The 226,401-nt window shown below is 63.5% G+C and carries 210 protein-coding genes, 2 pseudogenes and 3 riboswitches (2 of these 215 cut by a window edge); of the genes and pseudogenes, 104 read left to right on the top strand and 108 right to left on the bottom strand.

What is annotated here, in order from left to right; translation table 11 throughout:
• The 3 genes from AHA_RS03230 to AHA_RS03220 all read right to left on the bottom strand — a co-directional run.
• Positions 1 to 731: the 5' portion of a glycerate kinase gene (locus AHA_RS03230; protein WP_011704608.1), read on the bottom strand. It extends 403 nt beyond the left edge of the window; the window shows 731 of its 1,134 coding nt (coding positions 1-731); the start codon lies at positions 729 to 731; its stop codon lies off the left edge, out of view.
• Between the two features lie 9 nt (positions 732 to 740).
• Entirely contained in the window at positions 741 to 2,003 is a 1,263-nt protein-coding gene (locus tag AHA_RS03225; protein ID WP_011704607.1) for a GntP family permease, read from the bottom strand.
• 119 nt (positions 2,004 to 2,122) lie between these two features.
• On the bottom strand, positions 2,123 to 3,238 hold the full coding sequence (locus AHA_RS03220) for a sugar diacid recognition domain-containing protein (RefSeq protein WP_011704606.1): 1,116 nt from the start codon (positions 3,236 to 3,238) through the stop codon (positions 2,123 to 2,125).
• 321 nt (positions 3,239 to 3,559) lie between these two features.
• On the opposite strand from AHA_RS03220, the gene AHA_RS03215 reads away from it, so the two are divergent.
• The 6 genes from AHA_RS03215 to AHA_RS03190 all read left to right on the top strand — a co-directional run bounded on the left by AHA_RS03215 (position 3,560) and on the right by AHA_RS03190 (position 9,393).
• Positions 3,560 to 3,934: a YacL family protein gene (locus AHA_RS03215; RefSeq protein ID WP_011704605.1), complete on the top strand. Its 375-nt coding sequence runs from the start codon at positions 3,560 to 3,562 to the stop codon at positions 3,932 to 3,934.
• A gap of 63 nt (positions 3,935 to 3,997) precedes the next feature.
• Positions 3,998 to 4,288 (top strand): hypothetical protein, encoded by a 291-nt coding sequence (locus tag AHA_RS03210; RefSeq protein WP_011704604.1) that lies wholly within the window; start codon positions 3,998 to 4,000, stop codon positions 4,286 to 4,288.
• A gap of 163 nt (positions 4,289 to 4,451) precedes the next feature.
• Entirely contained in the window at positions 4,452 to 5,282 is an 831-nt protein-coding gene (locus AHA_RS03205; protein WP_011704603.1) for a CPBP family intramembrane glutamic endopeptidase, read from the top strand.
• Between the two features lie 241 nt (positions 5,283 to 5,523).
• Positions 5,524 to 7,083 carry a methyl-accepting chemotaxis protein gene (locus AHA_RS03200; protein WP_011704602.1) on the top strand — a complete coding sequence of 520 codons (1,560 nt, stop codon included), beginning with the start codon at positions 5,524 to 5,526 and terminating at the stop codon, positions 7,081 to 7,083.
• A gap of 208 nt (positions 7,084 to 7,291) precedes the next feature.
• Positions 7,292 to 8,608, top strand: a complete 1,317-nt coding sequence (locus AHA_RS03195) for a sphingomyelin phosphodiesterase (protein ID WP_115586402.1) — start codon at positions 7,292 to 7,294, stop codon at positions 8,606 to 8,608.
• Positions 8,605 to 9,393 carry a hypothetical protein gene (locus AHA_RS03190; protein WP_011704600.1) on the top strand — a complete coding sequence of 263 codons (789 nt, stop codon included), beginning with the start codon at positions 8,605 to 8,607 and terminating at the stop codon, positions 9,391 to 9,393. Before AHA_RS03195 ends, AHA_RS03190 begins: the two co-directional genes overlap by 4 nt.
• A 73-nt stretch (positions 9,394 to 9,466) precedes the next feature.
• On the opposite strand, the gene AHA_RS03185 is transcribed toward AHA_RS03190, so the two are convergent.
• Together AHA_RS03185 and AHA_RS03180 are read right to left on the bottom strand one after the other, a co-directional pair.
• Positions 9,467 to 10,960 carry an alkaline phosphatase D family protein gene (locus tag AHA_RS03185; RefSeq protein ID WP_011704599.1) on the bottom strand — a complete coding sequence of 498 codons (1,494 nt, stop codon included), beginning with the start codon at positions 10,958 to 10,960 and terminating at the stop codon, positions 9,467 to 9,469.
• A 95-nt stretch (positions 10,961 to 11,055) separates the two neighbouring features.
• Complete coding sequence (locus AHA_RS03180) at positions 11,056 to 12,276, bottom strand: DEAD/DEAH box helicase (RefSeq protein WP_011704598.1); 1,221 nt, start codon at positions 12,274 to 12,276, stop codon at positions 11,056 to 11,058.
• Between the two features lie 168 nt (positions 12,277 to 12,444).
• On the opposite strand from AHA_RS03180, the gene AHA_RS03175 reads away from it, so the two are divergent.
• On the top strand, positions 12,445 to 13,263 hold the full coding sequence (locus tag AHA_RS03175) for a type 2 periplasmic-binding domain-containing protein (protein WP_011704597.1): 819 nt from the start codon (positions 12,445 to 12,447) through the stop codon (positions 13,261 to 13,263).
• 62 nt (positions 13,264 to 13,325) lie between these two features.
• Here AHA_RS03175 and tpx read toward each other — a convergent pair whose 3' ends face one another.
• The gene (tpx, locus tag AHA_RS03170; RefSeq protein WP_011704596.1) at positions 13,326 to 13,826 is read right to left on the bottom strand and encodes a thiol peroxidase; all 501 of its coding nucleotides are present in this window, start codon (positions 13,824 to 13,826) and stop codon (positions 13,326 to 13,328) included.
• Positions 13,827 to 14,043: 217 nt separating this feature from the next.
• Here tpx and AHA_RS03165 point away from each other — a divergent pair, with 217 nt between their 5' ends.
• The gene (locus AHA_RS03165; RefSeq protein ID WP_164927540.1) at positions 14,044 to 16,461 is read left to right on the top strand and encodes a zinc/cadmium/mercury/lead-transporting ATPase; all 2,418 of its coding nucleotides are present in this window, start codon (positions 14,044 to 14,046) and stop codon (positions 16,459 to 16,461) included.
• 192 nt (positions 16,462 to 16,653) lie between these two features.
• On the opposite strand, the gene pulA is transcribed toward AHA_RS03165, so the two are convergent.
• The gene (pulA, locus tag AHA_RS03160; protein ID WP_115586401.1) at positions 16,654 to 20,691 is read right to left on the bottom strand and encodes a pullulanase-type alpha-1,6-glucosidase; all 4,038 of its coding nucleotides are present in this window, start codon (positions 20,689 to 20,691) and stop codon (positions 16,654 to 16,656) included.
• 281 nt (positions 20,692 to 20,972) lie between these two features.
• Here pulA and AHA_RS03155 point away from each other — a divergent pair, with 281 nt between their 5' ends.
• Positions 20,973 to 21,383, top strand: a complete 411-nt coding sequence (locus AHA_RS03155) for a hypothetical protein (protein WP_011704593.1) — start codon at positions 20,973 to 20,975, stop codon at positions 21,381 to 21,383.
• 63 nt (positions 21,384 to 21,446) lie between these two features.
• Here AHA_RS03155 and dmeF read toward each other — a convergent pair whose 3' ends face one another.
• Complete coding sequence (dmeF, locus tag AHA_RS03150; protein WP_011704592.1) at positions 21,447 to 22,406, bottom strand: CDF family Co(II)/Ni(II) efflux transporter DmeF; 960 nt, start codon at positions 22,404 to 22,406, stop codon at positions 21,447 to 21,449.
• A gap of 71 nt (positions 22,407 to 22,477) precedes the next feature.
• On the opposite strand from dmeF, the gene AHA_RS03145 reads away from it, so the two are divergent.
• From AHA_RS03145 to AHA_RS03135, 3 genes are all read left to right on the top strand, one after another.
• A complete protein-coding gene (locus AHA_RS03145; RefSeq protein ID WP_005308614.1) occupies positions 22,478 to 22,753 on the top strand; it encodes a metal/formaldehyde-sensitive transcriptional repressor in 276 nt (91 codons plus the stop codon).
• A gap of 169 nt (positions 22,754 to 22,922) precedes the next feature.
• Complete coding sequence (locus AHA_RS03140) at positions 22,923 to 24,119, top strand: amino acid aminotransferase (protein ID WP_011704591.1); 1,197 nt, start codon at positions 22,923 to 22,925, stop codon at positions 24,117 to 24,119.
• A 60-nt stretch (positions 24,120 to 24,179) separates the two neighbouring features.
• Positions 24,180 to 25,103, top strand: coding sequence for a LysR family transcriptional regulator (locus AHA_RS03135; RefSeq protein WP_011704590.1), 924 nt, complete (start codon positions 24,180 to 24,182; stop codon positions 25,101 to 25,103).
• Between the two features lie 42 nt (positions 25,104 to 25,145).
• Here the strand turns inward: AHA_RS03135 and AHA_RS03130 are convergent, their stop codons facing one another.
• The 6 genes from AHA_RS03130 to AHA_RS03105 form a co-directional block, all read right to left on the bottom strand.
• A complete protein-coding gene (locus tag AHA_RS03130) occupies positions 25,146 to 25,469 on the bottom strand; it encodes a DUF1820 family protein (RefSeq protein WP_011704589.1) in 324 nt (107 codons plus the stop codon).
• Between the two features lie 192 nt (positions 25,470 to 25,661).
• Positions 25,662 to 26,513: a YjjW family glycine radical enzyme activase gene (locus AHA_RS03125; protein ID WP_011704588.1), complete on the bottom strand. Its 852-nt coding sequence runs from the start codon at positions 26,511 to 26,513 to the stop codon at positions 25,662 to 25,664.
• Positions 26,514 to 26,550: 37 nt separating this feature from the next.
• A complete protein-coding gene (locus tag AHA_RS03120; protein ID WP_011704587.1) occupies positions 26,551 to 28,077 on the bottom strand; it encodes a YjjI family glycine radical enzyme in 1,527 nt (508 codons plus the stop codon).
• 116 nt (positions 28,078 to 28,193) lie between these two features.
• A complete protein-coding gene (locus tag AHA_RS03115) occupies positions 28,194 to 28,535 on the bottom strand; it encodes an AzlD domain-containing protein (protein ID WP_024944606.1) in 342 nt (113 codons plus the stop codon).
• Between the two features lie 2 nt (positions 28,536 to 28,537).
• A complete protein-coding gene (locus AHA_RS03110; RefSeq protein WP_011704586.1) occupies positions 28,538 to 29,257 on the bottom strand; it encodes an AzlC family ABC transporter permease in 720 nt (239 codons plus the stop codon).
• A 148-nt stretch (positions 29,258 to 29,405) separates the two neighbouring features.
• Positions 29,406 to 29,882 carry a L,D-transpeptidase family protein gene (locus AHA_RS03105; RefSeq protein ID WP_024944607.1) on the bottom strand — a complete coding sequence of 159 codons (477 nt, stop codon included), beginning with the start codon at positions 29,880 to 29,882 and terminating at the stop codon, positions 29,406 to 29,408.
• Between the two features lie 259 nt (positions 29,883 to 30,141).
• On the opposite strand from AHA_RS03105, the gene AHA_RS03100 reads away from it, so the two are divergent.
• Positions 30,142 to 33,303: a S41 family peptidase gene (locus AHA_RS03100; protein WP_011704584.1), complete on the top strand. Its 3,162-nt coding sequence runs from the start codon at positions 30,142 to 30,144 to the stop codon at positions 33,301 to 33,303.
• A gap of 106 nt (positions 33,304 to 33,409) precedes the next feature.
• Here the strand turns inward: AHA_RS03100 and AHA_RS03095 are convergent, their stop codons facing one another.
• Positions 33,410 to 34,753, bottom strand: a complete 1,344-nt coding sequence (locus AHA_RS03095; protein WP_011704583.1) for a zinc-dependent metalloprotease — start codon at positions 34,751 to 34,753, stop codon at positions 33,410 to 33,412.
• 20 nt (positions 34,754 to 34,773) lie between these two features.
• Entirely contained in the window at positions 34,774 to 35,433 is a 660-nt protein-coding gene (locus tag AHA_RS03090) for a hypothetical protein (RefSeq protein ID WP_164927539.1), read from the bottom strand.
• Between the two features lie 332 nt (positions 35,434 to 35,765).
• Between AHA_RS03090 and AHA_RS03085 the strand changes: the two genes are divergently transcribed.
• On the top strand, positions 35,766 to 37,961 hold the full coding sequence (locus AHA_RS03085; protein ID WP_011704581.1) for a glycoside hydrolase: 2,196 nt from the start codon (positions 35,766 to 35,768) through the stop codon (positions 37,959 to 37,961).
• Positions 37,962 to 37,974: 13 nt separating this feature from the next.
• On the opposite strand, the gene AHA_RS03080 is transcribed toward AHA_RS03085, so the two are convergent.
• A complete protein-coding gene (locus tag AHA_RS03080; protein ID WP_011704580.1) occupies positions 37,975 to 38,766 on the bottom strand; it encodes a substrate-binding periplasmic protein in 792 nt (263 codons plus the stop codon).
• Between the two features lie 76 nt (positions 38,767 to 38,842).
• The gene (locus tag AHA_RS03075; protein ID WP_011704579.1) at positions 38,843 to 40,690 is read right to left on the bottom strand and encodes a M3 family metallopeptidase; all 1,848 of its coding nucleotides are present in this window, start codon (positions 40,688 to 40,690) and stop codon (positions 38,843 to 38,845) included.
• Between the two features lie 295 nt (positions 40,691 to 40,985).
• Here AHA_RS03075 and AHA_RS03070 point away from each other — a divergent pair, with 295 nt between their 5' ends.
• Complete coding sequence (locus AHA_RS03070; RefSeq protein WP_011704578.1) at positions 40,986 to 42,683, top strand: methyl-accepting chemotaxis protein; 1,698 nt, start codon at positions 40,986 to 40,988, stop codon at positions 42,681 to 42,683.
• A 265-nt stretch (positions 42,684 to 42,948) separates the two neighbouring features.
• Positions 42,949 to 43,034: riboswitch (cyclic di-GMP riboswitch) on the top strand.
• 62 nt (positions 43,035 to 43,096) lie between these two features.
• The gene (gbpA, locus tag AHA_RS03065) at positions 43,097 to 44,521 is read left to right on the top strand and encodes an N-acetylglucosamine-binding protein GbpA (RefSeq protein WP_164927538.1); all 1,425 of its coding nucleotides are present in this window, start codon (positions 43,097 to 43,099) and stop codon (positions 44,519 to 44,521) included.
• Between the two features lie 72 nt (positions 44,522 to 44,593).
• Here the strand turns inward: gbpA and cbl are convergent, their stop codons facing one another.
• From cbl to AHA_RS03035, 6 genes are all read right to left on the bottom strand, one after another.
• Positions 44,594 to 45,541, bottom strand: a complete 948-nt coding sequence (gene cbl, locus AHA_RS03060) for an HTH-type transcriptional regulator Cbl (protein WP_011704576.1) — start codon at positions 45,539 to 45,541, stop codon at positions 44,594 to 44,596.
• Between the two features lie 176 nt (positions 45,542 to 45,717).
• Complete coding sequence (locus AHA_RS03055; protein ID WP_011704575.1) at positions 45,718 to 46,785, bottom strand: sulfate/molybdate ABC transporter ATP-binding protein; 1,068 nt, start codon at positions 46,783 to 46,785, stop codon at positions 45,718 to 45,720.
• 22 nt (positions 46,786 to 46,807) lie between these two features.
• Positions 46,808 to 47,704 carry a sulfate ABC transporter permease subunit CysW gene (gene cysW, locus AHA_RS03050; RefSeq protein ID WP_011704574.1) on the bottom strand — a complete coding sequence of 299 codons (897 nt, stop codon included), beginning with the start codon at positions 47,702 to 47,704 and terminating at the stop codon, positions 46,808 to 46,810.
• The gene (gene cysT / locus AHA_RS03045) at positions 47,701 to 48,540 is read right to left on the bottom strand and encodes a sulfate ABC transporter permease subunit CysT (protein WP_005308571.1); all 840 of its coding nucleotides are present in this window, start codon (positions 48,538 to 48,540) and stop codon (positions 47,701 to 47,703) included. The genes cysW and cysT overlap by 4 nt, the downstream gene beginning before the upstream one ends.
• 279 nt (positions 48,541 to 48,819) lie before the next feature.
• Complete coding sequence (locus AHA_RS03040) at positions 48,820 to 49,395, bottom strand: RBBP9/YdeN family alpha/beta hydrolase (RefSeq protein WP_011704572.1); 576 nt, start codon at positions 49,393 to 49,395, stop codon at positions 48,820 to 48,822.
• Positions 49,396 to 49,451: 56 nt separating this feature from the next.
• On the bottom strand, positions 49,452 to 50,453 hold the full coding sequence (locus AHA_RS03035; RefSeq protein ID WP_011704571.1) for a sulfate ABC transporter substrate-binding protein: 1,002 nt from the start codon (positions 50,451 to 50,453) through the stop codon (positions 49,452 to 49,454).
• Positions 50,454 to 50,662: 209 nt separating this feature from the next.
• On the opposite strand from AHA_RS03035, the gene AHA_RS03030 reads away from it, so the two are divergent.
• From AHA_RS03030 to AHA_RS03000, 7 genes are all read left to right on the top strand, one after another.
• Positions 50,663 to 51,925: an MgtC/SapB family protein gene (locus tag AHA_RS03030; protein ID WP_011704570.1), complete on the top strand. Its 1,263-nt coding sequence runs from the start codon at positions 50,663 to 50,665 to the stop codon at positions 51,923 to 51,925.
• Between the two features lie 80 nt (positions 51,926 to 52,005).
• On the top strand, positions 52,006 to 52,596 hold the full coding sequence (locus AHA_RS03025; protein WP_011704569.1) for a sugar O-acetyltransferase: 591 nt from the start codon (positions 52,006 to 52,008) through the stop codon (positions 52,594 to 52,596).
• Positions 52,593 to 52,934, top strand: a complete 342-nt coding sequence (locus AHA_RS03020; RefSeq protein WP_011704568.1) for a DUF1294 domain-containing protein — start codon at positions 52,593 to 52,595, stop codon at positions 52,932 to 52,934. Before AHA_RS03025 ends, AHA_RS03020 begins: the two co-directional genes overlap by 4 nt.
• A 108-nt stretch (positions 52,935 to 53,042) precedes the next feature.
• The gene (locus AHA_RS03015) at positions 53,043 to 53,255 is read left to right on the top strand and encodes a hypothetical protein (protein WP_016349365.1); all 213 of its coding nucleotides are present in this window, start codon (positions 53,043 to 53,045) and stop codon (positions 53,253 to 53,255) included.
• Between the two features lie 200 nt (positions 53,256 to 53,455).
• Positions 53,456 to 53,917, top strand: a complete 462-nt coding sequence (locus AHA_RS03010; RefSeq protein ID WP_011704566.1) for a hypothetical protein — start codon at positions 53,456 to 53,458, stop codon at positions 53,915 to 53,917.
• Between the two features lie 127 nt (positions 53,918 to 54,044).
• Positions 54,045 to 54,740 (top strand): hypothetical protein, encoded by a 696-nt coding sequence (locus tag AHA_RS03005; protein WP_139348843.1) that lies wholly within the window; start codon positions 54,045 to 54,047, stop codon positions 54,738 to 54,740.
• Entirely contained in the window at positions 54,737 to 55,372 is a 636-nt protein-coding gene (locus AHA_RS03000; RefSeq protein WP_164927537.1) for an ImmA/IrrE family metallo-endopeptidase, read from the top strand. Before AHA_RS03005 ends, AHA_RS03000 begins: the two co-directional genes overlap by 4 nt.
• A gap of 120 nt (positions 55,373 to 55,492) precedes the next feature.
• Here AHA_RS03000 and argH read toward each other — a convergent pair whose 3' ends face one another.
• The 5 genes from argH to argC all read right to left on the bottom strand — a co-directional run bounded on the left by argH (position 55,493) and on the right by argC (position 61,125).
• A complete protein-coding gene (gene argH / locus AHA_RS02995; RefSeq protein ID WP_011704564.1) occupies positions 55,493 to 56,878 on the bottom strand; it encodes an argininosuccinate lyase in 1,386 nt (461 codons plus the stop codon).
• Positions 56,879 to 57,087: 209 nt separating this feature from the next.
• Positions 57,088 to 58,323, bottom strand: a complete 1,236-nt coding sequence (locus AHA_RS02990; protein ID WP_011704563.1) for an argininosuccinate synthase — start codon at positions 58,321 to 58,323, stop codon at positions 57,088 to 57,090.
• Between the two features lie 54 nt (positions 58,324 to 58,377).
• On the bottom strand, positions 58,378 to 59,289 hold the full coding sequence (locus AHA_RS02985) for an ornithine carbamoyltransferase (protein ID WP_164927536.1): 912 nt from the start codon (positions 59,287 to 59,289) through the stop codon (positions 58,378 to 58,380).
• A gap of 25 nt (positions 59,290 to 59,314) precedes the next feature.
• A complete protein-coding gene (gene argB / locus AHA_RS02980; RefSeq protein ID WP_011704561.1) occupies positions 59,315 to 60,094 on the bottom strand; it encodes an acetylglutamate kinase in 780 nt (259 codons plus the stop codon).
• A gap of 23 nt (positions 60,095 to 60,117) precedes the next feature.
• A complete protein-coding gene (argC, locus tag AHA_RS02975) occupies positions 60,118 to 61,125 on the bottom strand; it encodes an N-acetyl-gamma-glutamyl-phosphate reductase (protein WP_011704560.1) in 1,008 nt (335 codons plus the stop codon).
• A 268-nt stretch (positions 61,126 to 61,393) separates the two neighbouring features.
• On the opposite strand from argC, the gene argE reads away from it, so the two are divergent.
• Both argE and ppc read left to right on the top strand, forming a co-directional pair.
• A complete protein-coding gene (argE, locus tag AHA_RS02970) occupies positions 61,394 to 62,539 on the top strand; it encodes an acetylornithine deacetylase (RefSeq protein ID WP_011704559.1) in 1,146 nt (381 codons plus the stop codon).
• Positions 62,540 to 62,754: 215 nt separating this feature from the next.
• Entirely contained in the window at positions 62,755 to 65,388 is a 2,634-nt protein-coding gene (gene ppc, locus AHA_RS02965; protein ID WP_005308531.1) for a phosphoenolpyruvate carboxylase, read from the top strand.
• Between the two features lie 652 nt (positions 65,389 to 66,040).
• Here ppc and AHA_RS02960 read toward each other — a convergent pair.
• Together AHA_RS02960 and metB are read right to left on the bottom strand one after the other, a co-directional pair.
• Entirely contained in the window at positions 66,041 to 68,509 is a 2,469-nt protein-coding gene (locus tag AHA_RS02960) for a bifunctional aspartate kinase/homoserine dehydrogenase II (protein WP_011704558.1), read from the bottom strand.
• Positions 68,509 to 69,672, bottom strand: coding sequence for a cystathionine gamma-synthase (gene metB / locus AHA_RS02955; protein WP_011704557.1), 1,164 nt, complete (start codon positions 69,670 to 69,672; stop codon positions 68,509 to 68,511). Before metB ends, AHA_RS02960 begins: the two co-directional genes overlap by 1 nt.
• Positions 69,673 to 69,880: 208 nt before the next feature.
• Between metB and metJ the strand changes: the two genes are divergently transcribed.
• The 3 genes from metJ to AHA_RS02940 all read left to right on the top strand — a co-directional run bounded on the left by metJ (position 69,881) and on the right by AHA_RS02940 (position 71,415).
• Positions 69,881 to 70,204: a met regulon transcriptional regulator MetJ gene (metJ, locus tag AHA_RS02950; protein WP_005308521.1), complete on the top strand. Its 324-nt coding sequence runs from the start codon at positions 69,881 to 69,883 to the stop codon at positions 70,202 to 70,204.
• Between the two features lie 35 nt (positions 70,205 to 70,239).
• Positions 70,240 to 70,992, top strand: coding sequence for an AraC family transcriptional regulator (locus AHA_RS02945; protein WP_011704556.1), 753 nt, complete (start codon positions 70,240 to 70,242; stop codon positions 70,990 to 70,992).
• Between the two features lie 84 nt (positions 70,993 to 71,076).
• Entirely contained in the window at positions 71,077 to 71,415 is a 339-nt protein-coding gene (locus AHA_RS02940; protein ID WP_010635217.1) for a tRNA-binding protein, read from the top strand.
• 73 nt (positions 71,416 to 71,488) lie between these two features.
• On the opposite strand, the gene AHA_RS02935 is transcribed toward AHA_RS02940, so the two are convergent.
• From AHA_RS02935 to nudE, 4 genes are all read right to left on the bottom strand, one after another.
• Positions 71,489 to 72,760, bottom strand: coding sequence for a serine transporter (locus AHA_RS02935; protein ID WP_011704555.1), 1,272 nt, complete (start codon positions 72,758 to 72,760; stop codon positions 71,489 to 71,491).
• 202 nt (positions 72,761 to 72,962) lie between these two features.
• On the bottom strand, positions 72,963 to 73,091 hold the full coding sequence (locus tag AHA_RS21930; protein WP_256681938.1) for a hypothetical protein: 129 nt from the start codon (positions 73,089 to 73,091) through the stop codon (positions 72,963 to 72,965).
• Between the two features lie 80 nt (positions 73,092 to 73,171).
• On the bottom strand, positions 73,172 to 73,984 hold the full coding sequence (cysQ, locus tag AHA_RS02930) for a 3'(2'),5'-bisphosphate nucleotidase CysQ (protein ID WP_011704554.1): 813 nt from the start codon (positions 73,982 to 73,984) through the stop codon (positions 73,172 to 73,174).
• Positions 73,985 to 74,021: 37 nt separating this feature from the next.
• Positions 74,022 to 74,630: an ADP compounds hydrolase NudE gene (gene nudE, locus AHA_RS02925; RefSeq protein ID WP_164927535.1), complete on the bottom strand. Its 609-nt coding sequence runs from the start codon at positions 74,628 to 74,630 to the stop codon at positions 74,022 to 74,024.
• Between the two features lie 138 nt (positions 74,631 to 74,768).
• Between nudE and yrfG the strand changes: the two genes are divergently transcribed.
• Positions 74,769 to 75,437 (top strand): GMP/IMP nucleotidase, encoded by a 669-nt coding sequence (gene yrfG / locus AHA_RS02920; protein WP_011704552.1) that lies wholly within the window; start codon positions 74,769 to 74,771, stop codon positions 75,435 to 75,437.
• Between the two features lie 93 nt (positions 75,438 to 75,530).
• Here the strand turns inward: yrfG and tyrS are convergent, their stop codons facing one another.
• Complete coding sequence (gene tyrS / locus AHA_RS02915) at positions 75,531 to 76,799, bottom strand: tyrosine--tRNA ligase (protein WP_011704551.1); 1,269 nt, start codon at positions 76,797 to 76,799, stop codon at positions 75,531 to 75,533.
• Positions 76,800 to 76,954: 155 nt separating this feature from the next.
• Between tyrS and AHA_RS02910 the strand changes: the two genes are divergently transcribed.
• Positions 76,955 to 77,770, top strand: coding sequence for a helix-turn-helix transcriptional regulator (locus AHA_RS02910; protein WP_164927534.1), 816 nt, complete (start codon positions 76,955 to 76,957; stop codon positions 77,768 to 77,770).
• Positions 77,771 to 77,830: 60 nt separating this feature from the next.
• Here AHA_RS02910 and exeN read toward each other — a convergent pair whose 3' ends face one another.
• The 13 genes from exeN to exeC all read right to left on the bottom strand — a co-directional run bounded on the left by exeN (position 77,831) and on the right by exeC (position 89,501).
• The gene (gene exeN, locus AHA_RS02905) at positions 77,831 to 78,586 is read right to left on the bottom strand and encodes a GspN family type II secretion system protein ExeN (protein ID WP_011704549.1); all 756 of its coding nucleotides are present in this window, start codon (positions 78,584 to 78,586) and stop codon (positions 77,831 to 77,833) included.
• A gap of 61 nt (positions 78,587 to 78,647) precedes the next feature.
• Positions 78,648 to 79,139, bottom strand: coding sequence for a GspM family type II secretion system protein ExeM (gene exeM, locus AHA_RS02900; RefSeq protein WP_011704548.1), 492 nt, complete (start codon positions 79,137 to 79,139; stop codon positions 78,648 to 78,650).
• Positions 79,136 to 80,320, bottom strand: coding sequence for a GspL family type II secretion system protein ExeL (exeL, locus tag AHA_RS02895; RefSeq protein WP_011704547.1), 1,185 nt, complete (start codon positions 80,318 to 80,320; stop codon positions 79,136 to 79,138). The genes exeM and exeL overlap by 4 nt, the downstream gene beginning before the upstream one ends.
• A 119-nt stretch (positions 80,321 to 80,439) precedes the next feature.
• Positions 80,440 to 81,465, bottom strand: coding sequence for a GspK family T2SS minor pseudopilin variant ExeK (exeK, locus tag AHA_RS02890; RefSeq protein ID WP_011704546.1), 1,026 nt, complete (start codon positions 81,463 to 81,465; stop codon positions 80,440 to 80,442).
• An 89-nt stretch (positions 81,466 to 81,554) separates the two neighbouring features.
• On the bottom strand, positions 81,555 to 82,184 hold the full coding sequence (gene exeJ, locus AHA_RS02885; RefSeq protein WP_011704545.1) for a GspJ family T2SS minor pseudopilin variant ExeJ: 630 nt from the start codon (positions 82,182 to 82,184) through the stop codon (positions 81,555 to 81,557).
• A 68-nt stretch (positions 82,185 to 82,252) separates the two neighbouring features.
• Entirely contained in the window at positions 82,253 to 82,612 is a 360-nt protein-coding gene (gene exeI, locus AHA_RS02880; protein WP_011704544.1) for a GspI family T2SS minor pseudopilin variant ExeI, read from the bottom strand.
• Complete coding sequence (gene exeH, locus AHA_RS02875) at positions 82,609 to 83,160, bottom strand: GspH family T2SS minor pseudopilin variant ExeH (RefSeq protein ID WP_011704543.1); 552 nt, start codon at positions 83,158 to 83,160, stop codon at positions 82,609 to 82,611. Before exeH ends, exeI begins: the two co-directional genes overlap by 4 nt.
• Positions 83,157 to 83,276 carry a type II secretion system protein gene (locus tag AHA_RS02870; protein WP_077392281.1) on the bottom strand — a complete coding sequence of 40 codons (120 nt, stop codon included), beginning with the start codon at positions 83,274 to 83,276 and terminating at the stop codon, positions 83,157 to 83,159. The genes exeH and AHA_RS02870 overlap by 4 nt, the downstream gene beginning before the upstream one ends.
• 47 nt (positions 83,277 to 83,323) lie before the next feature.
• Entirely contained in the window at positions 83,324 to 83,755 is a 432-nt protein-coding gene (gene exeG / locus AHA_RS02865; RefSeq protein WP_005308483.1) for a GspG family T2SS major pseudopilin variant ExeG, read from the bottom strand.
• Between the two features lie 115 nt (positions 83,756 to 83,870).
• Positions 83,871 to 85,091: a GspF family T2SS innner membrane protein variant ExeF gene (gene exeF, locus AHA_RS02860; protein ID WP_011704542.1), complete on the bottom strand. Its 1,221-nt coding sequence runs from the start codon at positions 85,089 to 85,091 to the stop codon at positions 83,871 to 83,873.
• A gap of 1 nt (position 85,092) precedes the next feature.
• Complete coding sequence (gene exeE / locus AHA_RS02855; protein ID WP_011704541.1) at positions 85,093 to 86,598, bottom strand: GspE family T2SS ATPase variant ExeE; 1,506 nt, start codon at positions 86,596 to 86,598, stop codon at positions 85,093 to 85,095.
• Complete coding sequence (gene exeD, locus AHA_RS02850) at positions 86,598 to 88,631, bottom strand: GspD family T2SS secretin variant ExeD (RefSeq protein WP_011704540.1); 2,034 nt, start codon at positions 88,629 to 88,631, stop codon at positions 86,598 to 86,600. The genes exeE and exeD overlap by 1 nt, the downstream gene beginning before the upstream one ends.
• Before the next feature lie 21 nt (positions 88,632 to 88,652).
• Complete coding sequence (gene exeC, locus AHA_RS02845; protein WP_272481873.1) at positions 88,653 to 89,501, bottom strand: GspC family type II secretion system variant ExeC; 849 nt, start codon at positions 89,499 to 89,501, stop codon at positions 88,653 to 88,655.
• Between the two features lie 214 nt (positions 89,502 to 89,715).
• Here exeC and hslR point away from each other — a divergent pair, with 214 nt between their 5' ends.
• The 8 genes from hslR to AHA_RS02805 all read left to right on the top strand — a co-directional run bounded on the left by hslR (position 89,716) and on the right by AHA_RS02805 (position 97,254).
• A complete protein-coding gene (hslR, locus tag AHA_RS02840; RefSeq protein WP_041216200.1) occupies positions 89,716 to 90,114 on the top strand; it encodes a ribosome-associated heat shock protein Hsp15 in 399 nt (132 codons plus the stop codon).
• 108 nt (positions 90,115 to 90,222) lie between these two features.
• Positions 90,223 to 91,107 carry an Hsp33 family molecular chaperone HslO gene (hslO, locus tag AHA_RS02835; protein ID WP_024943636.1) on the top strand — a complete coding sequence of 295 codons (885 nt, stop codon included), beginning with the start codon at positions 90,223 to 90,225 and terminating at the stop codon, positions 91,105 to 91,107.
• A gap of 149 nt (positions 91,108 to 91,256) precedes the next feature.
• Positions 91,257 to 92,882 (top strand): phosphoenolpyruvate carboxykinase (ATP), encoded by a 1,626-nt coding sequence (pckA, locus tag AHA_RS02830; RefSeq protein WP_011704536.1) that lies wholly within the window; start codon positions 91,257 to 91,259, stop codon positions 92,880 to 92,882.
• Positions 92,883 to 93,057: 175 nt separating this feature from the next.
• Positions 93,058 to 93,723, top strand: a complete 666-nt coding sequence (locus AHA_RS02825; RefSeq protein ID WP_011704535.1) for a GntR family transcriptional regulator — start codon at positions 93,058 to 93,060, stop codon at positions 93,721 to 93,723.
• 33 nt (positions 93,724 to 93,756) lie between these two features.
• A complete protein-coding gene (locus AHA_RS02820; protein WP_011704534.1) occupies positions 93,757 to 95,559 on the top strand; it encodes an aminopeptidase P family protein in 1,803 nt (600 codons plus the stop codon).
• Positions 95,560 to 95,671: 112 nt separating this feature from the next.
• A complete protein-coding gene (locus AHA_RS02815) occupies positions 95,672 to 96,067 on the top strand; it encodes a nitrous oxide-stimulated promoter family protein (protein WP_045791081.1) in 396 nt (131 codons plus the stop codon).
• A gap of 120 nt (positions 96,068 to 96,187) precedes the next feature.
• A complete protein-coding gene (locus AHA_RS02810; RefSeq protein WP_011704532.1) occupies positions 96,188 to 96,640 on the top strand; it encodes a GNAT family N-acetyltransferase in 453 nt (150 codons plus the stop codon).
• A gap of 137 nt (positions 96,641 to 96,777) precedes the next feature.
• Positions 96,778 to 97,254, top strand: a complete 477-nt coding sequence (locus AHA_RS02805; RefSeq protein ID WP_005308463.1) for an outer membrane lipoprotein — start codon at positions 96,778 to 96,780, stop codon at positions 97,252 to 97,254.
• Between the two features lie 65 nt (positions 97,255 to 97,319).
• Here the strand turns inward: AHA_RS02805 and AHA_RS02800 are convergent, their stop codons facing one another.
• The 3 genes from AHA_RS02800 to AHA_RS02790 form a co-directional block, all read right to left on the bottom strand.
• On the bottom strand, positions 97,320 to 99,299 hold the full coding sequence (locus tag AHA_RS02800; protein ID WP_164927533.1) for a bifunctional 2',3'-cyclic-nucleotide 2'-phosphodiesterase/3'-nucleotidase: 1,980 nt from the start codon (positions 99,297 to 99,299) through the stop codon (positions 97,320 to 97,322).
• Positions 99,300 to 99,425: 126 nt separating this feature from the next.
• Positions 99,426 to 100,046 carry an L-lysine exporter gene (lysE, locus tag AHA_RS02795; RefSeq protein WP_011704530.1) on the bottom strand — a complete coding sequence of 207 codons (621 nt, stop codon included), beginning with the start codon at positions 100,044 to 100,046 and terminating at the stop codon, positions 99,426 to 99,428.
• Between the two features lie 212 nt (positions 100,047 to 100,258).
• Positions 100,259 to 101,044: a LuxR family transcriptional regulator gene (locus AHA_RS02790; RefSeq protein ID WP_011704529.1), complete on the bottom strand. Its 786-nt coding sequence runs from the start codon at positions 101,042 to 101,044 to the stop codon at positions 100,259 to 100,261.
• 62 nt (positions 101,045 to 101,106) lie between these two features.
• Here AHA_RS02790 and AHA_RS02785 point away from each other — a divergent pair, with 62 nt between their 5' ends.
• From AHA_RS02785 to AHA_RS02735, 11 genes are all read left to right on the top strand, one after another.
• Entirely contained in the window at positions 101,107 to 101,730 is a 624-nt protein-coding gene (locus AHA_RS02785; RefSeq protein ID WP_011704528.1) for an acyl-homoserine-lactone synthase, read from the top strand.
• Between the two features lie 267 nt (positions 101,731 to 101,997).
• The gene (locus AHA_RS02780; protein WP_011704527.1) at positions 101,998 to 102,897 is read left to right on the top strand and encodes a LysR family transcriptional regulator ArgP; all 900 of its coding nucleotides are present in this window, start codon (positions 101,998 to 102,000) and stop codon (positions 102,895 to 102,897) included.
• Between the two features lie 100 nt (positions 102,898 to 102,997).
• A complete protein-coding gene (locus AHA_RS02775) occupies positions 102,998 to 105,019 on the top strand; it encodes an exoribonuclease II (protein WP_011704526.1) in 2,022 nt (673 codons plus the stop codon).
• 188 nt (positions 105,020 to 105,207) lie between these two features.
• Positions 105,208 to 105,801, top strand: coding sequence for a TetR/AcrR family transcriptional regulator (locus AHA_RS02770; RefSeq protein ID WP_164927532.1), 594 nt, complete (start codon positions 105,208 to 105,210; stop codon positions 105,799 to 105,801).
• 21 nt (positions 105,802 to 105,822) lie between these two features.
• Positions 105,823 to 106,869: a DUF418 domain-containing protein gene (locus AHA_RS02765; RefSeq protein ID WP_011704524.1), complete on the top strand. Its 1,047-nt coding sequence runs from the start codon at positions 105,823 to 105,825 to the stop codon at positions 106,867 to 106,869.
• Between the two features lie 454 nt (positions 106,870 to 107,323).
• Positions 107,324 to 109,246, top strand: coding sequence for a PTS mannitol transporter subunit IICBA (locus AHA_RS02760; protein WP_011704523.1), 1,923 nt, complete (start codon positions 107,324 to 107,326; stop codon positions 109,244 to 109,246).
• A gap of 37 nt (positions 109,247 to 109,283) precedes the next feature.
• Positions 109,284 to 110,429 (top strand): mannitol-1-phosphate 5-dehydrogenase, encoded by a 1,146-nt coding sequence (locus tag AHA_RS02755; protein WP_016349320.1) that lies wholly within the window; start codon positions 109,284 to 109,286, stop codon positions 110,427 to 110,429.
• Positions 110,430 to 110,537: 108 nt separating this feature from the next.
• Entirely contained in the window at positions 110,538 to 111,059 is a 522-nt protein-coding gene (locus tag AHA_RS02750) for an MltR family transcriptional regulator (RefSeq protein ID WP_005308438.1), read from the top strand.
• A gap of 176 nt (positions 111,060 to 111,235) precedes the next feature.
• A complete protein-coding gene (locus AHA_RS02745) occupies positions 111,236 to 113,023 on the top strand; it encodes a cation:proton antiporter (RefSeq protein ID WP_164927531.1) in 1,788 nt (595 codons plus the stop codon).
• On the top strand, positions 113,020 to 113,595 hold the full coding sequence (locus AHA_RS02740) for a DNA-J related domain-containing protein (protein WP_011704520.1): 576 nt from the start codon (positions 113,020 to 113,022) through the stop codon (positions 113,593 to 113,595). Before AHA_RS02745 ends, AHA_RS02740 begins: the two co-directional genes overlap by 4 nt.
• Before the next feature lie 63 nt (positions 113,596 to 113,658).
• Positions 113,659 to 113,907 carry a hypothetical protein gene (locus AHA_RS02735; RefSeq protein WP_011704519.1) on the top strand — a complete coding sequence of 83 codons (249 nt, stop codon included), beginning with the start codon at positions 113,659 to 113,661 and terminating at the stop codon, positions 113,905 to 113,907.
• Between the two features lie 42 nt (positions 113,908 to 113,949).
• Here the strand turns inward: AHA_RS02735 and AHA_RS02730 are convergent, their stop codons facing one another.
• Together AHA_RS02730 and zntB are read right to left on the bottom strand one after the other, a co-directional pair.
• Positions 113,950 to 114,468 (bottom strand): mechanosensitive ion channel domain-containing protein, encoded by a 519-nt coding sequence (locus tag AHA_RS02730; protein WP_011704518.1) that lies wholly within the window; start codon positions 114,466 to 114,468, stop codon positions 113,950 to 113,952.
• Positions 114,469 to 114,477: 9 nt separating this feature from the next.
• Complete coding sequence (gene zntB, locus AHA_RS02725; RefSeq protein WP_024943648.1) at positions 114,478 to 115,470, bottom strand: zinc transporter ZntB; 993 nt, start codon at positions 115,468 to 115,470, stop codon at positions 114,478 to 114,480.
• A 105-nt stretch (positions 115,471 to 115,575) separates the two neighbouring features.
• On the opposite strand from zntB, the gene AHA_RS02720 reads away from it, so the two are divergent.
• From AHA_RS02720 to AHA_RS02705, 4 genes are all read left to right on the top strand, one after another.
• On the top strand, positions 115,576 to 116,028 hold the full coding sequence (locus AHA_RS02720; RefSeq protein WP_011704516.1) for a YaiI/YqxD family protein: 453 nt from the start codon (positions 115,576 to 115,578) through the stop codon (positions 116,026 to 116,028).
• A gap of 121 nt (positions 116,029 to 116,149) precedes the next feature.
• Positions 116,150 to 116,419 (top strand): PepSY domain-containing protein, encoded by a 270-nt coding sequence (locus tag AHA_RS02715; RefSeq protein ID WP_011704515.1) that lies wholly within the window; start codon positions 116,150 to 116,152, stop codon positions 116,417 to 116,419.
• A 48-nt stretch (positions 116,420 to 116,467) separates the two neighbouring features.
• Positions 116,468 to 117,022 carry a cytochrome b/b6 domain-containing protein gene (locus AHA_RS02710; RefSeq protein WP_011704514.1) on the top strand — a complete coding sequence of 185 codons (555 nt, stop codon included), beginning with the start codon at positions 116,468 to 116,470 and terminating at the stop codon, positions 117,020 to 117,022.
• Positions 117,023 to 117,114: 92 nt separating this feature from the next.
• Positions 117,115 to 117,615: a metal-dependent hydrolase gene (locus AHA_RS02705; RefSeq protein WP_011704513.1), complete on the top strand. Its 501-nt coding sequence runs from the start codon at positions 117,115 to 117,117 to the stop codon at positions 117,613 to 117,615.
• 92 nt (positions 117,616 to 117,707) lie between these two features.
• Here the strand turns inward: AHA_RS02705 and AHA_RS02700 are convergent, their stop codons facing one another.
• Complete coding sequence (locus tag AHA_RS02700) at positions 117,708 to 118,913, bottom strand: NupC/NupG family nucleoside CNT transporter (RefSeq protein ID WP_016349310.1); 1,206 nt, start codon at positions 118,911 to 118,913, stop codon at positions 117,708 to 117,710.
• A gap of 168 nt (positions 118,914 to 119,081) precedes the next feature.
• Here AHA_RS02700 and AHA_RS02695 point away from each other — a divergent pair, with 168 nt between their 5' ends.
• The 3 genes from AHA_RS02695 to AHA_RS02685 all read left to right on the top strand — a co-directional run bounded on the left by AHA_RS02695 (position 119,082) and on the right by AHA_RS02685 (position 121,217).
• Entirely contained in the window at positions 119,082 to 119,420 is a 339-nt protein-coding gene (locus AHA_RS02695) for a hypothetical protein (RefSeq protein WP_139348842.1), read from the top strand.
• 57 nt (positions 119,421 to 119,477) lie between these two features.
• Positions 119,478 to 120,854: an ATP-dependent RNA helicase DbpA gene (gene dbpA / locus AHA_RS02690; RefSeq protein WP_011704511.1), complete on the top strand. Its 1,377-nt coding sequence runs from the start codon at positions 119,478 to 119,480 to the stop codon at positions 120,852 to 120,854.
• Positions 120,855 to 120,926: 72 nt separating this feature from the next.
• Positions 120,927 to 121,217, top strand: coding sequence for a YkgJ family cysteine cluster protein (locus AHA_RS02685; RefSeq protein WP_011704510.1), 291 nt, complete (start codon positions 120,927 to 120,929; stop codon positions 121,215 to 121,217).
• A 183-nt stretch (positions 121,218 to 121,400) separates the two neighbouring features.
• On the opposite strand, the gene AHA_RS02680 is transcribed toward AHA_RS02685, so the two are convergent.
• Positions 121,401 to 121,796: a hypothetical protein gene (locus tag AHA_RS02680; RefSeq protein WP_011704509.1), complete on the bottom strand. Its 396-nt coding sequence runs from the start codon at positions 121,794 to 121,796 to the stop codon at positions 121,401 to 121,403.
• Positions 121,797 to 122,068: 272 nt separating this feature from the next.
• On the opposite strand from AHA_RS02680, the gene AHA_RS02675 reads away from it, so the two are divergent.
• Complete coding sequence (locus tag AHA_RS02675) at positions 122,069 to 123,466, top strand: PepSY-associated TM helix domain-containing protein (RefSeq protein ID WP_011704508.1); 1,398 nt, start codon at positions 122,069 to 122,071, stop codon at positions 123,464 to 123,466.
• Positions 123,467 to 123,545: 79 nt separating this feature from the next.
• Here AHA_RS02675 and AHA_RS02670 read toward each other — a convergent pair whose 3' ends face one another.
• Both AHA_RS02670 and AHA_RS02665 read right to left on the bottom strand, forming a co-directional pair.
• Positions 123,546 to 123,761 carry a DUF6500 family protein gene (locus AHA_RS02670; RefSeq protein ID WP_164927530.1) on the bottom strand — a complete coding sequence of 72 codons (216 nt, stop codon included), beginning with the start codon at positions 123,759 to 123,761 and terminating at the stop codon, positions 123,546 to 123,548.
• A gap of 106 nt (positions 123,762 to 123,867) precedes the next feature.
• Positions 123,868 to 124,773, bottom strand: coding sequence for a 1,4-dihydroxy-2-naphthoate polyprenyltransferase (locus tag AHA_RS02665; RefSeq protein WP_026080210.1), 906 nt, complete (start codon positions 124,771 to 124,773; stop codon positions 123,868 to 123,870).
• 207 nt (positions 124,774 to 124,980) lie between these two features.
• On the opposite strand from AHA_RS02665, the gene AHA_RS02660 reads away from it, so the two are divergent.
• The 7 genes and pseudogenes from AHA_RS02660 (at position 124,981) to AHA_RS21990 (ending at position 133,593) form a co-directional block, all read left to right on the top strand.
• On the top strand, positions 124,981 to 126,327 hold the full coding sequence (locus AHA_RS02660) for an isochorismate synthase (RefSeq protein ID WP_011704505.1): 1,347 nt from the start codon (positions 124,981 to 124,983) through the stop codon (positions 126,325 to 126,327).
• A gap of 34 nt (positions 126,328 to 126,361) precedes the next feature.
• Positions 126,362 to 128,092, top strand: a complete 1,731-nt coding sequence (menD, locus tag AHA_RS02655; RefSeq protein ID WP_011704504.1) for a 2-succinyl-5-enolpyruvyl-6-hydroxy-3-cyclohexene-1-carboxylic-acid synthase — start codon at positions 126,362 to 126,364, stop codon at positions 128,090 to 128,092.
• Complete coding sequence (gene menH / locus AHA_RS02650; RefSeq protein ID WP_011704503.1) at positions 128,082 to 128,852, top strand: 2-succinyl-6-hydroxy-2,4-cyclohexadiene-1-carboxylate synthase; 771 nt, start codon at positions 128,082 to 128,084, stop codon at positions 128,850 to 128,852. The genes menD and menH overlap by 11 nt, the downstream gene beginning before the upstream one ends.
• Positions 128,845 to 129,705: a 1,4-dihydroxy-2-naphthoyl-CoA synthase gene (menB, locus tag AHA_RS02645; protein WP_011704502.1), complete on the top strand. Its 861-nt coding sequence runs from the start codon at positions 128,845 to 128,847 to the stop codon at positions 129,703 to 129,705. The genes menH and menB overlap by 8 nt, the downstream gene beginning before the upstream one ends.
• The gene (gene menC / locus AHA_RS02640) at positions 129,705 to 130,634 is read left to right on the top strand and encodes an o-succinylbenzoate synthase (protein ID WP_011704501.1); all 930 of its coding nucleotides are present in this window, start codon (positions 129,705 to 129,707) and stop codon (positions 130,632 to 130,634) included. The genes menB and menC overlap by 1 nt, the downstream gene beginning before the upstream one ends.
• A 10-nt stretch (positions 130,635 to 130,644) precedes the next feature.
• Positions 130,645 to 132,051 carry a 2-succinylbenzoate--CoA ligase gene (locus AHA_RS02635; RefSeq protein WP_011704500.1) on the top strand — a complete coding sequence of 469 codons (1,407 nt, stop codon included), beginning with the start codon at positions 130,645 to 130,647 and terminating at the stop codon, positions 132,049 to 132,051.
• 301 nt (positions 132,052 to 132,352) lie between these two features.
• Positions 132,353 to 133,593 (top strand): annotated as a pseudogene (locus AHA_RS21990) (winged helix-turn-helix domain-containing protein).
• Between the two features lie 2 nt (positions 133,594 to 133,595).
• Here the strand turns inward: AHA_RS21990 and AHA_RS02625 are convergent.
• From AHA_RS02625 to AHA_RS02600, 6 genes are all read right to left on the bottom strand, one after another.
• Positions 133,596 to 134,147 (bottom strand): fimbrial protein, encoded by a 552-nt coding sequence (locus tag AHA_RS02625; RefSeq protein WP_011704497.1) that lies wholly within the window; start codon positions 134,145 to 134,147, stop codon positions 133,596 to 133,598.
• An 11-nt stretch (positions 134,148 to 134,158) separates the two neighbouring features.
• Positions 134,159 to 135,193 (bottom strand): fimbrial protein, encoded by a 1,035-nt coding sequence (locus tag AHA_RS02620; protein WP_011704496.1) that lies wholly within the window; start codon positions 135,191 to 135,193, stop codon positions 134,159 to 134,161.
• 4 nt (positions 135,194 to 135,197) lie between these two features.
• On the bottom strand, positions 135,198 to 135,929 hold the full coding sequence (locus AHA_RS02615) for a fimbrial biogenesis chaperone (protein WP_011704495.1): 732 nt from the start codon (positions 135,927 to 135,929) through the stop codon (positions 135,198 to 135,200).
• 10 nt (positions 135,930 to 135,939) lie between these two features.
• A complete protein-coding gene (locus tag AHA_RS02610) occupies positions 135,940 to 138,474 on the bottom strand; it encodes a fimbria/pilus outer membrane usher protein (protein ID WP_011704494.1) in 2,535 nt (844 codons plus the stop codon).
• Between the two features lie 67 nt (positions 138,475 to 138,541).
• Positions 138,542 to 138,931, bottom strand: a complete 390-nt coding sequence (locus AHA_RS02605; RefSeq protein WP_029304496.1) for a hypothetical protein — start codon at positions 138,929 to 138,931, stop codon at positions 138,542 to 138,544.
• A gap of 99 nt (positions 138,932 to 139,030) precedes the next feature.
• On the bottom strand, positions 139,031 to 139,573 hold the full coding sequence (locus tag AHA_RS02600; RefSeq protein WP_011704492.1) for a fimbrial protein: 543 nt from the start codon (positions 139,571 to 139,573) through the stop codon (positions 139,031 to 139,033).
• Between the two features lie 1,107 nt (positions 139,574 to 140,680).
• Positions 140,681 to 140,766: riboswitch (cyclic di-GMP riboswitch) on the top strand.
• Between the two features lie 93 nt (positions 140,767 to 140,859).
• Between AHA_RS02600 and AHA_RS02595 the strand changes: the two genes are divergently transcribed.
• From AHA_RS02595 to AHA_RS02585, 3 genes are all read left to right on the top strand, one after another.
• A complete protein-coding gene (locus AHA_RS02595) occupies positions 140,860 to 141,183 on the top strand; it encodes a fimbrial protein (RefSeq protein ID WP_065479870.1) in 324 nt (107 codons plus the stop codon).
• Positions 141,184 to 141,686: 503 nt separating this feature from the next.
• A complete protein-coding gene (locus AHA_RS02590) occupies positions 141,687 to 144,434 on the top strand; it encodes a collagenase (RefSeq protein WP_011704490.1) in 2,748 nt (915 codons plus the stop codon).
• 166 nt (positions 144,435 to 144,600) lie between these two features.
• Entirely contained in the window at positions 144,601 to 145,626 is a 1,026-nt protein-coding gene (locus tag AHA_RS02585) for a SanA/YdcF family protein (protein ID WP_011704489.1), read from the top strand.
• Between the two features lie 53 nt (positions 145,627 to 145,679).
• On the opposite strand, the gene AHA_RS02580 is transcribed toward AHA_RS02585, so the two are convergent.
• Positions 145,680 to 146,294: a superoxide dismutase gene (locus tag AHA_RS02580; protein WP_011704488.1), complete on the bottom strand. Its 615-nt coding sequence runs from the start codon at positions 146,292 to 146,294 to the stop codon at positions 145,680 to 145,682.
• 21 nt (positions 146,295 to 146,315) lie between these two features.
• Positions 146,316 to 146,741 carry a hypothetical protein gene (locus tag AHA_RS02575; RefSeq protein WP_011704487.1) on the bottom strand — a complete coding sequence of 142 codons (426 nt, stop codon included), beginning with the start codon at positions 146,739 to 146,741 and terminating at the stop codon, positions 146,316 to 146,318.
• 290 nt (positions 146,742 to 147,031) lie between these two features.
• On the opposite strand from AHA_RS02575, the gene AHA_RS02570 reads away from it, so the two are divergent.
• Together AHA_RS02570 and AHA_RS02565 are read left to right on the top strand one after the other, a co-directional pair.
• Positions 147,032 to 147,943, top strand: a complete 912-nt coding sequence (locus tag AHA_RS02570; RefSeq protein ID WP_164927529.1) for a lipase family alpha/beta hydrolase — start codon at positions 147,032 to 147,034, stop codon at positions 147,941 to 147,943.
• On the top strand, positions 147,940 to 148,683 hold the full coding sequence (locus AHA_RS02565; RefSeq protein WP_011704484.1) for a lipase secretion chaperone: 744 nt from the start codon (positions 147,940 to 147,942) through the stop codon (positions 148,681 to 148,683). Before AHA_RS02570 ends, AHA_RS02565 begins: the two co-directional genes overlap by 4 nt.
• 64 nt (positions 148,684 to 148,747) lie before the next feature.
• Here the strand turns inward: AHA_RS02565 and AHA_RS02560 are convergent, their stop codons facing one another.
• The 3 genes from AHA_RS02560 to sgrR are packed head-to-tail and all read right to left on the bottom strand — an operon-like array spanning position 148,748 to position 151,657.
• The gene (locus AHA_RS02560; protein WP_011704483.1) at positions 148,748 to 149,461 is read right to left on the bottom strand and encodes a hypothetical protein; all 714 of its coding nucleotides are present in this window, start codon (positions 149,459 to 149,461) and stop codon (positions 148,748 to 148,750) included.
• Positions 149,462 to 149,492: 31 nt separating this feature from the next.
• Positions 149,493 to 149,888 (bottom strand): acyl-CoA thioesterase, encoded by a 396-nt coding sequence (locus AHA_RS02555; protein ID WP_011704482.1) that lies wholly within the window; start codon positions 149,886 to 149,888, stop codon positions 149,493 to 149,495.
• 35 nt (positions 149,889 to 149,923) lie between these two features.
• Entirely contained in the window at positions 149,924 to 151,657 is a 1,734-nt protein-coding gene (gene sgrR, locus AHA_RS02550; RefSeq protein WP_164927528.1) for an HTH-type transcriptional regulator SgrR, read from the bottom strand.
• Between the two features lie 100 nt (positions 151,658 to 151,757).
• On the opposite strand from sgrR, the gene AHA_RS21675 reads away from it, so the two are divergent.
• The 3 genes from AHA_RS21675 (at position 151,758) to AHA_RS02540 (ending at position 154,097) form a co-directional block, all read left to right on the top strand.
• Positions 151,758 to 151,934, top strand: coding sequence for a hypothetical protein (locus AHA_RS21675; RefSeq protein WP_011704480.1), 177 nt, complete (start codon positions 151,758 to 151,760; stop codon positions 151,932 to 151,934).
• 156 nt (positions 151,935 to 152,090) lie between these two features.
• Positions 152,091 to 153,359, top strand: coding sequence for an O-acetylhomoserine aminocarboxypropyltransferase/cysteine synthase family protein (locus AHA_RS02545; RefSeq protein WP_011704479.1), 1,269 nt, complete (start codon positions 152,091 to 152,093; stop codon positions 153,357 to 153,359).
• 108 nt (positions 153,360 to 153,467) lie between these two features.
• The gene (locus AHA_RS02540) at positions 153,468 to 154,097 is read left to right on the top strand and encodes a glutathione S-transferase family protein (RefSeq protein ID WP_162516645.1); all 630 of its coding nucleotides are present in this window, start codon (positions 153,468 to 153,470) and stop codon (positions 154,095 to 154,097) included.
• Between the two features lie 204 nt (positions 154,098 to 154,301).
• Here the strand turns inward: AHA_RS02540 and AHA_RS02535 are convergent, their stop codons facing one another.
• Positions 154,302 to 155,477: an iron-containing alcohol dehydrogenase gene (locus AHA_RS02535; RefSeq protein WP_011704477.1), complete on the bottom strand. Its 1,176-nt coding sequence runs from the start codon at positions 155,475 to 155,477 to the stop codon at positions 154,302 to 154,304.
• A gap of 211 nt (positions 155,478 to 155,688) precedes the next feature.
• Between AHA_RS02535 and AHA_RS02530 the strand changes: the two genes are divergently transcribed.
• Positions 155,689 to 156,270 carry a hypothetical protein gene (locus AHA_RS02530; protein WP_011704476.1) on the top strand — a complete coding sequence of 194 codons (582 nt, stop codon included), beginning with the start codon at positions 155,689 to 155,691 and terminating at the stop codon, positions 156,268 to 156,270.
• Positions 156,271 to 156,468: 198 nt separating this feature from the next.
• On the opposite strand, the gene AHA_RS02525 is transcribed toward AHA_RS02530, so the two are convergent.
• Positions 156,469 to 156,921: a hypothetical protein gene (locus tag AHA_RS02525; RefSeq protein ID WP_011704475.1), complete on the bottom strand. Its 453-nt coding sequence runs from the start codon at positions 156,919 to 156,921 to the stop codon at positions 156,469 to 156,471.
• A 465-nt stretch (positions 156,922 to 157,386) separates the two neighbouring features.
• On the opposite strand from AHA_RS02525, the gene AHA_RS02520 reads away from it, so the two are divergent.
• Positions 157,387 to 158,859, top strand: coding sequence for a C69 family dipeptidase (locus tag AHA_RS02520; protein ID WP_139348841.1), 1,473 nt, complete (start codon positions 157,387 to 157,389; stop codon positions 158,857 to 158,859).
• Between the two features lie 61 nt (positions 158,860 to 158,920).
• Here the strand turns inward: AHA_RS02520 and AHA_RS02515 are convergent, their stop codons facing one another.
• The 3 genes from AHA_RS02515 to AHA_RS02505 are packed head-to-tail and all read right to left on the bottom strand — an operon-like array spanning position 158,921 to position 160,442.
• Positions 158,921 to 159,667, bottom strand: coding sequence for an SDR family oxidoreductase (locus tag AHA_RS02515; protein ID WP_011704473.1), 747 nt, complete (start codon positions 159,665 to 159,667; stop codon positions 158,921 to 158,923).
• A gap of 56 nt (positions 159,668 to 159,723) precedes the next feature.
• Positions 159,724 to 159,969 carry a DUF3624 domain-containing protein gene (locus AHA_RS02510; RefSeq protein WP_011704472.1) on the bottom strand — a complete coding sequence of 82 codons (246 nt, stop codon included), beginning with the start codon at positions 159,967 to 159,969 and terminating at the stop codon, positions 159,724 to 159,726.
• Between the two features lie 14 nt (positions 159,970 to 159,983).
• Entirely contained in the window at positions 159,984 to 160,442 is a 459-nt protein-coding gene (locus AHA_RS02505) for a GNAT family N-acetyltransferase (protein WP_011704471.1), read from the bottom strand.
• Between the two features lie 186 nt (positions 160,443 to 160,628).
• Here AHA_RS02505 and AHA_RS02500 point away from each other — a divergent pair, with 186 nt between their 5' ends.
• Entirely contained in the window at positions 160,629 to 162,071 is a 1,443-nt protein-coding gene (locus AHA_RS02500; RefSeq protein WP_011704470.1) for a RimK family alpha-L-glutamate ligase, read from the top strand.
• 24 nt (positions 162,072 to 162,095) lie between these two features.
• On the top strand, positions 162,096 to 162,629 hold the full coding sequence (locus AHA_RS02495) for an MgtC/SapB family protein (protein WP_162516945.1): 534 nt from the start codon (positions 162,096 to 162,098) through the stop codon (positions 162,627 to 162,629).
• 54 nt (positions 162,630 to 162,683) lie between these two features.
• On the opposite strand, the gene AHA_RS02490 is transcribed toward AHA_RS02495, so the two are convergent.
• The 3 genes from AHA_RS02490 to AHA_RS02480 all read right to left on the bottom strand — a co-directional run bounded on the left by AHA_RS02490 (position 162,684) and on the right by AHA_RS02480 (position 166,897).
• Complete coding sequence (locus AHA_RS02490) at positions 162,684 to 164,303, bottom strand: alpha-amylase family protein (RefSeq protein ID WP_162517796.1); 1,620 nt, start codon at positions 164,301 to 164,303, stop codon at positions 162,684 to 162,686.
• A gap of 123 nt (positions 164,304 to 164,426) precedes the next feature.
• Positions 164,427 to 166,394 (bottom strand): TonB-dependent copper receptor, encoded by a 1,968-nt coding sequence (locus AHA_RS02485; RefSeq protein ID WP_011704467.1) that lies wholly within the window; start codon positions 166,392 to 166,394, stop codon positions 164,427 to 164,429.
• A gap of 245 nt (positions 166,395 to 166,639) precedes the next feature.
• Entirely contained in the window at positions 166,640 to 166,897 is a 258-nt protein-coding gene (locus AHA_RS02480; RefSeq protein ID WP_011704466.1) for a DUF2442 domain-containing protein, read from the bottom strand.
• Positions 166,898 to 167,156: 259 nt separating this feature from the next.
• Here AHA_RS02480 and AHA_RS02475 point away from each other — a divergent pair, with 259 nt between their 5' ends.
• On the top strand, positions 167,157 to 169,121 hold the full coding sequence (locus AHA_RS02475; RefSeq protein WP_011704465.1) for an LTA synthase family protein: 1,965 nt from the start codon (positions 167,157 to 167,159) through the stop codon (positions 169,119 to 169,121).
• Between the two features lie 57 nt (positions 169,122 to 169,178).
• Here the strand turns inward: AHA_RS02475 and AHA_RS02470 are convergent, their stop codons facing one another.
• Positions 169,179 to 169,649 (bottom strand): Lrp/AsnC family transcriptional regulator, encoded by a 471-nt coding sequence (locus AHA_RS02470; protein ID WP_011704464.1) that lies wholly within the window; start codon positions 169,647 to 169,649, stop codon positions 169,179 to 169,181.
• A 159-nt stretch (positions 169,650 to 169,808) separates the two neighbouring features.
• Here AHA_RS02470 and AHA_RS02465 point away from each other — a divergent pair, with 159 nt between their 5' ends.
• Complete coding sequence (locus AHA_RS02465; protein ID WP_164927527.1) at positions 169,809 to 170,315, top strand: cyclin-dependent kinase inhibitor 3 family protein; 507 nt, start codon at positions 169,809 to 169,811, stop codon at positions 170,313 to 170,315.
• Between the two features lie 8 nt (positions 170,316 to 170,323).
• Here the strand turns inward: AHA_RS02465 and metA are convergent, their stop codons facing one another.
• On the bottom strand, positions 170,324 to 171,277 hold the full coding sequence (gene metA / locus AHA_RS02460; protein ID WP_011704462.1) for a homoserine O-acetyltransferase MetA: 954 nt from the start codon (positions 171,275 to 171,277) through the stop codon (positions 170,324 to 170,326).
• Between the two features lie 144 nt (positions 171,278 to 171,421).
• Between metA and AHA_RS02455 the strand changes: the two genes are divergently transcribed.
• A complete protein-coding gene (locus AHA_RS02455; RefSeq protein WP_016349264.1) occupies positions 171,422 to 172,660 on the top strand; it encodes an HD-GYP domain-containing protein in 1,239 nt (412 codons plus the stop codon).
• A 60-nt stretch (positions 172,661 to 172,720) separates the two neighbouring features.
• Positions 172,721 to 173,878: a competence/damage-inducible protein A gene (locus AHA_RS02450; RefSeq protein ID WP_011704460.1), complete on the top strand. Its 1,158-nt coding sequence runs from the start codon at positions 172,721 to 172,723 to the stop codon at positions 173,876 to 173,878.
• A gap of 77 nt (positions 173,879 to 173,955) precedes the next feature.
• On the opposite strand, the gene AHA_RS02445 is transcribed toward AHA_RS02450, so the two are convergent.
• The 3 genes from AHA_RS02445 to AHA_RS02435 form a co-directional block, all read right to left on the bottom strand.
• Entirely contained in the window at positions 173,956 to 175,050 is a 1,095-nt protein-coding gene (locus AHA_RS02445) for an ABC transporter permease (RefSeq protein WP_011704459.1), read from the bottom strand.
• Between the two features lie 106 nt (positions 175,051 to 175,156).
• On the bottom strand, positions 175,157 to 176,086 hold the full coding sequence (locus AHA_RS02440; protein ID WP_011704458.1) for an ABC transporter ATP-binding protein: 930 nt from the start codon (positions 176,084 to 176,086) through the stop codon (positions 175,157 to 175,159).
• Positions 176,079 to 177,053, bottom strand: coding sequence for an HlyD family secretion protein (locus tag AHA_RS02435; RefSeq protein ID WP_011704457.1), 975 nt, complete (start codon positions 177,051 to 177,053; stop codon positions 176,079 to 176,081). The genes AHA_RS02440 and AHA_RS02435 overlap by 8 nt, the downstream gene beginning before the upstream one ends.
• A 285-nt stretch (positions 177,054 to 177,338) precedes the next feature.
• On the opposite strand from AHA_RS02435, the gene AHA_RS02430 reads away from it, so the two are divergent.
• The 3 genes from AHA_RS02430 (at position 177,339) to AHA_RS02420 (ending at position 181,055) form a co-directional block, all read left to right on the top strand.
• The gene (locus AHA_RS02430; protein WP_024946066.1) at positions 177,339 to 179,009 is read left to right on the top strand and encodes a DUF342 domain-containing protein; all 1,671 of its coding nucleotides are present in this window, start codon (positions 177,339 to 177,341) and stop codon (positions 179,007 to 179,009) included.
• Positions 179,010 to 179,113: 104 nt separating this feature from the next.
• Complete coding sequence (gene yidA, locus AHA_RS02425) at positions 179,114 to 179,923, top strand: sugar-phosphatase (protein ID WP_011704455.1); 810 nt, start codon at positions 179,114 to 179,116, stop codon at positions 179,921 to 179,923.
• Positions 179,924 to 180,284: 361 nt separating this feature from the next.
• Positions 180,285 to 181,055, top strand: coding sequence for a gamma-glutamyl-gamma-aminobutyrate hydrolase family protein (locus tag AHA_RS02420; RefSeq protein WP_011704454.1), 771 nt, complete (start codon positions 180,285 to 180,287; stop codon positions 181,053 to 181,055).
• Between the two features lie 9 nt (positions 181,056 to 181,064).
• Here the strand turns inward: AHA_RS02420 and AHA_RS02415 are convergent, their stop codons facing one another.
• Positions 181,065 to 181,460, bottom strand: a complete 396-nt coding sequence (locus tag AHA_RS02415; RefSeq protein ID WP_161772480.1) for a hypothetical protein — start codon at positions 181,458 to 181,460, stop codon at positions 181,065 to 181,067.
• A gap of 133 nt (positions 181,461 to 181,593) precedes the next feature.
• Between AHA_RS02415 and AHA_RS02410 the strand changes: the two genes are divergently transcribed.
• A complete protein-coding gene (locus tag AHA_RS02410; protein WP_011704452.1) occupies positions 181,594 to 183,120 on the top strand; it encodes a mechanosensitive ion channel family protein in 1,527 nt (508 codons plus the stop codon).
• Positions 183,121 to 183,161: 41 nt separating this feature from the next.
• Positions 183,162 to 183,563, top strand: coding sequence for an STY0301 family protein (locus AHA_RS02405; protein ID WP_164927525.1), 402 nt, complete (start codon positions 183,162 to 183,164; stop codon positions 183,561 to 183,563).
• A gap of 98 nt (positions 183,564 to 183,661) precedes the next feature.
• On the opposite strand, the gene AHA_RS02400 is transcribed toward AHA_RS02405, so the two are convergent.
• The 6 genes from AHA_RS02400 to lptM all read right to left on the bottom strand — a co-directional run bounded on the left by AHA_RS02400 (position 183,662) and on the right by lptM (position 188,487).
• On the bottom strand, positions 183,662 to 184,372 hold the full coding sequence (locus AHA_RS02400) for an HAD-IA family hydrolase (protein WP_011704450.1): 711 nt from the start codon (positions 184,370 to 184,372) through the stop codon (positions 183,662 to 183,664).
• A 40-nt stretch (positions 184,373 to 184,412) separates the two neighbouring features.
• Complete coding sequence (gene xerC, locus AHA_RS02395) at positions 184,413 to 185,390, bottom strand: tyrosine recombinase XerC (protein WP_011704449.1); 978 nt, start codon at positions 185,388 to 185,390, stop codon at positions 184,413 to 184,415.
• Positions 185,383 to 186,063, bottom strand: a complete 681-nt coding sequence (locus AHA_RS02390; RefSeq protein WP_016349251.1) for a DUF484 family protein — start codon at positions 186,061 to 186,063, stop codon at positions 185,383 to 185,385. Before AHA_RS02390 ends, xerC begins: the two co-directional genes overlap by 8 nt.
• 80 nt (positions 186,064 to 186,143) lie before the next feature.
• Complete coding sequence (gene dapF, locus AHA_RS02385; RefSeq protein WP_011704447.1) at positions 186,144 to 186,974, bottom strand: diaminopimelate epimerase; 831 nt, start codon at positions 186,972 to 186,974, stop codon at positions 186,144 to 186,146.
• Between the two features lie 65 nt (positions 186,975 to 187,039).
• Positions 187,040 to 188,290 (bottom strand): diaminopimelate decarboxylase, encoded by a 1,251-nt coding sequence (lysA, locus tag AHA_RS02380; protein WP_011704446.1) that lies wholly within the window; start codon positions 188,288 to 188,290, stop codon positions 187,040 to 187,042.
• Between the two features lie 20 nt (positions 188,291 to 188,310).
• On the bottom strand, positions 188,311 to 188,487 hold the full coding sequence (gene lptM, locus AHA_RS02375) for an LPS translocon maturation chaperone LptM (protein WP_115586400.1): 177 nt from the start codon (positions 188,485 to 188,487) through the stop codon (positions 188,311 to 188,313).
• Positions 188,488 to 188,560: 73 nt separating this feature from the next.
• Here lptM and cyaY point away from each other — a divergent pair, with 73 nt between their 5' ends.
• Both cyaY and AHA_RS02365 read left to right on the top strand, forming a co-directional pair.
• Positions 188,561 to 188,875: an iron donor protein CyaY gene (gene cyaY / locus AHA_RS02370; protein ID WP_011704445.1), complete on the top strand. Its 315-nt coding sequence runs from the start codon at positions 188,561 to 188,563 to the stop codon at positions 188,873 to 188,875.
• Positions 188,876 to 188,889: 14 nt separating this feature from the next.
• A complete protein-coding gene (locus tag AHA_RS02365; protein WP_164927783.1) occupies positions 188,890 to 189,543 on the top strand; it encodes an alpha/beta hydrolase in 654 nt (217 codons plus the stop codon).
• 123 nt (positions 189,544 to 189,666) lie between these two features.
• On the opposite strand, the gene AHA_RS02360 is transcribed toward AHA_RS02365, so the two are convergent.
• Complete coding sequence (locus AHA_RS02360; RefSeq protein ID WP_011704443.1) at positions 189,667 to 192,201, bottom strand: class I adenylate cyclase; 2,535 nt, start codon at positions 192,199 to 192,201, stop codon at positions 189,667 to 189,669.
• Positions 192,202 to 192,524: 323 nt separating this feature from the next.
• Here AHA_RS02360 and hemC point away from each other — a divergent pair, with 323 nt between their 5' ends.
• From hemC to AHA_RS02340, 4 genes are read left to right on the top strand one after another with little or no spacing between them, the layout of a single operon-like run.
• A complete protein-coding gene (hemC, locus tag AHA_RS02355) occupies positions 192,525 to 193,454 on the top strand; it encodes a hydroxymethylbilane synthase (RefSeq protein WP_016349245.1) in 930 nt (309 codons plus the stop codon).
• Positions 193,451 to 194,185, top strand: a complete 735-nt coding sequence (locus AHA_RS02350; protein ID WP_011704441.1) for a uroporphyrinogen-III synthase — start codon at positions 193,451 to 193,453, stop codon at positions 194,183 to 194,185. The genes hemC and AHA_RS02350 overlap by 4 nt, the downstream gene beginning before the upstream one ends.
• Entirely contained in the window at positions 194,182 to 195,258 is a 1,077-nt protein-coding gene (locus tag AHA_RS02345) for a uroporphyrinogen-III C-methyltransferase (RefSeq protein ID WP_011704440.1), read from the top strand. Before AHA_RS02350 ends, AHA_RS02345 begins: the two co-directional genes overlap by 4 nt.
• A 10-nt stretch (positions 195,259 to 195,268) precedes the next feature.
• A complete protein-coding gene (locus AHA_RS02340; RefSeq protein ID WP_011704439.1) occupies positions 195,269 to 196,432 on the top strand; it encodes a heme biosynthesis HemY N-terminal domain-containing protein in 1,164 nt (387 codons plus the stop codon).
• 156 nt (positions 196,433 to 196,588) lie between these two features.
• Here AHA_RS02340 and AHA_RS02335 read toward each other — a convergent pair whose 3' ends face one another.
• Both AHA_RS02335 and glpX read right to left on the bottom strand, forming a co-directional pair.
• Positions 196,589 to 196,840: a YkgJ family cysteine cluster protein gene (locus AHA_RS02335; protein ID WP_011704438.1), complete on the bottom strand. Its 252-nt coding sequence runs from the start codon at positions 196,838 to 196,840 to the stop codon at positions 196,589 to 196,591.
• A 157-nt stretch (positions 196,841 to 196,997) separates the two neighbouring features.
• On the bottom strand, positions 196,998 to 198,008 hold the full coding sequence (gene glpX, locus AHA_RS02330) for a class II fructose-bisphosphatase (RefSeq protein WP_011704437.1): 1,011 nt from the start codon (positions 198,006 to 198,008) through the stop codon (positions 196,998 to 197,000).
• Between the two features lie 220 nt (positions 198,009 to 198,228).
• Between glpX and AHA_RS02325 the strand changes: the two genes are divergently transcribed.
• The 7 genes from AHA_RS02325 (at position 198,229) to AHA_RS02295 (ending at position 205,753) form a co-directional block, all read left to right on the top strand.
• The gene (locus AHA_RS02325) at positions 198,229 to 199,293 is read left to right on the top strand and encodes a porin (protein WP_016349239.1); all 1,065 of its coding nucleotides are present in this window, start codon (positions 198,229 to 198,231) and stop codon (positions 199,291 to 199,293) included.
• A gap of 117 nt (positions 199,294 to 199,410) precedes the next feature.
• Complete coding sequence (locus tag AHA_RS02320) at positions 199,411 to 200,322, top strand: ABC transporter substrate-binding protein (protein WP_011704435.1); 912 nt, start codon at positions 199,411 to 199,413, stop codon at positions 200,320 to 200,322.
• Between the two features lie 226 nt (positions 200,323 to 200,548).
• Complete coding sequence (locus AHA_RS02315; protein WP_011704434.1) at positions 200,549 to 202,591, top strand: TonB-dependent receptor; 2,043 nt, start codon at positions 200,549 to 200,551, stop codon at positions 202,589 to 202,591.
• Positions 202,592 to 202,656: 65 nt separating this feature from the next.
• Entirely contained in the window at positions 202,657 to 203,277 is a 621-nt protein-coding gene (locus tag AHA_RS02310; protein ID WP_164927524.1) for a PepSY-associated TM helix domain-containing protein, read from the top strand.
• Positions 203,278 to 203,453: 176 nt separating this feature from the next.
• On the top strand, positions 203,454 to 204,491 hold the full coding sequence (locus AHA_RS02305; protein WP_011704432.1) for an acyltransferase: 1,038 nt from the start codon (positions 203,454 to 203,456) through the stop codon (positions 204,489 to 204,491).
• Between the two features lie 129 nt (positions 204,492 to 204,620).
• Positions 204,621 to 205,193 carry a hypothetical protein gene (locus AHA_RS02300; protein ID WP_164927523.1) on the top strand — a complete coding sequence of 191 codons (573 nt, stop codon included), beginning with the start codon at positions 204,621 to 204,623 and terminating at the stop codon, positions 205,191 to 205,193.
• Between the two features lie 125 nt (positions 205,194 to 205,318).
• Positions 205,319 to 205,753 carry an N-acetyltransferase gene (locus AHA_RS02295; protein ID WP_011704430.1) on the top strand — a complete coding sequence of 145 codons (435 nt, stop codon included), beginning with the start codon at positions 205,319 to 205,321 and terminating at the stop codon, positions 205,751 to 205,753.
• Here the strand turns inward: AHA_RS02295 and AHA_RS02290 are convergent.
• On the bottom strand, positions 205,750 to 206,115 hold the full coding sequence (locus AHA_RS02290) for a winged helix-turn-helix transcriptional regulator (RefSeq protein WP_011704429.1): 366 nt from the start codon (positions 206,113 to 206,115) through the stop codon (positions 205,750 to 205,752). The genes AHA_RS02295 and AHA_RS02290 overlap by 4 nt on opposite strands.
• A gap of 121 nt (positions 206,116 to 206,236) precedes the next feature.
• Between AHA_RS02290 and AHA_RS02285 the strand changes: the two genes are divergently transcribed.
• Positions 206,237 to 206,542: a monooxygenase gene (locus AHA_RS02285; protein WP_011704428.1), complete on the top strand. Its 306-nt coding sequence runs from the start codon at positions 206,237 to 206,239 to the stop codon at positions 206,540 to 206,542.
• Here the strand turns inward: AHA_RS02285 and AHA_RS02280 are convergent.
• A complete protein-coding gene (locus AHA_RS02280) occupies positions 206,523 to 207,065 on the bottom strand; it encodes a GNAT family N-acetyltransferase (RefSeq protein WP_164927782.1) in 543 nt (180 codons plus the stop codon). The two genes, AHA_RS02285 and AHA_RS02280, sit on opposite strands and share 20 nt — an antisense overlap.
• A 5-nt stretch (positions 207,066 to 207,070) precedes the next feature.
• On the bottom strand, positions 207,071 to 207,691 hold the full coding sequence (locus AHA_RS02275) for an outer membrane beta-barrel protein (RefSeq protein ID WP_011704426.1): 621 nt from the start codon (positions 207,689 to 207,691) through the stop codon (positions 207,071 to 207,073).
• A gap of 250 nt (positions 207,692 to 207,941) precedes the next feature.
• On the opposite strand from AHA_RS02275, the gene AHA_RS02270 reads away from it, so the two are divergent.
• On the top strand, positions 207,942 to 208,580 hold the full coding sequence (locus AHA_RS02270) for an exopolysaccharide biosynthesis protein (RefSeq protein WP_164927522.1): 639 nt from the start codon (positions 207,942 to 207,944) through the stop codon (positions 208,578 to 208,580).
• A 63-nt stretch (positions 208,581 to 208,643) separates the two neighbouring features.
• Here AHA_RS02270 and AHA_RS02265 read toward each other — a convergent pair whose 3' ends face one another.
• Positions 208,644 to 209,918, bottom strand: coding sequence for an amino acid permease (locus AHA_RS02265; RefSeq protein WP_011704424.1), 1,275 nt, complete (start codon positions 209,916 to 209,918; stop codon positions 208,644 to 208,646).
• A 458-nt stretch (positions 209,919 to 210,376) separates the two neighbouring features.
• Positions 210,377 to 211,282: a GGDEF domain-containing protein gene (locus AHA_RS02260; RefSeq protein WP_011704423.1), complete on the bottom strand. Its 906-nt coding sequence runs from the start codon at positions 211,280 to 211,282 to the stop codon at positions 210,377 to 210,379.
• A gap of 334 nt (positions 211,283 to 211,616) precedes the next feature.
• Between AHA_RS02260 and AHA_RS02255 the strand changes: the two genes are divergently transcribed.
• Positions 211,617 to 211,934: a DUF6968 family protein gene (locus AHA_RS02255; RefSeq protein ID WP_011704422.1), complete on the top strand. Its 318-nt coding sequence runs from the start codon at positions 211,617 to 211,619 to the stop codon at positions 211,932 to 211,934.
• A 112-nt stretch (positions 211,935 to 212,046) separates the two neighbouring features.
• Positions 212,047 to 212,463: a GNAT family N-acetyltransferase gene (locus tag AHA_RS02250; protein WP_011704421.1), complete on the top strand. Its 417-nt coding sequence runs from the start codon at positions 212,047 to 212,049 to the stop codon at positions 212,461 to 212,463.
• Positions 212,464 to 212,541: 78 nt separating this feature from the next.
• Here AHA_RS02250 and AHA_RS02245 read toward each other — a convergent pair whose 3' ends face one another.
• Positions 212,542 to 213,123 carry a hypothetical protein gene (locus tag AHA_RS02245; protein WP_010635332.1) on the bottom strand — a complete coding sequence of 194 codons (582 nt, stop codon included), beginning with the start codon at positions 213,121 to 213,123 and terminating at the stop codon, positions 212,542 to 212,544.
• A gap of 337 nt (positions 213,124 to 213,460) precedes the next feature.
• Between AHA_RS02245 and AHA_RS02240 the strand changes: the two genes are divergently transcribed.
• Positions 213,461 to 214,003, top strand: a complete 543-nt coding sequence (locus AHA_RS02240; protein WP_164927521.1) for a GNAT family N-acetyltransferase — start codon at positions 213,461 to 213,463, stop codon at positions 214,001 to 214,003.
• A gap of 151 nt (positions 214,004 to 214,154) precedes the next feature.
• Here the strand turns inward: AHA_RS02240 and AHA_RS02235 are convergent, their stop codons facing one another.
• Together AHA_RS02235 and thiH (AHA_RS02230) are read right to left on the bottom strand one after the other, a co-directional pair.
• Complete coding sequence (locus AHA_RS02235; protein ID WP_164927520.1) at positions 214,155 to 216,041, bottom strand: ATP-dependent nuclease; 1,887 nt, start codon at positions 216,039 to 216,041, stop codon at positions 214,155 to 214,157.
• 337 nt (positions 216,042 to 216,378) lie between these two features.
• A pseudogene (gene thiH / locus AHA_RS02230) lies at positions 216,379 to 216,582 on the bottom strand (2-iminoacetate synthase ThiH); the annotation flags it as partial.
• Positions 216,583 to 216,689: 107 nt separating this feature from the next.
• On the opposite strand from thiH (AHA_RS02230), the gene AHA_RS02225 reads away from it, so the two are divergent.
• A complete protein-coding gene (locus AHA_RS02225; RefSeq protein WP_026457977.1) occupies positions 216,690 to 216,989 on the top strand; it encodes a hypothetical protein in 300 nt (99 codons plus the stop codon).
• 174 nt (positions 216,990 to 217,163) lie between these two features.
• Here the strand turns inward: AHA_RS02225 and thiH (AHA_RS02220) are convergent, their stop codons facing one another.
• The 8 genes from thiH (AHA_RS02220) to AHA_RS02185 all read right to left on the bottom strand — a co-directional run.
• On the bottom strand, positions 217,164 to 218,435 hold the full coding sequence (gene thiH / locus AHA_RS02220; protein ID WP_011704418.1) for a 2-iminoacetate synthase ThiH: 1,272 nt from the start codon (positions 218,433 to 218,435) through the stop codon (positions 217,164 to 217,166).
• Between the two features lie 35 nt (positions 218,436 to 218,470).
• Complete coding sequence (locus AHA_RS02215) at positions 218,471 to 219,238, bottom strand: thiazole synthase (protein ID WP_011704417.1); 768 nt, start codon at positions 219,236 to 219,238, stop codon at positions 218,471 to 218,473.
• Between the two features lies 1 nt (position 219,239).
• Entirely contained in the window at positions 219,240 to 219,446 is a 207-nt protein-coding gene (gene thiS, locus AHA_RS02210) for a sulfur carrier protein ThiS (RefSeq protein WP_164927519.1), read from the bottom strand.
• The gene (locus AHA_RS02205; RefSeq protein ID WP_011704415.1) at positions 219,443 to 220,201 is read right to left on the bottom strand and encodes a HesA/MoeB/ThiF family protein; all 759 of its coding nucleotides are present in this window, start codon (positions 220,199 to 220,201) and stop codon (positions 219,443 to 219,445) included. Before AHA_RS02205 ends, thiS begins: the two co-directional genes overlap by 4 nt.
• A 62-nt stretch (positions 220,202 to 220,263) precedes the next feature.
• Positions 220,264 to 221,880, bottom strand: coding sequence for a thiamine phosphate synthase (thiE, locus tag AHA_RS02200; protein ID WP_011704414.1), 1,617 nt, complete (start codon positions 221,878 to 221,880; stop codon positions 220,264 to 220,266).
• Positions 221,877 to 223,868, bottom strand: coding sequence for a phosphomethylpyrimidine synthase ThiC (thiC, locus tag AHA_RS02195; RefSeq protein WP_011704413.1), 1,992 nt, complete (start codon positions 223,866 to 223,868; stop codon positions 221,877 to 221,879). Before thiC ends, thiE begins: the two co-directional genes overlap by 4 nt.
• Before the next feature lie 283 nt (positions 223,869 to 224,151).
• A riboswitch (TPP riboswitch) is annotated at positions 224,152 to 224,265 on the bottom strand.
• Positions 224,266 to 224,370: 105 nt separating this feature from the next.
• Positions 224,371 to 225,852 (bottom strand): beta-barrel pore-forming toxin aerolysin, encoded by a 1,482-nt coding sequence (gene aerA / locus AHA_RS02190; RefSeq protein WP_011704412.1) that lies wholly within the window; start codon positions 225,850 to 225,852, stop codon positions 224,371 to 224,373.
• A 294-nt stretch (positions 225,853 to 226,146) separates the two neighbouring features.
• Positions 226,147 to 226,401: the 3' portion of a hypothetical protein gene (locus AHA_RS02185; RefSeq protein WP_011704411.1), read on the bottom strand. It continues 225 nt past the right edge of the window; only the last 255 of its 480 coding nucleotides appear in the window; its start codon lies beyond the right edge, outside the window; the stop codon is at positions 226,147 to 226,149.

Genomic DNA, 226,401 nt, shown 5'->3' with positions numbered 1-226,401 from the left:
ATCTCCTTCACCTGCTTGCCAAGCGCCTGCTCGATGCAGTCAGCGTAGTGAGCCAGGTTGGCATCCAGCTGCGCCACCATCTCGGGGGTCGCCCCCTTCTGCGGACCGAACACGGCGGAGGCCCCTTTCGGTCCGCACAGCGGGTTGTCCACGTCGCAGGCCACTTCGATGGTGATCTTGGCGAGGCGTGAATCGAGCCCGCTCAGATCGATGCTGGCCAGCTCGGCCAGACCGGCGCCGCCCGGCGCGATGGGAGTGCCGTCGCGCTTGAGCAGCTTGCCGCCAAGCGCCTGGATCATGCCGGCACCGCCATCATTGGTGGCGCTGCCGCCGATGCCGAGGATCAAGTGCTTCACCCCCATGTCGAGGGCCGCCAGGATCAGCTCGCCGGTGCCGCTGCTCGAGGTGTGCAGCGGATTGCGCAGCTCAGGCGCCACCAGATGCAGGCCGGAGGCCGCCGCCATCTCGATGACGGCGCGCTCGCCATCCCCCAGCAGACCGACGAAGCCCTGTACCTTGTTGCCAAGGGGAGCGGTCACGTAGAAGGGCAGAATGCGGCCACCGGTGGCGTCCACCAGGGACTGCACCGTCCCTTCGCCGCCATCGGCCATCGGCAATTTGACGTAGGTGGCATCCGGCAACACCTGCTTGAATCCGGCCTCGATGGCATCGGCCACCGCCATGGCGCTGAGGCTCTCCTTGAATGAATCGGGGGCGATAACAATTTTCATATCAATTCCTTAGGCGAGGCCAAACACGCCGAACATCAGGGTGGAGACGGCAGCAATGGTCAGACCGACCGCGGTTTCGTAGGGGATGAGCTTGAGCCGCTCACCCACGCCCATGTGGACGCTGCCGCCGGTGGCATGGAAGAAGGAGCCGTGGGGCATGTGGTCGAACACGGTGGCACCGGCGTGGATCATGGCGGCCCCCGCCAGGCTGCTGATGCCAAGCTCTATCAGAGTGGAGCTGAACACGTTGGAGGCCACCACGGTACCGGCGGTGGTCGAGGCGGTCGCCAGCGACATCAGGGCACCCGAGATGGGGGCCAGCAGGTAGGAAGGCAGGCCGGAGGCGGTCAGGCCGCTGATCAGCACATCCTTGAGACCGGAGTTGGCGATGATGCCCGCCAGGGTACCGGTACCCAGCAGCATGATGGCCACCGGCGCCATGCGGGCAAGACCCGAGACCGCAAACTGGTTCACCTTGCTGAACTTGCCCATCATCAGGGCGCCGACCAGGCCGCCGAGGGGCAGTGCAATGAGCGGGTCCACCACGATGCCGGCGATGGGGCGCAGGGCCAGCAGCAGGATGGCCACCAGCGGCGCACTGATGGCGGCAGCAAAGCCCGGCAGCTTGCTGCCATTGAAGCTCACCACCTCGTCGGCGGCGACCTTGCTGCCCTTGTTGTTGAGGCGCTTGGCCAGCCAGTAGGCCATCACCAGCCCGAACAGGCCCGGGATGATGCCGGCCGCCATCACCGAGGTGAGCGGCAGGTGGAAGGCATCCGCTGCGGCGATGGCGTTGGGGTTGGGAGACATGACGTTGCCCGCCTTGCCGCCTCCGATCATCGCCAGCAGGATGGCCGCCTTGGAAAGGTCGGCACGGCGGGCGATGGCCAGCGCAATGGGGGCGACCGTGATGACGGCCACGTCCACGAACACACCGACCGCGGTCAGGATCAGGGTGGCTAGCGCCAATGCCAGCAGGGCCCGGGTTTCACCCAGCTTCTTGACGATGGTCTCGGCGATGGTGGTGGCGGCGCCCGATTCGATCAGCACGCCGGCCAGCACGCCCGCCGCCAGGATCCGCATCACCGCCGTGGTGATCCCCTGGGCACCGCCGATCATCAGGGCGACGGTCTGGGTCAGATCGGCGCCGCCGATCAGGCCGCCGGCCAGGGCGCCGACGATCATGCCGTAAGCGGGCGGCACCTTCTTCAGGATCAGGAAGATGGCGATGGAGAGCGCAGCGAGAGCGCCGAGCGCGGATACAGGGATCATGACGGGCACCTTTCAAATGAGTGAGTGGTGGCCATTATGGTGATCCGGGATCGGAATGCTTTGGTCAAAAAACCAAATATCAGCTTTGTAAAACACAACTTTCTGTATAAATGAACAAATTAGCTATCGAGGTTGAGCCCGAGATAGAGCAGGAACTTGTCATCTAACTTGTTGAAATTCAACCCGGTTATCTGCTCAATCCGGGTCAACCGGTAGCGCAGGGTATTGGGGTGGATGAACAGGGCTTCGGCGCAGGGATGCAGATCACAATCCTGCAAGAAATATTGGCGCAGCGTCTTCTGCAGCGTTCCCTTTGTGTCCTCCTGCGCCAGCTTGTGCAGCGGGGCCCGCAGCTGATCCGCCTGCCAGGAGTCCGCCAGACTGCCGAGCAGCACCGGCAGCCGGTAATCCTCGAAGAAATAGACCTGCTTGCGCGGCGCCTGCCGCATGCCACGGCGCAAGGTGTCCCGCGCCGTCTGGTAGGAACGCGCCAGCCCGCCGGTGCCGGCGAAGTAATCACCCACCCCGATGCGCACCCGAAAGTGGGGAATGCGGGCCAGCAGTTGCTTGATGCGGCTGCGCTCCTGCGCCGACTGCCAGATGCCGTCGCTGAGCTGGGCCGGCTTGAGCACCACTATCTCGTCCAGGCCGTTGATGGCCACCAGGTTGTCCCGCTCCGGGTTTTCCAGCAGGTGCACCAGCTCCCGCAGCCGGGCCGGGTCGGCCTCCTCCAGCGCCAGCACCGCCACCACCCGCGGCTGGGCCAGATCCAGCCCGAGGAAACGGGCCGCCTGCTGCAGCTGATCGTCCCGCCCTTCACCACGGATGAGCTGCAGTACCAGCTCCTCCTTGTGGCGCTTGTCCCACTGCAGCTGCTCGGTGAGCGCCGCCTGCTCCAGAATGAGCTCGGCGGTCATCCGCACCAGTTCGGCGTAAGCACGAACTTCGTCCGGATCCCCCGAAATGCCGATGACCCCCAGCAGCTCCCCTTGATAGGCGATGGGCAGGTTGATGCCGGGACGCACTCCCTTGAGCTCGCGGGCGGTGGCGTCGCTGATCTCCACCACCCGGTTCTCGGTCAGCGCCAGCACCGCCCCCTCATGACGCTGATGGAGCCGCTCCGGGTTGCCGGACGCGATGATCAGGCCGTGCTCGTCCATCACGTTGACCGAGAACGACAGGATCTTCATCGCCCGGCTGACAATCTGCCGTGCAAGCGTGTCATTGAGCTGCATAGGTACTCCGCTGAACGAAACGGGAATAGCCTGAGGCGATGATGAGCCGCTGTGGTTCGTCCATCACGTTGGCCGAAAAAGAGAGGATCTTCATCGCCCAACTGACTATCTGGCGTGCGAGGGTATCGTTTAGCTGCATCACATCTCCAAAGCGGGGGCCGGACCGGCCACAAAGCGCCGGTAGCGGGGCAAAGATGCCACATCTTCAAGACAAGCGAGGGGGGGCTCGCTAGAATAGGCCACTTTACGCTATATGCGCCCCGCCATGGAGCAGGATTTGCCCTGCCCATGACGACTCACCCTTCCGCTATGGACTGAACTATGGATTATGAATTTCGCCGCGATCCGTTCGGCGGTTATCGCGCCCGGTTCTCCATGGGCCATGAGGCCATCGGCCAGTGGCTGATCGACGAAGTGGGCAAGGACGAAGAGAAACTCGACGAGCTGTTCGCCATCATCGATCAGCTCTCCAGCCGCACTCGCGTCGAATACCGGCTGCTGGGCGGCGACTACTCCCTGCTGCTGACCCACGAGGAAGCCGAGGTGAAAGCCAACGTCCTCAATATCGAGCAGGATGAGGATCTCGACGATCTCGCCTACTACGATGATGAACAGCTGGCCATGTGCGGGCTGGAAGATTTTGCCCAGGTGCTCGGCTCCTGGCGCGCCTTTATCCGCAACGAGGATATGGGCTGATCGACCCCTCTGAAAAACGACATCGGGCAACCATGCCCCATTGCCTAACCAACAGGATTGACTATGTCTATTTACGATTTTGATGACGAGCTGCCGGAAGACGAGCAGGAACAACCGAAAAAAGCCGCCCCTGCCAAGAAGAAAGGCAAGCAGGTGCTGAACACCCAGGTCAACCTGAGCCCGCGCGATGCCAGCCGTCTGAACGGTATGCACGTCGAAGCCATCGCCACCCTGGACGACGTCAGCCTGCCGAAGAACGTGATCTTCAAGGCTGGCCTCATCGCCCTGGGCGAGCTGGAAGCCAGCAAGCGTGCCGACATCATCGCCCGGGTGATCGCCGAATCCGGCCGCTGAGACGCCTTGTCACCCTTGCCAAAACCGGAGTCCAGCTCCGGTTTTTTTATGGCCGCGCGCCCTGGCAGCCAGCCGAACACGGGATCTGACCAGCTTATTAAGCCTTGTCTCATGGGATGTCCCATTGTTAAGGTGCGGGACTTTCATCGGCCTTGGAGACTCAATGTTACCTCTACCTGATTCACTCATCTGGGGAGCACTGGCGCTGGCCGTCTTGCTCTGTCTGGCCCGGCAACGGCTGCCCGGCTTCATCATGCTGGCCGTCGCCCTGCTGGCGGCTTTCGGCCTCGGCCACCTGAGCCCCATCGCCCTGCTGGCCAGCGCGGCGGGCCTGCTGCTGGCCTGGCGTACCCCCTCCCTGCCCCAGCCCTGGCGCGCCGTCGCCCTGGGCGCCGTGCTGCTGTGGGCGGTGGCGCTGATGCTGCACCTCATCCCCGGTTTCACCAACCTGAAGGTACTGGATCAGGTGCAGGCCGGCCCCGCCAGCGTGCCGTTCAACATGTACCTCAACCTGGACAAGCCGCTGGTCTTCTTCGGCCTGCTGCTCGCCTGGCCCGCCTTGCTGGGCCCGGGCGGCACCGTTCAGTGGCGCAGATTGGCATTGCTGCTGGTGCCGCTGGCGGCCCTGCTGATCGCCGCCTGGCAGCTGGGGGCCCTCAAGCCCGAGGCGGGCCTGCCCGGCTGGTGGTGGCTGTTTGCCATCAACAACCTGCTGTTCACCTGCGTGGCAGAAGAGGCGCTGTTTCGCGGCTTCCTGCAGCAGGGGATCGCCGCACACAGCCGGCGCTGGCTTGGGGTGCTGGTAGCCAGCCTGCTGTTCGGCGCCGCCCACCTGGCCGGTGGCCCGCTGCTGGTGCTGTTCGCCGCGCTGGCTGGCGTCTGCTATGGCCTGGCCTTCCTGCTGAGCGGGCGCCTCAACGTTGCCATCGCGATCCACTTCCTGTTCAACTTCGCCCACCTGGCCCTCTTTACCTACCCGCTGGCCAGCCGCTGATCCTGGGCGCCCCCTGCGGGGCGCCTGCAACCTCAGCTCCCCCCCTTGGTGCACACCGCCCCTCCCTTTGCCATCCGCCTGCGCAGATGCACCTTTCATTTGCACTATTTAGCTAAGCGAGAGTGGCGATTAATTGACCCAAGCCAAGATAGCGCGCTTGCTGCCCCCTAGAATGGGCCGGTAACAATCACAAAAAATAAAAACAAATCTATCAGTTACTTGGCTCAATCAGGATGCACTCATGACCACAACCCAACGGGAGGGGGAGATACGTTTCCCCGACCACCTGTCACTGATCTCGACGACCGACCCCGCCAGCCACATCACCTACGCCAACCAGCACTTCTGTGATGTGGCCGGTTATCACCCCGCCGAAATGGAGGGGGTGCCCCACAATCTGGTACGCCACCCCGACATGCCCAAGGCCGCCTTTGCCGACATGTGGCAGCGACTGCGTCAGGGCAAAAGCTGGATGGGGCTGGTGAAAAACCGCGCCAAGAGCGGCAAGTTCTACTGGGTCAACGCCTATGTCACCCCCATCCTCAACGAACAGCGACAGATCATCGAGTACCAGTCGGTGCGCACCCGCCCGAGCGAGCACGACATCGCCTGGGCGGAGCAGCTCTACGCCCGCATCCGGGCCGGCAAGGCGCTGCCCTGGCTGAGCCGGCTCGCCCTCGAACCCGGTCTGCTCACCCTGCTGCTGTCGGGCGGTGCCCTGCTCACCCTGCTGATGGCCATCATCAGCGGCAATCCACTGTGGGGGGCGCCAGGCGCACTGGCCCTGCTGGCCCAGATGCTGCACGGCTGGCGCCTGCAGCAGCGGCTCAACCGGCTGGCCCGCACTGCCGGCGAAGAGATGGGCACCCCGCTTTGCCAGGTGCTCTACACCAGGCGGCGGGACACCCTGGCGGCCCTGGAGCTGGCGCTGCGCATGAAGCGGGCCGAGCTCAAGGCGGTGGTGGGGCGCAGCGCCGACACCAACCAGCAGATCCTGCAGGCCGCCGAGGATGACAGAGGCAATATCCAGACCATCGACATCCACCTGCAGCAGCAGCGGGCCCAGAGCGAGCAGCTGGCCGCCGCCATCACCGAGCTCAGCCACTCCATTCGCGATGTGGCGAGCAACGCCCATCAGGCCAGCGAACTGGTGGGCGAGGTGCAGCAGGTCTCCGCCGAGGGGCTGCGGGCGCTGGCCACCACCCAGTCCTCGGTCGATCAGCTCCATCACGAGCTCGATGCCAACCACGCCGTGCTGGCCCGGCTGACCGGCGACAGCCAGAAGATCAGCGGGATCCTGGAGGTGATCAGCCAGATCGCCGATCAGACCAACCTGCTCTCCCTCAACGCGGCCATCGAGGCGGCGCGGGCCGGCGAGCAGGGACGCGGTTTTGCGGTGGTGGCCGACGAGATCCGGGCGCTGGCCCAGAAAACCCGCAGCTCCACCGGCGAGATCAACGAGATGATCCAGGCGCTGCAGCAGACGACCCGTCAGCTGGCCGACGGCATGAGCCAGGGCGCCCAGACTTCGGACCGCTGCCAGCAGCACGTGGGGACCACCGCCGAGGTGCTCAACCAGATCAACCGCATGCTGGCCCGGGTCACCCATACCAGCGACGAGATTGCCCAGGCCGTCAGCCAGCAGGCGGATGTCACCAGCACCCTGGACAAGGGCATCCACCAGATCCATCAACTGGCCAGCCACACCGCCGACAACAGCCGCCAGGCCCTCGATGGCATCACCCTGCTGGTGGAGCGGCTGCATGCCCTCTCCCGCCTGATCAACCAGTTCCAGCACTGACCGCCTTACAAGGGCGTGCCGCCCGGCACGCCCGCTTCACCCAGTTTGTCCTGACCTCCCCCGTCCCTTTGGCTGTTGCCAACTCCATGGGTTAACACCTCCCCATATGGGGCCTTTCATTTATTTGTAACAAAAATGTAAATGAAATGACCTCTGTGCCCGCCATAACAGTCACTTTCCAGCGTGCCTCCACCAAAAGGACTTCATGATGCACAAACCCCTCAGTTATGCCGCCCTGCTGCTGGCCAGCCAGTTTCCGCTGCAGGCGCTGGCCGACACCGATGTCTATCTCACCAACAACAGCCCGGATCCAGTCCAGCTGGAGATCCGCCAGAGCGGCTCCGGCCAGCTGCAGGCCGGCAGCCAGTGGCTTCAGCACAGAACCGAGCTGGGCCCCTGGGAGAGCGCCATGGTGCTCAGCTTCAATCGCTACGAGGGGGTGAAGGCGGGCAAGAGCTATCTGTTCGAAACCCGGGTCACCACTCCCGGCGGTGACACCTATCGCCTCAACCAGAAGATGGAGGGCACCTGGTGGAACAGCACTCTGCAACACGGCGGCGAGACGCCGGCAGACAACTCCGGCTGGCAGAGCGATCGCGCCATCCATCGCCTGAGCGGGCCGCAGGAGCTGGCCTTTGCCGCCAAGTTCACCGGCCGCTACGACGATCTGCACTACATGCTGACTCCGCCCAGGCAGGTGGAGCAGCCCGAAGCTGACGAAGCTAGGTTGAAAGTCGCCAGCTACAACGTCTGGGCGCTGCCGGTGATCGCCGCCAGCATCGGCGAGCGGCTGGCGCTGCTGCCCGAGTACCTCAAGGGCTATGACGCCCTGCTGTTGCAGGAGGTGTTCGATGGCCGGCGCGAGGGCTTCCTGCAGGCACTGGCCAAGGAGTACCCGTACCAGACCAGGGTGCTCGACAAGCCGGGGGTCAACATCCACGACGGCGGCGTGGTGATCGTCAGCCGCTACCCAATCGTGCGGGAGGCCCAGCTGGTCTATCCCCAGTGCACCGGCACCGACTGCTTCGCCGACAAGGGGGTGATGTATGCGGAGGTGATCAAGGGGGGCAAGGCCTGGCACCTGTTCGCCACCCACACCGCCAGCTTCGACACCGACGAGGCGCGCCGGCTGCGCCAGATCCAGTTCGGCCAGATCCGCACCCTGGCCGCCAGCCTGAAGATCCCCGCCAGCGACACCGTCATCTACGGCGGCGACTTCAACGTCAACAAGCGCAAGTTTGCCGACGACTACGCCGGCATGCTGGCCAACCTCAACGCCGACGAGCCGGGTTATGGCGGCTACACCGAGGCCACCTTCGATCCCAGGATCAACCCCTATGCCGGTGGCCCGCTCTCCGGTGGCGCCAACGTGGAGTACCTGGACTATCTGGTGGCGAGCCGGGAATACGGCGCCGTGTGCCACAACCTCAACAGCGTCTGGATCCCGCGCAGCAGCGATGGCAGCCTCTGGCCCGCCAGCAACCTCTCCGATCACTTCCCGGTCAAGGGAGAGATCAGCCGATGAAGCGCCGCTACGGCTTGCTGGCACTGGCGGTGCTGGCCTTGTTGCTGCTCAACCTGAGCTGGCAGGAGGCGCCAACGCCGCCGGCACACACCGGCCAGCTCGCTCAGCCAGCCACCGCAGAGGCGCCACAGACACAGCCACCACTGGCCCCCGCTAGCGGCCCGGTTGCCGCCACCGCCGTGCCAGCCGGCCCAGCACCTGCGCCTGCCAGCTGGCGCGAGCTGCCGGACGAGATGAACCGGCAGCTCGCCAGCGAGGTGAGCGACAGCGAGCAGCCGCTGGCCGAGCGGCTCGCCAATCTGGAGGCGATAGAGGCCCAATGGCTGAGCGAGGGGGAGAGCCTGTTTCGGCTACAGGGGCGCTACGCCCTGGCACTCGAGCAGTTGGCGCAGGAGCACGAGCAACTGCCGCTGGCCGAGCGACTGGCCGCCCTCACCCGCTTGCAGGATGAGTGGGCAGCGGATCATCCGGATCTGGCGGCTGAGCTGTTCAACCCGGCTGCCCGCTTGCAGCAGGCGCGCCAGCTGTGGGGGGACGAGGAGCTGGCGACCCTGGCCCGCCATTTCCTGCCGGCCGCACAGGCCGAAGCGACCGTGCAGTTTGCCGCCAGCCGACAGCAGCAGCTGGCGCAGCGCAGCCACTACCAGCAGCAGCTGACCGAGCTGGAGCAGCAGTTGGCGGCCAGCCGGGGCAACATGGACGAGGCAAGCTGGCAGCAGCACAGGGAGGCGGTACTCGGCCAGTTTCGGCGTGACTTCTTCGCCCAGACGCCGGAGCAGCCCTGAGCGGGCAACGACTAGGGGCATCTGATCTCCACAAGAAAAAGGGCCCGTCAGGGCCCTTCGCATTTTCCCGCCATCAGGCCAGCGGGTAGCTGGCCGCCAGCCCGTTCTCGCAATGCCAGTTGGCCCACAGCTTGTTGTCGGTGCCCATCAGCAGGGTGGCGAAATTGCGGGTACGCAGGTAGACGGGGGCGCCGAACGGCTTGATAAGCTCGGCGCGGATCAGCCGGTTCTCGTCGAGGTATTCGGCATCGTCGTTGGTCATGGCGAGGATCCCCATCCACTGGAACTGGGTGGGACAGGGGTGGACGATACCGGAGGAGACCAGCTGGTGCACGTTGAGCACCCCGTCCCGCTTGTCCTGGATCACCCCGAGGCAGCCCACGTGCACGTCGCCGGAGAGGATCAGGGTCTTGCAGCCAGCATCCTTCTGGCGCCGGATCCTGGCATTGTCCAGCAGCCGCATGATGAGCCGGGCCCGCTCCCCCTGATGATCCTTGGCCCGCCAGTGATCCTTGAGATCGTCGGTCAGCTCCTCCTCCCAGGGGGTGGCATCCAGCGCCGCCTCGGTGAAGGAGAAGTCGCGATAGACCACGGGCACCCCCGCCAGCACCAGCAGATGGCCCGCGTCGCAGGCGGCCAGCGCGTCGTTGATCTGATCCCACTGGGACGGGCTCATCACCTGGGCGCGGGTCCGATTGGCCCGGTTGTCCAGCGCCAGGATCTGGTAGCCCCGAAAACTCAGCCGCCAGGAGTGGTGGCCCAGCTTGACCGGATCCAGCAGGGAGACGTTGGCAACGGAGCGCAGCTGGAACAGCCGGAAATAGCGGGACGCGGCGGCATAGATGACCCGGTAGACATCGCAGCCCTGCAGATTGTCTGGCGACTCGGGATAGCTGCCCCAGCCGTCGAAGATGTCGTGGTCATCCCACATCATGGCGCTCGGGATCCGGGCCAGAAGGCGCGCCACCTCGGGCCGCCCCCACTGCTTGCAGTAGAGATCGCAGTAGAAGCGATCGAGCTGCTCCTCCATGGTGCGAGTGGCCTTGCGTTTGACCTTCTCCGCCATGTCCAGCTCGTTCCAGGCCTTGAGGCTGGGCACCGTGGTCCAGAGGGAGTCGGCATAGACCTGATCGCCCCCCATCAGCAGCAGCGAGAAGGGGTGCGTGGCGTGCTCGGCGTCCAGCTTGTCCCACATCACATAGGGCTGCGGGGTAGAGGTGAGCAGCTTGAAGTCGGAAAAACCATTGCAGGAGGCGTACCCGATGCGTACCCGCTCCGCCGACCCAGGCAGATGAAACTGCCAGCGATCCTCACCGGCCAGATCCCGGGCGGGCTCCCCGTCCAGCAGGATCTGGTACTCCACACTCGAACCCGCCTCGGCCGGAGTCGCCGTCCAGCTGACCCGCCAGAAGCCGCCCCTGGGGGTATCCGCCTGCTTGCCGGCGGCCAGCAGGCTGCCGTTGATCCTGACCCCGGCGCCCTTGCAGTCAGGCCCCGCCAAAAAACAGATGCTGTATTGCGTCTCCGCTTCGAGCCCCAGCAGGGGCCCCATCACCAGACTCGCCATTGCCTATCCCTCCGTGGTTGAACCCATGGAGCATAGTGAAACGGGCGTCCTTTGGTACTGCCCAAGCGGGCAGTCCATCTTGGGTCAGGCTTGCCCTAGCCCTTGCTCTTGAACTGTTTGACGCTGCGTTTGGCCTGGGTGCGACGATTGGCCTGCTTGTCACGGGGGGCGCGCTTGCCCTCCCCGCTGGCTGGCTGATCGGTGACCGGGAAACCGGCGAGCTCGGCCAGCGGCAGCTCGCGGCCGGTGAGGGTGCGGATCGCCGCCAGGGTGTCGGCCTCGCCATGGCAGGTGAGCGAGATGGCGAGCCCGCTGCGTCCGGCCCGGGCGGTACGGCCGATGCGGTGCACGTAGACGGGGGCGCTGGCGGGCAAGTCCAGGTTGATCACCAGCGGCAGCGCCTCCACGTGAATGCCGCGCGCCATCAGATCGGTGGCCACCAGCACTCGCACCTTGCCCGCCTTGAAGTCACCGAGCGCCTGCTCGCGCACCGCCTGTTCCTTCTCGCCGTGCAGGGCCGCCACCGTGATGCCCGCCTTGGCCAGCTTGCGGGCCACCCCGTCTGCGTCGTCCCGTGCGCTGATGAAGACCAGCACCTGCGGCCACTCGTGGGCCTTGAGCAGGCTGATGAGCGCCGGCACCTTGCTGCTCTTGTTGACCAGATAGAGGCGCTCCTCGATGTCGTCGGCCACGCTGTTGCGAGGATCCGCCTCCACCCGCACCGGCTCGGTCAGCAGACCGGTCGCCAGCGCATCCAGCTCGGCCGGCAAGGTGGCCGAGAACAGCAGGGTCTGACGCTCGACCGGCATGGCATTCAGCAGCCACTGGATGTCGGGCCAGAAGCCCATCTCCAGCAGCCGGTCCGCCTCGTCCAGCACCAGATGGCGCAGCTGGCTCAGTCCCAGCAGTTGCTGGGCCAGCAGGTCCCGCAGTCGCCCCGGGGTCGCCACCAGCAGTTGCGGCCCCAGCGCCAGTTCGGCCTGTTGCAGCGCCTGCGCCACCCCGCCGCACAGGGTCACCAGTCGCAGACCCAGCCCGGCGGCCGGCCCCTGCAGCGCCTCGCTCACCTGCACCGCCAGCTCGCGGGTCGGTACCAGCACCAGCCCCTGCACCCGATCGCTGGCCGGATCGAGGCGCTGCAGCAGCGGCAGCCCGAACGCCAGGGTCTTGCCGCTGCCGGTGCGGGCCAGCGCCAGCAGATCCCGACCCGCCAGCGCGGCGGGAATGGCCAGTTGCTGCACCCGGGTCGGGCACTTGAGGTCGGCGGGCAGGGTCGCCAGCAGGGCGGGGGCGAGGGCAAGTTCATCAAAAGTCATGGGGCTACGCAGCTATCGACAGAATAGGGAGGTGGGGGCGAAGTCTAGTGAGCGGCCGACCATAAGTAAAATCCCATCCATCGCGGCCACGGGCCCACTCCCGGCCCGCCATGCGCAAAGCGGGCCTGACTACACTTCAGGAACCTCCCCCGGGGACGTGACCAGACCATGACCAGACATCCCTCTCTGCTGCTGTTGTTGCTGCTGTGCCTGACGGGGCTAACCAGCCTCAGCCTCTCCCGCGCCGACACGGCGGCCGCCCCCGCCGCCAAGCCGGTACGCATCCTCAACGCCCACCTCGGCGAGCTGCCGGGGCTCATCAACGCCGACAAGACCGGCCCCTTCGTCGATCTGGTGCGCGCCATCGATGATCTCTACCCCGAGGTGAGCATCCGGATCACCATCTACCCCCTCGCCCGGGCCATGGCCGGGGTGATCGCCGGCACCGCCGATTTCAGCCTGCCCGCCATCCGCAATCTGCAGGATGCCGACCTGCTGCCCTATCGCTTCAGCACTCGCAGCTTCGGCAAGGTCACCCACGTGCTCTACAGCAATACCGACCACCTCATCACCCCCGACATGGCCTACGGCATAGTACCCACCAAACGGGATCTGCTGATCGAGGCGACCCCCGGCTTTCTGCCCATTCCGCTGCAACGGTCGATGAGCATAGAGCAGTCCCTGCGCAAGCTGTCGCGCGGCCGCATCGACGCCTTCATCTGGGCCCAGGAGGAGGCCGACCTGATGCTGCGCCAGCTCAAACTGACCAACATTCACCGGGAACACCTGGGGGATTTCGAGGATGTCTTCATCATCGCCAAGGGGCCTACCGGCGACGAGGTGGATCGCTTCCTCGGCGAGGCGATCGAGAGGCTCGCCGCCTCCGGCAAGCTGGCAGAGATCTACTCAAGGCTGCACCGCCCCTATGTCGAGTGGCAACCCCACCCGGAGCCACTACCCGCCAAAGACGCGACCAAAGCCCCCTGACTGTTCCATAAAAAAATCCCGCCGGGGCCATGCCCCGGCGGGATTGTTGTCAGTCTGCCTGTTTACAGTACGGCCAGGGCGGTGGCGTAGTTCGGCTCGTCGGCGACTTCGGCCACCAGCTCGCTGTGCAGCACCTTGTTCTCTTCATCCAACACCACGATGGCACGGGCAGCCAGACCCACCAGCGGGCCGGAGGAGAAGGCCACGCCGTAGTCTTGCAGGAAGGCGGCACCACGCAGGGTGGAGAGGGTCACTACCTTGTCCAGCCCTTCGGCGCCGCAGAAGCGGGACTGGGCGAACGGCAGGTCGGCGGAGATGCACAGCACCACGGCGTTGTTCAGCGCGCTGGCCTGCTCGTTGAACTTGCGCACGGAAGTGGCGCAGGTCGGGGTATCGACGCTCGGGAAGATGTTCAGGATCTTGCGCTGGCCGGCGAAGCTCACCAGGGTCAGATCGGAGAGATCCTTGGCCACCAGGGAGAACGGCTTGGCCTGCTCGCCAGCGACCGGGAAGTGACCGGCGACGGAAACGGGATTGCCTTGCAGGGTAACGGAATTGCTCATGTTATGTCCTTGATTATCGAGGGAGGATCAGGCCCTCCAGTATAGGCCTGCCGGGCGGGGACAAACACCCGTCAACCACAGGGATATCACCTCTGCCGGCAGCCTGTTGCGAGGAGCGGGAGAAAGGGGCTTGACCTTGGACTTAACACCAAGGTTTACACTCGGCTCAGTTATCGAAGATCTCGCACCGGCGGGATCCATCCAAGAGGGACTCATCATGAGCAAATCCTGCTGCAGCCATCAACACGCCGCCGCCCCCATCAAGGCCGTCAGCAAGAGCGCTGCGCCCCAGGCCGAGCACCAGCACGACAGCCACTGCTGCGACCAGGCCGCACCGGTCAGCTGTTGCGCGAGTCAGGCCCCCCATGATCATCAGGATCATGCCGCCAGCGGCGCTCCCGAGGGGGAAGAGCCCCCCAGAGGGGGTTGTTGCGCCACTCCACCGCCCGCCCATGCCCGGCATGCCCATGACGGGGAGCACGACCACCATGAGCATGCCGTCGCGGCAGAACCCCCGCTGGACGCCCCCGAGCAGAACAGCCGCCGCCACAGCTGGCAGGTGCTGGGGATGGACTGCCCCAGCTGCGCCCGCAAGATAGAGACCGCCGTCAGCCGGGTGAGCGGCGTGCAACAGGCCCGCGTGCTGTTTGCCACCGAGAAGCTGGTGGTGGATCTGGCCCCCGGCCTCTCCCCCGATCCCGTTACCGCCGCCGTGCTGGCCGCCGGCTTCCAGCTCAAGGGCGAGCGCAGCGGCAAGCAGGAGCCCAGCCGTGAGCGCGGCCCGCTGCAGACCCTGCTCACCAAATATTGGCAGCCGCTGTCGCTGGCCGGCCTGATGCTGGTGGCGGCCCTGCTGCCGAGCCAGGTCGGTCAGCCGCTGTTTACCCTGGCCACCCTGTGGGGGCTGTGGCCCATCTCCCGCAAGGCGTGGGCGCTGACCAAGAGCGGCTCCCCCTTCGCCATCGAGACCCTGATGACGGTCGCCGCCGTGGGGGCCCTGTTCCTCGGCGAAACCGCCGAAGCGGCCATGGTGCTGCTGCTGTTCATGCTGGGCGAACATCTGGAGGCCTACGCCGCCGGCCGCGCCCGCGCCGGGGTCACCGCCCTGATGGCACTGGTGCCCGACAAGGCGCTGCGCATCCGTACCACTGCCGAGGGCGAGGTGCGGGAAGAGGTGGCGGCAGACCAGCTGCGCCCCGGCGACATCATCGAAATCGCCCCGGGTGCCCGCCTGGCCGCCGATGCCCGCCTGCTCGACGCCCTCGGCGCCTTTGACGAGAGCGCCCTGACCGGCGAATCGATCCCGGTGGAGCGCCGTCAGGGTGACAAGGTGCCCGCCGGCAGCCTGGCTGCGGATCGGGTGCTGCGCCTCGAGGTGGTGTCCGAACCCGGCAACAACGCCATCGACCGCATCCTGCATCTCATTGAGGAGGCCGAGACCCAGCGCGCTCCCATCGAGCGCTTCATCGACCGCTTCAGCCGCTGGTATACCCCGGCCATGATGCTGGTTGCCCTGCTGGTGGTGCTGGTACCGCCGCTCGCCTTCGGCCAGAGCTGGGACGAGTGGGTCTATCGCGGGCTGGCGCTGCTGCTGATCGGTTGCCCCTGCGCCCTGGTCATCTCCACCCCGGCGGCGGTCACCTCGGCACTGGCGGCAGCCACCCGGCAGGGGGCCCTCATCAAGGGGGGCGCTGCGCTGGAGCGGCTGGCCCACATCGATACCGTGGCCTTTGACAAGACCGGCACCCTGACCCTGGGCAAGCCGCAGCTGACCGAACTGGTGAGCCTCAATGGCCAGCCTGAGGCCGAACTGCTGGCACTGGCGGCGGCCATCGAGCAGGGCTCCCACCACCCGCTGGCCCGCGCCGTGGTAACGGCGGCCAGCGAACGGGGCCTCAGCCTCGCCGCGGCCCAGGCGCTGCGCGCCCTGCCCGGCATGGGCGTGGAAGGTCGCATCGACGGCACCCTCTGGCAACTGCTGGCACCAAGCCGGGTCGCCACCCTGGATGCCGCGATGCAGGCCCGGGTCGCCACCCTGGAGCAGCAAGGCAAGACAGTGGTGGTGCTCGGTCAGCCTGACGCCACCCCGGCCGCCCTGCTGGCCCTGCGCGACCAGATCCGGCCGGAAGCGGCTGCGGCGCTGCAAGAGCTCAACCAGCTCGGCCTGCAGAGCATCATGCTGACCGGCGACAACCCCCGCGCCGCCGAGGCCATCGCCAGCGAACTCGGCATGGGCTGGCGCGCCGGCCTGCTGCCGGAGGGCAAGGTCGATGAAATCGCCAAGCTCGGCCTCAGCCAGAAAGTCGCGATGATCGGCGACGGCATCAACGACGCCCCGGCCATGAAGCGGGCCAGCATCGGCATCGCCATGGGGGGCGGTACCGACGTGGCGCTGGAGACCGCCGATGCGGCGCTGACCCACAACCAGCTCGGCGGGGTCGCCGCCATGATCCGGCTCTCACGTGCGGCACTGGCCAACATCCACCAGAACATAGCGCTGGCGCTGGGGCTCAAGGCCATCTTCCTGGTCACCAGCCTGCTCGGCATCACCGGCCTGTGGATTGCGGTGCTGGCCGACACCGGCGCCACCGCGCTGGTCACCGCCAACGCCCTGCGCCTGCTGCGCAAGCGCTAAGCCGGCCGTTGACGGCACAACCAACAGCCGCCCCAACGGGGCGGCTTTTTTATTGCCTCGCCCACAGCAAAGAAAAAGCGCGGCTGCCGGTCGGCAGTCGCGCTTTGCTTACTCTCTCGGAGTTATCCCACCCTTGGCGAGGTGGAATTCAACCCTGGGGTGCCGAGCCAGCCCCGGGCTCGATGGGAATGACTACTTGGCGCTGCACTCCTGGATCACAGCGGTACCGGCCTTGGTGCCGGCCGGGTCAACCTTCACCAGCACGCTCCACAGGCCCTGCGGCAAGGTGATGCTGTTGTTGGCGCTGCCCGGCTGGGAGAAGCCGATGGCATAACCCGTCTCCGCCGTCACCGCACCGCCGCCGTTGAGCAGGTACTCCTTGCTCCAGTCCTCGTTGGCCACCTTGAACTCGGTGCTGCCGGTGTAGTTGAAGGCCGCCTGATAGATGGCCAGATCGCCGTCCATCCCCTTGTAGCTCAACTGGTACTGGGGCTGAGCGGCCCAGCCGGAGAGTTCGCCCTTGACGAACAGGTTGTAGCCGAGCGGATTGCCCGCCACCGTGTCCAGCACCTTGCAGCTCTGCACCGGCTCGGTGAAGCTGACGCTCAGGGTGGGCTTGTCCTTGTTCATGGCGGTGAACACGAACTTGTAGCTGCCCGCCTTGGCCAGATCGAGCCCGATGTTGCCGGTATCGCCGCCCTTGCAAAGGGTCAACGGAGTGCCGACCACCAGCTTGTCACCCGCATTGCAGCTGCCGTAGTTGAGGGGACCCCAGCTGGCATCCGCGATCTTGACGTTGGTGGTGCCCAGCTTGTCGCTGCTCACCTCGGTGGTGAACTCGTACATGAAGTTGCTGCTGAAGGTCATCTGGTTGGTGTTGCCCCATTCATTGAGGAACCCCTTCAGATAGACGGCGGTGTCACCGAACGGCGGTACCGTGCTCAGATCAGTCTTCTTGCCAACCGGCAGGCCAGTGCCCTGGGCACCGCTCTGCGGCTTGACGAACACCGCCGCCGACCAGGCACCCAGGGTCAGGGTACCGCCATTGGCGGCCGCATCGCGGGCGATGCTCTCGCCGCCGTGGTGAGCCGGGCTCAGCTGCAGGCTGGTCAGATCGATGGGCTGATCGTTGCCGTCACGGAAGTCGCTGATGCTCTGGGGAGCATTGGTGGCGTTGATCATCACCACCAGACCGTCGATGGCCGGATCCAGATCCGCCCCCGCATTGATGCCGTCATCCACCGTCATCACGATGAGGCCGGGCTCCTGATCCGGGCCGGTATTGCGGAAGTCGACCCGCTTGATCACCTCGGCACCGCTGCCCAGACGCAGCAGACGGGAGGATTGACGCAGCTCGGCCAGCTCCTGATAGAAGCCCACCATGGTCGCCATGTCGGCACCGCTCGGCTTGACGTGCTTGCCGAGTACTTTCTCGATCAGCGGATAGTTGTCGCCATCCTTGTCCTTGCGCGGCAGCCCCTTGTCGAAGTTGTTGTCGGCCAGGGTATAGTCGACCCGGTTGTACCAGTCACCCGAGTCGTAGCTGTCCCGCTCCATGGACTTGGAGCGCAGCAGCTCGACACCGGCATGGGTGAAGGGAATGCCCTGCCCCAGCATGGCAGTGGCGAGCGATACCCCCTGCATCCGCACCAGATCGGCCCCTTGCGGCGCCTTGTAGATCAGGTTGTCGAACAGGGTCTGGTTGTCGTGCTTGTCGACGTAGTTCTGGATTTCGGTCGGATCCTGGGCGTAGCCCGCCGGTTGACCGTTGTAGTCGATGTCGGAGCCCTTCTTCGGCATGCCATCCTTGTCGGTCAGGATGAAGTCCTTGAGGTTGCCGGCCATGCCGAGGCGCACCAGATCGGCCTGATGCAGAGCGGTGGCGCGATCTACGCCATCCATCTCGTTGGCATCCACCAGAGCGCCGTTGCCAAAGCCCTGGGTCTTGCGAATCGTGTCGCCGCCGTCGAACGGACTGCCGCCGCGCACCGCATCCCGCAGCCGGTCGGAGAAGGAGCCGATGCCGGTGCCGGCCAGGTGTTTCTGGGTCGCCTGCACGAAGCGCTTGTCATCCTGCACCTCGCCGAAGTTCCAGCCCTCGCCGTAGAAGTACATCTCCGGGTTGACCTGCTTCACCGCAGCCAGCGCCTGCACCATCTGATCTTTCGGGTGGTGGCCCATCAGGTCGAAGCGGAAGGCGTCGATCTTGTAGTCGCGCGCCCAGGTGACCAGGGAGTCATCCATCAGCTTGGCGAACATGGCGTGTTCCGGCGCCGTGTTGGAGCAGCAGGTGGAGTTCTCCACCGAGCCGGTCTCCGGATTGAGGCGCTGATAGTACCAGGGCACTATCTTGTCGAGCACCGACTTGGGCCCCAGGCCCGCCTCGTTGGTGTGGTTGTAGACCACGTCCATCACCACGTTCATGCCGATGTTCTGCTTGATGGCCTTGACCATTTCGCGGAACTCCAGGATGCGCTGGCTGCCCTCGGCGTTGGTGGCGTAGGAGCCTTCCGGGGTGGTGTAGTGGTAAGGGTCATAGCCCCAGTTGAAGGAGTCGACGCCGCGCAGATAGCCGTAGAGCTCCTGCACCTGCGGGTTCTCCTTGCTGTCGCTCCCTTGCAGATCGCCGAGCACGGCCTCGATGGTCTGGCCGCTGCTGCAGTAGCCGGCGAACTTGGAGTTCTGCACCTCGGGGTTGACCTGGCACAGCTTGCCAAAATCGTCGCTGATGTTGGCGACCTTGGCCGGATCCTCGTTGACGGTGGCGATGTCGAACACCGGCAGCAGGTGCAGGTGGCTGACGCCGCTCTTGGCCAGTGCCTGCAGGTGCTTGACCGGCGCCGTGTCGGTATCGGTCAGGCCGAGGAACTTGCCGCGGTGCTCGGCCGGGGTGGAGTCGTCGTTGCCGGTCAGATCGCGGACATGGGCCTCATAGATGGTGATGTCGGCGGGGTTCTGCTGGCTGTGGGGCGCCTTGAGGCTGTCCCACCCTTCCGGCTTGAGAGCCGGATCGTTGAGATCCACCACCTGGCTGAACTCGGAGTTCATCGCCAGGCTCAGGGAGTAGGGGTCGGTCACCTGATAGGATTCCAGCTTGCGGCTGACCGGGTGATAGACCTGGATGTCGTAGCGGTAGAACTTGCCCACCAGCTCGCTGCCGCCCTGCACGCTCCAGCTGCCGCTGGCCTCGTCCAGGGTCATGGTGCGCTCGCCGAGCGGCTTGTGCTGGCCGTCGAACAGCGCCAGCTTGACCGACTTGGCGGTCGGCGCCCACAGCCGGAAGGTGACATTGCCCCCCTCGACCACGGCGCCATAAGTCAGCTTGGTAGCCGCTTCGCTGTAGAGGGCATCGAGGGCGCCGGCGCTCTGCACCAGGGTCGCCCCCTGCAGAATGCCGTCGGCATCGGTGCCGATGGCCACCAGCTCACCCTTGAGCAGCGGCTTGAGATCTTTACCAGCCGGCAGGGCGAAGGCGGCGGCATCCTTCAGATGCGGATACTTGGCCTGCTGCTCGGCGGTCAGGCTGGTCGGAGCAAGGGTGATGTAGGGGAAGTCGAACACCCCTTCGGCATTGGCCTTGATGGTGCCGGACTCGGTGTAATAGAGGCGCACATGGGGCTTGTCCTTGCCCCCTTGCCAGATCAGGGTGTTGCCGTCGATCAGGTGGGCACTGGCGCCCGCCACGCCGAAGGCGGCGGTGAAGGCCTCGGCGCGGCTGCCGAAGATCTCGTTCTTGCCGGCGACGATGGCCACGGTGCGGTCCGGGTGATCGCTGAAGACCACCTTCATGTCGCTGCCGGTCAGGTTGGCCAGATCGCCGTTGCGGGCGATGAAGTTGATGCAGCCTTCCAGCTTGCTAAGGGGCACCACCCAGCTCGGGCCGAAGCCGTCGGCCGCGGCCGGGGTGTTGACCTTGTCGTCCCAGCCTGCGTTGAGGCCGCTCTCGGCGGTGGCGCTGCAGGCGTCGTTGTTCCACAGGTGCAGGCTGTAGTTGGCGAAGGGGCCAGTGACCCCGCGAGCCGCACTGGTCTGGGTATCCACCAGGGCGATCACCGCCTGATCGGGCCCGGCTACCAGTTGCTCGGCAGGGGGTTGCACATTGGGCAGACGGGCGACGGGGCCGTCCGTGGGGTCAGGGGTGGAGGGGGAGGAGCTGTTGTCATTGCAGCCGGACAAAAGCGCGAGCAGTGAGGCTGTTACCAGCGCCACTTTGGTCTTTTTCATATCCATTTTTTTATAATTCCCGCTGTAGTTAGTCTCGATATCCGAGTACCCGGTCATTGCCGAGCGGTGCCATATTAATCAGCAGAAATCGTTTCAAATGTGAGCAGGGGGGCAAAAAAGTTAACCGCTTTCAACAAGATAACGTTTTCATAACGAAAATCGGATCGGGCTCACAGACCTGCCGCCCGATTCGGCACATACCTGCGGGCAGAGCCATGATGTCTGGAAAAATTGATTTCCGATCAAATGGATAAGTGGATACGGCAAGAGAGAGGGAGCCACGACAGATGAAGCGGATTGAAGAGCAGGCCAGACGGCTGGACCAGGAGTATCAAGAGATTGCCCAGCTGTTTGACCAATTTTGTCAGCAGGCGGGGACGCTCGCCGAGCAGTACCACTTCTTCAACTGGCCGGATTATGAGGATACCCCGCCCCTCGCCCGGGCCTTTACCCTGCTGGGGGAGCCACGGGAGCTGCGGCTGCGCTGCCAGCCGGGGGAGCGCGGCAGTTTGAGCGGGCTGATCCAGGTGTGCGGCGAGGAGGGCACCATCCACGCCAGCCTCGGCTTTCGGGCCGACGGCCACCTGCTGCTGGAGTCGGGCCGGCTGCTGGACAACCCGCCCGAGCTGCTGCTCAAACTGCTGCTCGGCGCCATCTGGCAGCACAAACCGGAGGATGTGCAGGGCCAGCCGCACTGAGCCAGAAAAACAGGAAGGGGCCTTGGCCCCTTCCTGCTGTTGCGGGCGGCCAACCGGCCAGGATCAGGCGGCGCTCACTTCTATGGTGACGTGCACCAGCTCCTCGTGGATGGCGAGCCGGGCGCGGATCTCGCTGGCGGCAACCGGCGCCGCCATCAGCAGGGAGAGCACGCAGGCATATTGCTGCTGCCCCACCCGCCAGACGTGCAGATCGCGCACTTCGGCATCCGGCAACTCGGCAATCACCTCGCGGATCTCCGCCACCAGCGGCACGTCCATCTCGGCATCCAGCAGCACCCGGCCGGAGTCGCGCAGCAGGCCCCAGGCCCACACCGCAACCAGTCCGGCCCCCACTATGCCCATCAGGGGATCCAGCCAGTCGGCCCCCCACAACATGCCCCCCACCAGCGCCAGAATCGCCAGCACCGAGGTGGCCGCATCCGCCAGCACGTGGATGTAGGCGGCGCGCAGGTTGAGATCCTGATGACCGTGATGCTGGCCATGATCGTGCGGGTGAGCGTGGTCGTGATGATCATGATGGTGGTCGTGACCGTGCCCATGGTGATGACCGTGGTCATCCTTGAGCAGCCAGGCGCAGGCCAGGTTCACCAGCAGGCCAACGATGGCGATGACGATGGCCTGTTGATAGTGGATCGGGCTGGGATCCAGCAGCCGGAACACCGACTCGAACAGCATCATGCCGGCCACCCCCACCAGCAAGAGGGCGCTGGTAAAGCCCCCCAGCACCTCGATCTTCCAGGTGCCGAAGCTGAATCTGTGGTCGCGGGCGAAGTGGCGGGCGGCGCGGTAGGCCAGCACCGACAGGCCGAGCGCCAGCGCGTGGGAGCTCATGTGCCAGCCGTCGGCCAGCAGCGCCATGGAGTTGTAGAACCAGCCGCCGCCGATCTCCGCCACCATCATGATGACGGTCAGCAGCACGGCCCAGCGGGTCTTCTGTTCGGCCAGCGGATTCCCTTCGTGGACGACGGGTTGGTGGCAGTGGGATGAGGCGAGGGATGACATGGATTTCTCCTGAGGACGACAATGCAATATACTATACCCCAGTATAGTTTTATTGATCGAGAGGATCCTGCATGTCACACACCATTCACGGCAAGAAGAAGCTGCTGGCGCGGGTGCGCCGCATCAAGGGGCAGGCAGGGGCACTGGAGAGCGCGCTGGAGCAGGAGAGCGACTGCGCCGCCATCTTGCAGCAGATCGCGGCCATTCGCGGCGCCGTCAACGGCCTGATGCTGGAGGTGCTGGAGGGCCACATGCGCGAGCATCTCGGCGCCGAAGAGGCGACCCCGGCCGAGCGGCTGGAGGATCTGGATCAGGTGGTGCGGGTATTGCGATCCTATCTGAAGTAGGGCCGGTGGATGGGGCCATGCGTAGCCCCGCCTCATCCCGTTGACGGCTGGGCGGCGTCGGCCCCACGGCCCCCGCCCCTTTCAGACTTGAGCCCTCGCCGGCTTTACGCCATGATGACCGCCGATCATTGATCGCCATACCCTGGATTCCATTTCGCAAGGACCCCCCATGTTTGAACACGTCGATGCCTATGCTGGCGACCCCATCCTGACCCTGGTCGAGACCTTCCACAAAGACACCCGCGAGCAGAAGGTGAACCTGGGGATCGGCCTCTATTACGACGAGCAAGGCCGCATTCCGCTGCTGGCCTCGGTACAGCAGGCCGAAGCCCAGCGCGCCGCCGCCCCGGCCCCCCGCCCCTACCAGCCGATGGAAGGCGCCGCCAACTACCGCACCGCAGTGCAGCACCTGCTGTTCGGTGCCGACCACGAAGCGGTCAAGGCGGGTCGCATCGCCACCATCCAGACCATCGGTGGCTCGGGCGCCCTGAAGATCGGCGCCGATCTGCTCAAGCGCTACTTCCCGACCTCCGAGGTGTGGGTCAGCAATCCCACCTGGGACAACCACAAAGCGATGTTCGAGGGCGCCGGCATCAAGGTGCACGATTACCCCTACTACGATGCGGCCACCGGCGGCGTGCAGTTTGACGCCATGATCGACTGCCTGAGCAGCCTGCCGGCAAAAAGCATCGTGCTGCTGCACCCCTGCTGCCACAACCCGACCGGGGTGGATCTCTCTCGCGCCCAGTGGGACCAGGTGATCGCGCTGGTAGTCGAGAAGAATCTCATTCCTTTCATGGACATCGCCTATCAGGGCTTCGGCGACGGGCTGGAAGAGGATGCCTACGCCATTCGCGCCATGGTGGCCGCCGGCGTCAGCTTCTTCGTCAGCAACTCCTTCTCCAAGAACCTCTCCTTCTACGGCGAACGTTGTGGCGGCCTGTCGGTCATCTGCCAGGATGCCGAAGAGGCGAGCCGCGTGCTGGGCCAGATGAAGGCCACCGTGCGCCGCAACTACTCCAGCCCCCCCACCCACGGCGGTCAGATCACTGCGGCCGTGATGAACGACGCCAGCCTGCACGCCATGTGGGTCGGTGAGGTGACCGAGATGCGCACCCGCATCAAGGCGATGCGCGAGAAGCTGTTCGAGGTGCTGAGTGCCAAGGTGCCGGGCCGTGACTTCAGCTACTTCATCAACCAGCGCGGCATGTTCAGCTACACCGGCTTCACCCCGGAGCAGGTGGATCGCCTGCGCGAGGAGTTCGCCGTCTACCTGGTGCGCTCCGGTCGCATGTGCGTGGCGGGCCTCAACAGCCGCAACGTCGACTACGTGGCCGACGCCATGGCCGCCGTGCTCAAGGGCTGATCCCCGCAAGCCCCGCTCAGGCGGGGCTTTTTGTTTGTCCCGTTTGCTTGTGGAACCGTTATGGATCTCATTGCCCTCTCCCGCCTCGGCGGTCGCCATCTGGTTACCCTGCACCTGCTGCTCGACAGCCAGAGCGTCACCCGCACCGCCGAGCGGCTCTGCACCACCCCCTCCACCGTCAGCAAGACTCTCAACCAGCTGCGGGATCTGCTCGGTGATCAGCTGCTCTACCGCCAGGGCAACCAGCTGCTGCTGACCCCGTTCGCCGAGCGGCTCGGCCCTACCCTGCACCGGCTGCTGAGCGAGCTGAACGGCCTCACCGGCCAGGGCGGGTTCGATCCCGCCAGCTGGCAGGGGCAGCTGACATTCGCCCTGCGCGAGAGCGGCATGGTCTGGCCCATGGGGCCCATTCTGGCGCAGCTGATGCGCGAGGTGCCGGGCCTGGTGCCCGACATTCGCAACAAGGATGAGCAGGGGCTGGCTGCCCTGGCGGCGGGCAAGCTGGACTTCGTGATCCTGCCCCACGATCAGAGCCAGCCGCTGCCCCGCCAGCAAGGGCTGGTGTGGGAGACCCTGCGCGAAGACAAGCTGGTCTGCCTGCTGCGCGCGGATCACCCGGCGCTGGCGCGATCCTGGGATCTCGATGCCTACCTGAGCTGGCGCCATATCGCCATTCGCGATCAGGAGCTGGCCAACCCCTTCTTCGAACAGAGCCTGGCCCAGTTGCAGGTGCGCCGGCAGATTGCCGCCATCCTGCCGGATTTTGGCAGTGCGGCAGCCCTGCTGCGCCAGAGCGATCTGATCCTCACCGCCATCGGTGGCTGGGCCGAGCAGGCGGCCCCCCACGCTCTGGTGAGCAGGCCGGTGCCCTTCGATTACGGCGCCGTCACCCACAGCCTGGTGTGGTACGGCCCGGCCGGAGAAGAGCCGGCCCGGCGCTGGTTTCGCCAGCGCATCCTGCAACTGGCCCGCGAGCTGGGATGAGGGCGACCATGCCCGGCACATGCTGGCCGGACATGGCGAGTGTCAGGGTTTCTTGGTGTAGATGGGGCTGGGGAAGGGAGAGACGTTGTTGCCCAGTTCGGTGATGCGGGCGGCCCCCTGCTTGCGCACCTGATCGACCCGCAGCACGTGGTGCATGGGGATCATGGTGCGATTGACGTCGGCAAATTCACTCTTCAACTTCTCGTGGCTGGGGTCGACGATGAGCGCCGTGTGGTTGTCCCACACGAAGTTGGCGATCTCGATGAAGCCGAACAGCTGACCCTGGCTCACTTCCCTGACATAGACTTCGTAACGCTCGTTGTGACAAATGAACTGCACTCGATATAAGGCGTTGGATTCACTCATGTTCGTCTGTTGATGGTGGGCGATTGACCCATTCTAGCCGCCACCTCGCAGAGCTCAAATAGACAGCAATCACAGTTACGTCATCTCAAGACTCAGGCAGCAAAAAAGCCACGCCGAACCGCTCGGTTCGCCGTCCAATCTTGCCTTGTAGTATCAAATCCCTTTGCGATCAATTGATTAGCACCCGGCTATTCAGAGCAGTGGCGGCAGGCTGACCGGGCCGAGCCCGGCCACCGCCAGCGCAGCGGCCAACTGCTCCAGCTCCTCTCGCGTCGCCTCTGGCCAGCCCTGCGCCGCCCCGCGCACGCCGTGATGGCGAAAGCCGTTGAGGCGGATGGGCACGGGCCCGAGAGCGCGCAAGAAGGCGGCGAGCCCGCCCTCCAGCGTGCCGTCGGCGACGAGATAATCGCTCTGCCCCGGTACCTGCAGCAGGCGCACCTCCGCCAGCTTGCCCGCCTGCGCCAGCAGTTGCAGCGACGCCAGCACCCGCTCGCGGCCATAGCCGGCCAGCATGTGATGCACAGAGTCACCCCACCCCTTGAGGTCGATCATGGCGCCGTCCAGCACCGGCAGCAGCCGCTGCCAGCCGGCCTCGGCGAGCGAACCGTTGCTGTCGAGCAGGCAGTCGAGATGGGCCAGATCCGCCGCCCCCTTGATGGCCGTGAACAGCGCGATCACGAACGGCAACTGGGTGGTGGCCTCACCGCCGGAGACGGTAATCCCGCTCAGCAGCGGGCCGTAGCGGCGCAGCAGAGCCAGCACCTCGGCCACCGTCATGGCAGCTGTCTTGGGGCTGGCGCTGCGGGGGCAGAGATCGAGACAGGCATCGCAGTCGGTGCAGCGCGCCGCCTGCCAGCTCACCCGCCCCTCGTGCAGGGTCAGCGCTCCGCTCGGGCAGCCCGGCACGCAGTCGCCGCAGTGATCGCAGAGGCCGATGGTGTGCGGGTTATGACAGCCGGGGCAGGCGAAGTTGCAGCCCTGCAGAAACAGCACCAGCCGGTTGCCGGGGCCGTCCACGCAGGAGAAGGGCAGCCAGCGGCTCACCGTCGCGGTGCGCGCCGCCCCTGCCCGTCTGCCGTACTCAGTAGTCACACAGGGTCGCCTCGCGCCCCACCACCCGCGGCGCCCGCTGGCGGATCCCGGTCAGTTCGCTCGCCTCGGCGCCGAGGCAGGTGGTCTGCAGCCGCGAGCCCTCGGTCGCGAAGCGGGCCACGTCGCTCTTGCGGATCATGTAGCCGGTCACCCGCACCAGATCGCTGTCCGCCACGTTGGCGGTGAACTCGCGCATGCCGATGGCGAGCGCCCCCTTGCACAGCTGCAGCAGCGCCTGCGGGTTCTGGCGGATGGTGGGATCCAGGGTGAGGATCTCGCTGATCCCGGAGTGATAGAAGCCGTGGTGGGGCGCCAGCGCCAGCATGTGGCTGGCGGGATCCGGCTCCTCGCCATAGGGGATGCGTACCCCGGGGGTCACCCCGCGATCCACGCTGAGCCCGCCCTGGGAGTGGAGCAGGGCGCGGCCACCCCAGGCGTGCACCTGCGGCGCTTCGCTCACGTGGCGGGCGAGCTGGGCCGAGATGCGGTAGCCCAGCTGGTTCGCCTCTTCGTCCCGGCCGTAGCGCTCCGGCAGGTTCTCCTTGTCCATCAGGAGGTTGACCGCCTCGGCCATGCCGTAAATGCCGAACATGGGCACGAAGCGATCCTCTTCCAGCAGCCCCTCCTGCACCAGGAAGCTGTCGAAGAAACCGGACTCCTGGTGCAGGAAGGCGGCACGCGCCTCGATCAGACGGGAGGCGAGGCGGCAGTAGTGGGGCAGCAGGCAGCCCAGGAAGTCGTCGATGCCGTGGGCCTGCTCGGCCACCCGCTTGAGGGAGACCCGCACCAGGGTGTTGGCGCCACCCGCCTGGGGCAGGGCGTTGTAGCAGCTGACGATGCCGAAGCCGCGCTCATCGAAGGTGTTGCGATGCAGCGGGTAGTTGGCGATGTGGGGCTTGCTGCAGGCCGCTATGTTCTTCACCCCCTGCAGCAACAGGCTGTCCGGAGTCTGCGCCGGATCGTGGAACAGGGTGAGGTTGGGGGCCACCTGCTTGAGATCGCCGTCGATACGCAGGATCAGGCGGCAGAGCCGGTTGTCGTCCGGGCCTATGTTGACGTGCATGAAGGCATCCGGCAGCACCCGGTCCAGGTAGATCCAGAACCCCTTCAGCTTGCGATAGAGCGCCTCGTCATCCAGCTCACCGACGAAGGGCAGCAGCAGGTGGTCGAGCCGGCCCAGCCAGACCGGCATGCCGGTGACGGAGGGCACATGGTGGTAGAGGATGCGCAGGGCATCGAGCGCCTCGTCGAAATCCTGCGGCGGTGCCAGCTCCAGCCAGGCCGAGCCCTGGCGCAGAAACTTCTCGTAATCCGGCAGCACATAGCGCGGCTTGTAGGGGGCGTGCCCCTCGAACATGTCGCAGACAAAGCCCTTGGCCATCGCCTCGCTCACCTCGGCGGGCAGCTCGGGATAGGGCAGCGCATTTTCGGCGGCCAGCGCCAGGGCATGGCTCTTCTGGGCCGGTGACAGCAGGGGATCGCGCACGATGCGCTGACAGGTTTCGGTGAAGGACATGGCTCGCTCCTCGACGGATGGGAGCTAAATCCTCACACTTGAGAGGTGTTTTTTGAAGTGACATTCACAACATGGCGGATATCCAATGAAGACATCCGCCATGCAAGATCACGGGCCTAGCCCAACCAGGGCAGCAACTGGGCCACGCCTCCCTGCCAGCGCAGCAGGAAGAAGCCCCCCATGCCGACCACCACCACCAGCAGGGTCGGCAGCCGCAGCAAGGTCAGTACCGTCACCAGCAGGGTGGCGACCAGGTAGTCCGGATCCCAGCTCAGCCCAATGCCAGGCTGGTAGCTGAAGACGATGGGCAGCCAGATGGCGGTCAGCACCGACTGGGCCGAGAAGCTGAGGAAGGCCCCCATCTCGGCACCCGGCTGATAGCGGGTCAGCCGCGAGAAGAAGGCGAAGCGGTTGAAGAAGGTGATCAGGGCCAGCAGGCCTATCATCAGCCAGCTCATGATTACCTCCTCATCCGGTGCAGCACATAACCCACCAGCATGCCGGAGAGCGCCGAGATGATGATGTAGACCTCCGCCAGCAGCGGCTTGGTGAGCAGCGCCATGGCACCGCTCACCAGGGTGGCCGCCACCATGGGCAGGTTCTTCATGGCGGGAATGGTCATGGCGATGAAGGTGGCGGCGATGGCGAAGTCCAGCCCCATCTGATCCAGCCCGTCGATGTACTGGCCGGCGGCGATGCCGAGCAGGGTCGCCGCATTCCAGAACAGATAGAAGACGAAGCCGGCGATGAGCGCATAGGCCGGGTCGAAGCGGCCGCTGCGCTCCCGGTCTTTGAGCGCCACCGCGAACATCTCGTCGGTCAGAAAGAAGGCCAGACTGGCGCGCCAGCGCAGGGAGAGCGGCAGCACGTCGCGGCGAAAGGTGAAGCCGTAGAGCAGGTGCTGGGAGGTGATGACGAAGGTGGAGCCCATGATGGGCAGCAGCGGCGTACCCGCCCCGAACAGGGTGGTGGCCGAGAGCTGGGCGGCGCCGGCATAGACCAGCAGCGACATCAGCTGGGCCTGCAGCGGGCTCAGCCCCACCTGCAGCGCCAGGGCACCGCACAGGATCCCCCAGGGGATCACCGAGACGGAGAGCGGCAGAATATCGATGGAGGCGCGCCACCAGAGCGCGCGGGTACTCTCGGCCCCGACGGGCCGGGAGCAGGTTGCTGATGGCATGGGATCATCCTTGTTGCGTCCACGGCGAGCCGGAAAAACTAGCACAGCACGGGGACGGATACCAAGAGGCTGCGGGTAAAGAGAAGATAGAGCAGAACAGAGGGCCCAAAAAACAGAACGCCACCCGGAGGTGGCGCGCTGCAGAGAGTCAGGGCTGAATGACGATGGGGGTGCCGGGTTCGATGGCGTTCCACACTTCGTCCAGATCCTTGTTGAGCATGGCGATGCAGCCATTGGTCCAGTTGGACGGCTGCAGGCGGGTGTTGCCTATGCTGTTGCGCTGACCGTGGATCATGATCATGCCGCCCGGTCGCACACCCATCTCGTTGGCCGCCTTGATGTCGTCCAGATTCGGGTAGTTGATGTGGATGGCCTTGTAATAGTTGGAGTTGGTCTTCTTGTAGTCGAGGATGTAACGGCCTTCCGGCGTGCGCTGATCCCCTTCCCGCTGCTTGTGCCCCTTGGGAGCCGGACCCAGAGCTATCCAGTAGCGTTTGACCTCCTTGCCATCCTTCATCAGGGTCAGGCTATAACTCGATTTCTTCACCACCACCATATCGGCGGACAGGGTGGCAAAACTCAATGCGGGCCACAGCCCCAGCAAACACAGTAATACGGCTCTCATTCCATCCCTCGGCAAGCCTCTGGTAAGGGCTTTTCTGTTACCAAATCATCTGAACTGCACCGCCTCGTGTGGCGGGCGAGCGCCATCATATTGGATCGCCATCAATACTCAATATATCCAGAGAAACATATCCCGCGCCATCTTTTATAGATTGTTACAATTAACTGCCAAAACAACGGGATAACCCCCTATCTCGGGATAGTCCCGGGCGGGACATTGGGGGAAGATAAGGCGCTTTTCACCTCTCAGGAACCTCACGATGCGATACCGACTCTCCCTGCTGCTCCTGCTGCTCTGCTCCTCCCTGCAGGCGGCCGAGCCGCTCTGGCTGCGCGAGCCCGCCCTCTCCCCCGACGGCAAGCAGCTTGCCTTCACCTGGCAGGGCCGCGTCTACCTGAGCGCGGGGGATGGCGGCCCCGCTGTGCCCCTCACCGACGGCAACTACCTGAGCCAGCGCCCGCTCTGGTCGCCGGATGGCAAACTCATAGCCTTTGCCGCCAACCTCTACGGCAACGAAGACGTGTTCGTGGTGCCGAGCCACGGCGGCGAGATGGTGCGGCTGACCCGCGATTCGCGCCCCGATCTGCCCCAGGCCTTCAGCGCCGACGGCAAGCAGTTGCTGCTGAGCAGCCAGCGCCTGACCGACCCCGACGCCGATCACTTCGTGGCGGAAGGCTACCAGGCCGGCAACCTCTACTGGACGCCGGTTGCCGGCGGCCCGCTGACCCCGGCCCAGCCCCTGCCCGCCACCCTGGCCCGCCCCCACGGCAGCCAGCTGGCCTACCAGATGCCGGGCATGGATCAGCCGTTTCGCAAGCACCAGCACTCGTTTGCCGTCTCCCGTCTGTGGCTGTTCGATGGTAAACAGCATCGCCAGCTGACCGAAGACAGGGTGGCCGCCAGCGATCCGGTCTGGGATGAGCAGGGCAAGCAACTCTACTACCTGAGCGAGCGCAGCGGTGATTTCAACGTCTGGCAACGGGATCTGGCCAGCGGCCAGGATCGCCAGCTAACCCACTTCAAGGGCCACCCGGTGCGCGGCCTCAGTGCCTCCCGCCAGGGGGATCTGGTCTGGTCCTGGCAGGGGGAGCTCTACCGCCTCGATGCCGGCAGCGACACCCCGCGCAAGCTCGTCATCCAGCCGCTGTTCGCCAAGGTGCCGGCCGAGCAGAGCTGGCAGCCCGGCCCCATCGACGAGGCCATCGCCCGCCAGGACGGAGAAGAGGTGATCCTGGTCAGCCAGGGGGATCTCTATGCGGTCGATACCCGGCGCGAGCGGGTACGCCAGCTCACCCGCCATCCCAGCGAGCAGTCGGCGCCGCGCTATCTGGATAAAGAGCAGGAGCTCATCTACCTCTCCGAACAGGAGGGGCCGGCAGCGCTGTACCGCCTCAAGAAGGGGCAGCCGGACAAGCTGTTCAGCGACCCCGGCCCCCTGACCGAGGAGAAACTGCTGGCCATTCCGGGCGCCGCCATCAGCGTGCCGACCCTCTCCCCCGACGGCAAACAGCTCGCCTTCGTGGTGGATGGCCAGGCCGTCCATCTGCTGGATCTGGCCAGCGGCAAGCAGCGCCAGCTGGTCGCGGCCGAGTTCAACCCCTCCCGTCACGCGGTGGAGCTGGCCTTTGCCCCCGATTCACGCCACCTGGCGCTGACCATCCAGCCCGACTCCGCCCAGCAGGAGATCGCCGTCATCGATACCCGGGATGCCAAGGCCAAGCCGGTCAACGTCAGCCTCAACGGCTATCGGGATGGCGAGCCTGCCTGGAGTCAGGACGGCGGCATCCTCTACTGGCAATCCACCAAGTACGGGGTACTGGGTGCCGATGGCGAGCCCCTCGGTGGCAGCCTGCTCGGTCTCTACAGCAGTCGCGCCGCCAAGAGCGACTTCATCGCCGAACAGGCGCCGCCCAAGGCCGGTTACGGCTTCGAAGCTGACCGCCTGGCACACCGGGAGGCGATCCAGCTACAGCCAGAGGGCCCCATCCTCGCCAGTCGCATCGTCGACGATCATCTGATCTATCTGGTGGAGGTGATGGACGCCAACGGCGAGAGCGAGATCAAGGGCTACGCCCAGGATCTGCGCAAGGGGGAAACCAAGCTGCTGTTTGCCGAGCAGCCGGGGCCGGCACTGGCCAGCCTCAACCAGGATGCCAGCCTCGCCACCCTGGTGCGGGAGGGGGAAATCGCCCTCATCGATACCCGCTCCGGCGAGGCCAGCAGCCACCCCTTCAATCTGCTGATCACCGCCAGCTGGCAGGATCGGATGAGCGCAGCCTTCGACCAGATCACCCGCCTCACCCGGGACGAGTTCTACCGGGCCGACATGAACGGGGTGGACTGGGACGGCTATGTGGCCGCCTATCGCCGCCTGCTGCCCGGCATCAGCAACGATCGTGACTTCGGCAACCTGCTGGCGGAGCTGGCCGGCGAGCTCAATGTCTCCCACACCTGGGGCAGCGGCCCGGCCCCCTCCCTGCGCATGCCGGACGAGACCGCCAGCCTCGGTGGTTACTGGCGCGAGCGGCAGGGAGCGGTCGAGCTCGACGCCCTGCTGGCCGGCGGCCCGCTGGAGCAGGAGACGGATCTCGCGCCGGGCGCCCGCCTGCTGGCCGTCAACGGCACCGAGCTGCACAGCCTCAACGAGCTGGATGCCCTGCTCAACCACCAGGCCGGCCAGCGGCTGGCGCTCACTGTGCTGCCCAAGGGGGCCAAGGAGCCCAGCCAGCTGGAGGTCACCGCCATCGACCTGCAGCAGGAATATCAGTTGCAGCTCGACGGCTGGATCGCCAAGCGCCGCAGCCAGGTGGAGCAGTTGAGTCAGGGGCGGGTCGGCTATGTCTATCTGCCGGAGATGAGCAGCGCCGTCTATGAGGAGGTGGTGGCCGACGCCCTCGGTCGCCAGCGCAACCGCGAGGCGCTGATCGTCGACGTGCGCTTCAACAAGGGGGGTTATCTGGCCAACACCCTGGTGGAGTTCCTGACCGGCAGCGGCAGCGCCCAGGGCATGGCCCGCAGCTGGCCACGCCTTGGCAAGGGGGAGACGGATGCCGCCACCCGCCAGTGGACCAAGCCCTCGGTGGTGCTGGTCAATGCGGGCAGCTACTCGGAAGGCTCGGCCTTTCCCCAGTACTACCGCACCCTCAAGGTGGGCCCCATCGTCGGTGAGCCGGTGCCGGGCACCGGCACCATGGTGTACGCCCACACCTCCAGGCTGATCCCGGGCCTTGCCTACGGCATCCCGACCCTGGGACTGCGCAACCCCGACGGCACCCTGTACGAGAACCAGGAGCTGATCCCCGACGTGCAGGTGGTGCTGACCCCGGCCGACATGCTGGCGGGACGCGATCCCCAGCTGGCAGCCGCGGTGCAGGCCGCCCTCGCCCAGTTGACCACGAATGCGAAACCCGCAGCCAAATAGGCTGACTGACGCCAGCCAGCAAAAAAAGAGCCGGCCGGGCTTGCCCGGTCGGCTCCTCTGACAGACAACAAGGGCGCCCCGCCTGTTGCGGGGCGCCCTTGTTGCATCAGGCCGGCTGCGTCTCGGCCGGCTGGCGGGCCAGCGCCAGCTGATACCTGTGCTCGGCCAGCTCCAGCTCGCGGCGCGCCTCGTCCACCTTGCCGTCGGCACTCTTCACCGCCGCCACCAGCTGGTTGTAGCGATCCCAGCTGCCGTTGTACTCGTTCACCTCGGCCTGGTAGCGCTGGCTGATCTCGTTGGATTGGCGAATGATGGCGTTGTTCTCATCGTGCAGCTGATCGATGCGGGCGCTCAGGCTCGCCTGGATGGCGCGGATCCGGCGATACTCTTCCGGGCCGTAGCTGCCGTTGTAGCTGTTGTGCTCGCGCACCAGCCGGTTGATCTCCTGCACCGTCTGGCGGTTGCGCTGGTTCAGCTGGCTCAGCTCGCGCTGGTAGCGATCAAAATTGCCCTTGAGCGTCTGCTGGCGATCCTGCAGGGCGGTTCTGGCCGCCACCTGCTGGCTGTAGTGCTCCTGAGCCGCCGCCAAGTCCTGGCGCCGGGTCTCGAGGGAGCGCTCCAGCTCGCCCAGATCCGGCAGCGCTTCCGTCACCATGGTGGGATAGAAGGCGGCGATCTGCGGCGTCGTCACCCTCAGCGCCCGCACCGCATCGGCTCCGTTGGCCTGATCCCGGTAATCCACGCCGCACGGCTGCCCCTTGCAGATCAGGTCAGGGCTGGAGAACTTGTACTCGTGGCTGTAGACCCCGAAGCTGGAGGGATAAGCCATCACGGTAGCGAAGGAACCCCGCACCCCGTGCCCCAACGCATAGTGATAAGTGCCCCCCGTGCCATCTTGCAGGCGGGAGTGGTTGAGCCCCATGTTGTGGCCCAGCTCGTGCGCCAGCACCACGTCGCCACAGCCGGTGGCCGTGACATGGCTGAACATGCTGCCGGCATCCTGGGAGACATCCCCGTCGGCATACGCCTTGCTGCCATCGGTATAGGTCGCGGAACCGCCAACCCAGGCCAGCCCGCAGCTGCCGTGGTCACCGGTCTGGGGGCGCATCAGCACCACCATGTCGGCGCCATAACGGGTGCGCAGGGTCGGTACCTGCTTGAAAGCCGGATCCTGCTGGTAGGTCACCGCGTTGAGCGCGGATTTGTCGGTGCCGCCATCCGGGTAATTGACCTGCTGGTCGTGCACGGCCCGCACCGTCAGATCCAGGCCGCTGGCGGCATAGATCTGGTTGGTGACGTTGATCATGTGCTGGATCCGGGTCTGGGCGTCCCCTTGATAGCGGGCCGCCAGCCCCGGACTGTGCAGCACCATCAGGTCGATGGTTTCCGCCAGCACCGGGGTCGCCCCGAGCAATCCCGCAATCATGATCCCCAAGGTGGTTTTCTGCATGTGATCTTCCTTTTCTGTTGTTATTGGTGAGTCGGGATCAGGGCGTCATCGCCGCCATGACCCAGATCCAGTGGCGGGTTCTTGTAAACCCAGCCCTTGCCTCCCAGGGTCTCGACGGAGTAACTGCCTTGCGGCGTGCCGATGAACCCGAAAGTCGCTTGCTTGCCGACGGTGAAATTGACCGGATAGCTGTCACCGTCGACCCGAATTTCCCCCTGCCAGTTGCGCTCCCCGCCTCGCTGCAGTTCAACCTTGGTCACCCTGGCCTGCAGGGTGCTGCCGTCCGGCATTGGCAGGGCCACGCTGTCACCCACCTGGGCCCGCTCCAGATCGCTGCCCTGCAGGGCGATCGGCTGAGGTTGCTCGACCGCATCGCCGGGCTCCGCCAGCGGAAAGTCCGCATCCACCTCGGCCGCCTGCCAGGGGGTCTCCAGCTGCTGGCTGCCATCTTCCCGCAGCCGATCCGGCTTGGCGGGGGCTGCGATCGGCGCCGGCTTGAGCGCGGGGGCGGGCATGGCGGCGAGCGGCGTGAGCTCCGCCAGCGGGCCGCTATCCGCCGCGCGCTCCTCATCCCCTGCCGCCTGACCGGGCGCCACCCCTTGCGGCCACAGGTACCAGCCGATCACCCCGGCCAAGAGGGCGCCCAACCCCAGCCAAGGCTTCCATTTCGCTCTCTTCATACTGATACTCCAGTCAAAAACAATCCTTATAAAACAATGAATTGCGTTCAAAGTGAGCAGGCATGCTAGAAACCGTCGAGCAGGCTGGCACCCCCCTATATGGGGCGTCGAAAAAATGGGCGCGGGAGGTTCACACCCGCAGGAGGAGTCGCACAAACCAGTGCTGGCGGGGGCTGAGAGAGGGTTCGAATGATGCTTTTTTGCCGCATGAAAATGGCTCCCAAAAGGGCTGGAATGAGGCCATTCACCCCATATGGGTTAAGCAGATTTGGCTGTACCGGGGGGCGGGCGTCGGCGTACCCTGATGGCATCAATCAGGTCAAGGATGTTGCATGAACGGTTTGCCGATACGGGCGCCAGCACTGGGCTGGCTGTTGATTTCACTGCTGGCGGCGCCGCTGGCCGCCGCCCCCCTGACGCTGCAGGGCGAGACCCAGCGTTACCGCATCGATCCCGATACCCTGGCCATCTCGGTCAACCAGATCCCGGTCAGCGCGGGCCAGCCCGCTCGCCAGGTCGATCAGTTGCAACAAGGGGAGCAGCAGGCCAGCTGGCACTGGCCCGCCCAGGACGCCAGGGTGGAGGTCAAGCTGGATGGCGACGACCTCTTGCTGACGCTGGTCAGCGACAGTCCCCGTCAGCTGGCCTGGTTCAGCCTGCCGAAAAACCAGACCCACCTCTCCCTGGCCTTCGGCGAGGGCAGCCGCTTCTCGGTGCGCGACAGCGACTGGCTCGGCTATGTCGGCGACGAGCTGGCCGAGCTCAACACCCATTACGACCTCAAGCTGCCGCTCTGGAGCCAGGATGCCGGCAAGCAGACCTACAGCTGGATCCTGCAGACCCCCTACGACAACCGGCTTCGCTTCAGCCGCCAGGGAGGCCGGCTGCAACTGAGCGCCAGCCATGAATTCAGCAGCTTCAACCAGCAGGCGCCTATGGTGGTGCGGCTGAGCGTGGGGGATGACTGGCTGGCCGGCGCCCGCCGCTACCGGGCGTGGCTGCAGAGCGAGGGGGCCTGGCAGTCTCTGGCCGACAAGGTCGCCCGCATTCCCGCCGGGCGGCGGCTGATCGGCGCCAGTCATGTCTACCTGTGGGGCGATGCCCTGCTCGATCGGCAAGATGTGACGGCCTGGCCCGCGCTGCAGGCCAAGCTCCGGCAAAAGCCGGAGTGGCTGCAAGGCTTCAACAGCGAGGAGCGGGAGGCGCTGGCCGCCAATGCGCCAGAGCCCTGGCAGCAGGCGCTGATCATGGCGGGTCTCAACCGGCTGATTGCCGACCAGTTGCCGCTGCCTGCCCAGCAGGGCCCGCAGGCCCAGAGCAAGGTGCTGGCCCTGCGCCAGCAGTGGGTCAAGAGCCAGTTCGGCGAGCAACTGGTGGCGCAGGAGCGCTGGGGCCAGGGGCTGTCGCTGCCGGTGATCGAGGCGCTGCAGCAGGCGGGACTGCGCAAGTTGTGGCTCGGCACCCCGCAGTGGACGGCGGCCCTGCAGCAGGGCTATGCCCTCACCGCCGCCCAGCGCCAGGGCTATCTGGTGGGCAGCTATGACTCCTACGATACCGCCATCGCGCCCGGCACCAACGACAGCTGGCTCACCGCCCAGCTGCCGCCGGAGATCGGCAAACGCTGCGCCATCTTCGAGGCCAACGGCGAGCCCAAGCCGGGCTTTGGTGGCGAGGGGGTCTATCTCAACCCGGGCTGCACCCTGCCGTTTGCCAAGAGCCGCATGAGCGAGCTGGCCAAGGCCAGCGGCATCAACAGCCTGTTCCTCGACGTGGACGGCACCGCCATGGCCTCCAACGATTACAACCCGGCCCACCAGCAGGGCAGCCAGGCGATGATCGCCGACCGCAACGCCCGCATGAGCTGGGTGGGTGAGCGGCTCGGGCTGGTGCTGGGCTCGGAGGATGGCAACGCCCTCACCAGCAAGCCGCTGCTGTTTGCCCACGGCATCCAGAGCTGGGGCTTTGGCTGGACCGATGCCGCCATGCGCAAACAGGCCAAGTCCCCCTACTACCTCGGCAAGTGGTGGCCGGACGAGGCGCCGCAGGTCTTCTTCCAGCCCGCCCGCCTCAAGCCGCGCTACCTGAAGACGGTGTTCAATCCGGCGGATCGGCTGCCCCTCTATCAGGCGGTGTTCCACGACTCCGTGCTCAACAGCCACCACTGGCTGCTGGACAACCTGAAATTCCCGGGCATCAAGGAGGAGCGCGCCCTGCTCGGCCTGCTCTACAACACGCCGCCGCTGGTCAACCTGAGTCGCAGCACGCTGGCGAGCCGCCTGCCGGAGCTGGTGAGGCTCGACAGCCAGTTCGGCCCGCTGCACGAGGCGCTGTGGGACAAGGCACTGGTGGGCTTTCGCTGGCGTGACGGGGTGGGCCGGGTGCAGGAGACCCGCTTCTCCGACGGCAGCCGGCTGGTGGCCAACTTCGGCCACAGCTCCATCATGATCGACGGCCACAAGCTGCCGGGCCGCCAGTTGCTGGTGGCGCTCAAGGACAAGCCGGTCAGCGTGCTGAAGATCCAGGGCTGAGCCCGGGCCGGCATCAGGAGGGGGTCGCCCCGCTAGCCGGGGCGGGCGGCAATGCATGGAGGTTGAGCCAGCGCCGGCGCAGCGCCTCCAGCGAGCCATCCTGGCGCATCTGGTCGAGGGCCCGCTGCAGGGCCTGCACCTTGGCCGGCTCCGTCGCCAGGTTGAGGGCGAAGTAGTACTGTTCGCCGTCGTCATAGACGAACAGCGGGGTGAGCGCCGCCAAGCCGTGGCCCAGCTGGTGCATGTGAAAGGCGGCCCCCAGATCCAGCGCCGTCACCAGTTCCACCCGGCCGCGCAGCAGCATGCGAAACTTGTCCTCCTCGCTGTTGACGCTGACCGGCGCCAGCCCCTGACGGATCAGCTGCTGGGCCGAGGCCGAATTGCGCACCACGGCGATCCGGTAGTGGCTCGCCTCCTGCAGGCTGCGGGGCTGGATGTCGGTGCGCGAGCTCAGCCGCCACACCCTGATGGTGCGCGGCCCAAACGGCCCCACCCACTGGAACTGCTGCTCCCGCTCCGGGGTGCGTGCCACCGAGAAGAGGATGCTGCCCGCCTGATAGCGGGCATTCTGATAGGCCCGCGCCCAGGGCTGCAGCTGGATGTCACCGCGCAGCGCCAGGCCGCTGCGCGCCAGCAGGGCATGCAGCAGATCCACCGAGAAACCGCTCACCGGCTGACCGGCCAGCTGATAGTTGTAAGGGGGCATCTGCTCGGTCAGCGCCTGCAGTGCCCGGGCTGGCTGCGCCAGCCCTCCCGTCAGCAGCAGCGTGGCCAGAAGCCACCGCCACCGCGCTGTTGTTCCCACCCTCGACTCCTTCCCATGAAAACAGACCCCTGCCGCGGCAGGGGTCTGACATAACGCATGTTCACCGGCTTGCGCCTCAGTGGCTGGTCACCGTCTCCTGGTAGTGGTCGCGGATCCAGCACTCGAAGTCGGCCAGCATGGCCGCTTCAGAGCCGCTATTGTCGGCGATAAGCTGGTCGCCGTGAACCACCCGGATGCGGGCATTGAGCGGCTCACCCTCACCGACCGGCGGACGCTGGCGGGCCGCCGCCATGCAGGCCTCTGCCTGCTGCCACGCCTCGGCCACGCTCTGGTTGCAGGCCCGGGCCAGCGGGCCGGCGCTGAAGCCCTTGCCGGTCAGGCTTTGCAGCGTCTCGTCATGGGTCATGCCGTTGCCCGGTCCCCAGTAGTGGGCGGCCAGATCCGGCCCGATGCGCGGGTTGTCGGTGAGGTAGCCGTCGCGTTTGAGGAAGTAGGCGCGGGTCTGCTCCACCGCCATCAGCGCCAGCAGGTAGCCGTGATAGGCGCAGGCCGACTCTTGATTAAGCAGGTGCGGGATGGCCAGCAGCGGGCGCGGGCTCTCCCCCCCCAGGATCTTGCGCTCCCAGCGGCGGGCCAGTACCAGCACTGCGGCCGGGGTACGCTCGGCCTCGTCCATGGCGTAGAGATCCCGCTCGAAGTAGGCCACCAGCGCGATCTGGCGCTCATTGAAGGCGCGAAACGGCTGGCGCGCCTCGATCATCGCCTTGATCAGCGCATCGGGGATCGGCTCCCCTGCCGCGTTTCTGGCGTAGCGCTTGAGCCAGTCCGCATCGTCCAGCAGGCTGTCGCAGAACATCGACTGGGTCTCGGCGTAGGCCATGGAGGTGGGCGGGAACTCCTGGGAGAAGCAGGGGGCGTTGCCGGTGACATTGGCAAAGTGCGCCGCGTGGCCGCCCTCGTGGAACAGGGTGTTGAGCCCGCTCCAGCCGCTGCCCACCTGGGCCGGGTTGGCCAGGCTGGTGAAGTTGACCACCGCCGGCACCCACTCCCCCTCCTGCCAGAAGCTCGGCACCGGGCCGTGGCAGAAGCCGTTCTCGTATTTCCCCTCCCGGGTCAGCAGATCCAGGGTGAGGGTGGCACCGCGGTACTGGATGCCGAGCCGGCGAAAGCTCTCGACCCAGTCCTGCAGCGCCCGCGAGAAGGGCACGTAAGGGTCGAGCTGGCGGGTCACGTCGCCACTCACGCTGTAGCGCAGGTTGTGGGGCAGCAGGGCCGCCTCCCCCTTGGCCGCTTTCAGCTCGGCCAGGCTCTGGTGCAGCCGCTGCTCGGTGCCGGCGATGAAGTCGTCGAGAATGGCGAACAGCTGCGCCGGGCTCATCTGCTCGTTCTTGTGCACCTTGTAGTCGAAGTAGTCGCGATAACCCATGGCGCGGGCGAAGCGGTTGCGCAGCGCGACGATGGCCAGATAGCCGTTGTCCACCACCCACTGCTCCAGGGTGTGGAACATGGCGAGCGCGCTTTGGCGCACCGCCTCGTCGCTGCTGGCGGCCAGCGCCGTGCTGGCGGCGGGCAGGCTGCCGGCCACCTGCCGGCCCTGCTCGTCCAGCAAGGTCAGCTTCAGCTCCCGGCGACGGGCAAACAGCGCCGCCTCGGCGGCCACCAGTTCGTCCATCAGGGCGGCGGCCTGAGGATCCTCGATGACGTTGCACTCGAAGAAGGCGATCCAGCCCCCCAGACCGCGCTTGAGCTCGGTCTCCTCGGCCTGGGCCTGCATCTGCCGCAGCACCGGCAGGCGCGCCGGATCGGCGCAGAACGCCTTGTAAGCCTGCTCGGCGGCGGTGAAGCCGGCCTGATCGTCGCTGGTGCCCATGTAGGTGGACCAGAACAGATCCTCCTTGCGCCTGTGTACCTGCAGGTAGTCGGCGTTGAGCTGGTTGAGATAATTCCTGGCAATGGAACTCATAACTTCCCTCTTGTTATGGGGCGGCCACGAGGGCGCCCACTCCTTTTTGGTGAAATGCCAACTCATTCACATTTTCTGCAAATTGAGCAGACAAATAGTGCGCCGGGATGCGCGCCATCACGCTATCAAAAGCGAGGGTTTCTGTCTGCTGGCTATACTGATTGTCAAATTGCTCAATTGGCCTTTTATGGCCCCAAGCCATTGAAAGTTAATTAAATGTTAATAACAAAATAATCAGGGCCAGCCAACGGACTGGCCACCACCAGACCCGCACGGGAAAGTTAAGGAAGAGACTATGTTCAAGCTCGGTGATATTGCCGTGAGCCGCAAACTGATGCTGTTGCTCTCACTGGCGCTGATCGGTTTCATCGCACTACTGCTCATCTCGGCCAGTGCCCTGCATCGCAACCTGATGAGTGAACGGGAAGCCAGGCTGCAGGCCGTACTGGATCTGGCCATGAGCCGGATCCAGACGCTGGCGGCCACCCTGCCTGCCCCCCAGGCCCAGGCCGAAGCCAAGGCCATGCTCAACAGCATGCGCTTTGACGGCGACAACTACCTGTTCGTGCTGGATGAGAACCGCCGGATGGTGGTGCACCCCGTCAGACCCGAGCTGGTCGGCCAGCAGATGGGCGAGAGCGGCACCGCTACCGCCGGCGTCCACTGGCAGCAGATGGTGGATCTCGGCAAGGGGGGCCACAGCGGCCGGCTGGAATACAAGTGGATCTCCCCCTCCGGCGAGGCGGCCCAGAAGATGTCGCTGGTGGCCGGTTATCAGCCCTGGGGCTGGATCCTCGGATCCGGCGTGCTGCTGCAGGACATCCAGGCCACCATCTGGTCCCAGTATCAGCTGATGGGGGGCGCCACCTTGCTGGTGACCCTGCTGATGGGACTGCTGGGCTTTGCCATCAGCCGCTCCATCGTCAATCCGCTGGCCGAGATCAACCGGGCCATGCAGCAGGTGGCCGCCGGCGATCTGGTGGTGAGCATCCCGGTGCACGGCCAGGATGAGCTGGGCGCCGTCGCCAGCTGCACCAACCAGGGACTCAACGCCATTCGCCGCGCCCTGCTGGAGGCGAGCCAGGGGGCCCGCAACGTGGCGGATGCCGCCCTGCGCATCGCCGCCTCCGCCGAGCAGACCAACCAGGCGGTCAACAGCCAGCGGGATCAGCTGGCCCAGCTCGCCACCGCCATGAACGAGATGAGCGCCACCATCTCCGACGTGGCGGGTCACGCCGAGAACACCGCCCGCGACACCCAGGACGCCACCAGCGAGGCCGGCCTCGGCAACCGTGACGTGCACGCCAGCGTGCACGGCATCCAGGCGCTGGCCACCGAGGTGGAGCAGGCCACCCTGCAGGTCAACCAGCTTAAAGAGGGGGTGATGCAGATAAGCGAGGTGACGGCGGTCATCAGCGCCATCTCGGAGCAGACCAACCTGCTGGCCCTCAACGCCGCCATCGAGGCGGCCCGCGCCGGCGAACAGGGCCGTGGGTTTGCCGTGGTGGCCGACGAAGTGCGCCAGCTGGCCAGTCGCACCCGCCAGTCCACCGAGGAGATCCAGAGCACCATAGCCCAGCTGCAACAGCGGGCGGTGACCGCCGCCAGCGCCATGGACGCCAGCCGCAAGCTGGCGGAGAGCAGCGTCAGCCAGTCGGAGAAGGCGGGCCAGGATCTCTCCCTCATCGTCAACCATATCCAGCACGTCAGCGACATGGCGACCCAGATAGCGACCGCGGCGGAGCAGCAGAGCATGGTGGCGGAGGACATGAACCGCAACGTCAGCGGCATCAACGACTCGGCGCTGGAGATGTCCCAGTCCGCCTCCCAGCTGGCCCGGGAGAGCGAACTGCTGGCCGGACTTTCGCGCAGCCTGGACGAGCGGCTGGCGGTATTCAAACTCGGCAGCGCCATCGACCAGCAGCTGGAGCAGCGGCTCGCCCCTCTGCACCGGCAGGTGAGCCCGGCTGAACGCCCCCGCGTTCGCCACTGATCCGTCCTACCCTGTCGCAGCGCACGCCCCCGTCAGCCCGGCTGACGGGGGCGTGCTTCATTGATGAAAAATGTGGATTTTTTGCATCTTGTCGACCTGTTCGACGACATTGATGCGGCGACGTTCAGTTAACCACCATTTAAAAACAAACAGTTAAGTGTTTGCTCTACTCCGATGAGGTCAAGCTGTAAAGATTTACACTTAATTATTTAATCAAAAATAGCCATGATGGGTTGTCGCCAAACGCGACACCATGACCCTTTATGTAGTCATTTGGCAAACTGGTTGAAAGGCCAGGACGCAAAGCCTCCGGTCTAAAGACATGTCGTCCAGGATAGCGGGGTTGCCACATCGTGCTTCGGGGAACTCCCCCTGCCAACTTGACTGCCCACATCTGTCGAACAGAGGAATGTATGGCAGCAAAAATCCAACTCAATCACGTCGCTGCGACGCTGGCCCTGCTGGTCAGTGGCAGCGTGCTCGCCCACGGCTACATCAGCCAGCCGGAATCGCGCAACTACCTGTGCAAGACCGGCGGCAACAGCCAGTGCGGCGCGGTGCAATGGGAGCCCCAGAGCGTGGAAGGCCCCTCCGGCTTCCCGCAGGCCGGCCCGCCCGATGGTCAGATCGCCTCGGCTGGCAGTGCCAGCTGGCGCGAGCTGAACGCCCAGACCAGCGACCGCTGGACCCGCCGCGAGGTACAGGCCGGCCCCTTCGCCATCAGCTGGACCTTCACCGCCAACCACGTCACCCGCAACTGGCGCTACTACCTCACCAAGCAGGACTGGAACCCGAATCAGCCGCTGACCCGCGCCGCCTTCGAGCTCACCCCCTTCTGCGTGGTGGACGGCAACATGACCCAGCCGCCCAAGCAGGTCACCCACCAGTGCAACCTACCCCAGCGCACCGGCTATCAGGTGATCCTGGGGGTGTGGGAAGTGGGGGACACCAGCAACAGCTTCTATAACGTGATCGACGCCAACTTCAAGGGCGGCACCCAGCCGCCGCTGGCCTGGAGCCAGGGCGGCACCATCTATCCTTCCACCGAGCTGGCGGTCGGCGACAAGGCCAGAACCCTGGTGTTCGACGCCAACGGCGTGCGCCCCGATCTGCAGACCGAGCTGACCATCGCCAGCCCGGAGCAGGGCCAGAAGAACAACTGGGCCCACGCCCTGGCGACCAAGATCAATGCAGAGCAGAGCCAGATCCGCGCCGGCCAGCAGAGCGGCGAAGGCCAGTTCAACCCTATCTACGGCCAGAACCCGGTCTACTTCAAGGCGGGCAGCGCCCTGGAGCGAGTCGAGATCCAGCTCGAACAACAGCAGCCGCCGGTGAGCAACGGTGTCAGCGTGAGCGGCCTGGAGAGCGACTACCTGCTCGACGAGGGCAAGCTTACCCTCAACTTTACCGTGGCCGCCGAGGGCGATCTGACCGTCACCAACACCCTGTATGATCACGGTGGGGCCGCCAAGGGGCAGACCAGCGCCGACATCAAGGACAGCACCCACAGCTTCACCATGCCGCTGACCGGGCTCAGCGCCGGTCACCACCAGCTGGTGATCGAGGGCAAACCCAAGGCCGGTGGCGATGCGGTGCAGCAGACCCTGGATCTGATGCTCAAGGATCCGGCCGCCGGCGGTGACTACCAGTTCACCTTCCCGGACGGGCTCAAGTCCTACACCGACGGTACCAAGGTGCTGCAGCCCAAGAACGGCAAGGTCTATCAGTGCAAGCCCTTCCCCTATCGCGGCTGGTGCAGTCAGTGGTCGGCCAGTGCCACCCAGTATGAACCCGGGGTCGGCACCAATTGGCAGGATGCCTGGATCCAGGTGAACTGATCCGCAGGCACAGCATGACACCATCAACAAAACGGGGAGCCACTGGCTCCCCGTTTTCTCTGATGCACCACCTCAGATCTGGAAATCGATGGCCGCCTCGCTGCCCATGGCGCGGGCCTGAATGTCCGCCAGCGCCAGCTCCGGGTTGCAGAGCTGGATGAACTGCCAGGCGAAGTTGTGCTGGAACTGCCCCTGCTTGAGACCGATCCAGGCGGTGTGGGGCGCGAACAACCGGCTGCCGTCCAGCTGTACCAGCCCCTTGTCGCGCTGGGTGTCGAACGCCATGTCCGCCAGTATGCCCACTCCCATCTCCAGCTCGACATAGGTCTTGATGACGTCGGAGTCCTGCGCGGTCAGCAGGATCTGCGGGGCGATGCCGGCCTCGGCAAACGCCTCGTCCACCCGCGCCCGCCCGGTCAGGCCGGCCTGATAGGTGATGATGGGCCAGTGGGCCAGCGCCGCCAGGGTCAGCTCCCGCTCGGCGGTGAGCGGATGCTGCTCCGGCACCACTATGTTGTGGTGCCAGCGGTAGTAGGGAAACGCCACCACCCCTTCGCTCTTGTCGAGCTGCTCGCTGCTGATGCCGATGTCCACCTCGCCGGTCTGCACCAGCCGCACTATCTCCTCCGGGCTGCCCTGGCGCAGCTCCAGCTGCACCAGCGGGAACTGCTCGCGAAACGCCTTCACCACTCGTGGCAGGGCATAGCGGGCCTGGGTATGGGTGGTCGCCACCAGCAGCCGGCCCGACTCGCGGTTGGCGAAGGTGCTGGCCAGCTTGCGGATGTTGTTGGCGTCGTTGAGGATGCGCTCGGCGATCACCAGCAGCTCCTTGCCCGGCTCGGTCATGCCGAGCAGCCGCTTGCCGTAGCGGATGAACAACTCGATCCCCAGCTCCTCTTCCAGCTCGCGGATATGGCGGCTGACCCCGGACTGGGAGGTAAACAGGGCATTGGCCACCTCGGTCAGGTTGTAATCCCGCCGTGCCGCCTCCCGGATAATTCGCAACTGCTGAAAATTCACGTCATCGCCTCCTGCGCTGACCGGCCGGTCGGGGCCTTCCCCGCCGCCTTGTTGTTATCTTGTCTGGCCGCTAGAGCCTGAACTCTGAGCGCCATACTGACCCTGTTGTACCCCAGGCGGGCAGACCCCGCCATGGTCACGCTGCTTGCCTGCGCGGCCCGCCAGGGGCCTGCCCCTCAAATCTGGTAATCCGGGTAAAGCTGGGCCTGTTTGGCCACCAGCCGCACCCCCTGGCCCGGGCTGAAGGCGCGGGCCGCCTCCTTGCTCAGCTCGGCTTCGAAGTGTGCACCGTTTGTATCCCCATTGCCACGCAGTTCCACCCGGATGCGTGGCCCCATGGGTAGCAGGCGGGTGATGGTGGCGCTGATGCCACCCGGCGCATCCGCTGGCAGTATCTCCAGCTCGTGGGGACGCACATAGGCGACGGCGGCGCTGCCCTCCGCCAGCTGGGAGCTGATGGGCCCGCCCAGCAGCTGCTCGCCGATGCCGAGCCCCTGCCCGGCCACCCGGCCGCGAAACAGGTTCACGCTGCCGAGGAAGCTGTGCACGAAGGAGCTGGCGGGCTGGTCGTAGACCTCGGCCGGGGTGCCGATCTGCTCGACCTTGCCGGCGTTCATCAGCACCACCCGATCCGCCACCTCCAGCGCCTCCTCCTGATCGTGGGTGACGAACAGGCTGGTGACGTGCAGCTCGTCGTGCAGCTCCCGCAGCCAGCGGCGCAGCTCCTTGCGCACCTGGGCGTCGAGGGCGCCGAAGGGCTCATCCAGCAGCAGCACCTTGGGCTGCACCGCCAGCGCGCGGGCCAGCGCGACCCGCTGACGTTGACCGCCGGAAAGCTGGGTCGGGTAGCGCGCGGCCACGTGGCTGAGCTGCACCAGATCCAGCAGCTCCTTGACCCGGGCGCGGATCGCCGCCTCGGCCGGTCGCTCGCTGCGCGGCTTGACCCGCAGGCCAAACGCCACGTTTTCGAACACCGTCATGTGACGAAACAGGGCGTAGTGCTGGAACACGAAGCCGACGTTGCGCTCGCGCACGTGCAGATCCGAGGCATCCTCGCCGCGGATGATCACGCTGCCGCTGTCGGCCTGCTCCAGCCCGGCGATGATCCGCAGCAAGGTGGTCTTGCCGCAGCCAGAGGGGCCGAGCAGCGCCACCAGCTCACCATCGTGAAAGTCGAGGTTGATGTCGGCCAGCGCCGCGTACTGGTTGAAATGCTTGTTGAGTCCTTGTACCTGAATGCTCATGGCAGCCTCTTGAATTCGGTGATCAGTGAGAGTGAGTGGGCTGGGCACGCAGCCGGGCCAGCAGGGTTTCCCCCAGCAGGGTGAAGATCCCGAACAGGGCCAACAGGCTGGCCACCGCGAAGGCGGCGCCGGTCTGGTACTCGTTGTAGAGGATCTCGATGTGCAGCGGCAGGGTGTTGGTCTGGCCGCGAATGTGGCCGGATACCACCGACACGGCGCCGAACTCCCCGACCGCGCGGGCGGTACAGAGCAGCAGGCCGTACATCAGGCTCCAGCGAATGCCGGGCAGGGTGACCCGCCAGAACATCTGCAGGCCGCTCGCTCCCAGCATGATGGCCGCCTCTTCCTCTTCCGGGCCGCGCGCCTCCATCTGGGGCAGCAGCTCGCGCACCACGAAGGGCACCGTGATGAAGGTGGTGGCCAGGATGATGCCGGGGGTGGCGAAGATCACCTTGATGTCGTGCTCGCTCAGCCATTCGCCGAACCAGCCGCGGCTACCGAACATCAGCACGAACATCAGCCCCGCGATCACCGGCGACACGGAGAACGGCAGATCGATGATGGTGATGAGCAGCTGCCGGCCCGGGAAGCGGAAACGGGCGATGGCCCAGGCCGCGGCGACCCCGAACAGCAGGTTGAGGGGCACCGAGCAGAGGGTCACCAGGGCGGTGAGGCCGAGGGCACTGAGGGCGTCCGGCTCGCTGATGGCGTGCCAGAAGAAGGTCAAGCCAGGGCTCAGCGCCTGGATGAAGACGGTGGCCAGCGGCAGCAGCAGCAGGGCGGCAAACCAGCCGAGGCCGACCGTGATCAGCAGCCACTTGACCCAGACCGGCTCGCGGATGACGGGTGGCTGGCGCACCGAAGTGGTCGGCGCCGCCTCGCCCGTGGCCAGCGCCAGGCTTGCGTTGGATGCATTCATATCCGGCTCCCTCCGATGCGGGCCCAGCTCCAGGCCTGCAACTTGTTGATAAGCAGTAACAAAATGAAAGAGATCAGCAGCATGACCACGGCGATGGCGGAGGCGCCGGCGTAGTCGTACTCCTCCAGGTGGCTCATGATCATCAGCGGTGCGATCTCCGACACCATCGGCAGGTTGCCGGCGATGAAGATGACGGAGCCGTACTCCCCCACCGCCCGCGCGAAGGCCAGGGCAAAGCCGGTCAGCAGGGCCGGCACCAGGGTCGGCCACAGCACCCGGATGAAGGTCTGCCAACGATCGGCGCCCAGGCTGGCGGCGGCCTCCTCCTGCTCGGTCTCGGCTTCCCGCAGCACCGGCTGCAGGGTGCGCACCACGAACGGCAGCCCGATGAAGGTGAGTGCAATCACCACCCCGATGGGGTTGTAGGCGAGCTCGATGCCAAACGGGGCAACCCACTGCCCGATCCAGCCGTTGGGGGCGAAGATGGCGCACAGGGCGATGCCGGAGACGGCGGTGGGCATGGCGAACGGCAGATCGATCAGGGCATCCACCAGTCGACGGCCGGGGAAGGTGTAGCGCACCAGCACCCAGGCCAGGATCAGGCCGAACAGGGCGTTGAGCAGCGCCGCCACCAGGGCAGCCCCGAAGCTCAGACGAAAAGAGGCGAGCACCCGCGGCGAACCTATCACCTGCCAGAACTCGGCCAGGGTCAGATTGTTCACCGCGAACAGCACCAGCGCCGAGAGCGGCAGCAGCACCAGCACGCCCAGATAGAGCAGGCTGAAGCCGAGGGTCGGGCCGAAGCCCGGCAGCACGGAGTAAGAACCAAATCGCATAACGCATCCGTTTGTTATGAAAAACATTAGATACAGCGATTCTGCGCATTCCTGTTTGGGGCAACAAACACCAATAACGCCTTTGCTAAGCACTTTTTTGTCTAACAGCGGCGGACAAGGCTTTTAGAGCCATAAAATGAAAAAAAGGTCTTTTATATAAATAAAAGACCTAAAAATGGAGCGTCGTGCAATGTACCAAGCTATCCAAATCAGACTGTCGCGGTGTCGGGTGCCTGCCCTCCTTCTCTGTTCCAAACCTTTGTGATCAACGCTCGCCGCTCAGCGAAAACTCAAGGCCGCCCGTCGCTCCCACACCGCCGGCGTCGGCTCCACCACCATCTCGGCCCGCCGATAGAGGGTGCCGAGCAGGTTGAGCCCCTGGTTCCACTCGCCGTGGCCGGACTGGGCATTGATGTGGCCCACCTCGCCGGCATCGAACAGCGGCACCTGCCACTGGCGGCTCCAGTACTCGGCCCGCTCAAAGCTCATCCAGGGATCGTTGCGGCTGGCAACCAGCTGGGCCGACACCTTGAGCGATCCTGCCAGCAGCTCGTCTGGCAAGCCGAAGCGGGCCGGATCCGCCGGGGCCACGATGAACAGCGAGGCCACCTTGTCGGGCTGCTGGCGTGCCGCCGTGATGGCCGCCAGCGCGCCGAAGGAGTGAGCCACCAGGTGAGCCCGGCCGCGCCGGCTGCGCAGCTTGCTCGCCAGCTTGGCGCTCCAGACCGTGAGGTCCGGCCGATCCCACGGCAGGCCCACCATCCGCTGCCAGTGGGGGAAGTATTGGTGCCAGCGGCTTTGCCAGTGATCCGGCCCACTGTTGTGCAGACCGGGAACCAGGAGGATCTTGTTCATCTTGGTGCTCCTATCAGCTGGCACAGGGGCCAGTTAAGTCGACGATGGCCGGCCGCTTAGCGACCCGGCTGGTAGATCTGGTCAAACAGGGCCCCCTGGGCGAAGTGCTTCTTCTGCGCCTTGTCCCAATCCCCTTCCAGATCCTTGACGGTGAACAGCGCCAGTTGCGGGAACTGGGCCGCGGTCTCCTTCAGGATCGCCGGGTTGCTGGGGCGATAGTGATATTTGGCGATGATGCGCTGCCCCTCGTCGGAGTAGAGGTAATCGAGGTAAGCCTTGGCCACCGCCTCGGTGCCGTGCTTCTTGGCCACTTTGTCCACCACCGCCACCGGCGGCTCGGCCAGGATGGAGACCGACGGCACCACCAGCTCGAACTTGTCGCTGTTGCCGGGCTGACCCAGTACCAGCAGGGCTTCGTTCTCCCAGGCCAGCAGCACGTCGCCGAGGCCGCGCTCGATGAAGCTGGTGGTGGCACCGCGGGCGCCGGAGTCCAGCACCTTCACGTTCTTGTAGAGATCGCCGACGAACTGCTTGGCCCCCTCCTCGCTGCCGCTCTTCTTCAGGGCATAGCCCCAGGCCGCCAGGTAGTTCCAGCGCGCCCCACCGGAGGTCTTGGGGTTGGGGGTGACGATGGCCACGTCCTTGCGCACCAGATCATCCCAGTCCTTGATCTGCTTGGGATTGTCCTTGCGCACCAGGAACACGATGGTGGAGGTGTAGGGCGCCGCATTGTTGGCCAGCCGGCTCTGCCAGTCGGCGGCGGTCAGCCCCTGCTTGGCCACTGCATCGACGTCATAGGCCAGCGCCAGCGACACCACGTCCGCCTCCAGCCCGTCCACCACGGCGCGCGCCTGCTTGCCGGAGCCACCATGGGACTGGCTGACCACCACGTCGTCGCCGGTCTTCGCCTTCCACTCCTTGGCGAAGGCGCCGTTGAACTCCTGGAACAGTTCGCGGGTCGGATCGTAGGAGACGTTGAGCAAACGGATCTCGGCGGCATTGGCCTGACCGAGGGCCAGCAGGGAGAGCAGGGTCAGGGCGGTCATTCGCAGTTTCATGGGGATACTCCATATCTCGTTGGGTTGAATGCAGCATGCCGCGGGCTTGTTATGCCGAGAACCAAGAAATAACGCTTTGCTTATCTCATTTGCTCATATCAGGAGGCCACAGGCGCCATTCGCGCACTCTGTGAGCCAGGCCGCGCTGGCCCGGTGCCGGCTGTGCCATCATGGAAACAAGGCAGGCAGATGACGAAAAGGAAGTCGTTATGTGGATCAATGCAGAACCCGTCAATGGCGCCCTGGTGTCGCTGGCCATCGGCCTCATCATCGGACTGGAGCGGGGCTGGCAGGTGCGCCAGCTGGGGGACAACCAGCGCATCGCCGGGATGCGCACCTACGGCCTCATCGGCCTGCTCGGCGGGGTCTGCGCCCTGCTGCTGCCCACCCTGGGCCCCTGGCTGCCGCTGCTCGGTCTGCTGGCGGTGGTGACGGGCTGCGGCCTCTCGGTCTGGCTGGCCCAGCGCTGGCAGGGGGAATTCGGCCTCACCAGCTCGGTGGCCATGCTGCTCACCTATCTGCTGGGGCTGATGTCGGTGCTGTTGAGCCCGAGCGAGGCGGTGGCCTGCGCCGTGCTGGCGGCCCTCTTGATGGGGCTCAAGGGCAAGATCCAGCAGGGGATGCTGTTTCTGAGCGAGACCGAATTTCACGCCACCCTGCGCTTTCTGCTCATCTCGCTGGTGCTGCTGCCGGTGCTGCCCAACGAGGAGATGGGGCCACTCGATGCCTTCAATCCCTTCAAGATCTGGCTGATGGTGGTAGTGATCGCCGGCATCTCGTTCTGCGGCCACTTCGCGGTACGCCTGCTCGGCACCCGCGCCGGGCTGGTGCTCACCAGCATACTGGCGGGGCTCGCCTCCTCCACCGCCCTCACCCTGCAGTTCGCCCGCCTCAACAAGGAGCAGGGCGGGCTGGAGCGGCTGCTGGCCACCGGCATCCTGCTGGCGGGAGCCACCATGTGGCTGCGGCTGCTGGTGCTGGTGCTGCTCATTCACAGCGAGCTGGCGATGCGTCTGGCGGCGCCCCTGCTGCTGCTGGCAGCCACCGTCTACGGCTTTGCCTTCTGGTTCTGGCGCCAGCGCGAGGAGCTGACCGACGGCCCGGTGCAGCCCCAGACCAGCAACCCGCTCGATCTCGCCACCGCCATCAAATTCGGCCTGCTGCTGGCGCTGATCGGCTTCATGGCCACCCTGCTGCAGAGCAAGGTGGGCAACTCCGGGGTCTACCTGCTGTCGCTGGTCTCCGGCATCACCGACGTGGACGCCATCACCTTGTCGCTCTCCCAGCTCTCCCACAAGGAGTTGGCGCTGGAGGTGGCGGCCCGCGGCATCCTGCTGGCCGGGCTGGTCAACTCGCTGGTGAAGGGGCTGCTGGCCCTGGGGATCGGCGGTCGCCGGCTGGGGCTGCGGGTGCTGCTGCCCTACTTCGTCTCGGCCCTGCTGATCCTGCCGCTGATCTGGCCCGGCACCTGAGCTTGCAGCAAGTGACAGCCTGACGCCGCCAAAGTGCTCGCGTATACTGGCTCCTCTTGGCACATGAGAGGAGCTGTAGCATGGCAAGCGATTGGGACAAGGTACTGGCGGGCGGCGCCCTGGACAGCCAGAGCGAGGAGATAGCGAACGACCGGATCCGTGGTCAGGCGCTGCTGGCACAACTCAACGCCTCCCCGGCCGGTGACGAAGCCCTGCGCCAGCGCCTGTGCGGCGAGCTGTTCGGCCACTGCCCCGACTCCTGCTGGATCAGCACTCCCTTCACCTGCGAATTCGGCCGCAACATCCACATCGGCGAAAAGACCTTCTTCAACTTCAACATCACCATTCTCGACGTGGGCGAGGTGCACATCGGCAGCCATGTGCTGCTGGCCCCCAACGTGCAGATCTACACCGCCACCCACACCATGGACTATCTGGAGCGACGCAACTGGACCGCCTACAACAAGCCGGTGCGGATCGGCGATGACTGCTGGATTGGCGGCGGCGCCATCATCTGCCCCGGCGTCACCATAGGGCCGCGCTCCATCATAGGTGCCGGCGCCGTGATCACCCGCGACATTCCGGCCGACTCGGTGGCGGTGGGCAACCCGGCGCGCGTGATCCGCAGCCTGAGCCCGGACGCCCCCCGTGGCTGGGAGCTGGCCCTGTGATCTGGCTCGCCCTGCTTCCCCTGCTGTGGACCGCCTGGCTCGGCCTGGCCGATGCCAACTGGTGGCCGCTCGCCATCGTCACCACCATGAGCCTGCTGACGGTGCTGGCCTACGCCCACGACAAGCGCCAGGCCATTCGCGGTGGCTGGCGCATCCCCGAATCCCGGCTCCACCTGCTGGAGCTGTTCGGCGGCTGGCCAGGTGCCCTGGTGGCCCGCCACTGGTTGCGTCACAAGACCCAGAAGGGGAGCTATCGCAGGGTGTTCTGGTTCATCGTGCTGCTGCACCTCACCCTGTGGGGGCTCTGGCTCGGCCGCCCGCTCTGGCAGACGATCTGACGCGGGTCGCAGTGCCCGATTGTCGGCCATTGCAGCCGGCAATCGGGTATGAGACAACAGAAGGCAAGCAGGCTGTTTTCTCGTTTGTTCATCGGCAAGGAGTCACTCATGACCATGTGGACCGGTATCGTGCTGATCGTCTTCATCAGCGCACTGTTCGGCTTTCTCAGCAAGCGGGCCCGCTACCAGCTGGGGGATATTCGCATCACCGACCGCCTCGGCAAACAGGACGTGCTCATCAACCAGCTGCAGGAGCGCATCGCCAATCTGGAGGCCATCGTCATCGAGGAGGAGAAGCGCCGCCCATTCAAGGAGCTCTGATCCGGCAAGCCGGGCGGCAAACCGGCCAGCCCCCGGGCTGCAAGGGTTTGCCGCCGTTCCCTCCCGCACTCACCCGCCTCCTGCCAGGCAAAAACTAAATTCACAGCAGGATCAGTCCCCTGCCATTTTCAGTCTGAATTTTCGCCAAGCTGGCCCATTCCCTGCTCCGTCATGACATCAGTCGTACGGAGAGTGACATCATGATCGCCATCAGCACCCTGCTTCCCCTCGCCTCCCTTGCCCTCAAGCTCGGCAGCAAGCTGCTCGGCGATGGCACGCCACAGGCCAAGGCCGAAACTCCCGTGCAGGAAGAGCGGCTCGCCCCCACGGTGCAGAGCCTGTTCCAGCGGCTGGGAGTCAAGGATGCCAACAGCGAGCAGAGCCGCCCCGCCATCAACCACTTCATGGGGGCGCTGATGCAGACCCTGGGTCAGGAGTACTCAGGCCAGTCCTTGCCCCAGGCCATCGACGCCGCCCGCACCCAGCTGGCTGACGGCACCCAGAGCACCCGCCTCGATGCGCTACAAAGCGAGCTCGACACCCTCAAGGATTCCCTCGGCGCCAGCAATCTCAATCTCGACCAGCTGCTCGGTGCCTTTAAACAGACCCTGCCCAATGGCAAGGGGGAGGGGGTTGGCAGGATGCTTAATACCAGTGTATGAGTTATGAGTAAGTAATAAAATGTGATTAGACTAAAAACTATTTTTAGATACTAATGTGTCTTTTAATTTCTTTTCATATTAATGTTATTCTTGTAGAATACGGGAAAAATCATGATGCTTAATTGTTATGTCAAACGAAACGTTGAATTTATTGCTCAAGCAGGAAAATAACCTGCTTAAGAATCAGGTTACTGCGTTAGAGACCAAAAACTTAACGTCCGAGCAATATGGTGAAGTTAGAACGTTATACATTGAAAATGCTATTTTAAAAGAGAGAGTTATCTCATTAGAAAAGCAAATTAAAGATATAAAGTCTGATACAGATGATCTTATTGATAAGTATGAAGCTTCATTAGTTAATATAACTGAGGCGAAAAAAACATCTGAAATTGCTATATCAACACAAGATAAACTGCAAGCAACCTATTCAGATATGTATTCTAGTAGTCTCACTTGGTATTCTGTTGTCCTAGGGATAATAACCCTTATAGGTTTTTTATTCGCTATAAGAATACGTCGACAAGAAGTGAAGGATTTATGTCAGGATGCCAAATCGCAGCTATCAGAAGATCAATCATTAATTGATATTGTTGCTCATACTTTTGAGCACGCGACAATAGCAGAAAAACTAGATATACTAAAAGGCAACATTGTAGAAGAGCTTCAAAAAGAGCTACCAAGTATGATTCATGATAAGGTTGTTGCTTATAGCTCTTCGCAAAGTGCGAGCGACACCAGAGAGTCTCCAGTAGAGGCCGAGAGTGAAACTGTTGTCGATTTGGCGCAAGCTCTTTCTGAAGTAATTGAAGAGGAACAGACATGACATTTGCCATCGATAATAGGAAAAATATTATCTCGTTGGCTGATGCAAAAGGAATCAGCTCAGCAGCTGAGCTTTTGTATGCCATATATGGAGATGTCAATTACTTAGAACTCCCTATTGATATTAAGGATATTGCCAGGAAAATTGAAAAAGTTAATTTGCTATCTGATTTTGACTTGAATGATTTATTTGTTTCTGGCTTTTTGAAAATAAAAAAAGATGAAAGCGGATTAGTAGATAAGATAGACATCTGGGTTAATCCAACTGAGGTTTTAACTAGGCAGCGGTTTACTTTGGCTCATGAAGTTGGTCATCTGTTTAATGACATAATTCCTAATATTGATAATTTAGAGGAAGATATGATTGTTGACGTTGCATTCAATCGTGGGGCTTTGAAAAGTCATAAGGAAACTAAAGCTGACCGTTTTGCTGCACAGTTATTAATGCCACCTCAATTAATTAGTAGGGAGCTAAGTAATTTAGTTACTATACTGAAAGAAAAAAAAGAGAAGGTCTCCGTTGATTATCTCATAAAAATCTTATCAAAAAAATTTTTGGTTTCTGAAAAATCGATGAAAATAAGATTGGAAAGCTTGGGTTATATAAAAGCAAATGATAACGATAGAGATTAATAAATCTATATTTATGTATGCATAAAACTCAAGTTTATCTGAGTTAATGTCGGTAAATTGAATAAAACGGCAACATCGGTTGCCGTTTTTTGTTCTTATTCTAATGACAAGCCGATGGGATTAACCAGCTCGTTTGGCCAGCCAGGTTTCGGCGGCAATGAGGGCTGCCTCAACCTGCTCCCGGGCGACACCGCCTTTGGCGACCCGCTTGGCCAAGGTCGCTTCCAGTTCCAGATTGGGGTAGACGTCGAACTCGATCACCGGGCTGAAACGCTGGAACTCGCCGATGGTCAGCTCCTCCAGCGGCTTCTTCACCTGGATCGCGTAGACCACGGTCTCGCCGACGATATGGTGCGCCTCGCGGAACGGAATGCCCTTGGCCACCAGATAATCCGCCAGCTCGGTGGCGTTGGCGTAGCCGCCCTGGGCCGCCGCCATGGTGCGCTCGCCATTGACCTTCAGATCGATCAGCACCAGCGCCGCCATATCGAGGCAGTCGTGCCAGGTGTCGAGGGCATCGAACAGCCCCTCTTTGTCTTCCTGCATGTCCTTGTTGTAGGCCAGCGGCAGCGCCTTGAGGCTCATCAGCATGCCCATCTGGGCGCCGACCACCCGGCCGGTCTTGCCACGGATCAGCTCCAGCGCATCCGGGTTCTTCTTCTGCGGCATCAGCGACGAGCCGGAAGTGACCGCATCGGAGAGCTCCACAAAACCGGCTTCACCTGTGTTGTAGAAGATGAGGTCTTCGGCAAAGCGCGACAGGTGGGTCATGGAGAGGGACGCGACGTGCATCAGCTCCACCACGTGATCCCGATCGGAGACCGAATCCAGGCTGTTGCGGGTGGCGCCGGCAAAACCCATATCGAGCGCCAGGGCTTCGCGGTCGATGGCGTAGGCGGTACCCGCCAGCGCGCCGCAGCCGAGCGGGCTGGTGTCGAGGCGCTTGAGGGCATCCTGCAGCCGGGAGTAATCCCGCTCCAGCATCTCCACATAGGCCAGCGCCCAGTGGGCGTAGGTGACCGGCTGGGCCCGCTGCAGGTGGGTGTAACCCGGCAGCACGGCAGCCTGATTGGCACGGGCAGAGGCCACCAGCCCCTGTTGCAGGGCGGTGATGGAGCCGAGCAGCAGCTCGCCCTGCGCCTTGCACCAGAGTTTCAGGTCGGTGGCGACCTGATCGTTGCGCGAGCGGCCGGTGTGCAGCTTCTTGCCGAGATCGCCGACGGCGGCGATAAGCGCACTCTCAACCCAGGAGTGAATGTCTTCCGCATCCGAGATCAGGATCTGCTGAGGATCCTGCTGCACCGAAGCGAGCAGCACTTCCATCGCCTGCTGCAACTTGCCCTGCTCATCGGCGGTCAACACGCCCACCTTGACCAGCGCTTTGGCCCAGGCCATGGAGCCTTGAATATCCTGCTCCGCCAGCCGGTAATCGAACCGCAGCGAATCGTTGAACTGCTTGAACCGGCTATCGGCTCCCTGACTGAAGCGTCCACCCCAAAGTGCCATACTGCTCTCCTTGAATGCGTTGTCGGCGGCGCCCTGGCCACCGAGCTTGAAATCGTGCCCTGTTTTTCTGCGAGCCTGTTATCTCACAGAAGCGGCCGGGGCGCTGCCGCTCTTGTCACACCGCCGATGATGGATCAGGGGCCATGCCCTCGACCTATGGAAGAGGGGGCCATGCCCCCTCAACGGAATCAACGGGTTATCGCGCTTGCTTAGCCGTGAGTGTGATCGCCACCGATGGCCTGATGCTGCTCCTTCATGGCGCGGATCCGGCTCGCCAGGGTGTAGAGACGGATAAAGCCTTCGGCATGACTCTGGTCGTACACTTCGTCGGCGCCGAAGGTGGCGAAGTCTTCGGAGTAGAGGCTGTTCGGCGACTTCTTCTGCACCGCGGTGACCTGACCCTTGTACATTTTCAGCACCACTTCACCGTCGAGATCTTCGGCGATGGCGTTGGCAGAGGCGACAATGGCCTTGCACAGCGGGGTGAACCAGCGACCGTCATAGACCAGGTGGGAGAACTCGGCACCCAGCTTTTCCCGCCAGGCGCGGGTCGGGCGATCCAAGACCAGCTCTTCCACGGCGCGCAGTGCGGCGACCATCACGGTACCGCCCGGGGTCTCGTAACAGCCACGGGACTTCATGCCCACCATCCGGTTTTCGGTGATGTCGATGCGGCCCACGCCGTGCTTGCCGGCACGCTCGTTCAGGGTGGTCAGGATCTGGTGCGGACTGAGCGGCTGGTCGTCAACGGCCACCACTTCACCCTGAGCCACGGTCAGCTTGACGTACTCCGGCTGATCCGGTGCCTGCTCGGCCGGTACGGTCCACTGCCAGACCGCTTCGGACGGCTCGTTCCAGGTACTCTCCAGCTCGCCACCCTCGGTGGAGATGTGCCAGGCGTTGGCGTCGCGGCTGTAGATCTTCTTCAGGGTCGCCTTGCAGGGGATGTTGCGGGTCTCCAGGTAGGCCAGCAGATCTTCCCGGGAGCGCATGTCCCACAGACGCCAGGGGGCGATCACTTTCAGCTGGGGCGCCAGCGCGGCGACTGCACCTTCGAAACGCACCTGATCGTTGCCCTTGCCGGTGCAACCGTGGGAGATGGCATCGGCCCCTTCCGCCAGCGCCGCCTCGACCATCGCCTTGGCGATCACCGGACGGGCCATGGAGGTACCCAGCAGGTAGGTGCCCTCATAGACGGCGCCGGTCTTCAGGGTCGGGTAGACGTACTCTTTGACGAACTCTTCCCGCAGATCCTTGACGATGCACTTGGTGGCGCCGGAGGCGATGGCTTTTTGCTCGATCCCTTCCAGATCGTCACGCTCCTGACCGACATCGGCGACGAAGGCGATGATCTCCGCATCATAGTTTTCCTTCAGCCAGGGAATGATGGCCGAGGTATCCAGTCCGCCCGAGTAAGCCAGTACGATCTTGTTGATTCCGCTCATTTACTTCTCTCCATGATGATTCGATAAAAGGGTGTTATTTGGGGTCGGTTGCCGTTATTTGTGCCCAAGCAGGGTCAGCAGTACGGCGTTCTGGATATGCATCCGGTTTTCTGCCTCGTCCATGATGAGGGAGCCAGGCCCGTCCATGACCTGAGAGGTGATCTCCAGCTCCCGGTGCGCCGGCTGACAGTGCAGCACATGCTGGATGCCGGTGCGGTCGAGCAGGGCCTGGTTGATCTGATAAGGCATAAAGATATCTTTTACCTGCTCCATTGGCGTGTTGTCACCCATGGAGACCCAGGTATCCGTGTAGGCCACGTCAAAGCCTTCGATGGCCGCCACGTCATCGCTGATGTGGATGGTCGCACCGGACTGGGCCGCCAGCGCCTGGGCCTGCAGGAAGATCTGGGTATCCGGGCCGTGGCCTTTCGGGCAGACCAGGGTCACGTTGGTGCCGAGGGTCGCCCCCAGCAGCAGCAGGGAGTGGCTGACGTTGTTGCCATCGCCGAGATAAGCCAGCTTCACCTTCGACAGATCGCCGTAGTGTTCGCTGATGGTCATGAAGTCCGCCAGCCCCTGGCAGGGGTGGTAGAGGTTGCACAGGCTGTTCACCACCGGCACTGTGCCGTGCTCCGCCAGCTCGACCAGAGTCTGGTGATCGAACACCCGGGCGACGATGGCATCACACCAGCGCGACAGGTTGGCGGCAAAGTCCTGCACCGATTCGCGCTTGCCCAGCGCGCCGTTCTGCTGATCCAGATAGACGCTGTGGCCGCCCAGCTTGGCGATGCCGATGTCGAAGGTGACCCGGGTGCGCAGGGAGGGTTTCTCGAACAGGGTCACCACGCTCTTGCCCGCCAGTGCCTGGCCGTACTTTTTCGGATCGGCCTTGACCGCTTTGCCCAGGGCAATCAGCGCTTCAATCTGGGCTTTGTTCAGATCACTGTCTTTCAGAAGATGTTGCATCGGATGTTCCTTGCTCCGGTGGAGATCAAATAGCCACTTGGGTGCCGACCGCGCCGCCAGCCAGCAGCTTGAGCAGCTGATCCGGGTAGCGCCAGCTGGCGACACAGACCGGCTTGCCCAGGGTCTCGGCAGCATGCAGGGCGGCTTTCACCTTGACCGCCATGCCGTCGCTGATCACCCCCTTCTCCATCAGATCCAGCGCGGTCACCTTGTCGAGCTGAGGCACCAGCTTGCCCTTGCCATCCAGGATGCCGCTCACGTCGGAGAGCATCACCAGGTCGGCGCCCAGCGCCTCGGCAATTGCGGTAGCCGCCTGATCCGCGTTGACGTTCATCAGCTGCCCCTGGGCCGTGATGCCGATGGAGCTCACCACCGGCAGGAAGCCCTGCCCCAGGATGCCGGTCACCAGCGCCGGGTTGCCCGGTTGGCAGTCACCCACGGCGCCGAGTGCCGGGTCGAGCTGGGTCACCTGGCACAGACCGCCGTCCGCCAGACAGAGCCCCACCGCCGGAATGTCGGTGGCGATGGCCTTGGCCATCATCATCTTGTTGGCGGTACCGGCCAGCGCGCCGGCGATGAAGGGGATCTGCTCGAACGGGGTCACCCGCAGACCGTTCTTCTTGGTGGAGGTGAGACCCAGCCCCTTGAGCAGGTCATCCACCAGGCAGCCGCCGCCGTGCACCAGCACCAGGGGTCTGTGCTGCTCGTCCAGAAAGGTCTTGAGGGTGGCGAACAGGGCGGTCAGCGCCTCGTCGTTTTCGATCAGTGCGCCACCCAACTTGATTACCAGAGTCTGCTTGTCCATCGTTGTGATCCTTCCTTGAGTCCTTAAATCAGGCCGGTGGCCGGTTCAAATCCGAATTTGATATTTATGCACTGCATGGCCTGGGAGGCGGCGCCCTTGAGCAGGTTGTCGATGGCACAAACCACCACCAGCATGTTGCCCTGCTGTTGCCAGGCGAGGTCGCAGTACGGGGTGCCCGCGACACCACGGATGGAGGGCATCTGGCCGGTCAGGCGCACCAGCGGCTTGCCCTCGTAGGCCTTGAGGTAGGCCTGGTCCACCTGGGTCGGCGTCACGCCATCCGCCAGCTGCACATAGATGGTGGCCAGGATGCCGCGCACATAGTTGCCAAGGTGGGGCTGGAACAGCACCTCCTTGCCGAGGTGGTGGCTGATCTCCGGCTGATGCCTGTGATTGAAGGTGCCGTAGGGATTGAGGCTCACCTCGCAGAAGCTGGTGTTGATGGCCGCCTTGCGACCGGCACCGGAGACCCCGGAGACGGCGTTGATGATGGGCTGCCACCCCTTGGCAATCAGTCCTGCCTGCTGCAGCGGCTTGAGGGCGCAGAGGGAGGCGGTCGGGTAGCAACCTGGCACGGCAATCAGCTGGGCCGCCTTGACCGCTTCGGCATTCCACTCGGCCAGGCCGTAGGCGGCCTGATCCAGCCACTGCTCACTGTCGTGGGTGAAGCCGTAGTAGGAGGCGTAAAACTGCTGATCCCTGACCCGGAAGGCACCGGAGAGATCGAACACCGGCAGCCCCTTGGCGAGGAACTTGGGTGCCAGCGTGGCGCTCACCTCGTGGGCGGTGGCCAGCAGCACCAGATCGGCCTGGGTCAGGATCCGGGTCATGCCATCCTCGTCCAGCGGCAGCAGCGGCTGATCGAGCGCGCCGACCCACTGGGGATGCAGAGAAGAGAAACGCTTGTGGGCGTCCTGGCTGCCGGCGGAAACATAGAGGCCGAACAGCTTGAGTTGTGGATGGTTCTGGACCAGGGCGGCCAGCTCGGCTCCCGCGTAGCCACTGGCACCGACGATAACGGTGTTAAGCATGTTGAGTATTCCAAGTCAGAGTTCGAGATTCACAGCATGGTGCTGCGGTGCACAAGGGGGTTCGATGCCCCATGCACGAGTGCGGAGGGGCAATTCAGGCGGGTGTGTGTCGTCGGTTATAGATCAGGTGACAGAACATTAACTTTCCCTTACAACTAGAAGCCTTGTCGATGAGCCACGTATTCAGGCAAACTTACAGAATATTCATGCACTCACTTTGCATTTGTATTTTCTAACAGAAACATTCCGGGGAAGCAAGGAGGAGCAGGTGGCCAATCTGGATTTTTTTTCACTCTACAAGAATATTATTGCGATTCCGTCCATCAGCAGCACGGATCCCCGCTGGGATCAGAGCAATGAGGCGGTGATCCGGCTGCTGGCCGACTGGTTCGGTCAGCTCGGTTTTCAGTGCGAGGTGACCGCCCTGCCCGATCTGCCGGGCAAGTTCAATCTGGTGGCGACGATAGGTCAGGGCGAAGGGGGGCTGCTGCTGGCGGGCCACACCGATACTGTGCCGTTCGACGAGGGCGCCTGGCGCAAGGATCCCTTCAAGGTGACCGAAGAGGGCAACCGCCTCTATGGCCTCGGTACCATCGACATGAAGGGCTTCTTCGCCTTTATCGTCGAGGCGCTCAAGGAGATCGATCTCAAGACGCTCAGCAAGCCGCTGCGCATCCTGGCTACCGCCGATGAAGAGACCACCATGGCGGGGGCCCGCGCCATCGCCGCCGCAGCCGAACTCAAACCCGACTACGCGGTGATCGGCGAGCCGACCGGACTGGTGCCGGTGGTGGCCCACAAGGGGCACATGTCGGAAGCCATCCGCATCACGGGCCGGAGCGGTCACAGCTCGGATCCTGCCAACGGCGTCAACGCGCTGGAGATCATGCACCAGGCCATGGGCCAGGTGCTCAAGCTGCAGCACAGCCTGAAGGAGAAGTACGCCGACCACAGATTCGCCGTGCCGCAGCCCACGCTGAATCTGGGATACATCCAGGGGGGCGACAGCCCGAACCGCATCTGCGGCTGCTGCGAACTGCACATCGACATGCGCCCCACCCCGCAGGTGGGCCCCGACGAGCTGATGGGCATGCTCAAAGAGGCGCTCTCCCCCATCGAGATCCACCAGCCGGGTTGCCTGCACCTGCAGCACCTGCACGAGCCGATCCCCGCCTACGCCTGCGCCGATGACTCCGAGCTGGTGCGCGAGGCCGAGCGGGCGAGCGGCCGGGCCGCCGAATCCGTGAACTATTGCACCGAGGCCCCCTTCATCCAGCAGCTCGGTTGTGAAACCATAGTGCTGGGCCCCGGCCACATCGCCCAGGCCCACCAGCCGGACGAATATCTGGATCTGTCGTTCGTCAAACCGACCACCCGCGTATTGCAGCACCTGATCCGCCGTTTCTGTCTCTGAATTGACGGGAATGTAAGTAAGTTACATGACATCGCACCTCGGGACAGGTGATGGAAATACATGTTCTGAATCGGCCTGTTATTTGACCTTGCGCAGACAATCTGGGTAGATTGTCACCCTAAGATGACGGAGCATATGTTGTAATCGCACAACAATAAGTGAGGTCGTCTCTCACCCCGGATGGGTGTCAGGCACCAACAAGATAAGGATGTGGAATGAACGAAAAGTACGCCGCACTACGCGCCAACGTAGGCATGCTGGGTCAACTGCTGGGCAAGTCCATCAAGGATCATCAGGGACAGGCCTTCCTCGACAAGATCGAAACCATTCGCCAGCTGGCCAAATCCTCCCGCAAAGGCAATGAGACAGACCGGGAACGTCTGCTCGATACCCTGCGCAACCTGAGCGATGACGAGCTGCTGCCGGTGGCCCGCGCCTTCAGCCAGTTTCTCAACCTGGCCAACGTGGCCGAACAGTTCCACACCATCTCCCGTCGCTGCGAAGAGCAGGTCTGCACCCCGGATCCGCTCGAGCAGATGTTCGACAAGCTGAAAGCCTCCAACCTGTCGCAGGAAGCCATCATCCAGGCCGTGCGCGAGCTGGACATCGATCTGGTGCTGACCGCTCACCCCACCGAGGTGACCCGTCGCACCCTGATCCACAAGCACGTGCAGCTCAACGACTGCCTCGAGGCGCTGGAGCTCTCCGATTTGCTGCCCCGCGAGCGGGACAAGATCCTCAATCGCATCGAACAGCTGGTCAACCAGGCCTGGCACACCAACGAGATCCGCGAACAGCGCCCGACCCCGGTAGACGAAGCCAAGTGGGGCTTCGCCGTGGTGGAAAACAGCCTGTGGCCGGCCATCCCCGAATTCATGCGCAATCTGGACGAACGGCTGCAACACCACCTGGGTGTGCGGCTGCCGCTGGATGCCGCGCCGGTCAAGTTCACCTCCTGGATGGGCGGTGACCGCGACGGCAACCCCTTCGTCACCGCCAAGGTGACCGCCGAAGTGCTGGAGCTGGGCCGCTGGATGGCGGTGAGCCTGTTCTACAAGGACATCAAGGAGCTCACCTCCGAGCTCTCCATGTCCGACTGCACCGACGCCGTGCGCGAGCGGGTCGGCGATCACCCCGAGCCTTACCGCGCCCTGGTACGCGAACTGCGCGAACAGCTGCGCGAGACCCAGGAGTTCCTCACCGCTAAGGTGCAGGGCCAGGCGAGCGAGAGCCGGGATCTGGTCAAGACCACCGCCCAGCTGCGCGAGCCGCTGGAGCTCTGCTACCACTCCCTGCACGCCTGCGGCATGGGCAACATCGCCGATGGCATGCTGCTGGACGTGCTGCGCAAGCTGGCCTGTTTCGGCATCCACCTGGTCAAGCTGGACATCCGCCAGGATGGCGAGCGCCACGGCCAGGTCTTCTCCGAGCTGACCCGCTACCTCGGCATGGGTGACTACGCCGAGTGGAGCGAAGATGACAAGCAAGCCTTCCTGCTCAACGAACTGAACTCCCGCCGCCCGCTCATCCCGACCGACTGGGAGCCGAGCGACGAGACCCGCGAGACCCTGGATACCTGCAAGGTCATCGCCCAGCACGATCCCGATGCGTTCGGCATCTACATCATCTCCATGGCTGGCGCACCGTCCGACGTGCTGGCGGTGCAGCTGTTGCTGAAAGAGGCCGGCTGCAAGTTCCGCATGCCGGTCGCCCCGCTGTTCGAGACCCAGGAAGACCTGATGGCGGGTACCGCCGTGATGGAGCGTCTGCTGTCGGTGGACTGGTATCGCGGTTACATCCAGGGCCGTCAGTACGTGATGATCGGCTACTCCGACTCCGCCAAAGACGCGGGCATGATGGCCGCCGGCTGGGCCCAGTACGCCGCCATGGAATCCCTGGTGGCACTGGCCGAGGCGAACAATCTGCGCCTGACCCTGTTCCATGGCCGTGGCGGTACCGTCGGCCGTGGTGGTGCTCCTGCCCATCAGGCGATCCTGTCGCAACCGCCGGGATCCCTGCGCGGTGGCCTGCGGGTGACCGAACAAGGCGAGATGATCCGCTTCAAATTCGGCCTGCCCAAGGTGGCCATCCAGAGCCTCAACCTCTACACCAGCGCCGTGCTGGAGGGGAACCTGCTGCCACCGCCCAAGCCCAAGGAGTGCTGGCGCGCCGTGATGGAGCAGTTGGCCTCTGTCTCCTGCGATCACTACCGCAGTATCGTGCGCGGTCATCCGGACTTCGTGCCCTACTTCCGCGCCGCCACCCCCGAGATGGAGCTCGGCAAGCTGCCGCTCGGCTCGCGCCCCTCCAAACGCAAGCCCAACGGCGGGGTCGAGAGCCTGCGCGCCATCCCCTGGATCTTCGCCTGGACCCAGAACCGGCTGATGCTGCCGGCCTGGCTCGGTGCCCACAAGGGGCTGCAGCAAGCCATCGCCGACGGTCAGAAAGGCGTGCTGGAAGAGATGAGCCGTCAGTGGCCCTTCTTCCGCACCCGCCTCGAGATGCTGGAGATGGTGTTCCTCAAGGCTGACGTCTGGCTGGCCGAGTACTACGACACCCGGCTGGTGCCCAAGGAGCTGTGGGGCCTGGGCAAACAGCTGCGTCAGGAGCTTGCCGACTCCATCCAGGTGGTGCTGGAGCTGCGTCCGCAGGGCGACTTGCTCGACGACCAGCCCTGGATCAAGGAGTCCATCAAGCTGCGCAACCCCTACACAGACCCGCTCAACGTGCTGCAGGTCGAACTGCTGGGCCGCTCGCGCAACCATGCCGAAACCCTGCATCCCGAGCTGGATCAGGCGCTGATGGTCACCATCGCCGGTATTGCCGCAGGTATGCGCAACACGGGTTGATAGTCGGGGCTATCAAGCTCCCCTCAATGACAAAGGGCGCCTCGGCGCCCTTTGTCATATCTACAGGGCACGCTGGAGCCGCGTTGCCGGAGAATCCTTGGTCGTTAGGCGTTGCCATGGAATCGCAGGGTCGATTAACTATCAGGCGCAATCGCCCGCTTTACGGCTTTAGAGGATGGTGGATGCAAACCTGCAGGTCTCGAAGGGATTTCGCCCGCCCTTCGGGCTGGGGCGAGTGACTTTGGAAAGACCCGCTCTTTTCAAAAAATGCACCAAAGGTCTTCTCCCCCGCTTATTCGCCCGACTTCGTCTCACCCGCATGTCCGACGGCACGCGCCGACGGGCCATCCATGGCCCGGCGCCACTCGCTCGACATCCTGTCTCGCGACCTGGACAAGCGTACTCGCCTCAGCGAATAAGAGGGGGAACCAATACCGTGCCCGCTCTTGACCAGTCTGTGCGGAAGCAATGCCCGTTCATGCTACATGTGCAAGTCCGGTTATTACCTGACTCCTGCCTGCAACCTGTTGAAGAAGCTAAAAAACGGGCAGCTTACGGGATAGGGAAATCAGCCCGTAGACCTAAAAACCTGCAGCTAAACAATAAAAAGAGGCGCCACTGGCGCCTCTTTGACTGAACGACTTGTCCGCTGTTACAGGCTGGCACAGATCTGCCAGAGATCGTACTGGATGGCTGCGGCCGTCACTTCCCGACCGGCGCCCGGCCCCTGGATGACCAGCGGGTTGGTGCGATAGCTGTCGCTCTCGATGGCGAAGATGTTGTCGCACGGCAGCAGGTTGGCGAACGGGTGGTGGGGCTCCAGCGCCTCCAGCCCCACTCGAGCCTTCCCGTCGTGCTCGAAGCGAGCGACGTAGCGCAGCACCTTGCCGACTCGGCGCGCCCCCTCGAAGGCGGTCTGGATCGGGTCATCCAGATCCTTGAGCCTGTCCATGAACTGATCCGTGCTCACCTTGCGCAGGGAGACAGGCACCAGGTTCTCCAGCTCGATGTCGGCGGAGTCGAGCTCGAAGCCCGCCTCCCGCGCCAGGATCAGCAGCTTGCGGCGCACATCCTGGCCGGAGAGATCCTCGCGGGGATCCGGCTCGGTCAGGCCATGTTGCCACGCCTCGTCCACCAGCTCGGAGAAGGGGCGGCTGCCGTCATACTGCTGGAACAGCCAGGAGAGGGTGCCGGAGAAGATGCCGGAGACCCCCTGAATGCGGTCGCCGCTCTGGCGCAGCATCTGGATGCTGGACTGGATCGGCAGCCCGGCACCGACAGTGGCGTTGTAGCGCCACTGCACCTGATGGTCGCGGCAGGTCTGCTTGATGCGCTGGTAGAACTCGCTGTCGGCGGCACCGGCAAACTTGTTGGCGGCGATGATGTGAATGCCGAGCTGGGCAAAGTCCGGGTAGTAGCGGCTCACCGTCTCGCTGGCGGTCATGTCCAGCGCAATCAGGGTATCGAAGCCGTGCTGCTCCAGCTGGGCCAGCAGCTCGGGCCAGATCAGCGGCTTGGGGTTGAAGTTGTCCTGCACCTTGAGCGGATCCAGCCCCTCTTCATCGAGCAGGCCCCCTTCCGAGCTGAACACCCCGTAGAGGGTGAGCGCCAGGTTCAGTTCATGCTCGAGCCGCGCCTTCTCGCGGGCATAGAGGTTGAGCCAGTGACCGCCGATGTTGCCCTTGCCGAACACCACCAGACCGACCCGGTTCGGGCGGCTGAACAGGGCGCTGTGCAGGGCGATCAGCAGGGGCTCCAGCACCACCTGGCGCAGCACGGCCACCAGGCTCAGGCCGTCTTTGGCCACCTGCACGAACTCCAGCGGCTGATCCGCCAGCAGCTGGTAGAAGCGGTGGCACTGCTCGGCGTTGTCGGTGACGCCAGCCCCCACCAGCGCCACCAGGCTGTAGCCTTCACGCTGGATAAGACCGGTGAAACTGCCCTGCAGCTGGAAGTCGCGCAGCAGCTCGAACGCCCCCTGCGCCACCTCGAGGGTGTAGGCGAGGCGCAGGATCCGGCGATCCGGCTGGCGCTGCAGGGTGAGTGGGTTGAGGCGATGGCGGGCCAGATGGGCCTCGATGGCTGCCACCGTCTGCTCATAATGGGTCTGCGGCAGCACCTTGAGCTCGATGAGGGCGATCTGATCCACCGAGGAGACGATGCGGGCGCCGCCGGAGCGGGGGGCGCGACGCAGGATATGGGTGCAGCCCTCGTCCGGGTTGTAGCTGCAGCGCAGAGTGAGGCGCTGGCGGCTGTCGGCCACCGGCTGCAGGGTGCGCGAGTGCAATACCGAGGAGCCGAGGCGGGCCAGCTCGTTCGCTTCGGCGAGGCTCAGGCGCTCCAGCAGGCGCGCTTCTTTCACCCGGCGCGGGTCGGCGCTGTAGACCCCGGCCACGTCGCTCCAGATGGTGGTGGATTCGCCGTCCGCCAGCAGGGCTAACAGGCTGGCGCTGTAGTCGGAGCCGTTGCGACCGAGCAGCAAGGAGCGACCCTCCATGTCGGCGGCGATAAAGCCGGTCACCACGATGCGCCCGGCGTGTTCCGCCAGCCGCGCCTTGAGCAGTTCGCTGGACAGCGCGGTATCCACCTTGACCAGGGCGCCATCCTCGGCGCGCAGGAAGCTGCGGGCATCGAGCCAGATGGCCTTGTCGCCGCGACTGGTGAGCAAGGCCGCCAACAGGCGCGCCGACCACACCTCGCCAAAGGCGAGCAGGCCGTTGCGCTCGAAGCGGTCAAACTGCCCCTCAAGCGTCTTGGCGATCAGCTGCATGTCGTCGGCCAGCTGCTGGCTCAGCTCGAGGTGGAGTTCCCCTTCCAGCAGGCCGTCGATCAGGCTCTGCTGATAGGCCTGCAGAGCCGAGATGGCCTCGCCGGCGGCTTCATCGCCGGCTTCGGCCAGCTCCACCAGCTGGATCAGCCGGTTGGTAGTCTTGCCGGCGGCGGAGACCACCACCAGCTCTCGTCCGCCCCCCTGCTGCTCGGCTTGTTGTTCGAGAATGCTGGCGACCCGGCGATAACAGACCGGATCCGCCAGACTGCTGCCACCGAATTTGTGGACGTGACGTCGCTTCAAGCCTGCTTCTGTTGCCACCGCGATCTCTCCTTGTTGCTGCTGTTCCATTACTTCGCCACCTGCTGTGCCTGTGCAAACGCCGCGGCCAGATCGGCCACCAGATCCTCACCGTGTTCGATACCGACCGACAGACGCAGCAGCTGGCTGCTGATGCCTGCCGCCTGCTGGGCGGCCGGGGTCATGGCCCTGTGGGTCATGCTGGCCGGATGGGCCACCAGACTCTCCACCCCGCCGAGGGATTCGGCCACCGAGAAGAGGGTGAGAGCCGCCAGGAAGGCGCGAATGCCCGCCTCGCTGCAATCGAGCTCAAAACTTAGCATGGCGCCGAAACCGGACTGTTGACGGCGCGCAATATCATGGCCCGGATGGCTCGGCAGGCTGGGGTGATAGATGCGCTTGACCAGCGGCTGCTGCTGCAGGAAGGCGAGGATGCGATCGGTGTTCTCCTGATGGGCGCGCAATCTGGGGGCCAGGGTGCGCAGACCGCGCAGGGTGAGGTAGGAGTCGAATGCCCCGGAGGTGAGCCCCAGACAGTTGGCCCACCACACCAGAGAGTCGGCCAGCTCGGGATCCTTGGCGATCGCCACCCCGCCCACCACGTCGGAGTGGCCGTTGATGTACTTGGTGGTGGAGTGCACCACCAGGTCCGCCCCCAGCGCCAGCGGCTGTTGCAGCAGCGGCGAGAGGAAGGTGTTGTCCACCGCCACCTTGGCCCCCGCCGCGTGGGACGCCTCGGCGATGGCGGCGATGTCCACCACCCGCAGCAGCGGGTTGGAGGGGGTCTCCACCCACACCAGTGCGGGCTGCTGGGCCAGTGCTTCGGCCAGTGCCGCCGCATCCCCCTGATCGACGAACTGTACCCGGTAGTGGCCCTTGGCCGCCAGGTACTCGAACAGGCGCCAGGTACCGCCGTAGCAGTCGTGGGGGGCGAGCAGCAGATCCCCCGCCTTGAGCAGAGCCGTGGTCACCAGATGGACGGCCCCCATGCCGGTGCCGGTCACCACGGCGCCGGCGCCCCCTTCCAGCGCCGCCAGCGCGTCCGCCAGATTGGTGCGGGTCGGGTTGCCGGAGCGGGCATAATCGTATTGACGGGGCTCGCCAAAGTCGGCAAAGGTGTAGTTGCTGGAGAGGTAGATGGGCGGCACCACGGCACCGTGTTGCTGGTCAGTCTCAATCCCGGTGCGTACTGCTTGGGTGGCCTTGTGGGTCATGTCACTCTCCTTGATGTCTCTTCACACGCTGGCATGCTGTTTCTGCCACGCGCCATCCCGCCATTGCAGGCTCATGGTGAACCACACTACGCCAGCTCAAAAAGGCCGTCAACACCTCTAGACGTCTAAATGGCTTTGCTGTTGGATTGCCATTAAATTCCTTAAGGGTTAAAATCCGCGCTCACGGCTAAATGAGAACAGGTGGATCATGGGTACAGAGTGGAACGGCGACTACGTCAGCCCCTACGCGGAACACGGTAAGAAGAGCGAACAGGTCAAGAAGATTACCGTCTCGATCCCGCTCAAGGTGCTGAAGGTGTTGACCGATGAACGCACCCGCCGTCAGGTGAACAACCTGCGTCATGCGACCAACAGCGAGCTGCTCTGCGAAGCCTTCCTGCACGCCTTCACCGGTCAGCCGCTGCCCTGCGACGAAGATCTGCGCAAGGATCATCCGGACAGCGTCCCTGCCGAGGCGCGTGCCATCATGGAAGCGCTGGGCAAAGAGATCGAAGATTTCGACGCCGAGTAATCCTGCAGCAGATGCCAAACAGCAAACCCCCTTTGATGACGCGGCCCCAGGCCGCGTCATCGCTATCCGCCCCTTTCAGCCTGCGTCGCTACCAGAGCGACATCTGCAGCCACAGCCACGACCATGCCCAGCTGGTGATCCCCCTCGACGGTCCCATCGAGATCGAGGTGCAGGGCCAGGGGCGGCGGCTCGCGCCCGGCTTTGCCTGCATCATCGCCCCCGGTGAGCGGCACGACTATGCCGCCGATCCGGCGCTCTCGTTTCTGGTGCAGGAGAGTCACTGGCTGCCCGGCGAGCTGGGCGAGCGCCCCTTCATCGAGCTGGACCAGGCCCAGCGCCACTACCTCGCCTTCCTGCACCGCATGGTGGCCGAGGGGCGCCACGTGGCCGGCATGGAGCAGGTGTGGCTGGGTCTGCTGGCAGAGGCGCAGCAGGCAGGCTCGCGCGCCCGTGCCCGCCTCGCCCCGCGCATCGGCAAGGTGCAGCGCCATATCGAGGCGCATCTCGCCGAGCCCCTCAGCAACGCGCGGCTGGCCGCCCTCGCCTGCCTCGGCCAGAGCCAGTTCAAGCACGCCTTCCAGCAGCAGGTGGGGATGAGCGTCTCCCACTACATCCGGGCGCGGCGCATGGCGCTGGCGCGTACCCTGCTCGCCCACACAGCCCTGCCCGTCGGCGAAATAGCCAGCCGCTGCGGTTACCAGAATCAGGGGGCCTTCGGCGAGCGCTTCCTGGCCGAAACCGGACTGACCCCTTCCCTCTGGCGCCAGCAAAACGGCCGCTTGCCGTAACCGGGCGGCCGTTTGCCGAAGACGGCGCAGGTGGTTTCGAGGCATGCTGAGGCTCATGCAAGGTATGGGCAACGAGGAGCCAAGATGCAGACCATAAGCTGGCAGGATTTCGAGATGGTGGAGCTCAGGGTGGGCACCCTGGTGCGGGTCGAGCCCTTCCCCGAGGCGCGTCGCCCGGCCTACAAGGTGTGGGCGGATTTCGGCCCCGAGCTCGGGGTGCGCAAGAGCAGCGCCCAGATCACCGACCTCTACCAACCGCAGGAGCTGGTGGGCCGCCAGATCGTCGCCGTGGTGAACTTCCCCCCCAAACAGATAGGCCCGATCCAGTCGGAGTTTCTGCTGACCGGCTTCTACCGGCCGGACGGCGCCGTGGTGATCGCCATCCCCGAGCAGGCGGTACAAAACGGCGCCAAGCTCGGCTGAGGCCACCACCGGACCGATACAAGAGAGGCGACCCCAGGGTCGCCTCTCTTTATTTGCGGCTGGTTGCTCGCCGTTACTTCAGCAGGCTGAAGATCAGCGCCGACACCGCCAGCGCGCCGGTCAGCAGGATGAAGCCGTTGGCCCAGCGGTGGCGGAAGCGGGCCAGCGCCTCCACCTTGTAGATGGCCACCACCGGCATGATGAACAGGATCATGGCGATCACCGGGCCGGAGAGGGTCTCCATCAGCCCCAGGATCCCAGGGTTGATGATGGCGGCGCCCCAGATGGAGAAGAACATCAGGGCGATGCCGAGCCGGTCCGCCTTGGCCAGCGACAGGCCGGTGGGCTTGGCGATCAGGCTTTTCAGGCTCTCACGGGCCCCGAGGAAGTGGCCGAGGAAGGAGGAGCTGATGGCGATGAAGGCGATGAGCGGCCCCAGGGTCACGATCACCGGATTGTCGGTGATGTTGGCGAGGTAGGAGAGCACCGAGACGTTCTGGGCCTTGGCCTCGGCCAGCTGGGCCGGCGAGAGGCTCAGCACGCAGGAGAAGACGAAGAACAGCACGAAGCCCACCAGCATCACGGTGGTGTTGCGCAGGATCAGGCTGCTCTTGGCTTCCGCCAGCTCGCCGTACTCCCGGCGCTGCACGTTGGCAAAGCCGGAGATGGCGGCGGCGTGGCTGAAGGCGAACACGGTGACCGGCAGCGCCAGCCAGACGGTGTTGAGGAAGCTGCCGCCCTCCAGGCTGCCCAGCTGCGGCCATTGCCACTGGGGGATCAGGTAGCAGGAGAGCGCCGCCAGGATGGCCGCCAGCGGATAGACCATGACGGCAAAGGCACGCAGCATCGCCTTCTCGCCGGCCAGCATCACGGCGATCATGGCGAACACCAGCAGACCGGAGAGCATCACCCGGTTCGGGGCATCCATACCGAGCTGATTGATCATGAAGCTCTCCACCGTGTTGGTCAGCCCGACCCCGTAGATGAGCAGGATCGGGAAGATGGAGAGGAAGTAAAGCGCCGAGATGAGGCGGCCGGCCATCTTGCCGAAGTGCTCCTGGGCCACCTCGGTGAAGTCGGCGTGGGGGCGCGAAGAGGAAAGCACGAAGCGCGCCAGCCCGCGGTGGGCCAGGAAGGTCATGGGACCGGCCAGCACGGAGACGATGATGAGGGGCCAGATCCCGCCCAGACCCAGATTGATGGGCAGAAACAGGATGCCGGCGCCGACGGCGGTACCAAACAGGCTGATGACCCAGTGGGTGTCGTGGCGACGCCAGGGGGTGGCGCTGACGGTGGTGGAGCAGGAACCGGACAGCTCCTTGGTGACGTCTACAGATAAACTCATTACTAATTCACTTTTTGTCAGTGTTTTAATCTGAGTTCATTGTGATTTATCGGGATTTAATTCTCAAAAGTCCACCCTGAAACATATCACTACCATTACGGGCTTCAGCCAGTGAGATTGGGAATGGAATCGGGATCACATAAATGAGTAAAACTGAATATTGTTGAAAACGTGAAATTTAAAACCAAATTTTCACTCTTGTTCAATTTTTTATTTTGGCCAAATGATCGTTTGCAGAATTACCTGAAAAATCGTGCCATTCCTCCGCCTTCTCTTGTGATGATTCACTGTCATTCCCGCGCTTTGCCAGCGGATATTTCTGTTCATTCACGATGAAACCAGCGGATCACACCAAGCAATCAGGCGGCCATGGGCCGCCTGATTGCCGTCAATGATGACCTGTTGACCCGCTCAGTGCGCCAGAATGCTGCCCCAGGCGAGATCCGGATCCCCCATCACGATGAAGTCCGGGTTCTCCAGCGACTCTGTCTCGTTGTAGCGCAGCGGCTGCAGCGCCAGGCTGAGGATGCGGCCACCGGCCGCCTCGACGATGCACTGGGCGGCGGCGGTGTCCCACTCGCCGGTGGGGCCGAGCCGCACGTAGCAGTCGGCCGCCCCTTCCGCCACCAGGCAGGACTTGAGCGAGCTGGAGCCGAGCGGGATCAGCTCGTAGTTGATGGCCGGGTTGAGGCGGCGGGTCAGGTTCTCCAGCTTCTGACGACGGCTGATGGCCACCACCAGCGAATCGGGCTGATCGTGCTCGTGGTGCATGGCGCTGATGGGGTGCACCTCGCCGTTCGCCTCCTTAAAGGCGCCATGACCGCGCACCGCCCAGTAGAGCACGTTCGACTCGGGGGCATAGATGACGCCAAGCACCGGCACATTGTCCTGCACCAGGGCGATCAAGGTGGCGAAGTCGCCGCTGCCGGCGATGAACTCGCCGGTGCCGTCGAGGGGATCCACCAGCCAGTACTGGCGCCAGTTGGCGCGCTGGCTGAAAGGGATGTCGGCCGCCTCTTCGGTCAGCACGGGAACGTGGGGAGTGAGCGCCGACAGCGCCTGTTTGAGGTAGGCATCGGCAGCAAGATCGGCACTGGTGACCGGGGTCGCATCCTCCTTCAGCTGACGCTCGAACTGACCGCCGTGATAGATTTCGTGAAGGATCCGGCCCGCTTCGCGCGCGATCTCCTTGACCCCCGGCACCCAGGCCAACAACTCCTGCATCTTGTTATCCTCTGTATTCTAACTGCCCGTCTGCGGGCTACTCTGCCTGCTCCGCCAGCCAGCGTTGGGCCAGCAGCAGCGCACTGATGCTGCGCGACTCGGTAAAATCGGGTCGCGCCAGCAATTCGTCGATCCGGTTCAGCGGCCAGGGGATCACTTCGAGGGGCTCGGGCTCGTCCCCCACCCGCTGCTCGGGGAAGAGATCCCGTGCCAGCAAGATGTCCATCCGGCTGGAGAAGTAGCCCGGCGCCAGCGACACCTGCTTGAGCAGGGTCAGGCTGTTGGCGCCAAAACCCGCCTCCTCCATCAGTTCCCGGTTGCCCGCCTCGAAGGCATCTTCACCCGGGTCGATCAGCCCCTTGGGAAAGCCCAGCTCGTAGGAGTGGGTGCCCGCCGCGTACTCGCGCACCAGCAGCAGGGTGTGGGCATCGAACAGCGGCACCACCATGACGGCGCCCCGGCTGCCGCCGCGCATCCGCTCGTAGACCCGCTCCTCGCCGTTGGAAAACTTGAGGTGGAGGGACTCCACCTTGAACAGCCGGCTCTCGGCCACGATCTCGGCCTTGAGGATCTCCGGCTTGCTCTTGTCGTGCGCCATGGTGTCGACGCTGAGGTGGACGGGTTTGCGTTGGTGGAGGTCACTCATCGGGGCTGGCTGCTCGTTAAAAAATCGTGTTTCAAGAGTAAACGACTCCCCTCCCGAACACCACGGGGCAAGGGTGGGAAAGCGGCGGGAAAAATCCGTTATAATGCCCGCCCGTTTCGACCCGACCACCGAGGCCCCATGCCGACCCCACTGCCCTGGCACCAGATTGACACTGTCCTGCTCGATATGGATGGCACCCTGATCGATCTCCATTTTGACAACCACCTCTGGCAGCAGCTGGTACCCGAGCGCTATGCCGAGCGACTCGGCCTGCCGCTGGCCGAGGCCAGAGTGCAGATCGAGGCGCACTACCAGGCCGTCAGCGGCACCCTCAACTGGTACTGCGTGGATTACTGGAGCGAGACGCTGGGGCTCGACATCCGTGCCCTCAAGCAGGAGAGCCTGGCCAAGATCCAGTGGCGGCCCCACGTCATCCCCTTCCTGGCCGCGCTGCGGGCCGCGGGCAAGCAGCTGGTGCTGTTCACCAATGCCCACCCCGCCAGCCTGTCGGTGAAGGATGCGCAGCTGGGGCTGGCCGGCCACCTGGATCTGATGGTGAGCACCCACGAGCTGGGCTGGTCGAAGGAGAGCCAGCACTGCTGGCAGGCACTGGCCGAGCGGCTGGCATTCGACCCGGCCCGCACTCTCTTTGTAGATGACAGCGAGCGGATCCTGCGCGCCGCCGCCGATTACGGCATCGGCTATCAGCTCGCCATCCAGAACCCGGACAGTTGCCAGCCCGAGCAACACATCACCGCCTTCCCGGCGATCCGTGATTACGCCGAGTTGCTGCCGCTGGCCGAGTAAGCCATATAAGCCGAGATGCAGGGGAACAGCACTCACCGAACTGACGGATAAACAAAAGGGCTGCCCAGGCAGCCCTTGTCGATCCCGGGTCGCTCACCCCTGCCACGTCACCAGCCGGTACTGCTTCTTACCCCGGCGCAGCAGCAGGTGGCGGCCGAACAGCCGGTCAGCCGCCCTCAGTGGCTCTTCCCGGCGGATCTCGCCATTGAGGCTGATGGCGCCTGCCGCCAGCAGCTCGCGGGCGATGCGCTTGGAGTTGGCCAGACCGCTCTCCACCAGCAGGGTCACCAGATCTGTTTCCCCCTCGATTCGCCAGCCCGGCATGCCATCCTGCGCCAGCTGGGCCAGATCACTCTCGCCAAGGCGGGCCACCTCGCCACTGAACAACAGCTCGCTGATGCGCTGCGCCGCCGCCAGCGCCCCCTTGCCGTGTACCAGCTCGGTCAGCTCGTCGGCCAGCACCTGCTGGGCCAGCTTGCGCCCCTGCCGCTTCGCATCCTCCGCCTCCAGCGCCTCAATCTCGGTCAGCGGCATGAAGCTGTAGTAGCGCAGGAAACGGTAGACATCCTCGTCCGCGGTGCCGAGCCAGAACTGGTAGAAGGCGTAGGGCGAGGTGAGCGCCGGATCGAGCCAAATTGCCCCCCCTTCGGTCTTGCCGAACTTGGTGCCGTCCGCCTTGGTGATGAGCGGCAGCGTCATGCCATAGACCTGAGCCTGATGGAGGCGGCGGGTGAGGTCCATGCCGCTGGTGATGTTGCCCCACTGGTCGTTGCCGCCGATCTGCAGGGTGCAGCCGAGGCGCTGGTTGAGCACCGCGTAGTCCTGGGATTGCAGCAGGGCGTAGGAGAACTCGGTGAAGGAGATGCCCTGATCCGGGCGGGCCAGCCGCTGGCGCACCGATTCGCGGACCAGCATGGCGTTGACCGAGAAGTGCTTGCCGATGTCGCGCAGAAAATCGAGGGCGGACATCTGCCCCATCCAGTCGGCGTTGTTGACCAGCAGCGGCGCCGCCAGCCCTTCGCTGGCCGGCAGCAGCGCTTTTATCTGGGCCGACAGGCTGGCCACCCAGCCCTGCACCGTCTCGGAGCTGTTGAGGTTGCGCTCGGTCGCCTTGAAGCTGGGATCGCCGATAAGGCCGGTGGCTCCGCCCACCAACGCCACCGGGGTGTGGCCCGCCAGCTGGAAGCGGCGCAGCATCAAGAGCGGCACCAGATGGCCGATGTGCAGGCTGCCAGCGGTGGGATCGAACCCGCAGTAGACGGTGCGCGGGGTGGCAAGATGGTCAGCCAGCGCCACCGGGTCGGAATTCTGGGCCACCAGGCCACGTCGGGTCAGCTCATCGAGCAGGTGGGGGTTGATCATGGGTTCTCCAACAGCAGGGGGAAAAGCCCACATCCTCGCCGCTCTGGCGTGCGCCGAATATGTCCCCCAGGGGACAGTTTTGCCACTCTCGTGCTAGCATCCGGCTATCGTGTGACCATCGCGGGGAGCCTGCCCGCCACCCGGAAGCCATCGCCATGAACCAGACACTTGCCACAGATGCCCTGACCCGCAGCATGACCGAGGTAGTCGATGCCCTGCACGGCAGTGCCTTTCCGGCGGCACTGGTGCGCCTGATCCAGCAGCAGGTGGCGTTCGACTGCGCCCTGCTGCTCGGGGTGGGGCAACGCCCCGTCTACCTCTACGACAACCTGCATCACCAGCGGGCGCTGCTGTTCGATCGCTACCTCACCCGCCACTTCAGCCAGGATCCCTTTATGCAGGCGCTGGAGCAGGGCTTGCCTGCCGGGGTCTGGACCCTGGCGCAGGTGTCGCGCGGGCGGCTCGACCCCGAGTATCGCCACCACTTCTATCAGGCCACCGGCTGGCAGGAGGAGGTGGGGCTGATCCTGCCGGTGCGCGGCGGCCTCACCCTGATGCTGTTTCTGGGGCGGCTCGACAAGCGCAGCTCCCTCAGCCGTGACGAGCTGGCCCGGCTGGAGGCGCTGTTTCCACTGGTGCATTCGCTGTGCCGCCAGCACTGGCGGGAGGAAGCCGCCCTGCTGGCCCAGAGCCCGATGCTACCGGGTGGCGCCGATCTCAAGGCGACGGTGGAGCAGGCCATCGCCAGCGTGGGGGGGGCGAGCCTCACCCGCCGCGAGCGTCAGGTGGCGGGATTGCTGTTGCAGGGGCTGGATACCGAGGCCATTGCCGGTACGCTCGGCATCGGCAGCGGCACGGTGAAGAATCACCGCAAGCATCTTTATGCCAAGCTGCACCTGCGCTCGCGGGCCGAGCTGTTCCGCTTCTTCCTCAATCACCTCATCACGGCGCCAGCCGGCACGCCCCCATAACGACACCACCCCGCCGGGGCGGGGTGGTGTTGATGCTTGCCAGCTCAGACAGCAAGGCCGTCAGATGCGGCCCTGGTAGCGCAGCGGGAAGCGCCCCTGACCATCGGGCTGGCCGAGGAAGGGCAGCCCCTGCTTCATCTGCTCCGGCAGATCGGGCCCGGGTTTCAACGTGCCCTGGAACAGGTACTGGCGATTGGCCTGCAGCTCCAGCTTGCCCTGCACCTGCACCGCCTCCGAGCCCTGCTTGAGCTCGGCCACCAGCCGGGAGTCGATGCAGGTCAGCTTGATCTCGGGATCCCCCAGCACCAGCTTGCCGGCCGGGGTATCGGCATCGGCCCCGTACCAGTAGAGGTTGCCGTAGAGGTTGTCGCACCAGGGGTTTCCCTGGGCAACCTGATCGAGCTTGAGCTGCAGCTGGCCAGCCACCGTCACCGGCACGGGCAGTTGCATCGGCACCCGCGCCAGCAGCCAGGGGGCCGGCACGTTGAGGGTGATGTCGCGGCCAAAGGCGGCGCCGCTCCAACCAACCACCCCCTGCCCGTTGAGGCCGCTGCGCTCGCCAAAGCGCAGGGACACCTCAGGGGCAAAACGCAGCAGCGACCAGCCGTTGAGCTCCCAGCGCAGCTGGGTCAGCGACTCACTGGCGTATTGCAGGCGGGCAACCTGGCCGCTCCAGAGGGTGCCGCTCACCCCTTCCAGCTGTACCAGGGGCGGCAGCGGCAGGTAGCGCACCACCAGAGACGCCGGCAGCTTGGCCAGCAGGAAAACCAGATAGGCCGCCAGAAACAGCACGGCAATCAGCACTCTTTGCTTCATAGAAAACGACTCGACTGCAAACGCCCGATCAGGCGCGGGGCCCTGCTCGGGACGCGTGGTTTCATTGGGGACGGCTCAGCTGCAAGCGGCGTACCTTGACCAGACCGGGCGCCAGATTCTCGCGGGCCACCTCGATCACCTGCACCTGCACGCCATGGCGATCCGCCAGGGTCGCCAGCCAGATCAGCAGGTCATCGAACGCCACCGTGTCGATCCACACCTGCAGCTCCTGGCCCTGGGGCTGCAAGCGGGCAATCTTGATCTTCTGGTTGAAGGCGGTGCGGTTGACCACCCCTTCCAGGGTGCCGCTGGTATCGAGCTGGTGGCCCTGGCCACCCTGCAGCGCCAGCACCTCTTCACCCTTCTCTTTCAGCCAGGCGAGGGTCTGCTGCTGGCTCAATACCTGCCGCTCGCGCTCGTCGATGCGATTGCCGATGGGCTGCCAGATGACCCAGTAGCAGAAGCCGATCAACAGCACGCTGCCGCCCACCGCCACCAGCCGCTGCTCGCGGGCGCTGATGCCGCGCCACCAGCCTTGTAGTTTGTCCATCATGATGATTTACCCTTCAGCACCAGTGCCCCTTCAACCTTGCCTTCGGTGCTGCGCACCTCCCCCTGCTGCACGTCGAAGCGCTTGCCGGCCAGCTCGCGAAAACGCTCGATCTCGGCAAAACCGGGGGCCGTCACCTGCAGCCTGAGCTCGCCGCGAGCCGCGTCGAAACGCAGCACCTCGGGCTTGAGGCCGGGTACCTCGGCGAAGGTAGGGGCCAGCTCGGTCAGCACCATCAGCACCCCGTCCTGCGGCGTCTGCCCCAGTTGCTGGAGGTGCTGGGTCATCTGGCTGCGCACGTTGACGATGCGGCTCTCCCCCGGGAAGATCCGGGTGTAGACCTGCCGGATCTCCGCCTTGAGCGCCTTGTCCTGCTCCGCCAGCTGATAGAGCTGCACGCCGCGCTGGGCGAACGCCACCACCAGCAGCGCCCCGGCCACCACCGCCACCTTGCGCCACTGCTGCCAGTAGCGGGAGTATTCGGTCTGCGGCCGGTAGGGCCCCTGCAGCAGGTTGGCCTGACTGGCGAGCGCGCCACGGGCCAGCAGCAGCATGGGCAGCTCGGGATCGGCCGCCTGCCAGCTGGCCGCCGCAATGGCCGGCGGCGGGGTATGGCTGTGAATGGTCACCGGCGCCGGTTCTGCCGCCAGCAGCATGGCCAGCAGCGGCTCGTCGGCGACGATGCCCTGACAGGGCCCCTGGCGCAGCAGCCACTCCTTGCCCAGTTGCAGCGCCGACCAGCCCTCGCTCGCCTGCGGCAGCGCCAGCACGTCCGGCAGCAGTTGCCGGCTCTTGAGACCGGCCTGCTCCAGCCAGCCGAGCCAGGTCTGCATCTTCTCCTTGTCGACCGCCATCAGATCCACCTCGTGACCCTGATGACCCAGCACCACCAGGTGCAGCTCATCCACGTCGGAAGCGATTTGCTCCTCCAGCAGATAGGGCAAGGCGGCCGCACTCTGGCGGCTGTATTTGCCCGGCAGGCTCACCCGCCGGAAGATAAGATCGCTGCCGGGCACCAGCACCACCGCCGGGCGGCCACCGGCCCGCTCCTGCAGCTCGCCAAGGGCATGGGCCGAGGCCAGGGTACCGGAGGCGATCACCTCCTCTTCCCCACCCGACCACACCAGCCACTCGACCGGCTGCTGCGCATTGGTCCCCAGACGGATGACCAGACTCTCGCTCACTAATGTCTCTCCTGCCATGCCCGCTCGCATCCCTCGGGATGGGCGGGCGCGCAGCCATCGGCTGCAGTCCAATCGGGGGATGGCGCGAGCTGGCCAACGGCCGTCGCCCGCCTCCCTTGTTATTCGGCGCCGCCGTTCAGACGGCGCAGCATCACCAGCTTGTTGTCCTTGCCGCGCACGAAGACGCTCTCCAGCCGGGCGCGGGTGTCACCCACCTCGGCAATCAGCCTGGCCTCGAAATAGCTGCTCTTGACGTCCAGTGCCGCATCCAGCCCCTGGATGTTGCCCACCTGTACCGGCATCTGGTCCGTCATCTCCTTCTTGTTCTTCCACCCCTTCTGGGGGCGGCTGGTCAGCACCCGCTTGGCATCGTCCAGCCCTACTTTGTCCAGATAGAGCGCCACCAGCAGGGCCGACTGCTCCGGCCGGATGGTGTTGACGTTCACCACCAGCTTGTCGTTGGGCAGGGCGCACACATAGGGTGCCAGCCGGGCGTACAGCTTGGCGCTCACCCCGCGCACCGCCCGCAGCTCGTCGGTGCCGAGCATCCACTGGTTGGCGGTCAGATAAGGGGGGGTGAGCCCTTCGTAATAGGCATCCTCGGCGCCGTAGCTCGACACCAGCACGGTATCCTTGTCGGTCCAGTCGCGGATGGCATCGGTCAGCTGCACCGCCTCATAATCTTCCACCTCGAGCTGCTTGAGCAGCGCCTTGAACACCTTGACCGGATAGGGCTGCTTCTCCAGATCGTCGCCACTGATCCCGTCCTTCAACGGCACGCTCAGGCTGTTGAGGTTGAAGCAGGATTGCAGATCCCGCACCCGGCCGGTGAGCTTGCCGTCATCCACCGGGAAGACCGCATCCTGGCGCGCCCAGTTCTGCCCCAGGCTGACCACGTTGGGGTCGTCCTTGAAATCCTGGGCCAGCACCTTGCTCACCAGCGCCTCCGCCGACATGGCATACCACCAGGCCTGCTTGCCGGCGGTGAGGTTGGCGGTGCGACGCAGCTCCAGCTGCAGGCGACCACTCATGTTGCTGGCGATGATCACCATCACCGACAGGATGAGCAGCACCACCAGCAGGGCCATGCCCCCCTGGCGGCCCGGTGTGGTGCGGGATCGGCCCCGGCCGCGCTTAATTGCCATTGTCCGCTCGCTGGCCGCCAGCACCGATCAGGAACTGGCTACGTCGAATAGTGCCGTCATCTTCCATGACGGACAGGGGAAAATGACGATCAGTTACCATTCTCTGCCCTCTGACCGCCAGCACCGATCAGGAACTGGCGACGGATGGTACCGTAGTCTTCCAGATCCAGCTCCACCGCCAGCCCGTAGGGCAGCACGTTGCGCTGGGTCCACTCCTCTTTCCAGGCGCCCTTGTCGTAGAAGTAGAGCCGCAGCGCCGTCACCCGCTCCAGCATCGGCTGGATGCGCGGCTCGGTGCCGATCACCGGATCCGGGTAGAGGTAGCTCAGCCGCTCCAGCTTGTGATCCTTGAGGCGCCAGCCGACCCGCTGCAGGCCGGAGCGTGGCAGCATGCCGTCCGGGTTGAGCCAGCCGCCGCGCATGAAGGCCATGCCCCAGTCGTCGCTCTGCTGGCCAAAGCGGGAGGCCGCCAGCAGCACCTTGTTGTTCTCGCCGTCGATGCGGCCGCTGCGCGGCACCATCTGGGTGATGTCCCGCTCCAGCACGGAGAAGGCCAGTTGCAGCTCGGAAAGACGTGCCTCCTTGCGCTTGGCCACCTCGTCGCTGGTGAGCACCCCTTGCAGCACCTGATAGGCGCCCAGGCTCAGGCCGGCGAAGATGGCGATGGCCACCAGCATCTCCAGCAGGGTAAACCCCGCCTGACGCTGGCTCCGGATCATGGAGACTCGTTGGTGAATGTTCATCGGCTGATGCCGGCTCCGGCTTATGGAGACACCTTGATGCAGGTTCATCGGCTGATATAGGTCCGAATCATGGCCACCGGGCTGTCAGCCTTGGGCGTGGTACGCACTTCCATGTCCAGCGCCTTGAAGTTGCTGTCGGCGGTAGCGACGCCGCGATAGCGCCAGTACCAGGTCTGGCCCGCCATCTGCTCGTCCCCTTCCACCCAGCTGTCACCGGGCCACTTGGCTTCGAGCTTCTGCTGTACCAGCTGGTTCTCCACCACCCAGGTCGCCAGGGTCTTCTGTTCCAGATAGTTGAGGCCGGAGAGGTGCTCGCTGGCGGTCTTCATCACCGCCAGCCCGGCGATGGCAAACACCGCCAGCGCCACCATGACTTCCAGCAGGGTCATGCCGCGGGCGTTCATTCCTCTTCCTCCTCGTCCTGCAGCAGACGCAGACGGCCGAACTCGTCCGCCTTGACCGTGCGCACATAGCGCAGATCGTCGTCCTGCTGGGTCAGGGTCAGCACGAAGGGGGTCAGCTCGCCACCGGGAAAGATGAACACCTGCGGGGTGCGCTCCTTCTCGTCGCGCCCCTTCTCGTACTTCTCGTCGGATTCGGTCCGCCAGCTGAAGCCCTCGAGCTCGATGGCCAGCCGCATGTTGTCGGGCAACTCGACCCGATCCAGCAGCTTGTCACCGCTCATCACCTGCCACTTGCGATCCTTGGCCGCGCGCTGCATGAACTGCCAGCTGTTGTCCTCGACACGCAGGCCCACCAGCCGGCCATCCATCACCGAGTACTCCTGCGCCTGCTGCAGCACGGCCATGAAGCGGCGCGCCTGCTTGTCCAGCTCTCTATCCCCCCTGGCGCCACCCATGCTGAGGGTGACGGCAGTGGCAACCAGCCCCATCAACATGGCGACCAGCAACACTTCCAGCAGGGTAAAACCGGCCTGGCGACTATGTTTCATGACGCCAGCCTCAACTGCATGGCAGTGGCCTCGAGCCAACCCATCAACATGGCGACCAGCAGCACTTCCAGCAGAGTAAAACCGGCCTGGCGACGGGCAGAAGAGGCCACCTTCATTCAGGCAGCCCCGGCATGACTCGGTGAGCGCGACGCGGCGGGATCACTTATTGGAAGTCCTTCAGGTTCCAGTTGCCGATGTCGTCATCGGTACCGGCTTCGCCATCCAGCCCCATGGAGAAGATGTCGATCTTGCCGAACTGGCCCGGGCTCAGCATCTGGTACGGGTTGCCCCAGGGATCCTGCGGCAGGCGCTTGATGTAGCCCCCTTCGCGGTAGCTGCGCGGCTCAGGTGCTGCGGTCGGCTTGTTGACCAGCGCGTCCAGCCCCTGCTCGGTGGTCGGGTAGCGGTTGTTGTCCAGCTTGTACATGTCGAGGGCGTTTTCCAGCGCCACTATGTCGGAGACCGCTTTCTGCTGGTCCGCCTTCTCCTTGTTGCCCATCAGGTTGGGCACCACCAGGCTGGCCAGGATCCCCAGGATCACGATGACCACCATCACTTCCAGCAGGGTAAAACCCGATTGACGACGCTTTTGCATGACTTACTCCCTCACGAAATGAGATGGCATGAACCATCAACGATTAACTGTTAAACCACGATCGCTCGATTGGACTGGCAGGTTCGAATAGCGCAGCGTATCTGGACACCCGAACCTACAGATTCACCATATTGTTGAGCTCAAGGATCGGCTGCAGGATCGACATCACGATAAACAGCACCACCCCGGCCATGGAGACCACCAGCATGGGTTCGAACACCCCGAGGGCGATGTTCACCTGGGTTTCGAACTCCCGATCCTGGTTGTCCGCCGCCCGCTCCAGCATGTTGTCGAGCTCGCCGCTCTGCTCGCCGGAGGCGATCATGTGCAGCATCATGGGCGGAAAAATTTTGGTTTCATCCAGCGACTTGCGCAGGCTGGTCCCCTCCCGCACCCGCTCGGTGGCCTCACCGATGCGCATGCGGGCAAAGTCATTGGAGAGCACTTCGCCGGAGATCTTCATCCCCTCCAGCAGCGGCACGGCGCTGGCGTTGAGGATGCTCAGGGTGCGAGCAAAACGGGCGGTGTTGAGACCACGGCTGACCCGACCGATCACCGGCAGGCGCAGGATCAGCTGGTGCCAGTGACGTCGACGCTTGTCATCGGTCAGCCACCAGCGCCAGACAAAGCCACCCACCAGCAGCAGCAACAGGAACCAGAGGCCGTAGTGCTGCATCAGCTCGCTGGTACCGATGAGGAAACGGGTGGTGGCCGGCAGTTGCTGACCCATATGTTCAAACTGGGCCACCACCTTGGGCACCACGGCGGTGAGCAGGATGGAGATAACGCCGATGGCGACGCAGGTCAATACGATGGGGTAGATCATCGCCTGCAGCAGCTTGGTGCGCATGTGCTGACGCTGCTCGGTGTAGTCGGCGAGGCGGTTGAGCACCTTCTCCAGGTGACCGGACTTCTCGCCGGCCGCCACCATGGAGCGGAACAGCTGATCGAACACATGGGGGAAGGCCGCCAGCGAGTCGGCCAGCGAATAGCCCTCCACCACCTTGCTGCGCACCGTGGCCACCATGCTGCGCAGGTGGGCCTTCTCGCACTGCTCGGCGACGGCCTTGAGCGCCTCTTCGATGGTGAGCCCGGCCCCCACCAGGGTAGCCAGCTGGCGGGTAATCATCGCAAGCTCGGCGGTGCTGGCACCACGGCGGAACAACACGAAGCGGTTCGCCTCGCGCTTGGCCTTCTCGGTGGTCTCGTTCACCTCGAGCGGGGTCAGCCCCTGCTCGCGCAACAGCTGGCGTACCTGGCGGGCGGAATCCCCCTCCAGCACGCCGCTCTTGTTGCGTCCCTTGCCGTCGAGGGCCTTGTATTCGAATGCTGCCATCTCAGTCTTCCCGGGTCACGCGCAGCACCTCTTCGAGGCTGGTCTGCCCCTTGAGTACCTTGTCGATGCCGTCGCGGCGAATGCTGGGGGTGTGGCCCCGGATCAGCCGCTCGATGGCCAGCTCGCCGCTGGCGCTGTGGATCGCCTCGCGCACCGCTTCGTCGATCACCACCAGCTCGTGGATGCCGGTCCGGCCGCGATAGCCGGTGTGGTTGCACTGCTCGCAGCCCACCGGCCGCCACACCTGCTGATCCGGCGCCAGCTCGATGCCCATGGCAATGCGCTCCTGCTCGGTGATGGCGCGCGGCGCGCGGCAATCGGGGCAGAGGGTGCGCACCAGCCGCTGGGCCAGTACCGCCAGCAGCGAGGAGGAGAGCAGGAAGGGCTCGATGCCCATGTCCCGCATCCGGGTGATGGCACCGATGGCGGTGTTGGTGTGCAGGGTCGACATCACCAGGTGACCGGTCAGCGACGCCTGCACCGCGATCTGGGCGGTCTCGAGGTCACGAATTTCCCCCACCATCACCACGTCCGGGTCTTGGCGCAGAATGGCGCGCAGGCCGCGGGCGAAGGTCATGTCCACCTTGCTGTTGACCTGGGTCTGGCCCACCCCTTCGAGGTCATATTCGATGGGGTCTTCGACGGTCAGGATGTTGCGATCCCGCGAGTTGATCTCGGAGAGGGCCGCGTAGAGGGTGGTCGACTTGCCCGAACCGGTCGGGCCCGTCACCAGAATGATGCCGTGGGGCTTGCGAATGAGTTCGCTGATGATGTTGCGGTTGGCCAGCGTCATGCCGAGCTGCTTGAGCTCGAGCCGCACGTTGTTCTTGTCGAGCAGACGCAGCACCACCCGCTCGCCGTAGCTGGACGGCATGGTGGAAACCCGCACGTCCACCGCCCGGCCGCCGATGCGCAATGAGATGCGGCCATCCTGCGGTACCCGCTTCTCGGCGATGTCCATCCGCGACATGACCTTGATGCGCGACACCAGCAAGGAGGCGAGCTTGCGATGGGGACGCAGGATCTCCCGCAGCACCCCATCGATGCGAAACCGGATCACCAGGGCGCGCTCGAAGGTCTCGATGTGGATGTCGGACGCCTCTTCTTTTATCGCCTCGCTCAACATGGCGTTGATGAGACGGATGATGGGGGCGTCGTCGTCGGCATCCAGCAGATCTTCACTCTGAGGTAGCTCTTCGGCCAGCGCGAAGAAGTCCATCTCGTTGCCGAGATCCTCCATCAGCTGGCGCGCCTCGGAGGAGTCGCGCTGGTAGTGGGCCATCAGCAGCTCTTCGAAGGCCTCGCGGTCCATCTGCTCCACCGTGAAGGCACAGCCCGCTACCCGCCGTACTTCCAGCAGGGTTTGCGGCGTCACGCCCTGGCGGCAGAGCAGCACAGGTGCCCCCTGCCGCTCGGTCAGGATCACGCCGAAGTTGCGGGCGAAGGCAAACGGCAGCTCGGGCAGGGCTGCCGGCATGTCGACGCCATCCAGCTGGTATGCCGCCATTACTTGTTACCCACGAATGGCTGGGACCCGCCGCTCGCCTGCGGGGCCTGCTGTGTCTGCTGGAGCTGCTTCTGCACCTCGGGCGACATGGTCACGCCCTGGCCGTACTGGGGCAGCACCTGGCGCTTGGGCGAGGTGAGATAGCCCTCCTGCGCCGCCGCCTCCTGCTGCTCGGAGCGGAACTGGGAGTACTTGTTGCTGGAGATACCGCTGTAGACATCGGCATCACGCAAAATGGTCGGTCGGATAAAGACCATCAGATTGCGCTTGGAGGTCGAGTTGGAGGTCGAGCGGAACAGATAACCCAGCACCGGGATGTCGCCGAGCAGCGGTACCTTGGAGACCTTCTCCTGGGTCTTCTCGTCCATCAAACCACCCAGCACCACGGTCTCGCCACTCTTCACCAGCACAGCGTTCTTGATGGTACGGGTATCGAAGGTCGGGCCCAGCGTGCTGGTACCGGGTGCCTGGGTCTGCGCCACGCTGGAGACCTCCTGCTCGATGTTGAGCAGCACGGAATCCCCTTCGTTGATCTGCGGCGTCACCACCAACTTGGTACCCACCGTCTTGCGCTCGATGGTGTTGAACACCTGATCGCTGGTGGTGGAGCTCTGGGAACCGCTCTGCACCGGCACTTCCTGGCCGACGTTGAAGGAGGCTTCCTTGTTGTCCATGGTGACGATACTCGGCGTGGAGAGAATATCGTTCTTGGTGTTGGTGGAGAGCGCGGTGACCAGCGCGGCCCAGTTGCCCTTGTAGAAGCCGGCCGCCATGCCGTTGAAATCCTTGGCCAAGGCAGCCAAACCTGTGGTGGTACCGTTCTTCTGATAATCCTTGGCCGCGATGGCCACCGAACCGATGGGCAGGTTGGTGTCAGTAAACTGGGTACCGCCTCCATTGGTATTGGCCCACTGCACCCCGAGGTTGAGACCGTCGCCATCGGCGATCTCGACGATGATCGCCTCCACCAGTACCTGGGCACGGCGGATGTCGAGCTTGGCGACCACCTGCTCCAGCTCGGCCATCACGTCCGGCTGGGCGGTGATCACCAGCGCATTGGTGGTCTCGTCGGCGGAGATGGCCAGCTTGCCGCCGCCGATGCTGGCACCGCCACCGCCCGTGGTGGTGGCCGCGCCGCCCTTCTTGTCCGCCTCGATGCTGGAGCTGACGCCCTTGAGCACCTCCACCAGATCCTTGGCCTTGCCGTATTTCAGATAGAAGACCCGGGTGTTGCCCTGGCTCTGCAGGTCACGGTCGAGCTGGTGCACCATCTGGATGATGCGGGCGCGCGCCTTGGGCTCGCCGCTCACCACCACCGAGTTGGTGCGCTCGTCGGCCACCACCTTGGGGGCCAGCAGCAGGGAGGTGTTGCCGCCCTGGTTGTTGCCATCCTTGTTGAGGTTGGTCACCAGCCGCACCATCTCGCCGGCAGAGGCGTACTTGAGCTTGACGATGTCCACTTCCTGGTCGCCCGCCTTGTCGACCCGGCGCACCACTTCCACCAGCCGATTGACCACGGCGGCGCGGCCGGTGATCAGCAGCACGTTGGAGGGGTCGTAATGGACCACGTTGCCGCCGCCGGCGTTGTCGTTGAGCTGGCGCAGCAGCGGCGCCAGTTCGCGCACCGAAACGTTGCGCACCGGTACCACCCGGGTCACCATCTCGTCGCCACTGCCGGGGTTGCTCTCGTCCACCACCGGGATGGCGGAGGTCTTGGCATCCTTGGAGCGCACCACCTTGAGCACGCCGTTGTCCATCGGGACCACGGCGAAGCCATAGACATCGAGCACGCTCAGGAAGAACTGGTAGTACTGGTCTTCGTTGAGCAGGTCATAGCTGCGGACGTTGATCTTGCCGCGCACCGAAGGCTCGATGATGATGGTCTTGTTCAGGTTCTTGCCGACCGTGTTGATGAACTCTTCGATGTCGGCATTCTTGAAGCTGGCGGAATATTCGGTGGCCCAGGCAGAACCTGCCATCATCAGCGCCGCAGCCACGGTGGCCAGACGCCAGCCCTTCCCTTTATTTATCATTCTTGGTGCTACTCCAAATCATTATTCTGACAAGCCGACATAAACGTCGTAGAGCTGTCCTTGCCGCTCGACGGTGACGGTCATTTCCGTTGCGCCAGCCACCTGCTGCATCGCCTGCATGGCCTGAGCGTTATCCCGCAGATCCAGCCCATTGATGCTGACCGCCATGTCGTTGGCGACCAGCCCCAGTTGATTGAACAGTTCCGGATTGCTGCCCGGATTGAGGCGATAGCCGACCATGCGGCCATCGACCCGGACCGGGGAAATATTGAGGTAATCGGTGATCTTGCCGGGGTTGCCCATCAGCTCGTTGCGTACCGAGGAGAGCTTGCCATCCTGGTTGCCCGGCTTGGGCAGCGGCTTGCCGTACTCTTCCCCGTCCAGCATCAGGGTTTCGTCGCGGCCGTCCCGCTCGATGATGACCCGATCCGGGAACACCTGGCGGATCTTGGCCTGGGTACCATCGATGAGATCACCGATGCCGTAGGAGTTCTGCAGCCCATTGTGGGCGATGATGGCAATGGATTTGGCGGGATCCGAGCTCGCCAGCACGCCGTTAAGCTGGGCGTTGAGCTGGGTCTTGGGAGCATCGGCTGCGACAACATCGGCCGCCTGGGCCTGCTGTTTGGCCTTGCCGAACAGTGCCAGCCGGCTGACGCCGCTCAGGTCGAGCCGGTTTGCACCCTGGCTCTGATTGGCGACCACCGACGGTTGCCAGGACTGGCTGACGGGCCGGCTGCCGAGATCCAGCAGACGCCAGGTGAGACCGGCACACTGGTGGGCCAGCAACAGCAGCAGAAGCCAGAACAGAGGCTGGCTGAATCGGGAGAGTGGCACGGTTTTACAACGGGCCAGAAGGGAGCTCAACAAGTCATCCCTGAACGGTAGCGTCATGTTTATCAATATTTTCTGGCATCCAAATCGGTTGGCTATTGTGTACGGCAATGGACCCAGAGACAACCGACCGGATGGGATGAAGCTGCGAAAATTGACATTCCGTCACACCATCAGCCCCCCTGTTTCTATCCCGGGGCCCGCCTCTGGTATAATCAGGCACCCCTTTCAGCCATTCCGGAGTCGATTCATGCCGAACCCCGCAGAAACCCCAGCCCTGGTCCGTCTCGACAAGTGGTTGTGGGCGGCACGTTTTTACAAGACCCGCAGCCTGGCCCGCGACCAGATTGAAGGGGGCAAGGTGCATTACAACGGCCAGCGCAGCAAACCGGGCAAGCATGTCGAGGTCGGCGCTCTCATTCGCTTCTGGCAGGGTCAGGACGAACGGGAAGTGCGGGTGCTCGAGGTGAGCGAGCAGCGCAAGTCCGCCCCGCTGGCCCAGCAGCTCTATGAAGAGACCGAGGCCAGCCTGAAAAAGCGGGCCGAAAACAGCGAGGCACGCCGCTTCAACAGCCAGTTTGCGCCAAGCCCCGAGCGTCGCCCCGACAAGCAGGAGCGGCGCCAGCTGATCAAGGTCAAGCAATATTGACCCGCCAAGATGGCCCTTTTATGACGACAGTTGCCGGAATAAGTTCCTAACCAGCTGTTTATTAATGTTTTTATCTATTTACCCCACCGAAGAACCCAGGAATGCATGATGAGTAACCAAGATCTCCTGTATCGCTATCTGTTCGAAGAGTACGAAGTCCGGGGCGAGCTGGTCCAGCTGGACCACACCTACCGCCACGTGGTTGAGGCCCAGAACTACCCGGTACAGGTGCAAAAACTGCTGGGTGAACTGCTGGTCGCCACCAGCCTGCTGACCGCCACCCTCAAGTTCGAAGGCTCCATCACGGTGCAGCTGCAGGGCAACGGCCCGGTACGGCTGGCCGTCATCAACGGCGACAACAATCAGCAGCTGCGTGGTGTGGCCCGCTATGAAGGGGAACTGCCGAGCGACGACAAGCTGCAGAGCCTGATCGGAGAAGGCCAGCTGGTCATCACCATCACCCCGGAGCAGGGTGAACGCTATCAGGGCATCATAGCGCTGGACGCCGACACCCTGGCTGGCTGCCTGGAGCACTACTTCGCCCAGTCCGAACAGCTGGCGACCAAGCTGTGGATCCGTACCGGCTACCACCAGGGTGAGCCGCGCGCCGCCGGCATCCTGCTGCAGGAGCTGCCTGCCCAGAGCGAGGATCACAGCGACGATTTCGAGCACCTGACCCAGCTCACCAGCACCATCAAGGATGAAGAGCTGTTCGGTCTGGAAGCGGAAGAGATCCTCTACCGCCTCTACCACCAGGACAAGGTGCGGGTGTTCGATCCGCAGGCGGTCGAGTTCCGCTGCACCTGCTCCCGCGCCCGTTGCGAAGGGGCTCTGCTGCAGATAGAAAAGGAAGAGGTCATGGAGATGGTGCAGGAGCTCGGCAAGATCGACATGCACTGTGATTATTGCGGCGCCCAGTACCAATTTGATGGGATCGACGTCGAAACCCTGTTCAGCAGGGCTCCCGGTAATGATGCAAACAAGTTACACTAATTGAAGGCGGGCAAAACCCGCCTTTAACTTAAATAACAAAAAAATACCCTATTTTATAAAGTTTGATGGCGATCGCTAAACTCTACCACCTAAGTGATAGGATGAACGCCAGATAGAACCCTACCAACCTCTGAACCCAGGAGAATACAATGACAATCGTGGCAGAACCCACCCTGGCCAAGCAATTAGGACTGGACCAGTACGGTATCAAGAACTCCACTGAAATCCTGCGCAACCCTTCCTACGACCAGCTGTTCGCGGAAGAGACACGTGCCGACCTGGAAGGGTTCGAGCGCGGCGTGGTGACCGAACTGGGCGCCGTCAATGTCAATACCGGCATCTTCACCGGCCGCTCCCCTAAAGATAAATATATCGTCAAAGACGCCACTACCCAGAATACTGTGTGGTGGTCTGACCAGGGTAAAAACGATAACAAAGCCATCAGCCCGGAAGTGTGGTCACATCTGAAATCCCTGGTGACCAAACAGCTCTCCGGCAAGCGCCTGTTCGTGGTCGACGGCTTCTGCGGTGCCAACCCGGACACCCGCCTGGCCGTGCGCATCATCACCGAGGTGGCCTGGCAGGCTCACTTCGTGAAAAACATGTTCATTCGCCCGAGCGATGAAGAGCTGAAAACCTTCAAACCGGACTTCGTGGTGATGAACGGTGCCAAGTGCACCAACCCGAACTGGAAGGAGCAGGGTCTCAACTCCGAGAACTTCGTCGCCTTCAACCTGACCGAGAAGATCCAGCTCATCGGCGGCACCTGGTACGGTGGCGAGATGAAGAAGGGGATGTTCTCCATGATGAACTACTTCCTGCCCCTGCGCGGCATCGCCTCCATGCACTGCTCCGCCAACGTGGGTCAGGACGGTGACGTGGCCATCTTCTTCGGCCTGTCCGGTACCGGCAAGACCACCCTCTCCACCGATCCCAAGCGTCAGCTGATCGGCGATGACGAGCACGGCTGGGACGACGACGGCGTGTTCAACTTCGAAGGCGGCTGCTACGCCAAGACCATCAAGCTCTCCAAGGAAGCCGAGCCGGACATCTACAACGCCATCCGTCGCGATGCGCTGCTGGAGAACGTGACCGTGGCGGCCGACGGCACCATCGACTTCGACGATGGCTCCAAGACCGAGAACACCCGGGTCTCCTACCCCATCTATCACATCGAGAACATCGTCAAGCCGGTCTCCAAGGCGGGTCACGCCAACAAGGTGATCTTCCTGACCGCCGATGCCTTCGGCGTGCTGCCCCCGGTCTCCAAGCTGACCAAGGAGCAGACCAAGTACCACTTCCTGTCTGGCTTCACCGCCAAACTGGCCGGTACCGAGCGCGGCATCACAGAGCCGACCCCGACCTTCTCCTCCTGCTTCGGCGCAGCCTTCCTCTCCCTGCACCCGACCAAGTACGGTCAGGAGCTGGTGAAACGGATGGAAGCCGCCGGCGCGGAAGCCTACTTGGTCAACACCGGCTGGAACGGCACCGGCAAGCGCATCTCCATCAAGGATACCCGCGCCATCATCGACGCCATCCTGGATGGCTCCATCGAGAAGGCCGAGACCAAGGTGCTGCCGATCTTCAATCTGGAAGTGCCGACCGCCCTGCACGACGTGAACCCGGCAATCCTCGACCCGCGCGACACTTACGCCAACAAGGCCGAGTGGGATGCCAAGGCGGTTGACCTGGCAGGACGCTTTATCAAGAACTTCGAGCGCTTCACCGACAATGAAGAGGGCAAGCGTCTGGTAGCGGCAGGCCCGCAGCTGTAACAGCCAGCCCGTTTACTGCCAATCTCATACCGGTCAGCCCAGCTGGCCGGTATTTTTTTGAGCAGAGCGCGGCGTTTGACTCCCGCCAAACCTTGCCTTGTGGGCCCTTGCGCGTTAGATTCAGCCCAACTTTATACAATATACAATTTTGTAACGATTCCCCTGTGACCCGATCATGACCCCACCCTACAAGACCCGAACCCAAATGGTGATGGAAAACCTCCGTGGCCGGATCCTGCGCGGTGAGTTTCCCGCCGGCGCCCCCCTGCGTCAGGACGCCATCGCCAAGGAGCTGGCGGTGAGCCGCATTCCGGTGCGGGAAGCCCTGATGCAGCTGGAAGCGCAGGGGCTGGTGAAGTTCGAGGCACACCGCGGCGCCGTGGTCACCATGCTGGACGCAGCGGCCATCGAGGAGCTCTTTTATTTGCGAGCCCTGCTGGAAGCCGATACCCTGTTCCACGCCGTCGACCTGATGACGGAGGAGACCTTCGCCAGGGCGCAGGCGATCCTCGCCCAGTTCGACCAGGCCCTCGAGTCGGGCACCCAGATCGAACGCTGGGCCGAGCTGAACCACAGTTTTCACGCCACCCTCTATCAGGCCGCCGGCCGCCCCCAGGCACTGGAGCTGATCGCCCAGATCAATCTGAGCTGTGACCGCTATGTGCGCTTCGAGCTGCTGTTCGCCAGCGATGGCGTCGACAAGGCCGAGCGCGAGCACGCCCAGCTGCTGGAGCTGTGCCGCGCCCGCCGCAAGCACGAGGCGGTGGTACTGCTCAAGCAACATATCGAGGCGGCTGGCCAGTCCATCAAGCGGATCCTGGACAGCGGCCACAACCACTGAACACTCACATCACAACAATCTGGCATTAACGACATGAATCATTTCGAGATTATTGAAACCCGCGTCGCCCAGGTCAGGGCCGAACTGGCCATGATGGAGCTGGACGCCTTCATCGTCCCCCACGACGACGAGCACCTGGGGGAGTACATTCCCGCCTACGCCGAGCGACTGGACTGGATCACGGGTTTCAACGGCTCCGCCGGCCTCGCCATCATCCTGGCGCAGCGGGCGGCCCTGTTCATCGACGGTCGTTACACGGTGCAGGCCCGCATGCAGGCACCGGCCGAGCTCTTCGAGTTTCTCCATCTGGTGGAAGATCCCCATGTGCAGTGGCTGGCGGATCAGCTGCCGTCCGGCTCCCGGGTCGGCTTCGACGCCCGCCTGCACAGCCTGGCCTGGTATCACAATGCCAAGGCGGTGCTGACCGAGCGCGGCATCGAGCTGGTGCGGGTGGAGCAGAACCCCATCGATCTGCACTGGAGCGATCGCCCCGCCCCCACCAAGAACCCGGCCATCCTCTACAGCGAAGCGCTGGCGGGCCAATCCAGCCAGGCCAAGCGCGAGATGCTGGCCAGCGATCTGCGCAAGCGCGGGCTGGATGCAGTGCTGCTGACCCAGGCCGAGCCCATCAACTGGCTGCTCAACCTGCGTGGTCGCGACGTGGAGCGGCTACCGGTGGTGCTGGGCTTCGCGGTGCTCTACGCCAACGCCACCATGGATTTCTTCGTCGACACCGACAAGATCGACTGCTTCGCCTTCAGCCAGCACGTGGGGCAGGATGTCTCCGTCTACCCCATCGACAAGCTGGGTGACGTGCTGCAGCGCATCGGTGAAGACCAGCAGAAGGTGCTGGCCGATCCCAACACCGCCAACGCCTGGACCCAGCTGGTCATGGAAGAGGCGGGCGCCATCCTGGTGGCCGGTCAGGACCCGACCATGCTGCCCAAGGCATGCAAGAACGAGGTGGAGCTGGCCGGCATGCGCGCCGCCCATCTGCGCGACGGTGTCGCCGTCACCCGCTTCCTGGCCTGGCTGGATCGGCTGATCGCCAGCGGCGAGTTCGACGGGGTGGATGAAGGGACCCTGGCCGATCAGCTGGAAGCCTTCCGCCGCGAGCAGGAGCACTACGTCGAGCCGAGCTTCGACACCATCTCGGCGCTCGGCCCCAACGCAGCCATGTGTCACTACCGCCACACCAACGGCACCCCGCGTACCTTTGGCCAGGACAGCATCTATCTGGTGGACTCCGGCGCCCAGTATCTGGACGGCACCACCGACATCACCCGTACCCTCAAGGTGGGTGAGCTGACCGACGAGCACAAGGCGATGTTCACCCGGGTACTGCAGGGTCACATCGCGCTGGATCAGGCCCGCTTCCCGCGCGGCACCGCCGGCATCCAGCTCGACGTGCTGGCCCGCCAGCCGCTGTGGCAGGCCGGTTACAACTACGACCACGGCACCGGCCACGGCGTCGGCCACTTCCTGAGCGTGCACGAAGGCCCGCAGCGCATCGCCCCCAAGGGCAGCCTGGTGGCCCTGCAGCCGGGCATGGTGCTCTCCAACGAACCTGGCTACTACCGGGAAGATGCCTTCGGCATCCGTTGCGAGAACCTGGTGGTGGTCACCGAGCAGGAGCAGATCGGCGAGCTGCCGATGCTCGGCTTCGAGCGGCTGACCTATGTACCGTTCGATACCCGCCTCATCGATCGCAGCCTGCTGAGCCCGGCCGAGTTCCGCTGGATCAACGAGTATCACGCCGAGGTCTACCGCCGCCTGAGCCCGCTGCTGGAAGGCGAGGATCTCGCCTGGCTGGAGCAGGCAACCAGCCTCATCTAAGCGCAGACAAGCAGAGCTGTCTGATGAAACAGGGCCCGCGGGCCCTGTTTTTTTGCCCGCCGGTTTGACCTGTATCAAGACCCCGTCGCCCCAGGTCCGGACAATGCCCTGCATGACGACCCATCACTCCCACCCCGCGCGCCCGGCCCGTGCCGACAAGGCGCCCGTGCATCCCAGGCTCAAGCGGGAGCAGCAGACGGTCAGCGCCATGATCCGCCTCTACTGCGACCATCATCATCAGGATCCCGTCTGCCGGCACTGCCAGCAGTTGCAGGAGTTTGCCCACCAGCGGCTGCGCCGCTGCCGCTATGGTCACGGCCACAAGCCCACCTGTGCCAACTGCCACATCCACTGCTATGCCCCGGCCATGCGCAAGCAGATCCAGCTGGTGATGAAGTGGAGCGGCCCGCGCATGCTGTGGCATCACCCCTGGCTGGCCCTGCGCCACCTGCTGGACAGCCGCCGCAAGGCCCCCAAACGACCGGGCAGCCGTCCTCTACCGCCCTGAGCCGGAGCGGCCCTGCCGCTCAGCGCCCCAGACCCGCTTGCATCAGCCCGGCGGGCCCACTACCCTGTGGCTCCTTTTTGACTGCCGCCCGGCAGCACGTACGACACCACAGGAGCCCGGATGCACCAGCCCCCCGTTTTGAGAGTGGCGCGCCACACCGACATGCACGCCATCTGGCAGATCGACGTCAATGTATTCGGGGAGGATGTCTATCCCGGCTTCTTCTTCCGCCAGGCCATGGATCTGTGGCCCGAGCTGCTGCTGGTGGCCGAGCTGGACGGCAAGCTGCTGGGCTATGCCCTGGGCGGACTGGGACAGGATCGGTCGCAGGGCTGGCTGCTCTCCTTGGCGGTGCTGCCGGAGGCGCGCGGCTTCGGCCTGGCCGAACGCATGATGCTGCAGGTGGAGCAGTCACTGCTGACACTGGGGATCGAGCGGGTCAGACTGACGGTGGATCCGGCCAATCCCGCCCAGCGCCTCTACTTTCGACTCGGTTATCAACAACTGGCCGAGGAGCGCGACTATTTCGGCCCGGGCGAGGATCGCCTGCTGCTGGAAAAACGGCTCGGCTGAGCCGGCGGTGACAGGGTTTGCGGGGCCCGGGCCTTATAATTGGTTACACTTTGCTGGTTTCATGCTCAATCCGGTTGGCGTAGAGTTGAATCACTGACCGAACAAACCAGATTAGATGCCAGCCCAGGAGGCCCATCATGTTGAAACGCATTACCCTCATCGCCCTGTTGGCCACCACCACCGCCACCACCCTCAGCGGCTGTGCCAACAGCGACGTCTACTCCGGTGACGTCTACACCAAGGATCGCGCCAAGCAGGTGCAGACCGTCAGCTACGGCACCATCCTCTCCACCCGCCCGGTCAAGATCCAGGCCGATGAGAACTCGCTGATCGGCACCATTGGCGGCGCCGTGGTCGGCGGCCTGCTCGGCAGCACCATTGGCGGCGGACGCGGCAGCGACATCGCCGCAGCCGGTGGCGCCATTGCGGGTGCGGCAGCGGGCAAGGCGGCCGGTGACAAGCTCAACCAGGTGGACGGTGTCGAACTCGAGATCAAGAAAGAGAACGGCGAATCCATCGTGGTGGTGCAAAAGGCCAGCCCCACCTTCGTGCCGGGCGCCCGGGTCCGTATGACCCAGGGCAATGGCACCATCAACGTGGCCGTGGTCAACTAAGCCCTCCGCCCATGAAAAAGCCCTCGCAGTGCGAGGGCTTTTTTTATTGCCATGTCGGCCGGAAATTACTGACGGATCAGCCGGAAGATGGCGTAGCCAGGGTGCTGGGCATCATCCATCGGCAGGGTGGACTTGTACTCCAGATCCGCACCCGCCAGCTGTTTGGCCTCCTCACGGGGCGAGGAGTAGAGCCGCACGTCCACGTTGGCCGGCAGGGCCTTCATGTGCCAGTTGTTGTTGGCCGCCGGGCTGAAGCCGGCAGGGTTGTCGGCAGACTGGGCCTTCAGGTACTGGGCGATGATCTCGCGCGTCTCGAAGGGGTCTTCATGCACTATGTTGCTGCCGTCGATGCCCGGGAAGTGGCCGCCGCCGCTGGCGCGGTAGTTGTTGGTCACCACGTAGAACTTCTGGGTCGGATCGATGGGCTGACCGTTGAAGGTGAGGCTGCTGATGCGCTGGCCGTCGCTGACCTTGGCCCCTTCCTTGTTGTAACGGGCCGGCTGGGTGATATCCACCTCGTAGTTGACCCCATCGATCACGTCGAAGTTGTAGGTGGGGAACTTCTCGTTCACCAGCCACTGCACCTCGGTCTTGCCGGTGTCGATCTGGTTGAACTGGCCGGCACTCATCTCCAGCCACTCCTTGACGGTGGCCCCGTTCACCTCGACCACCTGCAGGGTGTTCGGATAGATGTAGAGGTCGGAGACGTTGCGCAGGGAGATGTCACCCTGGGCCACATAGGTGAAGTCATTGATGCCGTTGCGACCGCCACGGAACGGCGCCGCCACCGACAGGATGGGGTAGGACTCCTTGAGCAGGCCGTCTTTTTGCAGCTGCTCGGCATGCTTGCGCTGGGCATCGCTCACCAGCTGCACCGAAGGATCATCCTGCACTAGGGCGAAGAAGCTGTGGATGGAGGAGGTGATCTTGCCGAGCGGCTCGTCCAGCCACTGGTTGGTGGCGTCGTGGTCGGCCTGCACCAGGTCTACCACCCGCTGATCCACCGCGCTGCCCTCGCTGGAGTCGATCTTGCGCAGGCTGGCCTGGCTCTGTTTCACCTGCCACTTGCCGTCCACCTGCTCCAGCTTGAGGTCGATGATGCCGAGGTGGTTGCCCCAGTAACCCGGCATCACGGTCGGAATGCCGCTCAGGGTGCCGGCCTTGTTGTCCACCTCCGGCAGATCCGGGAAGTCACCCGGGAAGTTCTTGTGGGCGTGGCCCAGCATCAGGGCATCCACCCCCTTCACCTTGGCCAGGTGCCAGGCCGAGTTCTCCATCATGGCCTCGTAGCTGCTGGCGTTGATGCCGGTATGGGCCACCACTACCACGATGTCGGCCCCCTTGGCGCGCAGCTCGGGCACATAGTGGTTGGCGGTCTCGACCATGTCGGCCACCACCACCTTGCCTTCCAGATGACGCTTGTCCCACTGCAGTACCTGCGGCGGGGTCAGCCCCAGGATACCGACCTTGACGGTCTGCAGCTGGCCCTTGTCATCCTTCACCTTGCGCTCCAGCAGCAGGTAGGGGGTGAACTTGTTGCCGCTCCAGTCTATTTGCCCCTTGGCATCGCGCTTGAAGGCGCCCGCCTCGAACACGTTGGCGTTCACATAGGGGAACTTGGCCCCCTGCAGGGTCTTGGTGAGGTAATCCAGCCCGTAGTTGAATTCGTGGTTGCCCAGGTTGCCGGCATCGTAGCCGAGCTCGTTCATCGCCTTGAACACCGGGTGGGCCTGCTTGTCGAGGTAACCGGCACCGGACTGCTCGAAGATGTAGTCCGCCAGCGGCGTGCCCTGGATCAGGTCGCCGTTGTCGAGCAGCAGGTTGTTGGGGTTTTCGGCGCGGGCCGCGCGGATCAGCAGCGCGGTGCGAGAGAGGCCAAACTTGCGATCTTCCTTGTTCTGGTAGTAGTCGTAGCCCAGTACGTTGGAGTGGATATCGGAGGTCTGGATCAGACGCAGGGCAACCTCACCCGGTTGCGCCTTGCTGTCGTTTTCATTGCTACAGGCAGATAACAGCACGATGGCTGCAATAGCACCCAGCTTCATGGTTTTATTCACTGTCTTGTCCCTTTTATTATGAGTGTCGCTTTACCAGCGACGGGAATTTAACAGACGAATATGTCAGCGCATGAAGCCGGGATTAATTTTTATGAGGTGCGGCACAAAAATAGCCTATGACGCCAGCAGAGCCCCGCTCGCCAGCTGCAACGCCAGCCCCAGCATGATGAAACCAACAATAGTATCAATAGCTTGCTGAACCCTACCGCGAGCGAGCCAGGGTGAGAGGGCGGCCGCCCCGAACGCCAGGCTGTAGAACCAGACCAGCGAGGCCAGCATGGCCCCCGCCGCAAAGGCCGGCCGCAACTCTTCGGCAAACTGGCTGCCGAAGGAGCCGAGCAGCATCAGGGTGTCCAGGTAGACGTGGGGATTGAGCAGGGTCACCCCGAGGGTCATGGCCAGCACGCTCTTGACCCCCATCAACTGGGGCGAGTCCGCCAGCTTGGCTCCCTGCCCGCGCCAGGCACTGCGCAGGGAACGGATACCGAACCAGCCGAGAAACAGCACGCCGCCCCAGGTCAGCAGGGCCAGTCCGATCGGGCTGGCCGCCAGCAGGTTGGCCCCGCCAAACACCCCGATGCCGATCAGCACGAGATCGCACAGGCAGCAGAGGGTCGCCGTCAGCAGATGGTGGTTGCGGTGGATGCCCCGACTCAGCACGAAGGCATTCTGGGCACCGATGGGAATGATCATGGCAAGGCCGAGGGTGAAGCCTTGCAGGGTGGTAGCAAACATGGATGAACCGTCCAGCAGAGTGATTGGACGGCACTATAAGGGGGCAGTTCTATTTAGAGAAATTCATTGATCTGCTGAGCCATTGGTTTTGCTAATGACTGCAGGGCAGGCATAACCCCTTCGGGGCAGAAGGGCCGCCATTCGACCATGACTGTCAATTGCAGGATCTGACAATTGTTAGCCAATCACTCTGCCCCGAGAATCATCGGGTTTTATTGCATCAGCTTGGGGAAGTTGGTGACCACGACCTGCTCGAGATTGGGCAGCAAAATGCCACTGCTCACCCCCTTGGCGATGGCCTGGTAGCGATTCATCGACCCCGTTTTACGGGTGACCTGATTGAGGTGGTAGTTCACGGTTCGCTCCGTGATCCCCAGGATGCAGGCGATTTCACCCGACGTTTTCCCTTCACTGGCCCAGAACAGGCATTCGGTCTCCCGGTCAGTCAGGGCCTCCTGAGGGTCATCTTCCCGCAGACTGACCCGCACAATCCGGATCGCCGCCTCGAAGATGTAGTTGGACATCCAGGAGAGGATGGGCGAGGACTCCAGCAGCAGATCGCTCGATGCCCGCTCGGCGGTGATGAACGACAGTATGATGCCGTTCTCCCCTGCCGCACCGTGCAACGGGAACGAAATTCCGTTGCGCAGCCCGAACTCCGCCGCCAACCCCATCACGTCAAGACTGCCCTCTTGCAGAAAACGCGCCCGCTCATCCAGCCGGTTCCAGTAAATGGGCAAGGTCTGCTTGCGGGCTAATTGAATGATGGGATCACAGGCCAGCATATGGTTGGCCGTGTAGGCCTGCACCCAGGAGTCTGGGCACTGGTTGAACAGCACCACCTTGGGTCTTTGCATCGACATGGGAATGATCAGCGCAAACCGGTAGTAGTCGTAACCCATACCGAGCGTGAACCGACCGATCAACTCGGCCAAACGATCCCCGTCCGTTACCGAAGTGAAATGTTCGAGGTACTCAAGCAGTTGGTCTTGTTTCATATGCTAGCCCCCCTGGCCAGGGCCTCGATTATAGCGCCGAACACTGAAATGGAGACATCTGAATGCTTGTTTTCAAAGGAAAATTAAAAGAACACCCCAGATGGGAGGTAGAAAACGAGCTTTATCGCTTTCGCAATCGCGTCTTCTCCGATCGCCTCGGCTGGGATGTGGAATCCCACCGCGGTCTGGAGCAGGACAGTTTCGATACCCCTGATACCCACTGGGTGCTGATCGAAGACGAGGAAGGCCTGTGCGGCTGCATCCGTCTGCTCAGCTGTGCCCAGGATTACATGCTGCCCAGCATCTTCCCCACCGCCCTCGCCGGTGAAGCCCCGCCGCGCAGCAACGACGTGTGGGAGCTGACCCGCCTCGCCATCGATGCCGAACGGGCTCCCCGGCTCGGCAACGGCATCAGCGAACTGACCTGCATCATCTTCCGCGAGGTCTATGCCTTCGCCAAGGCGCAGGGGATCCGCGAGCTGGTTGCCGTGGTCAGCCTGCCGGTGGAGCGGATCTTCCGCCGTCTCGGCCTGCCCATCGAACGGCTCGGTCACCGCCAGGCGGTGGATCTGGGCGCCGTGCGCGGGGTCGGGATCCGCTTCCATCTGGATGAGCGTTTCGCCCGTGCCGTCGGCCAGCCCCTGCAGGGTGCCTATGACGAGGCGCGCGAACTGGTCACCGAATAAAGGCGACACAAAAAAATCCCGGGGTAAGACCCGGGATTAAAAGTTCTCGCTATGGCCCGTTTCCACCCCATGCAAAAACGGACGCAAAGGAGTATCTCTTGAATACCTTTTGACCACCACTGTCACATCTCACAGTGACAAATCCGCTTTGACCCCACAGCCCTTGTCACGCCTGGTCTGCCGACATTTTCAGCGATCCCCGGTTGTTCTCCCGCCACCACTTGAGTAGCATCCCTTCTCAATTCCCTCTGTTGATAAGGCATGCTGATGAAGGCGTTGGATTACAAGCTGCTGCTGGCGCTGGATGCGGTGATGCAGGAGCAGAACTTCGAGCGGGCCGCCCAGCGCCTGCACATCACCCAATCCGCCATCTCCCAGCGCATCAAACAGCTGGAGCAGCAGTTTGCCGAGCCGCTGCTGATCCGTGGCCAGCCGCTGCAGGCCACCGCGCTCGGGCAGAAGCTGCTGGCCCACTACCGTCAGGTACGCCAGCTGGAGCTGGAGCTGGCCGGTGAACTCTCCCCCGCCGAGCCGCAGGCGCCGATCCGGGTCAGCATCGCCGTCAACGCCGACAGCCTGGCTACCTGGTTTCTGCCGGCCCTGGCCCCGCTGCTGGAGCAGCACCCCATCGAGCTCAACCTGCTGGTGGATGACGAGAGCCGCACCCTGGATCGGGTGCGCGAGGGGCAGGCGTTCGGCGCCGTCAGCCTGCACGGCCAGCCGCTGGCCGGCTGCTGCGTCGACGAGCTCGGCGAGATGCGCTATCTGCTCACCGCCAGCCCCGCCTTCGTCGCCCGCCACTTCCCGCAGGGGCTGACCCTGGCGGCGCTGGCCAAGGCGCCGGCGGTGGCCTTCGATCAGCGCGACGACATGCACGTCAGCTACATGGCCCGCCACTTCGGGCTGGAGCCCGGCGGCTACCCCTGCCACACGGTGCGCTCATCCGAGGCCTTCGTCGCCATGGCCGAACAGGGGCTGGCCTGCTGCCTGATCCCGGAATTGCAGATCCGCCGCCAGCTGGCGGAGGGCAGCCTGCTCGATCTCAGCCCGGACCAGCATCTGGTCGAGCGGCTCTACTGGCACCGCTGGGTGCTGGAACGGGGGCTGCACAAGCAGATATCCCAGCGCCTGATCGAGCAGGGTCGCCGGGCACTGCAACCCGGCTGAACCGGCCATTCACCTTGGCTTTGGAGGGGTAAAAACGTATAGTGCTGGGCGATCCGTCATCAGGTCTCCACCCAGGTTTTCCACTTCAGGTTCCTCACTTATGTTCCAAGACAATCCGCTGCTGGCCCAGCTCAAGCAACAAATCCGCGAAAACATCCCCAAGAAAGAGGGTGTGATCCGCGCCTCCGATCGAGGCTTCGGCTTCCTGGAGGTCGATGAGAAGACCAGCTATTTCGTGCCGCCTCCCTACATGAAGAAGGTGATGCACGGTGACCGGGTGAGCGCCCTGATCCGTACCGAAAAAGAGAAGGAAGTGGCCGAGCCGGATGCCCTGCTGGAGCAGTCCGTCACCCGTTTCGTGGCCCGCGTCAAGATGTTCCGCGACCGCCTCAACGTGGTCGCCGATCACCCGCTGATCAAGGATGCCATCAAGGCCCGCGTCAAGAAGGGGCTGGACGAGAAAGAGTTCAAGGAAGGGGACTGGGTGGTTGCCACCCTCAAGCGTCACGCCCTGGTGGACGGCAACTTCTCTGCCGAGATCACCCAGACGATCGCCTCGCAGGAAGATCACAACGTGCCCTGGTGGGTGGTGCTGGCGCGCCATAACCTGGCCCAGGTCGAGCCGGCGGATCTGCCGGAGTGGAAGGTGATCGAAGAGGAAGAGCTGCCGCGCACCGATCTGACCGCGACCCCCTTCTTCACCATCGACGGCGCCAAGACCAAGGACATGGACGATGCCCTGGCCATCCGCAAGCTGGACAACGGCTGGGAGCTGCTGGTGGCCATCGCCGACCCGACCGCCTACGTGGCCGAAGGGAGCGAGCTGGACAAGGAAGCTGCCCAGCGCGCCTTCACCGTCTACATGCCGGGCCGCAACGTGCCGATGATCCCACGCACCCTCTCCGACGAGCTCTGCTCCCTGAAAGAGGGCGAGGAGCGCAACACCCTGTGTGCCCGTCTGCTCATCGCCGAGGATGGCCTGCTGCTGGAAGAGACCGAGTTCTTCGCCGCCCGCATCAGCTCCCACGCCCGTCTCACCTATGACGACGTCTCCGACTGGGCCGAACACGGCAAGCAGCTGGATATCGACGCCGGCGTGCTGGCCCAACTGCCGCTGATGAAGGCGATGACCGAGGCGCGCATCGCCTGGCGTACCGAGCATGCCCTGGTATTCCCGGATCGTCCCGACTACGACTTCGAGCTGGGCGAGAACGGCGAAGTGCTGGCCATCCACGTCGAGCCACGCCGCATCGCCAACCGCATGGTGGAAGAGTCGATGATCGCCGCCAACATCTGTGCCGGCCGCGTGCTCGGCAAGCAGGTCGGCTACGGCATCTTCAACGTCCACACCGGCTTTGACGAAGAGTCCCTCGACGGCGCCATCGATCTGCTGAAAAGCGCCGAGGCCCCGTTCGAGAAGGAAGAGATTGCCAGCCTGTCCGGCTTCTGCGCCCTGCGCCGCTGGATCGACAACCTGGACACCCGCTGGCTGGACGGCAAGATCCGCCGCTTCCAGAGCTATGCGCTGATGTCCGCCGAGCCGGGCGCACACTACGGCCTGGGGCTGGATGCCTATGCCACCTGGACCTCACCGATCCGCAAATACGGCGACATGGTCAACCATCGCCTGCTGAAGGCCGTCATCGCCGGCAAGACCCCGGGTGAGCGCCCGAGCCTGGAGCTCACCGAGCACCTGACCGCCTGCCGCCGCCTGCACCGCATGGTGGAGCGCGACATCGGCGACTGGCTCTATGTCCGCTACCTCAAGGCCGATGCCGGCACCGACAAGGTGTTCAACGCCGAGATCATCGACGTGATGCGCGCCGGCCTCAAGCTGCGTCTGCGCGAGAACGGCGCCGTGGTGTTCATGCCCGCCCGCCATATCCTGGACAACAAGGATCGGCTGGAGTGCAACTGGGACAATGGTCGCGTCTATCTGGACAAGACCGAGGTGGTCTACGAGCTCGGCCAGATCATCGAGGTCAAGCTGACCGAAGCGGTGGAAGAGACCCGCTCCCTCATCGCCAAGCCGGCGGTGGAGCTGGTGCCGGGCCCGGCGCCGGTCGCCCCGACCAGCGAGGCCGATGCCACGCCTGCCGACGAGGCCCCCAAGGCCGAATAAGCCAGGCCTCCCCACCTTGTAAAAAGCCCGCACTCTGCGGGCTTTTTTATTGGACCATGCCACCCGCCGAGTCCGGCGATCATTTTTTGTACGCGCCGAGCTTGCCAGTTGCTCGTTACGGGCATAGAGTGAACCCACAAATGAACGAACGTTCGCTCATGTTAAGTTTTCAGGCAAGAGGCATCCCCATGACCACCAACAACCTGCGGCTGGAGCAGCGACGCGAACAGATCATCCAGGCGGCGCTCGGCTGCTTCATCGAGCGGGGCTTCCACCAGACCGGCATGCGCGACATCGCCGCCGCCGCCGGGGTGAGCCTCGGCAACCTCTACAACCACTTCGCCCGCAAGGAGGAACTGATCGCCCTGATCGCCTCGCTGGAGGCGGCCGAGCTGCAACCCCTGCTGGATGAGCTGGTCCAGGGGCCGGCCCGGGCGGCGCTGGCCCGCTTCGCCGCCGGCTACCTCGCCTGGTCGCTGACCCCGGAGAACCTGCTGCTCGGCACCGAGATCCTGGCCGAGCTGACCCGCCACCCCGAGATGGCAGCCACCTTCGCCAGCAACCAGCGCCAGCTGTGCGATACCCTGGCGGCGGCGGTGCGCCGTGGCCAGCAGGCGGGGGAGCTGGCTGCACACCTGCAACCGGATCTCACCGCCCAGCTGTTGCTGGACGCGCTGGAGGGGCAGGCGGTGCGCCACGCCCTGGCCCTGCATCCAGAGCAGGCACCGGTGGAACAAAGGTTGCCGTCCCTGCTGGACCAGTTGCTGGGTCCGGCCCGCTGATCACCCCAAGGAGTCACCACCATGACGACCCCGCACAATCGACTGGAAGGACTGGATCTGGCCCGTGCCATGGCGCTTATCGGCATGGTGCTGGTGAATTTTCGCATCGCCATGGGGGTGTTGGCGGGGGGGCCGACCTGGCTCAAGCCCCTGCTGGATGCACTGGAAGGGCGCTCCGCCGCCAGCTTCGTGGTGCTGGCCGGCATCGGGCTGGGGCTGTCGACCCGCAAGCTGGCGTGGTCGGCGGCCATGAGCCACACCGCCAGGCGGGCCCTGTTCCTGCTGATCGTGGGGCTGCTCAACTACCTGGTGTTTCCGGCCGACATCATCCACTACTACGCCGTCTACTTTCTGCTGGGGGCCTGCTGTCTCCGGCTTCCCTCCCCCTGGCTGCTGGCTCTGATCCCGCTGCTGGCGGCAAGCTTCGTCGGCCTGCTGTTCCTGCTCGATTACGATCGGGGCTGGCAGTGGCACAGCTTCAGCTATCCCGAGTTCTGGACCCTGGCCGGCTTCATCCGCAATCTGCTGTTCAACGGCTGGCACCCGGTGGTGCCCTGGCTGGGCTTTCTGCTCTACGGCCTCTGGCTGAGCCGCCAATCTCTGGCCAATCCGGTCACCCAGCGCTGGCTGCTGGCCGGCGGGGTGAGCGCCATGGCGCTGGCCAAGGGGCTGTCGCTCTGGTTGCCGACCCTCTTGCCGGCCCCCGAGCTGGCGCCACTGCTGGCGACCCAGCCCATTCCCCCGGCGCCGCTCTACCTGCTGTTCGGCATGGGCGCGGCCAGCACCCTGATCGCCCTCTGCCTCTGGCTGGGACGCGCCCTGCCCGAGGCACGCTGGTGGCGAGTGTGGCTGCCGGTCGGCCGGCAGACCCTGACCCTCTATCTGGCCCACATCATGTTCGGCATGGGAGTACTGGAGGCGATCGGCTGGCTGCAGGGGCAGGATCTGCCCGAGGTGGTGCTGGCCGCCAGCCTCTTCGCCCTGGCGGCGCTGCTGTTTGCCAATCTATGGAGTCTGCGTTTCGAGCGAGGCCCTCTGGAGTGGCTGATGCGTCGCCTCTGCGGCTGAAGAACATCATGAAAAACTGAAAGTGGGTTACAAAATAATTGATTCATTGGTTATTTGAATGTTGATTCAACTAATCCATCGTCAATGCCTTCACTTTTCAGGTCAGGCGAATTGCTCCAATTGAATACAAATAATAGAAATGAGAAACAGATCACATTGACATCGGGTTTGCGCAAACAGCAAAGAGTGATTTCTGTCACATAAAAACGATACCGGCGGCAGCAAAGATCGAAATGTAGCCGAAATACAGAGAGTGAATGTGATCGACATCACTATGAAGGGAGGGGGGTGGTCGGGGTATTTGAGAGCTGTGTCACAAGACACCCCGTTTTCAGCCTAATTTGATCACAAGCTGGTAGATTGAAGTTGCTTAGACGACAGGGATGGCGGTTCGGCAAAACCGGCCAGCCCGACTACCACTTTTAATCAAACAGGCTTAAAACGGGGTCCCGACATGTTATCACCGGATACCAAAGTCAAGATACAGAATTTTGGACGCTTCCTGTCCAATATGGTCATGCCCAACATAGGCGCCTTCATCGCCTGGGGCTTTATTACCGCCCTCTTCATCCCCACCGGCTGGCTGCCGAGCGAAACCTTGGCCAAGCTGGTCGGCCCCATGATCACCTACCTGCTGCCGCTGCTGATTGGCTATACCGGCGGCAAGCTGATGGGCGGTGAGCGCGGCGGCGTGGTCGGTGCCATCACCACCATGGGCGTCATCGTGGGGACCGACATTCCCATGTTCATGGGCGCCATGATGGTCGGCCCGCTCGGTGGCTGGGCCATCAAGCGTTTCGACAAGGCGATGGAAGGTCGCGTCAAGAGCGGCTTCGAGATGCTGGTCAACAACTTCTCCGCCGGCCTCATCGGCATGCTGCTGGCGATCCTCGCCTTCTTCGTGATCGGCCCTTTCGTCAAGGTGCTCTCCGGCGTACTGGCCGGTGGCGTCGGCTTCCTGGTGGACAACAACCTGCTGCCGCTCACCTCCATCTTCGTTGAGCCGGCCAAGATCCTGTTCCTCAACAACGCCATCAACCACGGCATCTTCTCGCCGCTGGGGATCCAGCAGGCGACCGAGCACGGCCGCTCCATCTTCTTCCTGATCGAAGCGAACCCGGGCCCGGGCATGGGCGTGCTGCTGGCCTACATGGTGTTCGGTCGCGGCGCCGCCAAGCAGTCCGCTGCCGGTGCCTCCATCATTCACTTCTTCGGCGGCATCCACGAGATCTACTTCCCGTACGTGCTGATGAACCCGCGCCTCATCCTGGCGGTGATTGCCGGCGGCATGACCGGGGTGTTCACCCTGACCCTGTTCAACGCAGGTCTGGTCTCCCCCGCCTCACCGGGTTCCATCTTCGCCGTGCTGTTGATGACACCGAAAGCCTCCCTCATCGGGGTGCTGCTCTCCATCGTCGCCTCCACCACCGTCTCCTTCCTGGTCGCCGCCGTGTTCGTGCGTGCCCAGCAGCCGGAAGCCGACGAGGCCGATGCCCTCGGTGAAGCCACCCGCAAGATGAAAGCCATGAAGGGTGCCAAGCCCGAGACCGCAGCGGCCAAGAAGCCGGGCGGTGAACTGATGGCGGTGCGCAACATAGTCGTCGCCTGCGATGCGGGCATGGGCTCCAGCGCCATGGGCGCCGGCCTGCTGCGCAAGCGGGTGCAGGCCGCCGGCCTCGACATCAGCGTCACCAACCGCGCCATCGATCAGCTCGACGATCAGGTGGACTGGGTCATCACCCACAAGGATCTGACCGAGCGGGCCCGTCGCCACGCGCCGCACGCCCACCACATCTCGCTCACCAACTTCCTCGACAACGGTCTCTATCAGGAGCTGGTACAGAGCCTGACCCAGGCCGTCAACGATGACGTCGCCAACCCGCAGCTGCTGGTGGCGGCCAACGACGACAGCTACGAGCCGCAGGCCGCCGAGGTGTTCACCCTGAGCCGTCATGACGTGCACCTGGGACTCAAGGCTGACAACAAGGAGGCCGCCATCCGGGCTGCCGGCAAGCTGCTGGCGGAGCGGGGCTACGTGGCGCCCGACTACGTCAACGCCATGCTGGAGCGCGAACAGCTGGTCTCCACCTACCTCGGCGAATCCATCGCCGTGCCGCACGGCACCATCGCCGCCAAGGAGTTTGTGAAACGCACCGGCATCGTCATCTGCCAATACCCGGCCGGGGTCGCCTTCGGCGAGGAGGCCGATGAAGTGGCGCGGCTGGTGATCGGCATCGCCGCCCGCAACGACGAACACATGCAGGTGATAACCCGCCTGACCAATGCACTGGATGAACCCGGCCTCATCGACCGGCTGGCCAGCACCCAGGATCCCCAGGAGTTCCTGGATCTGCTGGGTGCCGAACAGGCTGCCTGATCGTCCTTCATCGTCTTTGGTTCAAGAGGTTAATATAATGAAAACATTGCATTTTGGTGCCGGCAACATCGGTCGCGGCTTCATCGGCAAACTGTTGGCTGACGCCAGCCACCAGGTCACCTTCGCCGACGTCAACGAGACCCTGATCGACCAGCTCAACCACCGCCAGGAGTACAAGGTGCACGTGGTGGGAGCGGATCAGAAGCTGGACGTGGTGCGCAACGTGGCGGCGGTGAGCTCCGCCGGCCACGAGGTGATCGCCCGCATCATCACCGCCGATCTGGTCACCACCGCGGTCGGCCCCAACATTCTGGACAAGATTGCCAGCACCCTGGCCAAGGGGCTGCAGGCCCGCTTCGATGCCGGCAACCTGACACCGCTCAACGTCATCGCCTGCGAGAACATGGTGCGCGGCACCAGCCATCTCAAGCAGGAGGTACTCAAGTACCTGCCGGTCGCGTATCATGCCACCCTCGACGCCTGTATCGGCTTCGTCGACTCGGCGGTGGACCGCATCGTTCCGCCGGCGGCTGCCAACGATGATCCGCTGGAGGTGACGGTGGAGAGCTTCAGCGAGTGGATCGTCGACCAGACCCAGTTCAAGGGCGAGCTGCCGCAGGTGGCGGGCATGGAGCCCACCGACAACCTGATGGCCTTCGTCGAGCGCAAGCTGTTCACCCTCAACACCGGCCACATCGTCACCGCCTACCTCGGCAAGCTGAGGGGCTATCGCACCATCCGCGAGGCGATCGAGGATCCGCTGATCCGCAGCAAGGTGCGTCGCGCCATGGAGGAGAGCGGCGCCGTGCTGGTGCAACGCTACGGTTTCGACCCGCGCCTGCACGCCGCCTACATCGAGAAGATCCTGGCCCGCTTCGCCAACCCCTATCTGGTGGATGAGATTGACCGGGTCGGCCGTCAGCCGCTGCGCAAGCTGGCGGCGGGGGATCGGCTGGTGAAGCCGCTGCTCGGCACCCTCGAGTACGGCCTGCCGAGCGATCACCTGCAGGAGGGGATCGCCGCGGCGCTGCACTATCGCAACGCCGACGACCCGCAGGCGGTGGAACTGCAACAGCTGCTGGCGGAGCTGGGCCCGGCCCAGGCTCTGGCGCGCATCACCGGCCTGGCTGCCGACAGCGACATCGTCAGCGCCATCGTCACCCGTTATGGCAATTTGAAGTGACCTGATGAGGCGCCGCCGGCCCACCCAGGCCGGCCACCAAAGCGCCTCATACGATAAAAACCGGGAGAGAGGCCCACTCTCTCCCTGTCAGCTGGACCCAATGCACTTATGACCACACACCAGGAAGATGAAGTACTGGAGCGACTGAACGAGCAGGATGGCCCTCGCGGCTTCTTTCTCGAGGTCGTGACCATCCTGGAAGAGGCGGTCGACTCTCTGATGCGACGCGCGTTCCGTCAGGAGGAGTATGCCGTCAAATACGCCATCGAACCCCTGCTCAACCAGAGCGGTCCTCTCGGCCAGCTGGAGGTGCGCCTCAAGCTCATCTTCGCCCTCGGCCTCATCTCCCTCGAACGCTATCAGGATCTCGAGGCTTACCTGAAGATCCGCGATTTTCTGGTGCGCGACCCCAAGGATTACCGCTTCAGCGACAAGCCCATCCGCGATCTGCTGGCACGCCTGCACGGCGTCAGCCAGGGCGGCATGATGCCGCAGGAGGCCCCCGCCAACGAGGAGGACTGGCCCTTCTACCAGATGCAGCTGAACCGGCTCGATCAGGTGGTGCGCTCGGCGCTGGTGCTGGCGGTGGCCGACTGCGTCACCGAACTCCACAAAGAGAGCCCCATCTAATCCGGCTGGTGGCCGCAGTTAGCGGCCACACCCCGCCCCTCTCCCGCGGTCATGCCCCCGTGACGCCCGCTGTCGCGCGATCCGCTTCCCCCCTTGTTCCCGCCGCCGACTGGTGTCAATCTGACCATCTTCCCCACTACACTTCCTCCAGGTTCATCGCCTTAATCGAGGTCTGCATGATTGCTCTCTCCCTGGCCGGGATCGCCCTGGTCTCAGTGCTGGCCCAGTGGCTGGCCTGGTCGCTGCGGGTGCCCGCCATCCTGTTTCTGCTGCTCACCGGCCTGCTGCTGGGCCCGGTCAGCGGCCTGCTCGACCCCGACGCCCTGCTCGGTGACCTGCTGTTTCCGCTGGTCTCCCTGTCGGTCGCCATCATCCTGTTCGAGGGAGCGCTCACCCTGCACCTGGCCGAGCTGAAAGGGATCGGCAAGGTGGTGCGCAACCTCTGCTCGGTGGGCATGCTGGCCAGCTTCGCCGTCATCGGCAGCGCCGGTTACTTCCTGCTGGGGCTGGACTGGCGGGTCGCCATGGTGCTCGGCGCCGTGCTGGTGGTGACCGGCCCCACCGTGGTCGCCCCCATGCTCAACGTGATCCGCCCGACCCGGGAGGTAGACCGCATCCTGCGCTGGGAGGGGATCGTCATCGATCCCATCGGCGCCCTGTTTGCGGTGCTGGTGTTCGAGGCGGTGCGCCTCGGCAGCCAGGGAGATCTCATCGGCCACACCCTGCTGGCGCTGGCCAAAACGGTGGGGGTAGGGTCGCTCATCGGGGTCGGCGCCGGCTGGCTCACCACCCTGCTGATCCGCAAGGACTGGCTGCCGGTCAGCCTGCACAAGTTCGGGGTGCTGGCGCTGGTGCTGGTCACCTTCAGCCTCTCCAACTGGCTCAGCCACGAATCCGGCCTGCTGGCGGTCACCGTGTTCGGCATCTGGCTCGCCAATCAGGAGGGGCTGGATCTGGAGGAGGTGCTGGCCTTCAAGGAGGATCTCGCCGTCATCCTCATCTCCTCCCTGTTCATCCTGCTGGCGGCCCGCCTCGATCTGGCCCAGCTCTGGCAGCTCGGCCCCATGGTGCTGGCGCTGCTGTGCGTGGTGCAGTTCGTGGCGCGCCCGCTCTGCATTCTGGTCTCCACCTGGGGATCGGATCTCTCCTGGCGGGCCCGCGCCCTGCTCGGCTGGATTGCGCCGCGCGGCATCGTCGCGGCGGCGGTCAGCGCCTCGTTCGCCATCAGCCTGCACCAGGCCGGTATTCCCGATGCCGACAAGCTGGTCCCCCTGGTGTTTGCGGTGATCATCTCCACCGTGGTGCTGCAGAGCCTCACCTCGGCGCCGCTGGCCGGCCTGCTCAAGATGCGCCAGAGCGCCCCCAACACCTGGCTCATCATCGGGGCCAACTCGGTGGCGCGGGCCATCGGCAAGGCGCTGGCGGATCAGGGGGTGCCGGTTCAGCTCTGCGATCCCGCCTGGGAGTTCTGCAAACAGGCGCGGATGAGCAACCTGCCCTGCTACTTCGGCAACCCGCAATCCGAACACGCCGAGCTGCACCTGCCGCTCACCAGCATCAGCACAGTGCTGGCGCTCTCCCCCAACCGCCACAACAACGCCCTCGGCGTGCTGCACTTCGCCCACCTCTACGGCGAGGAGAAGGTCTACTCCCTGCGCTCCAGCGAGCAGCACGGCAAGGCCAATCGGGAGAGCGCCACCTTTCGCGCCCGCCAGAACCTGTTCGGTCCCGACATCAACTACGCCCGGTTGAGCGGCCTGCTGAGCCGGGGCGGCCAGATCAAGGCGACCCGGCTGAGCGAGGCGTTCGATTGGACCCAGTACCAGGAGGCCAACCCGGGCGCCATTCCGCTGTTCGTGCTGGACGGCAAGGGGCGGGCCCGCATCGTCACCGGCCCCGTCGAACCGCTGGCCGGGGAGCTGCTGATCGCCCTGCAACCGCCGAAGGAGACGGCCACCCCATGAGCGAGACACGGCCCAACCCGCTGTTGGCTCCACTGCTGACACTGCTGCGGCAGGCAAGCGGCAGCTACAAGGTGCACGAACTGCTGGCCGAGCTGCGCCGCCAGGAGGTCATCCCGCCTCTGCCGGGGGATGAGCAGCTGCAGCTGTTTCGGCTCAACTTCCTCATCATGAACGCCCTCTACCACCTGCAGGCCGAGCTTCATGGCGAAGGGTGGTGGCTGGTGATCAGCACCCTGGATATCCGGCTCGAACCACTCGCCATTCGCGAGGGGGCAAGCGCCCTCGCCCAAGGCGAGGCGCTGCGCAGTTACTACCTCGACTGGCAGGTGTTCTGGCAGACCGACCGGGAGGAGGTGGAGGCGCTGCTCGGCAGCTTCTGGCGGGCCTGTGAGCGGGATGAGCACAGGGCCGAGGCACTGACCCTGTTCGCCCTGCCGACCGGGGCGCAGCCCGATGCCATCCGCCGCCGCTGGCGGGAGCTGGCACTGCAACACCACCCGGATCGCGGGGGCGATGCCGACACCTTCATCCGCCTGCGCTGGGCCTGGGAGCACCTCAAATCGGCCAAATGAGCCGGCCGACCCCGACCGCAACCACTAGACTTGAAGTGGCATCAAGCGTCACGGGAGGATGTCATGACAGTCAGCGAACTTCGCCAGCTCTATCAGCAGCAAGCCTTCAAGGAAGCCGAGATCCTGCAGGACGCCATCCTGCCCGGCTGGATCGTGGAGTTCAGGGGTCAGGACGGCAAGCTGTACGAGATGACCGACACCCTGGGCTGCCCCCGCTACTTCGGCTCGGTCGAGGAGGCCCGCCAGCACGTGCACCTGGTGGCGGATTGCCCGATCCAGGTCGAACACCTCTACCGCTTCTTCGAACGCTGAGTGATCGGCAGGCTCAAAAAAGGCTCCCGCAGGAGCCTTTTCTCATTCCGGTTGCAGGGGTTCCACCCCCTTGCCCTCCAGCCGCCTGACCGGCTTTTGCAGGATCAGGTTGGCCGGATAGGTGACCAGATCGCCATTGTCATCGCGCACCCGTACGTAGAAGAGGCCGATCTCGGTGATGACCCCGGTGACCGAGTCATCCTTGTCGAGGATCCGGATCCGGTCGCCAATCTTGTAGGGGAAGGCGAAGAAGATGGTAATGCTGGCGGTGATGTTGGAGAGGATCGACCACTGCGCCACCATGGCGACGCCAAGCACCGCAAAGAAGGAGGAGGCCAGCACCACCAGCCGCGAGAAGTCGAGCCCCCACACCCCGGCCAGGATCAGCAGGGTGGCGCAGCCGAGCAGGAAGTGGAACACGTGCTCCACGTAGAGCACCCGGTTCTCGCTCACCTGCCGGGTCTGGGCCAGCGCCAGCAGGCTCTTGTGAATGAGCCCGCGAACGAGGGTGTGGCCCAGCAGCAACAGCAGGGTCACGCCAAAAGATTCCCATGTCGTCATGTCTGCTCCTTACCACCAGCGCCGATGTTTGAGCCAGACCGCCAGCCCGGTCGCCAGCGCCACCAGGGAGCCGCAGAAGATCCAGAAGGCAGTCGGACTCTCGGCCCCGGGAATGCCCCCCAGGTTGATGCCGAACAGGCCGGTCAGGAAGCTGGCGGGCAGGAACAGCAGCGCCATCACCGACATCTGGTAGGCGCGGCGATTGGTCGCCTCCGCCATCAGGTTGTTGATCTCGTCCGCCAGCACGGCGGTACGCGCCACCCCGGCATCCAGATCGTCCAGCCAGCGCCGCAGCCGGTCGGCGATGTCGAGCAGACGCCGGCGGTCATCTTCATCCAGCCAGCTGATCTTCTCGTTGGCGAGGCGCGCCACCAGATCCCGCTGCGGCGAGAGGTAGCGGCGGATCATGATGAGCTGCTTGCGGATCAGCGCCAACCGGCCATTGGCGGGCAGATCGCGCATCAGCACCATCTCCTCCAGATCCAAGATCTGATCGTGCAGCTCCTCGACGAACTCCCCGGCCCGGTCGGTCAGGGCGTCGCAGATCTCCACCAGCCAGTCGGCCGGGGTATCGGCACCGCCCCCCAGCTTGAGCTGGTTAAACACGTCCTGCTCCGACAGCAGCGGCCGGCGCCGGCTGCTGATGATGAGATCCGGGGTGATGTAGATGCGCAGCGCCACCATCTCTTCCGGCCTGTGATCCTTGTTGTGGTTGATGCCGCGCAGGATCAGCAGCACCGTCTCCCCCATCCGCACCAGCTTGGGACGATTGCTCTGGCCGAGCAGCGACTCGCGCGCCGCATCATTGAGCAGCGGGGTCTGCAGCAACCAGCGCGCCGCCTCCGGATTGCCGTAGTCCAGATGCAGCCAGCCCGGCTGCTGCGCCGGTATCTCACTGCCCGCCACCAGTGGCTGCATGCCACCCCTGCCATCCAGGGTCAGGCCATAAATTACGTCACTGGGCACCCGATCCATCTGCTCGTCCTTTTTGCTCATGTTCATCGGCCCAGCTTACACCAAAGCCGGGCCCGACTCAGCCCCGGGGCAGCCGCCCCGCGCCGGCCGTGTTAAGATGCGCCACTCGTTTCAGACACAGGAAGCCCTGCCATGCCCATCTGGGTCGATGCCGATGCCTGCCCCATTCCGGTCAAGGAGATCCTTTACCGCGCCGCCCACCGTGCCCAGGTGGTGACCACGCTAGTGGCCAATCAGGGGCTGCGGGTGCCTCCTTCCCCCTTCATCAAGACCCAGCAGGTGGAGAAGGGCTTCGATGTGGCAGATCATGTCATCGCCCAGCAGGTCAAACCCGGCGATCTGGTGATCACCGGCGACATCCCGCTCGCCTCCTGGGTGATCGATGCCGGCGGCGAGGCGCTCAATCCCCGCGGCGAGATCTACACCCGCGAGACCATCAAGGCGCGGCTCGGCATGCGCAACTTCATGGAGGAGCTGCGCTCGGCCGGGGTGCAGACCGGCGGCCCGGCCCCCCTCAACGCGGCCGACAAGCAGCGCTTCGCCAACGCCCTCGACAAGTGGCTCATCCGGGGCAAGCTGAGTTGATTACCCCCTCCCCGGCATCCAGCCGGGGATATTCATTCCTACCTCCTTGTGCTTAATTTTCCCTTAAGTTTGGTGCCCTAACCTTGTGGCTGTTGACCCAACCACCCGCAAGGAGCAAGCAATGAAACTGACCCCCCTGTTGTTACTGATCCCCCTGTTGAGCGGCGCAGCCCTGGCCGATCCCCAATGTACCCAGGCCGACAAGAGCAAGTGGATGAGCGAAGCCGACGCTCAGCAGCAGATCAAGGCGATGGGCTATGACATCAAGAAGTTCAAGGTCACCAAGACCAACTGCTACGAGATTTACGGTTGGGACAAGGAGAAGCGCAAGGTCGAGATCTACTTCGACCCGACCGATCTGAAGAAAGTCAAAGAAGAGATCGACGAATAATCCGGCCATGGGCCGGCCTCCTGCCGGCCCTTTCTATGGAGCCACACCATGACAACCTCTGAAGTGAAAGTCTGGGATCCCCTCATCCGGGTGTTTCACTGGGCCACCGTCACCCTCTGCCTGCTCAACTTCTTCGTGCTGGAGGAGGGCAGCAAGCCCCACAAATATGCCGGCTACACAGTGGGCATCCTGCTGATCATCCGCCTGCTGTGGGGGCTGGTCGGTCCCCATTACGCCCGCTTCGGCCAATGGTGGCCGACCCCGGCCCGGGTGCGCTACTACCTGCGCCAGCTGGCCCAGGGCAGTCACCCCTACTACCTCGGCCACAACCCGGTCGGCGCCCTGATGATCTGGCTGCTGCTGCTGTCGCTGGTCGGCACCGTCGTCACCGGCTGGCTCACCACCTGGGATGCCTTCTGGGGCGAAGACTGGCTGGAGGAGCTGCACGGCATCATTGCCAACACCCTGATGGCTGCCGTCGGCGTCCATGCAGCCGTGGTGATCCTGACCGATCGCCTCACCCGTAGCGACCTGGTGCGCGCCATGGTGCTGGGCAAAAAACGGGTGCCCGCCGACGCCAAGGTGGAAGATCCGCGCAGTTAATGACCGGGCTGCCCATCGGGCCCCGGTTTTTTGCTGCAATGGCCCGCGACACTGGTAAGATGCGCCGCCATTTTCCCCATGTCGTAGCCATCATGACAGCCCAAGGGCACCTGCTCTTCTCCGTTACCTGCACCCTGCTCGCCCACAAACTCCAGCTGACGCCGGCCCTGGCCGACGCCAGCCTGTGGCACACCATTCCTGCCGCACTGGCCAGCGCCCTGCTGCCGGACCTCGACCACCCCAGGTCGGTGCTGGGGCAACGCCTGCCCTGGATCTCGAAACCCTTGTCACGGCTGTTCGGCCATCGCGGTTTCACCCACAGCCTGCTGGCGGTGGCCGCCGCCATCTGGGGGCTGGATCAGAGCCTGGCTCCCGCCCTGCTGCCCACCGGCGTCAAGGATGCCCTTATCATCGGCTACCTCAGCCACCTGCTGGGAGACTGGCTCACCCCGGCCGGCATTCCGCTGCTGTGGCCCAGCAAGCGCCGCTACCGGCTGCCGGGCTGGCCGCTCAAAAGCGGCAGCGCCGTCGAGACCAGCTTTTGCACCCTCACTCTGCTGGCCGCCGGTTACTGGGCCCACTGGCCAGGCTAGCGGTCCGTCAGGCCAGCTAGCACCTGCTGTCGCCCCAAAAAACAAACCCCTGCCGAGGCAGGGGTTTGTCATGGAGAGAGCGGGTGGCGGTATTACAGCATCACACCGGCAATCACGGCGGAGAGCAGACTCACCAGGGTGGAGCCGTACACCAGCTTCAGACCGAAGCGGGAGACCATGTTGCCCTTCTCTTCGTTCAGCGCCTTCACCGCACCGGCGATGATGCCGATGGAGCTGAAGTTGGCGAACGACACCATGAAGATGGAGAGGATGCCGATGGTACGCGGAGAGAGCTGGGCAGCAATCTTGCCCAGATCCATCATGGCCACGAACTCGTTGGTCACCAGCTTGGTCGCCATGATGGAGCCGGCTTGCAGCGCTTCACCACTCGGGATGCCCAGGATCCAGGCGATCGGGTAGAAGAGGTAGCCCATGACGAACTGGAAGTTGACGCCGAATGCCATCTCGAACAGGTAGTTGATGAGGGCAATCAGGGCGATGAAGCCGACCAGCATGGCACCCACGATGACCGCCACGGTGAAACCGGCCATGATGTACTCGCCCAGCATCTCGAAGAAGTTCTCTTTCTTCGGGCTGTGGTGCTCGTCACCTTCGGCCAGCGCCTTGGCGTCGGTCACGGTATTGTCCGGCTCGTAGGGGTTGATCAGCGACAGCACGATGAAGGTACTGAACATGTTGAGCACCAACGCGGCCACCACGTAGCGCGGCTCGATCAGCTGCATGTAGGCACCGACGATGGACATGGAGACGGTGGACATGGCAGTGGCGGCCAGGGTGTACATCTGCTTCTCGTTCAGGTGCGGCAGGATGTTCTTGAGCGCGATGAAGTTCTCGGACTGGCCGACGATCATGGAGCTGATGGCGTTGAAGGACTCCAGCTTGCCCATGCCGTTGATCTTGGCCAGCACGGTACCGATGCCGCGGATCACCAGCGGCAGCAGACGGATGTACTGCAGGATACCGATCAGCACGGAGATGAAGACGATGGGCATCAGTACCATCAGGAAGAAGGAGAAGGCCCCTTCATTGACCAGGCCGCCGAACACGAAGTCGGTACCCTGTTTGGCAAACTCCATCAACTTGGTGAAGCCGGCCGCGAAGCCACCCACCACCGCCAGACCCACTTCGGAGTTCAGCATGAACCAGGCCAGCGCCAGTTCGACCACCAGCAGTTGGCCGATATAACGCAGTTTGATCTGTTTCCAGTTGTGGCGGTTGGCCAGCAAAGCAAGAGCGAGGACCATCACGAGTCCGAGCACAAAGTGAACGTATTCCATACCAGTAGCACCTGAGTAATTTGTAATTTTTTGACCGGCGCCATCATAGACATTTGCATATTTAAAAATCAGATAGCCATCACAATCTGCGGTAAAAATATGCATGTTGGATAATACAAACGTTTTTAAATTAATTAAACGCTCACGCAAGCATCTAATCATTGTTCAATGAACATAAAAATCATTAATAAACAGATAGTTAAAAATAAACCATTCAGTCTGAAAGGGCTATTTTCACAGCTTTCTCACATTTATTTAAAACCTGGCGAATGGCGTCATAGCGGTGAGGTTAAATTTACGGCGAATTTATTTAATCAAATCAAAGTGACAAACGTTTATCTTATTTGCGATGAATGGCCCGGCTTCTTTCAGCTAATTCCCGAAAGGCAGTGGGGTATTTTCAGACGAGCCGGACAACATGCCGCCACCGGTTTTCCCCGGCCGCAGCCCCGCCACCGTCGCCGTCCAGTCGTTCAAAAATCCGCCACACCCGGCAGCGCTTTCTGATACAATGCGCGCCCTTGCGCACGGCGCAGCCCGTTTTCTCCGATATAGAGTCTTTTTGTGAACAACGAATTTAGCAGCCTGAACCTCTCCCCCGCCCTGCAGGACAACCTCGCCAGCCTGGGTTATCTGCAGATGACCCCGATCCAGGCCCAGAGTCTGCCCCTGGTACTCGATGGCAAAGACCTGATCGCCAAGGCAAAAACCGGTAGTGGCAAGACCGCTGCCTTCGGCCTCGGCCTGCTTGCTAACCTCGATGTCAACCGGCTCGAGGTGCAGGCGCTGGTGCTCTGTCCAACCCGCGAGCTGGCCGATCAGGTTGCCACCGAGATCCGCCGTCTCGCCCGTACCCTGCCCAACGTCAAGCTGGTCACCCTGTGCGGCGGCACCCCGACCGCACCGCAATCCGCCACCCTGAGCTTTGGCGCCCACATCGCCGTCGGCACCCCGGGCCGGATCCTCAAGCACCTGGAGCAGGGCACCCTCGAGCTGGACGGCCTCAAGACGCTGGTGCTGGACGAAGCGGATCGCATGCTGGACATGGGCTTTGGCGAAGACATCAACCGGGTCATCAGCCACGCCCCGCGCGACCGCCAGACCCTGCTGTTCTCCGCCACCTATCCGGAGGGGATCGCCCAGATGAGCCGCGGCGTGCAGCGCAACCCGGTCGAGGTGAGCGTGGAGTCCCTGCACGAAGACAGCGCCATCGAGCAGAAGCTGTATGAAGTGCCGGCCGGCCAGCGCCTCGACGCCCTCGGCTGGTTGCTCAGCCACTACCAGCCGAGCTCCTGCGTGGTGTTCTGCAACACCAAGCGCGCCTGCAACGACGTGGCCGATCACCTGGCCGCCAAGGGCTTCTCGGCGCTGGCGCTGAACGGTGACCTGGAGCAGCGCGAGCGGGATCAGGTGCTGGTGCGCTTCGCCAACGGCAGCGCCACCATCCTGGTGGCCACCGACGTGGCCGCCCGCGGTCTCGACATCAAGGAGCTGGGCGCCGTCATCAACTACGAGCTGACCTACGACCCCGAGGTACACGTGCACCGCATCGGTCGTACCGGCCGCGCCGGCCAGCAGGGCCTGGCCCTGAGCCTCTACCAGCCGAACGAGGCCCAGCGCGTCAACTTCATCGAGGAGTACCAGCAGGCCCCCATTCCCCAGGGCGATCTGGCCGGGATCGGCCGCGACATCAAGCCGATTGCACCGCAGATGGTGACCCTCTCCATCGATGCGGGCCGCAAGAGCAAGGTGCGCGCCGGTGACATCCTCGGCGCCCTCACTGGCGAAGGCGGCATTGCCGGGGCCGATGTGGGCAAGATCCAGATTTCCGAGCAGTACTCCTACGTGGCGGTGAAGCGCCAGGTGGCGAGCGCCGCCCTCAAGCGGCTGCAGGAAGGCAAGATCAAGGGGCGCAGCTACCGCGCTCGCAAGCTGGGCTAAGGTTCACGACACAGGCGCCGGTTCGGCGCCTGTTTCATATTTATCCGTGCCCATGAGAACAAGGCAGATGCCATGACCCAGACAACCCGACCCGAAGTGAGCTGCCAGAACTGCGAAGCCTGCTGCTGCCGCCTCGAGGTGATGCTGTTTACCGATACCGGCGTACCGGATCGCTATGTGGAAGAACGGGAAGGTGAAGTGCCGGTGATGCACCGGCTGGAAGATGGCTGGTGCGCGGCGCTCGACCGCAACACCATGATGTGCCGCATCTACGAAGTCCGCCCCTTGATATGCCGTGAATTTGAAATGGGCGAGCCAGACTGTATCGACGAGCGGGACAAGTGGTTTATCAAGCTCAACTGACCGATGGGCGAGCACTCGATCGCACTCCCGCGATGATGTGCCCCATCCATGAAGTACGCCCCTTGATATGCCGTGAATTTGAAATGGGCGAGCCCGACTGCGTCGACGAGCGGGACAAGTGGTTTATCAAGCTCAATTGAGCGATGGGCGAGCACTCCATCACACTCCCGCCATGGTGCGCCGTCAGACCAGCCCGGCCAGTTGCCGTTCCAGCCACTGCAGCGCCTCGTCGGTCTGCTCGAAGTAGCGGACGCCTTGAAACGGCAAACCGCTGAACACCTGATCTGCCAGATACTGCTTGAAGCTGCCCGCCAGCACCACCGCCAGAAAGGCGCAGCCGTTGCTGGCGCACCAGCCGAACTGGCGGCGAAAGCGGGTCAGCACCTCGGGGCCCGCCGCCTCGAACTCGGTCGCCACTTCGACAATGCCCCAGGGCGCGTCGCGCAGGCTGGCGATCTGCTGGCTGAACTGAGCCTCATAGGCCATGGCCCCCGCCAGATTGAAAGGGCCGCTCGGTCGGCAGATCAGCACCTGACCTCGTCGCTGCATCTCGAAATGGCCGTGTGGTTGCAACTTCACGTCTGCCTCCTTCCCTGGATTTTCGTCGCGCAAGCACCCTTTTATGTTGCAACAAGGTAAGGATTTCTCTGCAAAAAGTCCATTCTGCCAGGCGCGAGCCTGGATGGGCTGCGTCACCGGTTGACCCACTGGCGGCCTGCTCAGCACGCCCTTGCCCGCCGCCTCGACCAGCCCTCATGTTCTGTTGCAGTTAACAAAACGTTGCTGCTATCATCCGCGCGCCACCAACATTCCACCAACTGAAACGTTAACTCACGGCGCAAGGAACAGAGATGAAAAATCGGGACGCGAACCACTATCAGCGCATCTGGCGCTGGCACTTCTATGCGGGTCTCTTCGTCGCCCCCTTCCTGATCCTGCTCTCGCTGACCGGGATCGTCTATCTGTTCAAGCCCCAGCTCGACAACCTGATGTATCCCGAGCTGATGAAGGTCGCCCCCGTCAGCCAGCCGCTCAGCGCCGATCAGCTGCTGGTCAAGGCGATGGTGACGATGCCGGATGCCAGCCTGAGCAAGTACCTGCCACCGGTCAGCCCGGAGGCCAGCGCCCAGTTCATCGTCCGCCAGGGCGGCAACGAGCTGACCCTGTTCCTCGATCCCGCCAGCGGCACCCTGCTCGGCACCCTGGACAACAAGTGGAATCTGCAGGCAGTGGCCCGCGCCCTGCACGCCGAGCTGATGATAGGCACAGTGGGGGACAGGCTGATTGAGCTGGCTGCCGGCTGGGGAATAGTGCTGCTCATCAGCGGGCTCTATCTCTGGTGGCCACGCAAGGGGCCAGGGGTTGGCGGCATCCTGTGGCCGCGCTGGAGCCAGCGCGGGCGGCTCTGGTGGCGCGACCTGCACGCCGTGGTCGGTTTCTGGGGGGCCGGCTTCCTGTTGCTGCTGCTCTTGAGCGGCATGACCTGGACCGGTTTCTGGGGCGATCAGTTTGCCGCCGTCTGGAATCGCTTCCCGGCCGCCATGTGGAATGAGGTGCCCAAGTCGGCGCCCCTGGCGCGTAGCCTCAACCATGCCCATCAACAGACAGTCCCCTGGGCGGTCGAGAACACCCCCATCCCCAGCTCGGCCGAGCCCAAGGCCCACGACCACAGCGCCATGGGTCACGGCGGCGAGCACGACGGCATGGTGATGACGGAGCACCGCATCCCGCTGCAACAGGTGGTGGAGATCGCCACTGCACGCCAGGTCACGCCGGGCTACAGCATCACGCCACCGGCCGGGGCGAGCGGCGTCTACACCATCGCCATCTCTGCCGATGATCCGCGCAACGATGCCACCCTGCACATCGATCAATACAGCGGCAAGGTGCTGGCCGACGTGCGCTGGCAAGACTACGGCCCGGTCGCCAAGACGGTGGAAACCGGCGTCATGTTGCACATGGGCAAGCTCTACGGCTGGCCGCACCAGCTGGCCATGCTGCTCATCTGCCTGCTGGTGTTGCTGAGCTCGGTGAGCGGGCTCTGGATCTGGTGGAGCCGCCGCCCCAGTGGTCGCCTCGCCGCCCCGCCCTTGCCGGCCAGCCTGCCCCCCATGCGCGGCGCCATTGCCCTGCTGATCCTGCTCGGTATCTGCTTCCCGCTGGTGGGCGGCTCCATGCTGGTGATCTGGCTGCTGGACTGCCTGCTCTTCGCCCGCCGTCGGGCGCCCAGGCTGGCACGGGTCAGCTAGTCGCCGGCGCCGTGCGCCGCACCAAGCCGCCACTCAAGGAGGGCTCCCACACGGGAGCCCTCCTGGTTTCAGCGCGCCTTTACGCTTGCTCCACCAGCTGGAGGATCTTCGTCGCCTTCTCGAAGTGATCGAGGCGCTGGGTCTGGATCCACCAAGTCGCCGCCTCCATCAGCAACTCGGGATCATCGTTGCGGTTGGTAAAGAACGCATAGAAGGAGACGCCGACCGCCTCCCCCTTCTGCGCGATTTTCTGATGGCACACCTGAATGATTTTCTGTTTGAGCGAGTCGCGCATGGCGGCGTTCCGACCTGATGAGTGATTGGCCGGCCAGCATACCCCAACCAACAAAAAGGGCCCCCGTCCGGGAGCCCTTTTGCCTTGCCGATCACATGGCACCCAGTCAGGAGAGCGCCAGCCCGATGGAGAGCAGCAGGCTGAACAGGAAGGCGCTGATGGCGGTCTTCTTGAGCGCGCCGGTCAGCACCTCGCCATCGAAACTCTGGCGCAGGGTCTTGGCGGCATCGGTGAGCGGCTTCATGGCCGGCAGGAAGATCCAGGGCCAGAAACTGGCGGGCTGGGTCAGCAGGAAGGCGATGGTGGTCAGCAACGCCGCCCCCAGCAGTACCCAGTGGTAGGCAATGGCCCGGTTGCGACCGAGCCGCACCGCCAGGGTGATCTTGCCGCTGACCGCGTCGGTCTCGATGTCGCGCACGTTGTTGATGTTGAGCACCGCGGTGGCCAGCAGGCCGCAGGCGGTGGCCGGCAGCAGCAGATCCCACTGCAGGGTCTTGGTGAACAGGTAGTAGGAGCCGAGCACCCCCAGCAGGCCGAAGAACAGGAACACCGAGATGTCGCCGAAGCCGCGATAGCCGTAAGGAGTCTTGCCCACCGTGTAGGTGATGGCGGCGACGATGGCGGCGCCGCCGAGCAGCACGAAGGTGAGGATCTGCAGCCACTGATCGCCAAAAGCGCAGCCCAGCAGGGCGAGGCCGCTGACTACTGCGGCCAGCGCGGTCAGCGCCATGGCCACGCACATCTGCCGGCGGGTGATGAGGCCGGAGACCACGGCGCGCTGGGGGCCGATCCGTTCGCCATTGTCCGCCCCGGATACCGCATCCCCATAATCGTTGGCCAGATTGGAGAGGATCTGCAGCAGAATGGCGGTCAGCAGGGAGAGCGCCATGATGGTACCGTCGAAGGCACCGCGGCTGGCCGCAAGCCCGGAACCCAGCAAAATGGAGGAGCACGCCAGCGGCAACGTTCGCAAACGCGCCGCCAGCAACCAAATAGATAAGGTATTTGTCATATTGTGATGGCCAAACAATCAGATATTGATCGTGTTAAGGGTTATCGAACCGGATTTCGGTATACTTGGCCCCTCGGGAGGTAGCTCCCCGGGCGATTTACATGGACGAATGGGCAGATAATATATAGGAATAATCGCTCCTTTGGCATAAACCAACGGCATCCTTCTGCAGGATGGACCGTCACTATCGGCTCATAGACGAAATCCATGTTGGCTCAGACCCATATCAAGCAACAACTGGACGCCCTGCGTCACGGCAATGCCAGCGGCTTCGTGCGGCTGCGCGTGGCAATCGAGGTCGGCTCCTTTCTGGGCTGGCTCGCGGCGCAGACCCTCTATCCCCGTATCTATTGGCATGCCAGAGGACACGACCGCCCCGAATACGTGGCGCTGGGCTGCCTGCGCGAGCTGACCGAGCCCCAGGCGATCCGCCAGGTCTGCGAACACACCAGCCAGCCCCATGATGACAGCCCCCGCTACTATGGCGGACTGGCGTTCGACCCCACCCAGCCCGGCTGGCAGGGGTTCGGCCCCTGCCGCTTCGTGCTGCCCCGCATCGAGCTGGTGCGCCGTGGCGAGTGCGTCACCCTCTGCCTCAACCTCTGGTTGCCGGAGCAGACCGGCAGCGACGCCTTCGAGGTCGAACTACAGGCCGCCGCCGCCGCCCTCGACGCCCTTCGGCCGGAGGCGCCTCTGCCGCCGCTGACCCGTCATTCATGGCAACGGGAAGATTGCCCGAGCCAGCCACAGTGGCAGACCCTGGTCGAGCAGGTCACCGCTCCCGAGTTCCAGGCCCACACCCCCAAGGTGGTGCTGTCGCGCCAGAGCCGGCTCACCCATGACGGTGCGACGCTCACGGCCGACCCGCAGGCCGTCGCCCCCTGGTCGCTGCTGGCCAGCTGGGCACAGCACGGCCAGGACTGCTTTCACTTCGGCTTCCAGTTTTCACCCGAGCAGAGCTTCATCGCCTGCTCCCCCGAGCGGCTCTATCGCCGCGAACAGCAGCACCTCTTCACCGAGGCGCTGGCGGGCACCATCCGCCGCTCCGGCGACGAGGCGACCGACGCCGCGCTGGCCGCCGAACTGCTGGCCGACAGCAAGAACCGGCTGGAAAACAGGCTGGTACACGCCGACATCCTCAGCCGGCTGGCGCCGCTTACCACAGATGCCACCCTGACCGAGCCGCGCATTCTCAAACTGCGGCTGCTGCAGCACCTCAAGTGCGACATCGAAGCCGAGCTCAAGCCCGGCGTCTGCGACTGGCAATTGCTGGAGGCGCTGCACCCCACCCCCGCAGTGGGCGGCGCCCCCCGCGAGGCGGCGCTGGCCTTCATCCGCGAACGCGAGCCCTATGATCGCGGCTGGTATGCCGGCGCCTGCGGCATGCTGAGCCGGGAAACCTCGGAGTTCTCGGTCGCCATCCGCAGCGCCCGCATCACGGCGCAGGCTATCACCCTGTTTGCCGGCGCCGGTATCGTCGCGGGTTCCGAGCCTGCCGCCGAGTGGGCCGAACTCGACAACAAGATCGCCAACGTGCTCTCCCTGCTGGGATAGCGTTTTCTCATCGTTTCCTCACTGCGAGAGCCTCATGTCCGCGCGCCAAGAGTTTGCCAGCCACCATGCCACCTTCAACCACGTCTGGTCTTCCCTCTTGCTGGAGGAGCTCTTTCGCCTCGGCGTGCGCGACATCGCGCTGGCCTCCGGCTCGCGCTCGGCGCCGCTCACCATGGCGGCCGCCGCCCACCCCGGCTTTCGCCGCCATCTGCACTTTGACGAGCGCGGCCTCGGCTTCATGGCGCTGGGGCTGGCCAAAGGCAGCGGCCGCCCGGTCGCGGTGATCATGACCTCGGGCACCGCGGTGGCCAATCTCTGGCCGGCGGTGGCCGAGGCCCAGCTCACCGGCGTGCCGCTCATCATCCTCTCTGCCGACAGGCCGCCCGAGCTCATCGACAACGGCGCCAACCAGGCCATCGACCAGCAGGGGATCTTCGGCCGCTACCCCGTCTATCAGCAGAACCTGCCGAGCCCCACCGCCACCATCCCGGCCGCCTTCGTGCTGAGCTCGGTGGATCAGGCGCTGGCCCAGCAGGCGCGCACACCGGGGCCGGTGCACTTCAACTGCATGTACCCCGAGCCACTCTATCCAGGCGACGCCTATCTGGACTTCTCCGCCTACCTGGCCCCCCTCGGTGACTGGCTCCGCTCATCCGAGCCCTGGAGCCCCTGGCAACTGACGCAGGCACCCTGCCCGTGTCAGCCCGACTGGGACGAGCTACAGGGCAAGCGCGGCCTCATCGTCGCCGGCCGCATTCAGGATCCGGTCCAGGCCAAGGCGGTCGCCGCCCTGGCCGAGCGGCTCGGCTGGCCTCTGCTGGCAGATCTGCAGAGCCAGCTGCGCTTCGATGGCCGCAACCTGGTGCACGCCGATCTCGCCCTGCAACACAGCGGCTTCGTGGCCGAACTGGCCCGGGCCGAGGTATTGCTGCAATTTGGCGCCCGCCTCATCTCCAAGCGGCTCGGCCAGTTCATCAAGCAGCAACCCTGGCAAGCATACTGGCTCATCGACCCGCAGCCAGCCCGGCTCGACCCGGACTACCGGCTGCGCCGCCGCCTGCTGTGCGACCCCGCCGCCTTCGCCGCCGCCCATCCGGTGGCGCACCCGCACCTGCCCTGGCACCGGCTGGCGGAGCGCCAGCAGGCCGTGAGCCAGCAGGTGCGCAGCGCCTGCGAGCGTTTCTCCGAGCTCGGGGTGTGTCATCGTCTGAATCAGCTGATCAGGGGCCAGCTGTTTGTCGGCAACAGCATGCCGGCCCGGCTGATGGACATGCTCGGCGAGGCGGGCAAAGGCCCCAGCCGGGTGATGACCAACCGTGGCGCCTCCGGCATCGACGGCCTCATCGCCACCGCCTACGGCTTCGCGCAATCGGTCCAGCCGGGCAGCAATGAGCCCACTACCCTGCTGCTCGGCGATCTCAGCGCCCTGCACGACCTCAACAGCCTGGCGCTGCTTGGCAAATCGAGCCGGCCGCTGGTGGTGATCCTGCTCAACAACGACGGCGGCAGCATCTTTCGCATGCTGCCGGTGCCGACCCAGGACGCGCTGCTGGAGACCTACTACTGCCTGCCCCACGGCCTGCACTTCGAGCACGCCGCCGCCATGTTCGGCCTCCACTACCGGACGCCGGCCAGCCTCGCCGACTTTGAACGGGATTACACCACCGCACTGGAAAAGGGGGTAACGCTGATTGAAATCAAGGTCCCCAGCAGCGAAGTCGCCGAGGATCTGAAGGCACTGGGAAGCGCGATCCGTGGCAGCTAGTGCCGATCAACCGACGCTGGTGCTGCTGCACGGCCTGCTCGGCGATGCCCACGACTGGCAGCCCGTGCAGGCGGCCCTGGCCGGCCTCCCCAGCCTGGCGCTGGATCTGCCGGGCCACGGCAGCAACCGGGCTGTGCGGGTTGCGGGGTTCGAGCAGGCCCATCGCTGGCTGTGCGACGAGCTGGCCGCGCGCGACATCGATCGCTACCAACTGGTGGGCTATTCGCTGGGCGGGCGACTCGCCCTCTATCACGCCAGCCAGTCGCTGGTTGGGTTGCAGGCCCTGCTGCTGGAAAATTGCCACCCCGGCCTGCCACCGGCAGAGCGGCCCGCCCGCCTCGCCCACGATGAGGGCTGGGCCCGGCGCTTCGAGCAGGAGCCCCTGGCGGCCGTGCTGGCCGACTGGTATCGGCAGGGGGTGTTCGCCGATCTGGGTGAGGATGCCCGCGCGCGCCAGATAGCCCGCCGCCTTGGCAACGACGGCGAGGCCGTGGCCGCCATGCTGCGCGCCACCTCCCTGGGCCAGCAGCCTAATCTCGGCCCCTGGCTGGCGCAAGGTGCGCTGCCGGTCACCTGGGTGAGCGGCAAGCGGGATCACAAATTCCATCAGCTGGCTTGCCTCATGGCGAGTCAGCATCGCAAAATCAACCACTTGGAGCTGGATGGCGGCCACAATCTGCATGCCCACCAGCCTGAGACTTTTGCCCGGCTCCTCGCGGAGTGGGTCAACCAACAACAAGAAGAGAAGCGTCATGATTGAAGCAATGACTGAAGCGGAACTCTATGCCCCCGTCGAGTGGCGTGATTGCTCCGCCGGTTACGAGGATATCCTCTATCACAAGTCCGACGATGGCATTGCCAAGATCACCATCAACCGCCCCCAGGTTCGCAACGCCTTCCGTCCCCGCACCGTCAAAGAGATGCTGCAGGCGCTGGCCGATGCCCGCTACGACGATCAGATCGGCACCATCATCCTGACCGGCTTTGGCGAGAAGGCCTTCTGCGCCGGCGGTGACCAAAAGATCCGTGGCGACTACGGTGGCTACCGCGATGACGAGGGGACCCATCACCTCAACGTGCTCGACTTCCAGCGCGACATCCGCACCTGCCCGAAACCGGTCGTCGCCATGGTGGCCGGCTACGCGGTCGGTGGCGGCCACGTGCTGCACATGATGTGCGATCTGACCATCGCCGCCGACAACGCCCAGTTTGGCCAGACCGGTCCGAAAGTGGGCTCCTTCGACGGCGGCTGGGGTGCCTCCTACATGGCCCGCATCGTCGGCCAGAAGAAGGCCCGCGAGATCTGGTTCCTGTGCCGCATGTACGATGCCAAGCAAGCCCTCGACATGGGCTTGGTCAACACCGTCGTGCCGCTGGCGGAGCTGGAGCGTGAAACCGTGCGCTGGTGCCGCGAGATGCTGCAGAACAGCCCGATGGCGCTGCGCTGCCTGAAGGCCGCTCTCAACGCCGACTGCGACGGCCAGGCCGGCTTGCAGGAGCTGGCGGGGAATGCCACCATGCTGTTCTACATGACCGAAGAGGGTCAGGAAGGGCGCAACGCGTTCAACGAGAAACGCCGTCCCGACTTCTCCAAATACAAGCGGAATCCCTGATGACACTCGCTCTCTATCGCTACCAACTGCCTTTTACCCAGCCCCTGACCTTTCACGGCAAGGTGGAGGTGGCGCGAGAGGGCCTGTTGGTCCGCGTTGACGACGGCTGGGGGGAAATCGCCCCCCTGCCCGGCTTCTCCCGCGAAAGCCTGGCCGAGGCGCAAGCCGAAGCCATCGCCTCTCTGGAGCAGCTGGCGGCGGGGCAGGAGATCGCCCCGCAGCTCCCTTCAGTGCAATTCGGGCTGGACTGCGCCCGCCGCTGCTGGCCTGCCCAGACCACCCCGCTGCCGGAGCCTTATCCGCTTATTCAGGGCTCCCCCCAGGAGCTGCTCAAGCACTGGAAGAACTGGCTGCACACGACCCCCAGCAAGGCCAAGCTGAAAGTGGCCCGCTACCCCATGCGTGACGAGCTGGCACTGATCCGCCTGCTGTGCGACCGCATCCCTACCCTCAAGCTGGTGCTGGACGCCAACCAGGGCTGGACCCGCGAGGAGGCCTGGGCCTTCTGCGGCCATCTGGATCCAAACCGGATCGAATACCTGGAAGACCCCTGCGCCAACTTTGCCGACATCGCCTTCGTGGCCAATCGCACCGGCATGCCGGTGGCCATCGACGAGCTGCTGGCCCAGGGCAAGCCGTGGGAGCCCATCCCCCAGCTGCGCGCCCTGGTACTCAAGCCCACCCTGCTCGGCTCCCTGGCCCACTGCGAGGCGCTGGTTGCCCGCGCTCGCGAGCTGCGCCTCAAGGTGATCGTCTCCTCCTGCTTCGAATCCGGCCTCGGCCTGAACCAGCTGTTCCATCTGGCGGGCGAATGGGCGCCGGATCAGGCCCCCGGCCTGGATACCCGGCGCTGGCTGGCCGCCGATCTGCTGGACGCGACCGGCAAACCCGACCTGAGCCTGCTGGAGCCCCTGTTTCACCGTGATTGAAGGGGCCTGCATGCCACCGCTATCTGACCATCACCACCCTCTGCAACCCTGCCCGGTGCGTCACTGGGCGAGGTCCGCCTCGGACCGCATCGCCATTCACGCCGCCGACCCGCTCACCTACCAACAGCTAGATATCAGACTCAACGGCCTGTGCCGGCAGCTGGGGCAGGCGGGCCTGCAGGCCGGTGATCGCCTCGCCGCCGTGGTGCGCGGCGCCCTGCCCGACCTGTTGCTGGCCTGGGCCTGCGTGCGCAGCGGCATCGTCTTCTGCCCGCTCAACCCCGCCTTTCCATTGGCGCGGCAAGCGGAGCTGGCGGCCCTGCTCGCCGTCAGGGCCTGCTGGTCGGCAGGCGAGATCCCGACCGGCAACTGGCAGCCACTGCGACTCGACTTCACCCATGAGCTGGTGGCGGACGAAGGCGACTGCATGCTGGATCCTGCCCGGCTCAACAACATGATCCTCACCTCGGGGTCCAGCGGCACGCCCAAGGCCGTGGTACACCGGCTGGCCAATCATCTGGCCTCGGCGCGGGGATCGGCCGCCGTGATCCCGCTCGACGCCGAGTGCGGCTGGCTGCTCTCCCTGCCGCTGTTTCATGTCGGCGGTTACGCCATCCTGTTCCGGGTCTTTCTGGCGGGTGCTGCCCTGGTGCTGGACGATCGCCGCCGCCCGCTCAGGGAGCGGCTCGAGCAGCAACCCATTACCCACCTCTCCCTGGTGCCGACCCAGCTCTGGCGACTGCTGGCAGAAGGCTTTGATCCCGCCAGAACCCGGCTGCGCGAGCTGCTGCTCGGCGGCGCCGCCATTCCCCAGCCCCTGGTGAACCGGCTGAGCGCCATGGGGCTGGTGCCCAAGGTGAGTTACGGCCTCTCCGAGATGGGCAGCCAGGTCTGCACCGGCCAGCCGTCCACCGCCGGCGTGGTGGGCAAGGCACTGCCGGGACGGGAGGTCTGCATCCAGCAGGGGGAGATCTGCGTGCGCGGCGACACCCTGTTTGCCGGCTACTTCAAACAAGGCGGGCTAGAGCGGCCGCTCGATGAGGCAGGCTGGTTCCACACCCGCGACAAGGGGCATTTCACCGTCGATGGTGAACTGGTGGTGGAGGGGCGGCTCGACAACCTCTTCATCTCCGGGGGTGAGAACATCCAGCCCGAGACCATAGAGCAGCGGCTGGTGGATCACCCCGCCGTGGCACAGGCGCTGGTGGTGCCGGTGCCGAGCGATGAGTGGGGGCAGCGCCCGGCCGCCTTCATCGAGTGGCATGGCGAGCCGGTGCCCCCTGCCGAGCTGGCGGCCTGGATCCGGCAGACCCTGCCCGGTTTCATGGTGCCGGACCAGTGGCACCCCTGGCCCGATCTGGGCGGTCACCTCAAGCCGCAGCGCAGGCAATATCAGAATATTCTTAAGGCGCAATAATCACTCCTGCGACAGGACTTGGCATGCAGGAGTCATCCAAATACGCACATTATTCGAAAGAAAATGCTGGCGGTGTCAAAATCCCCCTCACTGCCCCAAGTAAGTGAGAACGATTACATAAATGGCTATTTTTTTGCACGTTTTTTGAACTGAATTAATTACCTGTAGTACCATATCCGCCATCATGCATTTCAATGGAAAGGTAACCGTTTGATAGTTAAAGATATTGTCAATTTTGCATTATTTGAACAAAGACTGCATGGTGGTAAAATGCTCTCCTTGGCAGTAAGGCGAGTCACACATGAGTAACAAAAATTATAAAATTGCAGAGGAGATATTTTTCTCCGCGGCAATATTCCGACTCTCTAAGGGAGAAAAGGACATCAAGCTCAGCAACAAAGAAGCCGAGCTGCTCGAAATGCTGTGTGATGAGGCAGGCAGTGTCATTCCAAGAAGCAAACTGCAAGATGCCTTGTGGCCAAACCAGGACAATACCGATACCAACCTGAACCGGCAGATCCTCTCATTGAGAAGAAAGCTGGAATCATTCGGTTTAATGGATGCGATCGATACCATTCCACGCGTGGGATATATCTTTTGTGCCCCTATTGAGGCCGCAGGAGAGACCGAAGAAGCTGCACCAAATGAAGAAACGCAAGCGGCGAATCCTTCTCATGCGCCTCAGGCCAGACGGCAATATACTCGCCGCAAATATGACCGCTATTTCAGCCCAAAGCGTATTCTGCTGTTTGCTCTGCTGCTGGTCTCACTGACTTCGCTGGCCATCGTCATCTATAACTATGCGACGGCAAATACGCTGCGTACCATCAATCTCAGCCAGATTTCCCTCTACTCTATATGACCAGCGAGACGGAAAAAGCGCTGAATGTGAAAATCGATTCTCTGATCCCCTTGATACAGCGTATTTCACGCAAGGCGGATGAACAGGTTTCCATTCTGGTCGGTAAAGAAGCCATCAGCTATTTCTCCATCGACAATAACAGCAGGAAATTATCCGAGAATGTGTTTCTGCTGCGCAGCGGTCATCCAGTGGCGGAAGAAGTGCAATGTGTGATCACCACCATGACCCAGCAGGGAGACAATGTTTCCCACAACTATTACAACAATCCAGATACCACAGTCCGTTATCACAGCAATTGCCAGGCGCCGGACAACTGGGTGGAGATGACCAGAAAGAGCAAATTCATTGTCACCATGAACAGGGAAATAGTGGTGGCAACCGTGATCGCCACCGACAATCAGGGCAAAACACTGTTCAATCTGGATTCCGTCGGGGATCTGGAGCGGGATGATGGCGATATTTCGGTCGAGGTGAAAAATACCATCGTCAATTTCATTGATCAGCAGGCACTGACCAGCAATGGCATGGTAGCAACCCTGGTAGCGGCGCTGACACCACCCAAACAAACGGCACAATTTGTTCAGTTGCCGGGCGGCATTTACCTCTCCAATTATCTGGGTGGCGTCATCACCTGGCCCAGCCTCGGCAATTCAAAGGTCATCCAGCGCAATGACCTCTGAGTTTATTCATAAGCAACGATGAAGTTGGCAACGGCAGAATAGTCACCGGGCTGGATGTTCTTGGCCGCCAGCGCGTCCGGGTGCCCTTCCACCCGGGCAAAGAATTGCAGTTCATTGTCTGCGCTGCCGCCCAGCAAATAACCGCGGGAGGGAGTGCCCAGATCCAGGGGTGTCTGGGTCACGTCATACAAGCGGATGCCGGCGCCCTTGGCAATGCCCGCGGTAAAGGCCAGCCCGCCGCTGAGCTGGGCATCCTTCGAGCCGGTAAAGGTCACCTTGGCCATGCGGAAAATCCCCGGCTTGCAGTTGGTCAGGCGGATGGAGAAAGGTACCTGCTCCCCGGCCCCGTTGGCATAGAGCTGCTTGACATCGACCACCCCCATCTCGACCTCCTGCTCAAGGGATTCGGGGGCGACCACACAGGGCTGGTCGATTATCCGGCCATGGAGGTTTAGCTTGTCACCACGCAGTTCCAATCCATCACCAGCACGAGGTATAGCTGCAACAGCAATCAACGGGCTAAGCATCAAACTGATCAACAATGTTCGTAACATATAACTGTCTCTCACTGGAATTCGGCAACTATGGTGGCGGTAGCATAAAAATCGCCCGCGGCCACATCTGCCCCTGCTGGCGATACCGGTGCGGCAATAAAGCCCCAGTCACCAATATTTCCCTGCATGGAAACAGGATAGAACTTATTGATGCTCATCTGAGAGCCATCCAACTGCTTGAACTTAATCCCAAGATCAGGAATCACAGCCCCCCCTTGATAGCCATCTTTAGTTGTTCTCAAATATTCATCACTAAAAGATGCTGCTTTCCCTGAAATACCAAGATTTATCTTCAGTGCATTACCTTCAAACTCTCCACCCTTGCATTGAAAGGTTAGTGGGACAGTCTTTTCAAAGTTATTACCATCAAGCCCATTCCCAGGTAAATCACCAAATTCTACTTCTATTGTTTGCCCCCCATTAATTGTACATTCCTCTGGGACATATAAGAGTGCAGACTTTATTATTATCCGAGACATAGCCATAGGGCCATAGCCATTTGCAGCACTTCCTCCCAAGCGACCAAACATCTCGACGACCTTACGGTCTTCTATTTGAACTCCGTTTATTATGGGTTTTCTTACTCTGAAGGTAACTTTACCCTTACTACCGCTACGATAACTAAAGCGATCAGATGGTGAATAACAAGTCCATTCCAACCGATTACTTTCTTCGGTAAATGGAGCCGTAACATAAGTCCGTCTATTCCCCTCAAACCATATCTCAACCTTCATATCCAAAAACTCGTTCAATTTCATAAATCCACCACCGACAGGTGGAATAGACTCATTCATGATCGCCTTGAAATATGTAGGCCCTTTTATTCTCCCATTAGAGCAATCTATTGATGCGTTATATTGTCTTTTTAAATCCCACTCCAATGGCGGCTTGGTTTCATAGCCTTTTTCATTTTTAATGCTAGAGTTACCCAAGTCTATATCATATTCATATGTACCACCGTCAGGGTATACATACCCATTGCCATATGAGAGCGCTGGATATAGTAAGCTCAGCAGTAGACCCGCAATCGAAGCTTTACGCAGCATTAGCTTACTTCTCTTTAACGCTTTCACAGCGGTCACCTTTACACTGGTATTTGATATCCATATATCCGCCGTAGTCATTGACGTAGCTGATCACAAATTCATTGCCCAGTGCTTCCGGGATGGTGACCGTCTGCTCTGACTTGGGGGCAACCATAAAGGCCGAGAAGCCCTTCATCGCGGTTCTCCCTTTGCCCTGCGGATGGCCTAGGCCCACGTAGGTGATGTAGTAAGGAGTCGGGTTGTTGACCTTGAGGGCCTTGCCCAGCTTGGTGATCAACACCTGATCCTGCCAGATGGCACCGCGCTCGGGCAGGATGGCCTCTGGGCGGTAGAACAGCTTGATCTTGGACTGCACGGCAATCTGCATCACGTTGCTCTTCTCGCTCTTGGGCGGGATCTCGCGCAGATTGAAGTAGTAGATGGACTCGCGATCCTTGGGCAGGCTGTCGATGGCCGGCACGCTGGCGATCCGCACGATGGACTTCTGGTTCGCATCCACCCGCTGTACCGGCGGCAGCACCGCGAAGGGAGACGCGATCTTCTGACCCTGGGCATCTTCAATCCAGGACTGCGCCAGGTAGGGCAGCTTCTGGTTCTCGTTCTTGATGTTGAGGCTGATGGACTTGGCACCGCCCGGATAGACGACACGAGTACGGTCCAGCACGATGGCAGCGCTGACGTTGAGCGAGGTCATGCCCAGCACGGCCAGACAGGTATAAGAGAGCAGCTTTTTCATCGGTATCCCATTACTTGCAAGTGAGAGTCTTCATCGACAGATCGGTTACTTGTTGCGGCGCCACTATCTTGCACTGGCGGGCGCCGCCCCAGGAGAGTTCAAACGCTTCATTCGGTTTCACCCCGGTCAGATAGACCAGGCCATCTTCATCCACCACCGAGAGCACCCGGCCGGAATCCTTGACGACGGTGGCACCAAACGGCGGCACTGAACCATCGGGCAGTTTGACGTTGGCCAGCAGCTTGAACCCTTCGGCCATTTCGAAGGCATTATACCCAATTGCGCCCTCGGTCAGGGTCCCCTGCTTGATGGCGTTCATCGCATCGATGTCATCGCTCAGCTGATCCACGTCCACCCGGGTGTCGCTCTTGCGATAGTCGGTCATGTCGCTGATCACCGCGACGCCAAAGCGGTTGGTTACGGCGCGACCGTTGTTGAAGGAGACGCCGGAGGTCTTGTCGGTGTCCACCATCATCCGGGTACCGCCACGACGGGTCGCCTGGTGCAGGGCTGCACCGTGCTGGGTCGCCGTCAGACCGCCACGCAGGCTGGCGCCGACCGAGGTGTATTCGCTCTGCACGCTGTAGGCATTGAGGCTGACCGCCCCGATGTCGCTGTTGTGGTTGTAGTAGCCCCGCGCCACGGCATGGCCGTTGCTCTGCACGCCCGCCCCCAGCTGATAGGTATCGTCCGGCCGGCTGTAATCCTGATAGGTGGCCAGATGGGTGACCTTGCCATTGGAGGACTGCACGCTGTATCCCGCGCTCTTTCTGTCCCCGATCGGCATGCTCAGGGTCAGCATGACGCTCTTGTCATCCTCGTAGTTCTCGGTCTTGGTCTTGTAGGCCGACACATAGACGGAGACATCCTTGAAGCTGCCGATGTTCACGTTCTTGTTGATGGTGAGGCCGTAGCGATCCTCGGCATCGTGCTCCCAATAAGTTCTGTGGGTGTAGTCCAGATAGACTGTCAGCGCCTTGGCCGCATCCTCCGCCCAGAAGGTCTTGTTGGCGGTGATGGTGTAGAGCTCCTTGTCACCCCAGGTGTTGTAGTCATCGCTCGAGGTCGTTTCGTTCTTCTCCAGCCGCTCCTTGTTGCTCAGGAACTGCGACATGGTCATAAAGTTGTGCTGGGAGAAACGATAACCGGCGAAGGTGATCGAGCTGTTGTATTCATCAAACTGCTTGGCGTAGTTCACCCGCACCGACTGGCCAATCTTGGTCGACAGGCCCGGCAGCTTGGCAATGGACTGGGTCAGGTCGGCCGAGATGGCGCCGAAGGCATAGAGATCGCGACCGATACCCAGCCCCATGGAGTTGTATTCACCCGCAACCAGGCTGCCACCGTACAGCGACCAGGAGTTGGCCACCCCCCAGGAGAAATCTCCGGTCACAAAGGCCGGGCCATGCACATCGTGCACCGAATCTGTCTGTTCGGAAGGTGCGCCGACCGCCAGGTTGTATCTGACGTAGCCGGGACGGGTCAGATAGGGGACGGTCGCGGTATCGACCTGGAACGAGTTGACGCTGCCATCCTGCTCCTCTACCCGCACGTCGAGGCGGCCGCGTACCGAGCTGTCCAGCCCCTGGATGCGAAACGGACCGGCCGGCACGTTGGTCTCATAGAGGATGCGGCCGGACTGGGAGATGGTGACCTTGGCGTTGGTCTTGGCGATGCCGCTTACTTCCGGCGCATAGCCCTGCAGGCTCGGCGGCAGCATGCGCTCATCATTGGCCAGGTTGACGCCGGTATAGCGGAAGCCGTCGATCAGTTGGGAGTTGAGCTGCTGCTCACCCACCGTCAGCTTGGCGGCCATGTCTGGCAGCGGACGATAGGCATAGATGCGGTTCAGCTCGGAAGTGGTCCGCTCGTTGTCACCCCAGTAGGCATTGGCCTGGTAGTCGCCCCGCAGGCGCCAGGCGCCATAGTTGAACCCCAGCGTACCGTAGCTGCTGATGTTGCGGTTGGAGTAACCATCCCCTTCATTGACCTGGGCGTTGATGTTGTAATCCAGCATCATCCCCGGGATCCCTTCATCCCACTGTTCGGGCGGAATCCAGTTGGGATCGCTGTACTTCATCCACGCCTGGGGCACGGCGATGCGCAGCAAGCCGTTACCTATGTCGTTCGCGATCACCACACCGTCCAGCGCCAGCAGGTTAGCACACTGGCCATCGTGCCAGGTATCGATCTTGGCGATGGCCTCGTCGGTCAGCGCCAGCTTGGGGATCACCTCTTGCGGCAGGCAGGCCACCCCACCCTTTCCCTTGCCGGTATCGGTCTCGTAGAAAGGGATCTTCTGCAGGGGCAGCTTGTTCTTGTTGACCTCGATCTCGAGGTAGTAGTCGCCGGGCAGGATGTAACCTTCGTCGGCAAACTGGGAGAGGTCGATCTTGGTCCGTTCGTCCAGATCGAGCGCATCAATATTAAACTCCGTTTCTGCCCATGCGTGATTTGCCACCGCCATCAGGCCGGGCACGCATAGCATGAAAACCATTTTTGAATAATGTTTTTTTCTCACAGAGTCTGATGTTGAAACGCTCATATTTTCACTCTAGGAATTGCATAACGGTCTCACGTAATGAGGTATCTACACTAAGCAATTGGCTTGCTTACATATAATTGAGTTCAAACAGCGTCGTACTGTCTTGGAAAAACAGCTGACTGCTGGTGAGCCCCAAATTGAATTCCAGATCACTATTGACGATATCCGAAACAATAAAGCGTTCGCCGGATACCTTGTGATATTGGCCGTTGTTGAGAATGCCCAGCTCATCGCTCATGGCACCGCGCACGGACATGGAAATAAAAGGCAGTGATGCCTCCGTCGCCCCTTCAACCTGACAGCCGCTGATTTTCAGCGTGCCCGGCTGCCGAGCCTGCAGCGGAATGCTGCGCAGCACCTCCAGCGTACAGCCCGATTCGGCCAGTCCATCCGTGAGTTCATTGGCGTGGACTGACCCCGCCATCATCACCAGCTGCAGTACCATGGCTGCCATCATTGAAGTTTTCATGATCAAGGTTCGATGTGAGGAGACAGAATGTGTGAGGTTGTGGTGGTTCGCACCACCACAACCCTGATCACACGTTAAGGCACTCTATTACTCGTAGGAGAGAGTAAAGTTGGTCACTGCAGTGAAAGCGCCGGCTTTCAGCGGGTTGGCGGTCTGATCGGCATAACCTTTCAGCACGGCGCTGAAGGGCAGCTCGTTGTCACCGTTGACCAGGCCGAAGGCGGCAGTCGGAGTACCCAGCACGATCGGGGCACCACCCGGAGCGGTCATCTTGATACCGGCACCAGCGGCGTCACCACCACCGATAACCAGCAGGCTGGAATCTACCGGGTCTTTGGCACCGCTGAAGGTTACCTTGACGGCATCTTCCTTGTCGGAGATTTCACAGTTCAGCAGCTTGATGCTGAACGGCTTGGAGTTGGACTCGCCACCGCTGGCCAGCTCTTTGGTGCTGATCTGACCCATTTCAACTACCTGGTCAACAGACTCAGGAGCAACGGAGCAAGGAGCGTTGATGATTTCACCATTGAAGGTGACTTTGCCTGAACCAGCGCCACCGGCAGCAACAGCGGAGCCGCACAGCAACATGGAACCAACACCCATAGCAACCAGAATCTTGTTAGCTTTCATTCGTTTATACCTACATTAACGTGTGTTGTACTGCATCACTCCAATCATGCTGGAGTCACGATCTTCAGTGATGCCGCGATATACTGCACAGCAACTGCTGGTGCCCAACCTCTCATTAAGCCGGTGAGGGGTCATGCCAATAATCAGCTGTGCCTTTTAAGGTCTATTTAAATAAGCAAAAGCAGCACACCGCATCAGGGGCAGTTCCCGCTACACCTCAACTGCACAACTACATACATCCTTGTCGTCTGTGCAGAAAGCCGTGTTCCGCTTTTGCTTGATGGACAAATTAACGACTCATATGATGCACATCAAATACATTTTGATTTTTATAAATTCAGATATAAACACTTATAAAACAATCACTTAAAGTTAAATCGGAACATTGGCGAACGCCATGAAATAAATAGCGTTCATATAGCAAACACCCATTGCATAATTTGAAGCCGGATATTTTTAATCACTTAACAATCATTAACAAAAACACAACAAAATAATGTTTGAGCAGTATTTTAGGCGATTCTAAAAATACCTATAAAGCAATAGTCAAAACGGCTCGCTTATATCGCCAGGTAATCAGGTAATCAGGTAATCAGGTAATCAGGTAATCAGGTAATCAGGTAATCAGGTAATCAGGTAATCAGGTAATCAGGTAATCAGGTAATCAGGTAATCAGGTAATCAGGTAATCAGGTAATCAGGTAATCAGGTAATCAGGTAATCAGGTAATCAGGTAATCAGGTAATCAGGTAATCAGGTAATCAGGTAATCAGGTAATCAGGTAATCAGGTAATCAGGTAATCAGGTAATCAGGTAATCATTTTAACCCATTAGGCATAGAGGAAAGTTGATATCTCTGCTGTTGCCACCTTCCTGTGTGACCCTGGTTTTAATTCACCAGATGCTAGTCATGTATGTTCACCACAGAATAAGGCTTCGTCGAAAACCAGTAGTCAATAGTGATGAACAAGATTGGATATATACCGCCTAATATGGGCCAGACCATATATTTCCTGTCACGGTCATATATAAAATTTTATTTGTGACTGATATCCCACACTTTTTTATGGCGATTGATTTCTCAAAGTGGGGTGTTATCATCTAAACATAGAGTAAAGGGCAAACCGGTCGAAAGGTCGGGACGCAAAGCCACCGGTCTAAGGGTTCATAACCTAAGACAGCGGAGCTGCCATCTGAGAAGAGCGATGTCATCAGTTGTATCTGTGTCATTCTCTTTGATTGCGTTGCCCTTTTCGTACAACGACATGTGACGAAAAGGACATAAAAATGAACACTTCCACCGCTTCCGTTCGCAACAGCGCCATCCGTTTCGCTTCTTCTGCTGCGGCAGCCATGCTGCTGGGTGCTGCCTTGCTGCCTGCCACTGCCTCCGCTGCCGACGGCACCATCACCTTCACCGGCACTATCTACGAAGCCCCCTGCGACTTCGCCGACAACAGCGTGACCTGCTATTCCGGCACCCAGCGCCAGACCCTGGATCTGGCCAGCCTGCAGCAAGCCGGCAGCCTCAATACCATCAGCAGCACCATGCAGTACAAGCTGTCTGCCGGCAGCAGCAACATGGCCATCGTCACCGTCAGCTACCTCTGATCGGGTCGTTCCTGCCATCTGCCCGGGGTTGTTCATTACCTCGGGCGGATCTGTTCGCCTTTTGCAGGATGAGCCCCCACAGCCTCCCCTAGGTTGCATCGTTAATCACTGCTCTCCATCCACCAATCCCCCTCCCGTTTTCCTCGGTTGCCATGCCAACTGCCGCCCGGCGGCTTTTCACTACGATACTCACTGCGATACTCGGCTTTCTACGCAGGCAGATCAGCACTTTCCCTGCTTGCTACCCAGCTTGCTACTGTCGCATTCCCGCTTGGCAAAAGAACCTCAAACGAGACGTTGATCACAGTTGCCGGCCTCAGACTGAGATCCCCCCCAGATGGCAGATGAGTCCTTGCTATCAACCAGGCCCCCAATGGGGCTCACTTTGTTTTGATTTAATCTAAATAAATGATTTATATGGCCTGATTGGTGGGTTGATATCCCTTTGGGGCTGACTAGATTGCACGCGTCAATCACGCAGACAATCAAGCAAAGGGATAAAAATGAACAATCTGGGTACCAGGTTGCTGCTGCTGGCAGCACCGGGCCTGTTTGCCACTTCGGCGCTGGCCAACTACTCCCCCTCCGACTGGCAACAGTATCAACTCAAAGGTGAATCCAGCCGTCAGCTGGGAGATCGTCTCACCGAAGTGACCTACGAGCTGAGCGCCCGCAGCGGCGGCGCCCCCTATCAGCAGCTGAGGGTGTATCGCCGCTTCGACTGGAGCGATGCCAACCTGGCTGCGCTGGCAGAACAGCAGTGCGGCGAGCCGCAGCTCAAGATCGAGCTGGGCTGGCAGATCCGCTACCTCAGCTGTGAAGAGGTGGTGCCGGCTGGCAAGGCCGTTCCGGCCAGCAGCTATGACTATGGCTACGGCATGAAGCAGGGCCGCTGGGAGCCACTGGCAGGCACCCCGACCGCGCCGCGTCAGGATCGTCTGCCGCTGGCGGAGCGGGTCATCCTGGGTCACAGCGAGCAGGAACTGGATCGCTGCGAGCTCAACGCCGAAGGCCGCTGCGCCGAGCAGGCATGGCAGTACCAGCCGCAAAACTGGCAGCAGTTGAAGGTGCTGGAAGAGACCCCCAATGAACGGGATGGCCGCCTCGAGCAGATCTTCTTCCGCCTGCAGCCCATCGTGGGCAGCCAGGCCGCCAAGCAGGTGAGCGAGCTGCACGTCTGGCGCCAGTACACCTGGTTGCTGGAACAAGCCAAGACCCAGCAAGAGTGCGATGAACCCCAGACCCGTCAGGAAGGGGACAAGACCATCAGCTACCGGGTGTGCCGCCAGACCCTGCCCGCCGGCAGCGAAGTGCAGGTGGTCTTGAAGGACACCGGCTATCAATACCCGGTGGGGGGCAGCGAATGGCAGACCCTGCCGGAAACAACCGAGTGGCAGGAGAGCCGGGTGCTCAACCACCCCATCGTGCTGGCCAGCAAGGAAGAGCAGCTCGACTGTCGCCGTGCCGACGGCCGCGCCTGTTCCGAGCCAGATCTGCCGGGCACCGAGCTGCTGGACGCCGAAGCGGCCAAGATAGTGCAGGATGCCAGTGGCCAGCCTGCGCCGGTCTGGCAGGAGAACTATGGTCACGATGACACCAAGCTGCTGGCCGTGTCGCGCGGCATCCAGAGCCTGCTGGCGGCCAATCAGCCGGCCCATCCAGCCATGAAGCTGCTGCTGGAATACGTGCGTGCCCACAACTACCACAACTACGGCAAGCACAAGGAAGACGGCCCGGCCGCCGCCGAGGCGCTGGCCGAGGCGTTGACGGCGCTGGGCGCCCATCCGCTGCTCTTCCCGGAGCAGGCCAGCGACGAGGTTGGTGCAGTCATGGGTGCCTGGAGCATCGCCCTGCACGGTCAGTTCAAGAGCCCAGCAGTGCAGAGCCGCTTTGGCACCCTGCTCGGCGAGTTCAACCAGATGCTGGCCTACAGCACCCGCCATGCCAGCGAGATCAACGGTCAGCACGCCTGGGCAACCGGCCTGTTCGATCTGCTCAACTTCCTCGACTTCGCCAGCGACTACAGCGACCCCTTCGCCAACGACTTCCGCCAACAGGACGGTGAGCTGCGCAAGCAGCTGCACGCCCTCGGCATGAGCGAACTCGCGTTGTGGAAGGGACGGGATGGCGCCGATCTGTTCCTGCTCAACAACGTGCTGGATGCCTACACCCGCCTCTACCGGGTCGCCCGCTATACCCGCCCGGACGAGCTCGACGGCTATCGCAAACTGTTGGATGACTCCGTCATCGCACTGGTTCGCCACCACAACCTGATCCCCGGTGGCCAGCAGAGTCAGGATCTGCTGGAAGACATGTCACTGACCCTCTCCACCTACTACCTGACCTACACGGACCGCACCAGCGAGGCCTGCATCAGCGGTGACTTCGCCGGGCTCTGCACCCCTGTCCGGGTGGAGGACGTGCTGCCGTTCGAGCACACCTGCTCGCCGACCCTGCGCCTGCGGGCCCAGGACCTGACCATGGATCAGGCCGAAGGGATCTGCCGTGAACTGGGTGCCGAAGAGCAGCAGTTCCATCAACAGATGGAGACCGGCTGGCAGCCGGTGGCGGACGATCACAACGAGGCGCTGGAACTGGTGGTCTTCAACTCCTCCGCCGACTGGAAACGCTATGGCAGTGCTCTGTTCGGCGGCGTCTCCACCGACAACGGCGGCATCTACCTCGAAGGGGATCCGGCTCGCCCCGGCAACCAGGCCCGCTTCTTCGCCTACGAGGCGGAGTGGAAGCGCCCAGCGTTCCAGGTGTGGAACCTGCGCCACGAGTATGTGCACTACCTGGACGGCCGCTTCAACCAGTACGGCAGCTTCGGCCACTACCCGCTCAACCGCACCACCTGGTGGTCGGAAGGGCTGGCGGAGTTCATCGCCCACGGCCAGTGCTTCGCCCGCGGTCTGGACAACGTCGCCGGCCGTCCTGCCAGTGATCGTCCGGCCTTGGCCGACATCCTGCACCTGGATTACGACAAGGGTGGCGAGATGGTCTACTCCTGGTCCTACACGGTGCACCGCTTCCTGAACGAAACCGGTCGCGGCGCCAGCTGGCTGGCCATGGCCCAGGCCCTGCGCAACCCGGATCAGCAGCAGGCCATGAGCACCTTCGAAGCCGAGCTGGACCAGCTGATTGCCAATGACAGCGAGGCCTACCAGCAGTGGCTCGGCCGCGAGCTGCTGCCCTGGTGGGAAGCCAACAAGGACTCCGACGAGTGCAAGGCCAACGACTCCTCCCACTGAGGACGAGACGGCTATGACAAGGGGCGGCCATGGCCGCCCCTGCTTATGAACGATTTTAATCGGCTCAGGATCAAGCAGTTAGCCGACCTCTCCCTGCGACAACCTCTGCCCGAGTGACGTCTTCGGCGGTCATCAAGCCTGACGTACGGCGGCAACTTGTAATAGAATGACCCTCTGTCACCTCTTACTTCAGACCCGAACCGCACCGCGCATGAAGAAGTTTGCCAAGATCCTGCTCGCCTGCCTCTGCCTGTTGCTGGCCTCCGTCGCCACACTGCTGGGCTACAGCGAGTGGACCGTCTCGGACGCCCGTCACTACACCTACGACGACGTCAATGCGGTGCCCTACAACCGGGTCGCCCTGGTGCTCGGCACCTCCAAGTACCTGATTGGCGGCAGCCCGAACCACTACTTCAAGTACCGGATCAAGGCCGCCGCCGAGCTCTACAACAACGGCAAGGTGGACTACATCCTGGTCTCCGGCGACAACGCCACCGTGCAGTACAACGAGCCGCGCCAGATGCGGCGGGCCCTGATCCAGGCCGGCATCCCGGCCAACGCCATCTACAGCGACTACGCCGGCTTTCGGACTCTGGACTCCATCGTGCGGGCCAAGGAGGTGTTCGGTCAGGCCCACTTCACCGTGGTCTCGCAGGCCTTTCACAACGAGCGCGCCATCTTCATCGCCCGCCATTTCGGCATCGAGGCGGTCGGCTTCAACGCCGTGGATCCCAGCGCCTATCAGGGCATCAAGACCCGGGTGCGCGAGGTGTTCGCCCGCCTGATGGGGCTGCTCGACCTCTATGTGCTGGACAAGGGTCCCAAGTTCCTCGGCGAGCCCATCGTCATCGGCGGCCCGGTCCCCTGCCAGGCGTTGAGCACCATAGGGGCAAGCCAGCCCTGCCTGCCCATTGCACCGCCCCCTCATAAGCCGAAAGCCAAGCCGGCAGCGGCAGTGAGCGCTGCAACCGCCACCAGTGCGGCGGCGGCAACCAGCGGTGCCGTGGCCACCAGCGCCGCCGTGCCAAACGAGGCAGCGCCCGTGGATAACCCGGCTGCCGCCAGTGCGGCAACGCCAGCCGGCAACATCCCAGCCACCAATACAGCCGTGCCGAGCGAAGTTACGCCCGTGGATAACCCGGCTGCCGCCAGTGCGGCGCCGCCAACCAGCAGTGCGCTGACCCCTCAATAGCAGAGACCCGCCAACAGGCGGGTCTCTTTCATTGGGCTCGGTATTTCCGGCGATCAGGCCAGCGCCGCCACGTAACGCCGCGCTACCTCGCTCCAGTCGATAACGTTGTAAAACGCGGCTATGTAGTCGGGACGCTTGTTCTGGTACTTCAGGTAATAGGCGTGCTCCCACACATCCAGCCCCAAGATGGGCACCTGCCCATCCTGCAGGGGGCTGTCTTGGTTGGCGCTGCTCACTACCTGCAGCTTGCCGCTCCGATCGACCACCAGCCAGGCCCAGCCGCTGCCAAAACGGCTCAGCGCCGCCTGGGTAAAGGCCTGTTTGAAGGCCTCCAGTCCGCCTAGGTCCCGCAGGATCGCCGCGGCCAGCTCGCCGCCCGGCTCGCCACCCCCCTGCGGACTCATCACCTGCCAGAACAGGCTGTGGTTGGCATGACCGCCGCCGTGATTGCGCACCGCCCCCTGCACCTTGCCAGGCAGGCTGTCGAAGCGGGCAAGCAGCTCCTCCACCGGCAGCGCCGCCAGCTCGGGGAGATCGGCCAGGGCGGCATTGAGGTTGTTGATATAGGTCTGATGGTGACGGCTGTGATGGATCTCCATGGTCAGCGCATCGATGTGGGGTTCCAGCGCGTCATAGGCATAGGCAAGGGCTGGCAGGGTATGGCTCATGGTCACCTCTGTTTATTGTGATTAATGCAGTTGGCGGGCGGACTCGGTCTGGCACAGGCACTGGCCGAGGCAGCGGCGGATGCCGTCGTGGTTGCCGTGTTTGCGCAGGAAGGCGAGCAGCTCGGCATGGGTGCTGCGGGTGTGGCGCAGGGCCGCATCTCGCAGAGGATCTGGGCTGGCCGGCGACTGGCTGGTGGCAAGCAGGCAGTCGTGGATGTGGCACAGCAGGTCGGCAGCCCGCTCCGGCCGCGCCATGGCGACCAGCAGATCCGCCAGATTGTGGTGGGCCACCACCAGCGCGGCGACCGCCTCATCCACGTCGTGCCAGCCGGTAAACTGCTGGCGGGCCAGCCACAGCGCCTGCTGATAGCAGGAGAGCGCCTTGCCGTGCTCACCGGCATCGAAGTGGCGATTGCCGCTCATGGTCTGCACCTTCCAGTGCACCATGCTGCTGTCGCTCTCCTCCGTCCCCACCCATCCTCTTACCCAGCTCGCCGCCATGATCCTCAACACCACAAATGATAATAATTATTATTTAACTTATGTGAGCGGCGAACACAAGGGATAGTTGTGCCGGCACCGCCAACAGCCCTGCCCATATGGGTAGGGCTTTTTTGAATCTGTCTGTTTGGTGATCATTTGCACAGATGCAAATGTCCCGCTCCATCATGCTGGTCGGTACTGGCATGAGGCCGGTGGTTGCCGCTGCGGCAACCTTATTCACAAGGATGGACAAGATGAAAAAATGGCTATTGGTGCTGCTGTGCGCCCTGCCCATGTTGGGCCAGGCGGCAGGTTATACCCAGACCCGCTACCCCATAGTGCTGGTGCACGGTCTGTTCGGCTTCGACAAGCTGCTCGGGGTCGACTACTTCTACGGCATCCCCCAGGCGCTGACCCGGGATGGCGCCAGGGTCTACGTGGCCCAGGTCTCCGCCACCCAGAGCTCGGAACTGCGCGGTGAGCAGCTGCTCAAGCAGGTGCAGCAGGTGCTCGCCATCACCGGGGCGGAGAAGGTGAACCTCATCGGCCACTCCCACGGCGGCCCCACCATTCGCTATGTCGCCTCGGTCGCCCCTGAGCTGGTCGCCTCCGCCACCAGTGTGGGCGGGGTCAACTACGGCTCGGAGATCGCCGATCTGGTGCGCGCCAACGTGGCACCAGGCTCGGTGGCCGAGAAGCTGGCGGTGGCCGCCGCCTCCGCCCTGTCCGGGGTCATCTCGCTGCTCTCCGGCGGTAGCCAGCTGCCGCAGGATCCCCTCGCCGCCCTCGACGCCCTCACCAGCGCCGGCGCCCAGCGCTTCAACCAGCGCTACCCGGAGGGGCTGCCCAACCAGTACTGCGGTGAAGGGCCCATGCAGGCCGCCAACGGGGTCTACTACTTCTCCTGGAGCGGGCGCGGCACCATGACAAACATCCTGGATCCGGTGGATCCGGCGCTGGCGCTGACCGGCAGCTTCTTCAAGGAGCCCAACGACGGCCTGGTCGGAGTATGCAGCAGCCACCTCGGCAAGGTGATCGGCACCGACTACCGGATGAACCACCTGGACGAGGTGAACCAGTCGTTCGGCATTCGCCACCTGTTCGAGACCGACCCGATCAGCCTCTATCGCCAGCACGCCAACCGCCTGCAGAGACTGGGGTTATGAACAAGGCATGGCTGATGGCCGCTCCGCTGGGTGCGGCCCTGCTGCTGGGCGGCTGGCAGCTGTGGCCCGCCCCGAACTCCACCCCAGCCACTCCCCCGGTGGACGAGGCCGGGCCGAGCTCCCCCCTGGCCCGGCAAGCGGCCTCCTCGCCCGATGAGAGCTCGCTGCAGGCCCGCTATGAAGCCTTTCTCGCCGCCGAGGGCAGCCTGACGGTACCGACCGATCCGGGCCTGGCCAGCCTGCAGGTGCTGTTCGACGAGCGCGAGCAGTTGCGCCAGCAGAGCTTCACCCCGGCCGAGCAGGAGCAGCTGTTTGCCGAAGATCGGCTGATGGAGCAGTGGACCCTGCGCCGCAAGGCGCTGGCGGAGGCTGGCGATGCCGACAAGCCGCTGCTGGCGAGCGAGCTTGAGCTCTGGCTAGCGGAGCAGCCCCAGTGGTTTCGGGAGGCGGAGGCCAACAGCCGCCTGCTCGGCGACCTGCAGAGTCTGGAGCGGCTGCCGGCGGCCGAGCGTGACGCCGTGCTGCGCGAGCAGCTGGGGCCGGAGGCGGCGGACCGGCTGCACCAGCTGGCGGAGAGTCAGCAGGGGTTCGAGCAGCAGCTGGCCGGCTATCTGGCCGAGAGCAAGCCCCTGCCCGCCGAGCGGCGGGCCGAACAGCAACCGGAGATCCTGGCGCGCTGGTTCGAGCCCGACCAATGGCGGCGGGTGGAGGCCCTCACCCGGCTCAGGCTGGGCGAGTAACCGCCACAATAACCAAAATAAAAAGGGGCCCATATCTGGGCCCCTTGCTTTGATACTGCCGCGCTTACTGCGGCTTGTTGGCACCCGGCAGCGGCTGCCAGGTAAGGCGGGTCACCTGGGATCCCTGCACCTCGCACTTGAGGCTCAGATCCTGCCACCCCTTCTCCTGGCGCAGGGAGACTTCCCCCTCGATACCCTCGGCGCGGGTCTTGAGCTTGGCCTGCTCGAAGGTCACCTTGTCGCCCCCGGCCAGTGCCATCAGCTTGCCGTTGCAGAGCCAGTGGGCGAGCTCCGCTCCCTTGAGCTTGACGCCCCCCTTGGCCGCCTTCTGTTCGGCCGGGCTCTGGGCAAACAGTTTGCCCAGCTCGGCCGCCCGTTTGGTAAGCCAGACTTCCCGCTGCTGCATGCTCATCTTGCTGACGAACTCGGCGGGCTGCCCCTTCTCGTCCAGCCACTGGGTCAGCTTGCCGCCGTCGTCAAAGGCGAACTGGGCGGCGGGCTCCTTCACCCCGAACAGCTTGCCGCCCTTGAAGTAGTAGCGGCTCTCCCCTTCCAGCTTGCCCTGCTCGTTCATGATGGGCACGGCGATGATGACGGGAGCACCATCCACCCAGGCCTTGATGTCGACGCCGTCGTGGCTGAACAGACGGGTATCGAGGGCGCTCTCGGCCCCCTTTTCCATCAGGGAGAACTGCTCGGCGAGGGAGGCCGCCACGGAAGGCAGGGAGCAGAGCCCCAGTCCCAAGCCGAGGCTCAGGGCGATCACGGTATTGCGCATAAGTGTCCTGTGATTGGCCGGTGGGCCAAGGTTAGCTTTCTATCAGCCAGGCCCGCAGCCCCTCCCGGTGGCGATCGCTCAGGGGAATGGACTGGCGGGACTGGTAGTCAAAATGGATCAGGGTGGTTTCGGCGGTCACCGCCAGCTCGTCCCCCTGCCAGGCTTCCTGCCAGAGCGTGAAGGAGCTGGAGCCGATGCGGCGGACCCCGGTTTTGATCAATACCTGCTGGCCGTAGAACAGCTCCCGTTTGAACTGCACCGTGTAGCCCGCGATGATCAGATGCCAGTTGTGCACATCCAGCTCGGGGGAGAAGATGCGAAACAGCGGGTCGCGGGCCGATTCAAACCAGACCGCCGGCACCGTGTTGTTGATGTGGCCGAGGGCATCTGTCTCTTGAAAACGGGGTTGGATCTGCATTTCCAGCATGGATATCGACTCCTTGTCGTTGGACCGCGCTCAGGCTAACGCGGCCCGCCTTTGGACTCAAGCTCCCCCGTCGTATCGCCGCCGCCGACGGCCAGCTCCGGGCGCAGCCAGGCGCTGCGAAAATCGAACCAGCCGAGCGCCGTCATCCGTACCCCGTGCACGCCGACCCGGCTCTCCAGCTCCAGCCAGTGGTGAAACAGCGGCACGAACCAGCCCTGCTGCTGCACGCTTGCCAGCAGGGCGCGCGGCCCCGGCTCCTCGCCGCTGGCACGCCACTGCGTCAGCCCCTGCCACAGACGTTGCTGGCTGCCCCACACCTTGCGCAGCAGCGGGGTGCCCTGCAACCAGGCGTAGGGGGCGAAGGCGTGTTCGTGCTCCAGGTTGAGGGTGCCGAGCCAGAGATCCACATCCTCGTCCACCCCGCTTACCCAGCGGCCGTAATCCAGGGTGCGCACCTCGAGCCGGATCCCCTGCTCTGCCAGCAGGCTGCTCATGGCGTTGGCGCACTCGTTGAATTCCAGGTGCTGGTTGAAGCAGGCCAGCACCAGCTGGCGCGGCAGTTGTTCCGGCATCGGCAGCGGGGCCGGCTGCGCCTCGCGCCAGTGGGGCAAGAGACCGAGCGCGCTGGTCCAGCCCCGCTGCAGCTCGGGGGCGACCCGCGCCATCAGGGCGATGGGGTTGAGCAGGCCGGCCAGCCACTGGCGCAGGGCGGGATCCTGCAAGGATGCGGATCTGTCGTCCTGCAGCAGGAAGTAGCAGCCGGATTCCAGCTCGGACTCGCCGCGCATGGTGCCGAGTTCGGGGCTGTCGCGCCCCAGCTGCAGGTGGCTCTCCAGCCGCTCCGCCAGCTCCGGCAGCATCCAGATGTCGATCTCGTCGAGCAGGGCCCGCAGGCCGAAGTAGTCGTCGAATGCCTCGAGGCACAGTTGCAGCGGGTCGTTGGCGGTCACCCGGTAGGGGCCTGTGCCTACCGGCTGCAGGGCAAAGCCCGCCTCCTCCTTGAGCTCGCGCGGCAGGATGGCCGCCACCGGCTCGGCCAGCAGCTGGGGCAGCAGAGGATCCGGGCTGTCGAGATGAAGATCCAGGGTGCGCGGCCAGGGGCTCTCCAGCCGCGCCAGATGGGCAAACAGCGGGCGATCCCGCAGGGCCAGCAGGCTCTCCACCACATCCTCCACCACCAGCTCGCGGCCGTGGTGAAAACGCACCGCCGGCCTCAGGTAGAAGCGCCAGTGGCAGGGGCCCAGACACTCCCAGTGGTGGGCCAGATCCCCCTCGATTTCCCCATTTTCCTCATTTCGCCGAGTCAGGCCATTGAAGATCTGGCGGCTCAGGTGGATTTCGGAGCGACGCAGCGGGCCGGTGGGCAGCAGGCGCGGCAGCGGCCGGTAGTAGGGCACCCGCAGGATCTGGCGCCCTTCCCGGGTAGCCTGGCCGAGCTGCTCGATCAGCAGCGGGGTGAGCAGATCGAGGCGATCTTCGGCCAGCCGCACCGCCTGCGCCAGCTGGCCCTGGCTGAGCAGATCCCGCAGCCGGCGCCGGGTCAGGCTCTCCTGGTTGTCGAGCAGGGTGAGCCGGGAGCGCCGCCCCCGCCCGGCTTCTGCCGCCCAGCTGAGCCAGCCCTGATCCTGCATGCGGCGCAGCAGCAGGCGAGCGTTGCGCGGGGTGCAGCAGAGCAGATCCGCTACCTCGGCGAGGCTGATCTCCCGCTCGTCGCAGCCAAGCTGCTGGGCGAGCCGTTGGAATTGCTGGTAGAGGCGACTGGTGGGCATAAAAGGGGAAATCCTGTTGCTGAAAGTCATCAGTTTTTACTTCCGCATTTTAGCTCAATACTGCTGGCGAACGTGAGAACCACAGCAGAGGAGCACCATCATGAGCCATGCCAACCCCATCAAACCGAACCGGATCCAGCAGATCCTGCGCCGTTACTTCAAGCGGATCCTGCCCAGGCCGCTGACCCTGATCGAGGATCCCATGAGCCAGCTCAACCGCCTGATGCAGTGGGATATGAACCAGATCGACGATCGGGAGTATCGCCGCCGCCTCTGAGCCCCTCTCGCCCGGATCGCGCAAGGGAGAACGCAGTTCACCAGCGGGCGCAATTGCTTTGCCGGATTGGGTGGTTTACATCGACGCTGGGCCTGATAGATTGGACGTCTATCCATCTATAACTGCTACCCAGCAACATCCAACAAGGAGTGTGTGATGAAAGATGCGACCCTGGCCCTGCACCACGGCTTTACCAGCGACCCCACCACCAAGGCCGTTGCCGTGCCCATCTACCAGACGGTGGCCTACGAGTTCGAGAGCGCCCAGCACGGGGCGGATCTGTTCAATCTGGCGGTACCAGGCAACATCTACACCCGCATCATGAACCCCACCAACGATGTGCTGGAGCAACGGATGGCCGCGCTGGAAGGGGGCATCGCCGGCCTGGTGGTCTCGGCGGGTTCCGCCGCCATCACCTACGCCATCCAGGCGCTGACCGCAGCCGGTGACAACATCGTCTCCACACCCCAGCTCTATGGCGGCACCTACACATTGTTCGCCCACATGCTGCCGAGTTTCGGGGTCGAGGTGCGCTTCGCCAAGGATGACAGTGCCGAGGCCATCGCCGCCCTCATCGACGACAAGACCAAGGCGGTCTACTGCGAGAGCATAGGCAACCCGGCCGGCAACATCGTCGATCTGGCGGCCTTCGCCAAGGTGGCCCACGCCCGCGGCGTGCCGCTCATCGTCGACAACACGGTCGCCACCCCGGTGCTGTGCAAACCCATCGAACACGGCGCCGACATCGTCGTCCACAGCCTGACCAAATATGTCGGCGGCCACGGCAACTCGCTGGGTGGCGTCATCGTCGACTCGGGCAAGTTCCCCTGGGCGGATCACGCCGAGCGCTTCCCCCAGCTGACCAAACCCGAGCCTTCTTATCACGGGGTGGTCTACACCGAGGCCTTTGGCCCGGCCGCCTTCATCGGCCGGGTGCGCACCGTGCCGCTGCGCAATACCGGCGCCGCACTGGCGCCGATGAACGCCTTCCTGCTGCTGCAGGGGCTGGAGACCCTGAGCCTGCGCATGGAGCGCCACGTGGACAACGCCCTGCGGGTGGCCCACCACCTCAAGCACCACCCCAAGGTGGCATGGGTCAGCTACGCCGGTCTGCCGGGTCACCCCCACTACCTGCTGGCGGAGAAATACATGGCTGGCCGCCCCTCGGCCATCCTCTCGTTCGGGCTGAAGGATGGCTACGAGGCCGGCGTGCGCTTCTACGATGCGCTCAAGATCTTCAAGCGGCTGGTCAACATCGGCGATGCCAAGTCGCTGGCCTGCCACCCCGCCTCCACCACCCATCGCCAGTTGAGCGAGGCGGAGCAGGCCAAAGCCGGCGTGAAACCTGAGATGATCCGGCTGTCGGTGGGGATCGAGGCCATCGAGGACATTCTGGCGGATCTGGATCAGGCGCTGGAGGCCTGAGTCAGTCAACGCAGGAGCGGGCATCCAGCCCGCTCTTTTTTGGCCAGCGGTGAACCCGCCACCGCGCTGCTGCGTATCACCGCCTTCCGTCACTGCGTCGAGGTTTCCATGATAGTCCTGCACCACCTGAACAAATCCCGCTCCCAACGCATCATCTGGCTGCTCGAAGAGCTGGGCCTGCCCTATGAGATCAAGGCGTATCAGCGCGATGCCGCCACCTTTCTGGCGCCGCCCGAGCTCAAGGCCATCCACCCCCTCGGCAAGTCGCCGGTCATCGAGTTCGACGGCCGGGTACTGGCGGAATCCGGTGCCATCACCGAGTACCTGATCGCCCGCCATGCCCCGGAACGGCTGGCACCGGCTCAAGATAGCCCCGACTATGCCGAGTACCTGCAGTGGCTCCACTTCGCCGAGAGCTCCGGCATTCTGCCGCTGCTGCTCGACATGTTCGTGCGCAAGGACGGCAGCCCGATGCGCTTCCTGCCGGACTACGCCAAAGCCGAGTGCGCCAAGGTGCTGGGCTACCTCAACGATGTACTGGCAACCCGCCAATATCTGGTGGGGGGTCGCCTCACCGGTGCCGACATCCTGAACTCCTTCCTGGTGGATCTGCTGGCCCAGAGCGGCCAGCTGGCCCAGTTCCCGCATCTGCAGGCCTACTGGCAGCGCCTCAACACTCACCCGGCCCGCCAGAAGGCGGCGGCGCGGGAGCGCGAACTGGACCGCAGCGCCGGATAAACGGCGCTGCCCCGCTGACACCATGCAAAACGCCCCAATGATCGGGGCGTTTTTTTTCTGCTCGTCAGCCAGATGATCAGAGCACGTGAGAAAGGATCCTTGCTTCACCTATTGTCAGGATCGCCCCTTGGCCAAGGGCCTCAGGCCTAGAGGGGGTGAGAGAGGATCCGCGCCACTCTGATTGCCAGGCGCGAGTCCCCTGACTTAAAGCGCGTGGGACAGGATCCTGGCTACCTTGTCCGGATCTATGTCCTGCTGCTCCCCGAGGGCGGTCAGCCCGAAACGCTTGAGGTTGGAGCAGATGCCGGGGATGCAGCTCTCGCTCAGGCCGTAGTCGGCGAGCCGGGTGCCCACCCCCATCTGCTGGAAGAACTGCTCGGTGCGGATAATCGCCTCCTCGATGCGCAGCGCCTTGTCCTCGCGGCTGGAGTGCCATACCCGCTCGGCGAACTGGGCCAGCTTCTCCTGCTTCTGCCCCGATTGTTCCCGCAGCAGCGAGGGCAGCACCACCGCCAGACTCTGGGCATGATCCAGCCCGTGCAGGGCGGTGAGCTGGTGACCGATGGCGTGGGTGGACCAGTCCTGCGGCACGCCGCGACCGATGAGGCCGTTGAGCGCCAGGCTGGCCGCCCACATCAGATTGGCGCGCACCTGATAGTTGGTGGGCTCCGCCAGCGCTCGCGGGCCGTTGTCCACCAGCACCTGCAGCAGCCCTTCCGCCAGCCGGTCCTGCACCTCGCCCCCCACCGGGAAGGTGAGGTACTGCTCGATGATGTGGACGAAGGCATCCACCACCCCGTTGCCTACCTGGCGCGGCGGCAGGCTGTAGGTGGTCGTGGGATCCAGCACCGCAAACACCGGCTGCACCAATGGGTTCATGAAGGAGAGCTTGGCCTCCCCGCGGCTCACCACGGCGGCCGGGTTGCTCTCCGAGCCGGTGGCCGGCAGGGTCAGCACGCAGCCCAGCGGCAGTGCTGCCTTGATGGGGGCCTTGTGCAGCAGGATCTCCCAGGGATCCGCCCCCTCGAAGCAGGCCGCGGCAGCCACGAACTTGCTGCCATCCACCACGGAACCACCGCCGACCGCCAGCAGGAAGTCGATGCGCTCGCGCTTGACCAGGGCTACCGCCTCCATCAGCTGATCGTACTGGGGGTTGGCGCCGATGCCGGGAAACTCCAGCCACTCCCGTCCCGCCAGCGCCTGGGTCAACTGCTCATAGACCCCGTTCTGTTTGATGCTGCCGCCGCCGTAGAGCACCAGCAGGCGGCTGCCGGCCGGGATCAGTTCGGGCAGCTTGGCGATCTGGCCTTCACCGAAACAGACGCGGGTAGGATTGGCATATTGGAAGTTGTACACGGCAGAGCCCTCGGTTGAATGCATGCAAGGGAATTGTGCGCCTGTGGCTCCGGCAGGTCAAAAAACGGGAGCCGGCTATCAGATTGCGCAGCGGGGGGCGGGCCGCCGTAAGGAAGTCGTGCGGCGCCGCCCCTGTTTCCGTGCCGCTCTGCTATGGTCTCTCTGGGAACCGGGTGCGCAACCCTCAGCGCCCAGCTCCCGCCCTCTTCACTCTTTTGCTCATAAGGTCTGACACATGAAACTCAAGCATGCATGGATTGCCGGTTTGCTTTCCCTCTCGACCTGTCTGGCGCAGGCTGCCGAGGTGGCGACCGAAGTCGCCACGGCCCCTGGCAAGGCCAACCTGGTGGAGGCCGTCTCGGCCCAGGCCACGGTCACCGCCATCGATATGGCCAGCCGCAAGGTCAGCCTGAAAAATGCCGCCGGCGAGGCGTTCGACATCGTCGCCGGTGAGCAGGTCACCAACCTGGCCAACCTCAAGGTGGGCGACGTGGTGGCGCTCCGCTACCTGCAGATGCTGGATCTGGAGCTGCTCAAGGGCACTGCCGGGGTGAGAAAACGCATCGTGGAAGTGGCGGCCGGCAAGGCCGAGGCAGGTGAGAAGCCGGGCGCCGGGATCGGCAAAAAGGTCACTCTCTATGGCGACGTCATCGCGGTCGACAAGGGGCAGCAGACCATCACGGTGAAGGGGGTGGATCACACCCTGGTGCTCAAGGTACACAACCCGGCCCAGTTTGCGCTGATCGCCAAGGGCGACCAGATCAAGGCCGTGCAGACCCAGGCGGTGGGGATCGGCATCCTGCCCGAGAAGAAGTAGCGACGGCCTGAGTCGATGCAGCGGCCGGACGCCGTCCGGTCAACAAGGGAGTGGCAGCCGCCCTCCCTTTTTTGTTGCCGTGGTGGCAGCGCAGAGCGGCCCGTGCTGCATCGCATCGACAGCCCGCTCATGGTGCCTGCACAGGGGCAAGTGATTGCCCCCACCGACCATGGATTGCCGTTCGAGTCATCCCGCCGCTCAGGCGCTCTTGGTCTCTTCCTTGGCGCTGCTCTTCTTGCCGGTGAGGCGGTCCATCGCATCCTGCAACATGGCGTCCCGCTGCTCGTTGAGCGGCTTGCTCTGCTCCGCCCGCTCTTCGGCACTCAGCTGCTTGTTGTCGGCAATCGTCTTGAGCTTCTCTTCTATCTCGTTGAACTTCTTGCGATCAAAGCCGAGCGCCTTGTCCACCAGCTGCTGCATCACGCCGCCCTTGTCGGAGCCGATGTCGAGCGCCGGCGGCAGCTTGCTGTTCTTGGCCAGGTGTTCATAGGTCAGCGCCTGCTGGGCCTGGCCAGTGATCCGCTGGGAGGAGAGGTTGACCAGATCTTCCCAGCCGCCACCCTGACCGCTGTCGGCACTGCTGAGGGTGGCGAGGGCCCGGTTGTTGGAGGCGCTCTGGGCAAGCTGCTGGCTGTAGGGTTTGATATCCATGGGGGCTCCAGTCTGCATGCCGATCCGGCATGACGAGGTCGCTGATTCGATGGCATGAGGCGGCAGGCCCCATCATTGGCAATAAAACCAGCAAGTTGCAGGCCAACTTGCCAGATTGGTGCAGATCCCGGCTCGCACGGGCTCGCGAGCTGCCCCATGGCCATCTCGACGTCAGAATCATGACGCTGCGCTGCCCAATCGGCAGCTTCTGGTGCATATCGCTGCCTTTTTCACGCTTTACCAGACAAAGCAAAGGAACGACTCATGGATCACAAAACAAACAACCGGTGAGGCATACAATTTCGGCGCACAAAACGACCAGCAAGCAGTGTTATGGATGAAATGTTTGCGTCATCGACCATGAGCAGCACGATCCCCCGGCAGCGTATCGGCGGCCGATCGCTCTGCGGCAGACCTGCATCCCACCGCCTGGCTTTCACTCACAGCTACGCTTCGGGCAATCCCATGAAAAAACACACCTTGAGTCTTCTCTCCGCCACCCTGCTCACCCTGCTTGGCACCAGTGCCGACGCCTGTACCGGCCTCATCGTCGGCAAGGGCGCCAGTGCCGATGGCAGCGTGATGATCGCCAGAAACGAGGATTTTGGCGTCAACAACTGGAACAAGTACCTCGCCTTCCGGTCCGCCCAGCAAAACGAGGGCAAGGTCTGGAAACTGGGCAACGGGCTGGAAGTGCCGATGCCAAAGGCCTTCTTCGCCTACTCCGCCATTCGTGACTGGGATGCGACGTCCAGCGACCCGGCCGGCAAGTATTACGAGGAGCGCGGCATCAACGAATTCAACGTCGCCATCTCGGCCACCACCAGCGCCGAGGTCAACGACAAGGCCCAGAAAGCCGATCCGCTGATCGAGAAGGGGGTCATCGAGGCCATCATCCCCACCCTGATCCTGCCGCAGGCCAAGACGGCCAAAGAGGGGGTTGCACTGCTCGGCCGCTATGTGGAGCAATATGGCGCCGGGGAGGGCAACAGCCTCTATCTGGCGGATGTGAACGAGGCCTGGCTGATGGAGATAGGCTCCGGCCACCACTGGATCGCGGTGCGGGTGCCGGACGACAGCTACGCCATGGTGGCCAACGGTCTGCGCATCCACGGCGTCAATCTCGACAGCGCCGATGTGCTGCACTCGCCCAAGCTGCTGGAGTTCGTGCGCGAACACAAACTGCTGGATAACGCCGACCCGAAAGAGTTCAACTTCGCCAAGGCGTTCGGGGTCATCGCCGACCCCTACAACGTGGATCGGGAGTGGCTCGGCCAGAAGATGCTGACCGCCAGCCACCCGCAGCCGACCCGGCAGGCGCAGTATCCACTGTTCATGAAGCCGGATGCCCCCATCGCCGTGCCGGACGTGGCCAGGCTGCTGAGCGCCACCTATGAGGGCACACCGCTGGCGGGCAAGGCGGAGCGGCCGATCCGCATCGACAGGCAGCTCGAATCCCACGTCATCCAGCTGCGCAAGGAGATGCCCAAAGAGCTGCAGGGATTGATCTGGCAGAGCTACGGCGTGCTGGCCGAATCCGTGATGGTGCCGCTCTACAACACCCTGGAGTCCTACCCCCTGCCCTATCGCACCGGCAGCGACAGCTACTCCGATGATTCCGCCTACTGGCAGTTCCGCAGCCTGACCGCACTGGCCAGCGCCGATCCGGACAAGTACCTGCCGCTGCTGCGCGGCGTCTGGAGCAAGGAGAGCAGCAAGCTCTACCAGGAGGTGGCCCTGCTCGACCAGAGCCTGAAGCAGGCATATGCCAGCGACAAGGCCACCGCCATCGGGCTGGCCGCCGACTACTCCTATGGTCAGCTGGAGCAGACCTATCAGATGGCCAAAGAGCTGCGCTACAAGCTGATGACGGATCTCACCAAGCGCACCGAGCAGAAGTACTCGCCGGAGGAGTTCAAGAAGATCATGAGCCTGTAAAGAGGCCACCAAAACAGAGAGGCTCCCTTGGGAGCCTCTTTTATTTCGTCAGCTGCAACCATCAGCGACGGCTGATATTGAGCGGGCCGAAGGTCTGCGCCACCGGCATGATCTCGATGCTGTTGATGTTGACGTGGGCCGGCTGCTGGCTGATCCAGAGCACGGTATTGGCGATGTCTTCCGGCTGGATCGCCTGCACGCCCTGATACACGGTGGCCGCCTTGGCATCGTCACCGTGAAAGCGCACGTTGGAGAACTCGGTGCCGCCGCACAGGCCCGGCTCCACGTTGGTGACGCGGATGGCGGTGCCCGCCAGATCGGCACGCAGGTTGAGGCTGAACTGCTTCACGAACGCCTTGGTGGCGCCGTAGACGTTGCCGCCCGGATAGGGGTAGGTGCCGGCGATGGAGCCGATGTTGATGACGTGGCCGCGATTGCGCGCCACCATCCCCGGCAGCAGCAGGCGGGTGAGCAGGGTCAGGCCGCTGATGTTGGTGGCGATCATCTGCTCCCAGTCTTCCAGATCCGCCTTGTGGGCCGGCTCCAGCCCCAGCGCCAGCCCGGCGTTGTTGACCAGCAGATCCACCTCGCGCCACTCGGCCGGCAGCCCATCGATGGCGGCGCGGGTGGCCGCCTTGTCCTGCACGTCGAACACCAGCGGCAGGAACTGCGCGCCCAGCTCGTCGGCCAGCGCCGCCAGCCGTTCGCCGCGGCGGCCGGTGCCGATCACCCGGTAGCCCGCCTGCACCAGCTGACGGCTGATGGACTCACCAAACCCGGACGAGGCGCCCGTTACCATTGCTATCATCTGAACCTCCATATCTACAGCGCTATTGTTATTTATCTGTTTGAAATCAATCTGATTTATTCATCGCTCAATTCACGTCCGGTCGCCCTGCGCCAGACAAACACCAGCAGGTGGAGCAGCAACAGGCCCGATCCCCCCAGCGCGAACAGCAGGCCGGTGAGGGCGTTGACCGAGGTGTCGGCGCCACACCACCACCAGACCAGCCAGCCGACCAGACCGATGACGAAGGTCTGGCCGGCGCAGACCGGGCAGCGCCCCAGCTTGGCCTTGATGGCGGTGGCGAGGCAGTTGTCGCAGCTCATCCCCTCTTCCTCTCTCAGGCCTGCTTCAGCGCCAGTACCAGCCGGTGGGCGTGCTGACCGTGGCCATAATAGTCCAGCAGCTTCTGTCTGGGCCGAAAACCCAGCTCGCGATAGAGGGCCTGCGCCTCTTCATTGGCATCGCCGACCTCCAGCCGGATCGCCCCCCAGCCGGCCTCTTTGCCTTCCTGGATCACCTGCTCCAGCAGGCGGCGGGCCCAGCCTTGCCGGCGGATGGTCCAGCGAATGGCGAGGGTCTGGATGATCAGCCGATCCCAGCCCCTGTGCTCCAGCAGACAGAGGTAGCCCATCAGCTGCTCCTGCTGGTCCAGCACCAGCAGGGTACGCCCCTTGGCGTGGGTCAGCAGATAGTGCCAGCGGCTGCGGCCAAAGGCGACTTCGGGGGGAAAACAGTAGCGTTCCAGCTTAACGATGGCGCCCAGATCATCGGTCCGGGCCGCGCGCACGGTCAACACGGGGAGTCCTTGTTCGGTTATTTATCTTCATCACCAAAAATGCGACTTGTATCACAAGTTACCAAGGCGGCATATTAGGCACTGTAACCTCTTGTTTCCCCTCGCGCCATTGTCGTGCTTGTCGGTGCATCGAAGCCCACTGGGGATCCTGCCGTTCAAGGCAGTTTCATCTGTGGAGCCGAAAAAATGAGTACCTACGTCATCGTCGAAGAGCCGGGCGACTGGCCCTGCCATGCCGATTATCTGCTGACCGCCCGCACCTACCTGCAACACGGGGTGCCCACCACCGGCGGCCGCCCCCGCATCATCAACCTCTGCCGCAATCTGGAGCACCTCAGTGCCGGCTACTACTGCTCGCTGCTGGCCCAGGCCCGCGGCCACCACTGCCTGCCGGGTCTGCAGGCCATCAGCCAGCTGCAACCCCAGCAGCCGCCGGCCAAGCTGTGGCGCAAGCTGCAGGGCTGGCTGGCCCAGCAGAGTGAAGACCGAATCCGGGTGCGCGCCATCTTCGGCCAGTGCGAACAGAGCGAGCTGGCGGGACTGGCCCGCTACTACTACGGCCTCAGCCAGCTGCCGCTGCAAGAGCTGACCCTCAAGCGCGGCCGCCACGGCTGGTCGGTGCGCCAGCAGCAGAGCCTATCACCGCTGGAACTGAGCACGAGCGAGAAAGAGTTGATGCTGCACCACGCCCAGGCACTGGTGGGCACCGGCGACGAGGAGCAGGCGGCGCCGCTCTATCAGCTCGCCATTCTGGTCGACCCCAACGACGGCCGCGCCAGCAGCGATGCGCTGGCGCTGGAGCGCTTCATCCAGGCGGCCGCGGCGCAGGGGATCCGGGCCGAGATCCTGGCGCCGTCCGCCATCGAACGGCTGCCGGAGTTCGACACCCTCTGGCTGCGCTCCGAAACCGCGGTGGGCCACTACACCTTCGAATTTGCCCGCCGCGCCGAGCAGCTCAAGATGCCGGTGATCGACAGCTCCCGCGCCATCCTCGCCTGCAGCAACAAGCTCTACCTCTACGAGCTGATGGTGCGCAGCGGCGTGCCCATGCCGCCCACCATGGTGGTGACCCGCCGCGGCCGCCACCACGTGGACGAGCTGGTGCAGCGGCTCGGCCTGCCGCTGATGGTGAAGGTGCCCGACGGGGCGCAGGGGCGCGATCTGGCCATGGCCAGCGACGAGCAGCAACTGGCCCGCCTGCTGGATGAGGGGCTGGCCCGCTCCGCCCTGCTGCTGGTGCAGAGCCGGATCCCCGCCGAGTTCGACTGGCGCATCGGCTTTCTCGACGGCTCGCCGCTGTTTGCCTGCCGCCGTTTCCGCCCCGAGCCCGGCAACCGCATCCGCCGCCGCAAGCACCCCCTCGACATGAGCCGCATCGAGGCACTGCCGCTCAACGAGGTGCCGGAGCGGGTGCTGCAAACCGCCCGCCGCGCGGTCCATCAGCTCGGCAACGGCCTGTTCGGGGTCGATCTGCGCCAGCAGGGGCGTGACTGCGTGCTGCTGGAAATCATCGACAATCCCTGGATACGTGGCGATATTGAGGACAGAGAGGCAAAGGACCTCTACGAGCGCCTCGCCCGGGCCTTCCGCCAGCGGCTGGAGAACCGGGGGCAGAGCGCGGCCGGATAACAAGCATTGAGAGCAGAGGTGGATATGATGACGACTGATTGGTGGGACATAGCGCCCCTTGGCTGGGAGAACATCCTGGTCTGTCTGGTGTGCGGCACCCTGGTGGGGCTGGAGCGGCAGCTGCGCGGCAAGCCGGTCGGCATCCGCACCTCCTCGCTCATCATCCTCGGCACCTACTGCTTTCTCGCCATCGGTGCCGCCGTCAGCCCCCAGAGCGCCGATCAGGCGCGGGTGCTGGGCCAGCTCATCACCGGCATCGGCTTTCTCGGCGCCGGGGTGATGATGACCCGGGATGGTCAGGTACTGGGGGTCACCTCCGCCGCCACCGTCTGGATGCTGGCCGCCCTCGGCGCCCTCATCGGCATGCAGATGCTGCACCAGGCGCTGCTGCTCACCGGCGTCACCCTCTCCATCCTGGTGGGGGTGGACTACCTGGAGACCAGCTTCAAGAGCCTGCGCCGCGGAGTCCACAACCGGCTGGAGAGCTGGCGCCACGGCAATGGCAACGTGCAGGCTGCCCCCCATCAGGACGAACTCGGCAGCGGCATCGAGAAGTAACTTCCCCCATGAAAAAGGGCTCCATCACGGAGCCCTTTTTGTTGCCAACCTTGCTTAGCGCACCAGCAGGAAGCGGCCGCTCAGCGGCGGCAAATCCACCGTCACGCTGCTGCCGCCGATGGCCAGGCTCTCGCCGCTCTGCAGATCCACCAGGGCGCTGGCACTGCGCAGCTTGCCGACTGGCACCGCGTAACTCTGGGGCGTGCTTGAGACGTTGAGCAGGTAGACTACTTGCTCCGCCGCCGTCTGCTTGATGTCGCCATAGACGCTGCCCTCGGCTACCAGCTTGACCCGCTCCCCCTGATAGAGGGCGGGGTGGGCGGCGCGCAGGGCCAGCAGCTGACTGAGCCACTGTTTCAGCTCGCTCTGCTCGCTGCTCGGCACAAAGCCGGTGGCACCCGGCACCTTGCCATCGCTGCGGGCCACGTGATCATCGCACAGCCCCTGCGCGGCGCAGTCGCCCCCCACCTGCTTGGCAAAGCCCGGCACCTCGTCGCCAAACTCCTCGCCGTAGTAGAGGGTGATGGGGCCGGAGCGGGCCGCCAGGAAGCTGAAGGCCGCCTTGTGACGCTGCCAGTAGTCCGCCGGATTGAAGTTGCCGCGCTCCAGCAGATCGCCGAAGCGCACCAGATCGTGGTTGCCCAGCATCAGGTTGGGCATGGCGTGGTTCGGGTAGTTCTCCACCTTGTTCCAGCTGGCGTCGAGCACGCTGGCCCCCTGCCCGCCCTTGCCGGACTCCTCCACCGCCAGCGCCTGCACCAGACCGTAGCGCAGCGGGAAGTCGAACGCCGAGGAGAGCGCCGGGTTGTCGCTCGGCCCATACGCCTGGGCGCGGATCTCGTCGGCGCCCTTCCACACCTCGCCCACCATGTAGCCGAGGGTGCCCCACTGCTGGCCGGCTGTCTTGCGCGCCGCGCTGGCCCGCTCCACTTCGCTGCGAATGGCGCGCCAGTCGTCGAGGCCGAGCTGATAAGCCTGATCGAGGCGCCAGCCGTCGATGCCGTACTGCTCGACCCAGTAGCGGGCCACCTCCTTGAAGTAGGCGAGGCTCTGGGGCTGGCTGTAATCCACCAGCTGGCCGGGATAACCGGCCCCGCCGCTCTTGAGGGCGGGCAGCCGTCCTTCGGGAGAAGGCTTGCTCACCCCCACCTTGTTGACGTGGCCGAACACCCCGTCGAGGAAGACGTAGAGGCCGCGCTGATGCGCTCCGTCCACCAGCTGCTTGAGCTGGACGTTGCTGCCGAAGTTGGGATCCACGTTGAAGAAGTCGCAGGCGAAGTAGCCGGTGGCATCCAGCTTGTCGTCACCGCCTTGCCCCGCGCAGGAGTCGAACACCGGGGTCAGCCAGATGGCGTTGACGTTGAGGCTCTTGATGTGGTCCAGGCTGTCGATGATCCCCTGCAGATCGCCGTTGTGCTGGGAGGGGCCATAGCCGACACCGTAGTTGGCGCTGCCGTCGCCGTCGACGAACGACTCTACCATCACCTGATAGGTGCGCAGGTTGCAGGCCGGCTGATCATTGCCGTAGCAGGCGCGGCTGGCGGTGGCCGGCGGCGGGTTGGTGACCGGGGGCTGCTGGGGCTCGCTGGAGCCGCTCCCGCCTCCGCTGCCGCAAGCCGTCAATAACAGGGCGGCCCCGATAAGGCCGCCATGGCGCAACGTTCCTTGTTTCATTGTTATGTTCCCGCTGTGGTGGTATCGGCGCCCAAAGCGCCACACTGGGGCCATGATAGCGGCCCCGCCCGCACGGGTCTGTGACTGAAAACGTTACCTGGCTCAGTCGGTTGGCGCGCCGACCTAGAGCACGCCGGCCGAGGCGAAGCGGTAACTGACCGAGAGCCAGTAGGCGCGGCCCGGCTCCGGAATCCGCCCCACCTGCTCGTAGCCCAGCCCGGCCTGACTGGCGTGCACCGACTTGGAGAGGTGTTCGTAGTAGAAGGTGTCGAACAGGTTGTCGACGCCGGCCGACAGCTGCCAGCCCGGCTGGAACTGCCAGGCGGCGCTCAGGTTCATGGTGAAGAAGCCAGGGGTCTCCCCCTGATCCTGCCCGGCTACCGTGCCAGAGCCCACATCGACCCGCTCCTGCGCGGCCACGGCGCGGCCCAGCAGGGTCAGGTTCCACGCCTCGGCCGGCTGCCAGCCCAGCGCCAGCTTGCCATCGAGCGGCGGCATCTGGGCCAGCGGCTGGTGATCGCTCCGGTTTTCTCCGTAGACCACCGCCAGACCGCCATCGAGGCGCCACTGCTCGGCAAACTGCCAGCGCCCTTCCAGCTCGCCGCCGCGGGTCTGGGCGTCGATGTTGCGTACCTTGTTCGACTTGTTGTTATAGAGCAGGTAGTCCTGAATGTCGGCGCTAAAAAGGGAGAGGGTCAGATCCAGTTCGCGGCTGCGCAGGGCCAGCCCCGCATCCCACTGACGGCTGCGCTCCGGGTTGAGGGTGAAGGGCACGCTGTCCTTGCTGCGCTCCCAGTAGTCCGGCGCCCGTTTCGCCTGGCCCCAGGCCAGGTAGCTCGACCAGGCCGGCGACCACTGGTATTCGTAGCGGCCAAAGCCGCTGTCCAGGGTCAGGGTATCGCTGTAGAGGGTCTGATCCCCCGCGCCGTAACGGGTGGTCTCGACCCTGTCCTGCCGGTAACCCCCCTTGTAGCTGTGAGCCCCCTGCTGACGGCCCAGCTCGGCGAAGCCGCCCTGCTGCTCGAAGCGCAGGGTGCGCTGGCGCGGCTGGCTGGCATAGTCCACCCCGCTGCGGGCCCTGTGTTGATCCCGGTTGGCATCGAACCCAGCGGTCAGCAGCCAGTCGGCCGGCAGGGCGATGTCGTTGGCCCAGCGCCCGCCGGTGTTGCGCCGGTCCGGGTTGGAGAGCATCTTCATGCCGCTGTTCGGGCGCAGGCTGAAGTTGTCCATGATGTGGTCGATGTCGTTGTCCCACAGGGTCAGCTCGCTGCGCTGCCAGTGGCGGCTGATCTGCTCCTGCCTGAGCTTGAGGCCGAAGGATTCGCGATCGAACATGGGGCCGTCCATGGTGCGATCCGCATAGGCGGCGCGGGCGTTGCTGCGCTCGGCGGTGAGTTCGAGCCAGGTGTGCTCACTGGGCGTCCAGCCAAGCTGGGCGGTACCGTTCTCGCGCCGGTAGAAAGAGCGCACCTTGTCGCCGTGGCCGTCGCGATAGTCATCGCTGTCGGAGTGGGTGAACTGGCCGCGCAGATAGCCCTGCGGCGCCCCTACTGTGGCATCTAGCATCTGGTCGTCGCGCCCGAAGCTGCCATAGAGCGCCGACGCCTCGGCCTTGACGCCGGGGGCGGTGAACTCGGGCCTGTCCCGCTCGAACAGCACGGTACCCGCCAGGGTCGCCCCCTGTTCGAGGGATTGCGGCCCCTTCAGCACCCGGATCCGGTCAAAAGATTGAGGAAAGACATAGGCGGTGGGCGGGTCCATCCGGCCGCCGCAGCCACCGGCCAGCATGCCGCCATCCATCTGCACGTTGAGGCGGGACATGCCCATCCCCCGCAGCACGGGATCGCCACCCAGTCCCCCCTTGCGCACCATGCTCATGCCGGTGACGTTCTTGAGGTAACCGGCGCCATCGGCCGCCGGCATGGGGGAGCCCGGTTTCTTGGGATCCAGGGTCACCTCCAGGGTGCTGGCGGGGCGACTGGCGACCACCACCATGGGCTCCAGTTGCTGGACCGGCTCTTGGCCGGCGGCGCCGTGACAGGCGAAACCGCCCACCAGCAGGGCCAGCGGGGTGCGCATATGACAAGCCATACTCTTTCCTTATCTCTTTGTTTATTTTGTTTTTTTAATTTCGGCCGACAAACCATTCAGTTGCTGGAAGGTTTGCCGTCAGGCTGCAAAAAAGGCCTGCGGCGCGGTGGCGGCAAGCCCTCAGAGGCGAAGCCAAGCTAGGGTTGGCAAAATGTTGCGCAGGTTTTACCCAAATTGGGTGAGGAAGGCAAACGCTCAAACATTCCCGTTACAGGAATCTTGGTATGGCTCACAAAAACAGGGGGTTAGCTGAACGCTTCCCGCTCGTCGATGGGCTTGATCAGGTGATAGACCTCGTGGGCCGACAGGATGCAGCCGGCGGGCCACTCCAGCTGGTGGTGGCGATTGATGAAGACCCGGGCACAGCGCCGCTCCGAATCCAGCGCCGCGAACAGCGGCTGGGTGCGCCAGGGGGTCAGGTCCAGTGCCCCCGTGGTACCGTCCGAGAGCACCACGAACAGGCTCCACCCTTGCAAATATTCCACATCGATAAAGACCGGCATCCCTTCGGCTCCGATTGAGAAAATTCGGCGCCATTATAGATAAGCCCCCCGCACCGCTTTGCCGGCAGGATCACAGTTTTTCCAGCCGTTTATGCTGTCTTCGATCCCTGCGCGCCCTCACATAAAAATCATAAATCGTGCCAAAACATCCTTTTAAACAGCACCTACACGCAACCTTTCCCCGGGCCCGCTGTCATAACCCTGCAATATAAAAACAATGCGCCCGTGGACGGGTGCAAACAGGCTTGTAGGAACAACAATGACCACTATCAGACGATGGCTGGGACCGTTTTGGCCCATCGCCGTTTTTTCATTGATCGCGCTAGTCTCTCTCTCCATCAGCCGGCTCGCGCTCGGCCTCTGGCAGCTGGAGCGGGTCGACGCCGTCGCCGGCTGGCAGGAGATGCTGCTGCAGGGGCTGCGGGTCGACTTCGCCACCCTCTGCTGGCTGTGGGGCGTGCCCGCCGTGTTCACCCTGCTGCTGGCCGGCCCCCATGCCGTGGGCCGTGCCTGGCTGCAGTTCATCCGGGTCTGGCTGACCCTGGGGCTCTGGCTGCTGCTCTTCCTGGAGATCTCCACCCCCTCCTTCGTGACCGAGTACGGGGTGCGGCCCAACCGCCTCTACATCGAATACCTCATCTATCCCAAAGAGGTGTTCGCCATGCTGTGGGCCGGCCGCAAAGGCGAGCTGCTGCTGGCACTGCTGTTCAGCGGCGCCGTGCTGGCGGGCGGCTGGTGGCTGAGCGGCCGCTTGCTGCGCGGCATCAGCTTCCCGCGCTGGTACTGGCGGCCCGCCTTCGCCCTGCTGATCCTGGCCATCGGTTTTCTCGGTGCCCGCTCCAGCCTGGGTCACCGCGCCCTCAACCCGGCCATGGTGGCGTTTGCCAGCGATCCGCTGGTCAATGCGCTCACCGTCAACTCCTCCTACTCCCTGTTCTTCGCCATCAAGCAGATGCGGGCCGAGGAGGATGCCAGCCAGTTCTACGGCGAGCTGCCCCGCCAGCGCATTCTGGATCTGGTTCGCCAGGAGAGCGGGCGTGAATCCCACGAATTCAGCTCCGACACCCTGCCCAGCCAGACCTTCAACGAGGCCAGCTACGGCGGCAAGCCGAAGAACCTGGTGATCCTGCTGCAGGAGAGCCTGGGCGCCCAGTTCGTCGGCTCCCTCGGCGGCCTGCCGCTCACCCCGAACATCGATGCCTTGTCGAAAGAGGGTTGGGCGTTCGAGCAGCTCTACGCCACCGGTACCCGCTCGGTGCGCGGCATCGAGGCGGTGCTGACCGGCTTCACGCCGACCCCGGCCCAGGCCGTGGTCAAGCTAGGCCGCAGCCAGACCAACTTCTTCACCATCGCCGATCTGCTCAAGCAGCGGGGCTACGACACCAGCTTCATCTACGGCGGCGAGAGCCACTTCGACAACATGCGCAGCTTCTTCCTCGGCAACGGCTTCACCACCATCGTCGAGCAGAAGGACTTCAAGAACCCGGTGTTCGAGGGCTCCTGGGGCGCCTCTGACGAAGATCTGATGGCCAAGGCCGACGAGACCTTCCAGGCACTCAGCAAGCAGGGCAAGCCTTTCTTCAGCCTGGTGTTCAGCTCGAGCAACCACGATCCGTTCGAGTTTCCCGACGATCGCATCGCCCTCTACGAGCAGCCCAAGCAGACCCGCAACAACGCCGCCAAGTACGCGGACTACGCCATCGGCGAGTTCTTCAAGAAGGCGAAGCAGTCAGACTACTGGAAAGACACCCTGTTCCTGGTCATCGCCGATCACGACAGCCGGGTCAGCGGCGCCAGCCTGGTGCCCATCCCCCGCTTCCACATTCCGGGCGTCATAGTGGGTGACGGCATAGCGCCGAGACAGGATCCGCGCATCGTCAGCCAGATCGACATGGCGCCGACCCTGCTCTCCCTGATGGGGATCAGCGCCGACTACCCCATGCTCGGCAAGGATCTGACCCGCATGCCCGCCGACTGGCCGGGCCGCGCCATCATGCAGTACGACAAGAACTTCGCCCTGATGCGCGGCAAGGACGTAGTGATCCTGCAGCCTGAGCGAGCGCCGGAAGGCTTCATCTATGAGGATGCGACAGAGACGCTCACCCCGGCGCCGCAGCCGGCCACCATGAAGGATGCCGCCCTCGGCCTGGCGCTGTGGGGCAGCCTCGCCTACCAGCAGGGGCTTTACCGGACGGCGCCGGATACCCGCACCGTGCTGAACTGAGCGCAATAAAACAAAACCCGCCGATTGGCGGGTTTTTTGTAGGAGGCAGACGAGGTATCAGGTGTTGAGGAAGCAGGGCAGCGAACGGCTGAACTTGTGCTCGAACACCAGCGAGGTCTCCAGGTGCACCACCTCTTCGCGGGAGGTGAAGTGATCGAACACGAAGTTGCGCAGGTGCTCGGTGTCGGCGACACACAGATGCACCAGGAAGTCATCCTTGCCACCCATGTGGAACAGGCTGATCACCTCGGGCAGGGCCAGGATGGCGTCGCGAAACGCATCGATGATCTGGCGGCTGTGGCGGGCCAGCTGCAGCGACACCATGGCCTGGATATGACCGCCGAGGGCCTGGTAATCCACCTCGCAGTGGGCGCCCTTGAGCACCCCGTCCTGCTGCAGCTTGCGTACCCGTTCCAGACAGGTGGACGGCGCCACCCCGACCAGCGCGGCCAGATCCTTGTTGGTCATGCCCGCATCGCGAAACAGATGGGCCAGGATATCCAAATCCAGTTGATCCAGGTTTCTCATCTTTACTCCTTGAACCGCTCAATTTTTTAGACTCTGCCCGTAAACCGGGCCGAACACAACGCAGATTGACATCGGGGCCGCGCCCCCTATGCTTTGGCGCACTCAAAAACCGGGTCAAGCCCGGCTTGCCTCGCCATTGCTGGCGTCATAAGGATCTTTATGCACCCGTCTCACCCCTTCTGGAGCCAGGAAGTCCCCCGCGTCGATGGTCAGCTGCTGCTGACCCCCTGCCCCGGCACCCAGCAGGTGGCGCTGCCGCTGGCACTGGGCCAGCTCAAGCTGGCCGGGGCGCACGGCGTGCTGACCCTGATGACCGATGCCGAACTGGCCCGGCTTGAACTGGGCAGGCTTGGCCAGCAGATCGAGGCCGCCGGCATGCGCTGGTTCCAGCTGCCCATCGAGGACGATCAGGCTCCCGATGCCGCCTTCGAGGCCGCCTGGCAGCAGACACTGCCAGACCTCATCGGATTGCTGCGGGACGGCAAGCACCTGGTCATCCACTGCAAGGGCGGCAGCGGCCGCACCGGGCTGGTGGCGGCGGCCCTGCTGATGAGCCTGGGCCAGCCCCAGCAGGAGGCGATGGCCGCCATCCGGGCCCATCGCCCCAAGGCCTTCACCCTGGCCTGCCACCGCCAGTGGCTCGACGGGCTGGCCGAGGGCGACTGAGCCAGTCCCTACCTCGACGGCGAGTTCTGCTGATAGGTAAACACCTTGCCGATATCCTCGACGCGATAGCTGGTGAGCTGATAGACGTAGTAGTTGAGCCAGTTGGAAAACAGCAGGTGGCCGTGGCTGCGCCAGCTGGCGCGCGGGGTCCGGGTCGGGTCGTTGTCCGGGTAGTAGTTGACCGGAATGACGGGCTCAAGCCCGGCCGCCAGATCCCGCTGGTATTCGCCATCCAGGGTCAGCGCATCGTATTCCGGATGACCGGTGACGAACACCTGACGACAATCCTTGGTGGCCGCCAGATAGACCCCGGCCTCTGCCGATTCGGCAAAGATCTGCAAATCGGTGTGGGCGCGGATGAGATCCCCGTCGAACGCCGCATAGCGGGAGTGAGGCGCCACGAACTCGTCGTCGAAGCCGCGCAGCAGCGGCTCGTGCTCGTCGAGCCGGTGGTGGCGATAGACCCCGGACAGCTTCTCGCCGTGGGTCTGCTTCTCCATGCCGTACAGGGCTTTCAGCGCCGCCTGCACCGCCCAGCAGAGGAACAGGGTGGAGGTCACGTGCTGATGGGACCACTCGATGATCTCTACGATGCGCGGCCAGTAGACCACCTCCTCGAACTCTACCAGCCCGAGCGGCGCCCCCGTGATGATCATGCCGTCGTAGTTGTTGCCGCGCACCTGTTCGAAGTCGTGATAGAAGTTCTCCAGGTGCGCCTGGGGCGTGTTCTTCGACTCCCGATCGTCGATGCGCAGCAGATCCACGTCCACCTGCAACGGCGAGTTGGAGAGCATCCGCATCAGCTGGATCTCGGTTTCAATCTTCTTGGGCATCAGGTTGAGGATCAACACCCGCAGCGGGCGGATGTTCTGGGTGACGGCCCTGGATTCCGTCATCACGAAGATGTTCTCCTGCCCCAGCACTTCGGCGGCGGGTAACTGATCCGGGATCTTGATCGGCATGCTTACTCCCTGTACTGCATCGGTAAATATGTCTGGACATCCAGAAGCCTATAATAAAGCACCCACCCTGTCATCAGATACCTTTTGTATTCACCCCCACCTTTGACTAGCATACGGCTCAGTGTGTCTCTCGCATCCAAGACAATGACAGGTATCAAGATTTCAGTAGACCGGCTGCAAGTCGGCAATTACGTTTCTCTGCCACTTGGCTGGCGCGAACACCCCTTCCTGTTTTCCAGCTTCAAACTCAAGAATGAAGAGGAGATCGAGCTCATTCGCCGGCTCGGTCTCAAGCTCGTTACCATCATCCCCGACAAGAGCGATGCGCCGCCCAAACCGCTGAACCAGATCCAGGCCCAGCCGGTGGAGGCGCCGGATACCTCCCAGCGTCAGGCCGAAATGCAGTTGGAGAAGGAGCGCCGCATCGAGCAGCTGCAGCAGTACCGCCGCGATCTGCAGCAGTGCGAGAAGCAGTTCCAGCAGTCGCTGGCCCAGGTGCGCAACGTGATGAGCAAGATCCAGTCCCGCCCCCTCAACGCCATCGGCGAGGCGCAGGAGCTTATCAACGCCATGACCGAGCAGTTGCTGTCGGTGGACGAGATGGTGTTGCACCTGGTCTCCGACAGCGAGGACGGCAACAACCTCTACTTCCACTCCCTCAACGTCAGCGTGCTCAGCATGTTGCTGGCCAAGGAGTGCAACATGTCAGCCGACGAGATCCGCCAGGTCGGCATGGGGGCCCTGTTCCACGACATCGGCAAGTTGAAGATCCCGAGCCAGATCCTGCGCAAGACCGAGCCGCTCACCAAGCCGGAGCAGAACCTGATGGCCCAGCACCCGCGCTACGGGCTGGATCTGCTCAATCTGGCCAAGGACTTCCCGGCCGAGGCGAAGGGCATAGTGCTGCACCACCACGAATACCTGGACGGCAGCGGGCCGGAGGGGCTCAAGAAGGGGCAGCTCGACCCGCTCACCCAGATTGTGTCGCTGATCAACGAGTACGATAACCTCTGCCACATGCAGGCCAAGGTGCCCTACTCGGCCCTGAGCGGCCTCTACAAGCAGCGCAAGGCCCAGTTCAATCCGGAGTATCTCAGCATGCTGATCCGGCTGATGGGGATCTACCCGCCCGGCAGCGTGGTGCAGCTCTCCAACGGCCAGGTGGGGCTGGTGATGTCGGTCAACGCCTCCCGCCTGCTCTACCCCTCGGTGCTGGTGTACGATCCGCGCATCCCGCGCCAGGAGGCGGCCATCATCGACCTGCAGCAGGCCGAGCTCTCCATCGCCAAGGTGATCCATCCCAAACGGCTGCCGCCGGCGGTGTTTGAGTACCTCAACCCGCGCACCCGCATCAGCTACTACTTCGAACACACCAAGCCCTGATCGACCCGGCCACCCAGTTGGCCGCCCCCCAGTCCAGCCGTCAGCCCCGAGGAGCCCGCCATGCGCATCGAAATCATCAGCACCGGAGACGAGATAGTGACGGGCCTGGTGGTAGACACCAACGCTGCCTGGCTGAGCGCCCTGCTGCTGGAGCAGGGCTGGCAGGTGCGCCGCCGCGTCACCGTGGGGGACAACCTCAAGGACTTGAAAACCGTGCTGGCAGAGAGCGCCAGCCGTGCCGAGGTGGTGCTGGTGTGCGGTGGGCTCGGCCCCACCGCCGACGATCTCACCGCCCAGGCGGCGGCCGAAGCCTTCGACCAGCCGCTCACCCTGTTCCCAGACTGGCTCGCCACCATCGAAGCGCGCTACGCCAGCCGCGGCAGGCCCATGCCAGCCAGCAACGCCAAACAGGCCTGGCTGCCGCAGGGGGGCGAGATCCTCGACAACCCGGTCGGCACCGCCTGCGGCTTTGTGGTCACCCACACAGGCCACCAGGGCCCAAGCCTACTCTTCTTCACCCCGGGCGTGCCGTTCGAATTCAAGCAGATGGTGCGCGAGCAGATCATGCCGCGCCTCAAGGCGCTGGCTGGCGCGCAGACCGACACCGAACTGCGCCGCTTTTATACCTTCGGCGTCTCGGAGTCGGCCCTCAGCGACATGCTGGATGCCGCTCCCTGGCCCGCCGGCATCGAGCTCGGCTACCGCTCCTCCATGCCGCTCATCGAGCTGAAGCTTATTGGCCACGGCGCCAGCGCGGCGGACATGGACGCCGCCGAGGCGCGGCTGCTCGCCGCCATCGAGCCCTGGCTGGTAGGGCGGGGCGATAAGGAGCCGGCGCAGCAGATCCTGGATCTGTTGGGGGATAAACCGCTGACGCTGCTGGAGGGTGAGAGCCGGGGCGCCCTGCTGGCCATGTGCCACCCGCATCCGGCCCTGACGGCCAGCTTCAGCCACGCCCTGGCCAGCGAGCTGGCGCAGCTGGCGGCGCCCGCGGCCCCCCTCAGCCTGACCATAGGCCGCGCAGGCCCGGACGGCGTGCCGCTGCTGCTCTGTGTCGATGGGCAACTGTACGGCCAGACGCTGAAGGTCAGCCACCCGGATCCCGACAGCGGTCGCCGGATCATCGCCTTCGCCGCCCTCGACATGCTGCGCCGCCAGCTGCAGGGCTTGCCTGTGCTCGGCGACTACCGCACCCTGGCCCGCACCGCCAGCCGCTAACAGCAAGCAGCAAGCAGCAAGCAGCAAGCAGCAAGCAGCAAGCAGCAAGCAGCAAGGTTCTCACCCCTCGCGGGGCATCAATCCAGACTCTTCTTGAAGCGATGGGCGGCCAGGGTCAACACCAGCAGGGTGAACCCCGCCAGCCAGAGCACGTCGGGCAGCAACTCGGAAAGCTCGCCACCGCGCAGCACTATGCCCCGGATCAGCCGCATGAAGTGGGTGGCCGGCAACACCTCGGCAATCCACTGGGCCGGCAGCGGCATCCCCTCGTAGGGGAACATGAAGCCCGACAGCAGGATGGAGGGCAGCAGGATAAACACCGTCATCTGCATCGCCTGCAGCTGGGTCTGCGCCAGGGTGGATATGAGCAGCCCTAGGGTCAGGCTGGCAGCAATGAACAGCAAGGTCGCCAGCAGCACCTGGCTCAGGGCCCCGTTGATGGGCACGTCGAAAATGAAGTGGCCGAGCCCGAGGATGATGGCCACCTGGATCAGCCCTACCCCGATATAGGGCAGGATCTTGCCCAGCATCAGCTCCATCGAGCCTACCGGGGTGGTGATGAGCAGCTCCAGATTGCCGCGCTCCCGTTCGCGTACGATGGCCGCTGAGGTGAACATGATCATGGTCATGGTGAGGATCACCCCGAGCAGGCCGGGCACTATGTTGACCGCCGAACGGCGCGCCGGGTTGAAGTAGAGCACGGTCTCGAAGGTGGGGGGGGCCGTCTTTAGGTCGGGTTTCAGATCGGAGAGCGGCATGTTGCGAAGGCCGAGCAGGGCCCCGGCGATCATGGTGTCCGAGCCATCCACCAGCCACTGGCCTGCCGTCTCGCCGGCGCTGAGCCGGCGGCTCAGATCGGCGGGCAACACCAGCACGGCGCGCACCTCGCCCCGGGTCAGCGCCGCCTCGGCCTGTTGCACCCCGACGTATTGCTGCTTGATGTGCACCACCTGGCTCGCCTTCACCGCCTCCACCAGCAGCCGGCCCGGCACGCTCTGGCTCATCTCCACCAGTCCCACCGGGATCTGCCGTACGTCGGTGTTGATGGCGTAACCGAACAGCAGCAGCTGGATCAACGGGATCATCACCACCATGCCGAACGTGAGCCTGTCCCGTGCCAATTGTCTGAGTTCTTTCTGGGTAATGGCCCAGAGCCGTCGCAGACTGTTCATCGACTCACTCCCGTCGGGATCATCACCACCATCCCGAACGTCAGCCAGTCCCGTGCCAGCTGCCTGAGTTCTTTCTGGGTAATAGCCCAGAGCCGTCGCAGACTGTTCATGCCCTCGGCTCCTGACCGGTACAGCTGACGAACACATCCTCCAGACTGGGTCTGACCAGCGCCAGACTAGCCCCGGCCAGCGCCGGACAGGCCTGTTGCAACCAGGCCACCGGCTCCGCCAGCTCCTTGTCCACCAGCACCCGCAAGCGCTGGCCGAGCTGGGCGGCGGAGCGCACCGGCGCCAGCTGCACCAGCTGCTGTTTGAGCAGCCGCAGATCGGCGGCCAGCACCTCCACCACCCGGGTGCTCATGGCATCCATCAGCGCCTGCGGCGCCCCCTGGGCGCGCACCCGGCCCGCCTCCATGATGGCGAGCTGATGGCAGCGCTCCGCCTCGTCCATGTAGTGGGTGGTCACCAGTATGGTGGTACCCCCTTCGCTCAGATCGAACAGCTTCTCCCAGAAATCGCGCCGGTTCTGCGGATCCACCGCCGAGGTGGGTTCGTCCAGCAGCAGCAGCGCCGGCCGGTGGATCACCGCCGCCGCCAGCGCCAGCCGCTGCTTCTGGCCGCCGCTCATGGCGCCGGCCCGCTGCCGGGCCAGCGGCGCCAGCTCATAGGTGGCCAGCAGCTCGTGCAGGCGGGCAGCCAGCACGGTGCCGCCCATGCCGTGGATCCGGCCCATGAATTCCAGGTTCTCCCAGGCCGTCAGCTCGTCATAGAGGGAGAACTTCTGGGTCATGTAACCGATCCGCCGGCGCAGGGTCTCGGCCTCGCGCGGGATGTGCAGTCCCAGCACCTCCACCTCTCCCGCCGAGGGGGTGAGCAGGCCGGTCAGCATGCGCAGAGTGGTGGATTTGCCGCAACCGTTGGGGCCGAGAAAACCGTGGATCTGCCCCTTGGGCACGCAGAGATCCAGCCCGTCCACCGCCAGAAAATCGCCGAAACGGCGGCTCACCCCCAGCGCCCGGATCGCCAGCTCACTCATGGCCCTCTCCCTGCGCGGCGGGTTCGGCCTGCAGCGGCAGGCCGCTCGGCAGATCCTGCGCCCCCGCCGGCAGATCGATCTCGGCCAGATAGACCAGCCGGGCCCTGTCCTGCTCGTTGAGGGCGTAGTAAGGAGTAAAGGCGGGCTCTTTCGAGATCCAGCGCAGCCGGCCGGTGAAGGGCTCCGCCACCCCGTCCACCTGCACCCGCACCGGCTGGCCGACCCGGTAACCGGCGAGGGAGGGCTCGGGCACATAGACCCGGGCGTAAGGCGCCTCGTCCGCCTGGATGGCGGCCAGCACGGCACCCACCGCGACCCGCTCGCCGAGGTGATAGGGCAGGCTGTCGAGCCGGCCGCTGCGGGTGGCAACGATGGAGAGATCCGCCAGCTCCCGCTCGGCCAGCGCCACCTCGGCGGTGGCGGCCAGCAAGGCGGCCTGCGCTTCGTCGATATCTTCGCGCCGCACACCCCGTGCCAGCTTGTCGAGCTGCTGGCGGGCGCCGTCCTGCTCGGCCAGGGCGCTGTCGCGCTGGGCGCGGGCCTTGTCGAGATCCGCAGGGCTCACCAGCTTGCGGCGCACCAGCCGGTCGATCCGCTCAAAGTTGCGCTCGCTCTCCCTGACGTTGGCCTGCGCCTTGTCGAGGCTGGCACGGGCGGCGGCGATGTCTTCCGGCCGCTCGCCATTGGTCAGCCGGGCCAAGACGGCCCGCGCCTGTGCCTGTTGGGCCCTGGCTCGGGCCAGCACCGCCTGCTGACGCCGGTCATCGAGCCGGGCCAGCAGGGTGCCCTCTTCCACCCGGCTGCCCTCCGCCACCGGCAGGGCGCGGATGATCTCGCCGGCGGTGGCGGTCAGCAGCACCCGGTCTCGTTCCAGGGTGCCGAGGGCCGTGGTGGATGCCTGTGGCTGGCAGGCGCTAAGCAGGCCCGTCAGGGCCAGGGGCAGCAGACAATGACGCAAGGTCGACACTCCTCTCACGGTGGCGGATCCGCCCGGGGGCACTCCCTTCACCCGCCGGACGGCAACCGGTAGCGGCTGGCAGACGGGCTCATGGTGCCGTCAGCATACTCCCTGTTACTTTTCATTTCCTCGTCCCAGTTCACCCATTTGTGCTTAGCTCATTGACCAAAAAGGAGAAATGTCTGGATACTGCAGACCAGCACCATGTTGATGATTCGCATTTTTAACAAAATGCCGATTAACTGAAAACAAGCAGCCGTTCCAATTGGGATGCGGACGAAGGAAGGGATCCGGGTGTTAAGCAAAGAGTGGTTACTGTTGTCAGCCGATATGGAATACGCCTGCCTGCGCATCGTGCCCGGGCTGACCAACCCCATCTCGGAGAGCGATATCCAGACGCTGCTGCTGGCCTCCAACTGCCGCCGCTATCAACCGTTGACGGAGGGGATCAAGCAGGCCATCAGCCTGCTCAACACCCTGCTCAGCAACCCGACCGCCCCCCTGCCCGGCAATCCGGTGCCCATCGCCCAGCGCCACGATGCCAGTGTCCTGCTGGTGGTGGAGAAGGACCGGATGAGCGCCACCGCCCAGATCACCGCCGACTGGGGCGGCAAATACCTCACCAGCGAACAGCTGGAGCAGGCGATCCAGAGCAGCGAGATCAGTCAGGGGGTGCAGGCGCCGCTCATCGCCGCCGCCGTGCTGGCGGCCAAGGAGGCGACGCCGGGCACCCTGCTCAGGCTGCCGGTGGCGCAGGGCAAGGCCGCCGTCAACGGTCAGGACACCCGTTTCGAGCGACTGGTGGAGACCCCGGCCGAGCGCATTCTCAAGCCTCAGGAGCTGGACCACGGCCGGGTCGACATGCGCGACCTCGGCACCATCCTCACCGTCAAGGCCGGCGCCCAGCTGATGCGCCGCCACCCCGCCACCCAGGGGGTGCCCGGTTTCACCGTCACCGGCCAGGAGCTGCCCGCCAAACATGGCAAGGACAGCCCCATGGTGGCCGGCGAGGGCACCTTCCTCTCGCCGGATGACCCCGATCTGCTGCTGGCCAGCCGCCCCGGCCTGCCGCGTCAGGAGAAGAACGGCATGAAGGTGGACGACGTGCTGAGCGTCAAGCAGGTGGATATCCGCCACGGCCACGTCATCTTCGAAGGGGCGCTGATCGTGGCGGGCGACGTCACCCCGGGCATGAAGATAAAGACCAGCGGCGACGTGGTGATCGGCGGCTTCGTCGAGGGGGGCTACATCGAATCGAGCGGCACCATCACGGTGCGCAACGGCATCATAGGGCGCAAGAGCGAACAGAGTGACGAGTTCCTCTGCCACCTCAACGCCCAGGGGGAGATCCACGCCAGCTACGCCCAGTACGCCAAGCTGGAGGCCGGCGGCGACATCCACATCCTGACCCAGCTCAGCCACTGCTACAGCCGCAGCGGCCAGGATCTCAAGGTGGGTGACAGCGGCATGCGCAAGGGCCACCTGCTGGGGGGCATCAGCATCGCCAACCGCCTCATCATGGCGCCGATCCTGGGGGCCTCGGCCCACAACCAGACCCGGCTGCAGATCCTCGGCGGCTACTTCACCCACAAGGAGCAGGAGCAGGCGCTGCGCCAGCGCAAGCAGGAGTGCCGGGAGCAGCTAGACAAGCTGCAGGACCTGCTGCTCAAGCTGCTGCAACTGCCAAGCGACAAGCGCAATCCCCAGACCCTGCAGAAGATCAAGCTGATCCGGACCCAGCGCCTCGAGGAGAGCAAGCTGCTGGATGAACAGCTGGAAGCGGCCCAGGAGGAGCTGCAGAAGCTGATGGCGGAGATGGACATCATCGCTACCCAGCACGCCTTCCCCGGGGTCGAGGTGGAAATGGCCCACCACCACTACCGGGTCGACATCGAACACGGCCCCATCCACTTCGCCATCCGTGAAGATCAGCTGCAGCTGACCCCCTACGAACCCCACAAGTGACGCAAGAGTGCCCCGTCAGTCGTGATCCGGGCGGCGAATTTCGCTACACTCGGCCTCCCATTGGCCCCATCGGGCGGGCCAGCCAGACCGCAGGATAGTGAGAGATGTACAAGCTGATCGCATTGGATATGGATGGCACCCTGTTGAACTCCCAGGGCCAGATTTCCCCCCGCACCCACGCGGCCATTGCCGCCGCCCGCGCCAAGGGCGTCACCGTCGTGCTGGCCTCGGGCCGGCCGCTGGAGGGGATGAGCCGCTATCTGGTGGAACTCGGCCTAACCGGTCAGGATGACTACGTCATCTGCTACAACGGTGCCCTGGTGCAGCAGGTGGCCGATCAGCGCATCATCCGCAGCCAGCTGCTCACCGGCAGCGATGCCAGCGCCATCGCCGCCCTGGCCGACGAGCTGGGCGTCAACGTGCACGGCTTCTCGGTGAGCCGGGGGCTCATCAGCCCCAGGGTCAGCCCCTACACCGAGCACGAATCCCGCCTCATCGACATGCCCATCAAGCTGCTGGACTTCGCCACCCTGCCCGCCGACGAGCAGATCCTCAAGGTGATGATGATCGATCCCGAGCCGCTGCTCTCCCCCGCCATCGCCAAGCTGCCGGCCGAGCTCTACCAGCGCTATACCGTGGTGCGCAGCGCCCCCTACTTCCTCGAGTTCATGAACAAGCAGAGCAACAAGGGGACCGGCGTCGCCGCCCTGGCCGAGCACCTGGGGCTGGATGCCTCCCAGGTCATCGCGGTGGGGGATGCGGGCAACGATCACCACATGATCGAGTACGCCGGGCTGGGGGTGGCCATGGGCAATGCCACCGACGATATCAAGGCGCTGGCCCAGCACACCACGGGGCGCAACGATGAAGACGGGGTCGCCCAGGTGATCGAGCGTTTCATCCTGAACGCCTGACACGACCAGGGGCCTGCGGGCCCCTTTTGCTATCCGGCCGTCAGTGCGAAATGTTTAATATATCCACCACAGAAATGCACTTCCCTCTCCCCTCCTCCGCTACAGGCCCCTTTAAATGGGACTCAAGCCAGTCGAGCGCAAAATATATTTAACATATTGGCATCATTTTGTTTGACATATTGAACGGCCTTGGCAGACTGGGATCAGGATCCAGGCTGTCGTTGCCCAGGCTGACCGACGATTCTGGCTGTGCAACGCACCTCCGATCCCACGACCATGCCTTGAGGCATGCCCTTGCCCCGCTGACGACGGCAAGGGCCTGCCCAAGGCGCAGGACCGCTAAGGACAGCCAAGGTGAATCATGACTCGCAGCCCCCACACCCCGCGTAAACCCGTCGTACTGATGACCACGGGCGCCCAGCCCCGCAATGGCCACGCCTATCAGGTGATGACCCACAAATACATCAAGCCGCTGGTGGAGATCAGCGGCTGCGTGCCGCTGCTGGTGCCCACCTGCTGCGGCACCGAGGATCTGGCGCAGTATCTGGATCTGGCGGATGGCGTCTATCTGAGCGGCGCCGGCTCCAACATCGATCCCGCCCTCTACGGCCAGGAGAACCTCACCCCGGAGAAGCAGCAGGACAGGGACAGGGATCTGTTCGATATCCCGCTGGTGCGCGCCGCCCTCGACCGCGGCCTGCCGATCCTCGGGATCTGCCGCGGCATGCAGGAGATCAACGTGGCGCTGGGGGGAGACATCCACCAGAAGGTCTACAGTGAACCGGGTTATGACGATCATCGGGAAGACGCTGACGATCCGGTGGACGATCAGTATGGCGAGAGCCATCAGGTCGAGCTGGTGCCGGGCAGCTGGCTGGCGGAGCTGATGGGACAGCCGTCGATCCCGGTCAACTCGCTGCACGGCCAGGGGATCAAGACGCTGGCCAAGGGGCTGGAGCCGCTGGCCCATGCCGAAGACGGGCTGATCGAGGCGATCCACGCCCCCACCCTCTCCCCCTTCCTGCTGGCGGTGCAGTGGCACCCGGAGTGGAAGGCGAGCGAGAACCCTCACTCCATCAAGATCTTCGAGGCCTTTGGCGACGCCTGCCGGGCCCGTCTGAGCGGCCTCTGACGCCGCCGGCTAGTCGCCGAACCCGCGCGCCTTGAGCTTGGGCAGCGCACCGCGATCCGGGCGCAGGGTTCGGCATACCTCCAGCCCCTTCAGCCCGCGCTGGATGTGATCCGGCGTGTGGCCAAACACCATGCCGTTGCTGCGATAGAGGGCGCTGTCGTCCAGCTCGAACAGCTCGCCGCCGATCAAGAGCTGTTCGCGGCCGTTGACCGTCTTGCCGCGCTTGAGCGGCAGCATCATGTCGCTCAGCACCTCGCCGGTGGCGCAGCCCTCGCGCCAGCGCGCCTCGTCGGCGAAGGGGGTGATGGCGATCTCGCGCCAGGAGCCATCGCGAAACTCGACCCGATACTTGTCGGCCAGCTGATCACAGCCCGTCAGCAACCAGGCCCCGGCAATCCAGACCATCTTGTTCAGCGTGCGCACTCGTACCACTCCCTCGTCAGACCGGCGCCCAGCATAAATAAATTGCCCCCGCCCCGCACCCATTTAGCGGGTTGAAACCAACTATGCTGGAAATAACCAATGATAAGGGGCTGCTATGTTTAGCGATAACCTCGTTGCGCTACCTACCCTGCTGTGGATTGGCGAACACCCGTTCTGGACCCTGTTGACCCTGTTCTTGCTCTTCACCCATTTCCTGCGCAGCCCCGGCCGTCGGCGGGAGCTGGTGAGCGAGCTCGGCTTCGTGATGATAAGCCTGGTGGTGATCCTGCTGATCCAGTTCGAGGGGGGCTGGTTTCGTCTGCCGCTGCCCCACCGCTGGCTGGTGGAGATCTCCAGCCTGCTGGCCGGGCTGGTGCTGGTGAAAATCTGGGGGATCCTGCTGTTCCAGTTTCTGCTGCCCCTGTGCCAGATCCGCATCCCGCGCATCATCGCCGACATCGTCATCACGGTCGGCTACATCGGCTGGTGCCTGTTCCGCCTCTACGCCTCCGGCATGGCCCTCGGCGAGATCGTCACCACCTCCGCCGTCATCACCGCCGTCATCGCCTTCTCCATGCAGGATACCCTGGGCAACCTGCTGGCCGGCGTCTCGATCCAGCTCGACAACTCCATCGCCATCGGTGACTGGCTGCAGGTGGAGACCACCCAGGGCCGGGTGGTGGAGATCAACTGGCGCGCCACCACCATCGAGACCCGCAACTGGGAGACGGTGGTAATCCCCAACAGCCACCTGCTCAAGCAGCGCTTCACCGTGCTCGGACGGCGGCAGAACGCCCCCCTGCAGTGGCGCCGCTGGGTCTGGTTCGACATCACCCTGGATACCCTGCCGACCCAGATCATCGCCCTGGTGGAACAGTCCCTGCGAGAGACCCGCATCCGCCACGTCTCCGCCAGCCCGCAGCCTGACTGCCTGCTGATGAACGTGGAAAACGGCATCGCCCGCTACGCGGTGCGCTACTGGCTCACCGATCTGGCGGTGGACGATCCCACCGACTCGGCGGTGCGCACCCTGATCGATGCCGCTCTGCGCCGCAACGACCGGCGCCTCACCCCGCCCATCTTCAACGTCTTCATGACCACGGATCAGGATCACAAGGATCAGCGCCACAAGCGGCATACCGCCGAGCGCACCGACACCCTGCGCCGCCTGCCGCTGTTCGCCATGCTGCAGGAGGAGGAGTTGCTGCGGCTGGCGGATCAGGTCAAGTTCGCCCCCTTCGTCAACGGCGATCGGATGCTGAGCCAGGGGGAGGTTTCCGGCTGGCTGTTCGTACTGGTGAAGGGGGATGCCCAGATGCTGGTGGAGGTGGAAGGGCGCGAGCTGCCGCTCGGTACCCTCAATGCCGGCGACTTCTTCGGCGAGCTGAGCCTGCTCACCGGCGAGCCCAGCCCGTTCACGGTGCGGGCCCTGGGGACCGTCGAAACCTATCGCATCAATCAGGCCATGTTCCAGGAGCTGGTGGCCCAGCGCGGCTCCCTGCTCGAGCCGCTCTACAAGGTGCTGAGCGCCCGTCAGCAGGAGCAGCAGGAGCTGCTGGCGCGGGAGGCGGAAGCCATGAAGCAGATCACCCCACCACGGGATCTGCTGGACAAACTGATGGCGCTGTTTGGCGGTCGATGACGTAGCATGGCGGCTCAGGCTTTCTACCAGAGATGCATTTCATGCTGTTGACCGCACTGGCCCTGAGCGCCACCCTGCAATTTGACTGCCCCGCGACCATTGAAACCCGCCAGCAGCTGCTGGGGGCCAGCCCGGGGTGGCAGGCCGTCACCCGCAACGATATGGGGGAACAACACCAGCCCCTCAGCCACCGGCTGGACAACCTGGCCCTGTTCGACGGCGACCCCGATGAGCGAGCCCAGCTCAAGCCGGACAACGGCGACAGCGACGCGCTGCACTACTGGAGTCTGGATCGCCGCAACCCTCGCCCCTTCTATCTGGTCTGCCACTATCGGGAGACCGCCATCACCCTGCAGCAGGCGCTGCCCACCGGCATCAGCTACTGCCGGGTCAACCAGCCCGATCCTTACCAGCTGCGCGGGCTGATCTGCCGCAACGAGTGACCACTCCGGCATGACCCTTACGATGACGGCTGCCTGCGGTGCATGAGCGGCCGACAGGGGATGCATGTCGGCTGGAACTGGCGGGTGTTGGGGTCTGCTTAGAGCAGCAGTTCGGCCAGCTCGCCCAGCGCCGTCAGCTCCACGTCCGGCAGCAGTTGCAACTCTCGCCAGGGCTGGCCGCGCTCGTTGAGCCAGGCGGCCTTGAAGCCGTGCAGCCGGGCCCCCAGCACATCCGTCTGTGGATGATCCCCCACGTGCAGGATCTGGCCGGGCGCCAGCTTGAGGGCCCTCTGCGCCTCTACGAACATGTCCGGCGCCGGCTTCATCCTGCTGCCGAGGCCAGCCTTGCAGACCAGGGTGAAGTAATCCGCGAGCCCAGCCCGGGTCAGATCCAGATTGCCGTTGGTGATGACCACCAGCGGGTAGCGCTCGGCCAGCCGGGCCAGCAGGGCGTGGGTCTCATCGCTCACCTCGATCTTCGAGCGCTCGGCCAGAAAACCGGCGAACACCGACGCTGCCTCACGCTCCGCCAACCCTTGTGCCATCCCCCCCGCCATCAGCGCGGCCTGAATGCCGTGCCGGCGCGCCAGACTGACGTCGTGGCGCAGTGCCGGCTGTTCCAGCAGCAGGTTGTGCTTGAGCGCCTGCCAGCGCGGCTTGTCCAGCATGGCGGTGGCCAGGTATTCGCTGCGCAGGTGGCTCAGCATCCACTGCTCGGCCCGCTCGATGGCCGGGCCGTTGTCATAGAGGGTGTCGTCAAGATCAAACGAGATGGCGGCCACCGGCTGCCAGCGGCGATAGAACTGCATGGTATCTCCTCTTGTCGAGGCCGGGCGGGCCCGGCCCTCTTCATTCGTCGTCCGGAGTGGCGGGATCCCGCTTCGCCCGCGGGTGGGCGCTGTCATACACCTTGGCCAGATGCTGGAAGTCGAGGTGGGTGTAGATCTGGGTGGTGGAGAGATCGGCGTGACCCAGCAGCTCCTGCACCGCCCGCAGATCGCCGGAAGACTCCAGCATATGGGTGGCAAAGCTGTGGCGCAGCTTGTGGGGATGGACGTGGGCGTTGAGCGCCTGCTTGTTGCCCCAGCCGTCGAGCCGCTCCTGCACCGAGCGGGCCGACAGCCGCTGCTTGCGCTTGGAGACGAACAGCGCCTCCAGCTCGTCGCCGGCCAGCAGGGGGCGCAGCTTGAGCCATTTGTGCAGCCACTCCACCGCCATCCGCCCCACCGGCAGCACCCGCTCCCGCGAGCCCTTGCCGGTCACCCTGAGCTGGCGCTCGTCGAGCTTCACGTCCGCCAGATTGAGCCCCACCAGCTCGGCGAGCCGCAGGCCGGAGGAGTACATCAGCTCCATGATGGCGCGATCCCGCACCGCCAGCGGATCCTGCTCGTCGGTGATGTTGAGCAGCTGGTACATCTCGTCCACATCCAGGTTCTTGGGTAGCGGCCGCCCCTGCTTGGGGGTGACGATGCCGCGCGCCGGATTGGCCACCAGTCGCCCCTGGCGCACCTGCCAGTCGCAGAAACTGCGCAGGGCGGAAACCTTGGTGGCCAGCGAACGGGGCGCCAGCCCCGCCTTGTGCATCCGGGTCACCAGACTGCGCACCTGACTCGCCTCAAGCCGGGCCCAGTCGTCGACCCCGAGCTTCACCAGCTCGGCGGTCATGGCTTCCAGATGGGCCTGGTAGTTGCTGCGGGTGTGCGGGCTGAGCTGGCGCTCGACCCGCAGGTATTCGATGAAGCCCGCCAGCTCGTCGGCCAGCGCGGCCGGCAGAGGCTCGGCGGCTGGCGGCGCCTTGGCGGGAGATCTGGCCGGCGTCTTAGCCACGCGCCAGCTCGGGCAGACGCAGCTGCAGCAGGCGGCCAAGCTGGCCCAGCAGCAGGGTGTCGTTGTGGGGGGTGAAGTGGCTCGGATCCGAGCTGGCGAAGGCCAGTACGCCGAGATCGCCGAGCCGCATCAGCGCCACCGAGTTGACCAGCACGTCGTGACCGAACAGCGCCTGCTTCTCGCTCTGGTTGAGTCGGCCGAAGTAGTAATCCTGGCCCGGCAGGCGCTGGCCCAGCAGCTGCTCGAGCTGTCGGCCCTCCGCCATGAACTTCTGCTCGGGGCCGCTCAACTGGAATTTTTTCGGGCTGAGCCAGAGCCGCAGGCCGGTCAGCCGCAGCCGCTGCACGAACGCCTTGCCCATCACCGCGCTCACCTCGAACAGGCTCTGACAGCCGTACAGCTCGCCGTAGAGATCGGCATAGACCCGGAAGATCCGCTCGTTCTCGCTGGCGATCCCCATCAGCTCGGTGATCTCCTGCTCCAGCTGTTCGATGCGCTCGCGCTGTCTGTCCAGCTGGCGCTCCACCAGCGAGACGGTGCCCTTGCGTTCGTGAGGAATGCGGATCCGGTCCAGCATGGCCGCGTGGCGCTGGAAAAACTCGGGATAACGGGCCAGGTACTCCAGCACTGTGGCTTCATCCACCAGTGGTTCCTGCCGTTTGAGTTCGCTCATAACTTGGTTGGTCCATCCGAAAAAGGGGCACAAGGCCCCGACATTAGTGCTTGGCAGAGCGGGGGCCTCCCCGCCCGTGCCTATAACTCTATCTGACCGTCAAATACGTGCTCGGCCGGCCCGGTCATGTAGACCGGCTGACCCGGCCCCTTCCAGGCGATGGTCAGCTTTCCCCCCGGCAGAGTGACGGTGACCCGCTCCTTGAGCTTGCCCTGGCTGATGCCCACCACCACGGCCGCGCAGGCGCCGGTCCCGCAGGCCAGGGTCTCGCCCACCCCGCGTTCGAACACCCGCAGCTTGATCTCGCTGGCGTTGACCATCTCCATGAAGCCGACGTTGACCCGCTCGGGAAAGCGCTCGTGTCGCTCCATGATGGGACCCAGGGTCGCCACCGGCGCATCGGCCACCGAGGGCACCTCGATGACGCAGTGAGGATTGCCCATGGAGACGGCCCCGCACATCACAGTATGTTCCTGGGCCCGCAGCAGGTAGGTTTTTTCCGCCTTCTGGGCCCGGAACGGGATCTTGCCCGGCTCGAACTGGGGCACCCCCATGTTGACCGTGACCTGGTTCTCCCCTTCCAGCTGCAGCACGATGCGGCCGCGCGCCGTGCTGACCGCGATGCGATCCCGGTTGATCAGCCCCTTGAGGCGCACGAAACGGGCGAAACAGCGGGCACCGTTGCCGCACTGCTCCACCTCGCTGCCATCGGCATTGAAGATGCGGTAGTGAAAGTCGAGCTCGGGATCATAGGGCGGCTCCACCAGCAGCAGCTGGTCGAAGCCGATGCCGAAATGGCGATCCGCCAGCTTCTTGATGACCTCATTGCTGAAAAACACCTTCTGGGTGACGCCATCCACCACCATGAAGTCGTTCCCCAGCCCGTGCATCTTGGAAAAATCTATCAACATCGTGCGTTCCTGTACCCTTGTTCACGCTCTCACCTGGAGGAACGCTTAGAGAAATCCATTAACAATCAGGGCAGTAAATGCTCACCGCGCCAGAGATCGGCCAACTGCTCGCGCTCTCTGATGAGGAACGACTGCGCTCCGTCCACCAGCACTTCGGCGGCGCGGGGACGGGTGTTGTAGTTGGAGGACATGGTAAAGCCATAGGCACCGGCGGAACGCACCGCCAGCAGGGAGCCCTCGGCGATCGCCAGGGTGCGCTCCTTGCCGAGGAAGTCACCGGTCTCGCAAACCGGGCCGACCACGTCGTACAGCGCCGGCTCGTGGGCCGTACGGCTGTCCACCTCGATGATGTTCATCCAGGCGCCGTAGAGCGAGGGACGCAGCAGATCGTTCATGCCGGCGTCGATCAACGCGAAGTTGCGGGTCTCGCCCGGCTTGAGGTACTCCACCCGGGTCAGCAGCACGCCGGCGTTGGCGACGATGGCGCGGCCCGGTTCGAACAACAGGGTCAGATCCCGGCCCGCCAGCTTCTGCTTGAGCGCCTCGGCATATTCGCTGGGATGGGGTGGCTGCTCGGCGCCGTAGTTGACCCCAAGGCCCCCGCCTACATCCAGGTGGTGAATGTGGATGCCTTCCACCGCCAGGCCGTCAATCAGCCGCAGCAGCTTGTCGGCCGCCTCCATGAAGGGATTCAATTCAGTGAGTTGCGAGCCGATATGGCAGTCCACCCCGACGATCTCGATGTTGGCCATGGCCGCCGCCTTGCGGTAGATGGCGGGCGCCTGCTCGATGGGAATGCCGAACTTGTTCTGCTTGAGGCCGGTGGAGATATAGGGATGAGTACCGGCGTCGATGTCCGGGTTGACCCGCACCGACACCCGGGCCTTCTTGCCCATGCCGCCCGCCACCCGGTTCAGACGTTCCAGCTCGGCTTCCGACTCCAGGTTGAAACAGAGGATCTCTTTATCCAGCGCGAGGCGCATCTCGGCTTCGCTCTTGGCCACCCCGGAGAAGACCACCTTGGCCGGATCGCCGCCCGCCGCCAGCACCCGCGACAGCTCGCCGCCGGAGACGATGTCAAAGCCAGAGCCAAGGCGCGCCAGCAGGTTGAGCAGTGCCAGGTTGGAGTTGGCCTTGACCGCATAGCAGATGAGATGGGGGATGTCGCCCGCCGCCTTGTCGAAAGCGTGCCAGTGGCGTTCAAGGGTGGCGCGGGAGTAGACGTACAGCGGGGTGCCGTACTGCTCGGCAAGTTGTTGCAGCGAGGTGTGTTCGGCCTGAAGCTGGCCGTCAGCGTCGTAGTTAAAGTGATCCAAGGGGGCGGTTCCTTCCTAAATTATTGCGGCGCGGCCTCTGGGGCAGCCTCGGCGGTCGCAGGCGTCTGTGCTTGCGGTGTACTCTGGGTCTGGGGCTGCTCGGGGGGCGGCATGTAGAGCGGTCCCGTCAGGCCACACGCGGCCAAACCAATAGACAGAAGAGTGGCAAGCAGACACTTGGTAAGCTGGGTAATCATAATGGTTCGCTGCGAAAAAATTTTTGGCCCTCTATAATCGCACTCACATTGTTAAAAGCAACAGGATAAACCGATGAAGGATCACGAGTATCACGCCCTGACCGACGCCTTTTTCCAATATGTGGAGGACACCGTCGACGCAGGATATCCGGATATTGACTGTGAGCGTGCCGGCGGGGTCTTGACCCTGTCGTTCGAGAACAAGACCAAGGTCATCATCAACAAGCAGGAGCCCCTGCACCAGATCTGGGTCGCCACCCGCGAGAACGGCTTCCACTTCGAGCTGCAAGGGGAAAGCTGGATCGACAACCGCTTCGGTCACGAGCTCAAGACGCTGCTGAGCAAGGCCTGCACCACCCAGGCGGGTGAACCCGTCCAGTTCCCATGATGGTGCAGCCCGCCGTGATCGATCTGCATCCTGAAGGCGCCCGTCACGCGGTGATCTGGCTGCACGGGCTGGGGGATTCCGGCGCCGGCCTCGCCCCACTGGTGGATGCGCTGGCGCTGCCCGCCGACCTGCCGGTGCGTCATCTGCTGCCCGATGCGCCGGAGCGCGCCATCACCATCAATATGGGCTACAAGATGCGCGGCTGGTACGACATCAAGAGCTTCGACAATCCGGCGGATCGCGCCGTGGAGTCCCACGTCAGGGAGTCCGCAGCCCACATCGCCGCGCTGATCGAGCAGCTGGTGGCGGAGGGCTTCGCCCCCGAGCGCATCGTGCTGGCCGGCTTCTCCCAGGGGGGAGTGATTGCCTCCTTCACCGCCTTGCGCCTGCCGCAGCAACTGGCGGGCCTGCTCTGCATGTCCACCTACCTGGCGGCGCCCGACGCCCTGCTCGGCGAGATGAGCGAGGCTGCCCGCAGCCTGCCCATCTGCTACATGCACGGCATCTATGACGACGTGGTGAGCCTCTCCATGGGCTGGGACGCCAAGAACCGGCTGGAGGCGGCCGGACTCTCCCCCGAGTGGCACGAGTACCCGATGCGCCACGAAATCTGCCGTCCGCAGCTCGACGACATCCGTCAGTGGCTGCTGGCCCGCCTCGCGGGCTGAGCCAACCGCGGATAGCCAAACGGCCTGCAGATGCAGGCCGTTTTCATTCGATATGAGCGATGATCCTGTGCAGCAGGGGGCCGAGACCGGGGCGCTTGCGCGCACGCCGGACCGGCCCCTGCACTACCCCGCGCCTGCGGCGGAGCCGAGCTCGCGCCCCTGACCACCGTCGCGCAGCTGACCCTGGCTGCGGTAGGGGATCACTTCCAGCTCGCCATTGATCTGCACTATCTCGTAGTACTGGGGCAAGTTGAAGTTGCTGAACTGGCCCGCGTCGCTGAAGCGCTCGTGGCTGGAGGTATAGAAGCGGTTCACCCCCTGCACCAGCTCATCCTTGTTGCCGGCGAAGTGCTGGTAGATCTCCACCCGGTTCGCCTCGTCCAGGATATAGATGTTGGTGCCCGCATCCCGGGTATCGAAGAAGAACTGCACCAGCCCCTCGCTGGCGTAGGCGTCGACGATGCCGGGCAGATGCTGGCTATGGGTCTTGTCGAGCCGCAGCGGCAGGTGATCCAGCTTGTTGTGGGAGATGTGGCGATAGAAGTCGACCGCGTTCTCCAGCTTCTTGACCGACACCCCGCGCCGCTCGAAGAAGATGCCGTACTTCTCCTTGCCGAGCGCCAGCGTCTTGACCAGCTGCTGCTTGTCGCGAGCCAGACGCAGCTCGATGCACTCGGCCACCAGCTGCTGGAAGCGGGTACGCACCAGGGAGCGGAAGTGCTGGCTGTAGCAGAACACCTCGATCATCTCGGGGGCGGCGGCATCCTGATGCATCTTGCCGAGGATGGTGGTGAGAGCATCCACCACCGCCTCGTCCCCCTGGAAGTGCAGGGTACGGATCTCGCTCCAGGAGTTGCGATAGACCAGGTCCACCGAGCCCACCAGACACTCCTGGTTGCGGCCGAACGAGAAGACGTCGGCGGCGTTGGCGTCGAATTCGATCACCTGGCCCACCCAGTGACTGGTCGGGTCCGTCTCCAGGTTGAGGAAGATGGAGAGCTGGCGAATTTCGCACGGCCGGCTGAGGGCCAGGTTGGTGGCGCGGGGATACTTGACCGGGAAGGTGCCGGACAGATCGCGACAGAACTGGTGCAGGTTGTCGATGTGCAGATCCGAGCCCTGATTGAACAGGTGCACCCGCGACTGGGGCGTCAGCAGGCCGTTGAAGTAGGCCCACGACACCAGCTTGCTGATATAGCCGTTATATTCGAGCGGCGCCCGACCGATGATGTCAGCCGGCTCCAGCGAATGTTTGTAGAGATACCAGCCGGCGCGGTTCAAGCGGCCGTGCGGCACCTGCACGAAGCTGAGATCCGGTTCGCTCAAGTCCGGCGCAATCTTGAGGTTGATGCGCTGTACCTTGCCCGGCAGGCTCTCGAACGCGGCATAGAGCTTGCGCGACAGGATGCCGATGTCTTCCGGGTTGATGGACTCGCTGATGTTGTTGCGCCGGGCGAACTGGATCAGGTTGCGGTAGCTCTGCATCAGGGCTTCCAGCAGTTCGGCGTGAGCCACCTTGACGTCCTCGACCTTCCACTCCTGGCGGTGATCCAGATGGTGCAACCGCTCCTGACTCCAGCCCCAGTAGGAGACCAGCTGGGTCATCTGCTCGCGGCGCCAGGCCGGGGAGTGCTCCTCCTTCGGGTGGCTGAGACCGTCACACACCTTCAGATAGAAACAGCGGCGCACCAGATCGAGCCGCTGCATGTCGCCGATGGACTTGAGGTAGTTGGTCACCTTGTCCAGCATCAGGCAGTAGTTGTCGAGCCGGTAGTGCATCCCCTCGTTGTGCTGGAACCAGTCGCGGCTGGTCACCGACAGCAGACGGGTGTTGGGATACTCGTGGGAGTAGGCCTCCATCAACACCGACTTGAGCACCGCCTTGTAGGGGGAGTCGATGCCCTTGTAGAGCTGCCAGAGGGCAGAGCCGAAGTACTCCTCGGCCGGAATGCGGTTGAAGCCACCGAGATCGAGCCAGTCATCCTGGCTCAGCTTGCCGTGGGCGAACAGGCCGTTGACGTAGTCGTCGTAGTGGTCGTCATACTCGCTGGGCACCAGATACCAGAGCAACCGCTTGCCGGCGATCAGCATGGCGCTGCGGTAGAACTCGTCGAGCAGCAGCAAGTGCTGGGCGCTGCCGCAGCTCTCACCCTGCATCTGGGCATCGTTGCGCTGGCGGAACTTGTCCTCGGGGATCAGGAAGAAGTTGAGATCGACCCCGCGCTGCTCGGCCCACTTGGAGAGTTGCTGGCACTTGAGATCCAGCAGCTCGAGCCGCTCCTGCGACAAACCGGCCACGTGGCAGACCCAGATGTCGAGATCCGAGTGGCAGCACTGGCCGATGGACGAGGTGCTGCCCATGGAGTAGAGCCCCTGGATCGACTTGTCATGGGTGGTGAGGCCGTTCAGGCAGTTGGCGTTCTGGCACAGATCCTCGATGAAGGCCTGCTGTGCGTCATTGGCGGTAAAACTCCAGATGCCGTGCGGCACATCCCCCGCCACGTAACCAGGCAGCAGAGGGTGATTGAAGTGCAGCATGACGGGTAGCAGCTGAAAAACCTGCTGCCCGTAGCGACTCATGAGACCTAGCGCCCGTTGCGTCTTGAGACGATTGAGTTCGTCGTAGCGCGCCACCAGCGTGTCGAGTTTTACCAGCAATGCCCTGCCTATACCGAGGTAAGAAATGACGCACCAAAACGGGGAGACGTCAAAAAAGTGTGATCATGTTAACAATGCAAACAGCGGTGGTAAACAAGCCCGCACACAATCGCCGGATTATTTATGACAAGTCACTAAACAGTATCATTGGAAAGCAATAAAGAACTGTAATTTCAACAAATTAACCGGCAAGCCAGACTTAATAAAAATCATTTTCAGCGGCCGTTTTTGAGCTTGAGCCCGCTTTTGCGGGCTGCGCCATGAAAGCCCCTGCAAAGGGTGGTAAGATCGTTTTCCTTCTAAAGATGAAACAACTGATTGATATGGCAGCCCGAACCCTGAAAATTGCCACTCGCAAGAGCCCCTTGGCCCTGTGGCAGGCCAACTTCGTCAAAGACCGGCTGGAAGCCCTGTACCCCGAGTTGCAGGTCGAGCTGGTGCCCATGAGCACTCAGGGTGACAAGATCCTGGATACCCCTCTCGCCAAGGTGGGCGGCAAGGGGTTGTTCGTCAAGGAGCTGGAAACCGCCATGCTGGAGGGACGGGCCGACATCGCCGTGCACTCCATGAAAGACGTGCCGGTGGAGTTCCCCGAGGGGCTCGGCCTGCACACCATCTGCGAGCGCGAAGATCCGCGCGATGCCTTTGTTTCCAACCGCTTCGGCCAGATTGATGAGCTGCCGCAGGGAGCCGTGGTCGGCACCTCCAGCCTGCGTCGTCAGTGCCAGCTGCGCGCGGCACGCCCGGATCTGGTGATCCGCGACCTGCGCGGCAACGTCAACACCCGTCTCGCCAAGCTGGACGCCGGTGAATACGACGCCATCATCCTCGCCGCCGCCGGCCTGAAACGGCTGGAGATGGCACACCGCATCACCGCCTTCATCGAGCCGGAGCAGAGCCTGCCCGCCAACGGTCAGGGCGCGGTCGGCATCGAGTGCCGGCTCGACGATCACGAGCTGCACGCCCTGCTGGCACCGCTCGAACACCCCGAGACCCGGATCCGGGTACTGACCGAACGCGCCATGAACCGCGCCCTGCAGGGGGGCTGCCAGGTCCCTATCGGGGCCTACGCTCTGGTGCAGGGGGAAGAAGTGTGGCTGCGCGGTCTGGTGGGCAGCCCGGATGGCAGCCGTGTCATTCGCGACGAGATCCGCGGCCCGCTGGCCGACGGCGAGGCCCTCGGTCACACCCTGGCCCAGCGTCTGCTGGCCGATGGTGCCGATGTCATCCTGGCCGAGGTCTACCGGGCATGATCCCGCTGGTGGTGCGCCCGGCCGCCCAGGCCGCCGAGCTGGCGGCGCTGCTGCGCCAGCACGGCCACGCACCGCTCTGCTGCCCGCTGCTGGAAACCGTGGCGGGCAGCGAACTGCACCGCCTGCCCGAACTGCTGCCCCAGGCCGACATCGTCATCGCCGTCAGCGTGCATGCAGTTAATTTCACTCATCATTTTCTGTTGCAAACTGGTCAGACCTGGCCAAATATTGACTACTTTGCAGTCGGCCAGGCCAGCGCGGATGCCTTCTCTGAGGTGGGCATCCAGGCCTTGAGCCCGGACGATCCGCGCAGCGAAGGGCTGCTGGCCCTGCCCAGCCTGCAACAGGTGAACGGCAAGCAGGTGCTGATCCTGCGCGGCAATGGCGGCCGGGATCTCATCGCCCGGACGCTGGCCTCACGCGGCGCACTGGTGCACTATTGTGCGGCCTATGAGCGCCACTACCCCGCACTGGACGGGGACGCATTGACTTGCCACTGGCAGGCGGCCGGGCTCGACAGCCTGCTCGTCACCAGCGGTGAACTGCTGCAACGGCTGCTGGAACTGGTCCCGGACCAACAGCTGCCCTGGCTGCACGACCGCCTGCTGGTGGTGCCCAGCCCGCGGGTGGCCGAGATGGCCGCGGCGGCGGGCTTTACCCATATCACGATTGCCCAGGGTGCATCCAACCAGGCCCTGACGGCCGCTCTGGAACTGAGGAAGATGGAATGACTGAACAGCAAGAAGTCCAGCCGAGTGCCGCGGCCTCCGTGGCCGACAACAAGCAACCCGGCCAGAAGGTCGCCAACAACAAGAAGGGCAGCTCGGGTGCTGTGGTCGGCGGCATCGCCATCCTGCTGGCCCTCGGCCTGACCGGCGGCCTCTATCTGCACGGCCACAAGAGTGCCGTCGCCCAGCAGGGCGAGCTGAACCAGCTCAAGCTGCAACTGGCCGAGGCCATGAACAAGCTTGACCAGAGCAACAGCAAGGATGGCGAGCAGCTGGCCGCCCTCGGCAAGCAGCAGCAACTGCTGCAGGACGAGCTCAAGGGGTTGCAGACCCGGGTGCTGGATCTCAACGACAAGCGCCCCAACGACTGGATGCTGGCCGAATCCGAATACCTGGTGCGGATGGCCGGTCGCAAGCTGTGGCTGGAACACGACCTCGTCTCCGCCATCACTCTGCTCGGCAATGCCGACGAGCGCATCAAGGCGCTCAACGATCCCAGTCTGATGCCCATCCGCAAGGCGCTGGCCGAAGACATCGCCCAGCTCAAGGGGATGCCGCGCATCGACCGCGAAGGGCTGACCCTGAAGCTGGCCGCCCTCTCCGATCAGATCGAGCTGCTGCCGCTCTCCACCGTCAGCATGCCGGAAGCCAAGAGCGAGCCCGATCAGGCCGTCAGCACCAACCCGGACGAGTGGGAGAGCAATCTCAAGAAGAACTGGGTCAAATTCACCGAGAACTTCATCACCATCCGCCGTCGTGACGGCGCGGTGGAGGCCCTGCTCTCCCCGCAGCAGGAGATCTTCCTGCGCGAGAACCTCAAGACCAAGCTGCTGCAGGCCCAGCTCGCCGTCTACCGCGAGCAGCAGGCCCTCTATGACGACAGCCTGGACAAGGCCCAGCGCTGGCTGACCCAGTATTTTGACACCGACAACAGCGCCACCCACTACATGCAGTCCGAACTGGACAAGCTCAAGGGGGAGCAGATCCAGTTCAACTACCCGGATCGCTTCAAGACCCAGGCCATGCTGGAAGAGGTGCTGACCGAGCGCCTGCAGCGCATTCTGGCCAGCAACTGAGGAGGGCACCATGATTCGTCTGATTGTACTGGTGGCCGCCATGGTGGCGGGCCTCATCTTCGGCCCGCAGGCCTCCGGCAACAAGGGCTATGTGCTGATCTCGCTGGGCAACTACACGGTTGAATCTTCGGTCACCAGCGCGGTGATCCTGGCGGTGCTGTTCTACGGTGCCCTGCTCATCGTCGAGTGGCTGCTGGGCCGGGTATTCGGCCTGCGCCGCAAGACCCTGGGCTGGTACGGCTCGCGCCGGCGCCGCAAGGCCAACCAGCAGACCGTGGCCGCCACCCTGGCCATGGCCGAGGGGCACTACAGCCAGGCCGAGAAGCTGATGCTCAAGGGCGCCAGCAACAGCGACACCCCGCTGCTCAACTACCTGAGCGCCGCCAAGGCGGCCCAGGCCCGTGGCGATGACGTGCGCCGGGACCAATACCTGCAAAAGGCGCAGGAAGAGAATCCCAAGGCCGAGCTGGCGCTGACCCTGACCCAGACCCAGCTGCAGATCGAGCAGGGCCAGTACGATACCGCGCTGGCCATGCTGGAATCCGTCTATGCCCTCAACCCGCGCCACCCCATGGTGCTGGACCAGCTGCGCCAGGTGCACCTGGCCCGCGAGGACTGGGCTGCCCTCATCGATCTCATCCCGGTGCTGCACAAGGTGGGCAAGCTGACCCCCAAACAGGAAGAAGACCTGCTGCAGCAAGCCTGGCGTGGCCGCCTCGACGCCGCCAGCGGCGCCCTCGAGACCCTGCGCCCGATCTGGCAGGAGCTGCCGCGCAAGCTGCGCCAGGATCCGGATCTGCTGGCCGCCTATGGCGATCGCCTGCGCCAGCTGGGAGCCGACAATGAGGCCGCCGAGCTGTGGCTGGATGCGCTGCGCAAGCAGGTCTCGCCCCAGCTGCTGGCCCGTCTGCCCAAGCTCAAGCTCGACAGCTACCAGCCGATGCTGACCCTGTTGCAGAAGATCCAGGATCAGCCGGGCGTCGACGCGGCGCTGGCCCAGGTCTACCTGCTGGCCGGTCAGCTGGACGACGCCCAGCGCCTGCTGGAGCAGGAGGTCGCAAAAGCGCCGAACGCCGCCGTCTACCACGCCCTCGGTCAGGTAATGGACAAGCGCCGCCTCACCAACAAGGCCAACGAGTACTACCGCCAGGCATTGCAGCTGGCCGACGTCTGACGTCCGTTCGTCACGAAATAAAAAGAGGCCGCAGTTGCGGCCTCTTTTTATTGGGATTGTTCCGAATGGTAGCTCTCCCTGCTCCCTTCGCGGGAGAAGGGTCGGGGATGAGGGGGGAGCCAGCAACCACTCTCTCCCTGAGGGAGAGGGTCAGCCTCAGGACGTCATTCGCTCCAGTTCACCGATGAGCCAGATGGCCTCCTCCCGGTGATAGCCGCACACGTCCTGCATGGGACGAAAGCCGCCGCACACCGCCGGCCGCTCGGGCTGGCCGAAGATCTTGCAGCCCAGCCGCGCATCGAGCTGCACGCAGGGCACGCCGGCCGGTTTGCCGTCGGGCATGCCGGGAATGGCACTGCTGATACTGGGGGCGATGCAGCAGGCACCGCAACCTTGACGACATTCCATGTGATGCTTTCCTCGGCAGGGCGAACCAGTTTAGCAAAGGGCGGGGATTTTCCTCACTGTTATCCCGGCCCCGCCATGAAATAGTCCCCTTGCAAGCAGACAACAAAAAGCCCGACAGCGTCGGGCTTTGGTCGTTCAGCAACAGCCATCTTCCTGCTTACAGGATGATGTCCCGCACAACGCTGTCTTTGCGATCCAGGAAGTGAATCGACTTGATGCGGCGGATGGTCCGCGACTTGCCACGGATCAGCAGGGTCTCGGTGGTCGCCATGACGCCGTCGCTGGTGATGCCGTCCAGCAGATCACCCTTGGTGATGCCGGTGGCCGAGAAGATGACGTTGTCATTCTTGGCCAGGTCTTCCAGCTTGAGCACCTTGCTCACGTCGATGCCGAGTGCCTCGCAGCGGGCAATTTCCTGCTCGCCCAGCGCACGCACTTCCGGGCTGTCGCCCTTGACCTGATGACGGGGCACCAAGCGGGCCTGCATGTCACCGTCCAGCGCACGGATCACCGCCGCCGAGATCACCCCTTCCGGTGCGCCGCCGATGCCATACAGCATGTCCACTTCGCTGTCCGGCAGACAGGTGAGGATGGAGGCAGCCACGTCGCCGTCGGGAATGGCGAACACCCGCACACCCAGCCCCTGCATCTCCTTGATCGCCTTGTCGTGACGCGGCTTGGCCAGGGTGATCACGGTCAGGCGGGAGAGCGGCTTGCCGAGCGCCTTGGCCACGGCCTTGAGGTTCAGCTCGAGCGCCTCATCGAGGTCGATGGCACCCTTGGCCTTGGGACCCACGATCAGCTTCTCCATGTACATGTCGGGAGCCTTGAGGAAGGAGCCCTTGTCGCCGACGGCCAGCACGGCCAGGGCATTGGCCTGACCCATGGCGGTCATGCGGGTACCCTCGATGGGATCGACCGCGATGTCCACCGCGTCGCCCAGGCCCGTGCCCACCTTCTCGCCGATGTAGAGCATGGGGGCTTCGTCAATTTCACCCTCGCCGATCACAATCTCACCATCGATCTGGATCTGATTGAGGATATGGCGCATGGCCGCAACGGCCGCCCCATCGGCGATATTCTTATCACCACGTCCGAGCCACTTGTAGCCAGCCAGTGCAGCCGCTTCCGTCACTCGGGAAAACTCGATTGCCAGTTCACGTCTCATCGCATATCCAACCTTTGGAGCTCGAAAACGGGCGGCATTCTACCACAAGGGCAAACCTTTGCGCGCAAAAGTGGCGGTTCGTCACACAAAACACGGCCCTTTCACCAATTTGACATCAAACCGCCACCGACACTTCACGAGAGTGTCACCCCGCTGTCATCCCCCCTGCCTAGCATGGCCCCCGTCTTTTACAACAAAGCTTGCAACACAAGGGATTAAGATGAAAAAGCTGACTGTAGTGGCACTGGCTCTCACCGCGGCCTTCCAGGCTCACGCCGTTGAAGTTTACAAGAATGACACCACCACCCTGGATCTGTACGGCCGCATCTACGCCGGCCAGTTCTTCGGTGACAAGAAGGAAGGGGTCGACAGCACCCATCCGAACGGCACTCAGGAGTACAGCGACAAGCAGGGCGCCAACCAGTTCGTCCGCTTCGGCGCCAAGGTCGACAGCCAGATCAACAGCCAACTGAAGGCGCTGGCCCAGTACGAAGTGCAGATGTACATCAACGACAGCGAGAAGACCATCAGCGAGAACTCCGACAACCTGCGCACCCGTCTGGCGTTCGCCGGTGTTGGCGCCGACTGGGGCAACATCACCTTCGGTCGCCAGAAAGGGGCCCCTGGCTTCCTGGCTGACTGGACCGACGTTTCTCTCTCCGACGGTTACGGCAACGACGCGCTGGGCGCCAAGACCGACACCTTCGCCACCAACCGTGCCGGATCCGTGCTGAAGTACTCCGGTCTGTTCAACGGCTTCCAGGTAGACACCAGCTACAAGTTCGACGGCGGTGACACCGAAGAGACCACCAGCAAGGACAGCGATGCCGCCTACGGCGCCGCCGTGGCCTACACCTTCCCGTTCAACCTGGCGCTGGGCACCGCCTACAACGTGGGGATCCGCGACAAGAACGGGGAAGAGGATGCCAAGCTGTGGCTGCTCTCCGCCAAGTACGACAACAAGGCCGTCTACGCCGCCCTGAGCTATGCGGACGGTACCGACTTCCTGGCCACCGGCAAGGATCACACCGGCTGGGAAGGGGCGCTGGGCTACAACTTCGAGAACGGCTTCGGCCTGATGGCGCTGTGGAACAAGCAGAAGGTCGAGCAGGACGGCAAGGCCGACTATGACTCCATCGACTACTACACCCTGGGCGCCCAGTACAAGTTCAACAAGAACCTGCGCGTCATCGGCGAGTACCGCATCAACAACCTCGACAGCAAAGAGAGCGGCAAGCTCAACGTCAAGGATGACTTCCAGCTGGCGGCCCGCTACGACTTCTAAGTCGGGCCCCTCTGCACTGCGCGCGCCGGCTGATGCCGGCGCGCTCTTTTGCATCCCCGTCGGCGTGCCCTGCTCCCCATGATCTAGGCTCAACAGAACCACGACGAGGAGATCATCATGCCGCTACGCCTGCTCATCTGCTGCTGTCTGCTCTGCGCCCTGCCCGTCCAGGCGCTGACCATCGCCATGGTGCTGTGGCGCGGCGAAACGGACGCCGAGCGCGGCTTTCGCGACGAGCTGAACCGGCTCGGTCATCACCCCACTTTCGTCACCTTCAACGCCAATCAGGACAGAACCGTGCTGGCTACCCTGCTGCGCCAGCAACTGCTGCCCTCCCTCGCCGACTACGACTACATCTACTGCTTCGGTACCACCGCCACGGCCATGGTCAAGAGCCTGGTGGGCAACCGCAAGCCGCTGATTTTCAGCATAGTGTCCGACCCCGTCGGGGCCGGATTCCTGTCCGACGACAAGACGGAAAACCAGATGGTGGCCGGCACCAGCAACATGGTGCCGATGGCGCTGCAGCTCGCCAACGCCCGCCGCTATCTGCCCGCCGGCAAGGGGATGCTGCTGCCGTTCAACCCGCGCGAGCAGAACACCCTGCTGACCGGCGAGCTGCTGCTGCGCGAAGCCCGTCGCTACCAGTGGGAGCTCACCACCTGGCGCATCGCGCCGGACAAGCGGCGGCTGGCCAGCGAGCTCAAGCGGCTGCAGCACGACGCCAAAGAGAGCATCGTGTTTCTCGCCGCCGACAGCTACCTGCTCTCCATCGCCCCCGAACTGCTGGCCGCCCTCAACGAGGCGGGCATCCCCACCATCTGCAGTGCCGAGCTCTATGTCGAGCACGGCTGCACCGTCGGCACCATCAGCAGCTATCGGGCCCTCGGCCAGATGGCGGCCAACATCATCCACCGCAACCTGCAGGGCACCCCGCTGCAGGATATCCCGCTGCAGACCGACCCGGCGCCGCGGCTGGTACTGGGCAAGCAGCTGGCCGAGATCGCCCCCTCCACCGCCGACCACTGAGCCCTTTCCCCCTTCTTCCCTCCTCCCGTCACCTTGCCGGCAGGGCGCCCTGTCGGCGCTGGCGAGCCAGCCGATACCCAGTTCCATCGCCAAAACATGTTTCTATTGCACAGCTAATGAAAATCAATATCATTAGCATCCTCCCGGATGGGAGAAAACAAAATAATTACAAATAAATCAATAAGTTCAGACCATCAGGTCGCTTCTTCAAGAGTCAACACGCAACATGCACACACCTCACCACCCGCGCACTCTGCTGAGTGTCGCCCTGCTGGCCCTGAGCGCCGGCGCACACGCCGAAGACGAGACCATGACAGTGGTCGGCAAACGCAGCCAACATGAAGAGGTCGCCACCGCGACCCGTACCAACACCCCGGCCAAGCTGGTGCCGCAGGCCATCGACAGCGTCAAGGCGAGCGAGCTGACCGCCTTCGGCCAGCCCACCCTGAGCGAGGCGCTGACCGGCATCCCCGGCGTCAACGCCAGCGGTGACACCCGCTTCGATGGCGTCAACATCCGCGGCTTCAGCGCCAGCAACGACTTCTATCTGGACGGCTTTCGCGACGACATGCAGTACACCCGCGACCTTGGCAACACCGAGCGGGTCGAAGTGCTCAAGGGGCCGGCAGCGGTGCTCTATGGCCGTGGCAGCACAGGTGGCATCGTCAACCGGGTCAGCAAGAAGCCGCAGAAGGGGCTGGAGTCCAGCGTCAGCGCCCAGGTCGGCAGCTTCGACAGCCGCCGGCTGGCCGCCGACCTCAACGGTGAAGCGGGTGAACAGGTGCAGGTGCGCCTCAACCTGGCTCAGGAAGACAAGGACAGCTTTCGCAACGGCGTGACCAGCAAGCGTACCCTGCTGGCCCCCTCCGTCAACTGGGAGATCAGCGACAAGCTGAACTGGCTGGTGCAGTACGAGCGCAACGAGCACGACCGCACCCCGGATCGCGGCATCCCCGGCGTCAACGGCCGGCCGGCCGACGTGCCGAAGGAGTATGTCTACAGCGATACCCGCCGCGACTTCATCGACGATGTGGCCCAGTCCACCCGTTCGCGCCTCACCTGGGACATCAACGATCAGTGGCAACTGCGCCAGCAGCTGGGCTACACCAGCCTCGACAGCCAGTTCGACAACACCTATGTCACCAGCGTGAAGGGGGATCAGGTGACCCGCTCCCGCTGGCAGCAGGATCTCAAGGCCAATAGCCTGATCAGCAACACCGAGGCCGAAGGCCAGCTGCAGACCGGCCCCGTCGAGCACCGTCTGCTGGTGGGCTTCGAGCAGAACTGGCAGGAGCGCACCCCCAAGCTCTACCAGAACGCCACCGCGATCCCGGCCGGCAACCTCTATGATCCAGGCTCCCTGCCCACCTACGACGGCGCCATGAAGCTCTCCAGCGACGCCAACCACAAGGTGCGTGGCTACGGCCTCTATGTGCAGGATCAGCTCAGCCTGGGCGACTGGCACCTGCTGGCGGGTCTGCGCCGCGACGACTTCACCGTCACCAGCCGCCGCAACGACCTCAACAAGGAGGAGACCGTCTCGGTCACCAGCCTGAGCCCGCGCCTGGGCCTGGTGTGGAACCCGATCGAGGAGCACGCCTTCTACGCCTCCTACAGCAAGACCTTCACCCCGGTGGGCGGCGAGCTGATCGGCATCACCCCGGGCGACAAGAACAACAACCTGGATCCCCAGCACACCCGGCTGTACGAGGGCGGCGTGAAGAGCGACTGGCTGGATGGCCGCCTGGCGACCACCCTCTCCCTCTACCGGCTGGAGATGTACAACAAGCGCAGCAAGGATCCACTGGATCCCACCAAGGTGATCCTCACCGGTCTGCAGCGCACCGAGGGGATCGAGCTGAGCGCCCGCGCCCAGCTGACCGACGAGCTCTACCTGCGCGGCGGCATCGCCATCCAGGATGCCGAGCAGGTCAAGGCTGACGCCGATCTGCAAGGCAAGCGGCCGATGAACGTCTCCCGCCAGAACGGCGAGCTGTTCGCCGGCTATCAGAGCGGCAAGCAGGGCTGGTTCGGCGAGACCGGGGTGACCGCGGTGGGCGATCGCTTCGCCGACAACGCCAACACCACCACCCTGCCCGGTTACGCCCGCTTCGACGCCCGTGCCGGCTACCGCTGGCAGCAGTGGGAAACCCAGCTGAGCGTGGAGAACCTGACCGATCACGACTACTTCGTCAGCGCCACCAGCGCCTCCCAGATCATGCCGGGCACACCCCGTCAGCTGCATCTGAGCGCCGCCTACCGCTTCTGATCCCCGCCTTTTCCCGATCCCTCTGGCCAGCTTCAGCTGGCCAGATTTTTATGAAGCACCGAGCGATGAAACGCAGAAAACTCCCCCTGCACAACAACAAGTGGGTGCGCCGCATCCACGCCTGGGCCGGCTTTGCCACCCTCACCCTGATGCTGCTCTACGGCCTCACCGGCCTCTGGCTGCAACACAGGGCCGTGCTGCCGCTGCCCGGCCCCCACACCGAAAAGTCCAGCGAAGAGATAGTGTTGAGCGCACCGCTGAGCAGCCCGGATGAGCTGAAAAGCCTGCTGCAGCAACGCTATCCAGCAGGATTCGAGGAGGGGCGCGTCCAGCTCACCCCGCCCCAGACTCTGCCCACCCCCGACAGCCCGCTCACCCTGCCGGCCCGCTGGGAGATGCGCGGCGTCACCCTCAGTCAGAGCGTGGCCGCCAGCTATGTGGCGGGCACATTGCTGGTGCGCACCGAACTGCAGCAGGCCAACTTCGCCTCCAGCCTCAACCGGCTGCACCGTGGCATGGGTACCGGCCTGCCGTGGCAGCTGGTGGGGGATCTGGCGGCGCTGGCCATGCTGCTGCTGGCCCTCACCAGCCTGCTGATGTGGAACAAGCTGCACGGCCCGGCCGCGCGCGGCATCGCCCTGCTGCTGCTGGGCGCCCTGGTCACCGTGCTGGTGGCCCTGCTCTAGCGCGTTTACCGACGGCAAAACGGGATCTGTCTCTCGGCGGCGGTAACCTTGCCCGCACCTCGGGTAACAAAGGGTAACCGGCCGCCGATGGGAGTCACAGTTGCCGGCCTGGCGGCTGGATGAGGATCGCCTGCGGCTGCTAGGGTGCGCCCTCAACCCAAGCGGCAAGAGGCAGCATGCGCATCTCCAGCATCGAATGCGGACGGGTGGTGGCCATCATGGCGGTGATGGCCATTCACCTCTCCCCCTTCAGCAACCCCTTCGATCCCACCCTGTGGGACGGCACTCTCTACTTCTGGCTCGGGGGCGTCATCAACCAGCTTTGCCGCTTCGCGGTGCCGCTGTTCTTCCTCTGCGCCGGCTACTTTCTGCAACCCGCTCTCGCCGCAGGCCACCCCCTGACGGTGGCGCTGCGCTACTGCCGTCCGCTGCTGGGGCTCTGGCTGGCGTGGAGCCTGCTCTACGTGCTGATCCCCTTCAACCCGCTCGCGGCGGTGAGCGAGGGCTACCTGCCGGCCATGGCAAGCCAGTGGCAGATGCAGCTGGGGGATCCGCTCAACGCCTGGTGGGTGGGCGGCATGATCCACCTCTGGTTCCTGCCCGCCCTGATGCTGGCGGTGCTGATCCTGGCGCTCTGCCAGCAGGCCCGCCTGCCCCGGCTGGCCCTGCTGCTGGGCGTTCTGCTCTACGGGCTGGCCCTGCTCGGCGGCTCCTATGGCCCGCCGCTGCTGGGGGACGAGTGGGCCCTGCTGACCCGCAACGGCCCCTTCTTCTCGCTGCTGTTCGTGGCCCTCGGCGCCGAGCTGCGCCTGCGCGCCTGGCAGCCGGATGCCAGGCGCTGCGCCCTGCTGATGGCGGCGGGGATGGGGCTCTACGCCCTGGAGGCCGCAGGGCTGCTGCACTTTGCCGCCGTGCCCCTCAATCGCCACGACTTCCTGCTGGGTTCGCTCCCCTGGGCGCTGGGGCTGTTCGGCCTGCTGCTGGCCAACCCGGGCTGGGGCCGGGGCAGCTGGCTCGAACGCCAGGCCCCCAAGGTGCTGGGCCTCTACTGCCTGCACATGATGCTGGTGGTGTGGCTGATGATCTTCGGCCCGCAGGGCAAGCAGGTGTGGTGGGAGCTGCTGAAGGTGCCGGCGCTGCTGGCGCTCTCCCTGCTCGGCTACCGGCTGCTGGCGCTGGGGACGGCCAGTCGCTGGCTGTTGCGGGCCCGCTGAGGGGAACAGGAGATGGGAGGGAAGCCGATCCCTCCCCACTCAAGGCTGAATGGGGGGTTCAATTTTTATTCATCGCAGATAGATAAACTCCGGGTCTCCTTAAACGCGACACCCAGGAGTCACGACCGTATGAAGTTGCTCACCAAGACGTTGTTCACCAAGCAATCCGGCCTTGTCCTCGTTCTGCTCGCCGCCAGCGGCTCCCTCAGCGCCGCCCAAATCGCCAACAACAACATCACCGAAGCCGAGATCAAGGCCGCGCAGGATGCCTGGGGCAAGGCCCTGATCCAGATCAGCGATGACTACCGCAGCGGCGGCATCGACAAGGCCAGAGCCACCGCCACCGCCGTGCTCGACGGCGCCTACGGCTACCACCATGGCCCCGTGCTGTTCAAGCCGACCCTGGCCGGCGGCGAACAGACTTTCCGCATCAATCAGGCAGGGGCGCTGGCCTACTTCGTCGGCAACAATCAGGCCTATCCCGCCGACACCGGCTTCGCCCTCAAGAACTGGCAGAGCTACAACTACGACAACGCCGCCGTCTACATCAACGGCGACATGGCCCTCACCATGGGCAAGGTGCACCTGACCGACCGAGACAACAAGCAGACCACGGTCGACAAAACCTGGGGCTTCAAGAAGGGGGACGACGGCAAGGTGCGCATCGTGCTGCACCACTCCTCCCTCCCCTACGCCGGCTAACGGCAACAGGCGACCTGCGGGTCGCCTGTTTTGTTATGGGGGTACCACTTTGGCCACTCGCCGGGTGACGACGGAGCCTGTGCTGTTACCATGCCTCCCTTGTGATGATTCCAGACGAGACACCCATGCAGATCCGCCCCTTCACCCCGGCCGACACCGAGGCCGTCCTCGCCATCTGGCTGGAGGCCTCCCTGCAGGCCCACCACTTCATCGAGCCCGCTTACTGGCACGCCAACCTGGCGCCGATGCGGGAGATCTATCTGCCCGCCGCCGACAGCCAGCTGCTTTGCCTGGGTGAGCAGGTGCTGGGCTTCTACTCCCTGCATGAGGGCACCCTGGCCGCCCTCTTCGTGGCCCCCGCGCGGCAGGGGCAAGGGCTGGGCAAGGCCCTGCTCGAGCACGCCAAACAGCGGTTGCCGACCCTGCGGCTGCAGGTCTATCAGCAGAACCGGACCGCGTGCGACTTCTATCGCGCGCAAGGATTTCAGGTGGCGGCAGGGGGTGTGGATCCCCACACCGGCTGCGCCGAGTGGGTGATGATCTGGCCGGCGCGGGATTAACCGGGCTCGCCGAGATGGGGCTCCTCGCGGGCCGCCCCCGCTTCGCTCTGCGCCAGCAGAGAGCCGTGGCTCAGCGCGAAGTCGTGCATCTGCTGAAGCAGGGGGAGCAGGGCGATGCCAAGCGGGCTCAGGCTGTACTCCACCCGGGGCGGCACGTCGGGGTAGAGGGTGCGGATGATGACGCCGTCGCTCTCCAGCTCCTTGAGCTGGGCGGTGAGCACCTTCTGGCTCACCTCGGGCAGGCTGCGGCGCAGATCGCCAAAGCGCAGGATCTGCGCGCGCAGATGAAACAGGATGGCCGGTTTCCATTTGCCGGCCAGCAGGCGCAGCACCCGGTAGGCGGGACAGGGCAGTGGGGACAAGGGATGGCTCGCGAGTGGTTACTTTGCGGTAACTATGCCACGAAAATGTGCCTTCTTGCAGCCAAGATGCCGGCTTCCTATGATGCGGGCCTAGTCATTCAACGCCCACGAGAGGTTCACCATGCCCAGCCTGCTGCAGATCCATTTCAACTTCCCCGCCGAGATGATGGGGCCGGCCCTCACCGCCGCGGCCATGCCGCTGGCCGAGTCCATCACCAAGGAGCCGGGCTTCATCTCCAAGATCTGGACCGAAAACCCGCGCACCGGCGAGGCGGGCGGCATCTATCTGTTCGAAGATGAGACGAGCGCCCTCGCCTACGCCACCATGCACGAGCAGCGGGTGCTCGCCATGGGCGCCAGCGCGGTGCAGTTCAAGCTGTTCGACGTCAACGAGCCGCTCAGCCGCCTCACCCGTGGTCTGGTGTGACCCCCTCAAGCGACAAGCGGTAGCAGCTAGCCTGCTGCCAGACAAAGCCCAGCCGCCGAAACAGCCGCTGGCTGGGCAGATTGTCCGGTTCGATATCCGCCAGCAGCGTGGCGATGCCGAGCTGGCGGGCATAGACGATCAGGGCCGTCAGCGCCTCTGCCATCCATCCCTCTCCCCAGTGGCTGCGAGCCAGCATGCAGCCCACCTCTGCCTGGCGCAGACCGGCCTCCCCCGCAAAGCTGTGCAGGCCGCAGGTGCCGATCAGGCGGCCGCTGTCGCGCGCCACCAGCCCCCACTCCAGCGACTCGCCGGCAGCCAGCAACCGCGCGACGCTCGCCAGCATCTGCGCCACAGTGGCGAGGGAGGGAAACGGCGGCTCGCCGACGAAACGCATGACCAGGGGATCCCCGTAGATGGCGAACAGATCGGCACTGTCCCTGGCATCAAACGCCCGCAGCAACAGCCGCGGAGTCGACAGCGAGGGCAGTGTACGAGGCAGGGGTGGCAAGGCGCCGCGGTGCACCAGACTCAAAACCGCAGGGTCAGGCCGATATTGGCCTGCCACTGGGTCACCAGCTCGCCGCGCACCTTGAACACGCACTGGTCCGGGTTGCAGAGAAACTGGCTGTTGTCGTTGACCAGCGAGCCATAACCGCGCACCTCGGCCCGCAGTGCCAGATGCTCGGTCAGGCGCGGCTGCACCCCGAGCGCCAGCGACATGGAGGGGGCCACCTCGCTGTCGTAGGCGGCAAAGCGGGTCGCCCCGATACCGGCGCCGATGTAGGGGGCCATCAGGTTGTCCGACAGGGTGAGCGCCCCGGCGAAGTGGAGGGTATCCACCGTCAACCGATCCGGCTGATCGGGGGAGAGGCGGGTGGACTGGTGGCTGTAGAGCAGCTCTATCATGCCGGGGTCATCCACCTCCTTGCTGATGAACAGGCCCCAGCTGCCGGAGCGCTCCCCCTGCAAGGATTCCAGCCGGGTGGAAACAGGCGTCGGTTTGGGGTCGTCATTGGCCTCGAAGTCGATGGCCGAGCTGTAGCCGAAGAACGGCGTCACCTGCCAGCCGAGGGCGGCCTCCCCCTCGGCGCTCCAGGCCTGCCCCAGCGGCAACAACAGCCCCATCATCATGATCCCTGCTCGTTTCATCACGGCTCCTCCGTGCGCTGCATCAGTGCCCGTCAAGCATATCAGAGCCCACTGGCCCCCATCCTAAACCCGGCCTGTATCAAGCGATTTTCAGCGGGGAGATCACACTCCGTCGCCACCACCGGCAGCCTGCCGGCAAACGGCACATCCGCGCCTGCGGTTATTCATCCCGGATTAACCTGTGCCACGTATGCTGACGCGCAATCGGCTCATGGTGAGCCGGTTCAACTCACCAGAAGGACATCAGGGAATGGTTGCCGCGCAACTCAACGACCCCCAGAACAAGCTCTCCGATACCCTGCGGGCCACCGCCCACGCCATCGAGGAGAGCCATATCAGCCTGCGCCAGATGCTGGCCCTGGTCGGCGAACAGGGCATGCTGCTGTTTTGCGTGCTGCTCACCGTGCCCTTCCTGCTGCCGGTCTCCATCCCCGGTGTCAGCACCCCGTTTGGCCTGTTGATCCTGTTCATCGGCATCGGCATCACCCTCAACCGGGTGCCCTGGCTGCCCGCCATCCTGATGGAGCGCCGCTTCGCCGCCGAGCAGCTCAAGCCGACCCTGCACAAGGGGGCGGATCTGCTGGCCCGCATCGATCGCTTCATCCGACCGCGCCTGCTGCTGTTGACCGGCAGCAGTACCATCAACCGCTGCAACGGCCTGCTGATCATGCTGGCGGCCCTGCTGCTGATGCTGCCGCTCGGGGCCATCCCCTTCACCAACGCCATGCCGGCCTGGGCCATCCTGCTGCTGGCCATCGGCATGCTGCAGCGCGACGGTCTGTTCGTCGCCAGCGGCTACCTGCTGGTGAGCGCCACCCTGATCTGGTTCAGCGCCCTGGCCATCGGCCTGCTGATGGCCGGCCAGAGCGTCTCCACCCTTCTTGGCTAACGGCAACACCAAGAAAAAGGGCGACCCATGGGTCGCCCTTTTTGACTTGTGCGGGATCCGCCGTCACAGCAGATCGTAGATAAGGGCCGAGATGGCCAGCAGCCCGATCACCAGCACGAAGAGGGTACTCGCCCCGCGATAACGCTTGAGGACGGGCAGACGATAGATGGAACAGGCCGGCAGCAGGAACAGGATCACCGCGATGAGCGGCCCGCTCACCTTCTCGATGATCTCCAGCACGTTCGGGTTGAGGTAGGTGATGACCCCGGTCACCACGAACAGAATGACCGACGAGACCCGCGCTATGGTCGCTTCACGCAGCGACAGCCCCAGCCCCTGACAGGCGCCATTCACCATGCTCACCGTCCCCTCGCTCACCCCCATGGAGGTGCCGAGGAAGGATTTGGACATGGCCAGAATGGCGATGAGCGGCCCCACGTAGGCGATCAGCGGATTGGAGAACTTGTTCGCCAGCGCCGACAGCACCGAAATATTGTCGATGCGGGCCTGCGCCATCTCGGCCTGACTCAGGCTCATCACGCAGCTCACCACGAAGAACAGCACGCTGCCGCAAATCAGCAGGCTGCTGCACTTGATGATCCGCTTGGCGCGCTGGTCGGCGCTCGCCTGACAGCGCTTCTTCTGCGCCGCACTGAAGGAGGAGATGATGGGGGCATGGCTGAACGAGAACACCATCACCGGCACGATCAGCCAGAGGGATTTCCAGAACGCCGGGTCACGCCAGTCCACCCCCTGACTCTCGCTGAAGTAGGAGAGGCTCCACTGGGGCAGCAGATAGATGGAGAGGCCGATGAGGAAGGCAACCATCGGCAGTGCCAGCACGCTGATGGCCGACACCACGATCTGCTTGCCCGCCAGCAGCACCAGGTGCAGCCCCAGCATAACCCCCAGCACCAGCAGGCCGCGCGGGATCTCGGCATTGCCCAGCTGGTGCACCACAAAGCTCTGGATCGCGTTGGTGATGGAGATGCTGTAGACCAGAATGATGGGGTAGAAGGCCATCAGGTAGACCAGCATCAGCAGCTTGCCCGCCCGCGCACCGAAGTGCTCCTCCACCACGTGGGTAATATCCCCCTCCCGATGGGAGCTGGATAATACAAAACGACTCAATGCCCGATGGGAATAATAAGAAAGCGGAAATGCCATCAATAATATAAACAGCAAAATAACCGGCGAATTACTGCCAACGGTAATTGGGAGAAACAGTGTACCGGCACCGACCGCAGTGGCATATAAGCCCATGGTCCATACCGAATCACTTTTCTCCCATTTCAACTTTGATGCGGGATTACTCTTTTCAGCAATAGCAACACTCATTGCGATATACACCTTATTAATCTGTCATCTTTTATTTTATTGGCCCGTGTAATTAGGCTGGTGATATGCAGCGGCATATCGACCGGATCGTAGAAAAAACAAGCCCGCCTGCGATCAACATGATCACCAAGAGGAAACGGGGATGCCACGCTACCATCGTTGAAATCGCCATAAAGGTCAAGGTTAATAATTCATGACTGTTTGAATCGGATTGTTTCAAAAGAAAATAAGATGTGTCATTTCGGCCTCAAGATAATCAATTCAGCTCCGTCTGGTAACATAACGACAAAACCTCGGTGAGTTGTTCAACAACTTGAATAAGGCCAGAGAGTGGCCCGTTAATATTAACAGCATCAGTCCATAAATATCAGTTAATTATGCAATGAACTATACCCACTGCGCCTGATATATCGGCGCCGGGCTGGTTGCCATATATAAGCGGGTCGCCGGCCCCGGTTTTACCCCTGAGCGCCGGTTGCCACCGGGCAGTGAGCGACCCGGTTGCGCCCGGCCCGCTTGGCCCGATAGAGCCACTCGTCGGCGCGGGCCAGCGCCTGATTGATCTCCTCCCCCGGCCGCACCAGGGTGGTGCCCAGACTGACGGTAAAGGCCGCCGGATCCGCCGGCAGCGCCGCCACGGCCGCCCGGATCCGCTCCGCCAGCGCCAGCAGATCCGGCTCGCTCATGCCGGGCAGCAGGATCAGGAACTCCTCGCCGCCGCTGCGCACGAACATATCGTCCGCCCGCAGCTGGGCAGCCACGCAAGCGCAGAAGCGCTGCAACGCCCGGTCGCCCTGCTGGTGGCCGAAACGATCATTGATCTGCTTGAAGTGGTCGATGTCCAGCATCACCAGTGCGCAGGGCGCCTCCCCTGCCCGCCGCTGCCGGCAGTGCTCGAAGAAATAGCGGCGGTTGTAGAGGCCGGTCAGCTGGTCGGTTTCGCTCTGCAGCTTGAGCCGCTGCTGCAGCTCGTACTGGCGGGTGATGTTGCGGGTCACCCAGGCCACCGCCCGCTTGCCGTCGTAGCGGGAGGGCAGCGGCGCAATCTTGCCCTCGAAGTGCTGCATCCCCTGCGGCCCGACCGAGGCGTCGATCCCCTCCACTTCCACCGCCGCCAGTTCATACTCCACCACCTGCACCTGGCCCGAATCCAGCGCCAGGGTCACCTGCTCCATCACCCAGCGGGTCATGGCGGCGGGCAGCACATCGGCCAGCCGCTTGCCCGCCAGCGGGTTGCCATCCTGGTAGGATTGCTGCTCCACCCCGCCGATGTATTCGATGTAGTAGCCATCTTCGCTCAGGATGAAGACGGGATCGGGCAGCTGGGCCATCACTTCATATAGTTGCTTGACCGAAAGAGCCATGCGGTTTCCTTGGATCCGGGGGACGAGAGGCGCACACCGGGCTGGCGCCTGCCCCAATTATCGTGCCGGGAATGGCGCCGAGCCAGCGAGGGATCCCGCCATTCATGGATGCGCATCAAGCAATGCGGGAAAATAGCGCTTGCCCCGCCCCTCTTCGCTCAAAAGAGCAGCGGCGCTCGGATATTCACCCTGCCTCACAGACCGTCGCTGCGCCCGTTGTCTGCGACGCTCGCATCCATTAGGCTGACCTTCCTGAGTCTGCCACTGACGGCCGACTCGCCGACCATCAGCCACCGGCCAGACAGGCGCCGGCCCCCGGAAAAGGATCGTCCAGATGAAGAGAGCCATAGTGAAAGCCCGCTTCGATGCCATCAGCATCGAGGGAGAACAGCTGACCGTGAAGATTGCCATCCGCGCCCCCGAGCCGGATCCCAAGTCCGCCGGCGGTGACTGGCGCTGCAAGGTGAAGCTGGATGGCCTTGGCAACAAAACCTTCATCTATGGCGTCGATGCCCTGCAGGCCCTCAGCCTCGCCCTCAAGTTCGTGGAGAGCGAGCTGCGCGCCTTCACCGATGCGGGCTGGCATTTCTACCTGCCCGGCTGCCCCGATCACCCGGTCGACATGGCCGCCTGCTACTTCCCGCAGTTGTGATGCCGGGTTGCCCGCCCGGCAGGCTGATCGCCATTGAGGTCGGGCAACCACTTGACCACATTGAGTCTGAACGGTTATGGATAGAGGCCCTTTACCCGGCTCTGGAGAGACCATGCACCTGACCCCACCCCAACCCCCCGCCGAGCAGGATGTCGACGCGCTGCGCATCGGCCTGTCGGGCTACAACATCGGCCAGGCCGGCACCCACCTGCGCGAGCACATCGCCAGTTTTATCAAGGATGAAGCGGGCAAGGTGCACGGTGGCATCACCGCCGACCTCAAGTGGGGTTGGCTGCACGTGGACTGGCTCTGGATTGACGAACGCATCCGCCAGGATGGCTGGGGTGGCCGCCTGCTCGCCACCATGGAGCAGTACGCCCGCAGCAAGGGCATCAGCAACTTTCATCTGGAAACCACCAGCTTCCAGGCGCTGCCCTTCTACCAGAAGCAGGGTTACCAGGTCTTTGGCGAGCTGCCGGACATGCCGCCCGGGCATACCACCTATTTTCTGAGGAAGATGGAGTCCTGACCCCTGCCAGCGGGACTGGAATGAGAAGAGGGTTGAGTGCACAGGCACTCAACCCTCTTCTTGAACGGTCGCGTCTAATCAATGGCTGGCGGAGCGACTGCCGCTCCAGAGCAGCTCACCGCTGCGCAGCTCCATCAGGGTCATCGACAGACGATAGCGGCTTCCCTCGGCCACCAGATCTCCGTACAGCATGTAGCCGGCGCCGGTCTGGCGACCGAGCCGCACCAGAGAGGCCGGGTTCATCCTGCCCTGCTGATATTCCAGCTGGCCGGTGATGGCGGCCACCTGACCCGGGTCGACAAAGCGAAAACCGCTCTTGCTCTGGATGCGCTTGCTCATGGCCGCTGCCATGGCGCGGGTATCCACCGGCTCGCCGGTGCCGTTCTGGGGCGGGGTGAGCAGCAGCACCGGCTGACCGGTTTGCGCCAGCTCCCGCACCTCGGGAGCCTGCACAAAGGCATCGGCCATGGCCAGTGCCAGCCCGGTCGGCGCCACCGGTTTGGGTAGCGGCGCTCCGGCATCCGGCTTGGTTACCGGCTTGTCCGGCTGGCTCACTGGCTGGTCCGGTTCACTGACAGGAGCCTGAGTGCCACCGTAGGGATTGACCGCACAACCGCCCAGCAGCAGGGCACCCACCATCAACAAGGAACGCAGCTTCATCTTTTCTCTCCGCCAAAAGTCCGTAAACGGGCATCAACCACCGCCCGCATGGCGGAGCCCCTGCCCCGCATCCTCCTTATGCTAGAGACAAACCCCTACGGGGTCGATGCGCCCACCGCCACCGGGCGACAGAGACTGGCGAAGCGGAGGGCACAAAAGGGTGGCCAGGCTCCACCCGATTCCGTTAGGGTAGGTTTGCTCAAGGTTCAACAGGATCGTGTTGCCCCCCATCTCCCAAGGTGGCCGGCTGCTTTTCTCAGGACAACCCCCGGTTTGGGCAGCGACCAAACCGCCCCTCGGGAGGGCGCCGTTACTCTCTGACAACGCAGGACAGCCAATGACATTCCAGCCCCTTGCCAACACCACACTCGTTATTCGCCCCTTCGAACCGGGCGATGCCGACGAGTTTGTCTGCGCAGCCCACGAATCCATCGAAACGGTCGGCAGCTGGATGAGCTGGTGCACTCCCTCCTTCAACCGGGAGCAGGCGCTGGCCTGGTTTGCCACCTGCGATCAGGATCGTGCGGCGGGACGCGCCTTTGACATGGGCCTCTTCTGCGCCACCACCGGCCAGCTCTTGGGTGGCGCCGGTATTAACCAGCTGGCCCCCCATCATCGCTACGGCAATATCGGTTATTGGGTACGCCAATCCCGCCAAGGCTGCGGCATCGCCCGGCAGGCGGTCGCCCTGCTCCGTGCCTTTGGCTTTCAGCAGTTGGGACTATTTCGGCTGGAGATCGTGATGGGGGTTGGCAACACCGCCAGCGAAGCCGTTGCCATCGCCGCCGGGGCCACCTTTGAGTGTTTGGCAAGAAATCGCATATTCCTACATGACCAGCCCCTTGATGCACATATCTACTCCCTTGGTCCCACAGAATGAATCCTGTAGCAGGGCATATCCTGCAAGCTTATCTGACGTGACAAGGTGATGGCCACGGCAACCTCCCTCTCAGCAACCTCTTAAGCCAAGTAATCCACTACGACGAGGCCAAAAGAATGTGGACCCTAGAGTCTCGCTAAAATTTCGCCCTTTACGTGCCTGTCCAAATGGGGGATGTCTCAGAATCTTCGGAGGCTGATATTTCTGATGCTATAGGTGACAGCTTTAGCTTCTTAAGAATCATCTCAATTACGGGTTCGAAAGCTGCAACAAGGCCTTTTTCAAATAATTCATCATCGGTCATATTATCAATGTATTGACTTACATCGCGCTTGCCTTGATGCGTGAAAGCATAATCAACGATAAACCTCTGGTAATCAGTTAAATCAGCCTTATATGTGATTGGGCTCACACCAGTATTAAATAATTCCTTGCGCTTATTATCGGTAAATTTTTGCTCTTCATCAGTAACTTCCTCAATCCAAGATTGTTCTAATGCATGCTGCCAAATACACTCTGGATATAGGTGTTCCAACTCCACCCTCCAAATATAACCCTTAAGTTTCAATTTCTTAGGTGCATCATGAGGGGGGTATGTTGCAGCGCTCACGGTCGATTGCTGACCCTTAAAAAATTCCGTGAACTGATTTTTTGCTTCTTTACCCGCAGGGTCATCATCCAGCAAGAGCAAACCTAGAACTTTTGTTTTTTCATGTTTCTGAAGCAAATAAAATGCTTTTGCTCTATCACTAGCAGCATTTGCGCTATTGTGAGCGTTATCTGGAACATCAATGAAAATTTCATCAGCCTTGTTCAAGAATTGCAAAATTCTATTGATTACAACGCTATCACTCATACCTTCTAGAAATACTCTTGGCTTGGAAGACGCTGCTAATTGAGACGACAAAACACCTAATGTTTTCTTATATTCACTCTCTCGCTCTTGCCATACCTTTCGATGCTCTTCAATCAATGGTGTTACAAGGTTTAAAAAACCTGTATTACCGTGAAGATCCTGCTCACTACATGATTGTAGCTTAGTATCATGCCCCTTTTTGTCAACGTAATAGCTAATGCTCTTTAGACCAGATGGCAATGAAGCGTTGAACGAAAGTGAATATATGGCAGGAGAGTGTGTTGTTATAAACATCTGTGTGTGTTTTTTAGCAGCCTCAATTAGCTGATTATTCAGCTCGAAGCATGTAGAGAACTCAACATTGTTTTCTGGTTCTTCAAACCCCCAGATCTGAGGCCGAATAGTTATTTTCGCACCGATACTTTGCTGTTTTAGAGCAATGAACGAGAGCATCATGGGGATATGTCTAATTTTTATCCCATCCCCCCTACGGCTTAGGGGTATATTGTCGGCTTTAAACTCTAGAGCACCAAATATATTTCTTAAATTCTGAGGAAGTTTAATCTCGTTATTACTACTCGCGAAGACCGTATCAATCTCCCCCATCAATTCACTGATATGCTCATTGATTTCTTGCTCAAAACTATTTGCTGAAGCGTGCAGGCCTTGCTCTGATGAAATAGCCAATACATCGTATAGCTTACCTTGCAAATCTCGAAAGAAATTAGCGTCCTTGATAGCAGGAATGTAAATGTAGTTTATGCTTTTCAATAGACTAGGTATTTTACTTCGCTTAGGGAAATTCCTCTTATTTACTACTGCACCACCTTTAACTTCACAATGTTGTTGAACTTCATCGTGGAAGCCATCAGCACGCCATATTTTACTCCAATATACTGTGTCTGGCTGATCTGGCTTACGATAACTTCGAGGAAGTTTTAGAACCAACTCTACTTTAATTTCCTTTGCCTTTCGTTGCTGAACAATAGCATTGATATTAAAATCTGACTGAAAATTATAGTCAGTATCGGCATCCGTTTTACCATTAAAAAATAAGTTTAATGCTCTGAGTAGGTTTGATTTACCTGCATCATTCTTACCCACAAAAGTTGTAATTTCTTCCGTTGAAATAGTCTCTTTGCGTATAGAACGAAAGTTAGTAATAGTAATTTGCCTAATCATGACATATACCAATAGCTGCCTATTTGTGGGTATTGTATGGAATATTTATGATAAGTCTAGATATTGTGACAGCCGCACAACTGGCGGGGAAAAGACCTTTGGTGACTTTGGGTCTTTCCAAAGTCACTCGCCAAAGCCCGAAGGGCGGGCGAAACCCCTTCGAGGCCAACGGCCTCGCGTCCTGCACGGTGAAGCCGTGCCATCGACTATCCCCTCGGACGATTACGCCTACCGGCTAATCGACCCTACGATTGCACGGTGCAGCCGTGCCTGCTTGCCACAGGCACGGAGTCTGGCTGGACGCCGGGATACCACAGGCAAAGGGGCGTGGCCGCCCCTATCGGCCCAAAAACGGCTCCCAATCTTTAAACACCGGCTGCAACCCCGCCTGCCGTACGGCGGCGGCCACTTCCCCCACCGGCCTGTCGTCGTGGATGGCGAACTGCTCCAGCTCCTCTGCATCCCCCTCGGCATAGCCACCCGGCTGGGTGCGCGACTCGGCCGACATCTGGGTGATGCCAAGGCGCACCGCGCCGTTTCGAAGCAACAACCTCACGACTTGCACAACACCATCGAATTGGCTGAAATGCAGAAGATTCTGAAAAATAGTTACAGTAGGATTTCCGTTATTACACATTTGAGGTTCCCATGTCCGACAAGACTAAAGACATCAGAGAAGCGCTCGCAGAGGCACTGATACATGCCGAAGAAAAAGGTGACCTTGTCATTACAACAAGTGTAATCGACGGCATTACCGTCCCCATGGCTGAAGCAATCAAGACTGTATATGCGGGAATGTTTACAACTCATGAATTGTCCGCGCTGAGCAACTTGGCATTCCATGCAACGCAAGATGCCAATTTTTACGATTGGGAAATGCCAACACTTATCGGTTTATCCCGAGAAGAGATGCAGTCATTGGGAGAAAAGCTGCGTGACCTCACCTAGCGGCAACACAGCGTAAAATTGTTTGCGTTCCCACTCTCACCCCAACACAGAATGGACGATTACGCCTGACGGCTAATCGCCCCTACGATTGCCCGGCAAAGCCGAGCCTGCTCGCCACAGGCTCGGAGTCTGGCTGAACGCCGGGATGCCACCGGCAAAGGGGCGTAGCCGCCCCTATCGACCCAGGAAGGGCTCCCAATCCTTGAACACCGGCTGCAACCCGGCCTGCCGCACGGCGGCGGCCACTTCCCCCACCGGGCGGTCGTCGTGGATGGCAAACTGCTCCAGCTCCTCTGCATCCCCCTCGGCATAGCCACCCGGCTGGGTGCGCGACTCGGCCGACATCTGGGTGATGCCAAGGCGCACCGCGCCGTTGCGAAACGTAGCCGACTCGCGGGTGGAGAGCGACAAATCCAGCGTCGGCGAGAAGAGGCGCCAGGCGCAGATCAGCTGGGCCAGCTGGCGATCCGACATGACCACGGCAGGCTCCAGCCCGCCGGTGCAGGGGCGCAGACGCGGGAAGGAGAGGGAGTAGCGGCTCTGCCAGTGGTGGCGCTCAAGCCAGGCGAGATGCTCGGCGACAAAGTAGCTGTCAGCGCGCCAGTCCGAGGAGAGACCGATCAGCGCCCCCAGCCCGATCTTGTCGATACCGGCACGACCCAGCCGATCCGGCGTCGCGAGGCGCCATGCGATCTCCCGCTTGTTGCCGCGCAGGTGATGGCGGGCGTAGGTGGGGGCGTGGTAGGTCTCCTGATAGACCATGACCGAATCGAGGCCGAGGCTTTTCAGTTCGGCATATTCATCCTGCGAGAGGGGCTGCACCTCCATCCCTACCGTGCTGAAGTGGCGACGGATGATGGGCATCACCTCGCGAAAATAGGCGAGCCCCACCTTGTGCTCGTGCTCGCCGGTCACCAGCAGCACGCTGTCGAAACCGCGCGCCTTGATGGCCAGACACTCGCGCTCTATCTCCTCTGCATTCAAGGTCTTGCGCTTGAGGCGGTTGCTCATGGAGAAGCCGCAGTAGGTGCAGTCGTTGGCGCAGAGGTTCGACAGATAGAGCGGCACATAGAAGCCGATGGTGTTGCCAAAGCGCTGGCGAGTCAGCCGCTCGGCCTCGGCCGCCATCTGCGGCAGGTACGCTTCGGCGGCTGGGGAGATCAGCGCCATAAAATCGGCCAAGGTACGGCGGGGGGCGCTCAGGGCGCGGGCCACATCGGCGGCAGTTTTGGCGCGGATCTGCATGCCGATATCGTCCCACTCCAGCTCCTGCCAGCGATTGGCAAAATCCAACCCCCTCCCGGCCTCCCCCTTGGGAGGGGGAGGAGTGCAGGGCTCGCCCCCTTCAAGCACCGAATCTGCCTCTGCCCTCACCCCCAGCCCCTCTCCCAGAGGGAGAGGGGGGCTAAACACATCAGCCTCGGGAGAAACCGAGAAAGAGGACATGGCGATTGGCTCTTGCCCCGAGCCAGCATCATGACTCATAACGCCCCCAGAAAGTCGGTGAGCGGGCTGGAGGCTTGCGCCTGCTGGGCGCGAGCGCCAAGGCCTGCCTCATAGGCGCTGCGACCGGCGGTGCAGGCCAGTGCAAAGGCGCGGCCCATGGCAATCGGGTCGCCGCTCACCGCGATGGCGGTGTTGACCAGCACGGCATCGGCGCCCAGTTCAAAGGCAGCGGCGGCGTGGCTCGGCGCACCGATCCCCGCATCCACCACCACCGGCACATTGGCCTGCTCGACGATGATGGAGAGAAACTCCCGGGTCACCAGCCCCTGATTCGAACCGATGGGGGCGCCAAGCGGCATCACGGCGGCGCAGCCCACCTCTTCCAGCCGCTTGCAGAGCACGGGGTCGGCGCCGCAGTAGGGCAACACCACAAAGCCCTCTTTCACCAGCTGCTCGGCGGCTTTCAGCGTCTCGATGGGGTCGGGCAGCAGATAGCGCGGGTCGGGGTGGATCTCCAGCTTCAGCCAGTTCGTCCCCAGCGCCTCGCGGGCGAGATGGGCAGCAAATACCGCCTCGGCGGCGGTCTTGGCGCCGGAGGTGTTGGGCAGCAGCTTGACCCCGAGTTGCAGCAAGGGGCTCAGGATATCGTCGTGGGCCTTGCCCGGTTCGAGCCGCTTGATGGCCATGGTGACGAGCTGGGAGCCACTCGCCTCGATGGCGGCGGCCATCAGAGCCGGGCGGGCAAACTTGCCGGTGCCGGTAAAGAGGCGCGATGAGAAGGTGTGATCGGCAATCTTGAGCATGTCAGCCTCCGGCAATAGCGGTAAAGAGGTGAAGTTCATCCCCGTCGTTGAGACGGGTCTCGGCCCAGCGGCTGCGGGGCAGCACGGCGCCGTTAAGGGCCACCGCTACGCCCTGTGGATTAACGTCTTGCGCCGCCAGCAGGTCGGCGACACTCTGCCCCGCCGCCAGCGGCTGGGCTTTATCGTTGAGTTGAATGGTCAAGGTCATGGGGTGATTTCCTTGTGCGGCCCGCAAACCGGGCAGTCGGGATCGGGGGCCAGAGTGAGGGTCTGCCACTGATGGGCCAGCGCGTCGAAACGGCGCAATGTGCCGGCGACCGGGCTTTGCATCCCGAACAGCAGTTTCAATGCCTCCAGCGCCTGCAAAGAGCCCATCACCCCGACCAACGGGCCGGTAACGCCGCTGGTCTCGCAGCTCTCCTTGATCTCGGTATCCAGCGGATAGAGGCAGGCGTAGCAGGCGTGCTCACTGCTGGTGCGCACCATCAACTGCCCCTGCCAGCCCACTGCGGCGGCACAGACCCAGGGCTTGCCCTGAGCCACGCAGGCGGCGTTGATGGCCTGGCGGGTGGCGAGGTTGTCGCAGCAGTCGATCACCAGATCTACCTCGGCCACAAACTCCGGCAGGCTGGCGGCATCGAGCCGCTGGTTGATGGCAATCAGCTCCACCAGCGGGTTGTGGGCCGCCAACCGCTCGCGGGCCAGCTCCGCCTTGGAGTGGTTGACCGCCTCGCTATCGAACAGGATCTGGCGCGGCAGATTGCTGGAATCGACCGTATCGCCATCGGCTAGCCACAAGGTGCCCACCCCGGCCCCGGCGAGATAGAGGGCGAGCGGCGAGCCAAGCCCGCCCAAGCCCACGATCAGCACAGACTTATCTTTCAGCCGCGCCTGCCCTTCCTCCCCCACTTCCGCCAGCATCAGCTGGCGGCCGTATCTCAGGTATTCAGCATCAGCCAACATGAGTGCCTCCCCATCCGGCCAGCGAGGTAAGCTGGCGGGCTGAATCGCGCAAATACTCAGCATCAGAGAGCATGGGCCGCCTCCTGCATGTCGGTCATGAGCAGCGCCGAGCGTGGCTCATCCCCCGCCCCCACGGCAGCGAGCAGCCGCTCTGTCGCCCCCTGCCAGTCGTCGCTCGCCGTGATGGCCGAGACCAGGGCGATGCTGCCGACCCCACTCTCTTTTACCGCCGCGACCCGCTCCTCGCTGATGCCGCCGATGGCGACCGTCGGCCAGTCGCACATCAGGGCGCGGTAGCGGTGCAGCCGCTTCAGCCCCTGGGGGCGCGAAGGCATGGCCTTGGTGTTGGTCGGGAAGATATGGCCGAGTGCGATATAGGAGGGGGCCAGCTCGCGGGCCCGCATCAGCTCGAAGTAGCCGTGGGTGGAGATGCCAAGGCGCAGCCCGGCGGCCTGAATGGCGGCGAGATCGGCGGTCTCCATGTCCTCCTGCCCCAAGTGCACGCCCCAGGCGCCCGCCTCGATGGCCTGCTGCCAGTAGTCGTTGATAAAGAGCCGCGCCCCATGGCGGCGACCGAGCGCGACCGCATCACGAATGGCCGGTGCCACCTGGGCGGCGGGCAGGTCCTTGATGCGCAGCTGGATCGTCTTGACCCCGGCCCCCAGCAGGCGTTTGAGCCACTTGACCGAATCCACCACCGGATAGAGGCCGAGGTTGTGTTCGGTCGGCGCGAAGGGGCCCTGCGGCAGGCGGGCACTGCTTGTCTCATACAGGCCGAAGCGGCGATCCAGGGCTGACCCCGCCAGCACGGCGCGGGGGAAGTGGGCAAGATCGGCTGGCCAGCCGAGATGGGCGATGGGGCCGGGGCCCGCCCCCACCCCCTGCGCCGCTGCCAAGCCTTGTTGCAGGTAGGCGCGCGCCAGGGTGATGGCGTCCTCCACCGGATAATCCTGCGCCACTACCGCCGCGATGGCGCTAGCGTAGCAGCAGCCGGTGCCGTGGCCGTGGCGGGTATCGAGGCGCGGCGCGGTGAGCCAGAATTCGCGGGTCTCGTCCTGGTAGTAGTCCAGACACAGATCCCCGCTCCACGCAAGGTGGCCCCCCTTGACCAGCACGGCGCGGGCGCCGAGTTCGCGCAGCCGCCGCGCGGCGAGGCGCACCAGCTCAGGGCTGGTGGCGGGCAGGCCGGTCAGGGCTTCCAGCTCGGGGCCGTTGGGGGTAATCAAGGAGAGGCGCGGCAACAGCTGTTCGCGCACTGCCTCCAGCATATTGGGCTCCGCCATGGGGGTGCCGGTGCTGGCGATGGCCACCGGGTCGTAGACCACGAAGGGGGCATCGACGGTCGGCAACCTGCGGGCCAGCACCTCCACGTGCAGCCGGGTCGGCAGCAAACCTACCTTGATGGCAGCCGGCGGCAGATCCAGCCCCAGGGCATCGATCTGGGCGGTGAAGGTCTGCATCAGCACGGGGTCGACCATCTTCACCGCCACCGAATTCTGGGCCGTGATGGCGGAGATGACCGAGCAACCGTGCACGCCGAGGTCGTGCAATGTGTGCAAGTCGGCCTGAATGCCGGCGCCGCCGCCGGAGTCGGAGCCGGCGATGGTCCAGACCACAGGGCGAGAGTCCGTCACGGGCGACAGATCGGCGGGGCTGACAGCCCCGCTTGCGCTGCTCACGCCTCCTCCCCTGCGGCCTGTTTCAGTGCCGCCGCCTGATGGTAGATCTCGCCGCCGGTCTCCTTGAAGGTTTCGGCCATGCGGGCCATGCCGCTCTCCACCTCGGCCACGACCCGCTCCTGCTGGCCGTCCATGCCCACCATCTTGATCTCCACCGCTTCCAGCTTGGCGGCGTAGTCGCGCACGTCCTGGGTGATCTTCATGGAGCAGAACTTGGGCCCGCACATGGAGCAGAAGTGGGCCACCTTGCCGGACTCCTGGGGCAGGGTCTCGTCGTGATAGGCGCGGGCGGTGTCGGGATCCAGGGCCAGGTTGAACTGATCCTCCCAGCGGAACTCGAAGCGCGCCTTGGACATGGCGTTGTCGCGGATCTGGGCGCCCGGGTGGCCCTTGGCCAGATCCGCGGCGTGGGCGGCGATCTTGTAGGTGATCAGCCCCTGCTTCACGTCCTCCTTGTTGGGCAGGCCCAGGTGCTCCTTGGGGGTCACGTAGCAGAGCATGGCGCAGCCGTACCAGCCGATCATGGCGGCGCCGATGCCGGAGGTGAAGTGATCGTAACCCGGCGCGATGTCGGTGGTGAGCGGGCCCAAGGTATAGAAAGGCGCCTCGTGGCAGTGCTCCAGCTGCTCGGTCATGTTGCGCTCGATCATGTGCATCGGCACGTGGCCCGGCCCCTCGATCATCACCTGCACGTCGTACTCCCACGCAATTTTGGTGAGCTCGCCCAGGGTGTGCAGCTCGGCGAACTGGGCCTCGTCGTTGGCGTCATAGACGGAGCCCGGACGCAGACCATCGCCCAGCGACAGGGCCACGTCATAGGCGGCGCAGATCTCGCAGATCTCGCGAAAGTGCTGGTAGAGGAAGTTCTCCTTGTGATGGGAGAGGCACCACTTGGCCATGATGCTGCCGCCGCGGGAGACGATGCCGGTGAGGCGCTTGGCGGTCATGGGCACGAAGCGCAGCAGGACGCCGGCGTGGATGGTGAAGTAGTCCACCCCCTGCTCGGCCTGCTCCAGCAGGGTGTCGCGGAACAGCTCCCAGGTGAGGTCTTCGGCGATGCCGTTGGTCTTCTCCAGCGCCTGGTAGATGGGCACGGTACCGATGGGCACCGGGCTGTTGCGCAGGATCCACTCGCGGGTCTCGTGGATGTAGCGGCCGGTGGAGAGATCCATGACTGTGTCGGCGCCCCAGCGGGTGGACCACACCAGCTTCTCCACCTCCTCTTCGATGCTGGAGGTAACCGCCGAGTTGCCGATGTTGGCGTTGATCTTCACCAGGAAGTTGCGGCCGATGATCATGGGCTCGGCTTCCGGGTGGTTGATGTTGCTGGGGATGATGGCGCGGCCGGCGGCCACCTCATCGCGCACGAACTCGGGGGTGATGTTCTGGGGCAGTCTGGCGCCAAAGCCCTGGCCCGGGTGCTGGGTGCGCAAGAGCTCGGAGCGAACCCGCTCGCGGCCCATGTTCTCGCGCAGGGCGATAAATTCCATCTCGGGGGTGACGATACCGGTGCGGGCGTAGTGGAGCTGGGTGACCCGGCGGCCCGGCTTGGCGCGGCGAGCGCTCGGCAGATGCTCGAAGCGCAGGTGATCCAGCCCCTCGTCGGCCAGGCGCTCCTGAGTGAAAGTGGAGCTTAGCCCTTCCAGCGCCTCGGTGTCAGCGCGCTCCAGCACCCAGTCTTCCCGCAGGCGCGGCAGGCCGCGGCGCACGTCGATGGCGACCCCCTCCTCCCCGTAACGGCCCGAGGTGTCGTAGACCGGCACCGGCTCGTTGGGCTCGAACTGGGGAGCCTCTTTGGTGCCGCCGACGAAAGTGTCGGCCAGCTGGATTTCCCGCAGGGGGACCCGGATATCGGCGCGGGAGCCTTCGATAAAGATGCGGCGGGAGTTGGGGTGAGCCATCCCCTTGAGGTTGTCGATAAAGGTCTGGGCGCTGGAGCGCTGCTCGCGGCGGCTGGATTTGGCGGTATCAGATACATTGGTAGACATAGCAAAACTCACATTAACTGGTTGAAGTTATGGGTATTTGCTTGTCTGGAGTTCGAGGAGAAGATGAACTTGCGGCGGGGTGTGCTGGAGGGAGTGAGTCGGGCATGGATCTTCCCTGCTCTGCCGTCTCGTGTTTCCCTTGCTCTGGAAACCCGGCGCCCTATGGACAACCGGACGGGACAGCCTCCCCCTCTGTGCGCCTGAGCCATCGCGGGCGGTGCCCTTGATGGCTATGGCTGGGGCTCTGCTCCTGCTGAGCGAGGGTTTGCCCCGGCGCGGTAACCCGCAAGTTACCCTTGTTTCCCTTCGCAGGTCTTAACCTGATCAGGTTCCACGGATCCCGAATTAACGGTCTCAGCTTAGCGTCGTTCGACGGTCAGCACTCCGACAAGATGGCGCCAGTATAAGTGGGGAAATGGAAAGTACAAGCCTTTAACAAGCCTGACCAGTACAAACAACAACCGGGCCAGAGGCCCGGTTCTATTACCACAACACGCAGTCGTTATTGATTGGCAGCTGGCGTCACACTCAGGCTGACGTTGCTGAAGCCAAGCCCGGAGAGCTCTTGCGCATCGAGCGGAATCTCCAGCCTCAGACCCTGCCCAGCGCCATCCACGCTGCGGGTACGACGCACCTTGCTGTCTGCCGCGAGCGGCACCGGAGCACCGATCTCGATGTTGCCGGCAAACTGGCTCTCGGCACTGAAATCGCCGGTGATCCCCGCCCGCACCGGGCGTAGCACTCTGGCCAGGTTGTTCTGCATGGTAGACAGGCCGTTCTGCTGGATGGTCCAGTTCCAGTCCCACCACTTCACTTCACCCGGGATGTAACGCTTGTCCCACTGGTAACGAATGCTGCTCGCCTTGTCCTTGTACGGCCCGATGACGAAGGTGTGGTTCCAGTTCGGGCGGTTGTCCGGATGGGTATACCAGGCATTGCCGCCCCAGCGCAGGAAGCCACTCAGCGTCAGGTCATAGCTGACATCGGCCTTGAATTCATAGGGATAGGAGATGTCAGCCTTGTAGAGCTCGATCTTCACCGGGATCTTGGAGCGGGCCGGCACAGTTGGCCGCACGGATTGCGACAGGGAGGTGGTGGTAGAGCCCCCGTTCTGGGATGCCCAGGACTGGTTGGCCGCAATCTCGATGGAGAGTTCGGTTTCTCCTACCAGTGGCCACTTGAACTTGTTCTTGGTGGTCACCTTCTCGCTCAGGCCATAGGTATTGGTCTTGGACCAGTTGGTGGCAGTATCGTAACGTAGGGTGACATCATAACCGGATTGCGGGGTGTCGCTGTCGTTGATCGCCCAGCCCACCACCGTCTTGACCAGCTGGCGATCAGACTGGGTCACGTCACCATGTTTGAAACTGTCAGGGTCCAGGTTGTATGCAAAGTTGCTGACCTTGATGGCCGTCTTCTCGCCACAACGATACCCCTCGCAACCGCCGTCATTGTTGCCACGGATCACCCAGCCATCGCCATCACGGGTCACGTCCATGTCTTCACCGACATATTGGCTGTGATTGCCACCCACCCAGGCATAACCGAGATAATGCGCCAGATAGCTGGTTGGCTTGATGAAATTCGCACTGTCGTGTACCAGTCGCCACTGCACATCGACTTCGTCACCATCTGGAATATCCAGGGCAGACAGCGTTGGTATTTCACCGGTAACAGGATTGGTCGGATAACACCAGGTATTGGACGCTGTCCCTGGTTTTATTTCACCGTTATAACCCGGCCCCATTATTACCCAGCCATTGGCCAGGCCGCTTATTTGCCACTGCCCCATCATATTGACAATATTGCTTTTAACGCTCTGGGCTTCTTCTCTAGTAATAGGACGATACTTGTCGCCACAGACCTCCTGGCCCAGTGAGAACAGGCGCAGCTGGTCTGGATAGACGGGCTCTGCCGCGTGAGCCTGTGCCATCAGCAGGCCGGATATGATCAATGACAAGCCAGTTATTTTTAGTTTTTGCATAGCAACCCCAATATATTGAACATTGACATACATTCACCAGCGCTTATATATCAGCAGGTGACATGTGAGTACGACAATATCAGTCACATTGGCTTCAATATGCGATCCAGACCACATTTCAATGCATGTATAATATTAATAAAATAATAAGTTGAGGGCTTTCAATATTAACGAAAATAATATCAGAGCGTTTACTTCATTATTTCATTCATCACTTAATCATTTTTTTAATATAGATAAAAAGATATTTCTAATTTAGCAAAATATATATTAAGTCATGGGATGACACGGTTATTATTCTGGTTCATCTTCCGGATTGGCGATCAGGATTTCGGTCAGGCAGCCCTGCTCATTACGACTGAGCACCAGCTTGCGGCCTGGTTGCAGGTCGGCCGGGCTGCCGTTTAGCCAGCGGGTATCGTCATCGAAGGCCAGCACGCCGAGCCCCTGCAGCCGCAGGGCGCGGCCCGTGACGGCCAGCAGCGAGGCTTCGGCCCGGCGCCACTGGCTGGTCGGCAAGAATCCGGCGATGGCGTCGGCCATGCCGAT

Origin of the sequence: Aeromonas hydrophila subsp. hydrophila ATCC 7966 (assembly GCF_000014805.1) — a bacterium.
Taxonomy (GTDB): domain Bacteria; phylum Pseudomonadota; class Gammaproteobacteria; order Enterobacterales; family Aeromonadaceae; genus Aeromonas; species Aeromonas hydrophila.
Note: the sequence above shows the minus strand (reverse complement) of the source record. Positions and strands in the feature narration are given on the sequence as shown.

Excerpts from the sequence above, each read along its gene's own strand:
- AHA_RS02565 (WP_011704484.1), top strand. The coding sequence starts at position 147,940 with ATGAACAAGGCATGGCTGATGGCCGCTCCGCTGGGTGCGGCCCTGCTG.
- AHA_RS02705 (WP_011704513.1), top strand. The coding sequence starts at position 117,115 with ATGACAGCCCAAGGGCACCTGCTCTTCTCCGTTACCTGCACCCTGCTC.
- AHA_RS03165 (WP_164927540.1), top strand. The coding sequence starts at position 14,044 with ATGAGCAAATCCTGCTGCAGCCATCAACACGCCGCCGCCCCCATCAAG.
- thiH (WP_011704418.1), bottom strand. The coding sequence starts at position 218,435 with ATGTCCTCTTTCTCGGTTTCTCCCGAGGCTGATGTGTTTAGCCCCCCT.
- tyrS (WP_011704551.1), bottom strand. The coding sequence starts at position 76,799 with ATGATCAACCCCCACCTGCTCGATGAGCTGACCCGACGTGGCCTGGTG.
- AHA_RS03200 (WP_011704602.1), top strand. The coding sequence starts at position 5,524 with ATGACCACAACCCAACGGGAGGGGGAGATACGTTTCCCCGACCACCTG.
- AHA_RS03100 (WP_011704584.1), top strand. The coding sequence starts at position 30,142 with ATGCGATACCGACTCTCCCTGCTGCTCCTGCTGCTCTGCTCCTCCCTG.
- AHA_RS02510 (WP_011704472.1), bottom strand. The coding sequence starts at position 159,969 with ATGAGCTGCGACAACTGCCTCGCCACCGCCATCAAGGCCAAGCTGGGG.
- AHA_RS03040 (WP_011704572.1), bottom strand. The coding sequence starts at position 49,395 with ATGAACAAGATCCTCCTGGTTCCCGGTCTGCACAACAGTGGGCCGGAT.
- AHA_RS02265 (WP_011704424.1), bottom strand. The coding sequence starts at position 209,918 with ATGAGTGTTGCTATTGCTGAAAAGAGTAATCCCGCATCAAAGTTGAAA.
- exeK (WP_011704546.1), bottom strand. The coding sequence starts at position 81,465 with ATGGCAATTAAGCGCGGCCGGGGCCGATCCCGCACCACACCGGGCCGC.
- lysE (WP_011704530.1), bottom strand. The coding sequence starts at position 100,046 with ATGTTTGCTACCACCCTGCAAGGCTTCACCCTCGGCCTTGCCATGATC.
- exeN (WP_011704549.1), bottom strand. The coding sequence starts at position 78,586 with ATGAAGCAAAGAGTGCTGATTGCCGTGCTGTTTCTGGCGGCCTATCTG.
- AHA_RS02590 (WP_011704490.1), top strand. The coding sequence starts at position 141,687 with ATGAACAATCTGGGTACCAGGTTGCTGCTGCTGGCAGCACCGGGCCTG.
- AHA_RS02785 (WP_011704528.1), top strand. The coding sequence starts at position 101,107 with ATGCTTGTTTTCAAAGGAAAATTAAAAGAACACCCCAGATGGGAGGTA.
- AHA_RS02325 (WP_016349239.1), top strand. The coding sequence starts at position 198,229 with ATGAAAAAGCTGACTGTAGTGGCACTGGCTCTCACCGCGGCCTTCCAG.
- nudE (WP_164927535.1), bottom strand. The coding sequence starts at position 74,630 with ATGAGTGACCTCCACCAACGCAAACCCGTCCACCTCAGCGTCGACACC.
- AHA_RS02755 (WP_016349320.1), top strand. The coding sequence starts at position 109,284 with ATGAAAACATTGCATTTTGGTGCCGGCAACATCGGTCGCGGCTTCATC.
- AHA_RS03105 (WP_024944607.1), bottom strand. The coding sequence starts at position 29,882 with ATGAGAGCCGTATTACTGTGTTTGCTGGGGCTGTGGCCCGCATTGAGT.
- AHA_RS02665 (WP_026080210.1), bottom strand. The coding sequence starts at position 124,773 with ATGACAAATACCTTATCTATTTGGTTGCTGGCGGCGCGTTTGCGAACG.
- metA (WP_011704462.1), bottom strand. The coding sequence starts at position 171,277 with ATGCCGATCAAGATCCCGGATCAGTTACCCGCCGCCGAAGTGCTGGGG.
- AHA_RS02605 (WP_029304496.1), bottom strand. The coding sequence starts at position 138,931 with ATGATGGCAGCCATGGTACTGCAGCTGGTGATGATGGCGGGGTCAGTC.
- AHA_RS03175 (WP_011704597.1), top strand. The coding sequence starts at position 12,445 with ATGACCAGACATCCCTCTCTGCTGCTGTTGTTGCTGCTGTGCCTGACG.
- AHA_RS02790 (WP_011704529.1), bottom strand. The coding sequence starts at position 101,044 with ATGAAACAAGACCAACTGCTTGAGTACCTCGAACATTTCACTTCGGTA.
- exeH (WP_011704543.1), bottom strand. The coding sequence starts at position 83,160 with ATGAAACATAGTCGCCAGGCCGGTTTTACCCTGCTGGAAGTGTTGCTG.
- metJ (WP_005308521.1), top strand. The coding sequence starts at position 69,881 with ATGGGTACAGAGTGGAACGGCGACTACGTCAGCCCCTACGCGGAACAC.
- AHA_RS02555 (WP_011704482.1), bottom strand. The coding sequence starts at position 149,888 with ATGCTGGAAATGCAGATCCAACCCCGTTTTCAAGAGACAGATGCCCTC.
- AHA_RS02575 (WP_011704487.1), bottom strand. The coding sequence starts at position 146,741 with ATGGTGCACTGGAAGGTGCAGACCATGAGCGGCAATCGCCACTTCGAT.
- AHA_RS21675 (WP_011704480.1), top strand. The coding sequence starts at position 151,758 with ATGAGCCATGCCAACCCCATCAAACCGAACCGGATCCAGCAGATCCTG.
- exeI (WP_011704544.1), bottom strand. The coding sequence starts at position 82,612 with ATGAACGCCCGCGGCATGACCCTGCTGGAAGTCATGGTGGCGCTGGCG.
- AHA_RS02215 (WP_011704417.1), bottom strand. The coding sequence starts at position 219,238 with ATGCTCAAGATTGCCGATCACACCTTCTCATCGCGCCTCTTTACCGGC.
- AHA_RS02310 (WP_164927524.1), top strand. The coding sequence starts at position 202,657 with ATGAAACGCAGAAAACTCCCCCTGCACAACAACAAGTGGGTGCGCCGC.
- cysQ (WP_011704554.1), bottom strand. The coding sequence starts at position 73,984 with ATGCAGGAGTTGTTGGCCTGGGTGCCGGGGGTCAAGGAGATCGCGCGC.
- AHA_RS02585 (WP_011704489.1), top strand. The coding sequence starts at position 144,601 with ATGACCCTCTGTCACCTCTTACTTCAGACCCGAACCGCACCGCGCATG.
- AHA_RS02285 (WP_011704428.1), top strand. The coding sequence starts at position 206,237 with ATGCCCAGCCTGCTGCAGATCCATTTCAACTTCCCCGCCGAGATGATG.
- AHA_RS02635 (WP_011704500.1), top strand. The coding sequence starts at position 130,645 with ATGCCACCGCTATCTGACCATCACCACCCTCTGCAACCCTGCCCGGTG.
- AHA_RS03220 (WP_011704606.1), bottom strand. The coding sequence starts at position 3,238 with ATGCAGCTCAATGACACGCTTGCACGGCAGATTGTCAGCCGGGCGATG.
- AHA_RS03055 (WP_011704575.1), bottom strand. The coding sequence starts at position 46,785 with ATGAGCATTCAGGTACAAGGACTCAACAAGCATTTCAACCAGTACGCG.
- AHA_RS02825 (WP_011704535.1), top strand. The coding sequence starts at position 93,058 with ATGACCCCACCCTACAAGACCCGAACCCAAATGGTGATGGAAAACCTC.
- AHA_RS02465 (WP_164927527.1), top strand. The coding sequence starts at position 169,809 with ATGCACCCGTCTCACCCCTTCTGGAGCCAGGAAGTCCCCCGCGTCGAT.
- AHA_RS03185 (WP_011704599.1), bottom strand. The coding sequence starts at position 10,960 with ATGGCGAGTCTGGTGATGGGGCCCCTGCTGGGGCTCGAAGCGGAGACG.
- AHA_RS02600 (WP_011704492.1), bottom strand. The coding sequence starts at position 139,573 with ATGAAAGCTAACAAGATTCTGGTTGCTATGGGTGTTGGTTCCATGTTG.
- AHA_RS02870 (WP_077392281.1), bottom strand. The coding sequence starts at position 83,276 with ATGAAGGTGGCCTCTTCTGCCCGTCGCCAGGCCGGTTTTACTCTGCTG.
- AHA_RS02440 (WP_011704458.1), bottom strand. The coding sequence starts at position 176,086 with ATGAGTGAGCTGGCGATCCGGGCGCTGGGGGTGAGCCGCCGTTTCGGC.
- AHA_RS02545 (WP_011704479.1), top strand. The coding sequence starts at position 152,091 with ATGAAAGATGCGACCCTGGCCCTGCACCACGGCTTTACCAGCGACCCC.
- AHA_RS03140 (WP_011704591.1), top strand. The coding sequence starts at position 22,923 with ATGTTTGAACACGTCGATGCCTATGCTGGCGACCCCATCCTGACCCTG.
- AHA_RS02595 (WP_065479870.1), top strand. The coding sequence starts at position 140,860 with ATGAACACTTCCACCGCTTCCGTTCGCAACAGCGCCATCCGTTTCGCT.
- AHA_RS02270 (WP_164927522.1), top strand. The coding sequence starts at position 207,942 with ATGGTTGCCGCGCAACTCAACGACCCCCAGAACAAGCTCTCCGATACC.
- thiS (WP_164927519.1), bottom strand. The coding sequence starts at position 219,446 with ATGACCTTGACCATTCAACTCAACGATAAAGCCCAGCCGCTGGCGGCG.
- aerA (WP_011704412.1), bottom strand. The coding sequence starts at position 225,852 with ATGCAAAAACTAAAAATAACTGGCTTGTCATTGATCATATCCGGCCTG.
- AHA_RS02735 (WP_011704519.1), top strand. The coding sequence starts at position 113,659 with ATGACAGTCAGCGAACTTCGCCAGCTCTATCAGCAGCAAGCCTTCAAG.
- AHA_RS02910 (WP_164927534.1), top strand. The coding sequence starts at position 76,955 with ATGAACCAGACACTTGCCACAGATGCCCTGACCCGCAGCATGACCGAG.
- cysW (WP_011704574.1), bottom strand. The coding sequence starts at position 47,704 with ATGAATGCATCCAACGCAAGCCTGGCGCTGGCCACGGGCGAGGCGGCG.
- exeD (WP_011704540.1), bottom strand. The coding sequence starts at position 88,631 with ATGATAAATAAAGGGAAGGGCTGGCGTCTGGCCACCGTGGCTGCGGCG.
- AHA_RS02560 (WP_011704483.1), bottom strand. The coding sequence starts at position 149,461 with ATGCGCAATACCGTGATCGCCCTGAGCCTCGGCTTGGGACTGGGGCTC.
- AHA_RS02770 (WP_164927532.1), top strand. The coding sequence starts at position 105,208 with ATGACCACCAACAACCTGCGGCTGGAGCAGCGACGCGAACAGATCATC.
- AHA_RS03130 (WP_011704589.1), bottom strand. The coding sequence starts at position 25,469 with ATGAGTGAATCCAACGCCTTATATCGAGTGCAGTTCATTTGTCACAAC.
- AHA_RS03095 (WP_011704583.1), bottom strand. The coding sequence starts at position 34,753 with ATGCAGAAAACCACCTTGGGGATCATGATTGCGGGATTGCTCGGGGCG.
- tpx (WP_011704596.1), bottom strand. The coding sequence starts at position 13,826 with ATGAGCAATTCCGTTACCCTGCAAGGCAATCCCGTTTCCGTCGCCGGT.
- AHA_RS03000 (WP_164927537.1), top strand. The coding sequence starts at position 54,737 with ATGACATTTGCCATCGATAATAGGAAAAATATTATCTCGTTGGCTGAT.
- AHA_RS03090 (WP_164927539.1), bottom strand. The coding sequence starts at position 35,433 with ATGAAGAGAGCGAAATGGAAGCCTTGGCTGGGGTTGGGCGCCCTCTTG.
- AHA_RS03195 (WP_115586402.1), top strand. The coding sequence starts at position 7,292 with ATGCACAAACCCCTCAGTTATGCCGCCCTGCTGCTGGCCAGCCAGTTT.
- AHA_RS02540 (WP_162516645.1), top strand. The coding sequence starts at position 153,468 with ATGATAGTCCTGCACCACCTGAACAAATCCCGCTCCCAACGCATCATC.
- hemC (WP_016349245.1), top strand. The coding sequence starts at position 192,525 with ATGGCAGCCCGAACCCTGAAAATTGCCACTCGCAAGAGCCCCTTGGCC.
- AHA_RS02990 (WP_011704563.1), bottom strand. The coding sequence starts at position 58,323 with ATGAGCGGAATCAACAAGATCGTACTGGCTTACTCGGGCGGACTGGAT.
- AHA_RS03070 (WP_011704578.1), top strand. The coding sequence starts at position 40,986 with ATGTTCAAGCTCGGTGATATTGCCGTGAGCCGCAAACTGATGCTGTTG.
- argB (WP_011704561.1), bottom strand. The coding sequence starts at position 60,094 with ATGGACAAGCAGACTCTGGTAATCAAGTTGGGTGGCGCACTGATCGAA.
- AHA_RS02475 (WP_011704465.1), top strand. The coding sequence starts at position 167,157 with ATGACCACTATCAGACGATGGCTGGGACCGTTTTGGCCCATCGCCGTT.
- AHA_RS02675 (WP_011704508.1), top strand. The coding sequence starts at position 122,069 with ATGAAAAATCGGGACGCGAACCACTATCAGCGCATCTGGCGCTGGCAC.
- AHA_RS02345 (WP_011704440.1), top strand. The coding sequence starts at position 194,182 with ATGACTGAACAGCAAGAAGTCCAGCCGAGTGCCGCGGCCTCCGTGGCC.
- AHA_RS03035 (WP_011704571.1), bottom strand. The coding sequence starts at position 50,453 with ATGAAACTGCGAATGACCGCCCTGACCCTGCTCTCCCTGCTGGCCCTC.
- AHA_RS02340 (WP_011704439.1), top strand. The coding sequence starts at position 195,269 with ATGATTCGTCTGATTGTACTGGTGGCCGCCATGGTGGCGGGCCTCATC.
- AHA_RS02490 (WP_162517796.1), bottom strand. The coding sequence starts at position 164,303 with ATGAAACAAGGAACGTTGCGCCATGGCGGCCTTATCGGGGCCGCCCTG.
- AHA_RS02815 (WP_045791081.1), top strand. The coding sequence starts at position 95,672 with ATGACGACCCATCACTCCCACCCCGCGCGCCCGGCCCGTGCCGACAAG.
- metB (WP_011704557.1), bottom strand. The coding sequence starts at position 69,672 with ATGACCCACAAGGCCACCCAAGCAGTACGCACCGGGATTGAGACTGAC.
- cyaY (WP_011704445.1), top strand. The coding sequence starts at position 188,561 with ATGAAGGATCACGAGTATCACGCCCTGACCGACGCCTTTTTCCAATAT.
- AHA_RS02570 (WP_164927529.1), top strand. The coding sequence starts at position 147,032 with ATGAAAAAATGGCTATTGGTGCTGCTGTGCGCCCTGCCCATGTTGGGC.
- AHA_RS02525 (WP_011704475.1), bottom strand. The coding sequence starts at position 156,921 with ATGGATATCAAACCCTACAGCCAGCAGCTTGCCCAGAGCGCCTCCAAC.
- AHA_RS02350 (WP_011704441.1), top strand. The coding sequence starts at position 193,451 with ATGATCCCGCTGGTGGTGCGCCCGGCCGCCCAGGCCGCCGAGCTGGCG.
- AHA_RS02300 (WP_164927523.1), top strand. The coding sequence starts at position 204,621 with ATGAAGTTGCTCACCAAGACGTTGTTCACCAAGCAATCCGGCCTTGTC.
- AHA_RS02315 (WP_011704434.1), top strand. The coding sequence starts at position 200,549 with ATGCACACACCTCACCACCCGCGCACTCTGCTGAGTGTCGCCCTGCTG.
- AHA_RS02715 (WP_011704515.1), top strand. The coding sequence starts at position 116,150 with ATGAAACTGACCCCCCTGTTGTTACTGATCCCCCTGTTGAGCGGCGCA.
- cysT (WP_005308571.1), bottom strand. The coding sequence starts at position 48,540 with ATGCGATTTGGTTCTTACTCCGTGCTGCCGGGCTTCGGCCCGACCCTC.
- AHA_RS03120 (WP_011704587.1), bottom strand. The coding sequence starts at position 28,077 with ATGTCCTTCACCGAAACCTGTCAGCGCATCGTGCGCGATCCCCTGCTG.
- AHA_RS02660 (WP_011704505.1), top strand. The coding sequence starts at position 124,981 with ATGTTGGCTCAGACCCATATCAAGCAACAACTGGACGCCCTGCGTCAC.
- AHA_RS02935 (WP_011704555.1), bottom strand. The coding sequence starts at position 72,760 with ATGAGTTTATCTGTAGACGTCACCAAGGAGCTGTCCGGTTCCTGCTCC.
- AHA_RS02205 (WP_011704415.1), bottom strand. The coding sequence starts at position 220,201 with ATGTTGGCTGATGCTGAATACCTGAGATACGGCCGCCAGCTGATGCTG.
- AHA_RS03015 (WP_016349365.1), top strand. The coding sequence starts at position 53,043 with ATGACCATGTGGACCGGTATCGTGCTGATCGTCTTCATCAGCGCACTG.
- AHA_RS02615 (WP_011704495.1), bottom strand. The coding sequence starts at position 135,929 with ATGAAAAAGCTGCTCTCTTATACCTGTCTGGCCGTGCTGGGCATGACC.
- AHA_RS03145 (WP_005308614.1), top strand. The coding sequence starts at position 22,478 with ATGTCACACACCATTCACGGCAAGAAGAAGCTGCTGGCGCGGGTGCGC.
- AHA_RS02515 (WP_011704473.1), bottom strand. The coding sequence starts at position 159,667 with ATGATAGCAATGGTAACGGGCGCCTCGTCCGGGTTTGGTGAGTCCATC.
- argC (WP_011704560.1), bottom strand. The coding sequence starts at position 61,125 with ATGCTTAACACCGTTATCGTCGGTGCCAGTGGCTACGCGGGAGCCGAG.
- AHA_RS02610 (WP_011704494.1), bottom strand. The coding sequence starts at position 138,474 with ATGAGCGTTTCAACATCAGACTCTGTGAGAAAAAAACATTATTCAAAA.
- AHA_RS02225 (WP_026457977.1), top strand. The coding sequence starts at position 216,690 with ATGTCCGACAAGACTAAAGACATCAGAGAAGCGCTCGCAGAGGCACTG.
- AHA_RS03075 (WP_011704579.1), bottom strand. The coding sequence starts at position 40,690 with ATGAGTTCCATTGCCAGGAATTATCTCAACCAGCTCAACGCCGACTAC.
- menB (WP_011704502.1), top strand. The coding sequence starts at position 128,845 with ATGATTGAAGCAATGACTGAAGCGGAACTCTATGCCCCCGTCGAGTGG.
- menC (WP_011704501.1), top strand. The coding sequence starts at position 129,705 with ATGACACTCGCTCTCTATCGCTACCAACTGCCTTTTACCCAGCCCCTG.
- AHA_RS02250 (WP_011704421.1), top strand. The coding sequence starts at position 212,047 with ATGCACCTGACCCCACCCCAACCCCCCGCCGAGCAGGATGTCGACGCG.
- yidA (WP_011704455.1), top strand. The coding sequence starts at position 179,114 with ATGTACAAGCTGATCGCATTGGATATGGATGGCACCCTGTTGAACTCC.
- exeJ (WP_011704545.1), bottom strand. The coding sequence starts at position 82,184 with ATGATCCGGAGCCAGCGTCAGGCGGGGTTTACCCTGCTGGAGATGCTG.
- AHA_RS02245 (WP_010635332.1), bottom strand. The coding sequence starts at position 213,123 with ATGAAGCTGCGTTCCTTGTTGATGGTGGGTGCCCTGCTGCTGGGCGGT.
- AHA_RS02695 (WP_139348842.1), top strand. The coding sequence starts at position 119,082 with ATGAACATAAAAATCATTAATAAACAGATAGTTAAAAATAAACCATTC.
- AHA_RS02450 (WP_011704460.1), top strand. The coding sequence starts at position 172,721 with ATGCGCATCGAAATCATCAGCACCGGAGACGAGATAGTGACGGGCCTG.
- AHA_RS02485 (WP_011704467.1), bottom strand. The coding sequence starts at position 166,394 with ATGGCTTGTCATATGCGCACCCCGCTGGCCCTGCTGGTGGGCGGTTTC.
- glpX (WP_011704437.1), bottom strand. The coding sequence starts at position 198,008 with ATGAGACGTGAACTGGCAATCGAGTTTTCCCGAGTGACGGAAGCGGCT.
- exeM (WP_011704548.1), bottom strand. The coding sequence starts at position 79,139 with ATGATGGACAAACTACAAGGCTGGTGGCGCGGCATCAGCGCCCGCGAG.
- AHA_RS02580 (WP_011704488.1), bottom strand. The coding sequence starts at position 146,294 with ATGAGCCATACCCTGCCAGCCCTTGCCTATGCCTATGACGCGCTGGAA.
- AHA_RS03215 (WP_011704605.1), top strand. The coding sequence starts at position 3,560 with ATGGATTATGAATTTCGCCGCGATCCGTTCGGCGGTTATCGCGCCCGG.
- AHA_RS02760 (WP_011704523.1), top strand. The coding sequence starts at position 107,324 with ATGTTATCACCGGATACCAAAGTCAAGATACAGAATTTTGGACGCTTC.
- AHA_RS02480 (WP_011704466.1), bottom strand. The coding sequence starts at position 166,897 with ATGCCGGTCTTTATCGATGTGGAATATTTGCAAGGGTGGAGCCTGTTC.
- AHA_RS02240 (WP_164927521.1), top strand. The coding sequence starts at position 213,461 with ATGACATTCCAGCCCCTTGCCAACACCACACTCGTTATTCGCCCCTTC.
- AHA_RS02750 (WP_005308438.1), top strand. The coding sequence starts at position 110,538 with ATGACCACACACCAGGAAGATGAAGTACTGGAGCGACTGAACGAGCAG.
- dapF (WP_011704447.1), bottom strand. The coding sequence starts at position 186,974 with ATGTTGATAGATTTTTCCAAGATGCACGGGCTGGGGAACGACTTCATG.
- hslO (WP_024943636.1), top strand. The coding sequence starts at position 90,223 with ATGAGTAACCAAGATCTCCTGTATCGCTATCTGTTCGAAGAGTACGAA.
- AHA_RS02670 (WP_164927530.1), bottom strand. The coding sequence starts at position 123,761 with ATGCGCGACTCGCTCAAACAGAAAATCATTCAGGTGTGCCATCAGAAA.
- AHA_RS02455 (WP_016349264.1), top strand. The coding sequence starts at position 171,422 with ATGACAGGTATCAAGATTTCAGTAGACCGGCTGCAAGTCGGCAATTAC.
- AHA_RS03010 (WP_011704566.1), top strand. The coding sequence starts at position 53,456 with ATGATCGCCATCAGCACCCTGCTTCCCCTCGCCTCCCTTGCCCTCAAG.
- AHA_RS02275 (WP_011704426.1), bottom strand. The coding sequence starts at position 207,691 with ATGAAACGAGCAGGGATCATGATGATGGGGCTGTTGTTGCCGCTGGGG.
- AHA_RS03135 (WP_011704590.1), top strand. The coding sequence starts at position 24,180 with ATGGATCTCATTGCCCTCTCCCGCCTCGGCGGTCGCCATCTGGTTACC.
- AHA_RS02765 (WP_011704524.1), top strand. The coding sequence starts at position 105,823 with ATGACGACCCCGCACAATCGACTGGAAGGACTGGATCTGGCCCGTGCC.
- zntB (WP_024943648.1), bottom strand. The coding sequence starts at position 115,470 with ATGAACATGAGCAAAAAGGACGAGCAGATGGATCGGGTGCCCAGTGAC.
- AHA_RS02780 (WP_011704527.1), top strand. The coding sequence starts at position 101,998 with ATGAAGGCGTTGGATTACAAGCTGCTGCTGGCGCTGGATGCGGTGATG.
- AHA_RS02320 (WP_011704435.1), top strand. The coding sequence starts at position 199,411 with ATGCCGCTACGCCTGCTCATCTGCTGCTGTCTGCTCTGCGCCCTGCCC.
- AHA_RS02820 (WP_011704534.1), top strand. The coding sequence starts at position 93,757 with ATGAATCATTTCGAGATTATTGAAACCCGCGTCGCCCAGGTCAGGGCC.
- AHA_RS02305 (WP_011704432.1), top strand. The coding sequence starts at position 203,454 with ATGCGCATCTCCAGCATCGAATGCGGACGGGTGGTGGCCATCATGGCG.
- AHA_RS02775 (WP_011704526.1), top strand. The coding sequence starts at position 102,998 with ATGTTCCAAGACAATCCGCTGCTGGCCCAGCTCAAGCAACAAATCCGC.
- lptM (WP_115586400.1), bottom strand. The coding sequence starts at position 188,487 with ATGATTACCCAGCTTACCAAGTGTCTGCTTGCCACTCTTCTGTCTATT.
- dmeF (WP_011704592.1), bottom strand. The coding sequence starts at position 22,406 with ATGTCATCCCTCGCCTCATCCCACTGCCACCAACCCGTCGTCCACGAA.
- AHA_RS02685 (WP_011704510.1), top strand. The coding sequence starts at position 120,927 with ATGACCCAGACAACCCGACCCGAAGTGAGCTGCCAGAACTGCGAAGCC.
- AHA_RS02535 (WP_011704477.1), bottom strand. The coding sequence starts at position 155,477 with ATGCATTCAACCGAGGGCTCTGCCGTGTACAACTTCCAATATGCCAAT.
- AHA_RS03110 (WP_011704586.1), bottom strand. The coding sequence starts at position 29,257 with ATGCCATCAGCAACCTGCTCCCGGCCCGTCGGGGCCGAGAGTACCCGC.
- exeF (WP_011704542.1), bottom strand. The coding sequence starts at position 85,091 with ATGGCAGCATTCGAATACAAGGCCCTCGACGGCAAGGGACGCAACAAG.
- AHA_RS02720 (WP_011704516.1), top strand. The coding sequence starts at position 115,576 with ATGCCCATCTGGGTCGATGCCGATGCCTGCCCCATTCCGGTCAAGGAG.
- AHA_RS02740 (WP_011704520.1), top strand. The coding sequence starts at position 113,020 with ATGAGCGAGACACGGCCCAACCCGCTGTTGGCTCCACTGCTGACACTG.
- AHA_RS03205 (WP_011704603.1), top strand. The coding sequence starts at position 4,452 with ATGTTACCTCTACCTGATTCACTCATCTGGGGAGCACTGGCGCTGGCC.
- AHA_RS02625 (WP_011704497.1), bottom strand. The coding sequence starts at position 134,147 with ATGTTACGAACATTGTTGATCAGTTTGATGCTTAGCCCGTTGATTGCT.
- hslR (WP_041216200.1), top strand. The coding sequence starts at position 89,716 with ATGCCGAACCCCGCAGAAACCCCAGCCCTGGTCCGTCTCGACAAGTGG.
- AHA_RS02235 (WP_164927520.1), bottom strand. The coding sequence starts at position 216,041 with ATGATTAGGCAAATTACTATTACTAACTTTCGTTCTATACGCAAAGAG.
- AHA_RS02295 (WP_011704430.1), top strand. The coding sequence starts at position 205,319 with ATGCAGATCCGCCCCTTCACCCCGGCCGACACCGAGGCCGTCCTCGCC.
- AHA_RS02415 (WP_161772480.1), bottom strand. The coding sequence starts at position 181,460 with ATGGTCTGGATTGCCGGGGCCTGGTTGCTGACGGGCTGTGATCAGCTG.
- AHA_RS03025 (WP_011704569.1), top strand. The coding sequence starts at position 52,006 with ATGGCAAGCGATTGGGACAAGGTACTGGCGGGCGGCGCCCTGGACAGC.
- AHA_RS03190 (WP_011704600.1), top strand. The coding sequence starts at position 8,605 with ATGAAGCGCCGCTACGGCTTGCTGGCACTGGCGGTGCTGGCCTTGTTG.
- AHA_RS03005 (WP_139348843.1), top strand. The coding sequence starts at position 54,045 with ATGTCAAACGAAACGTTGAATTTATTGCTCAAGCAGGAAAATAACCTG.
- AHA_RS02700 (WP_016349310.1), bottom strand. The coding sequence starts at position 118,913 with ATGGAATACGTTCACTTTGTGCTCGGACTCGTGATGGTCCTCGCTCTT.
- AHA_RS02620 (WP_011704496.1), bottom strand. The coding sequence starts at position 135,193 with ATGCTGCGTAAAGCTTCGATTGCGGGTCTACTGCTGAGCTTACTATAT.
- AHA_RS02710 (WP_011704514.1), top strand. The coding sequence starts at position 116,468 with ATGACAACCTCTGAAGTGAAAGTCTGGGATCCCCTCATCCGGGTGTTT.
- AHA_RS02805 (WP_005308463.1), top strand. The coding sequence starts at position 96,778 with ATGTTGAAACGCATTACCCTCATCGCCCTGTTGGCCACCACCACCGCC.
- AHA_RS02410 (WP_011704452.1), top strand. The coding sequence starts at position 181,594 with ATGTTTAGCGATAACCTCGTTGCGCTACCTACCCTGCTGTGGATTGGC.
- yrfG (WP_011704552.1), top strand. The coding sequence starts at position 74,769 with ATGCCGACCCCACTGCCCTGGCACCAGATTGACACTGTCCTGCTCGAT.
- AHA_RS02470 (WP_011704464.1), bottom strand. The coding sequence starts at position 169,649 with ATGAGAAACCTGGATCAACTGGATTTGGATATCCTGGCCCATCTGTTT.
- sgrR (WP_164927528.1), bottom strand. The coding sequence starts at position 151,657 with ATGCCCACCAGTCGCCTCTACCAGCAATTCCAACGGCTCGCCCAGCAG.
- AHA_RS02745 (WP_164927531.1), top strand. The coding sequence starts at position 111,236 with ATGATTGCTCTCTCCCTGGCCGGGATCGCCCTGGTCTCAGTGCTGGCC.
- AHA_RS03225 (WP_011704607.1), bottom strand. The coding sequence starts at position 2,003 with ATGATCCCTGTATCCGCGCTCGGCGCTCTCGCTGCGCTCTCCATCGCC.
- AHA_RS02405 (WP_164927525.1), top strand. The coding sequence starts at position 183,162 with ATGCTGTTGACCGCACTGGCCCTGAGCGCCACCCTGCAATTTGACTGC.
- AHA_RS02945 (WP_011704556.1), top strand. The coding sequence starts at position 70,240 with ATGACGCGGCCCCAGGCCGCGTCATCGCTATCCGCCCCTTTCAGCCTG.
- AHA_RS02940 (WP_010635217.1), top strand. The coding sequence starts at position 71,077 with ATGCAGACCATAAGCTGGCAGGATTTCGAGATGGTGGAGCTCAGGGTG.
- AHA_RS03155 (WP_011704593.1), top strand. The coding sequence starts at position 20,973 with ATGAAGCGGATTGAAGAGCAGGCCAGACGGCTGGACCAGGAGTATCAA.
- AHA_RS03210 (WP_011704604.1), top strand. The coding sequence starts at position 3,998 with ATGTCTATTTACGATTTTGATGACGAGCTGCCGGAAGACGAGCAGGAA.
- gbpA (WP_164927538.1), top strand. The coding sequence starts at position 43,097 with ATGGCAGCAAAAATCCAACTCAATCACGTCGCTGCGACGCTGGCCCTG.
- AHA_RS02730 (WP_011704518.1), bottom strand. The coding sequence starts at position 114,468 with ATGACGACATGGGAATCTTTTGGCGTGACCCTGCTGTTGCTGCTGGGC.
- AHA_RS02520 (WP_139348841.1), top strand. The coding sequence starts at position 157,387 with ATGAAAAAACACACCTTGAGTCTTCTCTCCGCCACCCTGCTCACCCTG.
- AHA_RS02400 (WP_011704450.1), bottom strand. The coding sequence starts at position 184,372 with ATGCAGTTCTATCGCCGCTGGCAGCCGGTGGCCGCCATCTCGTTTGAT.
- AHA_RS03030 (WP_011704570.1), top strand. The coding sequence starts at position 50,663 with ATGTGGATCAATGCAGAACCCGTCAATGGCGCCCTGGTGTCGCTGGCC.
- AHA_RS03085 (WP_011704581.1), top strand. The coding sequence starts at position 35,766 with ATGAACGGTTTGCCGATACGGGCGCCAGCACTGGGCTGGCTGTTGATT.
- ppc (WP_005308531.1), top strand. The coding sequence starts at position 62,755 with ATGAACGAAAAGTACGCCGCACTACGCGCCAACGTAGGCATGCTGGGT.
- AHA_RS03115 (WP_024944606.1), bottom strand. The coding sequence starts at position 28,535 with ATGAGCTGGCTGATGATAGGCCTGCTGGCCCTGATCACCTTCTTCAAC.
- AHA_RS02500 (WP_011704470.1), top strand. The coding sequence starts at position 160,629 with ATGAGTACCTACGTCATCGTCGAAGAGCCGGGCGACTGGCCCTGCCAT.
- AHA_RS02530 (WP_011704476.1), top strand. The coding sequence starts at position 155,689 with ATGAAACTCAAGCATGCATGGATTGCCGGTTTGCTTTCCCTCTCGACC.
- exeE (WP_011704541.1), bottom strand. The coding sequence starts at position 86,598 with ATGGCGGCATACCAGCTGGATGGCGTCGACATGCCGGCAGCCCTGCCC.
- AHA_RS02985 (WP_164927536.1), bottom strand. The coding sequence starts at position 59,289 with ATGCAACATCTTCTGAAAGACAGTGATCTGAACAAAGCCCAGATTGAA.
- AHA_RS03180 (WP_011704598.1), bottom strand. The coding sequence starts at position 12,276 with ATGACTTTTGATGAACTTGCCCTCGCCCCCGCCCTGCTGGCGACCCTG.
- AHA_RS02960 (WP_011704558.1), bottom strand. The coding sequence starts at position 68,509 with ATGGAACAGCAGCAACAAGGAGAGATCGCGGTGGCAACAGAAGCAGGC.
- AHA_RS02800 (WP_164927533.1), bottom strand. The coding sequence starts at position 99,299 with ATGAAGCTGGGTGCTATTGCAGCCATCGTGCTGTTATCTGCCTGTAGC.
- menD (WP_011704504.1), top strand. The coding sequence starts at position 126,362 with ATGTCCGCGCGCCAAGAGTTTGCCAGCCACCATGCCACCTTCAACCAC.
- AHA_RS02260 (WP_011704423.1), bottom strand. The coding sequence starts at position 211,282 with ATGGCTCTTTCGGTCAAGCAACTATATGAAGTGATGGCCCAGCTGCCC.
- exeG (WP_005308483.1), bottom strand. The coding sequence starts at position 83,755 with ATGCAAAAGCGTCGTCAATCGGGTTTTACCCTGCTGGAAGTGATGGTG.
- pulA (WP_115586401.1), bottom strand. The coding sequence starts at position 20,691 with ATGGATATGAAAAAGACCAAAGTGGCGCTGGTAACAGCCTCACTGCTC.
- pckA (WP_011704536.1), top strand. The coding sequence starts at position 91,257 with ATGACAATCGTGGCAGAACCCACCCTGGCCAAGCAATTAGGACTGGAC.
- AHA_RS02390 (WP_016349251.1), bottom strand. The coding sequence starts at position 186,063 with ATGAGCGAACTCAAACGGCAGGAACCACTGGTGGATGAAGCCACAGTG.
- thiC (WP_011704413.1), bottom strand. The coding sequence starts at position 223,868 with ATGTCTACCAATGTATCTGATACCGCCAAATCCAGCCGCCGCGAGCAG.
- AHA_RS02495 (WP_162516945.1), top strand. The coding sequence starts at position 162,096 with ATGATGACGACTGATTGGTGGGACATAGCGCCCCTTGGCTGGGAGAAC.
- AHA_RS02335 (WP_011704438.1), bottom strand. The coding sequence starts at position 196,840 with ATGGAATGTCGTCAAGGTTGCGGTGCCTGCTGCATCGCCCCCAGTATC.
- AHA_RS02255 (WP_011704422.1), top strand. The coding sequence starts at position 211,617 with ATGAAGAGAGCCATAGTGAAAGCCCGCTTCGATGCCATCAGCATCGAG.
- AHA_RS02420 (WP_011704454.1), top strand. The coding sequence starts at position 180,285 with ATGACTCGCAGCCCCCACACCCCGCGTAAACCCGTCGTACTGATGACC.
- argH (WP_011704564.1), bottom strand. The coding sequence starts at position 56,878 with ATGGCACTTTGGGGTGGACGCTTCAGTCAGGGAGCCGATAGCCGGTTC.
- AHA_RS02445 (WP_011704459.1), bottom strand. The coding sequence starts at position 175,050 with ATGAACAGTCTGCGACGGCTCTGGGCCATTACCCAGAAAGAACTCAGA.
- AHA_RS02810 (WP_011704532.1), top strand. The coding sequence starts at position 96,188 with ATGCACCAGCCCCCCGTTTTGAGAGTGGCGCGCCACACCGACATGCAC.